The organism is Streptomyces sp. NPDC025833, assembly GCF_055558055.1.
In genome coordinates this window covers 1-229,599 of the sequence record NZ_JBVHNF010000013.1, presented here as the reverse complement: position 1 = coordinate 229,599, position 229,599 = coordinate 1, and the positions used below count along the sequence as shown (strand labels likewise).

Sequence of the window (229,599 nt, the reverse complement as noted above, 5' to 3'; positions counted from 1 at the left end):
TGGGCACGATCAGGATGGAGATGCCGCGGTGCTTCGCCGCGTCGGGGTCGGTGCGGGCGGCCAGCCACACGTGGTCGGCGGTGTTGGCGCCGCTGGTGAAGATCTTGCCGCCGTCGACGGTGAAGTGGTCGCCGTCGCGCACCGCGCGGGTGCCGAGGGAGGCCAGGTCGGTGCCCGCGCCCGGCTCGGTGTAGCCGATCGCGAAGACGATGTCGCCGCGGAGGATGCCGGGCAGGAACCGCCTCTTCTGCTCCTCGGTCCCGTACCGCATGAGCGTGGGCCCGACCGTGTTGACGGTGACGAACGGGAAGGGCAGTCCGGCCCGCTGGACCTCGTCGAAGAACACGTACTGCTCCTCGACGGAGCGGCCCTGGCCGCCGTACTCCGTGGGCCAGCCGATGCCCAGCCAGCCGTCGGCGCCGAGCCGGCCGACGATCTCGCGGAAGCGGGGGCCGCCCACGCCCTCCTCTCCGGCGCGGCGCCGTTCGTCCTCGGGCAGCAGCCCCGAGAAGTACGCCCGCAGCTCACGGCGCAGTTCCAGCTGGTCGGCGCTCTCGCGCAGTCGCATGTGGTTCTCCGGTTCCTCTCGTGTCCTCGCCGGCGGGGTGGTCAGGGCAGGAAGCGTGCGCGTCCGCTGGCGAGGAACTCCGCGCGCAGCGCCGCCTTGTCCTCGCCCGTCATCAGGACGTACTCGGGTCGTCCGCGGCCCTGCCAGTGGTAGACCGGGTCGTCGACGCGCCAGCCCTCGACCTGCATCTCCTTCTTGCGGAGCTTGCCCGAGCCGGTGGTCGGCAGGGCGTGGGAGACGCGGACGTAGCGGGGGGCGCCCTTGGTGCCGAGGTCCTGCTGGCCCGCGAGGAACCCGGGCAGGCGCAGTTCCTCGAAGGTCCGGCCCTCGGGTATCTCGACGGCGGCCATGACCTGGTCGCCGGAGCGGGCGTCGGGGACGCCGAAGACCGCGGCGGCGACGATGCCGGGGTGCCGGCGCAGGACGCGTTCGGTCAGCAGGGCTGAGGTGTTCTCCCCGTCGACGCGGATCCAGTCCCCGCCGCGCCCGGCGAAGTAGAAGTACCCGGCGCCGTCGACGTATCCGAGGTCGCCGGTCCAGTACCAGCCGTGGTGGACGCGTTCGGCGTCGGCGGCGTCGTTCTTGTAGTAGCCCTCGAAGCGGGCGGCGCCCTCGGTGTCGACGATCTCCCCGACGGCCTCCTCGGGGTTGCGCACCCGGCCGTGTTCGTCGAGGAGCGCGGGCGGGCAGGTCTCGCGGGTCTCGGCGTTGACGATCCGCACTCCCTCGCGCGCGGGCCTGCCGAGTGCGGTGGGCGGCCCGTCGGGCACCCGTTCGAGCATGCCGGCGCCTTCGCTGGAGCCGTAGCCCTCGATGAGGCGGCAGCCGAAGCGGCGCAGGAAGGCGGCCTGGTCCTCGGGGGACGCCTCGGTGCCGAAGGCGTGGGTGAGCCGGTTGTCGCCGTCGTCGTCCCGCTCGGGGCGGGCCAGGACGTAGGCGATGGCCTTGCCGACGTAGGTGAAGAAGGTGGCGCCGAAGTACCGTGCGTCGGGCAGGAAGCCGGAGGCGGAGAACTTCGGGGTGAGGGCGACGGTGGCGCCCGCCGCGAGGGCCGGGGCCCACAGGGCCATCAGGGCGTTGCCGTGGAACAGCGGCATCGGGCAGTAGCAGACGTCGTCGGCGCCGACGTCGTACTTGGCTGAGTTGGCGTGTCCGAGGGCGGCCAGTCGGCCCTGCGAGCAGATCGCCGCCTTGGAGGCGCCGGTGGTGCCGGAGGTGAACAGCAGCAGCATGCGGGTGGCGGCGGTGACGGCGGGGTCGCGGACGGGCTCGGCCGCCGCGTGGGCGGCCAGGGTCTCCTCGTACGCCGGTTCGTCCACGATCAGGTACCGCTCCGGCGCGACGCCGAGGTCCAGTCCGTCGAGGAGCTTGCGCCCGGCGCGGTCGGTGACGATCAACTGGCAGTCGGTGTGGCGTACTTCCTGTTCCAGGTAGCTGCCGCGCCGGGTGGGGTTGATGCCGACGACGGAGGCGCCGGCGAGGGCCGCTGCGCCGAGCCAGAAGACGTACTCCGGCACGTTGTCGAGGAGGATGCCGATGTGGAACGGGCCGTCGGTGCGCAGTTCGCGTGCCAGGGCGGCGCGGACCGCGCTCTCGTGCACGACGTCGTTCCAGGTCCAGTCCCGTTCCCGGGTCCGCAGGCCGAGGCGGTCGTCGCCCGTGCGGGCGAGGAGCAGGTCGGCGATGGTGTCGGGGGCCAACGTCCGCCTCCTCACGCGGTGATGGGCGTGCGGCCGGCGCCGGTGCCGGTGCCGGGTGGCTCGACGAGTACGCAGCGGGTGCCGCCGTAGATCGTGACGAAGCACTTGTTGCAGTGGATGCAGAGCGAGGGGGTGTCGGCCTCGGCCTGGATGCGGTTGATCAGGTCGGGTTCGCGCAGCAGGGCGCGGCCCATGGCGACGAACTGGAACCCCTCGGCCATGGCCAGGTCCATGCTCGGCCGGCCGGTGATGCCGCCCAGCAGGATCAGCGGCATGCCGACGGCGGCGCGGATCTGCCGGGCCTGGTCGAGGAGGTAGGCGTCCTGGTACGGGTAGCTGTGCAGCACCTTCTTGCCGACCAGCCTGATCCCGGTCTTCATCGGCTGGGGCATGATCTGTGCGAACTCGTGCAGCGGCGCGTCGCCGCGGAAGAGGTACATGGGGTTCAGCAGGGAGCTGCCGACGGTCAGTTCCAGGGCGTCGAGGCAGCCGTCGCTCTCCAGGGTGCGGGCGACGGGGATGGCCTCGTCGAGCCAGAAGCCGCCGGGGACGCCGTCGTCCATGTTGAGCTTGGCGATGACGGCGATCCGGTCGCCGACCGCTTCGCGCACGGCCCGCACGATGGCGCGCGCGAAACGGAACCGGTTCTCCAGGCTGCCGCCGTACTCGTCCCCGCGGTGGTTGACGCGCGGGCTGAGGAAGGAGCTGGCGAGGTAGTTGTGGCCCAGGTGGATCTCGACGCAGTCGAAGCCGGCCTCGACGGCCATGGCGGCGGCGTCGGCGTGGTCGCGGACGATGCGCTCCAGGTCGGCCCGGGAGGCCTCCTTGGCGAAGCTGAGGGTCGTCTTGTGGAAGTGCCGGCTGGGCGAGAGCGCGGGAAGTCCGTTGGACTTGGGGTTGGCCACCGGACCGGCGTGCCCGATCTGGGCGGAGACGGCGGCGCCTTCGGCGTGGACGGCGTCGGTCAGCCTGCGCAGCCCGGGCAGGGCCTCGGGCCGCCACAGGATCTGGTGCCGGTCGGTCCTGCCCTCGGGGGCCACCGCGCAGTACGCGACGGTGGTCATGCCGACCCCGCCCCGGGCGTACCGGACGTGGAAGTCGATCAGGTCCTGGGTGACCAGGCTGTCACGGCTCAGCCCCTCGTACGTCGCCGCTTTGACGATGCGGTTGCGCAGGGTGATGGGGCCGAGTGTCGCGGGGGCCAGGACGTCCGGTGTTCCGGGCGGCTGGTGCGATGTCTGAGTCAAGGGGAACCTCCGTCCGCGCACCCGTCGTGGTGGCGGTCGCGACGTTATTCAGGGACGGGCCGGCGGGCGGAAGTCGTCCCGCTGACCGGGAGGAGGGGCAGGGGGCCGGGTCAGTCGAAGTTGGCCTGGCCGCCGTCGAGGGGCACGGTCGCGCCGGTGAGGTAGCGGGCGTCCGGCCCACACAGCATCACGACGGCCCGGCCGATGTCCTCCTCGCAGTCGCCGACGCGGCGCAGCGGTATGGAGGAGCGGAACACCTCGGCCTCCCGCGGGTTGGCCTCGGCCCAGCGCAGGTACCCGGGTGACGCGGCGTGCGGGGCGATCGCGTTCACGCGGATGCCGTCGGGCCCCCATTCGTTCGCGGCGGTGCGGGTCAGGGAGCGCACGGCGGTCTTGGCGGCCGCGTAGGCGCCGTAGGTGGTCAGGTCCCAGCGGACCATGGCGGAGGTGACCAGGTTGATGACGACTCCGTCGCCCGAGCGCTTGAGGTGGGGGTGGCAGGCCTTCATGAACGCGAAGGTCGCGAAGGGGCCGCTGCGGAAGCCCTTCTGGAAGTCGGCGTCGCTCAGCGACAGCAGCGGCCCGTACACGCCGTCGTAGACGTTGTTGACGAGGATGTCGATGCGTCCGAGGCGGCCGGCGATCTCCTCCACCAGGTGCGGGATCCGTGCGGTGTCCGACACGTCGCAGGTGAACGTCTCGGCGCGCGCGCCGCGGGCCCGCAGCCGTTCGCCGGTCGCCTCCAGTTTCGCCGCCGTCCGGCCGACGACGGCGACGGTCACCCCCTCGCCGGCCAGGGCGAGGGCGATGCCCTGGCCAACGCCCTGGCCCGCGCCGGTGACGATCGCGACCTTGCCCTGGAGGTGTCCCACGTGTTCCCTCTTTCCCGGTCGGTGCGGGCGTCCGGCCGGGCGCCCGCGGCCGTCCATGTTCGAGGCGGCGCGGGCGGTGCCGGGGTGCGAGTCCCACTGAGTGGTAGGACTGCCGTCGGCCCGCGCGGCGGGCGTCCCGGTGACCGGGAACCGCGCTTTGCCCCGCGGGCCGGAGGAGAACGATGGCGCGCACATCATCCACTCCGACGAGAGGGAGGCGCATGAGCGCGACGGCGGATCGGCAGGAAACGGTGCCGGAGGTCCTGCGGCGGCTGACCGGCCCCGGCGGCTCCTTCGAGCTGGTCCGCGAGGACGTGCTCGGGGCCCGCATGCAGGTGTTCGCGCACCGGGAGAGGTCACTGACCGCCGTCCTGGCCGCGTCCGTGCGGCACGGTGACCGCGACTACATCGTGACCGAGGACGAGCGGATCTCGTTCGCCGAGCACGCGCGCCGGGTGGCCTCCCTGGCCCGGGTCCTTGCGGAGGAGTACGGCGTCGGCAAGGGCGACCGGGTGGCGCTGCTGGCGGCGAACACCCCCGGCTGGATCGTCGCGTTCTGGGCGACCGTCTCGCTCGGCGCCATCGCCGTCGGCTACAACGCCTGGTGGACGGCGCCCGAGGTCGCCTACGGCATCGAGCACACCCGGCCCAAGGTGATCCTGGCCGACGCCAAGCGGGCCGCCTCCGTGCACGGTTCCGGCGTGCCGCTGCTCACGTTCGAGGAGGACGTCCCGGAACTGGTGCGGCGCCATCCGGACGCGCCGCTGCCGCGGCCGGAGATCGACGAGGACGACCCCGCGGTCATCATGTACACGAGCGGTACGTCGGGCCGGCCCAAGGGGGCGGTGCACACGCACCGCAATCTGCTGGCCGTCATCGGCTACCTGTGCTGCAGCAACGCACTGGCCGCGGAGCTGGGGGACCCGACCGCCCCCGAGGACCGGCGACACCTGCTGGCGCTGCCCCTCTTCCACATCGCGGCGCTGCACAACCTCGCGGTCCCCCGGCTCGTGGACGGGGGCACCGTGGTGATGTACCAGGGCCGCTTCGAGGTGGACCGGGTGCTGCGGCTGATCGAGCGGGAGCGGGTCACCAACTGGGGCGCGGTGCCGACGATGGCGCACCGGCTGATCGAGCACGGCGACCTCGGCGGCTACGACCTGTCGTCCCTGAAGTCCTTCGCGCTGGCGTCGGCCCCGTCCACCCCGGCCTTCCACGACCGGCTGCGCGCGGTGCTGCCGGTGGCCCGGCACGCGCTCGGCAACAGCTACGGGCTCACCGAGTGCTGCACCGGTGCCGCCGTGGCCACCCCGGCCGATCTCGCCGTGGCACCGGACAGCCTGGGCCGCCCGGTGGTGGCGGTGGAGCTGGAGGTGCGCGACCCGGCCGGCCGGCCGCTGCCGGAGGGCGAGGAGGGCGAGGTCTGCCTGCGCAGCCCGTACGTGATGCTCGGCTACTGGGAGGACCCGGAGGCCACGGCCCGGGCGATCCGGGCGGACCGCTGGCTGCACACGGGTGACATCGGCATGGTGCGGGACGGCCGGCTGCGGCTCACCAGCCGGCGCTCGGACCTGATCCTGCGCGGCGGCGAGAACGTGTACCCGGCGGAGATCGAGGGCGTGCTGTCCGAGCACCCGGGGGTGCGGGAGTGCCTGGTGATCGGGGTGCCCCACCCGGACCTCGGCCAGGAGGTGGCGGCGGTGGTCGTGACCGACGCCCACTGCGCCGTCACCGAGGAGGTCCTGACCGCCTTCGTCCGCGAACGCCTCGCGTACTACAAGGTGCCGTCCCGATGGCGGGTGACCGCCGAGAGCCTGCCCCGCAACGCCACGGGGAAGGTCATCCGCCGCGAGGTTCGCGTCTGACGGCGGGGCGGCGGGCACGGCGCGTCCGGCGGGCCCGTGCTTCCCGGCGGGGGCTCGCGGAGACCCGGGCCGCGCGGGCCGCGGGGCCGAACCCCTCGGCGGTCCCGGAGCCGGACGCGGGTGTGCGTTCCGGCGCGGTGCCCGGCGGGTGGGGGCGCGCCACGCGGCCCGCGGGCCGTCGAGCCGACTCAGCGAGCTGCCCCGGGAGCCCTTCAGCGGGGCGGTGCCCTTCGGTGGCCCCGCGGCCGCACCCGAGCGTGATCCGGCACCGGCACCGGGCCCGGAGGGCGTGTCGCGCGGCACCGGGCGAGGGCGTCGGGCCGATGGAACGGGTGCGTCGGGCGGGCCCGGGTGCTCCGGCACGGCGGCGGTCCCCTGCAGGTGGTGGAACCACTCCCCCGGTCCGCCCGTCCGCGCCCCGGCCGGTCCCGCGCGGGGCGGCCGCGTGGTCTTGCGAACCCCGGACGGCCGTCCCGCGCGGCACCGGATCTCCGCGGCTTTCCCGCCCGGCGCCGTGCGGTGGGCCGGGTGGCCGTCCCCGCCGCGGCGACCCGGGAACCGGTCGGCGCCACCCCGGGAACGGCCGCGGCCCCGGACCGGAGAGGGATCTCCGGTCCGGGGCCGCGGTGTGCGGGCGTTCGTGCCGTCAACTGGGGCGGGGTAGCTGTACGGCGATGAACAGGCCCTCGGCCGTGACGCATTCGCGGCCGCCGGCCGTGATGGAGCCGACCGTCCGGATCTTCTTGCCGTCCACGGAGATCTGCCGGCCGGTGACCGTCAGCGGTTCGAACAGCGGGGTGGGCCGCAGGTAGCGCAGGGTGAGTTCGGCCGTCATCCCCGACAGGCCCGCCCAGTGGTTGGCGACGCCGAGGGTGTGGTCGAGCAGCAGGGCCGAAACGCCGCCGTGCGCGCAGCGGGGCGGGCCCTGGTACGGCAGACCGAGGGTGACGACGCCCTGGACGGAGCCGTCCGCCCGGCCGGCGAGTGCGAGGGGCGGGGCGATGGCGTTCTCGGGGCCGGTGACCGGGTCGTGCCGGGTGATGCCGTCGCCCCGCCACATGGTGACCAGGCGTTCCTCCAGGCCGGGGGCGCGTGCGGTGAGCCGGTCGGCGAGGGTGTCGAGCTGCCTGGTCACGTCCGCGAAGTCGGTCTCCGGGTGGTCGCCGGCCCGCAGCAGGGCGTCGATCAGCCGGCGGGCGGCGGCGGCCGCCGCGTCGACGCCCTCGGCGCGGACGGCGGAGACCAGCCGCTCCGGTCGCGCGATGCGCTCGCTGGGCACGGGGGTGCGGTACTCGGCGGTCATGGGGTGATCCTCGCCGTCGCGTGGGTGAGTACGGGGGCGTCGTCGCGTTCCGGGCAGGTGGCGTGCAGCAGGAGCCGGTCGCCCGCGCGCCAGACGGCGGTGCGGATGGTCTCGCCGGGGAAGAGGACGCCGGCGAACCGTACGGAAAGGTCGGTCAGCCTGCTCGCGTCGCCGTCGAGCAGCCCGCCGACGAGGGCCTTGGCGACCAGGCCGTAGGAGGCGAGGCCGTGCAGGAGGGGCCGGTCGAAGCCGGCGGCCTTCGCGAACCCGGGGTCGGCGTGCAGGGGGTTGAGGTCGCCGTTGAGCCGGTAGAGCAGTGCCTGCTGGGGGGTGGTCGGGGTGTCGAGCACGGTGTCGGGGGCGCGGTCGGGCGCGTTCCACTCGGCCCGCGGTCCGGGCTCGCCGCCGAAGCCGCCGGCGCCGCCGGCCCAGATCTGCATCCTGCCGGTCCACAGCGGCTCGCCGTCCGGTCCGGTCGCCGTGGACTCCCGTACGACGACGGCCGCCTTGCCCTTGTCCCACACCTCGGCGACGCGGGCGGAGAGGGTGGCCGTGCCGGCTGCCGGGAGGGGGCGGTGGACCGTCAGTTCCTGGCCGGCGTGGAGGATGCGGCGCAGGTCGAGCTCGATGCCGGGCAGGTCGAAGGACGGGTCCGGGGCGGCGCCCGAGGAGATCCCGGTGCCGGCGACCATAGCGAAGGTGGGCAGGACCGTCAGGCCGCGTTCGTAGGTGAGGCCGGGTTCCGGTGCCCCGGCGGCGGCGCCCGCTCCGAGGCTGAGGTGGTAGAGGAGCACGTCCCGGGTGGTCCAGGAGATCTCCTGGACGGCGGGGGGTGCGGCGAGCGCCTTGTCGCGGTCGATCGTCATGCGCGGGCCTTCCGCTCGGGGGTCGTGGGCGCGGGCGAGGGGTCGCGGGGCAGTCCCAGGATGCGCTCCGCGATGATGTTGAGCTGGACCTCGGTGGTGCCGCCCGCGATGGACATGCAGCGGGAGTTGAGGAACCACCAGGTGGCGTCCTGGCGGGGGCCCTCCCCGGTGAGGGAGGCGTCGCCCAGCCAGTCCATGGCGGTCTCCCAGACCTGCTGGAGGTGTTCCACGCCGGTCAGTTTGGCGATGCTGGCCTCCGCGCCGGGCTGCCGGCCGGAGACCGAGCGCAGGGTGGTGCGCAGGCCCAGCAGTCCGCCGGACTGGGCGTCGCAGAGGATGGCGCCGAGGGTGGTGAGCCGTTCGTCGTCCATCTCCCCGGGTGCCGCGGCCGCGAGGTCGAGCAGGGCCTCGCCGCCCGAGCCGAGCGAGGAGTCGTGGGAGAGGGCGACGCGTTCGTTGGCCAGGGTGGTGCGGCTGAGCCGCCAGCCGTCGCCGGGGGCGCCGACGAGCAGCTCGTCGGGGACGAACACGTCGTCGAGGAACACCTCGTTGAACTCGGCCTCTCCGGTGATCTGCCGCAGGGGGCGGATGTCGATGCCGGGGGTGTTCATGTCGAGCAGGAAGTAGGAGATCCCCTTGTGCCTGGGCGCGTCGGGGTCAGTGCGGGCGAGCAGGATGCCCCAGTCGGCGTCGTGGGCTCCGGAGGTCCACACCTTCTGCCCGGTGATCCGCCAGCCGCCGTCGGCCCTGACCGCGCGGGTGGACAGGCCGGCCAGGTCGGATCCGGCGCCGGGTTCGCTGAAGAGCTGGCACCAGGTGATCTCGCCGCGCAGGCTGGGCCGCAGGAACCTCTCCCGCTGGGCGTCGTCGCCGTGGGCGACGAGGGTGGGCACCACCCAGCCGCCGATGACCATGTCGACGGGCCGGAGGCCGGCCGCGCGCATCTCCTCGGCGATGACGAGCTGGGTGACGGCGTCGGCGCCCTTGCCCCAGGGGGCGGGCAGGTGGGGGGCGGTGTAGCCGCGGTCGGCGAGGAAGGCGGGCCGTTCGGCGGCCCCGACCGCGGCCGCGGCGGCGAGTTCGGCGCGGACCTTTGCCCGTACGGCCTCGGCGGCGGGCGGCAGTTCGACGCCGAGCCGGCGGCGGACGCCGTCCAGGGTGAGCCGGGCGACCCGGCGGCGCCACCACGCGGCGGAGCCGAGCGCGATGCGCAGGGTCTGGGCCCGGCGCAGGTAGAGGTGGGCGTCGTGCTCCCACGTGAAGCCGATGCCGCCGAGGACCTGGATGCAGTCCTTGGCGGTGGCGAAGCCCGCGTCGACGCCGGTGGCGGCGGCGACGGCGGCGGTCAGCGACGCCTCGCGGCGGTCGTCGACGGCGCCTGGGTCACCGGCGCGGGCCGCGTCCCAGGCGCAGGCGCGAGCCTGCTCAGCGGCCGCGAGCATCCGCGCGCAGCGGTGCTTGACGCCCTGGAACTGGCCGATGGGACGGCCGAACTGCTCCCGTACGCGGGCGTGGTCGGCGGCGGTGGTGACGGCCCAGTCGGCGAGCCCGGAGGACTCCGCGGCGAACAGGGTCGCGGCCAGGTCGACGGGCAGCTCGGAGTCGACGGTCAGGACGCCGCCGGCCGGGACCGTGACCGCCCCGGCGCGCACCAGGCACGAGCGGCGGGTCAGGTCGTGGCCGCGCTGGTGGACGGTCTCCACCGCGGCGCGCGGCAGCACGACCCACGCGGTGCCGTCGCCGTCCGCGGCCGGCAGGACGAAGAGGTCGGCGGTCCGGCCGCCGACGACCAGGCCGGACTCGCCGGACAGCGTGTGGGTCCCGTCGTCCCGGCGGCTCAGGGTGAGGGTGCCGCGGCGCAGTCCGACGGCGCCGACGAGGGTGCCGTCGGCGAGGCCCGGCAGGTACGTGGGGTGGCCGGCCCGGTCCAGGACGGCCGAGGCGAGGGTGGTCGGCAGGAACGGTCCGGGCGCCACGGCCCGCCCCAGCTCCTCGACGACGACGGCGAGTTCGACCAGTCCGTAGCCCGCTCCGCCGGTCTCCTCGGGCAGGTGGAGGCCGAGCAGGCCCTGTTCGGCGAGGGCCCGCCAGTACGGCGGGAGCGTCTCGTCCTCGGTGTCGACCGCCTTGCGCAGGACGTCCGCGGTGATGTGCCGGCCCGTGAAGGCGCGTACGGAGTCGCGCAGGTCGCGGTGCTCCTCGGTCAGCCCGATGGTCATGGTGTCTCAGATCCGTTCGATGATCGTCGCCGTCGAGTGCGCGCCGCCGGCGCACATGGTGATCAGCGCGGTGGACTTGTCGGCGCGCTCCATCTCGTACAGCGCCTGGGTGATCAGCCGGGCGCCGGTGGAGCCGACCGCGTGGCCGAGCGCGATGGCACCGCCGTTGACGTTGACCTTGTCCATGTCGGCCCGGTGGACCCGGGCCCAGGACAGCACGACGGAGGCGAACGCCTCGTTGATCTCGACGAGGTCGATGTCGTCCAGGGTCATCCCGGCCTTGCGCAGGACCTCGCGGGTGGCCGCCACGGGACCGTCGAGGTGGTAGTAGGGGTCGGAGCCGACCATGGTGGAGGCGACGATCCGGGCGCGGCCGCCCAGTCCGAGGCGGTCGGCGCGCTCCGCGCTCATCAGCAGGACGGCGGCGGCGCCGTCGCTGATCTGGGAGGAGTTGCCCGCGGTGTGGATGCCGTCGGGCAGGACCGGCGCGAGCGCGGCGAGTCCTTCGGCGGTGGTGTCCCTGAGGCCCTGGTCGCGGGAGACGACGGCGCGCTCGCCGGTGGGGCCCTCCTTGGTCGTCACCGGGGCGTCGACGTCCAGGACCTGCCCGGCGAAACGGTCTTCGGCCCAGGCGCGGGCGGCCTTTTGCTGGGAGGCGAGACCGAGGGCGTCGGCGTCGGCGCGGGTGATGCCGCGGTTGCGCGCGATCCGCTCGGCGGCGGAGAACTGGTCCGGCATGTCCAGCGACCAGCTGTCCGGTACGGGGCTGCCGGTGCCGGGGGTCTGCGCCTGGCCGAGGAAGACCCGGCTCATCGACTCCACGCCGCAGCCGATGCCCACGTCGATGGCGCCCGCGGTGATCAGTGCGTGGACCAGGTGCACGGCCTGCTGCGAGGAGCCGCAGGCGCAGTCGATCGAGGTGCAGGCGGTGGAGTACGGCAGGCCGCTGTGCAGCCAGGCGGTGCGGGTCACGTTGTTGGACTGCTCCCCCGCCTGGGTGACGCAGCCCCCGACGACCTGCTCGACCAGGTCGGGCGCGACGCCCGCCCGGTCCAGCAGCCCCTTCTGCGCCAGGCCCAGCAGTTCGGCCGGGTGCAGACCCGACAGGACCCCGCGTCGCCGGCCGACCGGTGTGCGCACGGCTTCCACTATGACGGCCTCGGCCATGGTTCTCCGTAGGTGTGAGGCGGCCCCGGGGGGCCGCGGCGGTCGTGTCCGTTGCGTTGCGTCTCCACAGAACTAGAATTCATTCTGGTTGGAGGCAAGCGGCCGTCCCACTGAGTGGGCGCGGTCCGGCCGGATCCGGTCGGCCGGAACCGGCCGGTCAGATCCGGTCCGGGCCGCGCAGGACCACCTCGGCGCCTCCGTCGACGTACAGCACCTGCCCGGTCACATGGGTGTTCTCCGTACTGGTCAGCCAGCGCAGGGCCCGCGCGACGACCTCGGGCTCGGCGTGGCCGTTCAGCGGCATGGGCACCGCCTGTGCGACGATCCTGCGCTGTTCCTCGGTCACGGCGACCGCGGCGTGCATCGGGGTGAGCACCACACCGGGGCCGACGCCGTTCAGCGGGATCCCGGCACCGGCCCACTCGTCGGTGACGCTGGTGCGGCGCACCCAGCGGGCCAGCGCCGCCTTGGAGGCGGGGTAGAGGGCGCCGCCCCCGCCCGATTCCGCCAGGGCGGCGGCAGCGGCGAGCGCCGCCGGCTCGTCACCGGCGAGGCAGGCCGCGACGACGTCGTCCGCGCCGCCCCCGGTGCCGACGATGGACCCGACGAACGCGGCGCGGGGCGCCTCGGCACGGGCCAGGGCGGGCCGCAGTCCCTGGAGCAGTTCGGTGACGCCGAAGTAGTTGACCGCGACGGTGGCGGGCACGCGGGCCGAGATGCCGGCGCAGGCGATGGCGGCGTCGAGGACTCCCCCGCTGCGTTCGAGGACCGCGCGGACGGCTTCCCGCCGTCCGTCGGGGGTGCCGAGGTCGGCGCGGACGTCGGCGTCCTTCAGGTCGACGCCGATGACGTCGTCCCCCTGGGCCCGCAGCAGTTCGGCGACCGCCTGGCCGATGCCCGAGGCCGCTCCGGTGACGGCCACCCGGCGCCGTGCGGATGATGTCGTGCTCATGACTGTTCTTCCTTCCTGTGGTGGACATACACCGGTCCCACCGCAGCGCGCGCTCGCCTGCCCGGCGCGCGCCGGCTGACGGGCACCGGACGAACGGCGTCCGTCAGATGTGGGAGCCGCCGTCGGCCCGGATCTCCGCCCCCGTGAGGTAGCCGGCGTCCCGGGAGGCGGCGAAGGCGATGACGCCCGCGACCTGTTCCGGATCCGCCGCGCCGAACGGGGCGCGGATGCGCTGGTAGTAGCTGGTGTCGAGGTCCGGCGGCAGCAGGTCCGGCCGGGCGGTCAGCGGGGTGGCGACCGTGCCGGGCGAGACCGGGACGACCCGGATGCGGCGGTGGGCCACCTCGGCCGCCAGGGACAGCGAGAACGCCAGCACCGCGCCCTTGCTGGCGGAGTAGGCGCTCATGAACGGGTTCCCGTGGGTCGCGGAGGAGGAGGCGACGTTGACGATGACGCCCCTGCCGTCCGGCAGGTGGCGCAGCGCCTCGCGGCAGAGCACCGCCGTGCCGACGACGTTGACGGAGAACAGGTGCCGCAGGTCGTCGACGGTGAGCCGGTCGATCGGTGTCGTGCGGTGCACGCCCGCCGCGTTGACCAGGACGTCGATGCCCCCGAGCGTCTCGGCGGCGCGGGCCGTGGCGGCCACGGCCGCGCTCTCGTCGGACACGTCGGCGACATGGGGGTGGATCCGTCCGGGGCCGGGCGGGAGCCGGCCGGCGGTCTCGCGCAGGCCGTCCCCGGACAGGTCGACGGCGAAGACGGCGGCGCCCTCCGCGGCGAGCCGCAGCGCGGTGGCGCGGCCGATGCCGGACGCGGCGCCGGTGAGCAGGACGGTGGTGCCTTCGAAGCGGTTCATCGGGGCCCTTCACGGAGAACGCCCCGGTGGCTCGCGGCGCGGGCCCCCGGGAGCCCGGCCGCCGCGGGGTACGGCCGGGGCGGCCGGGCCGGGGGAGACGGGGCGCGGACACGGTGCCGCCGGGCCGCCGGCGGCGGGGCGCGGCCGGGATGGCGCCGGACGGCGCCCGTCGACCGCGTGGGATCACGGCGCCGCCGCGCCGGAGGCCGCGGACCGGCCGGCCCGGCGGCCGAAGAAGGTCCCGTCGCCCAGCGAGGTGCCGCTGACGTAGCCGTGGCCGTGGATGCCGGAGGCGGCCCGGCCGGCCGCGTACAGGCCGGGGACGGGGTTGCCGGAGACGTCCAGGACGGCGCCGTCGACGGTGGTCCGCAGCCCGCCCAGGGTGAAGCCGGCGGCGCCGGGCCCGGCACCGGCGCTCTCCCGGCCGCCGGTGCGGAAGCCGAGCCGTGGGTCGAGTGCGGCGAAAGGCGGCTCCAGGGGCCGCACCCAGCGGGGATTCTTGTGGAAGTAGGGGTCTTCGCCGCGCTCCGCGTGTGTGTTGTAGGTGCCGACGCTGGTCTCCAACGCTCCCTCAGGCATGCCCAGTTCGCGTTCGAGGCCGCGGAGGCTGTCGTCGGCGTACCGGGGCAGCACGCCCCAGCGTTCCGCCTCGGGCACGGACTCGTAGCCCGCCTGGTCGACGATCACCCAGTACGGTCCCGGCTGGGTCAGCAGCGCGGCCGTGCTGAACAGGCCGGGGTAGACGTCCTCGTTGACGAAGCGCTGTCCGTGGGCGTTGACGAGCATGCCGCGCACGGCGAGGGCGGGCAGCGCGGTCATGGCGATCTGCACCGCCGCCATCCGCCGGGTGGCCGCGCCGACCGCGCAGGCCATGCGGATGCCGCTGCCGTCGTCCAGTCCGTCGCTGACCTTGCCGAGGCCGAGCAGGGCGGGGGCGTGGTCGGCGAGCATCTCCTCGTTGTCGACGAACCCCCCGGTGGTCAGGACGACGCCGCGGCGGGCGCGGAAGGCCAGGTCCTGCCCGTAGCGGCGGGCGGTGACACCGGCGATCCGGCCGTCGTCGTCCGTGATGAGCGCGCCGGCCACGGTGTCGGTGCGGATGGCGGCTCCGGCCGCGCGGACGGCGGCGACCAGCTTCTCCATCAGCAGTCCGCCGCCGAAGTGCCCGACGGCGGGGCGGTGCCCGCGCGGCACGGGCCGGGCGAGGGTGTCGTAGGGCCAGGCGTTCTCGCCCAGCCACATCAGTCCGTCGTCGGTGGGCGGCATCCAGGTCGGGGTGTCCCACAGGCTGTGCTCGAAGGGGACGCCCCGGTCGACGAACCACTGGAAGTGCTCGGTGCTGCCGTCGCAGTAGGCGCGCAGCTTCCGCTCGTCGGCGTGCGGTCCGAGGGCCGCCGCGAGGTAGGCGAACATGTCGTCGGCGGTGTCCTCGAAGCCGCAGGCGGCCTGTACGGGGGTGCCGCCGCCGAGGTACAGCTCGCCGCCGGAGAGCGCCGAGGAGCCGCCCGGTCCCCCGGCGCGCTCCAGTACCAGGACGTCCGCGCCGGCCGCGGCCGCCTCGAAGGCCGCCGCGGCGCCCGCGCACCCGAGGCCGACGACGAGGACGTCGGCCTCGGCGTCGTAACGGGTGACGGACCGGGCGCGTACGGGGGTGACGGGCCGGGGCGGGATCATGCGCCCTTCCCGGGAGCCTCGGGCTTCCCCTGGGGCAGGAACGCGGCGAGCGGTTGTGAGCCCGACCAGTCGTGGCCCCAGTAGCTGTCGGCGGTGATCTCCTCGGCGGTGTAGTGGCTCTCGTCGACGAGCATGCCTTCGGTGCCGTACTCCAGGTCCCAGCCGCCCGGGGCGCGGACGTAGAAGGAGACCATCTTGTCGTTGGTGTGCCGGCCCAGGGTGGAGGAGAGCGGGAAGCCGCCGCGGTTGACGTTGTCCAGGGCGCGGCCCACCGCGTCCAGGGTGTCGACCTCGACCATGAGGTGGACCAGGCCGGGGGCCTCGCCGTGCGGCGCCGGGCACAGGGCCAGGCTGTGGTGGCGCTGGTTGACGCCCATGAAGCGCACCCGGCGCGGCGGGGCGTCCGGGGACCGGGCGCTCAGTTTGACCGCGCCGCGCGGCAGGAAGCCGAGGACCTCGGTGTAGAAGGCGACGGTCTCGTCCATGCGGGTGGTGGGCAGGACGACGTGGCCCATGCCCTGGGCTCCGGTGACGAAGCGCTGGCCGAGGCCGGTGAGGACCGGGCTGTGGTCGAGGACCGGCCCGAAGAACACCTCGACGCGCATGCCGGCGGGGTCCTCGAAGACGACGGCCCGCTCCACGTTCAGTTCGCCGGCCTCCTGCCAGGTGAGTTCCTTCACCGGGATGCCGGCCGCCTCGACGGCGCGGGCGACCTCGGCGAGCGCGAACTGGTCGCGCACCTCCCAGCCGATGGCCTCGGCCCGGTCCGTGTCGCCGGGCAGGACGACGAGCCGGGCCCGGCGCTCGTCCATCCTCAGGTAGAGGCCGTCCGGGTCGGGCCCGGTGCCCTCGGCGAACCCGAGGGCGTCCACGGTGAGTTCGCGCCAGCGGGCGACGTCCCGGGTCCTGACCCGGAGGTAGCCGAGTCCGCGGATGTGCGTCATGTTCTTCCTCCCGTCCTTCCTGCCTGTGGGCTTCGCCGGTGTCAGATCATCGAGCGCATCGGCCCCTGCGGGGGCTCCACACCGATGTCGGTCAGGGCTGCCACGTGGAAGACGGCTCCGGTGACGTGGATGGCGTGGGCGAGGCCGGTGTGGGCGTCGCGCCAGAAGCGCTGGATGGGGTTGGTCACCCGCATCGCGTTGCCGCCGGAACGGGCGACGATCTCGTCGACCGCGCGCACGGCCCGCCAGGCGGCGCGGGCCTGGGTGCGGCGGCCGACGGCCCGCCGCTCGAAGCCGACCCGCCCGCCGGCCGCGACCGTGTCGTACAGGCTGCTGATGTTGTCGAGCAGGGCGGCGCGCGAGGCGGCGATCTCGGCGGCGGCCTCGCTGACCGCGTACAGGACGTACGGGTCGTCGCGGACGGCGGTGCCGGTGATCTGGACGCGGTCGCGCTGGTAGGCCAGGTGGTGGGCGAGGGCGCCCTCGCAGATGCCGATGACGGCGGAGGTGATGCCGAGCGGGAAGGCCGCGGAGAACGGCAGCCGGTAGACGGGGTTGGTCAGCCCGGCCTCCTCGGCGAGGCTGCCGTCGACGACCTTGTTGTAGTCGATGACGCGGTGGTGCGGCACGAAGGCGTCCTTGACGAGGATGTCCTTGCTGCCGGTGCCGCGCAGGCCGACCACGTCCCAGGAGTCGGCGACGATCTCGTAGTCGGAGCGCGGCAGGATCACGTGCATGGAGCGGGGCGGGTTGAGCCGTTCGCCCTTCTCGTCGGCGAGGAAGGCGCCGAGGAAGATCCAGTCGCAGTGGTCGGTGCCGGACGAGAACTGCCAGTGGCCGTTGAAGACGTACCCGCCGTCGACGGGGCGCAGCAGGCCCATCGGGGCGTACGGCGAGGCGATCCAGGTGTCGGGGTCCTCCCCCCAGACCTCCTCCTGCACCCGGGGGTCGGCCATGGCCATCTCCCACGGGTGGACGCCGACGACGCCGCAGACCCAGCCGGTCGAGCCGTCGCAGGAGGCGATCTCCATGACGGTCTCGGCGAAGTCGCGCGGGTGCAGTTCGAAGCCGCCGTACTTCCCCGGCTGGAGCATCCGGATGGCGCCGGTCTCCCGCAGCACCTTGGCCGCCTGGTCGTCCAGCCGGCCGAGGGACTCGTTGGCGGGTCCCAGGGCGCGGATCTCCTCCGCGCGTTCGACGACGGCGTCGAGTATCGGGTTGGCCATGGCTGCTCTCACTTCCCCGCGGGCGTCGGCCCGGTCGTGTCCTCGGCCGCGGCGGCTCGTCCGGCGAGCCCGACGGCGATCTCGATGAGCTGGTCCTCCTGGCCGCCGACGAGCTTGCGGCGCCCGGCCTCCAGGAGGAGTTCGGTGCCGGAGACGCCGTACTTGGCGGCCTGCCGGCCGGCGTGCGCGAGGAAGCTGGAGTAGACGCCCGCGTAGCCCATGGTCAGCGACATCCGGTCGAGCAGGCGGTCGCCGCCCATGATGGGCAGCACGACGTCCTCGGCGGCGTCGATGATCTTCGGGATGTCGATGCCGGTGCGGATGCCGAGCTTCTCGGCGACGGCCGCGAACGCCTCGACGGGCGTGTTGCCCGCGCCCGCGCCGAAGCGGCGGGTGGAACCGTCGATCTGCAGGGCGCCGGCCCGGACGGCGTACACCGAGTTGGCGACGCCGAGTCCCAGGTTCTCGTGGCCGTGGAAGCCGACCTGGGCGTCGGCGCCGAGTTCGGCCACGAGCGCGGCGACCCGGTCCCCGACGCCTTCGAGGATCAGCGCGCCCGCGGAGTCCACGACGTACACGCACTGGCAGCCGGCGTCGGCCATGATCCGGGCCTGCCGGGCCAGGGCCTCGGGCGGGCTGCTGTGCGCCATCATCAGGAACCCGACGGTCTCCAGGCCGAGTTCACGGGCCAGTCCGAAGTGCTGGACGGCGATGTCGGCCTCGGTGCAGTGGGTGGCGATACGGCAGATGGAGGCGCCGTTGCCGGCGGCTTCGCGGATGTCGTCCTGGACGCCGAGGCCGGGCAGCATCAGGAAGGCGATCCTCGCCCGCCGGGCGGTCCGCACCGCCTCCTTGATGAGTTCCTGCTCGGGGGTGTGGCTGAAGCCGTAGTTGAACGAGGATCCGCCCAGGCCGTCGCCGTGGGTGACCTCGATGACGGGGACCCCGGCGTCGTCGAGGGCGCTGACGACGGCCCGTACGTCCGCCACGGTGAACTGGTGCTGCTTGGCGTGCGAGCCGTCCCGCAACGAGGAGTCGGTGACGCGGATGTCGAGGTCTGCGCTGAAGGGCATGACGGGGGGACTCCTTGCGGTCAGGACGCGGTGCGCCGGGTGATGATGCGCTGGGCGAAGCCCTCACCGACCTTGGTGGCGGCGGCGGTCATGATGTCGAGGTTCCCGGAGTAGGGCGGCAGGAAGTCGCCCGCGCCCTCCACCTCCAGGAAGATCGCGACGCGGGCGAGGCCGCCGCTGACGGTGTCCGGGTCGTCGAACTGCGGCTCGGCACGCAGCCGGTAGCCGGGGACATAGGCGGCGACCTGCCGCGCCACCTCGTGGACGGACTCGGTGATCGCCGCGCGGTCGGCGTCGGCCGGGACGGCGCAGAAGACGGTGTCCCGCATCAGCATGGGCGGTTCGGCCGGGTTGAGGATGATGATGGCCTTGCCGCGGGCGGCGCCCCCGATGGTCTCGATGCCGCGGCTGGTGGTGAGGGTGAACTCGTCGATGTTGGCGCGGGTGCCGGGGCCCGCGGAGGGCGAGGCGACGCTGGCGACGATCTCCGCGTAGGAGACCTCGGTGACCCGGGAGACGGCGTGCACCATGGGGATGGTGGCCTGGCCGCCGCAGGTGATCAGGCTGACGTTGGGCGCGTCCAGGTGTTCGCCGAGGTTGACGGCGGGGACGACGGCCGGGCCGAGCGCGGCCGGGGTGAGGTCGATGGCCTGGATGCCGAGTTCGGCGTACTTGGGGGCGTTGGCCTTGTGCACGTGGGCCGAGGTCGCCTCGAAGACCAGGTCGGGCCGGTCGTCCTGGGCGAGCAGCGGGTCGACGCCGTCGGCACTCGCGGTCAGGCCCTCCTCGGCGGCGCGTTTGAGACCGGGGCTCTGCGGGTCGATGCCGATCATCCAGCGCGGCTCGATCACCTCGGACCGGAGCAGTTTGTACATCAGGTCGGTGCCGATGTTTCCGGAGCCGACGATCGCGGCGGTCGCCTTGGTCACAGTTCGAACCTCATCCGAATCGGGGGTCGCGGGGAGCGCGGGAGCGCGGAGTCACGGGGTGGCGCCGGGGGCGGGCGGGAGGCGGGCACCGGGCGCGGGGTGCGGGCGCCGCGGGGTGCGCTCCCCAACGTGTCAGCGCGGGGCGCGGGCCGCCCGGCCCCTCCCGCTGAGCGGGAGTGCCGGGCGGGACGGCCGGGTCACCCGTCGTAGGTGATCCCGACGCGTTCGCTGAGCGGGAGCGCCTGGCAGGCCAGGACGTATCCGTCGGCGACGTCGCGTTCTTCGAGCACCTCGTTGCGTTCCATCGCCACCTCGCCCGTGACGAGCAGGCAGGTGCAGGCGCTGCAGTTGCCCTCGCGGCAGGAGTAGGGGGCTTCGAGGCCGGCGGCGAGGAGCACGTCGAGCAGCTTGCGGCGGGCGGGCCAGGGCAGCGTCCGGGTGGTGCCGTCGAGCGTCACCTCGACCTCGGCGGCCGGGCCCGCGGTCTCGCCGGACTCCCCGTCCGGGGCGTCGCCCGAGGTCTCGGGGGCGGCGAACGGGTCGCCGGTCAGCGAGGTGAACCGTTCGACGCGCACCCGCTCCCGCGGGACGCCCATGCCGGTGAGGGTGGTGGTGGCCAGCTCCATGAAGGGGCCGGGTCCGCAGACGAAGGCGTGCCGGTCGGCGTACGGCCGGGCCAGGGCGCGCAGCGCCGGTCCGGTGGGCAGGCCCTGTACGGACTCCAGCCAGTGCAGCACCGTCAGGCGGTCGCCGAACTCCGCGGCGAGTGAGACGAGTTCGTCCCGGAAGATCACCGAGTGCTCGTCGCGGTTGGCGTAGATCAGCGTGACCGATCCGGTGCCCGCGTGCAGACAGGAGGTGAGGATCGACATCACGGGGGTGATGCCGCTGCCCGCCGCGAGGAGGAGGAGGTCCTGGTCGAGCGAGTCGGGTGTGAACGTGCCGGCGGGCCGCAGGACGTCGAGGGTGTCGCCCGCGACGACGTGGTCGCAGATCCAGTTGGAGCCGTAACCGTTCGCCGTGCGTTTCACGGTGATCTTCAGTTTCTCGTCGCGCAGTGGGGAACTGCACAGCGAGTAGCAGCGGGCGGCTCCCCCGGCGCGTTCCGTGGGCACCCGGACGGTCAGGAACTGGCCGGGCCGGTAGCTGAACCGGTCCTTCGGCGCGTCCACCGGTTCGAGCACCAGCGAATGCGCGTCGGCGGTCTCGCGGACCACCTCGACCACGCGGACCGTGAGGTGGGTGTCTCGCCCCATGGCTGTACTGCCTTCCTTGCTCACTCGGCTTCCTTGCTCACTCGGCTTCCTTCTCACCGGGCTGCCGTGCGCACCCGGCCGCCTTGCCGACCCGGCTGCCCGCCGGAGCGGTCAGACCGGGCCCGCCCCGGTGCGGGCGGCGTGCCGGGCGGCGATGTAGCCGAAGACCATGGACGGGCCGATGGTGGCGCCGGGACCGGCGTACTCGTTGGCCATGACGGACGCGGAGGTGTTGCCGGTCGCGTACAGGCCGTCGATGTGGCTGCCGTCCTCGCGCAGCACCCGGCTGTGCTCGTCGCAGACCAGGCCGCCCTTGGTGCCGAGGTCGCCGACGTCGATGCGCACGGCGTAGTACGGGGCCTTGTCGATCACGTCGAGGTTGGGGTTGGGCAGCGTGGGGTCGCCGTAGTAGCGATCGTAGGCGCTGTCGCCGCGGCCGAAGTCGGTGTCCTTGCCCGCGCGGGCGAAGCCGTTGAACCGCTCCACGGTCGCGGTGAGTTCGGCTTCCGGGACACCGATGGCGCGGGCCAGTTCGGCGACGGTGTCGGCCCGGTGGACGAGACCGGCGTCGTAGAACCCGCGGGGGAACGGCATCCCGGGCAGGACCTGGGCGAACGGATAGCGGGCGCGGGCCTTCGCGTCCATCACGAACCAGGCGGGGACGTGCTTGCCGTCCAGTTGGTCGTGGACGAAGTTCGTGTACGGCGAGGACTCGTTGGTGAACCGTCGGCCGGCGGCGGAGACGATCAGCGACGGGGGGATGCAGCGTTCGGAGACGAGGGGGATCGTCACGCCCTTGGGGTGGCGCACGGACGGCATCCACCAGGCGTCGTCCATGAAGTCCACGGCCGCGCCGAGTCGGAGTCCGGCGAGGATGCCGTCGCCGACGTTCTCCTGCGCACCGGCGCTGAAGTTCTCCTTGCCGCCCTCGGGCAGGTACTGGTCGCGCATCCGCTGGTTGTGGTCGAAGCCGCCGGCGGCGAGCAGCACACCGCGCCGGGCGCCGATGCGCACGGTCCCGCCCTCGCGCCCGGCGACGATGCCGGTGACCCGGCCGGCGTCGTCGGTGACGAGGGCGGTCATCGGGGTGCGCAGCCACAGGGGGACGCCGGCGTCCTTGAGGGCCATGCGCATCCGGGCCACCAGGGCGCGGCCGCCGGTGGACATGTGGCGGCGGCGGACCACGTTGGAGGAGACCCGCCAGGCGGCCACGACGGACGCCCAGCGGCCGCGCCAGGTCCGCTTGACCATGGCCAGGTCGTGGTAGTCCTTGCCGGTGACCCACAGACCGAGGGGGCCCTTGAGGCTGTTGGGCCGCTGGTACTCCTCGTCCTCGCCCAGCTTGCGCGTGTCGAACGGGATCGCCTCGATCGACCGGCCCCTGGGGCGGCCGCCCTCGTACTCGGGGTGGTAGTCGGAGTAGCCCTTGGTCCAGGAGAAGCGCATCCACTTGCTGCGGCACAGCAGTTCCATGGCGGCGGGGCCCTCGTCGACGTAGGCGTCGAGGCGGGCGGCCGGGACGCGGCCCTCGGTGAGCAGGTCGAGGTAGCGGCGGACGGACTCCCGGCTGTCGTCGTGGCCCTCGGCGCGCAGCACGGGGTTGCCGGGGATCCAGATGCCACCGCCGGAGATGCCGGTGGTGCCCCCGTACATGGCGCCCTTCTCGACCACGACGGTGGACAGTCCGGCGTCGGCGGCGGCCAGCGCGGCGGTCATGCCGCCGCCTCCGCTGCCGACGATGACGAAGTCGAACTCGTGGTCCCAGGCGGGGGCGGGGGTGCCGGTCATGCCGACTCCTTGCGGGTCAGGAAGGCCAGTACGACGTTCTCCCAGGCCGCCTTCTGCTCGATCATCACCCAGTGACCGCAGTCGGGGAACACGTGCAGTTCGGCGTCCGGGATGGTGCGCATCGGCACGATGGACATGTCGACGGGGCTGACGCGGTCGTCGCGGCCCCAGGTGATCAGGGTCTTCGGCCTGAGCCGGTGCAGCATCGCCCAGTACGGGGCCTCGTCGGAGGCGGCCGTGGCGGCCCCGCGGGCGGCGAAGGCGGCGCTGCCGTACATTGTGCGGGCGTTGGCCAGGGCCTGCGGGTCGTTGGCGAGCTGCCAGCGCTCCTCGACGAGTTCCTCGGTGACGAGGCTCTGGTCGTACACCATCGAGCGCAGCCAGCGGACCAGGCCCTCGCGGGTGGGGTTGTCGGTGAACTCCGTCAGCAGCCTGATGCCCTCGCCGGGGCCGGGGCTGAACACGTTGCGGCCGATGCCGCCGATCGTGACGAGCCGGCGGATCCGGTCGGGGTGGCGCAGCGCGTACCGGGTACCGACGATGCCGCCCATGGAGTTGCCGACGAGGTCGACCCGGTCCAGGCCGAGGGCGTCGAGGAAGCGGCCGAGGGCTGCGGGGGCGGTGACCATGGGGTGTCCGTCGGCGGGGTCGCTGACGCCGAACCCGGGCAGTTCGAGGACCAGGCAGCGGAAGTGCTCGGCGAAGGTGGCGAGGTTGCCGCGGTAGTTGCGCCAGCCGGTGACGCCCGGGCCCGAGCCGTGCAGCATCACCAGCGGAGGGCCGTCGCCGGCCTCGTGGTAGCGCAGTACGCCCTGGTCGGTGGTGAGTTCACGCGCGGTGGACTCGTGGCTCAGCTCCGTCATCGTTCTCGCCTTCGCCGTCCTGTGGTCAACGCCCGGAACGTAGCCAGCGGGGTACCGGCGGCGCGGGGAACGTCCCGATCAGCGGGACGTACGGGCGTACGCGGCCGGGCGCCGGACCGGGGTCCGGGCGCGCCGGGCCGGGTTCCACTCATCGGGAGCGCCGTCGTGCTCCGTCCGGCGCGGCCCTACGTTCGGGCACCGTTCCGCTCACCGCGCGACACCGTGCCGTCCCCCTTGAGGTGAACCCGATGAGAGCAGATCCGCCGACCGTGACCGAGACCCTCGACAGCGCGGCACCCACCCCGGCCGGCATGCGCCGGGCGATGGGGCTGTTCGCCACCGGCGTCACCGTGGTCACCGGGCTGGACGACGACGGCGGGCCGGTCGGCTTCGCCTGCCAGTCGTTCGCGTCGGTCTCGCTGGAACCGCCGCTGGTGCTCTTCTGCGCCGACCACCGCGGCCGGGCCTGGCCCCGGATGCGGGGCTCGGGCCGGTTCTGCGTCAACGTCCTGGCCAGGGAGCAGGCGGGCCTGTGCGAGCGCTTCGGCTCCAGCCGGGGCGCCAAGTACGAGGGGCTCGGCTGGGACCTGTCGCCCTGGGGCACGCCCGCACTGCGCGGCGTGCTGATGCGCGCGCACGCGGAGGTGTACGACGTGCACGTGGCCGGCGACCACGACGTGGTGATCGGCCGGGTCCTGGAGCTGGAGACGGGGGGCGAGCAGCGGCCGATGCTGTTCTTCCGCGGGCGCTTCGGGGTCGACGGCGACCCGGCCGCGCCCCCCGCCCCACCGGTGGGCCGGTTCACCTGGGGCATGGGTGACCTCTGGGGGTGACGGGCCGGCGGCGGGCCGCGGGGGCCGCCGGGTACGGCTACGGTCCCTGCGGCCGGTCCCCGTTGCACCGCTTGGTTCCGCCGTTGCGTTGCTCGGGGCCGGTCGCCGTTGCGTTGCTCGGTGCCGGTCGCCCCACGGCCGTTCTCCGCTCCACTGCTCGGGACCGGCCGCGCCGCGGCGGTCTCCGTGCCACCGGTTGCCACCGGTAGGCGCGCGGTCGGCCTCGGTCTCCGTTCCGCGCCCGCGGCCGGTGGACGCGGTCCGCCGTCCTACAGCCAGTCGCCGTTCTGCCCGGTCGCGAGCAGCCGGTCCATGGTCTGCGCCGACCAGGTCCCCTCGGAGCCCGTGCCGGTGGACCGGCCGGTCTTCCCGTGCCGGTCGGAGCGGTCGTGGCCGTCCGCGCAGGGGAAGAGTTCCCGGGAGACCTGCCGGGCGGCGTCGACCACCAGGGGCGCGACCTTCTCCAGCGGGGTGCGTGCTTCACCGGCCAGCGAGATCGCGGCCACCGGGCCCTCCGGGCCGCGTACGGCCGCCGCCACGCAGGCGATGCCGGGGTAGTACTCGCCGTACTCGAAGGCCAGGCCGCGACGCTGCCTGATCCGGTTCAGCTCCTGGTGCAGCGTGGACAGGTCGGCGATGGTGCGCTGGGTGAGCTTGCCCAGGGCGTCGGCCAGCCTGGCCTCGACGTCCTCCGGCTCCAGCCACGCCAGCATCGCCTTGCCGAGTGCCGTCGCGTGAGCGGGGGTGCGGCCGCCGACCCACGAGGGGACGGAGGCGGCGAAACGGCCGCCGGCCTTGTCGAGGTAGTGCACCTGTCCCTCGTCGAGCACGGCCAGGTGGACCACCAGGCCGGTGCGGATCTGCAACTCGTGCAGCCGTCCCGCGGCGACAGCGCGGATCTCGGCGTGGGCGCCGTCGCCACCGCCGAGTCCGAGGGCGCGGCGGCCGAGGCCGTAGCCGAAGTGGGTGTGCTCCAGCCAGCGCAGCCGCACCAGTTGTTCGAGGATGCGGTGGGCCGTCGAACGCGGCAGGTGGGTGCGGCGCGCCACGTCCTCCAGGGACAGCCTGGTGGTGCGGCCGGTGAACGTGTCCATGATGAGCGTCATCCGCTCGACCATCGACGGCGGCAGCTCCTTGCGAGCGGGCGCGTCCACGGCAGCCACGTCACTGACAACCGTCATGGGGCTCTCCCTCCAGCCTGAACTGAAATGAATTCTGCTTTTGGAAGCTAGCAGCGTGTGCCACCCGGAGGAAGGGGTGTGCACGGGATTCCGGTTGCCGAGCCGGCGCGCCGCGGGCCTGCGGCCTCCCGATCAGCGGGACCGTCCGGGGCCCGGGTCCCGCTCCTGCGTTACGAATCGCCTGGACAGCACGCCCTTCGCAGACGGCACGAGGAGAGACTCCATGCGGATCGGGATCACATCGCCCGTGGTGGTGCAGCTGCCGGGCGCCGCCTCCCCCTGGGAGGCCGACGCCGGCATCGAGGAGCTGGGTCTGGTGGCGCGGACCGCCGACCGGCTCGGGTTCCACCACCTGACGTGCAGCGAGCACGTCGCGGTCCCGCTCGACGTCGCCCGGGAACGCGGCGGCACCTACTGGGACCCGGTGGCCACCCTCGGTCACCTGTCCGCGCTCACCAGCCGCATCCGGCTGGTCACCCAGGTCCTCGTCCTCGGCTACCACCACCCCCTCCAGATCGCCAAGCGGTACGGCACCCTGGACCGGCTCAGCGCCGGCCGCGTCACGCTCGGACTCGGCGTGGGCACACTCGCCGAGGAGTTCGAGCTGCTCGGCGCCGAGTTCGCGGACCGGGGGGCACGCGCCGACGACGCGCTGCGCGCCCTGCGGGCCGCGCTGTCCCGGCGAGTGCCGGAGTACCGGGGCGAGTACTACGCCTTCGAGGACTTCGTCGTCGAACCGCACGCCGTCCAGGAGCACGTGCCGCTGTGGATCGGCGGCCGCACCCCGCGCTCGCTGCGCCGGGCCGTCGCGCTCGGGGACGGCTGGGTGCCGTTCGGGCTGGCCCCGGACCGGCTGCGCGAGATGCTCGACAGGACCGACGTGCCGGACGGCTTCGAGATCGTCCTCGCGCCCAGCCGGCCCCTCGACCCGGCCGGGGCTCCGAAGGACACGGTCGCCGCCCTGACCCGGCTGCGCGACGCCGGGGCCACGGTGCTGTCGGCCTCGCTCTCGGCGCGGTCCGCGGAGCACTACTGCGAGCAGCTCGCGGCCCTGCACGCCCTGGCCGGCACCCTCTGACCCTCCTTGACACCCCCCCCAACCCCGAGCGACGGGAGCGACCGTTGAGCGACACCGAGCAGCCCCCGGCGGGCACCGGGCAGGCACAGCCCCTGACGGACACCGGGCGGACACGGGTCCCGGCCGACGACCGGCAGGCCCTCGCCGACAGTCAGGAGGCCCTGGCCGGCGCCCGGGAGGCCCTGGCCCGCCTCGAACGGCGGCTGTCCCGGCTCGAGGACGAGGCCGCCGTGACGTCCTTGATCCTCTCCTACGGCCCACTGGTCGACAGCGGGCAGGCCGAGGCCGTGGCGGGCCTGTGGGAGGAGGACGGCGTCTACGACGTGGACGAGCTGCTGATGAGCGGGCGCGCGGAGATCGGTGCCATGGTCCGCTCCCCCAACCACCAGCGGTGGATCGGCCAGGGCTGCGCCCATATCGTGGGGGCGCCCCGGGTGCGGGTGGACGGGGACGAGGCCGTCGCCGTCTGCTACACCACCATGATCGTCCGCGATCCGGGGACGGGCGGGTTCACCCTGCGGCGGGCCACCGCGAACCACTGGCGGCTGCGCCGCGGCCCCGACGGGTGGCGGGTGACCGTCCGCACGAACCGGGTCCTGGACGGACGTGCGGAGTCCCCGGCCCTGCTCGCCTCGGGTGTCGCGGACGGCGAAGAGCGTACGGAAGGGGCCTGACGGGCCGTACGAGCAATGGCTCGTGAGAAAAGCATGCGGGGCGTATGCGGGTAGACGGTGCGCGGCCGGGACGTGCGCGAGCGGGAGCGGGGAGCCGGAGTGGCGGGAGCGAGCCGTCCGGCCGCGGCTGGGGATCGCGGCCGGACGGTGTGTGCAGGGGGGCGACGGGATCAGCCCGCCGCCTCGCTCGCGGACAGCCGCACGTCCCCGGCCGGCGGGAGCCCCTCGGCCGGTTCCGTCAGACCGCCGCGCGCGGGGGTCCGGCCGTGCTTCATGAGCAGGGCGACCGCCACTCCCACGGCCCCCACCACGGCCGCGTACCCGTAGGCGTGGGTGAGCGCGCTGTCGGCGTAGACCACGGAGCTGGTGGCCGCGTCGACCATCAGCACGTGGTCGGACATGACCACGCCGGTGAGTGCCGTGGCGATACCGGCGGCCAGCAGGGTGGTCATGCCGCCGATCGAGTTGCCCACCGCGTTCTGCGAGGGCGGCAGGGAGTCCTGGAGCAGGTTGGCGTTGGAGGAGTGCAGGAAGCCGTTGGCGCAGCCGCCGACGAGGGCCACCAGACCGATCTGCCACTGCACGGTGAACAGTCGGGAGCCGAGGAACATGACCAGGAGGTAGCAGGCGGCGCCGGCGAGGAGTACGTTGCGGGCGCCGATCTTCGTGGTCAGGTGGCCGCCGAGGGGTCCCATGAACATCGCCACGATGCCCAGCGGACAGGTCCAGACGGCCAGTTCGGTCGCGGACAGTCCGGCGCCGTAACCGAGTCCCGGGATGCCCTCCGGTGTCCGCAGCATGGTGGGGCTGATCAGCGCGTGCGCGTTCATCATGTACGCCACGCACGCGACGGCCAGGACCGTCGGGCCGAACCTGCGGCCCAGCAGGACGTCGAGCGAGATCAGCGGGTGCCGGCAGACCCTTTCCCAGGCCCCGAACCCGATCAGCATGGCGACGCCGAGGATCAGGAGCGTCAGGGTGGAGCCGGCGGTCCAGCCCCACGTGCCGCCCTGCGTGATGCCCAGCAGCAGCACGCCGATGCCGGGGCCGAGCAGGGCGGTTCCGATGTAGTCGACGGGGCGGTCGACGCGCACCGTGCTCTCGGGGATGACGACGGCGTACAGCGGCAGCAGGACGACCACGTAGAGCGCGAGGAACCAGAAGACGCCCTCGGGACCGTGGTGGTCGATGAGCCAGCCCGCCAGGAAGGGCCCGGCGAGGGCGGCCATGCCGATGCCGGTCACCACGGTGCCCAGCGCGATCGGCACGAAGTCGCGCGGCATGATGTCGCGCACGAGGCTGTACGAGAGGGAGATGATCCCGACGAGGCAGCCCTGCAGGGCCCTGCCCACCAGCAGTACGGCGAAGGACGACGCGAGCGCGCAGATCACGCTGCCCGCGAGGAAGACGAGCCCGAGCAGCAGGATGACCCGCTTCTTGCCCCACTTGTCCGCCGCCTTGCCCACCAACGGCATGACGGTGGCGCCGGCGAGGGTGACGATCGAGGCGGCCCAGGCGATGTTCAGGGTCCTGAACTCCCGGGCCATGTCGGGCAGCGCCGGGTAGACCATCGTGATCTCGAAGGTGCCGGCCTCCGAGAGGAGGATGACCAGGGCGAGCACGGCCAGTGCCCTCCCTTTGGAGAGCACCGCGGGGAGCGGGGTGACGTTGTCTGCCATCGTGATCCTTTGTCGAGGGTGCGAGGCACGGGTGCGGGTGCGGGTCCGGGTGCGGGTGCGGGTGCGGGTGCCGCAGGAGCGGGCCTGTGCGAGCGGAGCCCTCCTCGGGTGCGGGCTCATGAGGCCGCGGCTGTGAGGGCACGGGCTCGTGGCGGTGCGGCCCCGCGAGGGAGGGCGGCGGCCCGTGGAGGCGGGGCGCCATCAGGGCCCCGGGGGATGTACGGCGAGGACGGGACGCGACGGTCCGTCAGCGGGCCTTGCCGAGCGGTGCGATGAGGTCCTAGGGCGCGGCCTGTTCCAGCTGTGCGGCCAGGGCGAGCAGGACTGACTCGCCTCCGGCGGCGGCCGCGAACTGGACCCCCAGCGGCATGCCGTCGCCGTCCCGCCCGAAGGGGACGGACATCGCCGGCATGCCGGTGACGTTGTGGACGCTCGTGAACGCCGACTGGACGGCCGCGTGTTCGTAGATGGTCTCCGGCCGGCGCGTGTCGAGGGTGCCGAGCCGGGGGGTGGGCCGCGCGAGCGTCGGGGTCAGCAGGACGTCGTACGTCTCGAACGCGGCGCCGACCTGCCAGCCGATCTCCTGCGCTCGCCGCAGGGCGCGGCTGACGTCCGCGCCGGTGAGGGTGCGGCAGTGGTCGTAGATCACCCGGGTGAGGGGCTCGATGTCGTCGTCGGCGAGGGGACGGCCGAGTTGTTCGAGCCGGGCGTCGATCTGCACGACGACATCGGTTCCCATCAGCGCGGCCGAGGTGGCGCCCACGTCGTCCGGCCGGTAGGGAGCCGCGGCCTCGACCACCCGGTGCCCCAGTTCCTCGCACACCCGGGCGGCGTCGAGCACGGCCCGCAGCGGCTCCGCGTGCACCGCGGGACCTCCCGGCAGAGAGGTGATCAGACCGATGCGCAGGGGTCCGGGATCACGTCCGAGGCAGGCGGCGAAGGTGTCACCGCAGGTGGGCGCGGCGTAGGCGTCGCCGAGGAGCGGGCCCGCGGCGATGTCGAGCAGCAGCGCGCTGTCGCGGACCGTGCGGGTCACGGCGTGGTGTCCCGAGACCAGCCCGGACAGGGTGGTGGGGCGGGGTGCGGGCGAGACCCGGCCGCGACCGGGTTTGAGTCCGAAGAGTCCGCAGGCCGCGGAGGGGATGCGGATCGATCCGCCGCCGTCGCTGGCGTGCGCGACGGGCACCATGCCGGCGCTCACGGCGGCGGCCGATCCGCCGCTCGATCCGCCCGGCGAGTGGCCGGTGCCCCAGGGGTTGCGGGTCGGTCCGTACAGGGTCGGCTCGGTGCTGGCGTTGAGACCGAGTTCGGGGGTGTTGGTGGTCCCGAGGACGACCATCCCGGCACGCCGGTAGCGCTTGACGAGTTCGCTGTCGCGCCCGGCGATGGCGTCCGGGCCGGCGAAGAGCCTGCTCCCGCCGGTGGCCGGCAGGCCGGCGACCTCCGTGCCGAGGTCCTTGACGAGGACGGGCACGCCGCGCAGCGGGCCGTCGGGCAGCCCGGCGTCCACCTCGGCGAGCGCCTCGTCGAAACGGGTGTGGATGACGGCGTTGAGTTCGCCGTTGAGTTTCACGATGCGGGCGATGGCGTCCTCGACCACGTCTCGGGCGCTCACCTCACCGCCCGCTATCGCGGACGCCGTCGCGACGGCGTCCCACCTGTCGGCCACTGGCTTCTCCTCACACTCGGGCGACCGCGCGGCGCGACCGGGACCGGATCGGGGACCCGGTCGGGGGCGCGGCTCGCCGCACGGCGGTGCTTCGTCGCGGTCCGTGGTCCGCCGGCCCCGCGTCGGAGCACGGGGGCCGGTCGGGGCACGGGGGCGGAGCCTTGGGGGGTGAGGGGAAGTTACGGCCCGGCACACCCGCCGATGTGAGGTGTCCCACTCACCGGGAGCGCCGGATGCCGGTCCGACGCCGATCTGACAATCGCCGCCCGAACCGCGACCACCGCCCGCGCCCGCCCGCACCACTCCGGCGGCACGGGCGAGCGCGGCCGAGGCGGAGGGTGCCGGGCACCGCGCGCCGGCTGCGGGCCGGTGTCCCCCGACGGGAACCGGGCACCCGGCACCGCTCGCCGGCCGCGGCAGCCGGACGCGCGGCGCCCGTGGTGGCTACCGGGCGCCGTACACCGGCTGGGCGGGCAGGGCTTCCGCCAGGAGTTCGCGGGCGGTCTCTCCCGCCTCGGCCGGGGTCCGGCGGGCCTCCTTGTCGGCGGTGGGGCCCGGGCGCCAGCCTTCCATGACCGTGATCCGGCCGCCCTCGGCCTCGAACACCCGCCCCGTCACCCCGGCCGAGTCGGCGGAGCCCAGCCAGACGACGAGCGGGGAGACGTTCCCCGGGGCCATGGCGTCGAATCCGCCCTGCTCCGGGGCGGCCATGGTGTCGGCGAAGGTCTGTTCGGTCATCCGGGTACGGGCGGCCGGAGCGATGGCGTTGACCTGGACGCCGTAACCCCCGAGTTCGGCGGCCGCGACCAGGGTGAGGCCGACGATCCCGGCCTTGGCGGCCGAGTAGTTGCCCTGGCCGACGCTGCCCAGCAGCCCCGCGCCCGAACTGGTGTTGATCACGCGGGCTTCGGGGGCGCGGCCGGCCTTCGCCTCGGCCCGCCAGTACGCGGCGGCGTGTTTGAGGGTGAGGAAGTGGCCCTTGAGGTGGACGCGCATGACGGCGTCCCAGTCGTCCTCTTCGAGGTTGACGAGCATGCGGTCGCGCAGGAACCCGGCGTTGTTCACGAGGGTGTCGAGGCGGCCGAAGGTGTCGACGGCGGCGGCCACGAGGGATGCGGCGCCGTCGGCGGTGGCGATGTCACCGCCGTGCGCGACCGCCTCCCCGCCGACCGCCCTGATCTCGTCGACGACCTGCCGGGCGGGCCCCGAGGCGCCGCCGGTGCCGTCCAGTCCGACGCCGAGGTCGTTGACGACGACCTTGGCCCCTTCGGCGGCGAACGCGAGCGCGTGCGCGCGCCCGAGTCCGCGCCCCGCTCCGGTCACGACGGCCACTCGTCCAGCGCACAGTCCGGTCATGTGAGGTGACTCCCCTTCTCGTCGAGGCACCGGGATGCCTTCCCGCGGCGCCTGTACCACTGCTACCTTCACCTAACAAACGTTTGGTGGAAAGGTAGCTGATCTGCTCATGGGTGTCTCCACCTCCGCCCCCGACAAGGGCGTCGCCGTCATCACAGTGGACTTCCCCCCGGTCAACGCCCTGCCCGTACAGGGCTGGCACGACCTGGCCACCGCGGTACGCGCCGCCGGGGCCGATCCCGACGTGCGCTGTGTGGTGCTCACCGCGGCCGGCCGGGGCTTCAACGCGGGCGTCGACATCAAGGAGGTGCGGCGCGCGACCGGCCACGAGGCACTCATCGGCGCCAACCACGGCTGCGCCGACGCCTTCGCCGCGGTCTACGACTGCCAGGTCCCCGTGGTCGCCGCGGTGCACGGCTTCTGCCTGGGCGGGGGCATCGGCCTGGTGGGCAACGCGGACGCGATCGTCGCCTCCGACGACGCCGCCTTCGGCCTGCCCGAGCTGGACCGCGGCGCGCTCGGCGCCGCCACCCACCTGGCCCGGCTGGTCCCGCAGCACCTGATGCGGACGCTCTACTACACCTCGCGCACGGTGACCGCGCAGGAGCTGCACGGGCACGGCTCGGTGTGGCGGGTGGTGCCCCGCGGGCAACTGCTCGACGCCGCGCTCGAACTGGCCCGGGAGATCGCCCTGAAGGACGGGTACCTGCTCCGGCTGGCCAAGGCCGCCATCAACGGCATCGACCCGGTGGACGTCCGCCGCAGCTACCGCTTCGAACAGGGCTTCACCTTCGAGGCCAACCTCAGCGGTGTCGCCGACCGCGTGCGCGACACCTTCGGCACGGACCGGGAGAAGCAGTCATGAGCAAGGACAAGACCATGACCGTCGAGGAGGTCGTCGGCCGCCTGCGCAGCGGCATGACGATCGGCATCGGCGGCTGGGGGTCGCGGCGCAAGCCGATGGCCCTGGTCCGGGCGCTGCTGCGCTCGGACGTCACCGACCTGACCGTGGTGTCGTACGGCGGTCCGGACGTGGGTCTGCTGGCCGCGGCCGGGAAGATCCGCAAGCTGGTCGCGGCGTTCGCCACCCTCGACTCCGTCCCGCTGGAGCCGCACTTCCGGGCGGCCCGGCAGCGCGGCGGGCTGGAACTGGTGGAGCTGGACGAGGCGATGCTCATGTGGGGGCTGACCGCCGCCGCGCACCGGCTGCCGTTCATGCCGATCCGCGCGGGGCTCGCCTCGGACGTCATGCGGGTCAACCCCCACCTGCGGACGGTCACCTCACCGTACGAGGACGGCGAGGAACTGGTCGCGGTGCCCGCGCTGCGCCTGGACGCCGCGCTGGTCCACCTCAACCGCGCGGACGTGCACGGCAACGCCCAGTACCTGGGCCCCGATCCCTACTTCGACGACCTGTTCTGCGAGGCCGCCGACGCCGCGTACGTCTCCTGCGAGCAGATCGTGGACAGCGCCGACCTCCTCAAGGCGACGGGCCCGCAGTCGCTGCTGGTCAAGCGTGCGTTCGTGAACGGCGTGGTGGAGACCCCGAACGGCGCGCACTTCACCACCTGCGCCCCCGACCACGGCCGCGACGAGGCCTTCCAGCGCGCCTACGTCACCGCCGCCGGCGACCCGGAGTCCTGGGCGGCGTTCACCCGGCGGTTCCTCTCCGGCGACGAACAGGCGTACCAGGCCGCGGTGACGGCGTTCCACGCGGAGGAGAAGACAGCATGAGCGACACCGTGACGACGGCGGCGACGCGCGCCGAGTACTGCGTGGTGGCCTGCGCCGAGGCCTGGCGGGACGCGGGCGAGGTCCTGGCCAGTCCGATGGGCACGGTCCCGACGATCGGGGCCCGGCTGGCGAAGCTCGCCTTCTCCCCCGACCTGCTGCTCACCGACGGCGAGGCGCTGCTCATGGCCGACGTGCCGGCGGTGGGCGCCCGCGCGGAGGTCGTGGAGGGCTGGCTGCCCTACCGGCAGCACCTGGCGATGGTGGCGAGCGGGCGGCGGCACGTGATGATGGGCGCCTCCCAGATCGACCGCTTCGGCAACCAGAACATCTCCTGCATCGGCGACTGGGCCCGCCCCGAGCGGCAGTTGCTGGGGGTGCGCGGCGCGCCCGTCAACACCCTCAACAACCCGACGAGTTACTGGGTGCCCCGGCACTCGTCGCGGGTGTTCGTGGAGAAGGTGGACATGATCTGCGGCGTCGGCTACGACAGCGCGGCCGCCGCCGGGCCCTCCGCCACCCGCTACCACCGTGTCCCCGAGGTCATCAGCGACCTGGGCGTCTTCGACTTCGAGACGCCGGACCACTCGATGCGGCTGCGTTCGGTGCACCCCGGTGTCACGGTGGAGCAGGTGGTCGCGGCCACCGGCTTCCCGCTCGTCGTCCCGGGCGAGGTGCCCCTCACCCGTGAACCCACCGACGCGGAAGTGCGGTTGATCCGCGAGGTCATCGACCCGGCGGGCGCCAGGAACCGCGAGGTCCGCTCGTGAGCGGGGAAAGCGGGCCGGGCGGTGGGCGCGGGGCGGCCGGGCCGGTGGACGGCCGGTTCTCGACGCCCCTGACGGAACTGGTCGGTGTCCGGCACCCGATCGTGCAGACCGGCATGGGCTGGGTGGCCGGGCCCCGTCTGGTGTCGGCCACCGCCGAGGCCGGCGCGCTCGGCATCCTCGCCTCGGCGACGATGCCCGTGGACCGGCTGCGCTCCGCGGTGCGTGAGGTCAGGTCCCGTACCGACGCGCCGTTCGGCGTCAACCTGCGCGCCGACGCCGCGGACGCTCCCGAACGGGTGCGGGTCATCATCGAGGAGGGGGTGAAGGTCGCCTCGTTCGCCCTGGCGCCCTCCCAGGAGCTGATCGCCCGGCTCAAGGACGCCGGTGTCGTGGTCGTCCCCTCGATCGGTGCCCGCCGGCACGCCGAGAAGGTCGCCGCGTGGGGGGCGGACGCCGTGATCGTGCAGGGCGGCGAGGGCGGCGGCCACACCGGGGACGTGGCGACCTCGGTACTGCTCCCCCAGGTCGTCGACGCCGTCGACATCCCGGTCGTGGCGGCCGGCGGCTTCCACGACGGCCGCGGCCTGGTCGCCGCGCTCGCCTACGGTGCCGCGGGCATCGCCATGGGCACCCGGTTCCTGCTCACCTCCGACAGCACCGTCCCCGACGCGGTCAAGGAGAGATACCTGGCCGCCACCGTCAGGGACGTCACGCTCACCACCAAGGTGGACGGACTGCCGCACCGGATGCTGCGCACGGAGATGGTGGACGGCCTGGAGCGGTCCGGCCGTGTCTCCTCCCTGCTGCGGGCGGTGCGGCACGCGGCGGCCTTCCGCCGGGAGTCGGGCATGAGCTGGCCGGCCATGGTCCGGGACGGGCTCGCCATGAAACACGGCAAGGAACTGAGTTGGAGCCAGGTGCTGTTGGCCGCGAACACGCCCATGCTGCTGCGGGCGTCCCTGGTGGAGGGCCGTACCGACATCGGTGTGATGGCCGCCGGCCAGGTCACCGGAGTCATCGATGACCTGCCCTCCTGCGCCGAACTGGTCGAACGGATCGTGAACGAGGCACACAGGACGCTGCAAGGGCTCCCCGGCCGGGACTGACGACGGGTCCGTCGGGCCTTCGTGCCGGCCGCGCACGCGGCCCGGTCCGCAGGAGCCCGTGGTCCGGACCGCCCGGAGCCGGGTGCACCCGGGCCGCGACCCTGTCCCTGGTCGCGGCTCCGTCCCCGGGCTCGGCCCCGGCGACGGTGCGGGACCGGTGCGGGCGGCCCGGTGGTGGCGAAGCGCCGGTCCGCGGGCAGGCGACCGCGCGACCCGGACCCACCGCAGTCCCGCCGGGACGGCCCTTCCGTCCGCCGCCCCGCCCGGTCAGCCCCCGGCTTGCCTGTTCCCACGCATCGCGGAGTACTCCGTCGCACGTGATCGGCGCCATTCGCTCGACCAGGATTGCAGATTTTTTACCGAACCTGATGTCTCGTCCGGTTCATTCGGGTGAACCGTGTGGACGACGTCACGGACGCGAAGAATCCACGGTCCTGAGGATCTCGGCCCGCCAGCCGCGGACCCCTTGCTCGTCTCCGGCGGTTCCGCATGGGGGCGGAGCCCTCATCTTTCTGCCGAGCGCCCCGATCCCGTAGGGGAACTCCCCCGTAGGGAACCGGTCCGTACGCGCCAGGTGGCTCGAACCCTTGTCGGGACACGAAAGGCCTGCGATTCTCTGGCCTGTGATCAACACCATGATTGCTCCTGCCGATTCGGCCGTGTCCGGCCGGCGGCAAGGCGGGCCGTCCGCCACCGAACTCCCCCACGACCCGCAACCGGAGTGGGCCGCGTTCGTCGCGGCGGCGGTCGCCGCCGCCCCGCTCGCGCCGGCGGTGCCGGCCGGGGAGCTGCCGGGCACCTCCGGTTTCCGGTTCGTCCTGGCGCCCTTCGCCGAGCTGGCCGCCTCCCGGCTGCCGGCCGCCGTCCCCGACACCGACCTGCCGCGCCTGCGGGCCCGGTTCACCGACCGGTTGGCCCGGACCCTGGCCCGGCAGGCCGCGCGCACCCTGGTGCTGGAGCTCAACGTCGCCCGGGTGGACGGCCGCCTGACAGGTGACACCCCCGCGGCCCGCTTCCGCGCTTTCGTGGCGCTGACGGCACGTCGGGACGGCTTGTCCGCCCTGTTGTCGGAATACCCGGTGCTCGGCCGATTACTGGGGCAGGCCTGTGTCAACGCCGCCGACGCCCTGACCGAGCTGCTCGGCCGCTACACCGCCGACCGGGCGGAGCTGGTCCGCGCCCTGCTGCACGGCACCGACCCCGGGCCGCTGGTCTCGCTCCGCGCCACCGCAGGTGACGGTCACCGGCACGGCCGCAGCACCGCGGTGCTCACCTTCGCCGACGGCTCCCGGGCGGTCTACAAGCCGCGCCCGCTGACCGCGCACCGGCACCTCAACGAGCTGGTCGGCTGGTTGAACGGTCAGCCGGACGTCCCGGAACTGCGCACCGTCCCCCTGCTGGACCGGCCCGGCTACGGCTGGCTGGCGTACGTGGCCGCCCTCCCCTGCCGGGACCGCGGCGAGCTGGAGCGGTTCTACCGGCGACAGGGCGCCTGGCTCGCGCTGCTGCACGCGCTGGACGCGACCGACCTGCACTTCGAGAACCTCATCGCCCGGGCGGACCACCCGGTGCCGGTGGACGTCGAGACCCTCTTCCACCCCCCGGTGTCCGGTTACGCCCCTGACGGCGACCCGGCGGCGCTCGCGCTCGCGGCCTCGGTCCACCGGGTCGGCCTGCTGCCGCTGCTGCTCTTCGGCGAGGACGGCGCGTCCCTGGACGCCTCCGGCCTGGGCGGCGACGCCGGGGCCGCGGCGCCGCTGCCCGTGGTGGCCTGGGCGGAGAGCGGCACCGACCGGATGCGGCTGGTCCGCCGGGCCGGGGCGATCGCCGGGGCCGACAACCGCCCCCGGCTCGGCGGGACGGAGGCCGACCCTGCCGAGTTCACCGAGGCGCTGGTGGCCGGATTCCGCGCGGGGTACCGGGCGATCGCCACCGGACGGGAGGAGCTGACCGGCCCGCAGGGCCTGGTGCGCCGCTTCGCCGAGGACGAGGTGCGCGTGGTACCCCGGGCCACCCAGGTGTACGCCACGCTGCTCGACGAGTCGACCCACCCGGACGTGCTGCGCGACCCGGCCGACCGCGACGAGCTCCTGCGGCTGCTCGGCACGGACGCCCTCGGCGCCCCCGGGCCGGCCCGGCTGCTGGAGCACGAGATCGCCCAGCTCTGGGACGGCGACGTGCCGTTGTTCACCAGCCGGCCGGGCCGGGCGGACCTGTGGTCCGGCCCCGGTCCGCGGATCCCGGACGCACTGGAACGGCCGGGGCTGGACCGGGTCGTGGAGAAGATCCGTGCCATGGGGACGGCGGACCTCGACGCCCAGGAGTGGATCGTCCGGGCGGCGCTGGCCGCCAGGTCCACGGCCTCCGCCCACCGGCCGGTCGCACCGGCCACCCGTCGGAGCGGCACGAGCGGACCGGCCTCGGCGGAACGGCCGACGGCGGAGCGGCTGCTCGGTGCGGCGCGGCGGATCGGCGACCGCCTGACGGACGGCGCCCACCGGGGCCGGGGCCGGGCCAACTGGCTCGGTCTCGAACTCCTCGGGGACCGGGCATGGCGGTTCGGACCGGCCGGGGCCGACCTCGGGCACGGCTACCCGGGCCCGGCGCTGTTCCTCGCCGAGCTGGCCGCGCACACCGGGGAGGAGCGGTACGCGGAGACGGCGCGCCAGGCCCTGAGCCCGCTGCCCGCGCTGCTGGAACGCCTCGCGGCGGAGCCGGAGGACCTGGCGGCCGTGGGCCCGGGAGCCTTCGCCGGGCTGGGCGGCATCGCCTACGCGCTCGCCCGGACCTCCGCCCTGATGGACGACTCCGAGCTGGCCGGCTGGGCCGACCGTGCCGCCGAACTCACCCGTGTCACCGCCGCTTTGGATCCTTCCGCCGAAGCCTGCGGTGCGGCCGGAGCCGCCGACGGGTTCGATGCTCCGGCGGGCGGGTGGGCCGGGCTGGCCGAGGGGACGGCCGGCGGGCTCGCGGCGCTGCTCGCGGTGCACGAGACCACCGGAAGCGCTGCGGCCTGGCACGGCGCCGCGCTCTGCGCCGAGCGGCTGACGGGCCGTCCGCTGCCGGCCGCCCCCGGGTTCGCCGAGGGTGCGGCCGGGGTCGGCTGGGCGCTGCTGCGGTTCGCGGCGGCCGGCGGCGGGGAGCGGTACGAGCGCGCGGGCCTGGCGGCGCTGCGCCACGCGGCCCGGGGCACCCGGGCCGCTGCCCCCACCGGCCCGACCTGGTGTCAGGGCCTTCCGGGAATCGCCCTGGCCGTGGCCGACAGCCCCGCCGCCCTGGCGGACGCGGAGCTGGCCGGGCTTCCCGGGCACGCCGTCCACGAGCTGGCGGCCGCCGGTCCGCTGTCCGGCCACGCCCTGTGCCACGGCGAGTCGGGCGTCCTCGAACTGCTCGGCCACCTCATGGACCCCGGCGCCCGGGAGTTGCTGGACCGCCGGGCGAGCGCCCTGGCCGCCGCTCTCGACCGAGCGGGCCCGGTCTGCGGTACCCCCGGCGGCCTGGCCGTGCCCGGACTGCTGACCGGACTGTCCGGCATCGGGCTGGGCCTCCTGCGGCTCGGCTCGGCCGGGCGGACAGCTTCGACGCTGCTGCTGCAGCCGTCGCCATCAGCGCGGCCGTCGTGAACCGACGGCGCGACCATCACCGAGAGGAACCCTCACCCATGAACGTCGAAGAGTTGGTCCGAAGCTGGAAGCAGCCGAAGGTGCGCGGCGACGAGGTCGCCGACCACCCGAGCGGGCAGATCGTGCTGCACCCCGGCGGCGGCGCCCGCCGCAGCCGGCTGCTCTCGGGGTTCGACGGGCAGTCGGTCCTCGGGACCCTGACCGTGACCGTTCCGTTCGCAGCGGAGGCGACCGGCTAGGAACGACGCGCACGTCCGGGCGCCGGACGGGCGTCAGGATTCCGCGGCCGGTGTGCCCGTGGCTTCACGGGCGCACCGGTCGTCGTGCGGCTGGTGCGGTGAGTGATCGTCCCTGTCCGCGTGCCGATCCATCAAGTAACCTCCACAACATGCGCATGACTTCCTCACATGCCGTCGGCCGGGACGCCGAACTCGCCCTGGCGGACAGCCTGCTGTCGGATGCCCGGCAGCACTCCGGCCGTGCGCTCTTCCTCCTCGGAGAGGCCGGGATCGGAAAGTCGCGGCTGGCCGGCGAGTGCGAGTCCAAGGCCGCCGCGCTGGGCCTCCCGGTGCTGCGCGGGCGCGGCAGCCCGAGCGGGTCCGGCACCCCCTTCCGGCCGCTGGCCGAGGCGCTCTCCTCCCGGTTCCGGATCGGCGGACCTCCGGCCGACCCGGCCCTCGCGCCCTACCGCCCGGCCCTGGCCAGGCTGATCCCGGAGTGGCGGCCCGCGACGGTCGTCGGCCACCCGGAGGGCGTGGTCGACCTCGCCGAGGCGCTGCTCCGGCTGCTGGCCGTGATCGGCAGGCAGCACGGCTGTGTGCTGGTCCTGGAAGACCTGCACGACATGGACTCCGAGACCATCGCCGTACTGGAGTACCTGGTCGACAACCTCGCCGCGCTGCCGGTCCTGCTGGTCGGCACCCTGCGCCCGCAGCCGGGCCCGGCCCTCGACCTGGTGGACGCGGCCGACCGGCGGCGGGCCGCCTCGGTGGCCACCCTGCGGCCGCTCGAGCCCGAAGCGGTGCGGGCGATCGCGGCCGGCTGCCTCGGCGTGCCCGCCGCCGGGGTGCCGGTCGAGCTGGTGGAGCGGCTGGTCGTCAGCGGGGACGGGAACCCGTACCTGGTCGAGGAGTTACTGGCCGAGATGGTCGGTTCCGGCCTGCTGCGCTGGGGCGGTGGCGGAGGGTGGCAGGTGGCCGGCGATCTCTCCGCCACCGTCCCGGCCACCGTGGTCCGGGGCTACCGCCGGCGGATCGAGCTGCTGGACCCAGAGGCCCAGGAGGTGGTGCTGCTGGCGGCCTCGCTGGGAGCCCGGTTCTCCGTCGCCACGCTCCAATTGATCACCGGGACGGAGGACCGCTGCCTGTTCGCCAGGCTGCGCTCCGCCGTCGAGGCGGGCCTGATCGTGCCCGACCCCGCTGCGCCGGACCGGTACGCCTTCCGGCACGCGCTGACCGCCGAGGCGGTGCTCGCCAGCCTCCCACCGGCCGAGCGGGCGGCGATCGCCCGGCAGGCCGCCGTCGGCCTCCAGCGGGCCGACCCGGAACTGACCGACGACCACTGCCAACTCGTCGCGGATCTGCGGATCGCGGCCGGTGACCTCGCGGACGCGGCCCTGCTCTACGCCGAGGCCGGACGCCGGGCACAGGCCGACGGGCTGTCCGGGACGGCCGTCATGCTGCTCGGACGCGCCCACGAACTGGCCGACCCGTCGGCCCGGACCGCGATCGCCGAGTCGCTGCTGTACGCGCTGGCCGACGCCGGGCAACTGGACCGGGCGCTCGCCCTGGTCGACTCGCTGGCACCGGCCGGGGCGGCGGCACTGGGCCTGGACGCCCGGATCGCCCTGCACACCCGGCTGGCCTGGGTCGCGGTGGCGGCCGAGCGACGGGCCGACGCCGTCAGCCAGATGGCGGCCGCCCGGGCCCTGCTCCGGGACGGCGGCACCCCCCAGCAGGGCGCCGCGCTCGCCGTGGTCGAATGCGAGCTGGCCCTGCTGCCCGGGCAGGGCGGGTGCACCGCGGAGGCCGAACGGAAGGCCCGGGCGGCGGCCGAGGTGGCCGAGCAGACCAAGCTGCCCGTGGTGGCCTGCCAGGCCTGGCAGTTGCTGGCCCTGCTGGTCCGGGAGCGCGGCTTCGACGTGGCCGACGCCTGCCTGGAGCGGATGCTCGCCGTCGCCGAGACGCACACCCTGCCGCTCTGGCGGGTCGAGGCGCTGACCAGGCTGGGTGCCAACACCTACATGCGGACCGGCGACATCCGCCGGCTCGAACAGGCCTGGGAGGCCGCGAACGAGCTGGGCGCGATCCAGCTGGCCCAGACCGCCGAGAGCGTGCTGGCGATGAACGCGGTGCTCCGGGGCGATCCGGGGCGGGCCGAGGAGATCCTCGCCCGGTGCCTGGGCGCCAGCGCCCGGATGGGCAACCTCGGCACCCGCCGGTACCTGCTGCTGGTCTCGGCCACCCTCGGCGCGCACCAGGGCCGCCGCCGCGAGATGGAGCGCGGCCTGCTGGCGTTCCGTCAGGCCGGGGGCGCCGAATCGCAGCTCACCCCGGTGATGCTGGGTCTCTGCCGGGCCGTCTGCGCCCTGCTGGAGGAGGACCGGACGGCCGCCCGGGCCGAGCTGGCCGCCGCGGCCGCCTGGGAGTCCCTGCACCCGAACGTCTACTACCTGGCCGGCCGGTACGGGCTGAGCCCGCTGCTGGAGGTGCTGGCCGGCCGGACGGCCGGCACGGACTTCGCGGCCGTCGCGGCCAACCCGGCCGCCGGACTGGCCTGGAACCGCCAGTTCCTGATGCTCGCCGACGCCGTGCTGCTCGGCCGGGAGGGCCGGGGCGAGGAGGCGGCCGGGGTGGTCGAGGATTTCCGCCGGCACGCCGCGATCTTCCCGACCGGCCACCACCTGGGCCTGCGCCTGGTCGCCGAGGCCGCCCTGGCCGACGGCTGGGGCGACCCGGCGTCCTGGCTGCAGGCCGCCGAGGAGTACTTCCACCAGCTCGACGTGCCCGCCGTGGTGGGCGCCTGCCGGGCGATGCTGCGTCAGGCCGGGGTGACCGTACCGCAGCGCCGCAGCGGCCGGGAGCTGATCCCCGCCGAGCTGCGCGCGCAGGGCCTCACCCCCCGCGAGTACGAGGTGCTGGCCCTGCTCGTCGACCGGCCCGGCAACCAGGACATCGGCCGGCGGCTGTGCATCTCACCGCGCACGGTCGAGAAGCACATCGCCAGCCTGCTGCAGAAGACCGGCCTGGACGGCCGCGCCGCTCTGAGCCGGCTGGCGGCCGAGCTCTCCGCCGGCGGCTGAACCCGCCGTCCCGGCCTCCCGGTCCGGGCCGAGCGGGTCCAGGTACAGGTCGAGCGGCGGCTCGGGCGCGAGGTAGAAGTGCCCGCCGGGCAGCGCCTCGTGCCGGAACGGTCCCCGGGTGACCTCCCGCCACAGCTCGCCCTGACGGTGCGTCACGTGCGGGTCGTCCGCGCCGCGCACCACCAGCAGCTCGCAGGCCAGCGGCGGGCCCGGGCGGTACGCGTACCGCTGGAACAGTTCGAAGTCGGCCCGCAGGTACGGCAGTACGAGCTCGCGGACCCTGGGGTCGTCCATCAGCTCGGCGTCCGCCTGACCCATCGCGACGATGCTGCGCACCGCCGAGTCGTCGTTCCAGACGGCGCCCTGCGCCGAGACGTGGGCCGGTTCGTGCGGGGCGCGGGCCGCCGAGGCCACCAGGCGCCGCACCCCGCGGCCCTGTTCCTCCAGCCGCCGGGCCACCTCGTAGGCGACGATCGCACCCATGCTGTGCCCGAACAGCGTCACGGGCCGGTCCAGTTCGGGGAGGACGGCGGCGCAGACCTCATCGGCCATGGCGTGCAGGTCGTGGTGGCAGGGCTCCGGCAGCCGGTCGGCCCGGCCGGGGTACTGGACGCCGAGGATCTCCACGTCGGTGCGGCCCCGGACGGCCCAGCCGCGGTAGTAGTTGGCCGATCCGCCGGCGTGCGGCAGGCAGATCAGCCGCTGCGGGGCCTCGGGTCGGGGCTCCAGGACCCGGACGGTGCTCACGCGTCGACCTCCTGCCGGTGGGTCAGCACCATGCCGTGCAGCTCCTCGAAGGAGCGCAGCCCGTAGACGTCGGCGAAGTCCAGATGGACTCCGAAGGCGACCGCGATCGACTCGATCAGCAGGATCAGGTCCAGCGAGGTCCCGCCGGAGTGGAAGAAGTCCTCGCCGCTCTCGGCGGGCGTCCCGGTCCGCTCCAGCCACAGCCGGGCCAGCTCCGCCCGGCCGTCCGCCTCGCCCGCGGGCCCGGCCTCCGGTACGGGAGTGGACGGCAGGGCCCTCAGGGCCTCGCGGTCGACCTTCCCGGAGGGTTTGAGCGGGAACTCCGCGACCACCACCAGCTCGTCGGGCACCAGGTGCCGCGGTGCCCGCTCCGCCAGCCGGGCCCGAACCGCCCGCGGGTCCGCCCCTTCGGAGGCCGGGCGGACGAAGGCGCGGACGTACCGCTCGTGGCCGGTGCCGACCGCGGTGGCGACCACCTCCCGTACCTCCGGGTCGGCGGCCAGCAGGGCCTCCACCTCGGCGAGGTGGATCCGATGCCCTCGGACCTTGATCTCGTCGTCCTCGCGGCCGCGGAACTCCACCGCCCCGTCCGCGAGCAGGACGGCCCGGTCACCGGTGCGGTACATCCGGGCGTCCGGCAGGTCCGAGAACGGGTCCGGCAGGAAGCGCTGCTCGGTCATGGCCGGGTCGCCCACGTAGCCGAGGGCAAGCCGGTCGCCGCCGAGGTAGAGGTCCCCCACCTCACCGGGCGGCAGCGGGCGCAGCCGCTCGTCCAGGACGTGGCAGGTGGTGCCGGCCACGCTCCGGCCGATCGGAACCGAATTCCCCTGCCGGTTCCAGCCGTTGAGCGGGAAGGCGGTGGCGATCACGGTGTTCTCGGTGGGCCCGTAGGTGTTCAGGAACTCCAGCTCCGGGAAGCGGTCCAGGATCCGCACCGCCTGCTCGCGCGGCATCACGTCACCACCGACCATCAGGCACCGGAGCTCGCCCAGCGCGTCGGGGTGGTGGTCCGCCAGCAGCGCGAACACCGCCGGGGTCAGCACGGTGGTGGTGACCCGCTCGTCTCGCAGGAGCTCGGCCGTCTCGTGCAGGGACAGCGCCCGGCGCGGGGCGCAGAGCACCGAGGCGCCGACCAGCAGGGCCGACCAGATCTCGTACATCGCGGTGTCGAAGGTCAGCACCGTGTGCACCAGGAAGGTCTCGTCCGGGGCGCGGCGCAGCACGCCGGGCCGCAGGCAGAGCGCGGTGAGCGCACCGTGCGGCACCCGGACCGCCTTGGGCGTGCCGGTCGAGCCGGAGGTGAAGATCACGTAGGCCGGCCGGTCCGGGTCCCCGGCGGGCAGCAGGCCGAGCGGGTCGGCCGGGCCCGCCTGCTCGATCAGCTCGCGGACGTGCCAGCTGTCCGCGCCGATGCCCTCCGGCACGCGGTGTTCCGAGGTGGCCAGCACCAGCGAGGCGCCGGCGATGGCAGTCATCCGCGCGGCGCGCTCCGGCGGGCAGTCGGGGTCGATCGGCACGAAGTGCCCACCCACCAGCAGGACTCCGAGCATGGCCACCACTGCGTCGCGGTCGCCCACGCCGAGGACGCCGACCGCGTCACCGGTGCCGACGCCCTTGCCGTGCAGGGCGCCGGCCAGCCGGACCGCCCGGTCCCACAGCTCGGCGTAGGTGGAGCTGCCGGTGCAGTCCCAGGCCGCCACCTTGTCCGGGTGCTCGGCCACCTGCCGGCGGAACACGGCGTCGACGCTCTCGAAGTGCTCCCGGCGGCGGTGGCCGGGCGGGGTCGCGCTACTCATCCGTTGCCTCCTTCTGCGACGGCGTCATGAGCCGTTCGACGAGCCGGGCATGATCACCCATGGTGCGTGCCAGCAGCAGATCGCGGAGCGGGATCACCACTGTGAAGACCTGCTCCAGCCGTCGGGCCAGCCGGATGGCGAGCAGCGAGTCCCCACCGTTGGCGATGAACTCCGCGTCCTCGGTGAGACCGGGGTGACCGAGGAGTTCGCGCCAGGCGGCGGCCACCGCCACGGCGGCGGACGGCGGTTCGACGGTGGCTGCCTCCGCCGGGACGGACGCCGGGCTCCCCGGGGCCGGTGCGGGGAGGCCGGCCGGGGGCGGGGCGGCCTGCCAGACCGTCTCCGGCGCGATGTGGCGCTCACCCCCGAAGGAGGTGCCCGGCAGGTGCAGCCGACGGCCGTCCGGGATCAGCGCCGACAGCTCGACGGGCTGGCCCTCGGCCCACAACCCGGCGAGGGCAAGCGCGAGTTCGTCCTCGGCCTCGGCCCGGGGGTCCTTCCCCGGCACCAGCGGGAGGCTTTCCAGCCCGGCGGCGGCCGCCATGCCGGAGAGGGCCTGGCCAGGCCCGACTTCCACGGCCAGCGCTCCAGGGTACAGCTCGCGCACGGCGGCCATGCCCTCGCCGAAGCGCACCGTCCGGCGGACGCCCTCGGCGAGGACGGTCAGCGGGACCTCGGTGCCGGCCGGCACCACCGTGCCGTCCAGGGTGGACACGTAGGGCAGCGAACTCCGTCCGCCGGTACGGCCGGACAGGCGCGCTCGGAGGGCCTCGGCGGCGGGCTCCATCGCGGCGGAGTGGAAGGCGTGCGAGGTACGCAGGCGCCGGGCCGGGATCCGCCCGGCGAGCCGGTCCTCCAGTGCCCGGACGGAGGCGGCCGGCCCGCTCAGCACACAGTCGCCCGGGCCGTTCACCGCCGCGATCTCCAACCCGCCGGTCGCGGTCCCCGGTTCGGCCAGCAGTTCGCGGGCCTCGGTCTCGGAGCAGGAGAGCGCCAGCATCGCACCGGGCGGGCAGGCCTGCATGCTGCTCGCCCGGACGGCCACCAGCTCGACCGCCGCCGCGAGGTCCAGGACCCCGGCCAGGCAGGCGGCCGTCACCTCGCCGAGGCTGTGCCCGGCCAGTGCCACCGGGCGCAGCCCGAGCCCGTCCAGGGCGCGGACCGCCGCGTACTCCAGGGCGAACAGCGCGGGCTGGGCCAGCTCGGTGGCGCGCAGCAGTTCGGCGGGGAACCCCGGATCCCGCAGCGCCCGCTCGGCCGGCCCGGCCGTGCGGGGCTCCATGACGTGCAGGCACTCCTCCAACGCCTGCTGGAAGTGCGGCAGTTGCGCTTGGAAGGGCAGGGCCATGCCCGGCCGCTGGGCGCCCTGTCCGGGGAGCAGGAAGACCAGCGGCCGCGGACCCTTCCGCGGCACCCGGCCGCGGACCCGCCGGGGGCCGCCGCGCAGCGCCCCGGCCAGCTCCGGGCCGGTCCGGCCGACCACCGCGAGCCGCTCGGCCAGGGGTGCCCGGCCGGCCCGCAGCGTGAAGGCCACGTCGGCGGCGTCCGCCTCCTGCTCGGTCAGTACCCCGGCCAGCCGGGCCGCGGTCCTCTCCAGGCCCTCCGGCCGGACCGCGGAGAGGGCGAGGACCGAGGTCCGCTCCGCCGGGGCCTTCTCCTGCGCCGCGATGGCGGATGGTGCCTGTTCGACGATCACGTGCGCGTTCGTCCCGCCGATCCCGAAGGAGCTGACGCCCGCCCGGCGGGGCTCGGGGCCCTGCCAGGCGCGGGCCTGGGTGGGCACCCGGAGCGGCGAGTCCAGCTCCGCCAGCAGCGGGTTGAGGCTCTCGAAATTGGCCACCGGCGGTACCTGCCCGTGTTTCAGGACCAGCAGGGCCTTGTAGAGCGCGGCCAGTCCGGCGGCCGCGTCGAGGTGCCCGATGTTCGCCTTGAGCGCGCCCACCGGAATGGTTTCGGCCGGGGCGGCTCCGCCCAGGGCGGCGGAGAGCGCCGACCACTCGATCGGGTCACCGACGTAGGTGCCGGTGCCGTGCGTCTCGACGTACCCGAGCGAGCTCGGCGCCACGTCGCCGGAGCGCAGCGCCGCCCGGATGACGGCGGTCTGCCCCTGCGGGGCGGGGGCGTTGAACCCGGCCTTCGCCGAGCCGTCGTTGTTGACGGCCGAGCCGAGGATCACCCCGTGGCAGGCGGTCTCCGGCCCCAGGTCCTCGAAGCGGCGCAGCACCACCGCGATCACGCCCGAGCCGCCGACCGTCCCGGTCGCCCGGGCGTCGAAGGGCCGGCAGCGGCCGTCGGCCGACATGATGCCGCCGCGCAGGTGGGTGTGCCCGGCCTGCGGGAAGCCCACCGAGGCGGCCACCACCACGGCCTGGTCGCAGTCGCCGGCGTTCAGCGCCTGGGCGGCCAGGTGGACCGCGACCAACGAGGAGGAACAGGCCGTCAGCACGTTGACCGCCGGGCCCTCCAGCCCGAGCCGGTAGGCGATCCGGCCGGCCATGAAGTCCCGGCCGGTGCCGACGTGCAGGGCGGCCAGGGTGTCGGCCGAGGCGGCCGGGTTGCCGAGGATCCGCGACAGGTACCTGCTGCTGGAGGAGGAGGCGAAGACCGCGGTGCGCAGCCGGTCCGCCAGCGGACTCCGGCCGGCGTCCTCCAGCGCCGCCCAGCTCGCCTCCAGCATCAACCGGTGTTGCGGATCGATGAGTTCGGCCTCGCGCGGGCTGATCCCGAACAGCTCGGCGTCGAACCGCTCGCTGTCCTCGACCAGACCCCGGACCGGGACGTAGGCCGGGTCGTCGAGCAGGTGGCGGGGCACGCCCCGGGCCGCCAGCTCGTCGAGGTCGAGGGTGCTGGTGAGCTCCTCGCCCGCGCAGACCGCCGCCCACCACTTCGCCGGGTCCGCCGGGCCGGGGAGCCGGGCGTGCATGCCGGTGACGGCGACGTCCAGGGAACGGTTCCTCACCTCCCGTCCTCCGTTCCGGCCGTCCGCCGGGAGCGGCCCGCGGCCAGCCGGAGCCGGCGCCGGTCCGGGCCGTCGGCCCCGTCCTCGGCGTCCTCGGCGTCCGCGGCCCGCACCGCCGGCTCCGGCCCGGGCGCGCCGCCGCTCGCGGCGATCAGCGCGGTCTGGGTGTCGACGGTGGTCGCGGTGAACAGCTCGACGATCGGCACCCGGATCCGCGCCCGGTCCTCCAGCTCCATCTGGAGCAGCGGTACCAGCAGCGAATGCCCGCCCGCGTCGAAGAAGTTGACGTCCCCAGCGGCCGGCGCCTCGCCGAGCACCGCGGCCCAGGCGGCCCGCACCAGTGCCCGCAGGTCCGGTCCGGCCGCCGGGGCGGTCCCGGGCTCGGCGGGCTCGGGGGCCCCGTCCTCCTCGGTGCCGGGCTCCGCGGCCCGCAGCGCCTCGCGGTCCACCTTGCCGTGCGGGGTGCGCGGCAGCTCCGGGACCACCCGCAGCACGCCGGGCACCATCGCGGGCGGCAGGGTCTCGGCCAGTTGGGCACGCAGTTCCCGGAGGTCCAGCCCGTCCTCGGTCACCAGATGGGCCGTCAGGCTTGCGCCGCCGGGCGCGAGCAGCACGGCGGCGTCGGTCACGCCGCCGGCCGCGCGCAGCGCGCTCTCCACCGCGCCGAGCTCGACTCGGTGGCCGCGGACCTTGACCAGCTGGTCCCGGCGGCCCAGGTAGCGCAGGCCCCCGCCGGCGCCCCAGCGCACCCAGTCCCCGGTGCGGTAGGACCGGGCGCCGGGCGTCGTGCCGTACGGGTCGGGGCGGAAGGCGGCCTCGGTCGCCTCGGGCCGCCCGAGGTAGCCGCGGGCCACCCCGGGGCCGCCCACGTGCAGTTCGCCGGCGGTGCCGTGCGGCATCAGCCGCCCCTGCCGGTCCAGCACGTAGAGGCTCGCCCCGGGGACGGCCCCGCCGATGTCGACCGGGCCGGGCGCCTCGAAGCGGCGGTAGGTGCTCCACACCGTCGCCTCGGTCGGCCCGTACTCGTTAACCAGCGGCGTGGCCGGGAGCAAGGCGAAGTGCCGCTCCAGCAGTGCCTCCGGCAGCACCTCGCCGGCCGTGGTCACCACGTCGAGGGTGTCCAGCGCGGTCCGGTCGGCCCGCTCGGCCCGGTCCAGCATCCCGGCGTACAGGGCCGGGACGGCCAGCAGGGACGTGACGGCGTGGGTCTCGATCAGCCGCAGCAGTCGCTCCGGGTCACGGACCTCCTCGGTCCGCGCGACCACCAGCCGACCGCCGGACGTGAGGGTGCCCCAGAGCCCGGCCACCGAGGAGTCGAAGGAGAGCGGCGAGACCAGCAGGAAGGTGCGGTAGCCGCCGTAGGTCAGCCACCGGGCGGTGGTGGAGGCGGCCAGCGCGCCGTGCCCGACCTCCACGCCCTTGGGCTCGCCGGTGGTGCCGGAGGTGTAGATGAGGTAGGCCGGGTCGTCCGGCTCGCTGCGGTGTGCCGCCCACGCCTGGTCCGGCAGCACCGCCGGGGCCTCGATCGGCAGCACCCTGGCCTGCGGGAGGCGCTCTCGCCAGGCGGCGTCGGCCAGCACGAACTCGGCTCCGGCGTCCGCCAGGACGGCGCCCAGCCGGGCGGCGGGGTGGCCGGGATGGAGCGGCAGGTAGACACCGCCGGCCCGCAGCACGGCCAGCACGGCGACCACCATCTCGGCCGAGGGCTCGGCCAGCACGGCCACCGGCGTCCCCGGGCGCACCCCCTGCGCGGTGATCCCGGCGGCCAGGGCGTCGGCCCGGCCGAGGAGCCGGCCGTACGTCAGCTCGGTGGAGCCGCAGACCACGGCGGGCCGGTCGGGGTCGGCCAGCGCGATCTGAGCGACCACCTCGTGCACCGCCCGGAAGCCCTCCGGCAGCGGGATCCCGCGGCCGGCGGCCAGCAGTTCGGCCCGCTCCTCGGCGGAGAGCGGTTCCAGCGAGCCCACCGCGGCCTCGTCGTCGGCGGTCAGCCCGCCGAGCAAGGCGGCCACGTGGCGGGTGAGCTGCTCGATCTGGGCCGGCCGGTAGCGGGAGGTGCGGTAGGTCGCCAGCAGCTCGGCCGAGGCGCCGTTGTCCCGCAGCACCAGGGTGAGGTCGTACTTGGAGATCCGGACCGGGAGTTCGAGGGCGGTGACCTCCAGCCCCGGCACGTCTCGGGGCGCCTCGCGCGCCTCGAAGTTGAACAGCACCTGGAAGACCGGGGTCCGGGTGACGTCCGGGGTGATCCGGAGCTTGCGGACCACCTCCTCGAACGGGACCGACCGGTGGGTGAAGGCCCGCAGCAGGCCGCGGTGCACGGCGCCGCAGAACGCCGGGCCGGCCTGCGCCGGGTCCACGTGCACCCGGACCGCGGCCGGGTTGACGAACATGCCGACGGTGTCCACGAATTCGGCGGACCGGGTGTCCATGGTCGAGCCGACCACCAGGTCGTCGGTGTCGGTGTAGCGGGCCAGGGTGAGCGCGAAGGCGCTGAGCCCCACCACCTGGGCGGTGGTGCGGTGCCGCCGGGCGTATCCGCGGACCGCCTCCCAGGTCGGCGCGGGGAGCGGCACCCGGACCACCGCGCCCTGCTTGTCAGCGGTTCGGGTGGCGGGCTCGAAGCCGAGCGGCTCCGCGATCTGCGGGAGCCTCAGCTCCTCGACCCAGGCGTCGAACTGAGGCGGGGCCGGGCGGGCCGCGGCCTCCCGCTCGACGTGCTCCGGGTAGGAGCGGCCGGCCGGGGCGAGCTCCCGGCCCGCGTAGGCGGCGAACAGGTCACCGGTGATCAGCGTCATCGAGCGGCCGTCCACCACCGCGTGGTGGGCGTTCAGCACCAGGACGTGGTCCTCGGGCCCGAGCACCAGCAGCTCCGCCTCGGCGAGCCGGCCGCCGACCAGGTCGAAGGACCTGGTCACCGCCCGGTCCAGCTCGGCGGGCAGGTCCTCCGGCGCGATCTCCCGGACCGCGAGCCCGAACTCCTCGGCCGGCCACCGCGCGCGGCGGGGCTCGTTCTCCACCTCGAACAGCCGCAGCCGCAGCTCCTCGTGGCGCTCCACGACGGCCCGCCAGGCCCGGCCGAGGGCCGCCCGGTCGAGCGGTCCGCGCAGCCGTCCCGCCCAGGGGGCGGTGTACTCCGCGCTCCCCGGTTCGAGGACGTGCGCCAGCCAGAGCCGCCGCTGCGCGGACGACAACCCCCCGCGCTCCTCGGACACCTGCTCCGCCATCAGCTTCCCCTCTCGTGCGTGTACGTGAACGTGGGCCGGAACGCTTCCGGTATCGCCGCGGTGAGCCGGCCGAGGGCCGCGTGGTCGGGCACCCGCCCGTACAGCCGGCCGAGCCGGTCGGCCGCGCCGGCCCGCCAGTCGAGCGGCTGGCCGGGGCGGCCCCGGACGTCGACCAGGTCGACTCCGGGCAGGGCGCGCAGCCGGTCCAGTCGGCCGACCTCCACCAGGCTCCGGGCTCCGGCCGGCGGCACCAGCGCGTACTGGTAGGTGACCTGCTCGAACTCCGGTGCGCCGGGCGCCGGCCGGCCGAGGGCGAGCAGCAGGGCGGCCTCGACCACGTCGTACCCTGCGCCCCGGCGCAGCAGGTCGACGACCAGCCCGCCGACCCGGCCGTTCACTTCGATGACGCGCGGGCCGTCCGGGGTCAGCTTGATCTCGGTGTGCACGACGCCGTCCCGGACCCCGAGGGCGCCGATCGCGGCGTCCGCCAGCGCGCGGACCCGCTCGGCGGTCCGGGCGCGCAGGGTGTGCGGGACGAAGGACCCGCGCTCGCGGAACGGCTCCTCCAGCCGGAACTTGCCGGTGACGCAGATGAGCCGGCGGTCTCCGCCGTGCACGGCGGTCTCCACCGAGACGTAGTCCCCCCAGTCGGGGCCGGCCTCCTGCGCCTCCCCGGTGAGCAGGTTCTCCACCAGGAGCACCGCCCCGGCCGGGGCGGACCGGAAGAAGTCCGCCGCCAGCCGTTCGGCCTCCTCCGCACTGTCCGCCCGGCGGACGGAGCGGCTGCCGGTGCCGGTCCGCGGCTTGAGCACCACGGGCGGGCCGACCTCGGCGACCGCCGCGGCGATCCCGGCGGGCTCGGCCACCGGCACGCAGCGGGTGGTGTCGATCCCCGCCGCGGCGAACAGCCGCCGCTGGAGCAGCTTGTCCATCAGCCGCCGGGTGGTCTCCGGGCTGTGCCACCGGGTCAGCCCGAGCGCGGCAGCCAGCTCGCCGGTCTCTGCCAGCCGGTGCTCGCTGAAGGTGAGCAGGCCGTCCGGCTGCCGGGCGGCCACCGCCCTCGCCGCCTCGGCCGCGGTAAGGCCGCTGACGTCGCAGAGCTCGAACCGGCCGCGCAGGCCCGGCAGCAGCTGCGCGACGTGGGCCGAGCGCTGGTCGATCACCAGGAAGAGTTCGGCTCCGCAGGCGCGGGCCGCCGAGGCGATCTCCCCGGGCCCGGCGGCGCCGTCGTCGTAGACCACGGCGAGCCGCGGGCTACCGGATCTGTTGTGCATACCCATCCGTCCGTCGAAGCGAGTGGCCGCCCGGTGGCGCGCCGCCGGTCAGTCCTGCGGGGCGGCGGGCCAGGAGCGCTCGGCGGTGAGGTAGAGCAGCTCGGAGCGGACCCCGCGCTGCCCGGCCAGGTCGCGCAGGATGACCTCCTGGCGCAGCTGCTCGGCCTCCGGGTCGAACCAGCAGCCCGTCAGGTGCTTGAGCCAGGGCTCGATCCCCAGTGCGTAGACGAAGATCTGCTGGGCGCCGAGCCGTTCGGCGAGCTGGTCGGCGGGCCCGGCGAAGGAGCCCTTCAGGCCGCGCTCCACGCTGTGCTCGCGGGAGATCGGGGTGTCCAGCAGCGGCCCGTAGAGCCAGGTCAGCGGGGCGCCGACGCACTCCAGGCCGATGAACAGGGCGTCCACCGAGCCGATCTCCTCGGCCACCAGGTCGTAGAGGGCCGGGTCGATCGGCGAGGTGTCGGTGGCGAACAGGAAGCCGCGGCCGCCGAGCCGGACCATCGGCACCATCTTGGCGCGGATGTCGAGCTCGCCGTGCTCGCCGAGGAAGGGCAGCGCGGTGATGGTGGCCGGGCCGGCCTGCAGGGTCTGCATGTCGGCGAGTTCGACCACGTTGCGGAAGCCGAAGTGCTCCAGCATCGAGCGCAGGCCGATGTCGGCCAGGCTGCCGCCGGAGGACTGCGGGACCACGATGGTGCCGATCCGCCGCCGGAGCTGGAGCAGGGTCTCCAGCGAGAAGTGGTCGGAGTGGCCGTGGCTGAGCACCACGACGTCGATGGTCTCCGGCAGGTCGGCGATGGTGAAGTGGCCCTCGAAGCCGTCCCCGTCGTAGCCGAGGGTCGGGTCGGTCATCACCGTGAAGCCGCCGAGGTCCAGCAGCACCGAGGCGTGGCCGAAGTACCGCATCCGCACCTCGTCGGTCCCGTTGGGCACGTAGCGCCGGGGCTCCTGCTCGGTGAACAGGCGGCGGAAGCCCACCCGGGCCTCCTCGTCCAGTCCGAACTTCTCCGCCAGCTCCTCCACGTCCACCGGCTCCAGCCGGGCCGCGAACAGCTCGTCCAGCAGCTCGGAGGCGAACGGCACCTCCAGGTCGGTCCGGCCGGGAGCGGGCAGGATCGGCGAACTGTAGATGAAGGGCTGCTTCTGGTCGTGACGCTCCAGCAGGGAGACCGTCTGGGCATGGGGTTCGGTCGCCGGGGTGCGGTAGAGAAGGCTCTCGAAGAACCGCAGCCCGGCGTTGTTGGCCGTGTCGTAGACCAGCTCGGTGACCCCGCGCAGGGCGGGCGGCAGGTCCTGGTAGAGCGGGGCGAGCGCGCGTCCGTCACCGTTCTTGGCCAGCGTGGCGCGCATGGTGTCGATGTCCTCGGCCATCCGGATCCGGGCCTCGCCCTCGGCCAGGGTGCGCTCCAGCAGGTCCGCGACGCCCTGCGGGCCGCCCGGGCCCGGGTCGATGAACGGAGCACCGAACATGTTCGGATCGGCCAGTGCCCGGGCGTGCTGCTCGGGGCTCTCCAGGTAGCGGCGCAGGGCCGGCAGGTGCCGCTTGACGAGGTTGAGCGCGCCGGTGTGGGGCGCGGCCACGAACGGTACCGCGTACCAGCGGTGGACCAGTGGCTGCACGACGGTGGCCGGCGAGAGGTAGGCGCGCATGCGGGGTCTCCATCCGTGCCGCGGAGGCACGTTCGAACGTGACGGTCGGGTGGCGGCGCCCACTCTGGCCCGGGGGCCGGGCCGGACGCATGGGGAGCCGGCTCCCAGATTCCGCACACCGGTCCGGACGGAATCTGGGTGCGCTCCCCCCATGTGCGGGGGCGGCGGCGCTGGGAGCGTTGCGGCGCCGCCCCACCCGACGAACGAGAGCGAGGGGACCCATGACCGCGGTCCACCGGTCCGACACCGCCGTGATCGTGGATGGTTACTCCACGGGCGCCTTCCTCCCCCCGGCCTTCGCGGCCCTCGGGGTCGAGGTGGTCCACGTGCAGAGCACCCCCGAGCCGATGCTGACGATGCTCCAGCCGGACCCGGCCGCCTACCGGGACCGGTACGTGCTCTCCGGCGAGGACGGCCTGCCGGACACGGTGGCCGCGCTCACCGCGCTGGCCCCCGTCGCGGTGCTGGCCGGCCAGGAGCCCGGGGTGCCGCTGGCGGACCGGCTGGGTGAGCTGCTCGGGCTGGCGGGCAACGGCTCCGCGCTCTCCGCCGCGCGCCGCGACAAGTACCGGATGATCGAGACCCTGCGGGCCGCCGGGCTGCGCTGCGCCCGGCAGTCGAAGGGCTCCGACCCCGAGGAGCTGGCCGCCTGGGCGGCCGCCGAGGGCGGCTTCCCGGCCGTCGTCAAGCCGCTCAGCTCGGCCTCCACCGACCACGTCCACATCTGCCGGACCACCGAGGAGGTGGCGGCGGCGGCCCGCCGGGTGCTGGCCGCCACCGACATCTTCGGCAGCCGCAACACCGAGGCGCTGGTCCAGTCCTTCCTGGCGGGCACCGAGTACATCGTGGACACCGTCGGGGTCGGCGGCGAGCACTACGTCTGCGGGGTCTGGGAGTACGAGAAGACCGAGCTGCCCTCCGGCCGGAGGATCTACGACCGGGACGTGCTGCTGGACCCGCGGGCCGAGCCGGTGCCGGAGCTGATCGCCTACGTGCTGGACGTGCTGCGGGCGCTGGGCATCGAGCACGGCCCGGCCCACGCCGAGGTGATGATGACGCCCGAGGGCCCGGCCCTGGTCGAGATCGGCGCCCGGCTGAACGGCAACATGAACCCGGGCTTCCACGACGCCTGCCTCGGCACCAACCAGGCCCACCTGACCGCGCTCGCGTACACCCGCCCGCAGGAGTTCCTGGACCGCTACGCCGGCCGGGTCTACACCAAGCGCCGCGAGGCCGTGGTGCACAACACCCGGACCGAGCTGGACGGTGAGGTCACCGCGGTCGACCAGGCGGTGGTCGACAGGATCGCCGCGCTCGAGACGGTCCACCTGGTCGGCGTCAAGCTCGCCCCGGGCAAGCGGCTGCGCCCCACCACGGACCTGCTGACCAGCCCGCTGCGGATCTTCATGACCGGCCCCGACACGGAGTCGCTGCGGGCCGACCACCGGACCATCCAGACCTTGAAGGACGCGGTCTACCGGCTGGCCGAGACCCCGGCCCAGGTGTGACCACGCATCCCCCGCAAGCACCCGAGGAGAGGTTAGCCACCCGTATGGACACCGAAGGACGGCCAACGGTCCTGCTGTTGGGCACCGACAAGTACGTGATGCAGGCCTGTGTGCGCAACGACGTCGACGCCGTGGTGATCTGGGGCTCCACCGCCTACGACTACGGCATCGTCCCGGTCCCCGAGCAGTTCACGGTACTCCGGGTCGACAACCAGAGCAGCGTCGAGGCCGTCCTGACGGCCCTGCACCGGGCCGGCCTGGCCGACCGGGAGTTCGACGCGGTGCTCACCTCGGACGAGTGGGCCATGGTGACGGCCGGCATGGTCGCCGAACACCTCGGCTGCCGCGGCATCGACCCCGTCACCGCCGCGTACTTCCGCGACAAGTCGCTGCAGAAGCGCCGGATCGCCGCGGCCGGACTGCGCACCGCCCGGGTCACGGTGATCGAGGACATCCACGACGTCTCGGCCATCACCGAGCTGCCCTACCGGCGGGCGGTGCTCAAGCCGATCGCCGGCGCCGCCACCGCCCGCACCTCGGTGGTCACCAGCCTGGCCGACCTGGAGCAGCGCAGCCGCCAGTACCGCAAGGAGCAGACCGCCCAGCGCACCTTCGCGCTGGAGGAGTTCGTCGAGGGCGACGAGTGGGTGGCGGACGGCGTGGTGTTCGAGGGCGAGGTCGTCTTCCACGCCCTCGGCACCTACGGCGACCCGTGCCTGACCGTGGTCGACCAGGGGCTGCCGCTGCGGCTGCGCCGCTTCGACCCGAAGTCCGAAGCGTGGGCCTACGAGCTCGGCGACCCGTTCGTCCGGCGCGCGATCGAGGCGCTCGGCCTGCGCGACGGCGCCTTCCACATGGAGCTGTTCCACCACCCGGAGCACGGGCTGGCCTTCGGCGAGTGCGCCTCCCGGCGCGGCGGGGCGCTGATCCACGAGGAGCTCCAGGCCAAGTTCAACGTCCACCTGGGCGCCGCGCAGCTCTTCGCCGCGCTCGGCCGCCGGCCCGAACTGACCGTCGTGGAACGGCCGGAGATCATCGGCGGGACCTATCTGCCGGGCCGTCCGGGCACCCTGATCAGCTGCCCCTCGCCGGCCGAGCTGCGGGCACAGCCCGGCGTGGAGTTCGCCCGGGTGGAGTTCCCCTTCGGGGGCCAGTTCGCCGACGGCCTGGGCTCCACCAACCAGAAGCTCGGCCAAGTGCTGGTCGCCGCCGACTCGGAGGAGGAACTGCAGACCCGGCTGGCGGAGTTGCGCGCCTGGTTCGCCGAGCGCACGGTGGTCGCCCCGTACGGCGGTTCGCTGCGCGAGCTGCGCGCCTGGCAGCGCGAGACCTGGCCCGACCAGGACTACCGGGACGCCCTGTGGGACTGACCGGGAACGCCCCGGCCGTCGAGGAGCGGCGGCAGCGGGGCCCGCTCGCCCGGCTGCTGCCGGAGACCGCCGAGCAGCGCGCGCTGGCGGCCGGGAGTTTCGTGAACTCACTGGGCGCCGGGATGTTCATGACCAGCAGCGTCCTGTACTTCACCCGGATCGTCGGCCTGCCGATGGCCCAGGTGGCCACCGGGCTGTTCTCCGGGGCGATGGCCGGGCTGGCGGCCGGGCTGGTCGCCGGGCGGATCGCCGACCGGTGGGGAGCCCGGGAGACCCAGATCGCGGTGATGCTGATCGGGGCCGCCACCGTCGCCTGCTACCTGGTGGTCCGCACCTTCTGGCCGTACCTGCTGGTCTCGATCCTGCTCGGCGTGGTCTTCGCCGCGACCAAGTCCAGCCAGGCGCCGCTGGTCCGCAGCTTCGGCGGGGAGAACCCGACGGTCTTCCGGGCCTACCTGCGCTCCTCGACCAACCTGGCCATCGCCCTCGGCGCGCTGATCGCCGGGATCGGCATCCAGCTCGACTCGTCCCCGGCCTATCTGTGCCTGGTCGGCGGCCGGGCGCTGGCCTTCGCGGGCAGCGCGCTCGCGCTGCTCCGGCTGCCCCGGCCGGCCCCGCTGCCGGTGCCCCACGGCAGCCGGAGCTGGGAGGCGCTGCGGGACCGCCCCTACCTGACCGCGACGGTGCTCAACTCGCTGATGTCGCTGCACTACGCGGTGCCGACCTTCCTGCTGCCGCTCTGGATCGTCGACCACACCGAGGCCCCGCGCTGGATGGTCTCCGGCGTGCTGCTGCTCAACACGGTGCTGGTGATCGGCCTCCAGGTGCGGGTCAGCCGCGGGGTGGACGACACCGAGGCGGCGGGCACCCGGATGCGGCACGCCGGGGCCGCCGTCCTGGCCGGGCTGGTCATGATGGCCGCCGCGAGCGGCCGCTCCACCTGGGTCGCGGTGGCCCTGCTGCTGGCCGCGGTCGCCGTCTACACCTTCGGCGAGCTCTGGCACGCCGCGGCCTCCATGGAGTACTCCTTCGGCCTCGCCGCCCCGCACGCCCAGGGCGAGTACTCCGGGGTCTTCGGCCTCGGCGCGGGCGTCGCCGAGGCGCTGGCCCCCGCCGTGCTCGGCGCGCTCGCGCTGGCCTGGGGACCGCCCGGCTTCCTCGCCCTCGGCCTGGGCTTCCTGGCCGTCGGCGCGAGCTGCCGGCCGCTCATCGCCCACTCCCTGCGCAAGGCCGCCGAGGCGGCGGCCCCGACCACCAGAAAGGCGTGACCGGAGATGACCACCACGACCGATCCGCAGTCGCTCGGCCAGGACATGCTGGAGCTCGTCCCCGGCCTGCACTTCGACCACCAGGAGATCCTGAAGGCCTACCAGCAGGTGGTGGACCGGGTGCCGGTCACCGACCCGGAGAACCCGGAGCACCGGCTGCGCCGCCTGGGCCTGACCCACCGCGCCGACGCGGCCGACCCCTGGCACGACGCCGGCACCGGCCAGTTCAACCAGCAGACCGGTGAGAAGCACTTCGAGGAGTCCGAGTTCTCGTTCTTCAACGAGGAGTTGAAGGACACCTACTTCTACCACCTGTACCAGAGCCTGCCGTTCCAGATCGGCCGGATGCGCCTGGTGCCGCTGCACCCGGGCGAGATCTACCACATGCACACCGACGCCTCCCGGGTGGCGCACGTCGCGATCACCAGCAACGAGGACAGCCGGCTGCTGTTCCGCACCGGCCACACCTACCACGTGCCGACCGACGGCCGGGTGCACCTGCTCAACACCAGGCTGCACCACTCCGCCTACAACGCCGGCGGCACCACCCGGATCCACCTGACCATGACCAAGGTCGAGTAGGCCCCGGCCGCCACCCCGCCGCCCCACCCCACCGATCAGCAGGGAGCCCGCATGACCGCCCAGGAGCCGACCGAGCAGGGCCGCCCGGTCGTGGTGCTCGTCGACGGCTACACCACCGGCAACTACCTGCCGCCGGCCTTCGCCCGCAAGGGCGCGGACGTCGTCCACGTGCAGAGCACCGCCGAGTTGATGACCACGATGCTCGCCCCGGACCTCAGCGCCTACCGGGCGAACCTGGTCTGCGAGTCCCCCGAGGAGACCGCCCGGCAGCTCGCCGAGTACCGGCCGGTCGCCGTGGTGGCCGGTCAGGAGCCCGGCGTGCCGCTGACCGACCGGCTCTCCGAGCTGCTCGGGCTGCCCACCAACGGCACCGCGCGGTCAGCCGCCCGCCGGGACAAGTACGAGATGATCGAGGCGCTCCGGCGGGCCGGGGTCCGCTGCGCCGAGCAGTTCAAGAGCGGCCACCCCGAAGAGCTGGCCGAGTGGGCCGAACGGCGCGGCCGGTACCCCGTGGTGGTGAAGCCGCTGACCTCGGCGGCCGCCGACGGCGTGGCGATCTGCCGGGACGCGGCCGAGGTCCGCAAGGCGGCCGAGGCCGTCCTCGCCACCCGCACCGTCTTCGACGAGCCGAACCTCGAAGTCCTCGTCCAGTCCTACCTGGTGGGCGAGGAGTACGTGGTCGACACGGTCTCCTGCCAGGGCCGGCGCTACACCTGCGGGGTCTGGCAGTACCGCAAGAAGCTGATCGGCACCCACAACATCTACGACCACGAGCTGGTCCTGGACCACCAGGACCCGCGGGTGGCCGGGCTGATCGCCTACATGGACACCGCGTTGCGGGCGCTCGGCATCGACTTCGGACCGACCCATGCCGAGGTCATCATCACCGCCGACGGCCCGGCCCTGGTGGAGGTCGGCGCCCGGCTGGCCGGCGGGATGAACCCCGCCTACCACGACGAGTGCCTCGGAGCGAACCAGGCCGACCTGACCGCGCTGGCCGCCGTCCGCCCGGAGGAGTTCCTGGAGCGGTACGCGGACCGGCACTTCCGCAAGCTGCGGGAGGCCTGGCTCTACACCACGCCCACCGAACTCGACGGCGTGGTGGACAGCCTGGACCAGGACGTGCTGGCCGAGATCGAGGGCCTGGAGACCGTCCGGGGCCTCAACGTGAAGATCAAGGAGGGCGGCCGGATCCGGCCGACCGTCGACCTCTACACCAGCAGCCTGCGGATCTTCATGGCAGGCGACTGCGCCGCGCAGGTGGAGCGCGACTACCTCCACATCCAGCGGATCAAGGACCAGGTCTTCCGACTGCGCTGACCCCACGCCCATCCACTCACCACCACGCGGGAGTTCTCCAGCATGACCACCACCGAAGGCAATCCGCCGCAGTTGCTCCTGGTCGGCGGCGCCGCGCCCAACCCGCTCAGCGTCGACGTGGCCGTGCAGGCCCTGGCCCAGGCCCGGGCCCGCGGTCTGCGCACCCACGTCACCAACCAGGAGGCCACCGTGGCCGCCACCCCGGAGGTGACCGAGGCCGCCGACGCGGCGAGCGCGGTCGACTTCGAGGACGCGGCGGGCAGCGCCAAGTGGGCGGCTGTCCGGCGCGAGGAGGGCGAGCGCTTCGACCTGGCCCTCGCGGTCCGCGAGATGGCCCAGGTGGCGGCGGCCGAGGTCGCCGACGAGATCGGCGCCCCCGGCAACCCGCCGGAGGCGGTCCGCCGGATCCGCACCAAGGACGCCTGCCGGGCCGCGCTGGCCGCGGCCGGTTTCCCGCAGCCGGCCGTGCGGCTGTGTGCCGACGAGTCCGAGGCCCGGGCCTTCCTCGCGGAGAGCACCGGCCCCTGGGTGGTCAAGCCCCGGGACGCGATGGGCAGCCAGGGCGTCAGCCGGGTGGACGGCCCGGACGGCCTGGCGGCCGCGATCGAGCTGCTGCCGAGCCAGGACTCCTTCCTGGTGGAGGAGTTCGTGGACGGTCCGGAGTTCAGCGTGGAGGGCCTGTTCCTCGGCGCGGTGCCCACCGTGCTGGCGGTGACCGCCAAGGAGAAGCTCCCGCCGCCGTTCTTCGTCGAGGTCGCCCACGTCCTGCCCGCCCCGCTGCCGGAGGCGGACCGGGCGGAGATCGACCGGCAGGTGCGTGCCGCGCTGACCGCGCTCGGCCTGCGGTTCGGCGCCTTCCACGTCGAACTCTGGCTCACCGCACGGGGCGTGGTGCTCGGCGAGGTGCACGGCCGGATCGGCGGCGGCTGGATCCACACCATGCTGCCCCACGTCTTCCCGGGCCTGGAGTTCTTCGGCCTCATCCTGGACGACGCGCTCGGCCGCCCGGCCGAACTGCCGGCCGCCTCCTCCCGGGCGGCGGCCAGCCGCTTCCTCGCGCCCGAGCCCGGGCGGCTGGTCGCGGTCGAGGGCTGGGACGAGGTGCTGGCGCACCCCGGCCTGCTCTACGCCGAACTGACCGTGCGGCCGGGGGACGTGATCAACCCGTTCCGCTCCGGCCAGGACCGGGTGGGCGCGATCGTGGTCGGCGCGGAGAGCCCGGCCGAGGCCGAGCGGCTGGCCCGGGAACTGGCCGCCTCGGTCCGCTTCGTCACCGAGGAGCCGTCCGGCGCGAAGTCCCCCGAGGAGGCCGGGGCATGACCGGCACCACGACCGGCACCAGCGGCACCACGACCGGCACCCCCGTCCGGGCCGGCCTCCAGGCCGACGTGGCGGTGATCCCCCATCGGCTGGACCGCCCGTTCCAGATCTCGCACATGACCATCTCCACCGTCGACCGGGTCCGGCTCCGGCTGATCGGCTCCTGCGGCCAGCTCCGCGGCGAGGGCGAGATCGCCGCCGACCTCGGCTACGGCCAGGACGGCCCGGCCATCGCGGCCGAAGCCCGTTCCCTTGCGGCCGAGTTGATCGGGGCGGGCGGCACCGAGATGCCCGACCGGATCGGCGAGCTGCTGGCCGGCGCGGCCTCGGCGTTCAGCGCTCCGGCCCGGATGCTGGTCGAGATGGCCTTCCTGGACCGGGCCGCCCGGACCGCCGGGCTGCCGGTCTGGCGGCTGCTCGGCCTGCCCGAGCCCGGCCCGGTCCGGCTGATGCACACCGTCCCGATCGGCGAGGAGGTCCCGGCCGCCGCCCGGCCGGTGAAGATCAAGCTCGGCGGCCCCCGGGACCAGGAGGTGCTCCGCGGCCTGGTCGGCGTGGACGGCCCGGTGGTGCTGGACGTCAACCGGGGCTGGGGGCGCGCCGAATGGGAGGAGTTGCGCCCGCTGGTGCGGCAGGTCGCGCCCACCGTCCTGGAGGACCCGGTGAGCGACGACGCGCTGCTCCCGGAGGTGCGCGCCGCCCTGCCCGGCACCACCGTCCTGCTGGACGAGGGCATCGACAGCCGGGCCGCCGTGGAGCGCGCCGCGCTCACCGCCGACGGCGCCAACATCAAGCTGATGCGCTTCGGCGGCCTGCTGCCCGGCCTGGACGCGCTGCACCACCTCGCCGCCCAGGGCACGGCCCGGATGCTCGGCTGCTTCCTGGAGCCGCCCCGGTCGATCGCCTACGCGGCGCAGCTGGCCGGCCTGTGCGACTGGACCGACCTCGACGGGCACTTCTGGCTCTGCGACGACCCGCCGGTACTCGGCTACCACCTCGACAGCTCCCGCCCCGGCATCCCCGGCATCCGGTACTGACGCGACGCCTGCCCGGCGCCGTCCACCGCACCGAACCCACGAGGAGTCAGCGCACCATGCAGCACGTCACCGAGCCTCTGCCGTACGGCACCTGGAACTCTCCGGTGGAGGCGGCGGAGGTCGCGCGGGGCGAGGCCCTGCTCGAATGGGCCGGCTTCGTCGGCGAGGAGGTGTGGTGGACGGAGGCCCGTCCGCAGGAGGGCGGGCGCAGTGCCCTGACCCGCCGCACCGCCGACGGCCCGGCCCCCGCCCTGCCGCCCGGCTGGGACGTCCGCAGCCGGGTCATCGAGTACGGCGGCCGCCCCTGGCTGGCGCTGTCCGGCCGGGCCGAGGACGGCATCGTCTTCACCCACTGGGACGACCAGCGGGTCTACCGCTGGCGCCCGGGTACCGACCCGGTACCGCTGAGCCCCGTCGGCGCCTGGGCCGCCGAGCTGCGCTACGCCGACTTCGCGGTCCGCGGCGAGGAGGTCTGGTGCCTGCGGGAGACCGTCGCCGACGCCGAGGGCACCAAGGTGGTCCGGCACCTGGTCGCGCTGCCGCTGGACGGCCGGGCCGCGGACGACCCCGCGGCCGTCCGGGTCCTGACGGGCGGGCACGACTTCCTCTCCGGCCCGCGGATCGAGCCGGGCGGCCGCCGGGTCGCCTGGCTCGGCTGGAACCACCCGGCGATGCCCTGGGACACCACCGAGCTGATGGTGGCCGGGATCGAACCGGACGGCAGCCTGGCCGAGCCGGTCCGGGTGGCCGGCGGGGACGGCGAGTCGGTCACCCAGACCGACTGGGCGGCCACCGGCTCCGGCGCCCTCTACGCCGTCACCGACCCGGACGGCTGGTGGAACGTGCACGAGCTCGGGCCGGACGGCGGCCGGCGCAACCTCTGCCCCCGGCCCGAGGAGTTCGGCGAGGCACTGTGGCGGATCGGCCTGCGCTGGTGCCTGCCGCTGCTGGACGGCCGGCTCGCCGTGGTGCACGGCACCAGCGGCCGCCGGCTGGGCCTCCTCTCCCCGGACGGGCGGCTCGACGACCTGGAGACCCCGTACACCGAGTGGTTCTTCCCGGCCACCGACGGCCGCCGGATCGCGGCCGTCGCGGCCGGCCCGCGGCAGGGCCGCACCGTGGTGCTGATCGACCCGGCCGACGGCGGCACCGAGATCCTCCGCGAGCCGTCCGCCGCCCACCCGGAGTACGCCACCACGCCCTACCGGCGCACCTTCACCGGGCCGGACGGCGAGCCGGTGTACGCCCACGTCTACCCCCCGTACCACCCGGAGCACACCGGGCCGGACGGCGAACTGCCGCCCTACCTGGTCCTCGCCCACGGCGGGCCGACCAGCCGCAGCCACCTCGTGCTGAACCAGGAGATCAGCTACTTCACCAGCCGGGGCTTCGGCGTGGTGGACGTCCAGTACGGCGGCTCCACCGGCTTCGGCCGGGCCTACCGGGAACGGCTGCGGGAGTCCTGGGGCGTGGTCGACGTGCGTGACTGCGCCACGGTGGCCCGCGCCCTGGCCGCCGAGGGCCTGGCCGATCCGGACCGGCTGGCGATCCGCGGCGGCAGCGCCGGCGGCTGGACGGCCACCGCCTCGCTGGCGGACGAGCCCGGCCTGTACCGGGCGGCCGGCATCTACTACCCCGTGCTGGACGCCGAGCAGTGGCGCACCCGGGGCACCCACGACTTCGAGTCGCGGTACCTGGAGAGTCTGATCGGCGCCTGGCCGCAGCAGCGCGCCCGCTACGCCGAGCGCTCGCCGGTCGAGGGGGCCGGCCGGATCCGCGCCCCGTTCGTCCTGCTCCAGGGCCTGCGGGACACCGTCTGCCCACCGGCCCAGGCCGAGCGGCTGCTCGCGCTGCTCAAGGACTCCGAGGTGCCGCACAGCTACCTCACCTTCGAGACCGAAGGACACGGCTTCCGGCTCGCCGACACCGTGGTCCGCTCCCTGGAGGCCGAACTCGCCCTCTACACCTCGGTCTTCGGACTTGCCCCGTGACGCCTCCCGTCCCCGGGCGTCCCCACGACACCTCCACGCAGGAGAACACGACATGCCCTCAGGACGATCCTCGACCGGGCGGACGGACCGCTCCGGTCCCGGCCGCCCGAACCTCGACGACCTCGACTTCGACCGGCTGGCACCGCCGATCAGACGAGGTCTGAAATCCCTGACCCGACTGGACAACCACCACGCACTGCTGGCGATCGCCTTCGAGTACGGATTGGTCGCGCTCTGTGTCACCGCCTGCGTCGCGGGCTCCTACTGGGCCTATCCCGTCGCGGTGGTCCTGATCGGCTCGACCCAGCGCTTCCTCGCCCACTTCCTGCACGAGTCGGCCCACAAGAGCCTGGCCCGGAACCGGATCCTCAACCTGGTGGCCGGCACCGCCCTCTCCGGCTACCTGGTCGGCCAGCTGTACGGCCCGTACCGCAGCTCGCACGTCGGCCGGCACCACCGCCACCTCGGCGAGGCGGACGCCGACCCGGACTACAGCTTCCACCTCGAGTGCGGGCTCTACGACCCGGACCGGAGCGACCGCGGCTTCCTGGTCCGCGAGGTGCTGCTCTCGCTGCTGGGGCTGCGCACCGTGGACTACCTGCGCTACCTGGTCCGGGACCGGGTCTGGGCCCGGGAGTCGGACCTGACGGTCTCGGTGCCGGTGCGGCTCCGTACCGAGCAACGGCTGTTCCTGCTCCAGTGGGCCGTCGTGTTCGGCCTCTGCGGCTGGCTCGGGGTGCTGCCCGAGCTGCTGCTCTTCTGGTTCGTCCCGCTGCTGACCAGCAACATCGCGATCGGCTGGCTCTCGGAACTGGCCGAGCACTACCCGCTGCCGGAGAGCGAGTCCACCCGGGTTCTGCTGACCCGCAACCGGCACGGCCGGGCCCTGGAGACCTTCCTGCTCAGCCGGCACGGCGACCGCTACCACCTGGTCCACCACCTCAACGCGGGCATCCCTTTCTGGAACCTGCACCGGGCCCACCGACTGCTGCTGGACGACCCGGCGTACGCCGGCTGGGACGGCATGTGGGCGGGGGTCCTCAGCCGCCCGCGCTCCCGGCGCGGCAAGGAGACGGTGATCAGCTACGCGGCCAAGTACCGCGCCTGGCGCCGGAACGGCGGTGACCCGACCACCGCGGACCGCACCTTCGCCCAGTCGATGATGCTCGCCGCCGGGCAGGTCACCGTCACCCTCCCCCAGCAGTCCGAACCGACCACCGTGAGGCCCTGATGACCGAGGCACCCGTCACCGTCCCGACGCCCGCCGGCGACACCGCCGCCACGCCCGACCGGGACGCGGGCCTGGGCCTGCGGCTGCTGGCCGCCGACGAGCGCTGCCGGCGCGCCTTCGCCGAGCCCGGCTCACTGCTGCGCCAGATCGCCTACCCGGCGGCCCAGCGCTACCTGGTCGCCGACGACCTGACCGGGCTGCTCCCCCGGCTCGACCTGCTCCGGGCCCGCGGGTACCGGGTGTCGGCCGAGTACGTCGGCGAGGAGATCCGGGACGAGGCCGAGATCGAGCAGGTGGTCCAGGCGTACCTGGACCTGCTCGCCGCCGACGCCGGGCCGCTCCAGCTCGGCTTCGACCTCTCCAACGTCGGCCTGCTGGTCTCCCGCGACCTGGCCGTGCGGAACACCGCACGGATCCTCACCGCGGCGGCCGCGCACGGCGGCGAGGTAGTGCTCTCGATGGAGCGCTCGGAACTGGTGGACGAGATCGTCTCGGTCTTCGCCGAGCTGGCCCCCGCCCACCACAACGTCGGCATCACCGTCCAGGCCCACCTGCACCGCACCGAGCGGGACCTGCCCGGCCTGGTCGCGCTCGGCCGCAAGATCCGGCTGGTCAAGGGCGTCTACGCGGAGGCCCCGGAGACCGCCCTCGGCCGCGGGCCGGAACTCGACGCGCGCTACGTCAAGTTCGCCGAGTACGTCCTCGGCGAGGGCGCCCGGCTCGCCCTGGCGACCCAGCACGCCGAGCTGCTGGCCACCGCCGAACAGCGCGGGCTGCTGGCCGGGGCCGAGGAGATCGAGATGCTGCACGGGGTCCGCCCCGCACTGCTCCGGCACTACCGGGAAGCCGGCTACCCCTGCCGGGTCTACACGACCTATGGTCAGAGCTGGTGGCTGCACCTGCTGCACCGCCTGGCCGAGCACCCCGCCATGGCCCTGCGCGCCCTGGCCGATCTCGCCGACCCCGCCGCCACGGCCTTCGGCACCGACTACTGACAGGGCGTCACCCATGACCGGACAGCTGATCCACCTCAACACGGCCGGGGCCGGCCTGATGCCGGAAGCGGTCTCCATCGCGATGGCCGACTGCCTGGCCCGGGAGGCGGCCACCGGCAGCTACGAGACCGAGCTGCACCACGACGAGATCCTCCAGCACGACGTCTACCGGCGGCTCGGCCGGGTCGTCGGCGCCGGGGCCCGGGACCTCGCGGTCTTCGACAGCGCCACCCGCGCCTGGTGGCGGGTGGTCTCCCGGCTCGACCTCGGCCCGGAGGACCTGATCTGGGTCACCCCCTACGAGTACGCGGGCAGCCTGATCGGGTACTTCAACCTGCGCGACCGTACCGGCTGCACCATCGAGACCATCCCGCTGCGCCCCGACGGGGACCTCGACCTGGACTGGATGGCGGCCAAGATCTCCGACCGGGTCGCCCTGGTCTCGGTCACCCACGTGCCCTCCGGCTGCGGGATCGTCAACCCGGTCGCCGAGATCGGCCGGCTCCTCGCCCCGTACCGCGCCTGGTACGCGGTGGACGCCTGCCAGGCCGTCGGGCAACTGCCGCTGGACGTGGACGCGATCGGCTGCGACCTGCTCACCGGGGCCGGGCGCAAGTTCCTCTGCGGACCGCGGGGCAGCGGCTTCGCCTACACCACACCGGAGTTGCGGGCCGCGCTGCTGCCCGACTTCACCGACCTGCACGTGGCCCGGGTCAGCTCGCCGACCGACGTCACGGTGCACGAGGAGAGCGCCCGCACCCTGGAGCTGGGCGAGCGCAGCACGGCCGTGGTGCTCGGGCTGCACGCCGCGCTCGGCCACCACCTCGAACTGGCGCGGGAGGGGCAGGCGTTCCCCCGGAAGGACGTCATCGAGGCGCTGCACGCCTGCGTCGCCGCGGTGCCCGGCGCCGAACTGCTGAGCCCGGGGACGGAGCAGTCGGGCATCCTCTCCTTCCGGCACGGCACCCTGCCGGCCGAGCGCGTCCGGGACGGGCTGGCGGCCCACGGCATCAACGCCTGGAAGATCACCGGTGACCACACCCCGCTCTACCTCTCGGCCCGGGGAGTCGACACCGCGGTGCGGCTCTCGGTACACCACTACAACACGCTCGAGGAGGTGGAGGCGCTCGGCCAGGCCCTCCACGGCCTCCGGTGACCCGCCCCTGCGCCCACCTGCCCGGAGGGTGGCGGCCGGACGGTCCCGACGGGCACGCTGCGCACATGCTGATCAGGGAAGCCACCGCAGAGGACTGGCCCGCCATCTGGCCGTTCTTCCACCAGATCGTCGCCGCGGGCGAGACCTTCACCTACCCGCTCGACCTCGGCCCGGAGCAGGGCCGTGACTGGTGGCTGCTGTCCGCGCCGAACCGCACGGTGGTGGCGGTCGACGAGGCCGGCACGGTGGTGGGCACCGCGAAGATGAACACCAACCACATGGGCAACGGATCGCACACCGCGAGCGCCAGCTACATGGTCGACCCGGCGCGCTCCGGGCGCGGGGTGGGCCGGGCGCTCTGCGAGTACTCCCTGGAGTGGGCCCGGCAGGCCGGCTACCGGGGCATGCAGTTCAACGCGGTGGTCGAGACCAACGTCCATGCGGTGCGCCTCTACCGCTCGCTCGGCTTCGAGGTACTGGGCACCCTGCCGGAGGGCTTCCGGCACCCGGAGAAGGGCTACGTCGGACTGCACATCATGCACCGCCCACTGCCCTGACCTGCCCCGGCCGGCTCCTCGCCGCACGGCGGGGAAGCCGGCCGTTCCGGCACCGCCTCGGCACCGCGGGACATAACGAAAACGCCCGGGTCAGCGCGTTCCTCGCCTACGCCACCAGCCGGGGACGGGCGTCGATCGACCGTCGGCCCGCCTGCCCGAGCATTCCCGGTGCCCGCGACAGAACGTGAAACCGACAAGTGGAGCGCGGAGCCGGACCGGCGGTTCTCAGGTCAGGACCAGCCATCGGCGGCCGTCGATCAGCTCTCGCGCAGCGTCCAGGTGGCCGGCGTGGCACGCGGTCTCGGTGATGACGTGCAGCAGGACGTCGCGCAGGGTGTGCAGGTGCGGTTCACCGAACAGGTCGTGGGGCCACCAGGCCAATGCGGCGCCGCCAAGGGTGGCGGTGATGACCGCATCGGCGAGTTCCGCCTCCCGCCGATACCGGTCGAGCACTTCGACGGCCGGCACATCCGGGGCCACCTTCCACGCTTCGTCGCCGCTCGTCAGACCGCGGATGACCCCCTCGTCCCCGGCGACGACCGCACGGAACCAGAACCGTTCCACATCGAGCGCCAAGTGCTGGATCATCCCCAGGCAGTGCCATCCGGAAGGCAGCACAGGCCGTCGGAGGTCCTGCGCGTCGAGCCCGTCAAGGATGCCGAGAACGTGGCGTCGCTGTCCGTCCAGGACCTCAAGAAGCGCCCTTACCTCACTGCCCTGAGCGGTATCGCTCTCGTTGCCGGTCACGGTCACCCAGGATCCCCGAATCCCTGCGGCCGCGCAGGCGGTTACCCGGAATCTCGCGAGAGCACCTGCCCCGTCCTCCGACCGCAGGCCGTGAAGTCGTACCGGAGTACCAACGCGCCCACTATGCGGCAAGGTGAAGACCGGTGGCAGGAGGCCGCCGGTCCTTCGACGGGTTCACCGAGGCGTGCGCACCGTCGTCGTGACGCGGACGAGGCTCGGTCCGCGGGGCGTGGAACCGAACCCGAACCGCACGGGCGGCCGTACCGCGGTGAGCGGTCCGAGGTCCCGTCCCTCCAGGACGGCGCCGACGGCGACGATGCGGTGCAGGTCGCGTGCCCCGTACCACTCGTACCGGCCGCCACCGGCCGTGCCTCGGGTCCGCACGCCCAGCAGCAGCCGAGCCACCGGGTCCGTCACCGCCGTCCAGCCCGGCCGGGAGGCCAGGGCACCGGGGACCGCACGAAGCAACAGCCCCGCGAGACCGCGCCCGCCGACGGAGAACCGCAGATCGAGCACAGTTCCGGCGGTGACCGCCCAGTGGTCCGCGGTGACCCGGACCCGTACGGGCTCGATCCGGACCTCGTCGAAGACGTAGGTGCCGGCGATGAAGTCCGCCGCGCGCCGGGAGGGGGCCAGGAGCAGGCGGTGACCGTCGTCCCGCTCCAGCATCACGTCGCTGAGCGGCCCGAAGGGCGAGCGGGGCCAGTGGCCGAGGACCAGACGGGTACCGGACGCCGTACCGAGGCCGGCGATCCAGCCGTCGAAACGCAGCCGGACGGACCGGTCGGACCCGTGCGCCACGGCACCCCGCTGTCCCGGCCCGTACGACACCACCCGCACCGACTCCCCCGAAGCCCCGCGCCGAAACCCGCCGCCGACCGACGCGGCACACCGCGGCGCCGGTGAAGGTGACGGTCGTCGCCGATCCCGGCGGCCGCGACGTCCGCTCCACGGCCCGGAGCCTCTCAGGGGAACGCGGGGGTGCTGTGGTTCATGACGATCGCGTCGTTACGGCGGGGCTCTCCTCCGGGGCGGGTACGCCACGGCCGACGGTCATCGACCAGCGCACCGAGGAAGGAGCCTCCACGGAGACGGTGCCGCCGCGGTCCACTCCCCCGATGCCTACCTGGTTGTACGTGGTGCTGACCTGGCCGGCGAGACACTGCTGCGGGAAAGAGACATGTACGGACGGCACCGCGACCTTGATCGTGCCCGCGCCTTGGCAACGCACCGCGACGATGAGCGCGTCGCCCTTCCTCTTTCCCTCACTGAAAGCAAAGCTCGCGTTCCCGGTGGTCACCTTCTGGCGGCCGGCGAGCGTTTCGTCCGCGGCCAGTTCCGGGGGCACCTGGACCGAGGGGTGGGCACCGCTTTCAGGATCACTCGTCGCCGCTGAAGGCGAGGCAGGCGCACGCGTGGGCCGCGCAGCAGTCTTGACCCCTGCGTGATCAGCGGTGCAGGCGGTGACCGGAACGAGCAGCACGGCACACACGATGTTCAGTCCTGCAAGGCTTCGAACGGACATGCCAGCCCTCCCAGACGATCCAGCCCCCACGGCGCACGGTCGTGACTCACCGCGATACGTTGATCACGAGCGGCTTCGAGGAGCATGCCAGCACCGAGAGGCGGACGCCCAGCTTCCGTGGCTCTTCTGAGCAAGACGTGAGGTTGACGGAGTCAGCCGAGAACGCCACACATGACGGCGGTTGACGCCGGCACCAGCCCTGGACACACCCTCGACCGCTACGTCGAGATCGGCTCCCTCACCATTCGACGGGTCGTCCGGCCACACGGACAGAACAGGCATGCGCGTCCTCGCGCCGGCAGAGCCCGTAACAGCCGCTTGAGCCCCGCTACGTCTCCACGCAGCCGCGGCCCGACCAGCCGGCCGACCTGGGGAGTCACGGCATCAGCGGCCCGAGCGTGCGTACCACCGGCCGTCGTGGCGGGCTACATGAATGGGACGGCCGAAGCAGGCCGTCATGTGGTCCGGGGTGAGCACGCCGGCCACCGGGCCGGAAGCCAGCTCGCGTCCTTCCTTGAGCAGGAAGGCATGCGTGGTGCTGGGCGGCAGCTCCTCCAAGTGGTGGGTGACCGTGATGGTGGAGAGGTCGGCCCGGTCGGCCGCCAGCCGGTGCAGCGCGTCCACGAGGTCCTCGCGGGACGGGAGGTCGAGGGCGTTGAACGGCTCGTCGAGCAGGAGCAGCGAGGGATCCGCCATGAGGGCGCGGCAGACGAGGATCCGGGCACGCTGGCCGCCCGAGCAGTCACCGAAACGACGGTCGGCGAGCTCCTTGCACCCGAGCTCGGCGAGCAGGACGTGGGCGCGCTCGCGGGTCGCGGTGTCGTACTCCCGCCACAGCGGCTGCACGGTGCCGGTCGCCCCCGTGAGGACGACGGTGTGGGCGGTGGCCTCCAGCGGGACCTTCTGGGCGGCGGACACGAGACCGACGCGCGCTCGCAGCTCGCGCATGTCGACGCGGCCGAGTGGGTCGCCGAGGACCTCGACCGTGCCGACGGTGGGATACAGCACGGCCCCGACGAGCCGGAGCAGGGTGGTCTTGCCGGCTCCGTTGGCCCCCAGCAGAGCCCAGTGCTCGCCGGGCCGAACGGTCCAGTTGATGCCGTCGAGGATTATTTCCTGTCCGGTGGTACGGCGGTGGACGGCTACATCCGTCAGAGCGACGACGGCGCGGGGTTCCTGGATCTCGGTCACGTCGGCAGAGTAATGCCGTAGATGGCGATCCCACCAAGCTGCCCGCTCTCCCCCGACGGTCGGACACCCCGGTTGCCCCCACGCCCGCCACAAAGCCCCGTGGCCAGGGTCGCGTCGTTCAGGTGATGTGTCCTGGTTGATCACATGATGCCGAGGGTGATCAGTGGAGGGTTGGCGTCGCGGGTGTGAGCGAGGATGAGCGGGCCGGCACGGTCTTCCGTCCTGGTGATCAGGGACTCGACACCCCATGATCACCGGAAGTCGTGCCTGCCTCGTCAGCCCCGCCGACCACCCCGTGCCCCTGCCAGCTCCTGAAGCCCCATCAACCCGGATGCATGCACCGCCGGAACGACGCCGCCGTGCCCGCGTACCCCGTCGGTCACCGTCATCGTGGCGCCGACGGGGTACGCCGTCACCCGCGAGCGGAGTGTGCGACTTCAGCGGATGCGGTGCTTCCGCCAGAAAGGACCGAGGTCTCTGTGCGTCATCGACTGTGCGGCCTTCTTGAAGTCGACGGTGGTGGAGACGCCGTACCAGTGGTCGTGGGCGTACTTCTTGATGAGGCGCGCCATGGTGCCGGCCCCGAGGACGTGCTCCAGGTCGGCCAGGACGCAGGGGCCGATCCCGTACACGACCTGGAAGTACTCGCCACGGTGTGTAGACCAGTAGGCCATCGAGTTGGTGAGCGCGGCGGTGGCGCTCGGCCAGGAGTCGTCCGGCGAGCACTCGAACCCGTCCCAGCGGTAGTAGCGCGCGGTGGCGTACTGAGCGAAACTCTCGTCCAGCCAGGGTGAGTTGTGCTCGTCGTTGCCCACGACGCCGTACCACCACTGGTGGCCGATCTCATGGACGGTGGCGCCGCCCTCCTCCTCGGTGCCGAGGAGGACCAGGCCGGGGTACTCCATGCCGCCGGCGAACCCGGGGGTCATCACGAGGTCTATCTCGCCGTACGGATAGCGGCCGAATTCCCTGCCGAACCGGTCGATGGCGACGACGCCGTCCTTGCGGTTGAGGCGGACACCGGCGGCGGGCGTGTTCGGCGACCAGTACGACTTCACTCGCACGCCGTCGGGCGAGGTCTGGGTCGCGGTGCGGAACGGGCCCGCCGCCCATGCGAAGTCCCGCACCCGCTTGGCGACGCTGTGGGTGACCGTACGCCCGGTACCGCCGGGGCGGGTCCATGTGCTGCCGGTCGCCGGGACCTTGAGGGCGGACGGGTGGTCGAGGCGCACCTGGAAGTCGCTCGCCAGGGTGTAGAAGCTCTCGCCGTACGACACATACGGATCGAGGTGCCACCCCCTCGCGTCGTGCACGGCGAGGACCGGCAGCGCGTTGCCCAGGAAGCGGAACGCGCCTTCGCGGCCGAAGCGGTTGTTGCGTGCGGGCACGGTGAGGGCCACGTCGAAGGAGACGGCCGTCCGTTCACCGCGTGCGAGCGGCCTCGGCAGAGTGATGCGCAGCGCCGTGCACTTCACGCCGGGGCGGCCCGGAGTGCCGCCGCGCACGTGGGAGACGCGGACGGGGGACGGTCTTCCGGATGTCCCGCAGCCGTCCTCGCCATTGCCCCACAGGCGTATGTACACCTCACGTAGGGGCCGGCTGGAGGCGTTGCGGAAGGACACCGTCTGCCGGCCCGCCCAATGGGAGCCGTCGGCGTCGGCGCGCAGCTTCACGTCGTAGCCGGGGCGGTCGGGCGTGGCGGGTTCGGCCGCTCTCACCGCGGCGCCGGGCACCGGGCCGGACGGCGTGCCGGCCTCGGCCACGGTGGAGCCTGCAGTCGCGAGCAGCGCGAGCAGGGCGACCAGCAGACGGCGACCGGTTCTTGAGGGTCCCGTGGGCGACGAAGGCAACGAAGGCCTGGCAGCCGACATGACAGATGACATGCCAGCGGATCTTGTCATAGGGTTCCCCACGGCCGACACAGGCCCGCGCGAAGAGGGGAGGTCGGCTCCGCTTGGGTGGCGAAAATGCCAGGGTACGCAGGGGATGTTCGCTGCACGTTGGCGCACAGTAAGGATCCCGGTTCAACACATCCGCAGTTCATCCCCTTCCCTGAGGCCTGGTCACGTGTTCCTGACCATCACCACCACCGGCACCCCCGTACGCCCCGCGACCGACCTCGGCTACCTGCTGCACAAGCATCCCGACAACGCGCTGGCCCGGCGCGGTGGCCCATGCCGGTGGTCACCTTCGACGCCCTCCACTCGCAGACCGCCCACGCGCGCTTCCTCGTCGAGGACAGGCACGCCCACTACATCGCGCTGATCAAGGGCAATCAGCCCACCCTGCACCAGTGGCTGATGGCCCTGCCATAGCGGGAAGTGCCACTCCCGGACAAGACGCGGGCCACCGCGCACGGCCGCGACGAGATCCGCCGGATCAAGGCCGCCGCCGTCGCCGGGATCGCGTTCCCACACGCGGTGCAGGCCGTCCAGATCGTGCGCCGCCGACGGATCGCCACCACCGACAAGGTCACCCTGCTACGCATCTACGGGGTGACCGACCTGACCGCGGAGCAGGCCGACGCAACCGAGATCGCCCGCCGCGTCCGAGGCCACTGGGGCATCGAGAACAAGATCCACCACGTCAGGGACACCACCACGTACGCCGAGGACGCCTCCCGCGTACGCACCGGCACCGCTCCACGTGCCATGACATCCCTGCGCAAGCTGGCCATCGGCACTCTCCGACTCGCCAACCAGATGGCACGACAGCGCCCGGAGACATGAAATGCGCTCGACCGCAAGCATCCCGGAGTGGAATTCTTCGGCTCATAAATCCGCTGGAGGCACAGAGTTACCCGGTGCGCAAATCTGCGAGAGGCACACAGTTCGTTCGGTCGCAATGGTTTCGGCTAGGTAATCCGAGCTTGACAGTGTTGTGCTGCTTGCCTATATTCCAGCCCGCCAAGTTCCCGTCGCTCGATATCCGCAGGTGTTCACGCCCCCGCCGCCTGGGTGCAGGGCCGCATCTTCGGGAGCTTTGGCTCGCGGTCCGGCTGGAATTGAAGGAGACCCCTGTTGTCAGGAATAAAGGATCCCACCGCGCCCGCGGTTGCATCGGAGCAGGAATATGTGTCCTTCTTGTACGAGCTGCTCACCGAGCGGATTTCCGAGGCGCGAGTACAGCGCGCGAGTGTGCTGAAAGCCCCGGCGGAAAGCGCCGGTGAGGCATACGAGAGGGAGATCGCCGCCGAGCGTCTGTCCAAGGAAATCGGTCGGTTGGAGGGCGCCGAGAAAGGGCTGGTCTTCGGGCGCATCGACTGGCCCGGCGGCACGGCCCTGCGCATCGGGCGGATCGGCTTGCAGACGGAGGAGGACGACCTGCCTCCCCTCGTGGACTGGCGGGCGAACGCGGCGCGGCCCTTCTACGAGGCGACACCGGCCCACCCGATGGGCCTGCGGCGGCGCCGGCACCTGCGCCTCGAGGAGCGCACGGTCGTCTCGGTGAGCGACGAACTCCTGGACGGGTCCGACCCGACCGACGGGGACGTCGTGGGGGACGGCCCGCTGGCCGAGGCCCTGTCGGCACGGCGTACGGGCAGGATGCACGCGGCCGTCGCGACGCTGCAGGCCGAGCAGGACGAGATCGTCCGCTCCGCCCACCGCGGGGTGACCGTCGTGCAGGGCGGCCCCGGCACCGGCAAGACGGTGGTCGCGCTGCACCGGGCGGCCTACGTCCTGTACGCGTTCCCGCGCGCCGCGGAGGAAGGTGTCCTGGTGGTGGGCCCGAACGCCCGGTTCCTCGACTACATCTCCCAGGTGCTCCCCTCGCTCGGAGAGAACGACGTCGTCCTGGCGACCTGCCGGGAACTGGCCGGGGTGTCCCCCGACGCGGTGGCCCCGTTCGACACCGCGCGCCTCAAGGGCGGCTCCTGCCTCGCCGACGCCCTGGCCGACCAGCTGCGCGTCCACCAAGCCCCCGCCGGCGACCTCACCGTGCGGGTCGGACAGGAACCGGTGCACCTCCCCGGCGGGGAGGTCGCCGCGGCACGCGACGCCGCCCTGGCAGCCGTACAGGGCCACAACCCCGCGCGCCAGGTGTTCAAGGAACTCCTGGTCGACGCCGTCACCGACGTGATGCAGCGGGACTTGGGCGATCTCCTGGAGCAGCTCGACGCCGATGCCGAGATGATGACGGGCATCAACCTCGACCGGTTCACGGGAGCCGCCCAGCACCGCGTCGAAGGCGCACCCGACTCGGGTCCGGTCCACGAACTGGACGTGGACGCCATCCGGGCCGATCTCCTCGACGATGCCGGCGTCGACCGAGCGGTCGAGGCGTTGTGGCCGCGGCTGGCACCCGGCGACCTCGTGAACGCGCTCCTGACGGACGCCGGCGCCCTCGCCGAGCGTCTGCCCCTCCTGACCGCGCAGGAGCGGTCCCTGCTGCTGCGCGGTCCGGACGACCCGTGGACCGATGCCGACGTACCGTTGCTGGACGAGGCGGCGAGCCTGGTCGACGGCCCTCCTGAGCGGACGTACGGGCACGTCGTCGTCGACGAGGCGCAGGAACTGACCGCCATGCAGTGGCGGATGATCGTCCGCCGCTGCCCGTCGAGGTCGATGACGCTGGTGGGTGACTTCGCCCAGGCAGGCCCGGTCACCACAGCACGCGACTGGAAGGAGGCACTGAGCCCCCACGTCGGACCGCGGTTCAGACTGCACGACCTGACCGTCAGCTACCGCACGACGCAGGAGATCCTGGAGAGCGTCCGGGACCTGCTCGCACGGATCGCTCCGGACCAGAAGCCCACACGGTCACTGCGAAGCGGTGAGAGCCCTCGCACCGAGACCGCGCCTCCGGACGGGGTGGTCGCCGCCGTCGACCAGGAACTCCGTGCCCAGAACGCCGCGCACCCGGGCGAGCTCCTGGGCGTGATCTGCGCGGACACCAGGGTGGACGAGCTGACCGCCCAGGGCATCGCCCGTCAGGCCCGCATCGTGCCGGCGTCCGAAGCACGCGGCCTGGAATTCGACGGGGTCGTCGTCATGAACCCCGAGGAAATCATCACGAACCGCCCCGGCGGGGAGAGGGACCTGTACGTAGCCCTGACCCGCGCCACCAAGCGTCTCTGCACCATCACCGTCCAGCCCGCCTGACGGCTGATCGCTGATCTGCGCCGGCCACACCGTGACACGCAGTGCCCCCGCGTCCTGCTGCCGCCCAGCCGCCGCGGGCGTGACGGTGCTTACGGCAAGCGCGATCGCCGCGATGGCTACGGCAGCGGTGCCCGTCTCATTTTCAAACGAACGTTGTTGCAACGTCATGCCGCATCAGCGGATGTGCCGTGTGACATGGCGCTCGTCGGGTGTACGTGTCCCGAACGCCCGAATGGCGAGAGCCAGCTCATGAGCACTGTCGTCAGCGACGCGTCGGCAACCAACAGCTACCGCGCTCCGGAGTCGGCCTGACCGGTGGCCAACTCCGCGCGCGGGACGTGTCCTGACCTGACCTTGACCCATCCAACGGCAAGGGTCAGCCCCGCGCGGTCGCGGTTGGCGGCGCGGGAGCCCGGGCCCGCCGGCCGCGCACCGCACCGCGTGCGCCGGGGAACTTTGCTCGGCTCGGGTGTGTGCGGGGGTGGGTACACGGTGGTCCGTGGCGGCGCACGGGAGTGCGCGAGACAAGCGGGCACGCTTCGCGCGCGGTGCTTCGAGGCCTTGCCGTGGTGCGCGTCCGTACCGTTGCCTTGGGGCTACGGAAGGGTCCCGTCCCTGGACGCGGCACGAACGTGCCGGGCCGCGAATACCCGTACGGGCCTGTGTGCCGGGGCGCGCGGCAGGGTGCGGCGAGGACGAGTCCGTGCCTCCGTCGCCCCCACGACGGCGCATCACCGCCGAGCACCGCTACCGGCCTCGCTGCCCGGCGGCGGCGCCCGCACACGTCTCCCCACCGCCCGGCGGAGCCGTGCCCCCACCGCCCTCCATCCAGAAACGGAGCATCCGCAGTGCCGATCGTCATCACCGGCGTCGGAGCGCCCTTGGCCGGCTCCGCCTCGGCCGTCCGGCTCCGGGAAAACCTGTGCACCGGACGGCCAGGCGTCCCCCCGCTCGGAGGAGACGAACGGTTCTCCGGTATCGACAACGCGATGGAGGCCGTCCTCACCCAGCGCAGACCGTCGGCCGGGCTGCCCGGCCTGAACCCCCGTACCGCGCAATCGTTCGGCGTCGAGGCGCTGGTGGCCATGACCGCGATCGACCCGCGGGCGCGGTGCCCGTGGCTACGCCGAGGGCCTCGTCCAGCGTCCGGGCCCGGCACCCCGGTGCCGGACGTCCCTGCCCTGTACGACCGATCGGGGAGTCCCCCGTGCATACGACAGACCATCCCCTGACCGCCCAGGCCCGCAGGCTCGCCGACGGCCTCCTCGTGCCGCACGCCCAACGCGTGGACCAGGATGGTGTGCCCGTCTCCCACCTCGACGCGCTGCGGACGTCCGGACTCCTCGGTGTGAGCGGGCCGGAAGCGTACGGCGGGGCGGGCGCGCCCGACTCGGTCGCCCGGCAGGTCCAGGAGGTCCTGGCGGGCGCGTGCTGCTCGACGTGGTTCGTCCAGGCGCAGCACCATGCGGCGGTACGTCTCCTCACCCGTTCGGACGGCCCCGCCCGGGAGGGGCTGCTCCGCCCGCTGGCGACCGGCCGGCGGCTGGCCGGTATCGCGTACGCCCAGGTGCGGGCCTTTCCACGCGTCCTGCTCCGCGCCACCGGCGAGCGTCGTGGCTGGCGCTTCGACGGCACTGTCCCCTGGTACACGGGCTGGGGCCTGAACGATGTCATGCTACTGGCCGGCATCGGCACCGATGCCGAGGTGGTGTTCGCGTTCGCCGACGCCCGCGCACAGCCCGGACTCACTGCCTCGCGGCCGATGCGGCTCGCGGCGGTGTCCGCGGCCAGGACGGTGTCCTTGGATCTGGCCGGGCTGTGGCTGCCCGAGGAGTCGGTGGCGCTGCGGGTGCCGCAGGAGGTATGGGCGCGCTACGACACGGCGCGCGCCGCCAACGCCTCGCCGGCCGTCTTCGGCGTGGCGTACGCCGCGCTGGGCCTGCTGGAACGGACCCCGGAGACCCGGGATACGGCGGCATCCCTGCGCGCCCGGCTGGACGAGGTGCGGGATCGGGCCTATGCCCTGGCGGACCATCCGGTCCCGGAGGAGCATCTGGGCGAACGGCTGCAGTCGCGGACGCGGGCCCACCACCTGATGCGCGCTGCGACGACCGCGGCCGTCGTCGCCGCGGGCGGCCGGGCGCTGGATCTCGGCTGCCCGGCGCAGCGCTTCGTGCGGGAGGGCATGTTCCTGCTCGTCCAGGGCCAGACGGCACCGGCCCGGAATGCCCACCTGCACTCGCTCGCCCTCGCGTCCCGCACCGGCGTCACACCGTAGGAGCGACGGAGCCCGGACCGGCCGGCGGACGGCGTTCGCCCGCTGCCGCCACCGGCTCTGCCCGGAGCCGATCACAAGGAGGCTGTAGACATGTGTCACCCGGTACCGATCGACGATTCACCAGGACGGCGGCCCGACCCGCGCGAACCCGGGTACGCCCCGGCACCCAGCGGTACCGTCCCGCCCGCCTTCGCGTGAAGCCGGCGTTGTGAACGGTGACGACGCACACTCCGGAGCCGCCGGAACGCCCTCGGAGGACCCTTCTGGAGGCGTCGGCCGGCCGGCCCTCCCGGTGGAGCCCGAACTAGCGGGAGTGGCCTGCGACGACGACGTCCTCATCTGCCGCCCGACCCCTTCCGCGGCAGGCACATACTCATTCGGTATGCGATTTCCCGCCGGTCACTTCTACTTCGGTGACCGCGGAATCCGCGGTGCTCCCCATGATGCCCTCGTGGTACGCGCCGTGGTAGAGCAGTGCGCGTACGCGGCTCTCCAGGCCGAGAACCTGCTCCGGAACGGAGAGGTACCGCTGAACACCTCGTCGAGCAGCCGGCTCCTCGTGCGTACACCGCCGCTCGACGAGATGGCGGCCGGCCTGCTCGCGCGGTGCCGGGTCGAGCGGGTGGGCGGCAGCCGGAGCGGACTCACCCGGCGGGTGACGGCGTCGTGCGCGATCACCTCCGGGAGTGGACGGCCGGTCGCCCTCGGCGTGACACGGGCGGCTGTCCTGGACCGGCGGCTGTACCGGGCCTGGCGGGGACGGCCGGTCGTCCGGGCCGGACACCTGTGTCATCCTCCGCCCGGTGCGCCGCACACCCTCCGCGCGCTCCGGGCGCGACCCGAGAACCTGGTGGTGACGGATCCGCGCCGGCGTTCGGACGGCCGCGTCACCGCGTCACTGCGGCTTCCCACCCCGCACAGGTACCTGCTGCCGCCGTCCTCGGACCACGTGACGGGCCGGGTGTACGCCGAGGCGGTACAGCAGATCGTGCTCGCCGCTTCTCCGCCGGGGACCGCGCTGTCGTCCCTGCGGCTCGCATTCCCGCACCTGTGCGCCCTGGACGGCGCCGTACGGATAGAGGCATCCCCCGCCGGCCGCGCGGACGCCACCCTCACCTGGCGGGCCGCCTTCCGCAGCGGGCGGACCACCGTGTGCACCGCGTCGGCGGAGGTGGTCGGATGACCCCGCCCCCGGCCACCCGCTGCTCCGGCTTGCACCCCGGGGCGGGGCGCGGGGTGGTGCGCCGGGGATCCCGCCGTCCGGTGGCCGGCCGGCGAGGCGGATGCCTCAGGACCATACGAAGCGGAAGGACTTGAAGACGAAGGTGACCGTGCTGCCGGGTGCGACCGGGTCGCCGAGCACGGCACAACTGGTACCGGTGTGGAGGATCACGGTGGCGTCGAGCACTGTCCGGAACGCGTCATCGCCGACTTCCTCGACGGAGCGCCGGGGCGGTAGGGATGGCCACGTGCGCCCCGGCGCGCCCGCCGGAACCTTCCGCAACACGCGTGCCGCACGCGCTGGGCGAGACACGCACATGTCCGGAATCAGCCGTAGCCGAGGAGGGAACGGAGTGCTGTCCTGGCAATCGGGAGCAGTGGCGTCCGCGGTTGCCCGCCGCCCCCTGCGCCGGAGGTGAAACGTGGACACGGACAACAACCTGCCGGGCACCGGGTTGACGGGACATCGCGGTCCCGGGACCGTGGTACTGCCCGAGGATCTGTCCCGGCTGGATGATCCCTTCCCGCTGCTGGCCGAGCTACGCGAACGGGGCCCTGTCGTGCGGGCCCGGCTGCACGACCGCTGGGACGTGTGGCTGGTCACCGCGTACGACGCGGCCCGCCGCGTACTCCTGGACGGCGAGGTGTTCCGCAGCGATCACACGTGTGTCGCCGCCGCCGATGCGCGGTACGTGTCGCCCATGCGGATGGGGCTGATCGACTGGGACCCTCCGCTGCACACCGAGGCACGCCGGCTGGTACGGCCCGCCTTCTCCGCGCCCGCCGTACGCGGCTTCAGCGATCTGGTCCGCCGGCGGTGCCCGCCGCTCTTGGCGGCCCTGCCGTCCAGGGGATCGGTCGACCTGGTGGCCGAGGTGGTCGAACCGCTGGTCGACACATCGCTGGGCGCGTTCCTCGGTGTGCCTTGGGACGCGGCGCTGCGTCGCAGGGCGGCGGCCCTCACCGTCCCCGTCGCCGACGATCCGGCGCGGGAACGCGTCGCCAGCGCGCGCCGCGCGCTGGAAGCCCATGTCGTCGCCCACCTGACCGAGGCCGCGGGCGAGCACACCAGCCGCCTGGCACGCGTCCTGGTGCATGAGGACACCGGCGTCCTGGCAAGCGGGTCCCTGCGCGGTCAGCTCGTGCTCCAGATGTTCGTCGCCGGGCGGCAGAGCACGGTGGACTTCCTGGCCACGCTGGTCCGGGGGCTGATCGCGACCGGGAGTCTGTCGGCGCTGCGGCATCGGGGCGCACCGCTCGCGACGACCGTTGACGAGTTCCTGCGCCACGACGGTCCGATCGTGCGCGGCGTGTGGAGGTTCGCCGCCCGGGACAGCGAGATCGCCGGAGTCCGGGTTGCGCGGGGGGACACCGTCCTCGTTTCGCTGGCATCCGCGAACCGCGACCCCGCCGTCTTCGACCGAGCCGACGAACTCGTGCCGCGGCGCGCTCCCAACCCGCACCTCCAGTTCGGCGCCGGTGTGCACCACTGCCCGGGCGCGCCGCTGGTCAGAGTTCTGGCCACAACCCTGGTGACGGAGCTGGCCCGGTGTCTCCCGCGCATGACCCGGGTTCCGGGACAGGATGGGCCACGGCCCGACAGCGTGTTCAGGGGCCCTGCGGCGGTGTACGTACGACCGGGTGGCACCGGCACGTGACCGTGCAGGCTCACCGCCGGCACCAGACCATCCGCATCGCGACCGGTGAGGGAGACGCATGCGCCGTATCACGCTGACTTGGCCGAGCCTGCACATCACCGTCACGGCACGGCTCGACGAGGCACGCAATCCCGTCCTCGCCGAGGCGTGGTGGCGGATGCTGCCCTACCGCAGCATCCAGAGTCACGCCGTGGTCGCCGACGGCCACATTTACCACCTGGCGCCGGACATCAACGCGGTGTTCGCCGAGCGCCAGACGCTGGAGGACCGGACCACCGCCCCTGACGGCAGCATCTACCTGAGCCGCCTCCAGCACCTGCTCGTCAAGTACGCGCCGGTACTGGAGCCGACCGTGTGCGCCCGGGTCGCCCGGGTCGAGGACGCGGACCTGCCTGCTCTCACTACGGTAGCCCGGCGGTGCTGGGAGACGATCTACCACGGGCCGGGCTACTTCGAGGTCGAGGTGGCGCGGGCCGGCCAGGCGGCGGGACCGGGCCCCGGCCTGCCGCCCAGTCCCGGCGCGGACGAACCGGCGGTGCGCGCCCTGATCGCTGATCTGCGCCGGGCCACCGAGGACATCTGGCTCACTCCCCCGTCCGAGGTGGTGGATTTGCACCTCGGGAAGGTGCCGCTGGGCAGCCGCGGACAGTACTTCTCGACCCTCGTGTACGTCAACGGCGAGATGCGCACCCTGGGGTCGACGACACTGAACCCGCTGGCTCGCTCCGCACGCGATGAGCACATCGATCTCGCCGGTCTCCTCGCGCTGACCCGCCCGCTCACCGAGCTACAGGCCGAGTTCCTGGGCCACTGCGGCTTCCATGCGTTGAAGGAGTTCTTCGGCCGTGTCTACGCGCTGCTCCCGCTCGTACGTTCGAAAGCCGACTACGGCGCACTGATCGCGGAACTTGCCCTGCACGTCAACTGCCTGCGCCGGTGGAACCTGCACTTCTTCCCCTGGCTCCACGGCGACGACCATCCGTGGGCGAGTGCGCCGCCCCCCGGGGAGCCGCCGGCCGGGATGCGGTGATGGACCTGCGGCTCGAAGACCGGGTGTTCGTCCTGACCGGGGCCACCAGCGGCCTGGGGTACGCCGCCGCCGCGGCCCTGGTCCAGGAAGGCGCCCGCGTCGTGGTGTCCTCCCGTGATCCCGCCCGGGTCGAGGCCGCGGCGGCCGGGCTGGGCCGACGCGCCGTGGGTGTACCGGCCGCAGTGGAGGATGCCGGCACCCCGTCCCTCCTGGTCCGGACGGCACTGGAGCGGTTCGGGCGGCTGGACGGAGCCCTGCTGTCGACCGGCGCGTCCGCGCGCGGCCGGGTCCTCGACGTCTCCGGCGAACAGTGGCGGGCGCACTTCGACCGCCTCTTCCTCGGCGTGCTGCGCACGGCCACCACGGTGGCCCGTCATCTGCCGAGCGGCGGCGTCGTCGTCTTCGTCCTGTCCACGTCGGCGCGTCGGCCGCTGGCGGAGTTCGGCCCGTCCAACGGATTGCGTCCCGGACTGGCCATGGCAGCTCGTCAGTTGGCGGCCGAACTGGGTCCGGCCGGCATACGGGTTCTCAGCCTCGTGCCCGGCCGCTTTCCCACGCCCGGCGCACCCCTGGAGCCGGACGAGTCCTTCGCGGACGTCCCGCTGAACCGATGCGGCACCCTGCCGGAGTTCGGCCAGCTGGCCGCCTTCTGCATGTCCGCCGCCGCCGGTTACGTCACCGGCACCGAGATCGTCGTCGACGGCGGCACGCTGCGCTGCTGAACCGTCGGGCACCCGGGCGCCCTCGAAGGCACACCTCACACTTCGTACCGCTGCCACGCGGCGGGCACCGCAGCGCCTCTACGACGGCCGTCCGCCACCGGCGGACCGCACCGGACGACACCGCGGAACAGCGCCGGCACCGGGTACCGCGAGCGGACAGGCGCCCTCGCCGGCACGTCGGCGTGCGCCTCGAACGGCACCCGCCCGACTGCTCCGGACAGGTGCGGTCGGTCCGGTGGTCTGGGCGGGGCGTGCCCGACCGGCCGCAGGCGCTTCCGGCCGGGCGCGGAATCGTCGGTCAGCTGTTCAGTGCCTGGCGGAGGGCGGCGGTGGTCTTGGCGACGGCGTCCTTGGCGGACGGTGTGTCGCGCAGGGCGTTGAGCATCATGAAGTCGTGCACGGTGTGCGGGTAGTGGTGGTGCTGGACGTTGACGCCCGCGGCGCGCAGCTTGCCGATGTAGGTCTTGGCTCCGTCGAGCAGGACGTCGGAGTCGGTGACGACGAGTGCGGGGGGCAGGCCGCGCAGTTGGGCGGTGGTGGCCTTGTTGGGGGAGGCCAGGGGGTTGCCGCGGTCGGCGGCGCTGGGTGCGTACTTGTCCCAGAACCACTTCATGTTGGCGCGGGTGAGCCAGCAGTTCTCCTGGAACCGCTTGTAGGAGGCGGTGTCGAAGTTCGCGTCGGTGACGGGGTACAGCAGGACCTGCTGGCGGAACTTCACTCCGCCGCGTTGCTTGGCCATCATGGTGACGGCCGCGGTCATGTCGCCGCCGACGGAGTCGCCGGCGACGGCGAGGCGGTTGCCGTCGATGCCGATCTCCTTGCCGTGCCGGGCCACCCATTTGGAGGCGGTGTACGCCTGCTCGATGGCGACGGGGAAGTGGGCTTCGGGGGACGGCGTGTAGTTGACGAAGACGACGGCCGCGCGGGCTCCGTTCGCGAGCTGGCGCACCAGCCGGTCGTGGGTTTTCGCGTTGCCCAGTACCCAGCCGCCGCCGTGGATGTAGACGAGGCCGGGAAGGGTGCCCTTGACTCCGGCGGGACGTACGACGCGCAGGGACACCTGTCCGGTGGGGCCGCCGCTGATGGTCTTCTCGGTGATGTCGGCGGGGAGCTCGGGCACGGGTCCGGCCTGGAGCTTGTCGAGGACCTTCCGAGCCTGCTGGGGCGTCTGCTCGAACAGCGGCTTGCCGCCCTGGCGGGCGAGTTGGTTGAGGAAGGACTGGGTGGTGCGGTCGAGCGAAACGGACGGCAGTCCGCAGGGGACGTTGCCGTTGGACGTGTCGCCGTCGCTCGTGCCGCCACCGGTGATGAGTGATGCCGGAAGGGCGGACGCGGCGCCGGGCGCGCCGCAATAGCCGGTCAGGACCGCGCTTGCGGCCACGGTCACCGCCACGGCGGACAGGGTCCTGCGGCGGGCGTGTCCGTCGGTTGCACGCATCAACTTCTCCTTTTGGGTGAACTTGCCCCCCTTCGCATACCGTTGCCGGTAGCTTCCCCCGACGCCCAGCAGCCGTGCCATTCGGGTGCTGGGAGCCTGCTGTCGGAGTGATGACCGGCGCGAACAGGTTTGAGACTTCACTCCCCGGTTCCATGCCGCCGACCCCGCGGTTCGTCGACCTGACCCCCGCCCGCATGGGGCCGCCGGTGAGGAAACGGCCCCGTCCGCGTCCGGAGCTCGAGCGACCCGCGTGAAGGGCCCGGATTGCCGCCCGGGTTCCGGGCCCGGATAGTAGAAGGGGAGTCGGAGAGCGACAGCGTCGCCGTCGACGCGGTCGTGTGTGCCCTCCCTTGCCGACTGACGGTACGTGCCTGGCCGTCCCGGGACTCCGCTGTTTTCTGTTGCCCCACGTCACTTGCGCGGAGTTCCCTGTCGTCGTGAGGAGTCCGTCATGGCCGATCCGGTGTCCATGAACAACACCGGCATTCCGGCGGAGCGACCAGTACTCGCTCCCCGTCGGCACCGACGGGGGGCGATCCTGCTCCAGGACACCTACCGCATCGCTACGCCCACCCGGCCGGCTTGCGGTCGCGGTCGGGACGGCGAAGGTGGTACGCGCCGAACGACGGCCGCATCGCGGACGCCTACGCCTGAACCGCTCCCGCCCAACGTCTCCCGGCCGGCTGAGCGCCGGAGATGCCCCGAAATCGTCACCGAAAGGACCCGCCATGCCGGTGTGCACGACCCGCGACGGAGTCGAGATCTTCTACAAGGACTGGGGCCAGGGCCGCCCGGTCGTGTTCATCCACGGCTGGCCGCTCAACGGCGACGCCTGGCAGGACCAGCTCAAGGCCGTCGCCGACGCCGGATTCCGCGGCATCGCCCACGACCGACGCGGCCACGGCCGCTCCACACCGGTGTGGGACGGCTACGACTTCGACACCTTCGCCGACGACCTCAACGACCTGATCAACCATCTCGACCTGACCGATGTGACGCTGGTCGCGCACTCCATGGGCGGTGGCGAACTCGCCCGCTACATCGGCCGGCACGGCACCGGGCGCCTGCACTCGGCGGTACTGCTGTCCGCGGTTCCGCCGGTCATGGTGAAGTCCGACGACAATCCCGAAGGCGTACCGGACGAGGTGTTCGAGCAGATCAAGAACGGCATCCTCCACGAACGCTCGCAGTTCTGGAAGGACACCGCGGAGGGCTTCTTCTCCGCCAACCGGTCCGACAACAAGGTCACTCAGGGGAACAAGGACGCCTTCTGGTACATGGCGATGGCGCAGACCATCGAGGGCGGCGTGCGCTGCGTGGACGCCTTCGCCTACACCGACTTCACCGACGACCTCAAGGAGTTCGACATTCCCACCCTCGTCGTCCACGGCGACGACGACCAGGTCGTCCCGATCGACGCCACCGGCCGCAAGTCCGCCGAGATCATCGCCGACGCCGAACTGAAGGTGTACGAGGGCGGCTCCCACGGCATCGCCCTGGTCCCCGGCGACAAGGAGAAGTTCAACCGGGACCTGATCGAGTTCCTGCGCAGGTGACGCGCAGGGTCCCGGGGACGGTACCTGACAGCCGCGCGGCTCGCCTTGCCGGTACCCGCGGGGTGCGCCACGCCGCGCCCCGCACGCCGCTCGGCTGTCGGTCTTCCCGGGGCCCGGCCGCCGCACCACGTGCCAGCCGGTTCACTCGTGCGGCCCTTCCCGTCGTGCCGGGTTGGTGGCCGAGGCTCACCAGCCGAGTCCTGCCCGGGCCAGTCGGTCCATTGCTTCACTCAGCACTGTTCCCGGCTGTCCCAGGTAGAGCCGGACATAGACCTCGTCCGGTTCCTCCTGCGAGTGCGGAGCGTCGAAGGAGCGTGTCATGTCGCCCGCGCCCGGCAGAACGCCGGCGGTCAGGCAGAGGCGTCGGTAGTACGCTTCCGAGCCGTCCCGCACGAACCGTGCAGGTACCCGGAAACGGAGGTAGGCACTGCAAGATCCGGGATGGACGGCGTGCTCGGGGAAGCCTAGGACGTCTCGCAGCCGGCGCGCGACGTCCAGACGAGTACGGGCGTACGTGTGTCTCAGACCGTGCGCGAAGTCGTCCGCCTCGCCCGTTCGCAGCCAGGCGGCCATGGCTGCCTGCAGGGGCAGAGCGCTGCCGTAGGAGCGCTGGTACATGATCCGGGCCAGACCCGCCAGGATGGCCGGCCTTGCGGTCAGGGCTCCGATGCCCCATCCGTTGCAGTGGAACTGTTTCCCCAGAGTTCTCGTGGCCAGCCAGGGGAGGGGAGTGCCGTGCGTGGCCTCCAAGACGATGCGCAGGGTGTTGGTGGGGGGTTCGCCGGGCGCGTGCAATGCGTAGTAGGCGTCGTCGAGCAGGAGGGCGGCGCGGTGTGCCACAGCCGTTTCCACGATGGCTCCGACCGTGTCGGCCGCCCACTCGATGCCGGTGGGGTTGTGTTGTGGATTGAGGACGAGCAGGGCGCCGGGCCCGGCGTGCTTCAGCAGGGCTCCGATCTCCGCGACCTCGGGTTGCCAGGCGTGGCCGCGTCGAAGGCCGTAGGGCAGAAGTCGGTAGCCGAGTGGGGCCAGAACGCCCGCGTAGTCCCAGCCTGGCGAGGGGACGATCGCCGTCGGTGATGTGCCTCGTGGACCGGTGCGGTCGAGGAGGAGGCGTCCGAAGTCGGACATGGCGGCTCGTGTGCCGCTCTGGCTGACGGAGACGTCGTAAGGTGTGGTTTGCGGCTGTGGCAGGTGATGGGTACGGACTATGTAACGTCGCAGTTCTTCTCGCAGGGCGGGAAGCCCGTAGGGAGACAGGGTGTAGCCGTGCGCGTACGCGGGCAGGGCCCCGGCCAGTGCGGTGACCAGTCCCGGGGCGACCGCCTGCCACGTCTCGCCCAGACTCAGGTAGATCAGGTCGCGTATGTCTTTGCCTTCCGCTTCGTACCACCGAATGAGGTGTGCGTCCTCGTGGTCGTTGGGGAGTGCGCCGCTGTCCAGGACGTACCGTGTGGGTTCCATGCCGCTACTCCGCCGCTCGTCGCCGGTGGGTGTAGGTACGCGTCAGCGCGGCGAGTTCGGCCGGTGCCAGTTCGATACCGAACTCGCGGAGGACGCCGGGGAGTGTGCCGGCGGTGACCCGCTCGGTGGCACGTCCCGATGGCGTGACACGTCTGAGGACGTCCCCACGCAGTTGCAGCCACCTGTCGGCGGTCAGCGATTGCAGGAACGGTGCCTTGCGCAGCATGGACCGGGGGTGTGTGCCGAGGAAGTGGTGGGCGACCGTGAAGTCCATGGGCTGCTGGGGCTCGTGAGTGAATTCATACAGCCGTGTCCACGGGCCGGAGTCCCGGACGTCGACGCTCCACCGGAAGCGGTCGTGGGCGACGACGCGGAAGCGTCGGCCGTGCTGTGTCGACTCCGCTCCGTCCCGGGCGGGTAATGGGTCAAGGTATCCGTCGGATCCGAAGCCGACGTCGCAGAGCCACTCCTCGTGCCCGATACGCGTTTTGAGCAGCATGTGCGTTCGGGGGCGAGGACCTGTGCCGCCCAGGAGCACACGCGCCGCCAGACGCTCGACGGGAAAACCGTACCGCTCGAGCACCAGGCCGAAGAGCAGGTTGTGCTCGTGGCAGCACCCTCCCCGGGGGCGTCGGCACAGTTTGTCCACTATGGCCTCCGGTTCCAGGCTCACCGGTGTACCGAGGACCAGGTCGATGTTGTCGAAGGGTATGGCGGCCAGGTGAACGCGGTGCAACGCGTGCAGGTCGGGGAGTGCGGGGCCGGTCTGCCCGGGCTTCTCGGCGATGGCGGGTCCGGGCAGACCCACGCGGGTGAGGTAGGCGCCGAGGTCGAGACGTTCGGCGCCCCAGGCGGAGGTGTAGGCGGGGTCGGGGCGGACGGTCTGTGTCACGGGGTCTCCGGGTACGGGCGGCAGTGGGCGGTGGTGAGATGGCGCTCGCACAGCCGGCCGAGGGCGAGCAGGGAGTGGTCCTGGTGCCGCGGGGCGTCCAGGAGCAGTCCGACGGGAAGGCCGGCGGCGGTGTATCCGGCGGGTACCGTCAGCGAGGGCCACCCCCAGACCGCGGCGGGAGCGGTGTTGCGGATATAGGTGGCGAAGGTCGGCACATCGCGGTCGCCGCAGGCCATCCACTGGCCGGTGCCGAGCGGCGGAGCCGGCATGGTCGTGGTGGGGGCCAGGAACGCCGCTGCCCCACTGTGCCGTAGCGCTTCCAGTGCTGTACGGGCCGTCCTGGCTGCCATGAGGTGCGCGGCGCTACAGCGGTCGGAGTCGATGACCGGACCGTTGAGGAGAGGTGTGAGCAGGGAACGGACATCAGGCGAGGCGAGGTTCCCCAGTACCGTGTCGGTAGTCAGGGGGGATGCGTGGCCTCGCAGGTACCTGTCCAGGGCGGCTCGTGTCTCGGCCAGTGGCACGGCGGTTGCCGTCTCCAGAAGGTCGGCCGGATCGAACAGGGGCTCGGTCAGCTCCCGCAGCTGCCATCCCGCAGAGCGCAGGGTGTCGAGCGCCGCTTCCATCACACGGGCCACCTCCGGATCGAGGCCGGTCCATGCGGTGGCGCGTGGCAAGGCGACGATCGGGGGCTTCGACGAGGGCGGTGTCAGGCGGGGTGACCCACCACCGAGCACCGCGTCGAGCACGCATACGTCGTCGACGGTGCGGGCCATGACACCGACAGTGTCCCGGGTGGGTGATATCCGCACCGTTCCCCGGCCCGGGTAACGGCCTGTACTGGGGCGGAAACCGACGACACCGCAGTGAGCCGCCGGAATGCGGGCCGACCCCCCGGTGTCCGTCCCCAGGCCGGCCGGGACGATGCCGGCCGCCACGACTGCGGCGGTACCGGAGCTACTCCCCCCGGCCAGCCTGCTGTGGTCGGCGGGGTTGCGGGCGGTGAGGCTGCCGACGTGGGCACCGGTCACTCCGTAGGCCAGTTCGTGCATGGTCGTCTTCCCCATCAGTACGGCGCCGGCGCTGGCGCAGAGCCGCCAGACGGCCGAGTGCCGCCGGGGTACGTGCTGGCGGAGAGCGGGGGTGCAGGCTGTGGTGGGAAGACCTGCCACGTCGATGTTGTCCTTGACCGCGAGTGGAATTCCGCTGAGCACGCCGGAGTGCCGCGATGGGCTGAGCTGGGAATCGTCGGCACTGTGCACGAAGCCATGCAGGCCGGCCAGGAGGGCACGACGGTCGGCCAATTCCGCGAAGTACTCCGCCGCGGACATGTCGTGCTCAGTGAGGGCTTCACGAGCCTGTGCCAGTGTCCACTGGTGCGGCGACATCACTGAGGGCTTCCGCCGGTCGGCGCCGTCTGCTGCGGGGTGACCGGTCGAGGTGTGTCCGCGAGCAGTTCCGGATGGTATTCGGCCAGGTACGGGCGCAGCAGCCGCAGAGTGTCGGCGAACGCCGCGACGAAGGAGTCCACGGACGCGTCGGAAGTGACGATGTGCTGGCACATCAGCCCGTGCCGTGCCGTCAGGAAACCCTCGTTGAGCAGGTTCAGGTGGACGAGCCCTCGCAGCCGGTCCCTGCCCCTGCGGGCCGCCGCGGTGTCAGCGGCGTCCTGGGGCGCCGTGGCGGCGAAGTGGAAGTAGCTGATGCCGCCCTCTCCGACGGCACTGCCGACGACGTCGCTGTCCCGGGCTGCGGCGTCGAGACCGCGGCGCAGTCTGGCGCCGAGTTGGTCCAGGTAGGCGACCTCGGCTTCTTGGAAGGTCTCCAGCGCGGCGATGCCGGCGGCCAGGGACAGACTGTTCCCGCCGAACGCGCTCGCATGGTAGACAGGTTGCGGCCGAGCAGGGTCGAAAATGGACATGATGTCCGCGTTGCCCCCGAACACTCCGATGGGCAAGCCTCCTCCCACGATCTTGCTGAACGTGCTGAGATCCGGCTGAACGTCGTGCCGGACCTGCCAGCCACCCAGCCTGAACGTGGCGCACTCGTCGAAGATCAGTACGACTCCGTCGCCCGCAGTGAGCCTTCGAACCTCCTCGAGGTACCCGGGGCGGGCCGGAATCCCGCCGCCCACTCCCAGAACCGGCTCCACGATCATCGCAGCCACCTGGCCGCGCAGCCGGGACAGTACACTCGCGACGGCTTGAGCATCGTTGAAGGGGACGGTGACCACCGACTCCAGCACTGTCTTCGGCACTCCAGGTGCCAAGTCCGCGGGCGGGAGCCCGGACAAGATCTGGCGGTGTGTCCGCCCTCCGGCGAGGAAGGCACTGACGTGGCCCCAGTCGTGGGTGCCGTGGTATCCACCGTCGATCTTGACGATGATGTCCCGTCCGGTGTAGGCGCGGGCGGTTCGCAGGGCCCACATGGTGGCTTCCGTACCGGAGTTGCAGTAGCGCAGCCGCCCGAGCGCCGGCACACGCGCCCGTAGCAGCTCGGCGTGCTGGAACTGGAGAGTACTGGGTCCTCCCAGTGCGGTTCCCCGGCTGATCTGGTGGCTGACCGCCCGGGTGAGCGCCGGATGGTCGTGACCGTGCGTGAGGGCACCGTAGTTGGCGACCATGTCGTGGTACCAGCGGCCGTCGAGGTCCTGGACCCGTGCACGCTCGCCCCGGCTGAAGTACAGGGGGTATGGCGCGTAGGTGGTCATGGTGCGTGTGTCGCCTCCCGGCAAGGAGGCGGCCGCCGCACGGAAGGCTCGTGCCGAGGCGGGGCTCAGCGTGTGGTAGCGCTCGGTGATGCGTTCGGCCACATGTCGACCTGATGTCATGCTGTTGCCCTTCAGTGCTTGATGCGCCGGTTTCCTGCTCGTGCGTCACCAAGCAGGAATGCCCGAGGCGAGAGCGGAACGCGCTTCCCACAGCTCGGGGAAGAAGCGGTGATCGGCCGACTTCCGAAGCCAGTCGACACCGGTGGTTCCCCCCGTGCCGGCTTTGTTGCCGATGGTGCGCTCCACCAGAAGCAGATGGAGCGAGCGCCACTGGCTGAACTCATGGGCAACATCCATAAGCGTCTCGCCGAGCCGGAACAGCTCACTCGTCGGGCCGTCTTTCTGGTAGACGTACGCCCACGCCGCGCGTATGGCCTCGGCAGACCGGCTGCCGTCATCGGCGTCGAGGAGACCGCGGCGGTGCAACAGCCCCAACGCCTCGTCGTACACGCTGCTGCGATGCAGCGTTCGATAGACGGAGTCCGATACGCCAGGCGATTTCGCATGGCGGCGCGCCATGGATTCAGACTTCCGACCGAGCGAGAATTCCAGCATCCGGTACATGTAGGAATCAATCCCGGAGGCTGATCCCAACTGCTCCCGAAAAGCATTGAATTCGCCCGGCGAGATTTTGGCGAGTACGTCCCAGGCTCGTGTGAGCATCCTGAGCGCGGCAGCTGCCCTGCGGAGATTCCACGACGCCTCGTCAGGACGGTCGGCGACAAGGAAGAGACGTGCTGCCGAAACCTCTTCGTAGACCAGCTTGAAGAGCAGCTCCTTCACTTGGCCCACCAGGTAGAAAGTCATTTCGGCTGGGTGGGAGGTGTGGGGCTTCTGCAGAGAGAGCAGTACGTCGATGCTCTGGTACTCGACGTACTCCGTCCGGCGACCGCTACTCTTTTTGGCTGCGTCGTACAGTTCGACGAAATACTGCGGGAGGTGTGTGGCGGATCGGTCTCCGGTGTAGTGGTCGCCGAAGCGGCGATCGTACTCGGCGAAGAACAGGGGATCCGCATGGAGGAAAAGGATGTCGTGCAACGCCATGCGTCGGATGGCGAAAAGGGGTTCAGGAGCCCGCGACACCGGGAACGAGAGGTTCCATGCCGAAGGTTCAGGACAGTGAGGGTGGAACTGCCCGATCATGAGGCCACGCTGCACCGCTTCCCTCTTCACCCGGCGCTGCGCCTCGTCGAGCAGGGGCCAGTGGTGCTCCGGCATCCTGAGCAGAGCGGTCACCAGCGCGGATATCGTTTCCTTTCCCGCTGGCCAGGAGTGCTCGGTATAGGCGTCCATCTGGTGGCGCATGATGTCCGCGATGCCGGACCAGCCCTTCCCGGCATCGTACTCGACCCTTTCCAGGGAGAGACTGCCTGCCCGAAGAGCGGGGGCGATGAAAGGACATACGCTCCCCTGCCTCCCCAGCTCTCCATGGGGTTGCGCCAGGAAATTCCTGAACCACGCCTCGACCTTGTCGGGGCTTCCGGTGTTCTTGCGTTTCTCGGCCATTACCGGTCTTTCTTTCGTGACTGGAGGGCCGACTACCCGGCGAGCGGGAGGGAACGCGTCCATTTCAGGCCGATAGGCACTGATGTGAGAACATGCTCGAGTGCCTGACGTTGCGGCAGACACAATACTGCTTCACCTCCTGGCCCACAGGAAAGTCCTGTGCGTCATTACGGGGAAGCGCTATGGCCAGAAGAGTTGCCTGGACGACGTCAACCTTGCTGTTGGCCGACCGGGTCGTCAGTGTCGCGACATTTTCCCGCTTTCTGTAGTACAAATTCAGGCTCGCCCGGGACAGGCAGTGCAGCCGACGCCGCTGGTGACCCTGCGTGCGATCCGGTTTCATTTCTCCGAATCGGCTGGAATGTGGCGGCCTGGTGGTTACTCAGGATGACCCAAGTGCCTGCAGGGAATCCTGAGCGTTGGCTGACAGGTTCGCCGTGTGTGATCCGGCCATGCTCCGCTCGACCCCTTTCGTGGCTGCTTCCAGCAATGAGGCGGGAGGCGACGTCGATCTGTGCTGTTCACAGAGGTGCGGACGATGTCGGCTCTCTCTATGTGGAGGCCGCTGCGAACCGAGTCCGCACAGGGGGCCGTGGCATCGGCTTGCTTTACGTGTCCACGGCGAGTACTCCAGTGGACAAGAGAGTCGAGCATCTCTCTGACCGCCCTGATCGCGGACCTCCGCCCGCCGCAGGTGCCGTCCGCACGGTGTGACGTGCGGCACCGCCGGTCACGACTTTCCTGAAGATGACGTCCAAGGCCGCGGTCGACTGCATCCGCGCCTGTCGCGGGAACCCTCCAGAGGTGGCGGACGGCGTGCTTGAAGTCATCGACTACGGCGGGGCCCGCGACGAACCGGACGAGTGGAGCACGCGCAGTGCGGTGCGGATGGAGCCGGCCCTGCGGTCCTGGTGGCGGGCGGTCGCCACGGCCGGTGAGGACCACGGCGACGAACGAAGTCGACACGAGAGGCATGGGCATGGGGCGCGAGGTCAGTCGCATAGCGTTCACCGACCAGGATTTCGCAGAATTCCGCGTGCGCCTGGCACGCTGCCTCTCCCTGCTGGGGAAGGTGGTGACACAGTCCGGGTTCGGTCAGGTGCCGGGCATGTTGGGTGCCGAGCTGGAGATGTCGCTCGTTGGGCCGAACGGCCGGCCGGCGCCGGTGAACGCAGTCGTCCGCGACGGGCTGGACGACCATCACCTCACTCTGGAAGTGGCCCGCTACAACCTGGAGGCGAATCTGGAGCCGGTCCATCTGCGGGGACGCCCCTTCACCGAACTGGCCGCCCAGGCGTCCCGGACACTGGCGCGCATCACCGCTTGGTCCTCGCCGCGCCACGGTGTTCGGGCTGTGCCCATCGGGACACTGCCCACGCTGACACCGGCGGACCTGACGACGCGGGCGCTGACCGACCTGCCGCGCTACCACGCACTGGAAAGCGCTTGGGCCCTGCGGCGCTCCACACCGTTCCCCCTGCGCGTGGGGGAGGGAGAGCAAGGACTCCTTCGAGCCGAGTCCGTGGCGGTGCAAGGGGCGGCTTGTTCCTGGCAGGTACACCTGACCGTGCCTCCGGACCTCTTCCGTCCCACGTACAACGCCGCCCAACTCGCTACCGGGCCGGCCCTGGCCGCTGCGGGCAACGCGCCCTTTCCGCTCGGTCGACGCGGATGGGAAGAGGCCCGGATCGCGGTGTACGAGCAGGGCTTCGGCGAGCACGCCGCGGTCGGTCGGGAATCAACACGCCCGCGAGTCGGTTTCGGGCAGGAGTGGTTGCGCGGCGGTGCTCTCACCGCGTTCGAGGAAGCCGTGCACCAATATGATGTTCTGCTTCCGGCGGCTTCCTCCGTCGAGGACGACGACGTCCTGCTGGACGGTTGGCCGTCGCTGGAGGAACTGCGCCTGCATCTGAGTACCGTGTGGCCGTGGAACCGGCCGGTGTACGACCCGCTCGGGCACCTGCGCATCGAGTTCAGGGCGCTCCCCTCCGGCCCGACCCCTCTGGACATGGCAGCGAACACGGCCTTCCTGGTCGGACTCACCCTGTTCCTGAGGGCCGGGGGGCGTGATGTGGCGAGGGAACTGCCCTTCTCCTGTGCCCGGGCGAACTTCTACCGGGCCGCGCGTGACGGTCTGCGGGCAAATCTGTGGTGGCCCTCTGCGACGTCCGGACCACGGCAGCATGACGCCGCCACCCTGGTGGAGGAACTGCTCCCGCAGGCCCGGGCGGGACTGGTCACGGCCGGAGTGACCACCGAAGAGGCGGACACCATGCTGGACCTGCTGGGCCGCCGGGCCGCATCGGGACGTACCGGATCATGGTGGCAGCAGCAGACGATGGAGATGCTGCGCCGGCACGGGGAGGCAGCGTCAGACCCGACCGGCACGCTGCCGACAGGGGACATCACCTCACTCGAAAGGGAGGGCGGAACCGGAGGTCGGTCCCTCCGCCGGTCCGAGCCGGCCGTTGACACGGGCATACGTGTCAACGACACCCACCGAACCGACCCCGCATGGGGGCAGTTGACAACGCGCTATGCGGAACTCGCCGACAGGGCGGATCCCGTGCACACCTGGAACCTCCCCACCCTTCCACGACGGAGCAAGCGATGAGTCCCAGCGCACCCCCAGCGTCTCGACGAGGCGGACAGCGCCGTCGTGGAGCCGGGCTGTCTGCGCTTTCCCGAATCCGTACGGCTGCTCCGTCAGCACGGACCGGGGTTCGACGTACGGTGTCGTCACGGCGGTGGAGTTCCGGCGAAACCGCCACGGACCGTCCTCTGGGGGCCGGCAGTCCTCCGGCGTTCGAGGAAATGGGCCAGTCTGGTGACCGCTTCGGTGAGGACGTCGGGCGGGGGAAGGGTGACCATGCGCAGGTGGCCGCGCGGGACTGGCCCGAGGGCGGATCCGGGTACGACGAACAGTCCCTCCTCGTGCAGCAGATCTGCGGCCATGCTCTCGTCGTCGCTCAGGCGGTACCGGCTGGTGGCGATGCGCGGGAAGACGTAGAACGCGCCGCGCGGTCTGACGGTCCGTACGCCGGGGATGCCGGCGAGTAGGCGGCACAGGTGCTCTCGCCGAAGGTTCAGTTCACCTTCCGAGGAGGTCAGCGCCGTCGTGTCGTCGATGCGCAGCGCGGCTGCCACAGCGCGCTGGGCGGGAACGTTCGGGCACAGCCGTAGCGACGCGAGGGTGTCGAGGGCGGTGACGTAGCCGCGCCCGGCGCCACGGCACCCGGTCAGGGCCATCCATCCCATGCGGTAGCCGGGAATGCGGCTGCGCTTGGACAACCCTCCGAACGTCAGGCACGGCACGTCCGGAGCGCACGTGGCGAGCGGTGTGTGCCGGGTGCCGTCGTAGAGATAGTCGGCGTATATCTCGTCGGACAGGAGGACCAGTCCGTGCCGGCGGGCGACGTCGGCGATGCCGTCGAGGACCGCGCGCGGCCATACGGCACCCGTGGGATTGTTGGGATTGATCACCACGATGGCTCTCGTCCGGTCGGTCACCCGGCGGGCGATGTCTCCCGGGTCCGGGTACCAGTCAGAGGCCTCGTCGCACGCGTAGTGCACAGGGCGGCCGCCCGCCATCACGATGGAGGCGGTCCACATGGGGTAGTCCGGCGCCGGGATGAGGACCTGGTCATGGGGGTCCAGGAGCGCGTGCAGGGACAGGGGTGCGAGTTCCGAGACCCCGTTGCCGAGGTAGACGTCGCACGAACGTACCGTGTGGAGCCCTTTGGCGCGGTAGTGCCGGGCCACGGCGTCACGGGCTTCCGGGAGCCCGGCGGCGGTGCTGTACCCGCAGGAGTCGTCGAGGTGGTCGCGTACCGCCTGCACTACCGCACGAGCGGGCGGCAGACCGTAGGCGGCCGGGTCTCCGAGGTTCAGGGCGAGTATGTCCTCCCCCGCGGCTCGCCTGCGTTCGGCCTGTGCCGCCAGCGGGCCGCGCAGACTGTACGAGACATCCGACAACTTGCGTGACGTGCGGATTCGGGGGCGCGACGTCATGCGACGTCCCCAGGAACGGATGCGGCCGGATCGGACGCGGAGGGCGGTGCAAGGAACCCGGTGCGCCTGAACTCGCGCAGGTAGGTGTCGAGCAGCCCTGCGTCGACGGGCGGGCAGTCGAGTCCGCTGTCGGCGAGTGCGGCGTCGGTGTTGTGGCGGCTGAAGGCGGGGAAGACCCCGTCGGTGTACATCTGCTTGACCGAGACCCCGCTCTCCCGAGCCGGTTCTACGAACATGGCGACGTACGGGGCCATGGGGTGGTCGGGCAGCCGGGCCGTGAGCTCGGCGAGCATCCGCGTCCAGGCGTCGTAGGGCACGGTCCGCACCGGGTAGCCCATGGCGGTCAGGCGTTCCACGAGCAGGGGCAGGCGGGCCGCGCGAGGATTGGTGAGGTGGTAGACGCGTCCGTCGGATTCCTGGTGGGTGATGATGTGCGTGATCGCGTCCGCGGTGTAGTCCACCGGCACGAAGTCCAGCGGCAGGGCCATGTCCGGGGCGAGGCCGGTCTCGGCGATGGTGCGGAAGAGGGCGCACATCATGGTGTCGGTGTTCCACACACCCCGATCCACGGTGCCGGTCACCTCGTAGGGGCGATGGACGGCCACGGGCAGACCGCGTCGTCCGGCCTCGACGACGAGGTTCTCCGCGACCCATTTCGTCTCGGGGTAGCCCAGGGATATGCGGTCGGCGTGGTCGAGCGGGGTGTTCTCGTCGACGTGTCCGACACCGGCGGTGCCGAACCCGGCGATCACCGCGATGGTGGAGATGTGGTGGAGCGGTTTGGTGGTGTGTTCGCCCGCCAGTTCCAGCACGGTCCGGGTGCCACCGACGTTGATCGGCGCCAGTGCGCGGTAGGGGTAGGCGAAGTTGACCCGTGCGCCGCAGTGCACGATCAGGTCGATCTCGCGGGCCAGATGGTCCCAGTCGTGTCCTGGCAGACCGAAGCGCGGCTCGGCCAGCTCCCCCGGTACCGGTACGACCCGGTCCAGCAGCGGTTCGGGGTCGACGCCGTAGCGCCGCATCCTGGCCGCCAGCCGGGCGAGGGCCTGTGAGGGGTCGTCAGCGCGGATGAGGCAGTGAACTCGCTCGACACCCTCCCGCAGCAGCCGGTCGACGAGGTAGACCCCCAGGAACCCGGTCGCGCCGGTCAGCAGCACCTGGCGCGGGACTCCGGCAGCGGCTGCCGAGGGGGCGGTGTAGCGCAGTTCCGGATCGAGTCGGCTCTCGGCCTCGAAGTCGGTGTCCGGGCCGGCCGTGTCCTCGTCGCCGTCGAGCAGGCGCCGCACCGTCGCGGCGAAGTCCCCCAGGGACGGGTCCGCCACCAAGCTGCGGATCATCGCACGCCCGAACCCCGCCGGCACCTCGAGCCGCTCGCGCACCGCGGCGGTGACCTGTGTGGCGCGCAGCGACGTACCGCCGAGGGTGGAGAAACGGGCGTCGCGTCCGACCACGTCCGCGTGGAGGACGTCACGCCACACGCCCGCGAGGATCTCCTCCACCTCTCCGCTGGGCGCATCGCCGCCGGCCGCCGGGGCGGCGGGCGCGGCGATGGCGGACAGCGACCTGCGGTCGACCTTGCCGCTGGAGGTGAGGGGAAGCGCGTCCACCAGCGCGATGCGCGTCGGTGCCATGTAGCTGGGCAGCCGGTCGCGTACATGCTCGTGCAGGCGAGCCGTGAGGTCTTTCCGCTCATGTCCACTCTGGGCCACGACTGCGGCCACCAGCCGCTGTCCCGCCCCCTCGCCGACGACATCGACCGCCGTCTGACGGACGTACGGATGTGCCGACAGCACCGACTCGACCTCGTCCAGCTCGACGCGGTACCCGCGGATCTTGACCTGCCGGTCGCGCCGTCCGAGGAATTCGAGCGCTCCGTCCTCGCGCCACCGTGCCATGTCGCCGGTGCGGTAGAGCCGTCCCCGTACCCCGTCGGGGCTCCACCGGTCCTCGACGAAATGTTCCGCCGTCCTGTGCGGATCACCGAGGTACCCCAGTGCCACCCCGTCCCCGCCGACCCACAGCTCGCCCGTCTCACCGGGGTCGGCGACCGTGCCGTCCTCGCGCACCACGTAGGCGGTCGAGCCCGCGACCGGCACCCCGATGGGCACGTTCTCGGCCCTCGGGGACAGCTCGTCCACCCGGCACACGGTGGACAAGGAGGAGTTCTCGGTGGGCCCGTAGCCGTTGAGGAACACGTCCGGCCTGCCCTCCGCCAGTACGGCGCGCACCGCGCGGGGGCTCAGTGCGTCACCGCCCGCGACGAGAAGACGCAGCCCTGCGAAGAGGTGCGGTGCGAGGTGGGCGTGCTGGTGGAAGAGCCCCGCGCTCAGCCACATCACGCTGACCTGCCGGCCGCGCACCACGTTCTCCAGCGCCTTCGAGTCCAGCAGGTCCGAGTCCTGCGCGAGAACGAGGCAGGCGCCGTTCAGCAGGGTGGCGAAGATCTCGAAGCAGGAGACGTCGAATGTCAGGTCGGTGGTGGCGAGGACGCGGTCGCCGGGCCGGATGCGCAGCTCCCCCGGACCACGGGCCAGCCTGGTCTGGCCGCGGTGGGGGCACACCACGCCCTTGGGAGCGCCGGTCGATCCCGAGGTGTAGATGACGTAGGCCGCCTCGTCGGCGGCACGCTCATCCCACCACCGAGGATCGGCGTCCTCGGGAACGCCGAACAGGCTGTCGGTGGAGACGGCGGTCGTGGCATCCGGCACCGCCACGGACTCGTCCACATCGTGCACCGCCACTCGGACTCCGGCATCCCGCATGATCCGGGTCAGCCGGTCGGCGGGCTGGTCCGGGCCGAGCGGCAGGTACACCCCGCCCGCGTGCAGGACCGCGAGGATGGCGGCCACCGCCGCCGGGGAGCGCCGCATCGCCACTCCCACCACGTCCCCGGCACCGATCCCGTGTGCCCGCAGCGCCGTGGCGCCGCGCCGGACCCGTGCTGCCAGCTCCTGGTAAGTCCATGCTCCGTCCGCCCATTCGACGGCCGTCGCTTCGGGCCGGGCGTCAACCTGTTCCGTGAAGAGGAGAGGAATGGTGGCCGCCCGGGGATGACTCGTGGACACCTGATTCCAGGCACGGGCGTGCCGGGGCAGGGGGGTGGGAGTGGTCTTGTCTGGTGTTGCCACGCCGACTCCTTGGATTCGGTGGGTCGTTGATTCGTTCTTGCCGGGCGTCACCCTCCGGCTGGAGGCTGACGCGGTGGAGTGAAGGATGTGCGTGTCGGTCCGTCGGGGGCCTCACGCGGCGGTACCCGGAGCCGGATTGCCGGGCCGCGCGGCGCACGGGGGGGGTGGCCGCTTGGACGGTGGACCGGTGGGCGGCCGGCGCGTCGGCGCGAGCCGGCCCGCCGGTTTCGCGCCGCTCCGCCGGAAGGCAGTACACGGCACCGGGGGTCCGGCGAGCCGTACGGCGTCGATATGCCGGCGGACGTCACGCTCCGCCGTCCGGGCGGGGCCGCTGGGTGTCGCGCGATGGGACGCCGGTACCGAATGCTTACGCGGGGACCCGTTCGGCGATGATGCTGTGGACCGACGCTTCCCGCCGGAGCAGGGCGACGGCCAGATCTGCGGCCAGACCGCGGATCGCTTCCAGGGGTGGGCTCGCCTTCTCGGGGAAGTGGACGTCGATGTTGCTCTTGAGTTCCAGCACCCAGCGGGCGGCGTCCTCCGCGCAGGGCAGCACTCGGTCGTCCCTGATCCGGAAACCGCTGTCCCGCATGACGTCGATGACGTAGCGCAGCGACTTGCGGTGTCCCAGCGCCAGGGGGTCCGCGTCCGCGGGCGCATGCGGCCCTCGGGCCAGGAACTCCTCGCTGTACAGGGTCTCGGAGACGACGAGCAGCGACCCCGGGCGCATGCGCCGGGACAGTGCCTCGGTCGCGGTCTCGTACACGTGAGGGGGCAGGTGCGTGATGACTCCCCGGGCGACCGCGAGGTCGTAGGGCTCTTCCGGGTCGGGCAGTTCGGTGATGTCGGCGGCGTCGCACAGATACAGGCGGACGCGGTCCGGCCGGTGCACGTCGCGAACGAGGTCCGCGCAGTGGGCGAGTTGCTCGGCGCTGATGTTCACGCCGTCCAGGCGCGGGCAGTCGGGGAAGACCTGCGCCAGGTGCCTCAGCGTGGCTCCCCACCCGCACCCGAGGTCGAGGATGCGCCGCGGGTAGGCGTGTCCGGGCCGCTCCCCCGTGGCGAGGGCGAGTTGCCGTTCCAGGTGCCTGAGTCCCGCCTCGTCGAGGGACACGGGGCGAGGCGCGTCCGGATGGCCGAAGACGCCCCACTGGAAATGCAGTTGCTCGCCGATGACCTTCTGCCAGTCGCCCGGGGAGTCCCCGTAGGCCCGGACCACGTGGTCTCGGAACGGATCGCTCCGGTGGCTCGGCAGTACCTGGTACGCCGGCTCGTCGGTGCCGTTCAACACGGCCTCCTTTCGATGGGTCCCGCGGTGCCGGTGTGGTCGCCCGGCACCGCCGGTTCACTGGATCAGGCAGGGTCGGCCGTCGTGGCCTTCCAGACGCCCAGCAGCGCGTCCGCGATGCGGTGGGCGTGGAACAGCGCCTCCTGGGGGTCGTCGCCGCGGTCGAGGCCGTCCTGGGCGACGGTCAGGGCGAGTTCCTCCAGAGCGTCGTCCCCGAGGTCGTCGTAGTAGTCGAGGAACTCCCGCGGCACCGGGGCGCCCGTCGCGCGCAGGCGTCGCGCGACGGCGGTGGCACCGGAGTAGTAGACCTGCATGTCGGTGTGGGCGGCCAGGGCTGCCGCGCTCTGGCTCCCGGATGTGGCGATCCAGGACATGGCGCCGTGGAAGGAGTAGGCGCCGCCGTCCGCCGTCCGGGCCGCCAGCTCGGTCTCGGACATCCCCAGGGCCCGGGCCACCTCGCGCAGCTTGGGCGTGGCCTCGTGGACGATGCGTGCCAGAGTGACCCAGAGTTCGGCGGAGGGCCGGTGCGGGAACCGGGCCAGCAGGTTGCCGTACGCGACGAGTTCCACCCGGTGCGCCTGGTACTCGACCGCGACCAGACGGCGCAGGGGTCCGAGGGCGCCGGGGCCCGCGACGGGCGCCAGGATGAGCGGACTGCCGGGGGTTTCACCGGTGAGACGCCGGCGGACGTCATCCGCCAGGGCTTTGGCATCGGTGTGGTTTCGGGCGGTCATGGGATTCCCTTCGGTGGTGGTCGACGACGGACGACCGTCGTCGGTGCGGTTGGCGAACGGTTCAGACGACGGGGACGCCGGTGGTTCGCGGCTGCGGCAGGTACCCGCTGTCCCGGAGACGTCCGAGGTAGAGGTCGATCAGCCGGGCGTCCACCGGCGGGCAGGCCAGCCCTGCGTCCGCCGACACACGCGCGGTGTTGTCCCGGTCGAGCCGGGGGAACGCGGTCGTGAAGTACGGCTGCGCGGAGGCGCCTTCCGTGCCGGACGCGGGTTCGACGAGCAGTGGGAGGTACGGCGCCATCGGGTGTCGGGGATCCGTGTCGACTGCCCGGGCGACCTCGGCCACCCATTCCCGGTATCCGACAGTGCGCACCCGGTAGGACATCGCACGCATGCGCTCCACGAGCAGGGACAGACGTGCCGGATCGGGATTGGTGATGTGGTAGACGCGGCCGTCGGGCCGCTCGTGGGTGATCACCCGGGTGATCACGTCGGCCGCGTGGTCCACGGGGACGAAGTCGAGCGGCAACGGCACGTCGGGGGCTTCGCCGCCCTGCGCGATGGTGCGGAACAGCGCGCACATCAGGGTGTCGGTGTTCCACACGCCCCGGTCGCTGGTGCCCGTGACCTCGCACAGGCGGTGGATCGACGCGGGAAGCCCCTGACGCGCGGCTTGCGCCACCAGTTTCTCCGCGACCCACTTGGTTTCCGCGTAGCCGCCTGGCAGCCGGTCGGGATGGGCGAGCAGTGTGCTCTCCGACGCGTGAAGGACGCCCGCGGGGCCGAGGCCGGCGAGGACATCGACGGTCGAGATGTGGTGCACGGGCTTGAGCCGGTGCGCGGCGGCCAGTTCGATGACCGCGCGCGTACCGCCGACGTTGTCCGGAGCCAGCGCACCATAGGGGTAGGCGAAGTTGACCCGCGCGCCGCAGTGCACGACGAGGTCGCAGTCCCGCGCCAGCCGCTCCCATGCGGTGCCGCCGAGTCCGAACCGTAGGAAGGACAGATCGCCCGGGATCACCGTGACTCGTCCGCCCACGTTCCGCGGCTCCAGGCCGTAGCGTCGCATCCGGGCGGCCATGCGCGCGACGCCGTCCGCCTCGTCCCGTGTGCGAACGAGGCAGTAGAGGTGCTCCGCGCCCGCCCGCAGGAGCCGGTCGACGAGGTGGACACCGAGGAAACCGGTGCCACCGGTGACGAAAATCCTTCCGACGCCTCCGACTTCGCGCGCGGGCTCGGCGAACGGCATCGCCCGGTGCGGTCGCGCCTCAGCGTCGAAGTCCGGCTTGCCGCGTGACACCCGCGCCGTCCCCTGCTCGGCGAGACACCGCACCCGCCCCGCGAAAGCCCCGAGGGTCGGATGGTTCAGCAGCTCGTGGACGAGGGCACTGCCGCTGTCCGGGGCGATACCGAAGTGACGGCGGATGGCCGCGACGACGTGTGTCGCCGTCAACGAGGTGCCGCCCAGCGCGAAGAAGTCGTCCTCCCGTCGCAGGCTGTCCGTGCCCAGGGCCTCGCACCAGATCCGCTCGACGGCCCTCTCGTCCCCGCGTGCCGGCGCTTCGCCCTCGTGACCACCGGCCGCCGGACGAGTGAGCCGGGACAGGAGACGGGCGTGATCCGCTTTGCCGCTCGTCGTCAGCGGCAGATCCGGGACGCAGGCGAGCCTGCCGGGCACCATGTGGGCCGGCAGGCGGTCCCGGACGTGATCGTGCAGGCGCGCGGCCAGGACGGTGGCGTCGACGCCCGGGGCACCGACCACGACCGCGCCCAAGTGCTGCCCCGGACCTTCGCCCAGCACGTCCACGGCGGCCTCCCGGACGTCGGGGTGGGTGCACAGCACGGCCTCGACCTCGTCCAGCTCGATCCGGAAGCCTCGCAGTTTCACCTGCCTGTCCGTGCGCCCCAGGAACTCCAGCACGCCGTCGTCCCGGCGGCGCACGATGTCGCCCGTCCGGTAGAGGCGACCGCGCGGATCGTCACCGAAACGGTCGGGAACGAAGCGCTCCGAGGTCCGTTCCGGGTCGTTCAGGTAGCCGATCGCCACGCCGTCCCCGCCCACCCACAGTTCCCCCTCCTCCCCGGCCCCGGCCGGGCTGCCGTCGCACCGGACCACGTGGACGGTGGTGGCGGGCACCGGCCTGCCGATGGGGACGAGTTCCGCCTGGTCGGAGAGGTCGCGCACGGTGTACGAGGTGCTGATGACGCCGTTCTCCGTCGGCCCGTAGCCGTTGACCAGGGCGCCCGGCGCGCCGTGGGCCAGTACGCCGCGGACGGCGCCGGGGCTGACCGAGTCGCCGCCCACCATCAGACATCGCAGTCCGGAGAACATGCGGGGCGCGGATCCGGCGTGGACGTGGAACAGTCCGGCAGCCAGCCACAGGGTGGTGATGCCCTGGTCGCGCAGGCACTGCGCCAGCGCCTCCGTGTCGAGCAGGATGCCGGGGTCCGGGAGCACCAGGCACGCCCCGTTGAGCAGGGTGCAGAAGATCTCGTAGCAGGAGACGTCGAACGCCGGGCTGGCCGTGGCGAGCAGGCGGTCGCCGGGTCCGGGAACCGCCGGGTGGGTGGCGGTCACGAAGCGGACGAGCCCCCGGTGGTGGCACAGCACGCCCTTGGGCACACCGGTCGAACCGGAGGTGTAGATGAGGTACGCGGCGTCCGTCGCCACCCGATCCGCGGTGCGGCACGGTTCCCGCCGTGCTTCCCGCACCCCTTCCAGCTCGCGAGTGGTGACGCGGACGAGCGGGAGGGACGGCAGGGCAGTGGGACCGGGCACGGTCACCAGGCACCTGGCGGACGCGTCCCGGATCATCGCGGCGAGCCGGCTGGAAGGGGTTGCCGGGTCGAGAGGGAGGTGGACGGCGCCTGCCTCCAGAACGGCGAGCGTGGTCACCACCGACTGCGGGGAGCGGTCGAGGAGCACGGCGACGACATCGCCGTCGCCGACGCCGCGGGCCCGTAACCGTTCGGCGGCGTGGAGCACCCTGTCGTGGAGTTCCCGGAACGTCCAGCGGCCGCCGCTCCACACCAGCGCCTCGCTGTCCGGGGACTGCCGTGCCTGCCGGGTGAACAGGTCCGGGAGCAGCGCGTCGCGGGGGTAGTCGGCACGGGTCTCGTCATACGCGCGGGCGTACCCGGGGGCGCGGCCGTTCGGGGTGGGCGCCGTCGACGGCATGAACGGATCCTTTCGTGGGTGGTCCGGTCGGCAGGTGCGGCACTTGCCGTGGTCAGCCGGTGAGGACGACCTTGCCGCCGCGTCCCGGGCGCATCGTGTGTCCGAGCGCGGACCGGAAGTCGGCGAGGTCGCGGCACTCGGCGACCTCGAGGCCGGGCAGGCCGCGTACGACGGCTGCCTGGACCTGCTGGGTGAGGGAACTCAGCTCCCGCTCGTCCAGGCGCTCCATACGGGCGGGCAGCCAGAAGCCGCACATGTTCACCTGCCGGAAGACCAGGTCGTCGGGGCTCACCGGGACGGGGCGACCGGACAGCATGCCGTAGGAGACGAACTGCCCGGCAGGCCGCAGGCAGCGCAGCGCTGCGGCGCCCAGGGACCCGCCCACCGCGTCCAGCACCGCTCCCACTTGGCCGTGCTCCACGGCGCCGCGCACGGCCTCGGTGAGGGCGTCGGCGGAGACGACCGTCAGGGGCCGCGTCCCCGGGCGGGCGAGCGCGCGCGCTTGATCGCGGTGCCGGACTACGGGCAGGCACCGGACACCGCGCTCGTTCGCCAGGTGGATCACCATGCGGCTCACGGCGGAGGCCCCAGCGGTGAGGAGCAGCGTGTCGCCCGGATCGAGGGCGATGTCTCGCACGAGCAGGTGGGCGGTGAAGGGGTTCACGGTGAGCTGGCAGGCGGCCTCGGTGGACACGCCGCGCGGGACCGGGATCACCGAGGCGCCGGGTACGCAGACGTGCTCCTGCCAGGTTCCCGTGGCGCCCGTGGCGGAGACCGCCACCCGGGTGCCCGGCATGGGCCCTCCCGTACCGGGACCCAGCGCGTCCACGGTGCCCGCGCCCTCGAATCCGGCGACGGCCCAGCCGCCGTCCGGGGCGCCGCCGGCCGGTCGCGGGGCGAAGCGTGCGTCGCGGCCGTAGGAACCCTGGACGAACAGGAGGTCCGAGGGGTTGATCGGGCGGGCGGAGAGCCGTACCCGCACTTCGCCCGGGCCCGGTTCGGGGCGGGGAAAGTCCGTCAGGCGGAGCACACGGGAGGGGTCACCATATGCCTGGAAGGCCACGGCCCGCATGATCAGTCCGCTTCTCCGAGCAGGTGCCGGCACAGGCTCTCGCTCAGCGAACCGACCGTCTGCCGGCCGCTGTGGACGACCTTGTTGACGAGTACGTGGGTGGCGTCGCCGCCGCGCAGCGCGTCGGCCAGTTGTGCCGCCGAGCCCGCACCGCCCGAAGCGATGACCGGAAGCCCGGACACACGGGCGGTGGCGCGCGTCAGATCGAGGTCGTAACCGATGCCGGTGCCCTCACGGTCCACGTTGTTGGCGAGCAGCGCGCGCACGCGCAGCTCCCCGAACCGCCGGGACACCGCGACGGCGTCCGCGGTGGTGAGCGTGGCGCCACCGTGGATACGGACCCGCCATCCCCGCTGCCGGTCCCCGGAGCAGTTCACGACGCCGACGAGCCGTTGTCCCCCGAGGAGGCGGACCGCCTCCGCCACCCGGTCGGGTTCCTCGACCATGCTGGTACTGACCGAGAGCGCGTCCGCACCGGCGGACAGCAACTCCGCGCACTGCGGGGGCGACGGCAGAACCCCGTGCTGCACGGAGACGAGCAGCTCCAGGCCGGTCTTGTGCAACTCGCGCAACAGTTCCGGCAGGTAGCCGATGGCGGTCCAGGGGTCGACGACATCCAGGAACAACTGACCGGCACCGTCATGGGCGTAGCCGGCGGCGATGCCCACGACGTCGAGGGGATCGGCGAGACCGGGGATCGCGGACGGATCGGTCGCCACCCCGTCCCGCACGTCGATGCAAGGGATCACCCGTCGGGCCGCCCGGGCCCGGGAATACGTGGTATCGCTGTCATGCCGCATCAGTCATCCGCCTTCCAAGGAGTTGCGCAGCCTTCGCGGCCGTTCGCCGCGGGGCGCGAGGTGATGTGCCACGGCCAGAGCCGATCTCATGACCGCTTCCTGCGTTTCCACCGGGGTCGTGCAGTGTCCGAGGAAGAGCAGGCGCTGCCCCGCCTCGATCCGGCCCAGTCGCCGGCGCGCCCGGCACGCCGCCGGCGTGGGGAGTGTCGCCCGGAAAGAGGAGCGGGCGAGTTCCACGCGGGGCCGGCCGGAGCGGTGGTCGACCTGACTGACGAACAGGTCGACGCCCAGCGAGGGCCCGTACCAGGTCGTCGTCTGGCTTCGGTGCCCGTCCACGGTCGTGTTGCCGGCGGACCACAGGCGCCGGTCCTCGGGCATCCCGTACGGGTCGCGGTGCAGGGCGTAGGTCACTTCCCGGTACGCGATGGAGTTCAGCGCGGCTCGCCAGGCGCTCGTGCCTGCCAGACCGGAGAGCGAGGCGAGGGCACGGTCCGCCGGAAGAGCCAGGGCCACCGCGTCCACCGGGTGGACCGCCCCTGCTCCGTCCACGAGTTCGAACCCCGACCCTGCCCGGCGCACCGTTCGAAGGCCGGTGCCCAGTCGTATCCTGGCCGAACGAGAGTCGGCGGCGAGCCCGTGGACGAGGGACGTGGTCCCGGAACGCAGGTACGTCGTCCGGGGGACCGCACCCGGCGGGGTGAGTGTCGCCCCGACTGCCCGCGCGGACAGGTGCCGTGCCTCTTCCAGTGTGCAGCCGTGGAGGGAAGCCGGCAGTGCGCACAGCAGGTGCTCCACCGAGGAGGAGAGCGGCGACCAGGAGTTCAGGACGTCGTCGAGCGTGAGGTCCCAGGACGTCCCCTCCGCCTCCCACCGCGCTGATTCCTCGGCCAGACGGGCCATGGCCCCGTACGCCGGTCCGTCGGTCGTGACCGGCCTCGTCGTGTCCGTGGGGTCGGCGGCGGACACCCACAGAGCCGAGCGCTCGTGCTCGCGGAACACCACGCGGGAGGAGGTGGTCCCCACCAGGTCCTCCGCCCGGACACCTGCCGACGCCGCCACCTGCCGCCAGGCAGGGGACGCCTCGACGGGTGTCTCCCTGACACCGAGGTCGATGACACACGTACCGCCGCGCGCGGTCGTCCGGACCGACTCCGCGTTCCCGCCCAGCCGCGGTCGCTCTTCGAGCAGCAGCACCTCGTGGCTTTCGCCGAGCAACCAGGCCAGCGTCAGACCCGCGATCCCGCCGCCCGCTATTCCTACGCGCACGGCCGTCACCCCTGCCGGCTTCGCAGGCCCGCGGCGACCGCGGACGACGCTCGTCGTTCCCCGGCGGCGAACAGCCAGAAGCCGTCGAGACCGGTCAGCAACATGTCGGCGACGGACGCGGCGCGGCCGGACGTGCAGCCCTCCTGGAGGACACCGTCCTCCACGACGGCGGCGGCCAGGTCCAGCAGTTCCGCGGGTGCCGGCGAGCCGTAGTGGTCACGGAACGCCTCGGGTACATCGGTGCCACTGTCGGTCAGCGTCCGCACGAGTTCTCGGGACTCCCGCGCGTAGGCCGCGAAGTCAGAGCGCAGTGCCAGCGCGGCGTCAACGGGGGCGGCGTGCAGGCACATCCAGGAAACCGCCCTGGGGAAGGCGAACGCGTTGGCGTCCTTCGCCGGGTCGAGGGCGGAGGAGGGGGACGAGTCAAGTGCCCTCGCGCACCGGTCCAGGCTCGGCTTGAGCGAACGCAGGACGGCGTTGAGCCCGGCGAAGAGATCAGCAGCCGGTCCACTCGGGAACCGGGCGAGAAGTACCGCGTAGGAGACGGTCTCGGTTTCCAGACACAGTTGGTCGGCCTGCACCAGGCGCCGAAGATGCTGCCGGCGCACCCGGCCGTCACGTGCGAAGCGCAGCAGCGCGTTGTCGCGCTGCCTGACGATCTGCTCCTGCTCGACGAATAACTGTGCTGCAGCAGATACGGGACCGGCGTTCATCGACTCTTCCCCCAGCCTTTCTGCCTTCTCTGTTCGACGCTGCCGCGAGTGCCCATGCCCCGAACCCGGAAACAGCGCGGAATAAGGTACCTTCGATACGGCATCAGGTCCTTTGGTCACTCTTTCGCCCGCCCGCCGTGACGGTTTGCCGAAGTTCCTCGAAACTGGCGGCGGGCCGGCACTCGCGAGAGGTCGCCGTCCGGTGGCTCAAGGTGCCCCAGGGGCACTGGTCACCGGTGTGGGAACCCTGTGCAGAGGCGGGGGCAAGGCGCGGAGCGAGCGTCTGCCACGCCGGCGGACGCTGACCGGACGGCAGGTTCCCCGCCCCGCGAACCAGGGAACAACGGCTCTGTCTGTACCGCTTGTCGACGCCAGCGCCGCTGACCCGTTCATGAGCAACAGACCCATACCCGGGGGGCGATGTCATGCCCGACAAAGAAGAACCTTGCTACCAGGATATTGCGAGCAGTCTTCGGGCGCTGCTCCGGGATATCGATGAGATCATTCGTTTACTGCGCATCTTGGTGGAAGAGCGTCAGCCGGACTCCGAACCGTCCGCCGCGGAACCAGGGTTACCCGACAACAGGATCGAATCCCTCACGGATCGCGAGAGTGAGGTTTTCCATCTACTGGTGACCGGAATGTCGAATCGCCAAATAGGCCGCACACTCGGCATAGCGGAGCGTACGGTGAAGAACAACCTGCATTCCATTTACCGGAAGTTCGGCGTTTCGGGCCGGGCCGAGGCGATTGCCCAGTACTTCGGCGCCGCCGTCCGGCAGCGCAGGTGAAGCAGCCAACTTGATCGTCAACCTGTGCAGCAGGGCTTGGGGTTGGTTGGCTCTGGCGGTTCCGGGACACCCCCACGATCACGGACGCGGACATCACCCCCCCCCGTGCGAGCCGGCGGCCCAGGGTGGCTGTGATGCCTGGTACCTTGTGATGCATGGTAACTGGCGGAGCAAGTAACCAGGTTCCGGAGAAGGTCGAGGTCCAGCTTCGTAAAGGGGTTCTCGAGTACTGCGTCCTGGCGCTTCTGCGAGAGGGCCCCAAGTACGGAGTCGAGCTGCTGAAGGACTTGCAGGACACCGTGCTCGCCACGAGTCAGGGCACCGTCTACCCCCTGCTGTCACGGCTCAGGCGGGCCGAACTCGTCGTCACCACCTGGGAGGAATCCGCCACCGGGCCGCCCCGGCGCTACTACGAACTGACCGAGACGGGACGCGCGGCACTCAGCGCTTTCACCGACATCTGGCCGGCATTCCGCGACACCGTCAACCACCTCCTCACGCCGCCCACCGGGCAACGGCGCGATCCCGGAAGGGCGCAACCTTGAAGACCGACGACACCCTGGTGCGGGAGTACCTCGCGACCGTGGAACGCGAGAGCACAGCACTGCCCCCGGCAGCCCGCCGGGAACTCCTCGCAGACCTCAGTGAGCACATCGAAGTCGCACGCGCCGAACGACCCGGCGACGTCCGCACGATCCTCCACGAAGTGGGCGACCCCCGCACGATCGCCGACACCGCCCTCCACGAACTCGGCCACACCATCCAGCCCCCCGCGCGCAAGCCGAACCGTCGCGGCTCACCTGCCTGGCTGCCGCTCCTTCTGCTGGTTGTCAGCGGCGTGCTGCCCTATGCGGGAGACCACGTGCTCCTGGACTGGGCCAGCCTCGCCATGAAGGTCACGGCCGTGGTAATGGTGTGCCGCTCCCGCCACTGGACGGCGGCCCGGAAGTGGACAGGCCTCACCCTGGCCACGCTCCTGCCCGCCACGATGAACGTGGTCTGGTACCTGGCCTTCGTCGTGCCCCGGAACTACGCCGTGATCGACGCGTGGCGCTGGCCCGGAGCCGCCGTTGGCCTTCTCCTTACGCTGGCCGGCGTGGGATGGCTGTGGCGCACCAGGGTCCGCCAGCGTCCGTCTTCAAACGGTTCCTGTCCAGAGCAGGAGTGAGGCGAGAGAGACCGCTGCTTCGTGGGAGGTGGCGGTCTTGTCGTATCGGGGGGCGCTTCAGCAGTGACTCGCTCCTCAGGCCACGCAGAACAGCTGCCGGAGATCATTCCGAGGTCTACCGGACGTCACCTGAGCCCAGCACAATCGCCCGTATGACGATCACCACGAGCGCCTCGCCGCCGCCCACGCACAACAGGCCCGTCGCGCTCGCCCGGGGGTTTCTCACGGGAGGCGTGACGGGGGCGTCCCTGGCGGCCGTCGTCGTCGGGATCGTCATTGACAACGAGTCGCTGATCGTCGGGGGAGCGTGCCTGCTCGCGGTTTACGTCCTGATCCGCTACCTCGCCGGCCTGCCGAGGCGCGCCCGGGAGGCGGAGATCCCGCCGCACCTGGCCCTCGCGATGATCGAGAGCCTGGAGGCCGTCGGGGGTGAGACGAGCGACATACCGGTGAAGTTCGACCTCACCGTCGCACCGGACGACGCACCGGCGTACCGCGTCGAGTTCACGCAGAACATCAACCTCGCCGACCTGCCCGACTACAGGCCGCGCGGCATCCTGGTCGTCCAGTACCCGCCGGACCGGCCGCTGAAGGCGAGGATCGTCAAACGACCGACACCGGACTGGGAGGAACGGGCCGCCTCGGCCCGCCTCGACTCGGCACCCGGACCGGCCCGGGCGAGCGATCCTTTGGAAGGCTGCGCTGCCACCCTGCTCGGGTTCCTCGGCCTCCTGCTCGGCGCGGCCCTCGTCGTCCTGTTGTTCCGCGCAGACCTGTTCGACCAGAACGACACCGACACCGCGCGGCCCTCGGTCTCCTCCCCCAGCACCTCCTCGTCTTCCACGACCATCGTGTCGTCGGCGACCGGCACAGTGGCTCTCGGCCCCGGTCAATCCTTCCTGGAGAAGGGCGCGTTGGGCCGTGCCGTCACCGCGCTCGCCAAGAGCGAGGACAAGCAGCAGGCGCTCACCCTCGTTGTACAGGAACGCCTGCTGACGGTCGTCTTCGCCCCCACCGGCACCCAGCCGGCCTCCCGCCTCGACATGGATTCCCTGCCGTACGACCGTGTCCCCGCCCTGGTACGGGAGGCCACGACCACGCTCGCAGTCGACTCCCCGCGCACCTGGCAGCTCACCGCCGACCGCCTCACCGGCAAGGTGGCCCTCAGGGTCTCCGTGACCGGCTCCGAAGGCACCGCCTATCTGGAGGCGGACGAGCAGGGCAAGGTCGTACGGCGTGTCTCGGCAGGAGGCTGATCCATGGACTGGCATGTGTATCTGGCGCCGTGGTGCGGGGTGTTCGGCGCATGGGCGCTGGTCGGATACGGGAGGTCGCTGGCCGGGATGACCCGGGCACAGCGGACGGTCCGGGCGACGGGACGGATCGAGCGGGTGGACGAGCCCCGGCACGGAAGCTCCCCGAGCGACGGGATAGCCGTGGTCGTCTCCTTCCAGGACCCTTCCACCGAGCAGGAGTTCACCGTCACCAACGAGGGTGAGCGCGGCGAGAGGATCAGCGTGGCCTGGACGGGCCGGGAGATCGGGGTCCACTATCCGCGCGGCAGACCCCACGCATTCCGATTCGCCAACCACCTCTCCGAAGGCGGGCGCGGCCTCGGCTGGGCGAACTTCGCGCTCTTCCTCGTCTACGCCGGTCTGATCGCCGTCGCTGCGATCGACTGGGGCTGGCCGTGGGCGCTGCTCGGCTTCTGCGGACCCTGGGCCCTCTCCGGCCTGTACCACCTGCCCGGGAACATCCGCGACAGGAACCGCCGTATCGACCAACTGGCAGCCATGGCCGCCGTAACCGGCCGTGTCGTCGCCGTCCTCAAGAGCGTCACCGTCGACTCCAACGACGGCAGCACCCTGACCAACCTGATGCCGGTCGTCACCTTCGCCACCCTCGATGGCAGGGAGGTCACGGCCTACTGCGAGTCCGGAATCCCGGACCCCGCGGATTCACTGGGCCGGAACCTCACGATCCACTACGCCCTCGACGACCCGGCCCTCTTCGTCCTGGACGTCGAGGCCGAACGCCGCTCCTGGAAGTGGGACATGGCTGTCAACGTGGTGGGTGTGCTGCTCGTGGCGGCGGCGGCCGTGGTGGGGGTGGTCGCGCTGTGAACCGGGAGCCGGTCCGTCTTCCCGCCCTGGAGCCGCTACCGGCTCGGTGCCCTCGACGGCATGTGTAGCCGGCACCAGCCTGACCGATCGACGAACCGGCGTCAGCTTGACGAGCCGACGTCAGTGACCGTCACCGAGCCGAAGGGAAGGTTCACGTCCTTCGGCCTCTGCCCGGCCGTCCGCCCACAGGGTGCGCACATGCGCGAGATGCCGGCGCATGCAGCCCTCCGCTTCCTGGATCCGGCCGGCCACCATCAGGTCGAGCAGTTCGACGTGCTCCTGGGCCGAAGCAACCAGACGACCTGTCTCGTTGAGGCTGGCCAGTCCGAACAGACGCGATCGTTTACGCAGGTCGGCGACCACCTCTACGAGGTGATGGTTGCCGGCCAGGGCCAGCAGTTCCAGATGGAACCGGTGATCGGCTTCGAGGTATCTGATGACATCATGCTCCTGAGCCGCCCTGACGATCTGCTCCGCCAGTGGGCGCAGCGCCTCCAACTGCTCGCCGCTCGCCATCTCGGCCACGCGACCCACCGTGGGGACCTCAATCAGTGCTCGGACATCGGTGAACTCGTCGAGATCCTGCTCAGTCATCTCAGTGACGCGAAAGCCCTTGTTGCGCACCGCTTCGACCAGGCCTTCCCTGGCCAGGTCCAGCATGGCCTCGCGCACTGGTGTGGCGGATACACCCAGTTCTGTCGCCAGTGTGGGGGCGGAGTAGATGATGCCGGGGCGAAGCTCGCCGGCTATGAGAGCCGCGCGGAGCGCATTGGCCACCTGATCGCGCAGATGGGCCTGGAGAGGGATCGCCCGTGATCCAAGATGGGGCATCTGCACTCCTCCGCCGATCCAGCCCGATGACCTCCCACTATACAATGTCACGTTGCTTCGAGTGCTGGGGAGTACCTGAGCGCGTCCGCAGGTGCCTGCCGGCCGTTCCCTGATGACCACGCGGAGCGAAGGGGCTGTGTGCGGCTCACCGCATTCACGCGACCGGGGCGAAAAGGTCTCTCGCCGCGGCGGTCGCGCCCGGGCGGGCGGTGGTCGTGTCAGCGCACAGCCGCCATCCAGGCCTCCACCTCCTCGGCGCTGCGTGGCAGGCCGGAGGACAGGCATTCCGCTCCGCCGGACGTGATGACGAAGTCGTCCTCGATCCGCACGCCGATGCCGCGCAGTTCCTCGGGCACGGTCAGGTCGTCGGGTTGGAAGTACAGTCCCGGCTCGACAGTGAGGACATGACCGCGTTGGAGCACCCCGGCCGAGTACGCCTTGGTTCGAGCGCCGGCGCAGTCGTGGCAGTCCAGTCCGAGCATGTGGCCCGAGCCGCACAGGGTGTAGCGGCGGTACAGGTCGGACGCAGGAGTCGAAGCCGTCCTGCCGTACGGCCGCAGCCCCCAGGTATCCAGCCCCTCGGCGATGACACGCATCGCGGCGTCGTGGAAGGCGGCGAACGGGGCGCCGGGCCGCAGAGCGGTGATGCCTGCCGATTGAGCGGCGAACACCAGGTCGTAGACGCGGCGCTGGACCTCGGTGAAATGGCCGTTCACCGGCAGTGTCCTGGTGACGTCTCCTGTGTAGAAGGAGTCGGATTCAACGCCTGCGTCCAGCAGGAGCATGTCTCCGTCCCGTACCGGGCCGTCGTTGCGCATCCAGTGCAGGACGCAGGCGTGTGAGCCGGCCGCCGCGATGGTGTCGAAACCCAGTCCGTTTCCTCCTTGTCGGGCGCGGCGGTTGAAGGTGCCCTCGATCCAGCGCTCTCCCCGTGCATGGCGGGTGGCCTGGGGCAGCTCACTCAGGACATCGGTGAAGCCGGCGATCGTGCAGTCGACGGCTTCACGCAGCCGGCCGATCTCCCACTCGTCTTTGACGAGTCGCAGCTCTGACAGGAAGGTGACGAGCTCGGCGTCGGCCTCCGGGATCGGTGGCACCAGTGCGTCGACGAACGCGTCTTCGCCGCGCAGTACTCGAGTGCGGACGTTGCTGCTGAGGGCCTGTATCAGATTGTCCCGTGCGGCGACCTCGATGCCGAGTGCGTCCGCGGTTTCCGCGATCGTCCGGCGTCGGCCGATCCAGAACTCGCCATGTCGGTGGTCGCCGTAGAACTCCCTGCTGTTCGAGCCGTTACCGCGCGGCGACCGCGGCCGGGTGAACAGGGCGACCGAGTGCCCGCTGCCGGTGGGCTCGAAGACCAGGACGCTGTCGGGGACCGCCTGCGTCCCCTGTTCGGCTGTGAGGTGCACGAACGCGGAGTGCGGCCGGAACGCGTAGTCGAAGTCGTTGCTCCTCACCTTCAGCCCACCCGAGGGAACGATGATCCGTTCACCGGGGAATCGCTCGGACACCGCCGAGCGCCGCTTGGCTGCGTATGCTGCTCCCGGCACGACCGGCGGCCTGAGATCCGTCTCCACCCATCCGCCTCGGAACTGGTCGGCCACTGCTCCCGGTCCTCCTCCCCTGCTGTCCGTATGGCGTGCACCATCCTGATCTGCCATCGAGAATCCTCGGTGTCGTGGGTTCGCTGCCGGTGAGAGGCACGTGCTGGCCCTGGCCATCTGAGGTGGCCGACATGGTGGTCCGTGCCCCAGTGGGGTGGGCGCGGGCCACGGCGTCAGCCGCGCAGCCTGGCCATCCATGCCTCCACCTCGTCGGCCTGTCGCGGCAGGCCTACGGAGAGGTTTTCGTTGCCCACTTCGGTCACCAGGATGTCGTCCTCGATCCGTACACCGAAGCCGCGGTATTCCTCGGGAACGGTCATGTCGTCGGGCTGGAAGTAGATGCCCGGCTCGACGGTGAGCACCATGCCCGGTTCCAGGGTGCCGTCCACGTACCTCTCGGTGGGTGCCTTGGCGCAGTCGTGGACGTCCAGGCCGAGCATGTGGCCTGTCCCGGCAAGGGTCCAACGGCGCTGCAGTCCCAGTTCGCAGGCGTCGTCCACGGACCGGCCGCCGAACAGGCCCCAGGCGGCGAGGTGCTCGGCCAGGACCCGTTGAGCGGCATCGTGGAAGTCTCTGTAAGCGGCACCCGGCTTGACGGCGGCGATGCCGGCTTCCTGGGCCGCGTAGACAGCCTCGTAGATCTTGCGCTGAATCGGGCTGAAGCGGCCGTCCACGGGCAGGGTGCGGGTGACGTCGGCGGTGTAGAGGTTGCGGGTCTCCACCCCGGCGTCAAGCAGGAGGAGGTCGCCGGGACGGGCTTCGCCGTCGTTGCGGACCCAGTGCAGGGTGGTGGCGTGAGGTCCCGCCGCGCAGATCGACGCGTAGCCGACGTCGTTGCCCTCCATCCGTGCGCGTGTGAAGAACGTGCCCTCGATGAACCGCTCAGGAGTGGGTGCCGCGGTGCACAGGGCGCGGACGACGTCTTCGAAGCCGAGGGCGGTGGCTTCGCAGGCGAAGCGGAGATCGGCGATCTCGATCTCGTCCTTGACGAGGCGCATCTCGGAAAGAGCCGTGCGGAACTCGGCATCGTTCTCGGCTGTGGCCGTACTCTCGAGAGCGGCGTCGACGCCTGTGTCATGGCCTCGCAGCAGACGGACGGGGCCGCCGGCCCTGCCGAGCCGCTCGGTCAGCGTGCGGACGTCGCGGCATGGCAGGCCGAGCAGTCGTTCGTTCTCGGTGAGGCTGTTGCGGCGCCCGTCCCAGAGTTCACCGTGGTAGTCGAGCCAGAACTCGCCGTTGTCCCTGTCGGAACGCGGGAGGAGGTAGGCGATCGCCTGGTGTCCGCCGGACTGATCGGGTTCCAGCAGCAGGACGGCATTTGGTGACTGATCGCCGGTCAGGTACACGTAGTCGGAGGATGGCCGGAAGGGGTAGGCCGTGTCGTTCGCACGTACCTTGCTGTCGCCTGCTGGGATCACCAGCAGCTCACCGGGGAAAAGCGCGGAAAGCGCCGTCCTGCGGCGTGCGGTGTACGCCGCTTGCGCGATCGGTTCGAGATCGGTGCGCTCGGTGTCCGCCCAGCCTTGCTTCATGTTTTCGGCGAGTTCGATGCTCACGGCCCGGTACAAACCGTTTTTTCGCTGCCTGTTCTCGTCCGTCTCCGTGGCCATTCAAGCCTCCTGTGGTACGTGTTCGGGCTGTGGTGACGGACGGGATCACCAGGCGGTGTGAACGACACGGGGCGCGCGGGTATTGCTCCACCTCGGTGAGGAAATGCCGCGAGGTGGAGGCTTCCATGGTGGACCCGCCATGACAACGGCCCCAGCCATAACAGAACCATCGGTCCAGGCATAAGACTCCACGCAGGGGGCGCGACCGACTCCCACAGGAATCGACGCACACGCATAATGCGGTTGCCGTCTCCGCCGCCCCCGGCTCGCGGCCACCCTCTGCGGGGGAACCGTCGACCCACTCCGGACTCGAGGGACGGCACGGGTGCGTTCCGCCTGTGGGCCTGACCTGGCTTTGGCCTCACCGGACAGCACCCTGCATGCTCACGTTCAGGAAGTGGCCGGGCTCGCCATACCTCGACCCGGCGTCCGCCCCACGGTCCGCTCGTGGGGCAGCGTTCCTGCGACGGCCTGCACCATGCCGCTCGCATACTCGCGGCAGCCGAGGTGCCGGCCGGGCCACGCTCATCTTCCCGGCGAGCGAGCGATGCCGTGCTCGGTCCGGATGCGTTACATGCCGGCCGTGGAGAACGTCACTTCAGCCGGGGCTTCTGCGCTCACCAGGACATTCCTTTTCCCCCTGAGTCACGTCACGGCTCGCGTGAACCAATCGGCAAGTGCCAGTCCAGCCAGACGACTTCCCCAGTACATGTCACCTGTGCAATGGTACATGGCGTAGGTCGTGGTCATGCCAATCGTGGCGCCGGCCGTGCTCCCGTCGCATCCACGGCGCGGCCCTCCCCTCCACGACCCTCCTCCACCCCATCGGCCACGTCTTGCGTGGCCCGTCCCCTCATGGGAGGCGTAGTGAGAAAATCACTGGTCAGGCGAAGTCTGGGCGCGGCGATACCGCTGGCCCTGACTCTCGCCATGGGCACCGGCCTGATGGCGCAACCCGCCAGCGCGCGCACCGAAGCGCCCTTGTTCGCCGCCACGCACGCGGTGACGGGGGGCGGTAAGCACTCCGGTTCCGCGCCCGAGGCACAGACCGCCGCTGCGGACGCTGAACACGTCGGTAAGGGAGGTCTGAAGGCGTCCGAGCTTCCGCCGCTGGCGGCGAGCAAGGACGCGCTCAAGGAGTCCTACGGCAGGGCCGCGAAACCGCCGGTCCGGCCCTCGAAGTCGACCGACGCGACCGCCGAGGACTCAGCCGGGAAGACGAGCGCCGCTGCCGCCGCGGCGTGCAACGTCTCCGACTTCACCAGCCGCACCGGCAGCGCGCTGGTGGAGCAGATCAAGGCGTCCACGACCGACTGTGTGAACACGCTGTTCAACGTGACCGGAAGCGACGCCTACTACGCCTTCCGCGAGCCCCAGATGGCCTCGGTCGCCTACGCACTGCGTGACGGCTCGGCGTCCTACCCCGGCAACGCCGGCACCGGCATGCCCCAGCTCGTCCTCTACCTGCGCGCCGGCTACTACGTCCACTACTACAACGCGGGCACGGTGGGCACCTACGGCAGCAGCCTGCAGACCGCCATACGCTCCGGTCTGGACGCCTTCTTCGCCAGCTCACACTCCCGCGACGTCACCGACGCCAACGGCGAGACCCTCGCCGAGGCCGTCACGCTCATCGACAGCGCGGAGGAGAACGCCCGCTACATCCACGTCCTCAAGCGACTGCTGGCGGACTACAATTCCGCGTGGAACGCGTCCTGGTGGATGCTCAACGCGGTCAACAACGTCTACACGGTGACGTTCCGCGGCCACCAGGTGCCCGCCTTCGTCACGGCCGTCCAGTCCGACCCCAGCCTCATCGACTCCCTGTACGACTTCGCCTCCGGCCACCTCTCGCTCCTGGGGACCGGCCAGTCCTACCTCACCTCCAACGCAGGACGCGAACTGGGCAGATTCCTCCAGGAGGCCCCTCTCCAGCCGAAGACGCGTCCGCTGGCCGCGAGCCTCCTCAAATCGAGTTCGATCAAGGGCACCACGGCTCCCCTCTGGGTCGGCGTAGCCGAGATGACGGACTACTACGACAAGGCCAACTGTTCCTACTACGGCACCTGCGACCTGCAGTCGCAACTGGCGAACTCGGTGCTGACGGTCACCTACCCGTGCAGCTCCAGCATCACCATCAAGGCCCAGCAGATGACCTCGAGCGAGCTGTCGTCGAGCTGCTCCAGCCTGCGCAGCCAGGACGCGTACTTCCACAACATCGTCCGCGACAGCGGCCCCGTCGCCAACGACAACAACAGCACCATCGAGGTCGTGGTCTTCGACTCCAGCACCGACTACCAGACCTACGCCGGTGCCATGTACGGGATCGACACCAACAACGGCGGGATGTACCTCGAAGGTGACCCGGCGGCAGCCGGCAACCAGCCGCGCTTCATCGCCTACGAGGCCGAGTGGCTGCGCCCCGACTTCCAGATCTGGAACCTCAACCACGAGTACACCCACTACCTCGACGGCCGGTTCGACATGTACGGCGACTTCACCGCCGGCACCACCACCCCGACCGTGTGGTGGATCGAGGGGTTCGCGGAGTACGTCTCCTACTCCTACCGCGGTGTCCCCTACAACGAGGCCATGACCGAGGCAGGACGGCGCACTTACGCCCTGAGCACCCTCTTCGGCACCACCTACGGCAACGACACCACCCGCATCTACCGCTGGGGCTACCTCGCCGCCCGGTACATGCTCGAAAAGCACCCCTCCGACATGAACACCGTGCTTGGCCACTACCGCTCGGGCAACTGGAACGCCGCCCGCGGCTACCTGACCAGCACCATCGGCAGCCGCTACGACAGCGACTGGTACACCTGGCTGGCCGGGTGCGCGGCCGGCGACTGCGGCGGCGGCACCAACCCGCCCGGGAACCAGCCTCCCACCGCCGCCTTCACCACCGTCGTGCAAGGCCTGAAGGTCACCTTCACCGACCAGTCCACCGACTCCGACGGCACCATCGCCTCCCGGTCCTGGAACTTCGGCGACGGCACCACCTCGACCGCCACCAACCCCAGCAAGACCTACGCTGCCGCCGGCACCTACACGGTGAAACTGACCGTCACCGACGACAAGGGCGCCACCTCCACCGCCGGCAGGACCGTCACCGTCAGCGGCAGCGGGGGCACCGGCACGGAGTGCACCGGCACCGACACCCGCGAACTGGGCCAGAACTGCCGGCGCAGCAACCAGTCCGCCACCACCGGGAACTACGCCTACCTCTACCTGTACGTCCCGTCCGGAACCACCCAGCTGAAGATCACCACCTCCGGCGGCACGGGTGACGCGGACCTCTACTACAGCAACAGCGGCTGGGCCACCACCACCAGCTACACGCAGCGCGCCACGGGTGCCGGCAGCAGCCACACCCTGACCATCACCAACCCCCCGGCCGGCGCCCAGTACATCAGCCTCTACGCGGTGAGCAGCTTCAGCGGAGTCACCGTCAGCACCAGCTACTGACGACGCTGTGCTCCGCCATCGACCCGGGGCGGCTCCCCCCGCCCCGGGCCGAATCCGGAGCGGGGGGTACGGGGACCCCCTCTCCGGACTTCACCGCCTCGCCCGGCGGCAGCCGGGCGATCCCGTCACCCGCAGAGGGGCGGACGCTGTCGGCGGTCACAGTCGTCTGCCCCCTTGCCGGTACACCGCGACGGCCACCACCAGGTCCTCCCATGCCATGCCACTCGTCTTCACGACCATGGGCCGGTCGGGAGGGACAGCCGTTCTCGCGCCGATCAGATCGGCCATGGTCACCAGCGAGGCCGGGTCGAGCGTCTTCTCCCGCACGGCGAGCAGGACGTCGCCGGCCTCCCGGAGCGCGACGTCGCGGCTCTCGACGACCACGGTCGCGCGTCCCATGAGGGCACCGTCGAGTTCGCGCGCCGTCGGTTCGTGTGAGCCGACGGCCAGGACGACAGCCGAATCGCGCACGAGGTGTCCGGCGACGACCGGTGCGCGGGCCGATGTCGCGGCCACGACGACGTCCGCGGCGCGGACGCGGCCGGCGACCGCTGTGTCGTCCGCCGCCAGGTGGCGGTCCGCCCATGCCGGGGTCGCGCTGCCGCGCCGCGTGACGGCCGTGACATCGGCGACGGGTACGTGAGCCCGGATGGTGCGGACGTGTCCCTCGCCCTGCGGGCCGGTACCGAAGATCACGAGCCGCAGACCCTCGTCCGAGGAGTCCGCGAGCGTGCGCAGCCGCTCCAGACAGGCCGCGACCGTGACCGCGGGCGTGCGCAGGCTGGTCAGCGCGACCCCGTCGAGGAGCGCGACGGGGATCAGCGTCCGGCTGTCGTGCAGGAGGTACGTGGCGTTGATCCTTCGCAGGCCACGCGCGGTGTTGCCCGGAGCGACGGTCGCGATCTTCACCCCGAACCAGTCTGCTGTCTGTGACGGCATGAGCAGTCCCTGACCGTGGCTGAGATCGAGCACGGTGCGCGGCACGTCACCGTCTGGGTCGAGTCCGTCGGTCAGGGCGTCACGGATCGCGGCGACGGCCGCGACGGGGCCGAGTGCAAGGACGTCCTGGGCGTCGAGAAGGATGTTCATCGCAGGAGGAACCCGGGATCGAGGGTGTCGCGGGGATCGACGCCGAAGTGGCAGGTACCTACCTGATAGGCGGTTCCCGTGACCGCCGTGAGCACGGCCGGTTCGCCGTGTGCCGTGGTCCGCTCGGTGATGCGCGCGCGGAAGACGGAGCCTGTGACGGACTCGTGCCGCAGTTCGTCGCCGTATCGCAGCTGACCGGTCGCGGCCAGCAGCGCGACCCGGGCCGACGTGCCCGAGCCGCACGGGGACCGGTCGACCTGCCCGTCGGCGAACACCGTGATGTTGCGCTGGTGCAGGTGTCTGCTGCCGTCGGGGCGCAGTCGTGGGGCGCGGACCTCCTCGGTGAAGACCGTGCCGTAGATTCCGGAGAGCCGAGGATCGCACGGGTGCTCGGCGGCGCCTGCGGCGTTCAGTGCGTCGCGGATCTCGCGGGCGGCCGCGATGAACCGGGCGACGTCGTCCGGCCGTACGCGCAGTCCGGCGGCTGCCGCCGGCAGCACGGCGTACATGGCACCGCCGAATGCGACATCCACGCCGAGCGTCCTTCGCGCCGTCGCGACTTGGACGCCGGTGGCGTGGACGTGGCTCGGGACGTTCGTGAACGTCACGTCCTCGACGAGGCCCCCGCGGGTGCGGACGCTCGCCGTGACACGTCCGGAGGGGACGTCGATCACGACGTCGGTCGTCCCATCGGCGGGGGCGGGCACCCGGCCCGTGGCGACAGCCCAGGCCCCGAGGGCGATCGTGCCGTGCCCGCACGCCGTGGAGAACCCGTCCCTGTGCCAGAACAGCACCCCCAGATGGGCGCCGGCGTCGTCCGGTGGCACCAGGAAACCGCCGTACATGTCCGCATGTCCACGGGGCTCGCCGCACAGCAGCTTCCGCATCCACTGGGCGTCGTCGTCGTGCATCGCGGCGATCCGGCGTTCGGCGACAGTGAGCCCGTCACCGGTCACCGCGGCCGGGCCGTCCGGCACAATCCGGAACGGCTCACCGCCGGTGTGCCAGTCGATGGTCTCGATCGGCTCGGTCCTCGTCATCCGTCACGCTCCCAGACGGGCCGCGACGACCTGCGGGGCGGCGCGCAACTCGGCGGCCGGCCCGGTCAGCGTCACGCGGCCGGATTCGATGATGTGGCCGCGGTGGGCGGCCTTCGGCGCTCCCCGTGGGTTCTCCTCGATCAGCAGCCCTGCCGTGCCCGACCGGTTGATCGACACGACGGCATCCATGACCTGGGCCACGATCAGCGACGCCAGGCCCGTCGGCGGCTCGTCCGGCATGATCAGCCGGGGCCCGGCGGCCATGGCCCGGCCGATGGCGAGCATCTGCTGCTCACCTCCGGAGAGGGTGCCGCCCTGCTGGGGGCGGCGCTCGGCCATGCGTAGTCCGGGCGTTGCCGCGGACCTCGGGTTTCGTGCACCTCGTACGCCACGGTAACGGCGTACGAGGTCACTCACAGGGTGAAGCCGGCCGGGTAGGGGTCCGACGGGTCGAGCAGGTACTGGGCGGTGCCGGTGATCCAGGCGCGGCCGGTCACGGAGGGCAGGATGGCCGTTCGGCCTCCGACCGTCGTCTCCTCCCTGATGCGCCCGATGAAACGGGAGCCGATGAACGACTCGTTCAGGAAGTCCTGGCCGATGGAGAGCCTTCCGCGGGCGTGGAGTTGAGCCATGCGGGCGCTCGTGCCGGTACCGCAGGGCGACCGGTCGAACCATCCGGGGTGGATGGCCATGGCGTGCCGGGAGTGCTCCGCGGTCGATCCGGGGGCTTCGAGATAGACGTGGTGGCAGACGTCGATCTCCGGGTTCTCCGGGTGGGCGACCGGGTTCTGCTTGTTGATCGCGCCCATGACGGCCAGTCCGGCGTCGAGCAGCCGCTGCTTCTGCGTCCGGTCGAAGGGGATGCCGAGGTCCTCGGTCCGGACGAAAGCGTAGAAGTTGCCGCCGTAGGCGATGTCGTAGCGCACCGCTCCGTAGCCGGGGACGTCGACGACCTGGTCGAGTGCGTGGCAGTACGACGCGACGTTCTCCAGGGTCACCGATTCGGCGTGCCCTTCGCGGACCCGTACCCGTGCCGTGACCAGTCCGGCCGGGGTGTCCAGCCGGACGCGGGTCTCCGGCTCGGTGACCTCGACCATGCCGGTTTCGACGAGGACCGTGGCGACGCCGATGGTCCCGTGCCCGCACATCGGCAGACAGCCCGAGACCTCCACGAACAGCACGCCGAAGTCGGCGTCCGGCCGGGTCGGGGGTTGCAGGATGGCGCCGGACATCGAGGCGTGCCCGCGCGGCTCGCACATGAGCAGGGTGCGCAGGTGGTCGCGTTCCGCGACGAACCGCTGCCGCCTCTCGAACATCGTCGCCCCGGGCAGGACGCCCACCCCGCCCGTGATCACGCGGGTCGGCATCCCCTCGGTGTGCGAGTCGACGGCGTGGTAGCACACGGTCGAGCGCATCGTCAGCTCACCCCGCCGTCGATGAGGGCCTGGGTGGCGGCGCGGACGACGGCCTCCGTCTCCGGGCCGAGCGGCTGCCGCGGCGGGCGGCATCGGCCGCCGGGCCGGCCGATCATCTCCTGGCCGAGCTTGATGGCCTGGACGAACTCCGTCTTGCTGTCCCACCGCAGCACCGAGTGGAGTCGGCGGTAGAGCGGCAACGCCGTCTCCAGGTCTCCGGCGACCGATGCGTCGTACAGGGCGAGGCATGCCTGGGGGAACACCTGCGGGTAGCCGGCGACCCAGCCCCTGGCGCCGGCGAGACCGACTTCCAGGACGGTGTCGTCGGTGCCGATCATGAGGTCGAGCCCGGGGGCGAGTTCGGAGATCTCGTAGCAGCGCCGCACGTCGCCGGAGAACTCCTTGACACCGACGATGAGCCCTTCGGCGTGCAGCTTGGCCAGCAGTTCCGGGCGCAGGTCGACCTTGGTGTCGATGGGGTTGTTGTACGCGGTGACCGGCAGTCCCACCGACGCCACCAGTTCGAAGTGCTCCAGCACGGCGCGGTCGTCGGCGCGGTAGGCGTTGGGCGGCAGGCACATGACGGCCTGGCAGCCCGCGTCCTTGGCGAACCGGGCGTGCCGCCTGGCTTCGACGCCGCCGTAGGCGCCGACGCCCGGCATCACGGTGAACCCGTCCGGGGCGTTGGCGACGGCCGTCTCCACGACGCGGTCGCGCTCCTCGTGGGTCAAGGTCTGGTACTCGCCCAGTGAGCCGTTCGGGGCGACACCGTGCAGTCCCTGTTCGGCGAGCCAGGCGACGCTGTCGCCATAGGCGGCGAAGTCGACCGCGAGGTCGTCGTCGAAGGGGAGGCTGGTCGCGACGATGACGCCGTGCCAGGGCTTGCGGGTCTCGTTCATGGGCGCTCCTTGTCGGTCATCAGTGTGGTCCGTCCGTTCGGACGATCGTTCGGGGAAGGTCGTTCATCCGGAACGGCGAGCGCGCCGAGGGTGACGGGGGTCGCGATGAGCCGTTCCGCGGGTACGTAGGCCCCGTCGCCTGCCGCGAGACAGTGCACGGCCGGTCCGCACACTCGTCCCTGGCACCAGCCCATACCGGCTCGGGTCAGCTGCTTGACCTGCCGGTGATCGTGTGCGCCGCCCTCGGCGCACGCGGTCCGGACCGCATCCGCGGTCACCTCCTCGCAACGGCATACGACGGTCTCGTCGGTCAGCCACGAAGACCATGCCGGAGGGATCGGGTGGGCAAGGGTCATGGCCCGAGCGAAGGCGCGCCGCCTGGCCACCGCGGCGCGCACCACGGCCAGGTGCATCCCCGGCACGGGCGCGGCACCGGCGTCCGCCAGGACCGACGCGGCGGCGAGGCGCCCCTCGCCCACCGCGAGCGCCGCCCCGCCCACGCCGCATGCCTCGCCCGCGGCGTAGAGGCCGGGGACGCTGGTGCGCTGACCGCCGTCGACGGCGACGACCGCGTTGCCGTCCGCGGAGTGGGTGAGGTCGCAACCCAAGGGGATGAGCAGGTCGAGTTGCGGCGTGAAGCCCCAGCCGACGCCGACGGCATCGACCTTGATCCGCCGTTCCGTGCCCGGGCGCGGGCTGCCGTCGGACGCCACGGCGGCGATCCGCACCGCTGCCACCCGGTCGTCTCCTTCGGCGCCGACGATCGCCGTGCGCGCGCGAACCGGGACGCGGTGGCGGGCGAGCGCGGCAGCGTACCCGGCTCCCTCGGCCCACTTACCCGGGTTGCACAGCAATGCCCCTGGGTGGCGCAGCCACGCCCGGGGATCGGCGGCCTCGCATACCGTGACCACCTCGACCCCGCGAGCCGCGAGGCCGGCGGCCACCGGTAGCAGGAACGGTCCGGTCCCGCCCAGTGCGACGCGGCTCCCGGCCGTGACTCCGCCGCCTTTGAGTAGCGCCTGCAGGCCGCCGATGGTGAGCACACCCGGCAAGTCCCATCCGGGGAAGGGCAGTTGCCGGTCGTAGGCCCCGGTCGCCACGAGGAGCCGCGGAGCGCGCAGGACCACGGCGGTCTCCGTGGGTGCCTCGCGCCGGTTGGCTGCGTGGACCACGAATCCGTCGCTCTCGCGGACGACAGACCACACGTGGTGCGCCAGGCGCAGGTCGAATCTTCCGGCCGCTCGGCTCGCCGACAGCGCCGCGGACAGAGCGCGGTACTTGCGCAGTCCGTGGTGGAGGTCCTCGGTCGGGATGGCCGGCCGCGCGTGTTCCGGCGGGTGCCGCCAGAACTGGCCGCCGAGGGCGTTGCCGGAGTCCGCCAGCAGCACGCGCAGTCCGCCTGACAGAGCCGTGGCTGCTGCGGCCATGCCGGCCGGCCCTGCGCCTACGACAATGAGGTCCGCCGACTCACGCATCGCCATCCTCCTCGGTCGTGACGGTCATACCGGGACGTGCGGGCACCAGGCAGGCGCGCTGTCCGCCGACTCCGTCGATCGTCACGAGACAGTCGAAGCAGACGCCGATGCCGCAGAAGACACCACGTGGGCGGTGCCCGATGCGGGTGGTACGCCAGGCGACCCGGCCGGCGGCGACAAGGGCCGCGGCCACGGTCTGCCCCTCCACGAACGGCAGGGGTTCGCCGTCGATGATGACGTTGCTCACTTTGGCGCACCTCCGAGGGTAAGGAAGCGGTCGGGCAGAAGGCCGGTGTGTGCCGCCGGTTCGGCGCCGCGCCAGGGGCGGCCGAGCAGGTGGGCGGTCACGAGCGCGCCGGTCGCGGGGGCGAGGCCGATCCCCGCCCCTTCGTGTCCGCACGCGTGGACGACGCCCGGCACCCGCGGGTCGGGGCCGACGACCGGCAGGTGGTCCGGGCAGTAGGGCCGAAAGCCGCGATAGGCGCGGATCAGGTGGACTCCGCGCAGGAAGGGGAACAGGTGGCACGCCTGGGCAGCGAGCCTGGTGACCACGGCGGTGTTCATCGTGGTGTCGAAGCCGACGCGTTCACGGCTGGCACCGATGAGGATCGTGCCCCCGTGCGTGCCTTCCACGACGCACGAGGTCTCCAGCCCGGCGTCGGACGAGGCGACGTTGGCCACGTAGTCCGCCGAGTAGACCTTGTGCCGGACCATCGGCGGCAGCGGTTCGGTCACCAGGACGAACCCGCGGCGTGGCAGCACTTCGATCGGAGCGCCGAGCCGGTGGCCCACCTCACCGCCCCAGGTCCCCGCGGCGTTGACGACGGCGTCGGCGGCCAGGACGTCACCGGTCGCCGTCCGGATGCCGGTGATCCGGCCGCCCCGGCTGGTCAACGCGCCGACGACCTCCCCCGTGTGGAAGCGTGCCCCACGCCGTACGGCGGCGCGCAGCAGCGCGGCCGCCGCGAGGACGGGCTGCACCTGGGCGTCCTGTGGGTAGTGAACGCCGCCGGGGAGTCCCGGCGCCAGGTGGGGTTCGACGTCCCGCACGTCGTCGACGGGCTCGATACGGACGCCGGCCGCTTCCTGCCTCGCGGCGAATTCCCGCAGTGCCGCGAGGCTCGTGTCAGTGCTCGCGACGACCAGACCGCCCTTGGCCTCCAGTTCGAACGACTCCGGGCCGAGTTCTTCACCGGCCTCGTCCCACAGTGTGCGGCTCAGCCGCGCCAGGTCGAGTTCGGGGCCTGGTTCCTTGTCGGAGAGAAGGACGTTCCCCTCTCCCCGGCTTGTCGTGCCGGCCCCGACTGCGCCCCGGTCCACGACCGTGACGTCCAGGCCTGCCGAGGCGGCGTGGAAGGCGGAGGCGGCGCCGACGACGCCCGCACCCACGACAACGACCTTCAGGGTCACCCGGCCCTCCCCCTGTGCAATGTCACATGCCATTGCTTAGGCTATACATCTGATCGGTGCCAAGACAACGCCGGTGCACGGCGTAATTGTTCGAGACGTGGACGAGGGTGAAGCTCTGTGAACCTGACCGGAAACTCGATCGTTGCCGGGCATGACATTCCCGGTGCCGGCGAAGCATGGCGTGGCACTGTGGCGGCGACGGGCGAGCCCCGGGGGCCACGGCTGCGCGACGCCTCACCGGAGCATGTCGCGCGAGCGGCAGAGCTCGCCGCGAGCTGCGCACGCGACTACCGGGCCCTGTCCCCGCACCGGCGTGCCGCATTCCTGGACGCCTGTGCGGAGGAGATCGAGGCATTGGGCAGTGACCTCCTGGAGCTCGCCGCGAGCGAGTCCGGGCTACCGCTCAATCGCCTGACCGGCGAACGCGGGCGCACCTGCGGGCAATTGCGCATGTTCGCCGACCTCATCCGGGACGGGGACCCTCTCGGTGTCCGTGTCGACCCCGCCCTCCCCGAGCGCCAGCCGCTTCCCCGGCCGGATCTGCGCCTACGCAGGATCGGCGTCGGCCCCGTGGCCGTTTTCGGTGCGAGCAACTTCCCGCTGGCCTTCTCCGTCGCCGGCGGTGACACGGCGTCCGCGCTCGCTGCCGGCTGCCCGGTCATCGCCAAGGCGCACCCGGCACATCCCGGCACGTGCGAGCTCGTCGGCCGCGCCGTCACCGCGGCCGCCCGGCGCACCGGCATGCCCGCGGGTGTCTTCTCCTTGCTGGTCGGCCGCAGCACCGAGGTCGGTCAGGCGCTGGTCCGCGACCCGCGGATCGCGGCCGTCGGATTCACCGGCTCACGGGCCGGCGGGCTTGCGCTGGTCGAAGCCGCCAACGCCCGGCCCGTACCCATCCTCGTCCACGCCGAGATGTCAGCCGTCAATCCCGTGATCGTCCTCGATGGCGCCCTGGCCGATCCCGTGCCCCTCGCCGCCGGGTACGTGGCGTCGCTGACCAACGGCTCGGGACAGTTCTGCACCAACCCCGGTCTGCTACTGCTGCCGGCAGGCGACGCGGGCGACGCCTTCTGCAAGGCTGTGGCGGACACGCTGGCCCACACGACGGGACAGGTCATGCTCACCCCGGGTATCGCTGACGCCTTCACCGTCGGGATGCAGCGGTGGGCGTCCGTCAACGGTGTCTCCCTCGTCGCCCAAGGGGTGCCCGGGGAGAGCCCGTACGCGCCCTCCCCCGTCGTCCTCACGTGCGACGCCGCCACCTACTCGGCCCACGAGGACCTCACCGGTGAAGTCTTCGGCGCGGCAGGACTCATCGTGCGCTGGTCCGACGCCGCCGAACTCACCGCGCTCGTGGAAGGCATCGAAGGACAGCTGACAGCCACCCTGCACGGCACCGACGACGACCTGACCACGGCCCAACGTCTGCTGCCCGTCCTGGAAGAACGCGCCGGACGCATCCTGTGGGGTGGCTGGCCGACCGGGGTCGAGGTGTGTCACGCCATGGTGCACGGTGGCCCATGGCCCGCGACATCCTCGCCCACGACGACGAGCGTCGGAACCCTGGCGATCGAACGCTGGCTTCGGCCGGTCTGCTACCAGTCCTTTCCCGACCCGCTCCTGCCCCCGGAACTGCGTTCCGACAACCCGCTTGGCCTCACCCGGCTCCTGGACGGCGAACTCGCCCCCCGCAACGAGGTATCGGCGACTGGATCTGTGTGTGACCTGTCGGCAGACGTCAGCGGCGCATCCGGGGACGCTCCGCGTTCGTGACAGCCCGCAGCACCCATTCGGCCGGGCCGTATCGGTACCGTGCGAACCAGCGTCGGCTCAGCTCCAGTTGCACCGCGAAGATGCCGACGGCGACGACCGGCACGACCGCCGGCGGCGTGTCTCCGGTCAGTCCGAGCCCTACGCCGGTGAAGATCAGCACGCCCAGCAGGGACTGACCGAGATAGTTCGACAGCGCCATCCGGCCGGCCGGCGCGAGCGCCCGTGCCAGCCGGCCGCCGCGCGGGGTGGCGAACACCCGTAGCAGGGTCGCCACGTAGGCGCTGACCAGCAACGGCGCGGTCAGGATGCTCGCCGCCAGCCCGGCCGGGCTGGTGGTGCCGCCATCGATCGCGAAGACCAGCGCGCCGGCGAGCCCGCACGGGTACCCGACCACCTGCAGTCGGCGCAGCGCGACCGTGTGCCTGCCGACCCCGTCGGCAAGCAACTTCAGCCGCCCGGCGGCCAGCCCGACAAGGAACGCGGCACATGCGAGCGGGCCCTGCACGGCAAGACTTCCGGCCATCGCCGGCAGCGAGCGCAGGTGCTCGCCGATCACCGATCCCAGGCCGCCGGCAAGCGCGTCGGTCGACGCGCGACCGCCGGCGAGCGCGGCGTCCTGGTCGGTGACCAGTTCGACGCCGGTCAGCGCAGCCACGGCCATCCCGACCGCCATGACACCGACGATCGTCCCTGCGGCGATGACCGCAGTCCTCGGCTGGATCCGGTGCACGGCAAGCAGAACGAGGCCAAGCAGCGCGTAGGTGGCCAGGATGTCGCCCTGGAACAACAGCACCGCGTGCAGGCCGCCGAGCCGGCGGACGAACCGCGCGGTGAAGTTCGCGCCGGCACTGCCCGCGGCGGCCAGCTGCAAGGTGAAGCTGTAGCCGAACAGGAATGAGAACAGTAGGTAGAACTTCATCTCGAACAGCAACCGGACCCCGAACTCGACGGAGTCGTCCGGCCAGGAGCCGTGCGCCGGATCGGCGACGAGGTGGAACGGGTAGCCGGAGGCGAAGTACGCAAGATTCACGACGAGGATGCCGAACAGCGCGAACCCGCGCAGCGCGTCGACATCAATCAATCGGGTGGAAGTGCGCGGTCGCAGCGTTTCCGTCATGCAAGAACGTTAGGAACGCTGGGGGCCTGGCAGGAGCCGGTGCACCCGACATTCCGTGGTGGGGCCGGCCCTACCGGTCGGGGCGGGGCCGGCCCTAACGGTGGCCGGCCGCTCGGCAAGGTCCATGCTGGTCCTCACCAACCACGAACCCAGCGCACAGCAGACCCGTGACCAGTGACCTCACGCTGCACACTGCTCATCGGGAGCGAAGCGGGGGATGTGTGTGGTCAACTGATCGTGAGCCGCCATCCGACCTCTCCGTCGTGCCACTGGTCGGTGGGGGTAAGGCCGGCTGCGGTGGCGACGGCGGCGGATGCCTCGTGGTCCGGGTGGATGTGGGCGATGACCGTGTGCACCGGATAGTTCCGGAGCCATGCGACGAGTCCTTGGGCGGCCTCGGTGGCGATGCCGCGCCGCTGCCAGCGGGTCCCTACCACCCAGGCGATCTCCGCAGCGGTTCCGCGGTCGTCGGCGGTGACCGTCGCCTGGACATAGCCGGTCAGGCAGGCGGGGTCGCGGAGCTGGATGACCCAGTTGCACCAGGATTCGCCCGGGCGGGGTGAGCCGGTCACCAAGCGTTCGTAGCGGGCGCGCAGATCCTGGGCGGTGTCCGGGGTGCCGCCGATGAAGGTGTGCAGGTCAGGGTCGGACAACACCGCGGCCATCTCGTCGGCGTGCTCGACCCGCAGGGGAAGCAAGGCCAGCCGGTCGGTGTGGATGGTTCCGGGCTCGAGGGTGATCACGCTGCCTCCTGGTCGGGATGTTCGACGAGTATGCCGCGCCCGAAGCAGGCGCCGGCCCGGACCAGAGCGCGCGCCACCGGTGCTGCGACTCGACCGGCTCGAAGACCGTCGCGAGGACGGCGGCTCGGGGTCCGGTGCCCCTGGTGGCCCTGGTCCGTGGCCGGACGATGGCGAACGGACCGCTCGTACCCCCGGCGATGACGCGCTCCAGATCACAGCCGTGCGCGCGGCCGGGGGCTCCCCAAACGCTGGTGACACCCGCGTACGTCATCGACGTGTGCCCGGCCGTGGTGACGACGCCGGGCAGCGCCGAGCGGTTCCGGTCACGCCCGTCCGCCGGACGCGGCGCGTTCGGCCACAGCCAGCCGTTGCGGGCGAGGTCGGAAGAGGTGCGCGTGGGGAGCCGGGCGGGTCGGTGCGTGAGATCGGCCTCGTCGGGAGTCGGTCCGCGTTCGGCCCCACCGTGAGCACGGCGTGCCGCAGGCGCGGGACGCGGATCCGTACCGCCGGGGCCCCGGCGTGCGCCGCGGCCACCTCGGGCAGCGGCAGATCCAGCTCGGCGACCTCAAGGGCAGGCCCACGCCCAGTTCCCGCAGGGTCCGCACGAGGGCGGAAGAATCGTAGCGGCGGTGGCCGGCCAGGCTCCGTCGAGGCGCCGCCGGCAGCCGCCGCAAGGGCGTGGTGCCGGTCTCGGCGACGAACCGGCGGGCCAACATGCGGGGCGAGGGCGGCGCTACTTCACCGCTCCGGTGCGGAACGGGTGACCGCCGTCGTCGATCCGTAGCGTGCCCGAGCGGGATCCCCGGGTCCAGCTCAGTTCCAGGTACCAGCGCACCTCACTCTTCGACGTGTGCGCGGTGACGTCCAGGACCAGGGGGGTCCCGGCGGACGCCTCGTACGGGAAGCCGCGCCTCGGGCTCACGGCCCGGGGCTCGGGGGCGTCCAGGTCCACAGCGAACGGATGCTGTGCGTCTGCGCCTTGGCAGTCCGCATAGGTGACTTCGGCGGGAGGGGCCTCGGCGGACAGTACCCGGACGTCCATGGCGGTCATGGTCACGGGGCCCTCTGCCGTACTTCGCACCTGCAGGCGGAATGTCGTGGGACGGGTCCGAGTGCCGTCCGTCCGGGGGCAGTCGTCGTCGGACGGGACGACGGCCACCGAGAGGGGGACGTTCCCTCCGGCCGCCCCGACCTCCTCGGTCGACGGGTCGGGCACCATGATGGCCGGGACCGTCGGGTCCGGTACCGACTCGGCGCGGAACCGGTCGATGACCAGCGCTCCGGAGGTACTGAGGGCGACCACGGCGACCCCCAGCAGGACGTACCGGGAGACGAGTTGGCGGGCTCGCGGCCTCGGCCCCGCAACGGCCGGCGGACTCTGGACGGCCGGTACCGGCGCGGGCACCGCCACCTGCGCATCCTCCGGCGGGCTCGCCGCCCTCCCGCGCCGCGCCTCGTCCGCCACCGCCCATCGCCGGTGCAGCTCCAGCAGCTCCTCGGGGTCCGCCCGGCAGATCCGGCCGAAGCGTTCGACCGGGGCGAACTCGGCCGGCACCGAGTCACCGGTGCAATAGCGGTGCAACGTCGAGGTACCCAGGTGCATGCGGCCCGCGAGAGCGCCGTAGCTGAGGCCCGCGCGCTCCTTCAGCGAGCGCAGCATCTCGCCCAGCCCGGCCGCCGTACCGGAGTCCCTCACCGTCCCCATCCCACCCACACGTCCCACCCCGTGTCCCATGCGGCCACATCCCGCCTGGTCAGGGGATGCGGAACGTCCCGGCATCCCGGAACTGCCGTCCGGGCCGGCCCGGGACGGACGTCCCGGGCATGCTGTGATCACCAACCGGCGAGCCCGACAAGGGGATCATCACATATCTCGCCGGACGACTCGCGCGCGCACGCGCGGCTCTCCAGTCGACCGACCGATCCGCCCAGGATGGAAGTGATCACCGTCATACGCCAGACCCGCTCATCCCGAAGATCCCTGGTGCGCCGGCCGACGGTGGTGGCGAGGAGCACCGTGCTCGGTGTGCTCCTCGCCCTGCTGCTGTCCGTATCCGGCGTCTTCCTCTCCGCCACCCCCGCCCGGGCGAACGACTACTACAGCAGCATCACCGAAGCCTCCGCGGCCAACGTCGACTGGATGTCACGCGTCCCGGACGGGACCAACCTCGCCTGGCTCTCGGTGCCCGGCACCCATGACAGCCTCGCGCTCTGCGGGGACACACCGGACCCGGACTCGGACCAGTGCTCGGGCATCGTCACCAGCATCACCCAGACGCAGGAGAACCACGGCTTCAGCGCGAAGACCCTGACCACCCAGTTCGACGCCGGCATCCGGGCACTCGACATCCGGGTCCGGGTCGACAAGGGGGACGAAGGGCTGAAGTTCACCGTCCACCACGGCGCCACCTATCAGTACGCCAACTTCACCGACGTACTGAACGCCACCCACGACTTCCTGAGCGACCACCCCGGCGAAACCGTCCTGATGAACCTGAAGGCGGAGTGCACCGGCTCCACCTTCTCCTGCAAGGACGCCGGCGGGTTCGGGACCGACGAGTGGCGCAAGAAGATCTTCGACTCCTATCTGGACGGCCGCTCGTACACCGGGGAGGGTGACGAGAGCACCCCGTCGACCGCCTGGCGCAACCTGTTCTGGGGCCCCTCGGTCACCGGCAGGAGCCAGTCGAGCCGCGTCCCGACGCTCGGCGAGGTACGCGGCAAGGTCGTGCTCCTCGGCTACCGGAACACCGGCGGCGGCATCTTCGACGGCTACGGGCTCGAGCAGCCCTACCCGGCCGGCGGCTCCAACGAGCAGTACGTGCAGGACGACTTCGAGCTGTCCACCATCAGCGACATCGACGACAAGTGGGAGAAGGTCCGCGCGCACCTGCGCCGGACCAACGGCACCTGGGACGGCAGCCGCCCCGGTGAGAAGGAGCACGACTACGAGCAGGACGCGCTGTATCTGAACTACACCAGCGGCTCCGGGACCGGCGTCCACCCCTACACGGTGGCGGGCGGCACCCCGACGGCGACCGGTGTGAACAACTTCCTCATCCAGTGCCTGCGCGCCGAGAAGGACCGGTGCCCGGAGTTCTACGCCGGACGCGACGACCGGTTCGGCGGGCGGTCCGACCTGGACCGTACGGGCGTCATGATGATGGACTTCCCCGGCGGGGAGCTCATCGACGAGATCATCGCCCGCAACTCCGTGACGCACACCGACATCCGCGACGTCATGGTGGTCGGCGATTCCATCAGCCACGGGTACGAGGGCGACCGCACCTGGCGCTACCGGCTGTGGGACTGGGCCAGGAGCAAGAAGTGGCCGGTCACCTTCGTCGGACCGTACCGGGGCACCGTACAGCAAGCCGACGCGCAGCCGCCGCGGCCGCCGGCACTGGGCGAGAGCGATGGCGGCGGCGAGTCCACGGAGCCGGGTCCGGGCGACCCGCGCGTCCAGGGCGAGTACGCCGAGGACGTGAACGCCGGGTTCTCCGCCGGCGGCTCGGATCACTACGCCCTCTGGGGCCGTTCACTGACCCGGACCGCGCCGACCATCAAGCCGGTGATGCAGGAGCTGAAGGCCAAGGGCCGGACGCCCGACCTGCTCCTGGTCGAGCTGGGCTTCAACGACATCGGCTGGTACGGGGCGGGCGCCGATCTGGTCGGCACCATGAAGGAGTTCGTGGACAACGCGCGGGCGGTCAACCCGGACGTGCGGATCGTCCTGGCCAACGTCCCCCATCGGACCACCCTGGGCGACGCGAACCCCGGTCTCCCCCAGCGCATCAGCGACTACAACGCGGCCCTCGCCAAGGCGGCCCCCGGCTGGAGCACCAGCGCCTCGCCGGTGGAGCTGGCCGACCTGGACAAGGCGATGGGCTGCGACCCCAAGGCGACGACCTGCGCCACCACCTACGACGGGTTGCATCCCAACGCCCTCGGCGAGTACCGCATCGCCCAGGCGTTCGGCACCGTGCTGCACCAGGAGTTCGGCATCGGCGCCGCCGCGCCCGAGGTACCGGACAGCGCACCCGGCCGGTCGCTCGCCACGCCGTCCGGCATGAAGTTCGACGGCACCCAGCAGGGCGTCACCGCCACCTGGAACAAGGTCTTCGGCGCGCACACCTACGACGTTCAGTGGCGTGACGTCACCACCGACTCGAACGCGGACTGGCAGGACGTGGCGCCCGGCGTGAGCGCCCCGCGCTATGACATGTCCTGGCAGTTCACCGACCAGCCCTACGACGGCCACACCTACGAGGTACGGGCCCGCGCGGTCGCCGGTGACGGCTCGGCCAACCGTTCCCCGTGGTCCTCGGCGGTCCGGGGCAAGGCGGCGCCGACGACGGCGGGGCGGCCGCCGGGGCTCACCGCGACGGCCGGCGCGGGCGCGATCGACGTGCGCTGGTCGGCGCCGACCGACTCGCACAGCGGCTCGATCGTCCGGTACGCGGTGTGGGTGTACGACAAGAGCACCCCGATGAACCACTCCCGGATCATCGGCTACCCGGCCTCCGCCCGCTCCGCCAGGATCACGGGGGTCACGGCGGGTCACCAGTACGTGATCCTGGTCTGCGCCTGGAACGCGTCGGGTGAGGGAAAGCCCAGCATGAGCGACACGGTGGTCCCGGGCTAGCGACCGGGTGCGCCGTCTGTGCCGAGCGCTCCGTCCGGGGATACGTTCCGTCCGGATGGGGCGCTCGGCCACAGGCATCGAGGAGAGCACAGCGCGGCGATCAGGTGAGCCGGACAACTCGTCCAGCCCGTGGTGCCGTTCTCATGTCACGTCCCAGGGGCACAGCACTCTTGATCGTCTTCTGAGCGACGCCTAGGCTCTCATGCCCATGGAGATGGGGGAACCGGGCCACGGACGGCGGCCACTGCGCGGCCGGCTGGTCAGGCGTCGCGTAGCCGCGGGTCTGCTGGCCGGGGCAGGGCTTGTCATTCTGGGCACGGTGTTCGTCGTACTGCCGGGGGTGGTGGTCGAACACGATCTCGCCGGGGCGAGCGTCGCCGCGCAGGATCGGCTGAAGGCGGTGAACGACGTCCGTACGACGCTTCTACAGGTGATCGGCGGCCTGGTCGTGCTTTTCGGCGCGTACGCCACCTGGCGGCAACTACGGGTGAGTCAGGACGGATTGCGCGCCACCCAGGAAGGTTACGTCACCGACCGGTTCAGCCGGGCCGTCGACCAGCTCGGCAGCGGCAAGCTGGATGTGCGCATCGGCGGGTTGCACGCGCTGTGGCGGATCGCGGAGCAGTCCGCCCGTGACCGGGAGGCCATCATCTCCATCCAGGCCGCGTATCTGCGCACCCACCTGCCCTGGCCACCCGCCGGGCCGGAATCACCGGCGGCGGACGTACCCATCAACGACATCGCGCCCCTGGAGACCCGCGCTGCCGACGCCCAGGTGGCGCTGACCGCGCTCGGTGTGCTGTGCAAGCACCGGGAGCAGTCCTGGGTCAATCTCAGCGTCACCGACCTGCGTCGGGCAGACTGCGACGGACTGTGGTTGCACGAGGTCAACTTCGACCGCGCCTGCATGGAGGCGGCGGGCCTGTACCACGCCAATCTGACCCAGGCGTCCCTGGTCTCGGTCAACCTGAGGCACGCCGACCTCACGACTGCGATCATGCGCCGGGTCCGCTGCGTCCTGGCCGACCTCCGGGCCGCGAAGCTGGTCCAAACCGACCTGTGTGACGCGGACTTCAGCGAGACCGACCTGCGCGAGGCGAACCTGCGCAAGGCCACCGCCCATGGTGCGGTCTTCCACCGCGCCGACCTCCGGATGGCCGACTTGCGCGGCACCGACCTGAGCACCGCCAACCTTGTCGAAGCACGCCTGACCGGGGCCCTTGCCAGTGAGCACACCCGTTGGCCCGCCGGCTTCGACCACACGGCCGCCGGGGTCGTCGACACCGATGACCCCGGACCCGAGCCCTCGCCCCTGCTCCAGCCGCCCGGGATGACGTGGCAGGCACCGCCGCTGCGGTCCGCTCCCTGACCAGGACGCGTCGGTCAGGTCCGCGGAGACCGCGATCCGTCTGACCGGCGTCCCCCGGGCCCCCGGGCCCCCAGGAAGACCCCTTCACACGTCAAGCCGCGCCGCCCAATTCCCGGGACCGGCGGACGAACACCTCGTGCAGGTCCTGCGCGGCCTGTGGCACGGAGTCCGTCTTGCGGCGCTGGAGCATGAGCAGAACCGCGGGGACGTCACCGCCGAGCGGCCGGTAAGTGATGGTGCCGAGCCGCTGCAAGGGGTCGCCGACCACGCTGAAGTCCGGCAGGACCGTCACCCCGAGTCCTTCGGCCACCATCAGCTTGCCCATCTCCGCGCCGTCCGTCGAGTACGAGAAGGCGGGGACGGCGCCGTCCAGGAGCCGGTGCACCAGCCGGTGCATGACGTAACCGGAGCGCATCGCGACCAGCGGCTCCGTCAGCAGTTCCGGGACGGTCACGACGGAGCGCGAGGCGAGCGGGCTGTCGGAACGCATGCACACCACGGGCCGGCCCCGCAGCAGACGGGTGGAGTCCATGTCGGCGGGTGTGTCATCACCCTCCAAGTGGTTGACGAGGCCGAGGTCGAAGGCGCCTTCGGACAGGCCCCGTTGGATCTCCGTCTGCTGCGCCCCCACCACCTCGACCTGGGTCAGCGGATGTTCCGCCCGGAACGCCCGCACCACCGGCACGAGCAGCGGCACGGTCGCCGCGTTCACCGTGCCGACCCGCACCATGCGGCTGATCCGGTGCTGCTCCCCCGCCGCGGCGCGCAGCCGGTCCACCGCCTCCAGCACTCGCACGATGTGCGGCAGCAGTTCCCTGCCCTCCGCGCTCATCGTCGCCCCGGTCCTCTTCCGGTCCAGGAGGTCGACCCCCAGCTCCCGCTCCAGGTTCCGTACGGTCTCGCTCAGCGCGGGCTGCGAAAGACGCAATTCCTCCGCCGCCCGGCGCAAAGATCCGAGCCGGGTCACCGTCGCTATGTATTCGAGCTGTTCGGTCCGCACTTCGGCATCGTGCGTCCGAATCGGCGGGCGGTTCAAGGGTTACCCTGTCACAGGATCGTGAAATCCCATGGTCAGCGGCCTGGAATGCGTCGGGTTTCCCTTGACGGGCCGCGTGACGGCCTGCCACCATCATCGGCATGAAGAAGCGACTGGAACTCACGCGGCGACGCCATGTCGACCTCGCACGCGTCTCCAGCACCTCCTGTCGCGCCGCGGCCTGATCCGCGATCCGCCGCCTTCTTCCCTCACGCTCGCACTGCCTGACCGGCTCACACGCCTGCTGAACGACCGGCCCGGCCCCGGTGCGGCAGGCCGTCCCCGGCCGGTGCGACTTCCTCGCGGTGAATTCGCCTGACAGGCCCTCCCGTGCTCTCCCCATGCTCTTCCCCGTGCCTACGCACGCCCCTGCGCATTCTCATGTTCCGCAACAGGAGTTCCGCATGCCCGCGCCCGTCAAATTCGCCTACTGGGTTCCCAATGTCAGCGGCGGTCTGGTCACCAGCGCCATTGAACAGCGCACCGACTGGGGATACGAATACAACCGCGAACTCGCCGTGCTCGCCGAGAACAACGGCTTCGAGTACGCCCTCAGTCAGGTCCGCTACATGGCCAGCTACGGCGCCGAGTACCAGCACGAGTCGACCAGCTTCAGCCTGGCCCTGCTGCTCGCCACCGAGCGGCTCAAGGTCATCGCCGCCGTGCACCCCGGTCTGTGGCACCCCGGCGTCCTCGCCAAGTTCGGCGCCACCGCCGACCACCTCTCCCGGGGCCGTTTCGCCGTGAACGTCGTCAGCGGCTGGTTCAAGGGGGAGTTCACGGCGCTGGGCGAGCCCTGGCTGGAGCACGACGAGCGCTACCGGCGCGCCGAGGAGTTCATCCGAGCCCTGCGCCAGGTCTGGACGGAGGACCACACCGAGCTGGCCGGCGACTTCTACCGGCTGCGCGACTTCTCCCTCAAGCCCAAGCCGCTCAACACCCCGGAGCGTCCCCACCCCGAGATCTTCCAGGGCGGCAACTCCACCGCGGCTCGTGCCATGGCCGGACGGGTCTCCGACTGGTACTTCTCCAACGGCAGGGACTTCGACGGTGTCGTCGAGCAGCTCACCGACGTCCGTACCGCAGCCCGCCAGGCCGGGCGCACCGCACCGAAGTTCGGCCTCAACGGCTTCCTCATCGCCCGGGACACCGAGGCAGAGGCCCGCGACACGCTGCGCGAGATCGTCGCCAAGGCGGACCGGAAGGCCGTGGAAGGCTTCGGCGCCGCGGTCAAGCAGGCCGGGCGGTCCACCGCCGACGGCAAGGGCATGTGGGAGAACTCCACCTTCGAGGACCTCGTCCAGTACAACGACGGATTCCGCACCGGTCTGATCGGCACCCCCGAGCAGGTCGCCGAGCGGATCGTCGCCTACCGCAAGCTCGGCGTCGACCTTCTGCTGCTCGGCTTCCTCCACTACCACGAGGAGGTCGCCTACTTCGGCACGCGGGTGCTGCCGCTGGTGCGCGAGCTGGAGGCGCAGCTCGGCGACGAAGAGCCGGAGCCCGCGACCGTACCGGTGTGACCACCCCGTACCCATCCGGCACTCGCGCCCGCACCCGAGACCCGAGCCGCGTACACCCGCCACAGCCACCCACCGCGGCCCCCACCACAGCCACCACCCGCACCACGAAAGAGGTACCCGTATGAGCACCTCCGCCCTGCCCGACTGGCAGACCCGTCCGGTCCCGCGGACCGCCGAGGAGTGGATCGCCCGCGCCGCCGAGGTGGCCTCGGTCCTCGCCACCGACGCCGCCGCCCGCGACCGGGCCGGTGCCACCCCGTACGCCGAGGTACAGCTACTGAAGGACTCCGGCCTGGTAACCCTGCTGGGCCCGGTCGCGCACGGAGGCGCGGGTGAGAACTGGGTCACCGCCTACCGCGTGGTCCGCGAGGTCTCCAAGGCCGACGGCTCCGTCGGCCAGCTCCTGGGCTACCACTACCTGTGGAACTGGGCGGCCCGGCTGGTCGGCACGCGCGAGCAGTGGGAGCACGTCGAGGCCGAGGCGGCCCGCAACCGCTGGTTCTTCGGCGGGGCCGTCAACCCGCGGGACGCGGACGTCGTCGTGACCGAGGACGGCGACGACCTGGTCTTCACCGGCCGCAAGTCGTTCTCCACGGGCAGCAAGGTCTCCGACGTCACCGTGCTGGAAGGGGTCTTCGAAGGCACCGACCGGCACGTCTTCGCGATCGTCCCCTCCGACAGCCCGGGCCTGACCTTCCACGACGACTGGGACAACATCGGCCAGCGGCTCACCGAGAGCGGCGGGGTCACCCTCGACGGGGTGCGCACCCCCTGGTCGTCGGCGGCCGGCTACGTCGACGGTGAGTTCGTCCCCCGCGTCTACAACACCCTCAACGTCCCCACCATCCAGTTGGTCTTCGTCAGTTTCTACCTCGGCATCGCGGGCGGCGCCCTGCAGACGGCGGCCACCTACACCCGGGAGAAGTCCCGGTCGTGGCTGCACGGCGGTTACGAGCGCGCCGTCGACGAGCCGTACGTCATCGACGTCTACGGCGACCTCACCTCGAAGCTGTGGGCCGTGGAAGCCCTCGCCGACGCCGTCGCCGCCGAGGGCCAGCGGCTGCACGACGACCCCGACGCGGTCACCGAGCAGGCGCGCGGCGAGTTCGAGGTCCGGGTGGCCGCGGCCAAGGCCCGTGCCACCGATGTCGCCTTGGAGATCTCCAGCCGGATCTTCGAGGTCACCGGGGCCCGCGCCACGAGCACCGCCGAGGGTCTGGACCGGTTCTGGCGCAACGTCCGCACCCACACCCTGCACGATCCCGTCGCCTACAAGCGGCGCGAGGTCGGCCGCTGGGTCCTCGAAGGCACGCTGCCCGAACCCACCTGGTACTCCTGACCACCACGGGGCGCCGCACCCGTATGCGGCGCCCCGCCTTCCCGAAGCGAGAAGCCCATGGCCACCGTCCTGTCCGTCTCCGGCAGCCCCTCCGCCTCCTCCCGCACCGCCCGCCTGCTGCGCCACCTCGACCGGCGGCTGACCGCCCAGGGCCACGAGGTGATCCCGCTCGACGTCCGTACGATTCCCGGCGAGGCCCTGCTCGGCGCGGACTTCCGGCATCCCGCGATCGTCGCGGCCACCGAACTGTTCGCGGCGGCGGACGGGGTCGTGGTCGGCACCCCCGTCTACAAGGCCTCCTACTCCGGGGTGCTCAAGGCGCTCCTGGACCTGCTCCCGCAGTACGCGCTGGCCGACAAGACCGTGCTGCCGCTGGCCACCGGCGGTTCCACCGCACACGTACTCGCCGTCGACTACGCCCTGCGGCCGGTGCTCAGCTCCATGGGCGCAGCGCACATAGTGCAGGGCTGGTTCATCCTCGACAAGGACATAACCGTGGGCGAGGACGGCTCCGTGACCGTCGCTCCGGCCGGCGCGGCGGCGCTGGAGCGCATCGTCGACCGGTTCTCCGCGGCCCTGCACCATACGCCCCTGCTGGCTCCGGCGGGCTGAGCCCATGACCGCGCACGTCGTCGCCGACGACGCCGAGGCCCTCAAGGTCGCCGCCGCGCTGGCCGAGGAATTCCGGGCGGGTGCCGCCGAGCGCGACGCCGGGCGGCGGCTGCCGCGCGCCGAACTCGACCGGCTCTCCCGGTCGGGTCTGCTCGGCGTCACCGTCCCCGCTGAGCACGGCGGCGCCGATGTCTCGACCGCCACCCTCGCCGAGATCTTCCGGCTGCTGGCCACCGCCGACGCCAGCATCGCGCAGATCCCGCAGAGCCACTTCGCCTACGTCAACGTCATCCGCCGGCAGGGCACGGCCGAGCAGCAGGCGTTCTTCTCCGCCGAACTGCTCGCCGGCAAGCGGCTGGGCAACGCCCAGTCGGAGGCGGGCACCCGGCACGTCCAGGACTTCCGTACCCGCCTGTGCCCCCGGCCGGACGGCTCCTTCTCCTTGAACGGCGTCAAGAACTACTGCACCGGTGCCCTCTTCGCGCACTGGATCCCCGTGCTGGCCCTCGCCGGGGACGACCGGCCGCACGTGGCCTACGTGCCGAGTGACGCGCCGGGCGTCACGGTCGTGGACGACTGGGACGGTCTCGGCCAGCGGACCACCGCCAGCGGCACCGTCCGGCTGACGGACGTGATCGTTCCGGCCGACCGGGTCCTGCCCCACCACCTCACCTTCGAGGGGCCGCAACTGCACGGCGCCGTCGCCCAGTTGCTGCACGCCGCGATCGACGCCGGCATCGCGCGGGGAGCGCTCGCCGAAGCGGTCGGTTTCGTCCGTACGAAGAGCCGCCCCTGGTTCGAAAGCGGTCTGGAGACGGCCGCCGAGGACCCGCTGCTGATCCAGCGCTTCGGTGAGCTCGCCATCGGGGTGCGGGCGGCGGAGGCGCTGCTGCGGGAGGCCGCGCGCGCCGTGGACACCGCGCGCGCCGACCTGACCGACGACACGGCGGCGGCCGCGTCGATCGCCGTGGCCACCGCCAAGGTCCAGGCCGCGCAGAGCGCGGTGGAGGTCGCGAACGCCCTCTTCGAGGTCTCCGGCACCCGGTCGGCGCTCGCCTCCCTCAACCTGCACCGCCACTGGCGCGACGCCCGCACCCACACCCTCCACGACCCGGTGCGCTGGAAGATCCAGCACATCGGACGCCACGTCCTCACCGGCACCCGGCCGCCCCGTCACGGCCTGCTGTGATCCCTTCGCCCGACGCACGCCCGGCCGGCGCGCCCCGCCGCTTCCCCGCCGCTTCCCCACACGGAGACTGACGTGTCCCTCACCTTCCACTGGTTCCTGCCCACCAACGGCGACAGCCGTGATGTCGTCGGCGGTGGCCACGGCACACCGGCCAAGGCCCTGGGCCGGAGCCGGCCGCCGACGGTCGCCTACCTGAGCCAGATCGCCCGCGCCGCCGAGGACCTGGGCTTCGAGGGCGCGCTCACCCCGACCGGCGCCTGGTGCGAGGACGCCTGGCTGACCACCGCGATGGTCGCCCAGCACACCGAACGGCTGAAGTTCCTGGTCGCCTTCCGCCCCGGCCTCACCTCGCCCACGCTCGCCGCGCAGATGGCCGCCACCTTCCAGCAGCAGACGGGCGGCCGGCTCCTGCTCAACGTCGTCACCGGTGGCGAGAGCCACGAGCAGCGCGCGTACGGCGACTTCCTCGACAAGGATGACCGCTACCGCCGTACCGGGGAGTTCCTGGAGATCGTCCGCGCGCTGTGGCAGGGCAAGACCGTCGACGCGCACGGCGAGCATCTGCGGGTCCAGGAGGCGAAGCTGGCCAGGCTGCCCGACCCGGTGCCCGAGGTGTACTTCGGCGGCTCCTCACCGATCGCGGGCGACATCGCGGCCCGGCACAGCGACGTGTACCTCACCTGGGGCGAGCCGCCGGCCCAGGTCGCCGAAAAAATCGCCTGGATACGCGGGCTGGCGGCGGCCCAGGGCCGCACCGTGCGCTTCGGTGTCCGGCTGCACGTCATCACCCGGGACACCGCCGAAGAGGCGTGGGCCGAGGCCCGGCGTCTGCTGGCCGGGTTCGACGAGGCCACCGTGCGGTCGGTGCAGGAGGGGCTGGCCCGCAGCGAGTCCGAGGGCCAGCGGCGCATGCTGGCCCTGCACGGGGGCAGCCGCGACCGGCTGGAGATCCACCCCAACCTGTGGGCGGGCATCGGCCTGGTGCGGGGTGGAGCGGGCACCTCCCTGGTCGGCAGCCACGAGGAGGTCGCCGAGCGGATCAAGGAGTACGCCGCCCTGGGCATCGACGAGTTCGTGCTCTCCGGCTACCCGCACCTGGAGGAGGCGTACTGGTTCGGTGAGAGCGTCCTGCCCCGGCTGGCGGCGGCGGGCCTGTGGACACCCCCGCCCGGCACTCCTGTCACGGGCGCCGCCCGGGTGCCGTTCGCCGGCTGACCACGCCGGAGGCGGCCGCGCCCCGAGGGCGCGGCCCCGACCCCGCAAAGAGGGGCCGGAGTGCCGTGCGTCCCTTGGCTGGACCCTGTCTCGGCCCCGTGCCCCGCAGGTCGTCCGTTACGACCGCCTCCTGATCGCCCGTGTCCCGTGGCAGTGGGCCTTGACCGGTTGCCACCGAGCTTCGACCGCGTGGAGTCGCTCTACCGGCGGACCGCCGAGATCAGTCCGCCGGGCCACTCCGCGCGCCGCACAGGGGTGTCGACCGGGCGGCCGTAGACGGCGGCACACTCGCGCAGCGTGTGGCAGCCGACCTCCCAGCCGTGCCCGGCCAGCCGGCCCACCGGGTCGTCGGGCATCTCCGAGACCCACATGGACCCCGCCGACCCCGGCACGGCGTCCCCGCCGAAGCGCTCGATCACGCCGCGCGAACCCAGCGTCAGCCCCATCCGGCTGCCTGCCGCCGACCGCGCACCGATCCGGGCCGGCAGCAGTTCCACCGCGTCCTCCGGCAGACGGATCAGCAGCCCTTCGGCGATCCACACGGTCGGCACCGCCGGGTCGTGTCCCGCGGCGGCCAGCGCTTCCGGCCAGTCCGCACGCAGATCCACGGCGACGGTGCTGCGCTCGCAGCGCGCGACGGCCCGTTCCCGGCGCAGCACAGAAGCCCTGAAGTCCAGGGGCGCGGCGGTGTCGACCTCGAACAGCCGGGTGCCCTCGGGCCAGTCCATGCGGAAGGCCCGGCTGTCCATGCCGGCGCCGAACAGCACGACCTGCCGGACCCCGGCCGCGGAGGCCTGCCGCAACAGGCCGTCCAGGAACTTCGTCCTGATGACGATCGAGACCGACACGGCCGGCCGGCGGCGTCGCGCGGCCTCGTCGGCAGGCGGTGGCGAGGAGGGCCACAGGCCGCCAGCGGCGGCGAAGGCCCGTGCCGGCGGATCGTGGAACAGCGCGCCCCCCGCTCGCTATCCAGCGCCCGCACCCTGGCCACCCCCACCGCCGTGGCCCACACCCCCGACGGCCGCACCCGCTCCTGCTCCTCAGCCACCGCGCCAGCCCAGGTGATCATGGTGGACGCGGACCGAGGCAGTGCCCCCGGACCGCACCGCGGCGGCCCGCACGGCGGACCGAGCCCCCACCCCCGGGCAAATGCGGGCATCCAGAATGTACAGCTGCATGCCGGACAATAACCGCAAAGTGCGGCCATGGACAAATGATGCGTCAATTCTTGGCGCTTATTCTTGACTCGCGGGTAATAGCCCGCCGTGACAAGTGGAGACTCCGACGTTACTATTGCCCTGGATTCGGGGCCCGAACTCCCGTAATGGTTCGCCCCGTGCGGCCTTGAGTGGCCACCAGGCTGGAACGCGCCACCAGGGGGGAAGCCGTGCCTCAGCCAGCTATCCCTTCAGGGTTGGCTCTCATCCGTCCGACCAGGCGGATCGTCTCGCCGGAACATCGCGACCCGGACCGGCTCCACCTGCCGCAACGCCGCGCGCACACGCCGGGTCCACTGTTCCCGAGGATGTCACGGAGCTTTAACATCCGCACCAAAAACTCGAACCAAAGGTCCGCGAGAGTGGAACCGACCGCGGAACAGAAGCGTCTTACAGAGAGATTCCCATTTCCACACAGGTTGCCTACGTGCCAGTAATGCATCTCGACCCGGAATTTTCCTCCATCTAATTACCCGGCAGTATCCCTGTGGGAGTACGTCGCGTGCCCGCGAGTGTCATCGCCGGCCGCTCGCACACCGCCTCGAAGCCGCACCGGAGCGGACTTCCCTCCGGCGGGGTGGGCGTCATCCCGCGAGTAGGGTTCAACACATTCACAACATACTGAACGGCCAGGCGACGTCAGCCGTCGCTCTTGGAGCACGAGGGGTTCTGGTATGACCGAGAAGGGCGGACGCGGGCTGATGGTCCTCCACTCGTCACCTTTGATACGCAAAGCGATTCTCGATCTGTTCCGGGGCGATCCGAAAGTCACCGTACTGGGCGGCTGTCCACACCCGACCGCCGTCGACAGCCTCCCCGGCGGCCGGCCCGACGTCGCGCTCGTGGAGTACGAGCAGTGGCAGGAGGTCCTCGGGAACCTGGCGTACTTCAGCGGAACCCGCGTCATCCTCTACAGCAGGGACAACGCGCCCCGCAGCGTGGTGGACTGCATCAGGGGCGGGGCCGCCGGGTTCGTGCACGAGTCGTGCCCGCCCGAGTCCATCGTCAAGGGGCTGCACGACGTGCTGAGCGGGCGGAGCTTCTGGCACCTGGGCGCCGACGAGCCCCCGCCGTCGGCCCGGAACACCGGCATGCGCGGCAAGTGGAAGCTGAGCGGGCGCGAGGAGGAGATCCTCGGGCTCTTACTTCGCCGGCGCTCCAACGAGGAGATCGCCCAGGAGCTCTGCCTCACCCAGCAGACCGTCAAGAACTACGCGAGCCGGGTCTTCCACAAGGTGGGCGTGTCCGGGCGCAAGGAGCTGTTCAGAATGCTGAGGCACCACGGATGACCCCGTCACAGACGGCGCTCGGAGCGGCGCAGAGCCCTCTGCTCGTCGAGCGGAACGGGCGGGTGGTCACCCTCACGCTGCACCGGCCGCACCGCCGCAATGCGATGTCCACCGCGATGCTGGAGCAACTGGCAGCCGAACTGACCGGGTTGACCGATCGAAGGGGGCCGGTGCCGGGTGCGCTGGTGCTCACCGGCGCCGGTGGGACCTTCTCCAGCGGCGCGGACACCCGTGAGCCCGACTGGCGCGATCTGTCACGCCGCGCGGTGCGGCGGGCCCATTTCCGTACGGTGTTCAGGGCGTTGCACGAGGCCCCCTTCCCCGTGATATCGGCCGTCGAGGGGTACGCACTCGGAGGCGGGCTCGAACTGGCCCTGGCCTGCGACCTGGTGGTGGCCGGCGAGGGGGCCCTGTTCGGCCTTCCGGAGCTGGGGGTGGGCGCGGTCCCGGGCGGTGGTGCGGTCCACTCGCTGCTCCGCCGGGCGGGACGCGGGGTGGCCGCGCGGATGCTGCTGATCCCCGGCGAGCGCGTGCGGGCGGACGAGCTGGTCCGGCTGGGCGCGGTGGAGCGCGCGGTGCCCGACGGCGGGGCGCTCGCCGAGGCGCGGGCGCTGGCGGAGTCGGTGGCCGCCGGTGATCCGGCGCTCCTTGAGGCGGGGGTCCGGCTGCTGCGGGACTCCGGGCACCTGGACCGCACGGCGGCGCTCGGGGTGGAGAACGGCTACTGGTGGCAGGCGGCTTCCGCCGCGAACCGGGGCCCGTCTGCGCCCTCGGACCGCCACTCCTGACCCTCCTGCGGCCTGAGCGCTTCGGGCCACGGGAGGCAGGCGCTCCGTTGCCCTTGGTGATGTCCGTGCATGCTCATGGGCCTCCCCCCGGACGCGGTCCCGCACTGGGCGTGGCGGCCGGTGTGCTCGTCGTCGGATATCCGCCGCAGGCCATCGCACCGAAGTCCGGCACCCCGGAGCCGCTGTCGAGCATCTCCCCGTGGGAATGGGCGCTGGGCAGCGACCCGCTGCTCAACGGCGTTCCCCGGGGCGGGGTCGCGCCGCTGGTGGTCCTCTCGGTCGTGATCGTCGCCGCCGGTACGTACGCGGTCGGCCGACGGGACGTCAAGAACGCCTGAACCGGCAGCCCGAAGCGGCCCGGTCCCTCCCCTCGCGGAGGCGCCGGGCCGCTTCCGTGCGTACGGGCGCGCCTACCGCACGGCGTTGACGTACCGGGTCGAAAACAGAGTACTGACAGTCATCAAACTAAACGTGCATGAGTACTTGACGGCCATATCGAGGCTCATGTAAAGGCAGTTAGCTTCGATCCATGGACAGCAGCCGAGCCCATCACCCGGACCCTTCCGATCCCATCGTGCTGACCGGCATCGGGTGCGTGCTGCCCGGCACCCCCGATGTCCATGCCTTCTGGCGCCACGTCTCCACCGGGACCCCGCAGGTGACCCGGCTGGAGAGGCCGGCGTTCGCCGCCGCGGGCCTGCCGGTCCACGCGGCCGCGCAGCTCGGTGCGTTCGACACCGCGGCCCGGCTGCCGGACCTCGCGCCGGCGCACACCGCGAAGTACAACCGCGACATCCTGGCCACCATGGCCGCCGTGGGCGACGCGCTCGCGGACGCCGGGATCGCCCGGGGCCAGATCACCCCGGAGCGGCTGAGCATCATCCAGTCCTCGTCCCGCGGCCCGCTGTCCTGGTGGGCCGAGACCATCACGGCGGACCCGGACCAGGACCCGTACGGCGGCAAGGCGACGGCCATGTTCCGCGGTCTCGCCGGCTGCCCGGCCACCCTGGCCGCCATCGCCGTCGGAGCGAAGGGCCTGGTCACCACGGTCAGCAGCGCCTGCGTCGGCGGTCACCACGCGATCGGCCTCGCGCTGCGCGAGCTGCGTTCGGGCAGCGCCGACGTGGTCCTCGCCGGGGGCCACGAGTTCCCCATCACCCCCGAGGTCGCCCGCTGCTACCTCGGCCTCGGGGACGGCGTGCTCTCGCCGGAGAAGGAGGACCCCGCCTCCGCCGTGCGCCCCTACGACCGCGACCGGCGCGGATTCGCCCTGGGCGAGGGCGCGATGACGCTCTGCCTGGAGCGCGAGTCCTCCGCCCGGGAGCGCGGCGCCCGGATCTACGCACGCGTCCTGGGCCACCGCGCGCTCAACGAGGCCAACCACGCCACCAGCATGGACCTGGTCGGCGATGTCACCGCCTCGGTCGTCGCGGGGGTGCTCGACGACGCCGGGCGCAAGCCGGAGGAGCTCGGCTACGTCTGCGGCCACGGCACCGCCACCCGGTACAACGACCTCGCCGAGAGCCGGGCCCTGCGCCGGCTGCTGCCGCACCACGACGACGCCGACCTGCCGCCGCACGGCTCCAACAAGCCCATCTACGGCCACACCTTCGGCATGGCCGGAATCATCAACGTCGCCGCCACCTCGCTGATGCTCCACCACCAGCGGCTGGCGCCGACCGCCAACCACCGCACACCGGACCCCGAGTGCGACCACGACCACGTCGCCGAGGGGCCGCGCGACACCGAGTTCGACCTCGCGGTCTCGCTGTCCTTCGCCTTCGGCTCGCAGACGTCCGTCATGGCCCTGGAGCACGCATGACCACAGCGCTCGACCGCCCTTCCGCCGCCAGCCGCCGGACCGGCCCCCTTCTGGCCGCCGACCCCGACGACCTGGTACGCCGCTTCGTCCGCGAGGGCGACCACGTACACGCGGCGGCGACGATGTCGCGGCCCAACGCCCTGCTGAACGCGGTCTGCCGGGCCTTCGCCGGAAGCCGCAGCCTGACCGTGAGCACGACCGCCGTGCACTCCAGCGCCCACGCGCTGGCCCTTTCCGGCGCCGTACGGAAGGTGATCACCGGCTTCGTCGGGGACACCTACCCCTCGCCGCGCCCCAACCGCCTCTACCGCGACCTGGCCGAGGGCCGGCCGTTCGAGGTGGAGATGTGGTCGCTGCTGAGCTACACCCAGCGGCTGATTGCCGGGGCGCTCGGCCAGCCCTTCGCCACCACCGGCTCGATGCTCGCCGAGACCGACCTCCGCAACGGCAAGGAGGGCAGCCTCCACCTGGTGCCGCACCCCGAGGACCCGGAGCGCACCGTCACCCTGCTCAGCCCGCTGCGTCCGCGCCTCACCCTCTTCCACGGCGTCGTCGCGGACCGCCGGGGCAACGTCGTGGCCTGTCCCCCGCTGGGTGAGGGGCCCTGGGCCGCGTACGCCGCCACCGACGGCGTCCTCGCCTCCGTGGAGGCGATCGTCGACGACGAGGTGATCGCGGCGATGCCGGACCGGGTGGTGATCCCCGCCGCCCGCGTCCTCGGCCTGTGCGAGGCCCCGCTCGGCGCCCATCCGCAGTCGCTGCGCACGGGCGGGCTCGCCGGAGTCGACGGCTACCTGGACGACTACGACTTCCTCACCGGCATCGTCGCCGCCTGCAAGACCCCGGAGACCGCCGCCGCCTGGTACGAGGAGTGGGTCGGCGGGGTGTCGGGGCACGCCGAGTACCTGGCGAAGCTGGGCGAGCGGCGCCGCACCGGACTGGTCTTCCCCGCTCCCCCGGGCGGCCCCGCCGCCGCGGGGAAGACCCCCGCCCCGGTGGATGCGACCACCGCGCCCACCGAGCAGGAGCAGCTCATCGTGCTCGGCGCCCGCGCCGTCGCCGACCTGGTCCGGGAGCGCGGCTACGACACGCTGCTCGCCGGGATCGGCACCTCGCACATGTCGGCGTGGCTGGCGGCCCGGCTGCTGGCGGACGACGGCGTCCAGGTGCAGGTGGCCGCCGAGCTGGGCCTCCAGTCGATGGACCCCGAGCCCGGCGACGTCTTCCTCTTCAGCCAGCGGCACGCCGAGCGCTCGCAGATGCTGGCGGGCGTCGCGGAGACGCTGGGCGGCGCGGTCGCCGCCAACCCGCGCTGCCTGGGCGTGCTGTCGGCGGCGGAGATCGACCCGCGCGCCAACATCAACACGACGCTGCTGCCGGACGGCCGCTGGATCACCGGATCCGGCGGGGCCAACGACATCGCCTCGTCCGTGGACTGCGTGGTGATCGCGGTCGCCTCGGCCCGCCGCTACGTGCCGCGGCTGACGCACCTCACCAGTCCGGGCCTGCGGGTCCGCGACGTGATCAGCCAGTTCGGGCGCTTCACCCGTGCGGGAGCCGGCGACGCCTTCGAGCTGACGAGCTGGCTGCCGCCGGTGCCCGGCCGGGGCCGTACCGAGGCGGACCTGCCCGACGGGCCCGAGGCGGCGGTCCGCGACCTCACCGGCTGGGACTTCCCCGACGGCTCCACGGGGGTCGGCGCGTTCCTGACCGACGAGAAGGCCGTCACCACCCAAGAACTCTCGCTCCTGCGCACCATGGACCCGGAAGGCTGCTACCGATGACCACCACCGCCGAGACCGTCCCCGACCCGGTGACGGCCCATCTCCGCCCCCTGCCGCCCACCGCGATCGCCCCCGTGCGGCTCGCCGGGATCGGCCACTACTTCCCCGGCGAGCCGATCACCAACGCCCACTTCGAGCAGCTCGACGCGCTCGGCATCGACGACGCCTGGATCCGTGAGAACACCGGGATCGTCAGCCGCCACTGGCCGGCCGACGAGAAGGAGCGCGCGGTGGAGATGGCGGCCAAGGCGGTGGACGACGCGTTGAGCGCCGCCGGCCTGGAGCCCGACGACATCGACCTCGTCATCGGCACGACCTCGACGACCCGGCCGCGCACCAACCCCTCCAGCGCCACCAACAACTACATGGACATCTCGCTGCCGCTGCAGAAGCAGGTCGGGCTGCGCCACGCCACCTGCTTCGACGTCACCTCGGTGGCCTGCGCCGGCTTCATGTACGGCACCGCGACGGCCGCCTCGATGCTCCCGGCGCTCGGCATGCGCAACGCGCTGGTCGTCTGCGCGGAGAACCCCCGCCCGATCCTGAACTTCGACTACCGCTACTCGGCGCTGTTCGGGGCGGGGGCCGCCGCGGCGGTCTGGTCGGCGGACACCACGGAGCGCGGGCTGCTGGACGTGGCGCTGCACGCGGACGGCTCGTACTTCGACGCCTTCGACATCGACGAGAACGACAAGATGCTGATGCGCGGCCGGGAGGTCGGCGCGGTCGGCCCGAAGCTGCTCTCCCACGTGGGCCAGGAGATCCTGGAGCGCAACAACCTGACGGTGGACGACGTCGACTGGTTCGTGCCGCACCAGGGCAACCTGAACATGATCAATCAGGTGTGCCGGACGCTGGAGATCCCCCGCGAGAAGCTCCTCACCAACATCCAGGAGCGGGGCAACACCTCCAGCGTCTCCATCCCGAGCTGCCTCTCGGAGAACCTGCGCGCCGGGAAGATCCGCTCCGGCGATCTCGTCGCGACGATCGGCATCGGCCGCGGCTTCAGCTGGGGCGCGATGCTCCTGCGCGTTCCGTGAGCCCGGACGACTCCCCCTCCGCCGGGCCGGATCCGGCACCACCGCACAGTACGGGAAGACGAGAGATGCACGACGAGACCTCCCTGTGGCGCGAGAGCGGACTGCGCCTGTCCGGGTTCGGACACTACTACCCACGCCTCCTGGTCGAGAACGAGAGCGCCGAGGAGCCCGCGGGCAACGCGGTGGACGAGGCCGTCATCGGCCGGCTCGACGTCCGCAGCCGCCATGTGGCGGACGAGGAGGAGACCCCCGCGTACATGGGGGTGCGCGCCGCCCGCGCGGCTCTGGAGCAGGCCGGCGTCACGCCCGACGAGGTGGACCTGGTGGTCCTCAGCAACTGGACGGACCGCGAGTTCGTCCCCGAGTGGGCCCCGTACACCGCCCATCTGCTGGGAGCGGACCGGGCGCTGGCCTTCGACGTGTGCGGTGCCTGTACGGGGTTCGTGCACGGGGTCCAGACGGCGGCGGCGTTCTTCGGCACACACGCCGACTGGCGGCACGCGCTGGTCGTCTCCAGCGAGCGGTTCTCGCGCCGGGTGCGCCCCGGCAGCAAGGGCGAGCTGATCGTGGGCGACGCGGCCGGCGCGGTCGTGCTCTCGCGCGGCGCGGAGCTGGACGCGGGGCTGTGGGACTCGCTGCTGATCAGCGACGGCTCCGGCCGGGAGACGGTCACCGTCTACCCGCCCAACGGCTGGATCAAGAGCAGCCGCGAACTGGTCTCCGTCGCGGCCGACTCCCACGCCGACCTGGCCACCCGGATGCTGGCCCGCTCGGGCACCGAGATGGACGAGATCGACTGGGTCGTACCGCACCCCGGCACGGGTCAACTGCACACCGCCGTACGGGAACGCCTCTCCATCCCGGAGGAGCGCTTCGTCACCAACTACGAGACCCGGGCGAACACCGGCAGCGCCTCGGTGCCGATCGTGCTGTCCGAGATGTTCCGTGACGGCCGGCTGAAGCCCGGTGACCTCTGCTACACGCCCACGGTGGGCTCCGGCTGGTACTACGGGGGGCTTCTCTTCCGTGTCTGAGCAGCCATCACCTTCCCTACAGCAGTCCGGTGTTCGCGGCACCGCCCTGGTCACCGGCGGCAGCCGGGGCCTCGGCGCGGCCATCGCCCGCCATCTGGCCTCCGTGGGCTGGCACACCGTGATCTGCGGGCGCGACCCGGAGAGCCTGGACGCCGCCGTGAAGGCGGCGGCCGACGACGGGCTCGCCCTGCACGCCGTGCGGGCGGACGTCACCGACGAGCGGTCGGTGGCCGCCCTCTTCGAGCGGCTGGCCGAGAACGCCCCGCCGCTCGGGCTCTGCGTCAACAACGCGGGCAACAACTTCTCCCGCCGCCTGGTGAGCGTCAGGGAACGGCCCGACCGGCCGCCCCAGCTCTCCCCGCATCCGCTGGAGGACTTCGAGCGGGTGGTGACCTCCCTGCTCACCGGCACCTTCCTGGTCGGCCGCCACGCGGCGCAGACGATGCTGGCCGCCGGCACACCCGGGGCCATCGTCAACATCTCCTCCACCGTGCGCAACGGCGCGTACGGGCAGTCGGCGTACTGCGCGGCCAAGTCCGGCGTGGAGGCGCTGACCCGCACCTGGGCGACCGAGCTGGGCGAGTACGGCATCCGGGTCAGCGCGGTGGCGCCCGGAGTCATCGACGGCGAGGCGCTGCGCCGCCGCTCGGCGGCGAGCGAGCGGCACGCGGCCTACATGGCCGACCTGCGGCGCCACGTGCCGCTGCGCCGCTGGTGCGACGAGAAGGACGTGGCGGAGGCGGTCGCCTTCGCCGCCGACAACCCCTCGGTGACCGGCACGGTACTGGAGGTCGACGCGGGCGGGCTGCCCGCCCGCGTCCTGCCCCCGGCCGACCGGGCACCCGCAACGAGCACGGCGGCCGCGACGGCGGACTTCCCCGAGAAAGCGGAGAACACAGCATGACCAGCGGCTTCGCACCCACCCTGCTTGAGGGCAGGACCACCTTCCTGACCGGCGCCAGCAGCGGCATCGGCGCCGTACTGGCGACGATGCTCGCCGCCCACGGCTCCCGGGTGGCGCTCATGGCCCGCAGCGAGAAGGAGCTGCGACTGCTGGCCGAGCGGATCGAGGCGGACGGCGGGCGGGCGGTGGCGGTCCCCGGCGACCTCACCGACGCCGACAGCGTGCGCGCCTCCGTCCGCGAGGCCGAGGAGCGGCTCGGCCCGATCGACCGGCTGGTGCACTGCGCGGGCGAGGCCCGCAACCAGGCGTTCCTGTGCGACCAGGACGAGGACCAGTGGATGGCCACCCTCGACATCAATCTGCTGGGGGCCTTCCGGGTCGCCCGTGCGATCGTGCCGGGGATGATGGAGCGCCGCGAGGGCAACATCGTGATGGTCTCCTCCATCGCCGGAAAGCGCGGGCTGCCCGCCAACACCTCGTACTGCGCGTCGAAGTTCGGGCTCAACGGCATGACGCAGGCACTCGCCTCCGAGCTGGGCGCCTTCGGCGTGCGGGTCAACGCGGTCTGCCCCGGGCTCACCGACAGCCCGGCCGCCACGGACGGCGAACGGTACGGCGACCCGTTCATGGCCGCCATCGCCAAGCACCACGGCCCCCCGGACCTGACCTGGGAGCGGTACCTCAAGCGGGCGGTCAACAGCACCATCCTGCGCCGTCTGGTGCGCCCCGAGGAGATCGCCGCCCAGGTGCTGTTCCTGCTCTCCGACCTCTCCGGCGGGATGACCGGGCAGGCCGTCAACGTGGACGCGGGGGCTCTGTGAGCGAGGAGTACGGCCGGGCGGGGGGCGAGCCGCCGCCGGGGCACCTGCCCGCCCCGGCGGCGCGCCCCTGGGCCGCCGGCCCCCGGGACGCGCTGGTCACCGGCATGGGCTTCTGTCTGCCCGGCGCGGGGGACGAGCCGGTGCGCACGGCCGAGCAGGTCTGGGCGACGGCATCCACCGGGACGAGCCACGTCGAACGCGACGGCTTCCACCACGGGACCGTGCGCGGGGCCCGGGAGGCGTTCGGGGAGCTGCTGCCGGACATCCCGACCCGCTACCTGCGCAGCTACGCCGACGTCCACCTCTACGGGATGGTCTCGCTGGTCGAAGCCTGCCGGGACGCCGGACTCGACCACACGGCGGGCGAGTTGCGCGGCGCGGACGTGCTGACCGCGCGAGCGGGGGTGGACAGCAACTACGACAGCTACCGCGCCTGGCACGACGCCGATCCGGCGACGGTCAGCCCGAAGGACGCCAAGTCCCTGTTCGTACGGCTCCTGGTGGCGGGCACCTCCAGCGATGTCGGCCCGGTCCAGGCCGCGTTGCTCGGTTCCACCGGCGCCAACTACACGGTGAGCTGCGGCTGCGCCTCCTCCTCGGTACTGCTCGGCCTCGCCCGCACGATGATCGCCACGGGCCAGAGCGACCTCGTCGTCGTCACCGGGGTGGACCGCTTCGACACCGAACGGGTGCTGCACGGGCACCGGTTGCGGGAGGTCGTCGAGCGCGAAGCCGTCACCGTGCGGCACAACGACGATCCGCCGGCCGCGCCACGCCACGACCGGCCGATGCGCCCGTACGACGCCGCGGGCGACTGCATGAACTACGGCGACGGCTCGGTGACCCTGATCCTGGAGAGCCGTGCACACGCCGCCGCACGCGGTGCCCGGGCGCACGGGGCGGTCCTCGGCCAGGCCACCACGCGCTCCGGGCTGAACAGCGCGGTCGCCATCGACACCAGCGGCACGGGGCTGGCCGAGGCGGCCCGCCGCGCGCTGGACGACCACACCTCGCTGGAGCAGGTCCCGTACGTCAACGGGGGCGGGGAGGGCGACGCGCTGTTCACCCGGATCGAGGCCAACGCCGTCCGCACGCTGTGGGGCGAGAAGTCCGGTCAGGTGCTGGTGAGTTCGCAGGAGGCCTGCTTCGGGCACAGCGGCGCGCCACTCGGCAATCTGGGCACGGCACTGACGCTGATGATGATGCGCGAGGGGGAGGTCTGCCCCACCGCCAACTGCGCGACCCCGTCCCCGGTCTGCTCGTTCGACCCGGTGCCGGGAACGAAGACGCGTGCGCTGGAGTTCGACCGGGCGCTGAGCTTCAACTACCAGGTGGGCGGGGTCAACAGCGCGCTGCTGCTGGGCGGTGGCGATGCCTGCTGAGACACCTCTGCTGCGGCTCGCCGGCGCCGGGTTCGTCCTGCCGGGGCCGGACGGCCGCGCCTGCACCGACCCGGACACCTTCTGGCGGGTGGTGCGCGACGGGACGAGCTGCCTCTCCCCGTACGCCCATCCCGAGCTTCCCCTCCGGATCGCCGGAACGGTCGACGGCTGGGACCCGCAGGCCGAACTCCCGCTTTCCGAGCGGCAGATACGACGCTCTTCACGCGCCGGGCTGATGGCCACGGGCGCGGTGCACCGGGCCCTGGAGCAGGCCGGGCTGAGCGCCGCCGACCTCGACCCGGAGCGCACCGCGCTCGTCGCCTGCTCGCTCCAGTTCGCCTTCCCGGAGACCGAGCGCTACTACGAGCTGGCCCGGGACAAGGGGGTCGCCGCCCTCGGCATGGAGTACTGGCTCAACGGCACGCCGCCCAGCGTGATCGGCACCGTGGCCTCCGGGCTCCAGCTCCCCTGCCAGACGCTGAGCGTGGCCGGCTCCTGCAATGTGGCGCTGCGGACGCTCCACCTGGTCCAGCAGATGTTCCGGTGCGGGGACATCGACCGGGCCGTCGTCGTCGGCGTGGACACCACCGTGGACCCGGTGTTCGTGGCCGGCACAAGCCACACCGGGCGCAGCGGTTACCGCGCCTCCTCGCTCTCCGCCGACCCCGCCGACGTCCGGCCGCACGACGAGATCCAGACCGGCAACGCCACCGGGGAGGGCGCGCTCGCCGTCGTCCTGGAGGACCCGGCGGCGACCGGGGACCGCCCGGGGCTGCTGCACCGCGCGCATCTGCGCACCTCACGCTCCAACGGCCCCTCCACCGTCGCCACCGGCCCGCCCGCCAACGTGGTGGGCGACGTGCTGGCCACCCTGGCGTCCGCCGGGCGCGGGCTGGGCGATCTGGCGTTCGTCAACGACTACGCGGACGGCAACCGGTTCGTCGAGGACCACCTGTGCCAGGCGCTGGCCGGGGTACGGGAGGCGGCCGGGTACGACGGCGAGCTGCTGCTGACCAACCAGGAGGCGGTCTTCGGGCACGTCGCCGGTACCGGCGGCCTGGTCAAACTCCTCGGCAGCCTCCTCATGCTGCGCCACGGCCGGATCGCCCCCAGCGCCAACACCCTGACGCCGTACGCGGGTCTGCCGGGCGATCCGGTGCTCGCGGGCGGTCTGGCGACCGGGGGCGACAGCGCGCTGGTGCTCGCCTCCGGGGCGGGCGGCGACGCCACCAGCATGGTCATCGAATACGAAGGCGGCGACTTGCCATGACCCATGTACACAGCACGGCGACACGGCCCGGGACGGCCGTGGGAGGGGACCCGCTGCGGGCGCCGGTCGGCGCCCGCCTGGTCGTCGACGCCGCCGGGGCCCCGGGCACTCCGGTCGACGCCCTCACCGGCGCGCTCGGCGCGCTCGGCCTCGACCCCGAGGCCCCCGAAGGCCCCGGGGCTCCCGGGACTCCGGGCACCGGCCGCGCCGGCACCGCGGAACCCGCCCCGGCCGCCTACTGCGCGCTGCTGCTCGGCGAGGAGGCGTACGGCGCGGAGCGCTCGCCGGGCCTGGACCGGGCCCGCGTCCGGGCCGCCGCCCTGGCGATGGCGGCGGCGGGCCGGGGCCGCCTGGTCCTGGTGACCGACGCGACGGGCGAGACGCACGCCGGGACCGACCCCGACCGGCACGCCCGGCTCGCCGCCGACCGGGCCTGGTGGCAGCACCTGGTCACCGAGGTCGCCGGGCGCGGCGTCATCGGCAACACCGTGGCCACCGGCTACTCCCCCGACCTGGGCCACCGCCTCTCCCCCGTGGCCGAGGCCGGGCTGCTGCGCTATCTCGTGCAGCGCCGGGCCACCACGGCCGCCGACGTGGCCGCCACCGTGGCCTTCCTGGTCTCCGAGGGGTGCTCGTACCTGGTCGGGGAGACGCTGCCGGTCGACGGGGGCGCGGGGCTCGGCCAGATCCCGCCGCTGCCCGCGGGACCGCCCGCCGCCCCCGCGCCGCGGCGCAGCGCCGCGGCCGAGCAGCCGGCTCCGGAGCCGGTCACCGGCCAGGACCTCCTGGGCCAGACGGTCCTGGTGGCGGGGGCCAGCAGCGGCATCGGCCGGGCCGCCGCCCTGCATCTGGCGGGGCGCGGGGCGGACGTGGTGCTGGCGGCGCGCCGGACGCAGGCGCTGGAGGAGGTCGCCGCCGAGATCGAGGCCGGGGGCCGCCGGGGGTGGATCCTTCGCTGCGACCTCTCCGACCCCGAGGACGCCGCATCGCTCGGCGAACGCGCCTGGAAGACCGCCGGCGGCGTCACCTCCCTGCTGTACGCGGCCGGGCACCTGGGCTTCAGCGCGGTCGGCGGCGACCCGGCCTCCGCCGCCCGGACCTTCGCCGTGAACCTGCACAGCTTCGTCGCGGTCACCGAGTACCTGGTGGCCCGCTGGCGGGACGAGGGGACGGCGGGCGCGGTGGTCGGGGTCTCCTCGGTCAGCTCCACGCTCAGCCCGGTCGCGGGGCTGGAGTACTACGGGGCGAGCAAGGCGGCGATGGCGCAGTACATCCGGTGCCTCGCGGTCTCGGTGGCCCGCCACGGCATCCGCGCCAACTGCGTGGCCCCCGGCATCATCGAGACGCCGATGGGCGACGCGGCGGGCCCCGAGCACCGGCGCGGCTGGATCAGCCGGATACCGGCCGGGCGGGTCGGCGACCCGCGCGAGGTGGCGGCCGTCCTCGGCCATCTGCTCAGCGGATCGGCCGCCCGGGTGACCGGTGCGGTGCTGCGCGCGGACGGCGGCTTCGGCCTCGGGGACGTGGCGCCGCTGCGGCCGGGCTACCCGGAGCCGGCGCTCTCGCAGCCCGCCTCGTCGGACGCGGCGGAGGGGGAGCAGCGGTGAGCGCCGCGGAAGTGACGGGCGGCCCTCCGGTCGCCCTCGTCGCCGGCGCCTCCTCCGGCATCGGGGCCGCCGTCGCGCGCCGCCTGGCCGCGCGCGGCAGCGTGGTAGCGCTGGTCGGGCGGCGGGAGGCCGAGCTGAAGGAGGTCGCGGAGTCGATCCGCGAGGCCGGGGGGACCGCGCTGACGCTCGCCCTGGACCTGGCCGAGCCGGGCGCCCCCGCCGAGGCGGCCGCCGCCACCGCCGCCGTGCTGGGGCCGGTCGGGCTGCTCGTGTGCAGCGCGGGCGCCATCCGGCTGGCCGCCGTCCACGAGACCGAGGAGCGGCACTGGGAACGGCAGTTGCGGGTGAACCTCACCGTGCCGTTCCTGCTGGCCCGCGAGGTGCTGCCGGGGATGCGGGAGCGCGGGTACGGCTGGATCGTGAACATCGGCTCGGGCGTGGGCTCGGAGGTGGTGCCGGGCAGCGGCGGCTACGGCGTCAGCAAGCACGCCGTGCACCGGCTGACCGAGCTGATCCATGAGGAGAACCGCGACCTCGGCGTCCGCGCGGTCACCGTCGCCCCGGGCTGGGTCTCCACCCGGCTCGCGGCCCGGCCCTCCGACCTCGGGGTCCCCGAGGACGAGGTGCTGGACGCGGAGGACATCGCGGACACCGTCGCGTGGCTGCTGGACCGGCCGGCCCGGATGAGCGTGGGCCCCCTGGTCCGCGTCGAGCCCTCGGCGAGCCGGGCCGCCGCCGGTGATGCCATGACCCGCCATCTGAACCGTTCCCGCGCCGAGGGCGCCGGGCCGGTTGCCGAGGAGAACCGCTGATGGGCAGGACCACCCTCGTCGAGCACGACGTACCGGTGGAGATGCGCGACGGAACGGTGCTGCGGGCCGATGTGTGGCGGCCCGCCGAAGGACCGCCCTCGCCCGCCGTCCTCTTCCGCACCCCGTACGGCAAGTCCACGCTGGGACTTGCCACGCTGACCCCGGCCCAGTGCGTGGACCGGGGGTACGCGGCGGTCGTGCAGGACAGCCGGGGCCGGTTCGCCTCGGAGGGCGAGTGGGCCCCGCTGGACTGGTCGCGGGAGGGCCCGGACGGGTACGACACCGTCGAGTGGACGGCGCGGCAGCCGTGGTGCGACGGGAACGTGGCCATGGCGGGCACCTCGTACCAGGCGATCGTCCAGTGGCTGGCCGCCATGGAGAAGCCGCCCCACCTTCGGGCCATCGCGCCCGCGATGTCCACCTCCGCGCCCTTCGACGCCGAGCAGCTGGGCGGCTCCCTGCGGCTGGACCACCTCACGAGCTGGCTCGGTCTGACGGCGCTGGAGTGGGTGCAGCGCCGGGCCGCGGCGGGCGACCCGGTGGACGCGGCGGTCGTCGCCGAGGCCGTGCAGCTCCTCACCACCCCCGAAGTACCGCTGCGCCGCTGGCCGTTGGCGGCCGTCCTCGACTTCGAGGGGTTCCCCGGCCGGCTGCGGGACATCTTCGCGGGGAAGGTGGCGACGGTGGCCGACTACCGTCTCGGCGAGGTCGGCGTGCCCACCTTCTCGGTGGGCGGCTGGTACGACGTGTTCTCCTACGGCACGATCGAGCTGCACCGTGCCATGCGCGCCCAGGACCCGGTGGCGGGGCGGCACGAGCTGGTCGTCGGGCCCTGGGTGCACTCCGGTCAACTGCCGCAGGTGCAGGGCGAGGTGAACACGGGCCCGTACGGTTCGGCGCAGGGCGCGCGGCTGGGCGATCTGCATCTGGACTTCTTCGACCGCCATCTGCGACCGGCCGGGGACGACGCCGGGCCGGCGGCGGGCGGTGGCGTCCGGTACTTCCTCTTCGGCGACGACACCTGGCACCGGGCCGAGAGCTGGCCGCCGCCCGAGGCGGTGGACGCCTCCTGGTACCTGGCGGGTCCGGAGGGCGGCGAGGAGGACGGCCGACTGCTGCCCGAACCTCCTCAAGGGGGCCCGGGACAGGACGCGTTCACCTACGACCCGGAGAACCCGGTGCCCTCGCACGGCGGACGGGTGCTCCAGCTCGGCCGGCTGGCGGCGGGTCCGCTCAACCAGGCGCACCTGGAGAGCAGGCCGGACGTGCTCCTCTACACCTCCGAGCCGCTCACCGAGGCGCTGGACGTCGTCGGCCGGCAGCGGCTGCGGCTCCACTTCGGCTCCGACGCGCCCGCCACCGCCGTGGTCGCCAAGCTCACCGACGTGCACCCGGACGGCCGCTCGCTGCTGGTGGCCGAGGCCAGCCTCCGGCTGGAGCGCGAGGAGGGCGCCCCGCCCGACGAGCCGTACGACGCCGATCTGCTGCTCGGGGACACCGCATGGCGCTTCGCCCCCGGACACCGGCTGCGCGTCCACGTCACCAGCAGCAACTTCCCCCACCTGGACCGGCATCCGAACATCCCGGGTCCGATCGGCGAGGCGGAGCACTCGCGTCCCGCACGGCAGACGGTCTGGTACGGCGGCCCGTACGAGAGTGTGCTGCGGCTGCAGGTCCTGCACGCCGAGAGCGCCGGGGAGAGCGCGTGAGCGAGGACGTACTCGATCCGGCGTCCGCCGCCGTGCCGACGGCCGAGCAGTGCGTCCTCGGCCCCCTGCTCCGCCGCCGCGCCGCCGCCACGCCGACGGCTCCGTACGCGCTGATGCCGGACGGCGACACCTGGACGTACGCGCGCACGCTCCGGGAGACCGAGGAGGCGGCCGCCGCGCTCCAGGCGCTGGGCGTCGCCCGGGGCGAGCTGGTGCTGAGCTGGCTGCCCAACGGACCGGACGCGCTGCGCGTCTGGTACGGGGTCAACCTGGCGGGCGCGGTCCTGGTGCCCCTGAACGTCGCCTACCGGGGCGCGATCCTGCGCCAGGTGATCGCCGACAGCGGGGCCGAGGTGCTGGTCTGCCGGCCGTCGCTGGCGGCCCGGCTGGAGGAGACGGACGAACGTGCCGGGTCGGTGCGCACGGTGGTGCTGCTGCCGGGCCCCGAGGACGTGCCGGAGGAGGTGGCGGCGCTCGCCGCGCGGCTCTCCGTGCGCTACCGGGTGGAGACCGGGCTGCGGGCGGACCGGGCGGAGTTCACGGAGCCGGTGCCCGCGCCGCGGCCGTGGGACCCGCAGACCGTCGTCTACACCTCCGGGACGACCGGCCCCTCCAAGGGGGTCGTCTCGTCCTACGCGCACCTGTACAGCAGTTGCACCGCCGCCTTCCACGGCATGGCCGGACCGGAGGACCGCTATCTGCTCCAACTGCCGCTGTTCCACGCGGGCGGCACCATCGGGGCGTACGGGATGCTGGTGTACGGAGCTTCGGTGACGGTCGTGCCCGCCTTCACCACCGGTGAGTTCTGGCCGCTGATCCGCCGTACGGGAACGACCCTGTGCACGCTGCTCGGCGTGATGGCGACCTATCTGCTCAAGGCACCGCCGCTGCCGCAGGACACCGGGCATCCGCTGCGGGCGGCCTACGTCATCCCGTTCACCGAGGGCGCGACGGAGTTCTCCAAGCGGTTCGGGGTCTCGGTCCGCGCGCTGTTCAACATGACCGAGGCGTCGTGCCCGGTGCTCTCCGCGCCGGACCGGCACCCGGATGTCCCGATGCACTGCGGGCAGCCCCGGCCGGGCGTCACCGCCCGGGTCGTCGACGACCACGACCGCGAGGTGCCGGACGGCGAGGCGGGCGAACTGGTGCTGCGGGCGGACCGGCCGTGGTCGTTCCTGACCGGCTACCTGGGGCGGCCGGCCGAGACGGCCGCGGTCTGGCGCAACGGCTGGTTCCACACCGGGGACACCTTCCGGCGCGCCCCGGACGGCGGGCTGCTGTTCGTGGACCGCAAGAAGGACGCGATCCGCCGGCGCGGCGAGAACATCTCGTCCTTCGAGGTGGAGGCGCAGGCGGTGGCCCACCCGGGGGTGCTGGAGGCGATGGCGGTGGCCGTCCCCGGCGACGAGGGCGAGGACGAGGTGCTGCTGGTGGTGGCGTTCCGCGACCCGGCGGCCCCGGTCGACCCGGCGAACCTGCTGGCGTTCCTCCGGGAGCGGCTGGCCCACTTCATGCTGCCGCGCTACATCCGGGTGCTGCCGGAGCTCCCGAAGACCCCCACCGGCAAGCCGACCAAGCACACGCTGCGCGCCGAGGGCGTGGTGGCGGGGACATGGGACCGCGAGGCCGCCGGTATCCGCATACGCAGGGAGAAGATCGTATGAACCAGGAAGCGATCGACGCGGGCCAGGAGCTCGCGGCCGAGTGGGCGGGGGCGGCGACCGAGTCGTTCGCGGACTTCGCCGACCGGGTGGACGGCAAGGAGGACGTACCGCTGCGGGCCTCGCTGGCGGACGGGGTCGCCACGCTGACCTTGGACCGGCCGCGCCGCCGCAACAGCCTCGATCTGACGCTCTCCCGGCATCTCCTGCTCGGCCTGATGTCCGCGGGCGACGACCGCCGGGTGCGTACGGTCGTGATCACCGGGAGCGGCGGGGCGTTCTGCGCGGGCGACGACGTGGGGAGCGTACGGCGGTGGCGGCTGGGCGACCGGGTGGACACCCCCTTCGACCCGGTCACCTCGGACGCGCACTACCTCCGGGTCTGCGAGGCGATCCTGCACCTGCCGAAGCCGGTGATCGCGGCGCTGACCGGTGCGGCGGCGGGCGCGGGGGCGGAGATCGCCTGTGCGGCCGACTTCCGGCTGGCGGACACCCGTGCCTCGATCGGCAGTTGCCTGGCCGGGGTCGGCCATGTGGGGAACGTGGTCCTGATGTCCCGGCTGACCGGTCCGGCGCGGGCGACGGAGATCTACCTCACCGGGCGGATGGTGTCGGGGGACGAGGCGGTGCGCCTGGGCCTGTTCGACCGGCTCTGCGCCCCGGAGGACTTCGACCGCGAACTGGCCGAGCTGGCCGGCCGGTTCGCCGCGCTGCCGACCGCGTCGGTGGGTCTGTTCAAGGAGTTGCGGGAACGGAGCTGGGGGCAGCCGGCGGAGTACGGGCTGCGGCTCCAGGACGCGTACCACCTGAAGACGCACGCCACGGTGGCCGACGCCCGCGAGGGGATGGCCGCCTTCACGGAGAAGCGGCCGCCCCGCTTCACCGGCGGCTGACTGGCTCCCGGGCCTGTCCGCGGCGGGGCCGCCGACGGGCCCGGCGGAGCCGTCCGCCTTCGCGGCCACGACGGAGGGAGTATTCTGAATCTGATGAATAAAGCGCGGCACCACCTCCCGGCGGCCTCGCCGCCCCCTCCCCCGCCCGCGCCCCAGCCCCCGCCCGGCGGCCTCGCCGCCGACCACGACGAGGAGTCCGTATGGTGACCGGCCCCGAGAGCCGGACCCCCGCCGGGTCCCGGGTCGAGGAGACCGCGCACAGCCTCGACGTCTCCGGCGCCCGGCTGCACTACTGGACGGCCGGTGCGGCGGACCGCCCGGGGATCGTCCTCACCCACGGTGCCGGGACCGACCACCGCATGTTCGACCCGCAGATCCCGGCCCTGGTGGACGCGGGCTACCGCACCCTGCGCTGGGACGTGCGCTACCACGGGGCGTCCGCCTCCGGCACCGGCAGGTTCCGCACGGCCTACGCGGCGGACGACCTGGCGGCGCTGCTGGACGCGGCCGGGATGCCCCGGCCCGTGGTGCTGCTGGGCCAGTCGATGGGCGGCAACATCGCGCAGGAGTACCTGCGCCGGCGGCCCGACGAGGTCTCGGCGCTCGTCGTGATCGGCTCCACGTCCAACACCCTGCCCATCACCCGGCTCGAACGGTTCGACCTGGCCCTCTCGCGCCTCCTCATGCGACTGGTCCCCTACCGCCGGCTGACCCGGTCGATGGCGCGGGCATCGGCCGATGACCCCGGGGCCCGGGAGTACCTGCGCGAGGTGTTCGCGGCGAACGGGCGGCGCTCCCTGCTCACCACCTGGGACGGCATGACCCACGCGATCGACCCCTCCCCCGGCTACCGCGTCGAGAAGCCCGAGCTACTGATCTGTGGTGAACACGACGGCACGGGTAACATCCGCTCGGCGATGGAGCGGTGGAGCGAACGCGATCCCCACAGCGAGTTCCATGTGATCCCCGGTGCCGGACACGTCGCCAACCTGGACCGTCCCGACGAGGTCAACCGGCTGACCGTCGCCTTCCTGAAGGCCTGAGACCCCGACGAGACCATGACTGACCACGACTGCACATCCGACGCGGGGCCCCGCCCGGCCTCCGGCTCCGAGGGGTTCAGCGACGCGGAGGCGTCCTTCATCAGCGAGATGGGCTCACTGATGGAGCGCTGGGGCCTCCCGCAGGCCACCGGCCGCCTCTTCGGCTACCTCCTGCTGCGCAACAAGCCGGTGGACCTCGACACCATGACCCGCGAGCTGGGCCAGGCCAAGAGCGGACTGAGCGTGGCCGCCCGCCAGTTGGAGGCGTGGACCCTGGTGCGGCGCTCCACCCGGCCCGGCAGCAGGCGGATCGACTACGAGGCGGTGGGCGACCTCCAGCACCTGCTGCGGGTGAACAACGCCTACATGCGCAAGTTCACCGAGACGCTCAGCTCGGGCATCCCGGTGGCCCGCGGGGAGGCCCGGGACCGGCTGGCCTCGCTGGCCGGGCTGTTCGGCGGGTACGTGGAGCAGACCGAGGCGCTGGTGGCCGAGTGGGAGGCCCGCCGCTCCGCCTCCTGAGCCGGCACGCCCCGGGTCCTGACGGCGTGCGCCCGTCGACCCGGCCGCTTCTCCCTTCCGACTTCCGACGGAGTGATCGTGAACGTCTCGTGCGGCCTCGTGCCGAGCAACGGAACAGCGGCGGCCAGCGCCGTGGCGGACCCCGCCGCCCCGGCCCGCCCGCCGGTCGTGGACGCCTGCTCGCTGGTGTACGACGACGCGGGCTGGCGGGTGTACCTGCACCGGCTGGGCGAGAACGCCCCCGAGTACCTGGACGTCTTCTCGGCCTCGTTCTGCCGGTACTTCGGCGCCCCGCACCCCGCGTACCGCGACGCGCTGGCCGTGCGCTGGCAGGACGCGGTGGACGTGCTCCTGCCGCCGGACCGACCGCCCTTCGACCTGGCCGCGTATCTCGCGGACCGGCGACGGCAGGGCGTGACGCGAGAGTTCGCCATGGGCTCGGCGGAGCGGCTGCCGGACGGCCGGACCGTGAACGCGTGGCTGCTGGAGACCGTCCGGGACGTACGCGACCGGGTCCACGTCTGGGCCGGGATCTCCCTGCGCGACCCGGCCGACGCACTGCGGGAGCTGGAGCGGTCCCTGGCGGCGGGGGCGACGGGGCTGTGCGTGATCCCCTTCCTGGACGGCACCGACGCGGCCGATCCGCGGTTCGCCCCGGTCTGGGACGCGGCGGCGTCGGCACGGCTGCCGGTCTGGCTGCACACCGGCCACCATTTCGCCCGGAGCCACCCCAGCGGCCTCGGGAGCTGGCGTACGGTCGAGGCGCTGGCGGGCCGCCACCGCGAGCTGCTGCTCGTCGCCGGGCACGCCGGCTGGCCCGATGTGCGGGAGACACTGCTCACCGCCGCCCGGCACCCCGGGGTCTACCTGGAGTTCTCCTCGCACCGGCCCCGGCACATGCCCAAGCCCGGCTCGGGCTGGGAGCCGCTGCTCCACCACGCCCGCGGACTGGCCCGCGACCGGGTCCTGTTCGGCACCTCGACCTGGGTCAATCCCGGGCCGACCAGGCCGCTGGCCGACGAGCTGGCCGCGCTCCCGCTGCCGGACGACGTGGTCACCGCCTGGCTCTCGGGCAACGCCGAGGCACTGGTCGCCCGATCGGCCGGGGCGTACTCGGGCTGAGCGACGCCGGGGAGCCCGCAGCCCGGGGCAGGGCGCCCACGACCCCGTCCCGCGGGTGGACCGCCCGCGGCCCCGCTCCTCCAGAACCCCGGCCACCGCGGCGACTCGACCGCCGCGCGCCGCCCGGCAGCCCCCGCCCGCGGATCGCCCCCTTTCCCCGCCCCGCACGGCAGCCGCCGACCCTGACAGACCCGCCGGGGACGTCTCCCGATGTGCACCCTGAACGAGGAGCTGACGGATCGGGCCGGACCGGTGGGTCCGGCTCCGGGGCGGTGTCGTCCCTGGCCAACGCCGTGGCAGCGGGCTAGGACCATACCTTTCACCTGCATAATGTCGTGCATACTTTTTGCGGGCGAGGTACGGCGTTCCGGCTGGGCCGCACTGACCAGGGGACATCCAGACATGGGCACCGGTACACCGGCCACCGGCGGCTTCGGCGCGCTTCTGCACGGGCTGCGGACGCGGGCCGGGCTGAGTCAGGAGGCACTGGCGCATGCCGCGGGAGTGAGCGTGCGGGCGCTGTCGGACATGGAGCGCGGTCACTCCCGGGGACCGCAGCGACGTACCGTGCAGGCGCTGGCCGCGGCCCTGGGCCTGGACACGGCCGGTGCCTGCGAGTTGGAGCACATCGCGAGCCTGGGGCGTCCCCGACGGGCCCCCGCGACGGACGTCCCGCTCCCCGCCGCCGTACCGGATGTCATCGCGCGGACCGGCGCGCCCGATCTGCTGCCGCGCGCGCCGCGCGGCTTTCACGGGCGGGCGGCGGAACTCGCCGCTCTGTCCCGCGCTGCCACGGGCGAGGCGCCCGTCTGTGTGGTCATCGGGCCCGCCGGGGTCGGGAAGACGGCCCTCGTGCTGCATTGGGCCCACCACGGCCGTGCCAGATTCCCCGACGGGCTGCTCTACGCCGACCTGCGCGGCTTCGCCGACACGGGTGAGCCGGCCCTCCTGGAGGTGCTGCGCGAGTTCCTGCCGGCGCTCGGGGTGCCGCGCGGCCGGGTACCGGAGTCGGAGAACGGCGCGGCCGCGCTGTTCCGGTCGCTCGCCGCCGACCGCCGGTTCCTCGTGGTACTCGACAACGCGCGTGACTCCGAGCAGGTCAGGCCGCTCCTGCCGGGCGGGCGCCGCTGCGTCACCGTCGTCACCAGCAGGCACCGGCTGCCGGGGCTGATCATCACCGACAGCGCCCGGCCCGTCGCCGTGGACGTCCTCGGGCCCGAGGACGGCACGATGCTCCTGGCCGGGGTGCTCGGCCGGGAACGGGTGGCCGCGGAGCCGGTGGCCGCGCGCCGGCTGGCCGAGCTGTGCGGCGGGCTGCCCCTCGCGCTGCGGGTGACAGCCGCCCGGCTGGCGCAGCGGCCCGGCTGGTCGCTGGGCGCGATGGCCGCCGAACTGTCCGACGAGACGCGTCGGCTGAGCCTGCTGGACGTGGAGGACACGGGCGTGCGAGCGGCGCTGCGCGTGACGCTGCAACAGCTCCCGTGGCAGGTCTCGCATCAGTTCGCCCATCTCGGCTGCCACCCCGGTACGCACGTCGACCGGTACGCGGCGGCGGCCCTGGCGGACACGGACCCGGCAGCCGCCGAGACCTCCATGGAGCGGCTGGCCGTCGCGCACCTCGTCACGGAGACGGCGCCCGGCCGCTGGACGATGCACGATCTCGTGCGGCTCTACGCACGTAGCCTGGACGCCGGGCCCGATGCGCTCAAGCGCGTGCTCGACCACTACATCACCACGGCTCTCGCGGCCATGGCGGCGGCCGAGCCCGGCAACGAGGAGTGCTTCCCGATGCCGGCGGACTACCTGCCGCCCGCCGCCGTGCGGGAGTTCGGCGACCGGTCCGCCGCCGTGGCCTGGTACGCCGCCGAGAGGGACGACCTCACGCTGGCGGTGGCCGCGGCTCGCGCCGCCGGACTGCACGGCAGGGCCTGGCGGATCGTCCTGGCGCTGTGGCCGCTGATCGTGTGGCGCGTAAGGGACGGCTGGGTCCCGCTCCTGGAGACCGCGCTCGAGGCGGCACGGGCCGACGCCGATCAGCACGGCGAGTCACGCGTGCTGAATGTGCTCGGATGGGTGCTGACCGAGGAAGGGCGCATCGCGGAGGCGCTGACTCGCCTGGGGGCCGCGTCCGCGCTCGCCTCCCGGTCGGGTGACGCGGTGGCCGAGGCGAACGCCCTGATCGTTCTGGCCGTGGCGCAAGCGGCGCTCGGCGGCCTGGACGAGGCCGCGGACGGATGCGAGCGGGCGGTGGAGCTGGCCCGCAAGGCGGGCGACCGGACCATCGAGAGACTGGCCATGCAGCACCTCGCCCGGCATTGGGCCGACGCCGGGAAATGGCGCCAGGCCCTCGACATGACGACCGAGGCCCTGGCCTTCGACGAGCGGTCGGCCACGGCCGACGTGCCTCGGGTACTGCTGCTCATGGTGAGGGGAGAGGCGCTGCTGGGGCTCGGGGACGAGGCCGAGGGCATCCGCCAACTCGACCTGGCGGCCCGGGAGGCGGAGTCGTCCGGCTACGAGGACGGCGCGGTACGGGCACTCGGCGTGCTGCTGCGGGTATCGGCGGACGCGGGACTCCAGGCACGGTACGACGCGGCACTTGCGCGACTGACGAAGCGGACGTGAGCCGGGGCCCGGAGCCCGGCAGCATGGCACGCGGCGGGCGAGCCCGACCGCCCCGCTCAGGTGGTCAGGTCAAGGTCGGCGTACAGCAGGTGGTGGTCCGAGTACGCGGTGGGGCGGACGCGGTGTCCGGTGGGCGTGATGCCGCGCAGGAAGACGTAGTCGAACTTGAGATGCCAGTCGGTGGTCGGTTCGCAGGCGTCGGCGGGCCCGGGACGGCACCGCGGATCAGCCTCCGCAGCCAGGCTCCACAGCCGGGTCAGTTCGTCGGCTTGCGGCACGGCGTTGAAGTCGCCGAGAACGATGGCGCGGTCGTAGCGGGCGATCTCCGCGGTGAGCACTCCGACCTGTTCCGTCCGGACCGCTTGCTGGCTCCACTGTGCGAGGTGGGTGTTGAAGACCCGGACGGGCCGTCCGTCCACCCGGGTGGTGACCGCCATGTACCCGCGGTCCTCCGATCCTCCGTCGGGGTACTCCACGCTGACCGGGTCGGTCATCGGTGCGGCGGAGAGGACCGCCTGGCCGAAGGCGCCCGGGCTCCATGGCTTACCACCGCAGCGGCCCCAGTTCCGCAGCACCGTCCCGTACTCGACGTGGTAGTGCAGCCCGTAGAAGATCCTCAGGTAGCCGCGCAACCTCTCGACGTCGCGCACGCACGCTTCCTGCAGACCGATGACCTGAGGCGCGTAGGTGGCGATCTGTGCCGCCCGGTCGGCGTTGCTCTTCCCGCAGGGGTTGCAGATGTTCCACGTCATGACGCGGTTCGGTACGACGTCCTCGGGGGCATCGGCAGGCAGTGCCCTGGCCAGAAGGGCACCGCTCGGCCCGCTGGGGCCGACCAGCGCTATACAGACCACGATCACAGCCCCCGCGAACAACCGCGTGCCCCGTGCGAACACCATCGCCTCCTGTCCGGTGATTCCGGCGTCGGGTCACCGGAAACCGCAGAATAGGTCCGGCATGCCCCCACCGAGGCCGATCCGGCCAGGAAGTGGGCGTCCAGGCGCGCGGTTCATGCCCCGGTGTCCCTTGAAGTCGCCTCATCTCCACGGGCCGTGTGCAGGCCGAGGATCGCCGACCGCGGCCATGAGCAGCAGGGTGGTTCGCACGGAGGCGGCGACGCTTGTGCTGGTAGCGACGGCGATGCCGAGGGTCGGGCCGATGTCCGTCGCGGTCTGCTTCAGGCCGCCGACGGCTCCGGCGAGGAGGCCGCCGGACGCCTGTGTGGCCGGGCCTTACCTGTTCGCCAGTTCGGTAATGAGTCGGCGGTACGTCTCAAAGGCCGGCTTGGGGGTGTAGTCGTCGTGCAGGAGGCCGAAGCGGTGGAAGAGCCCGTCGGCGCCGCTGTCGGCGTCACGCAGGGCGAAGAACGAGTAGCCGTCGATGTTCAGGTCGGCCGCGCGGGCGGCCACGGTCCGAACGACGGTCTCGAGGACCGCGGCCTGTCGCTGCTCGGAGCGGTCGGGGCCGGTGGGCCAGCCGTTCTCGCAGACACGGATGGGGACGGTGGCGGGGACGCCGGCCCTGGGCAGATGGGTGCGCCGGAAGGCGGTGAGGACCGCGGTGACCGCTTCCGCCATTCGGTCGGCGGGGACGGGATGGAAGACGTCGGGGAAGAAGTCCAGGCCGACGTAGTCCAGGCCGGCCAGGAAGCGCGCGTCGGCCCGGGCGGCGAGCTCGGGCCAGAAGGTGTCGGCCGGATCGAAGGTCGGCACGGCGTTGAAGCCGACCGCCGGAGTGTGACCCAGGGCGCGGGCCTCCTGTTTGGCCGCGACGACGCCTTGGACGAGGGCGTCCAGGACGTTGGGGATGCTGCCGTCGAGGGCGGGCAGGTCGACGTTCGGCTCCTCGCAGATCTGCAGGGATGCCAGGTGGGGTCCGTAGGTCCGGACGCTTTCGCGGACGAACTCCGGCCACCCGTCCAGTCGTCCCGACGGCTCGCGGAACTGCAGCACGAGGTCGAGTTTGCGCCCGCGCCGCAGGTAGGCCTGCGGATCGGCGGGCGTGGGCGGTTCCGGCGGTGTCACGGTGGTGGCGAACGAACGGTAGGCGCGGACCGACAGCGTGGGGGTGTCACCCTGCAGCGTGTCGAGTGCGTCGGTGATGCGGTCCGGCAGGTCCGGCCGGACCGGGTGAACGATTCCCTTGTCGTCACCCAAGAGCCCGCCCGGATAGATGCCGAAGGTCAGGGTCATGACCGTCCCCCAAAAAACTTGGTGTCACTACAATTTTGGTGTGACAGTACCATTCCACCGTGGGACTTCGAGAGACCAAGAAGCAACGGACCCGCACGGCGATCGCCGACGCGGCACTGGCACTGTTCCTGGAGCACGGCTTCGACCAGGTCACGGTCGCCGATGTGGCACGGCACGCCGGCGTGTCCACCAACACCGTGTTCAACTACTTCTCCACCAAGGAGGACCTCTTCTTCGACCGCCAGGCCGAGGCTGAGAGCCGTCTCGCCACGCTGGTGCGCGACCGGGCGCCCGGCACCTGCCCGGTGGAGGCCGTCCGGGACGACCTGCTGACCGCCCTGCGGCAGAACGAGCCCATGATCGGGCTCCACCCCGGCGCACTCACGTTCTGGCAGGCCATCCACGACAGCCCCGCACTGCGCGCACGCGAACGCGAGATCGGCGAACGCGCCGAGGCCGCCCTGGCCGTGGCTCTGGCCGAGCACCCCGCGGCCACCGCCACGGGACCGGACGACACCGACCCGTCGATGCCCGCGTTCCTCGCGGGCGCCATCGCCGGGACGCACCGGGCAGCCCTGCGCGAGCTGCAACGCCGCATCATGTCCGGCGAGTCACCGGCACGTGCCCGCGACGCGGTCGCCCCGGCAGCGCTCCGCGCTTTCGACCGGCTGTGCCTCGGTCTGCACGCGGGCGCGGCCGACCAGAGGTCGTAGGAACGGCAGTTCTCGGCCCTTCGCGGAGGACTGGCAGTGGGGACCCCGCCGTTTCACCGGGGACGGGTCCCGCCACCGGGACGCCATCGCCCTCCTCGGCGCCGGCTCAGACCACGTCAGGGCCGCGCCGCGGGAACCGAGTGCACACCGTCCGACTCAGGCATGTCGGGGACGACTGTGCGACTTTGAGAGGGGGCCCGTACGGCGTCCCCGGGCGGCGGTACGGGAACGGGGCATCCAGGCGTCCGCCGTCCGCCGGGTCCGCGAGGAGCGTCCGTGCGGTCGTTCCGCTGGTCCCGGCCGCCTGCGGGCCGGGCCCGTACGGGTCACTGTCCGGCGAGTTGCCGCAGCGTCGGTCCCGTGGTCCACCCTCCGTCGACGGCCAGTTCGGCGCCGGTGATGTACGACGCCGCGTCCGACAGCAGGAAGACGACGGCCGCCGCGATCTCCGGGGCCTCGCCGACCCGGCCCATGGGAGCGTGCGGGTACTTCCCCTCGCCCTGCTCGATACCGACGTGGGCGGTCATCGGGGTGTAGGTCATGCCGGGGTGGACGGAGTTGACGCGGATCCGTGCGGTGGCCAGTTCCACGGCGGCCACCTTGGTCAGTCCCCGCACCCCCCACTTGGCGGCTCCGTAGCCGGCGGTCCTGGCCAGGCCCGTCAGGCCCGCCGCCGAGGAGATGTTGACGATCGAGCCGCCCGCGCCCCGCCTCATGAACGGGACCACGGTGCGCATGCCGATGAAGACGCCGGTGAGGTCGATGTCCAGGACCCGGCGGAAGTCGTCGACCGACTGCTCTTCGATCAGGTGCGAACCGCCCGAGATCCCCGCGTTGTTGACGAGGCCGTCGACCCTGCCGAACTCGGCGGCCGTGTACTGCGCCACTCTCCGCCACTCGGCCTCGGAGGTGACGTCGTGCGCGACGAACCGGGCGGCGTCGCCGAGTTCGGCCGCGACGCCGTGGCCCTCGTCCGGCAGCACGTCGGTGAGGACCACCCGGGCACCGGCCTCGACCGCCGCCCGCGCCGTCTCGGCGCCGAGTCCCCGTGCCCCGCCGGTGACGATCACCGTTCTGCCCCGGAGGTCCGCCATACGCCTCTCCCCTGTCCGTTCCACCCGTCCGCACGTCCGCACGCCCACGGCGCAAGGACGGTATGCGCCCCCGGCCGGGCGCGGAAGCCGGTCCTCCCGCTGAGCGGGAACGGTCGCTGTACTCCCCCCTTCGCTGCGGATATGACTGTTAGGCATATACCGAACAGAAACAGTGAGGGAGGAGTCGTCATGAAGTTCTCCATGATCTTCGAGGCGCAGATCGCGGACCCGACCCCCGAGCGGGAGCGCCAGGTCATCCACGACTGCGTCGAACAGGCCGTCCTGGCCGAGGAGATGGGCTTCGACCGGATCTGGGCGGTCGAGCACCACTCGCTGACGCAGTACGCGCACATGAGCGCGTCCGAGGTGTTCCTCTCCTGGGTCGCGGCGAAGACGTCCCGCATCCGCATCGGCCACGGCGTGGTCACCATGCCCTTCGGCTACCAGCACCCGGTGCGGGTAGCCGAGCGCGCCGCCATGCTGGACGTCCTGTCGGGCGGCCGGGTCGACATCGGCGCCGGCCGCGGCGCCACCCGGCAGGAGATGTCCATGTACGGGGTGCGGCCCGAGGACACCTACCCGCAGATGGAGGAGGCCCTGCGGATCTTCAGCAGCGCCTGGCGCGAGGAGCGGTTCGAGTGGCACGGGTCGGTCGACATCGGCCCGGGGGCCATCCTGCCCCGCCCGGTGCAGGACCCGCACCCGCCGCTGTTCATGGCCTGCAGCAAGCACGACACCCTCAGGCTCGCCGCGGAACTCGGCATCGGCGCGCTGGTGCTGGGGTTCGCCGGGGCCGACGACATCCGGGAGATGCGCGCGATCTACGACGAGGCCATCGCCGGACGCAGCGGCGACCGGTTCGTCTCCACCGAGGTGAACGACCACTTCTCCGCGCTGTGCCCGACGATCGTGCTGGACGACGCCGAACGGGCGTACCGCATCGGAACCCGCGGGCAGCGGTTCTTCGCCGAGGCCATCGCCCACTGGTACGGCAACGGCCCCGCGCCCACCGCGTTCGACGAGGGCGAGGACCACGTGGCCGCCATGGAGCGGGACCGCGAGGTCCTGGTCGCCAAGCTGCACGAGGCGAACGTCCCCGTCCGCCCGGCCGACACGGGCCAGTTCAACGCGAAGCACGCGTACGGCACCGCCGAGACCGCCATCGCCTACGTCGACCAGCTGCGCCGGATCGGTGTGGACGAGGTCATGTGCCTGGTCCAGATGGGCACCGTGCCCCAGGAGGCGTGCGCGGAGACCATCCGCCAGTGGGGCGAGAAGGTCATTCCCCACTTCCGTGACCTGGCCAAGGAGTCGGCGGCATGACGGGGCGGCTGGAGGGCCGGACCGTCGTCGTCACCGGCGCCGGGCGCGGTCAGGGAGCCGCCGAGGCACGGCTGTTCGGGCGGGAAGGCGCACGGGTCGTGGTCACGGACGTACGCGAGGCGGAAGGCCGTGCGGTCGCGGAGGAACTGGGCGACCGGGGGCTGTTCGTCACCCACGACGTGTCCGACGCGGCCGGCTGGCACCGCGTCGTCCGGGCCGCTCTCGACGCCTTCGGCCGGATCGACGCCCTGGTCAACAACGCGGCCCTGTGGCGCACCGCCCCGATCGAGGAGGACACCGAGGAGAACCTCCGGCGCCTGGTGGACGTGAACCTCGTCGGGCCGTTCCTCGGCATACGGGCCGTCGTCCCGGCGATGCGCGAAGCCGGCGGCGGGTCCGTCGTCAACATCTCCTCCACCGCGGGCCTGGTCGGCATCGAGGGCCACGCGTCCTACGGCGCCACGAAGTTCGGCCTGCGCGGACTGACCAGGTCCGCCGCCCTGGACCTGGCCCCGCACGGCGTCCGGGTCAACTCCGTCCACCCCGGCGCCATCGACACACCCATGGTCGCGGGCGCGCTCGGCCCGGACGCCGGGCGGCGTGAGTGGCCGAACGTGCCGCTGCGGCGCATGGGCCGCCCGGAGGAGGTGGCGGAGCTGGTGCTGTTCCTGGTCTCGGACGCCTCGTCGTACGTCACCGGCGCCGAGTTCACCGTCGACGGCGGGCTGACGGCCAAGTGACCGGCCACCTCGGCCCGCGTGCGGCGGCCGACCCCCTGTCCGTTCGTGCCCGGGAGCTCGCCGACGCCATGTCGGCCGGGTTCCCCGATCCCGCACGGGGATCCATCGACCCGGCCGCGATCCGGCGGGCCGCGCGAGCCGGCGCCGGTGCGCGGCCGGTCCGCGGACTGCCCCGCGTCACCGACCGGCTCGTCCCAGGGCCGGCGGGGGCGCCCGAGGTGCCGGTGCGGATCTACGAACCGGTGGCCGACCCGGCCGCCGCGCCGCCCGTGGTGGTCTTCCTCCACGGCGGCGGCTGGGTGCTGTGCGACCTGGACACGCACGACGGTCTCTGCCGTGAACTGGCCGCCCGCACGGGCGCGGTGGTGGTCTCGGTGGACTACCGCCTCGCCCCGGAGCACCGTTTCCCGTCCGCCGCCGAGGACGCCTGGGCCGCCACCTCCTGGGTGGCGGCCCACGCGGCCCGGCTGGGCTGGGACCCCGCGCGGCTGGCCGTCGCGGGCGACAGCAGCGGCGGCAACCTGGCGGCGGCGGTGGCCCTGATGGCACGGGACCGCGGCGACCCGGCCTTGGCGGCGCAACTGCTGATGTACCCGGTCCTGGACCACCGGATGATCACGGGGTCCTACCGCGCCTACGCGACGGGCTTCTTCCACACGACCGCCCACATGCGCTGGTACTGGGAGCAGTACCTGGGAGAGGACGGTGACGGAGCGCACCCGTACGCCTCCCCCGGTCTCGCCCCGGACCTGGCCGGGCTGCCTCCGGCGGTGCTGGTGCTGCCGGAGTGCGATCCGCTGCGCGACGACGGCCTTCGCTACGCGGGGCGCCTGGAGGCGGCGGGCGCCGCGCCCCGGGTGCGGGTGTGGCCCGGCACGTTCCACGGCTTCCTCGGTCTGGGCGGGCTGCTGCCGGAGGCGGACCGGGCGCTCGCCCAGGCGGCGCGCGACCTGCGGGCGGCGCTGGGGCGGCCCGGCGGGTGAGCCGCGCGCACCGCGGCCGGGGGGTGCCGGGCACGTACCGCGCCCGGCACCCCCCGGCCACTCGGGTTCACCGGGTCATGAGCGTGCGATGTGGTCGGCCGCCAGCCAGCCGAACGTCATGGCGGGCCCGATGGTCGCGCCGGGACCGGGGTAGGTCTCGCCCATGACGGCGGCGGAGACGTTGCCGGAGGCGTACAGGCCCTCGATCACCGTGCCGTCCTCCCGCAGCACCCGCGCGGTGGCGTCGGTGACCAGGCCGCCCTTGGTGCCGATGTCGCCGGGGTGGACCGGGACGGCGGAGAACGGGACCTTCAGCAAGGGCGCGAGGTTGGGGTTGGGCAGGGTGGGGTCGCCGTAGTAGCGGTCGTAGACGCTGTCGCCGCGGTGGAAGTCCTCGTCGCGGCCGGCGCGGGCGAAGCCGTTGAAGCGGTCCACGGTCGCGCGCAGCCGCTCGGGGGGCGCGCCGATGAGCCCGGCCAGCTCCTCGACGGAGGCGGCCTGCTTGACGAAGCCGCTCCGCCGCCATGCCCCGGGGAACGGCTGCCCGGGGAAGAGACCGAGGAAGAGGTAGCGGGCCTTGGCGGCGGCGTCGAGGATCAGCCAGGACGGTACGGTGGACGCGCCGGGCCGGTCGGCCGCGTACATGGCGTCGACGAACTCGTGGTAGGGCGCGGCCTCGTTGGCGTAGCGTTCGCCCGCCGCGTTCACGATCACCATGCCCGGGATCCCGCGGTCGGCGACCAGGAAGAAGGGGCTGCCGCCGGGCGGCACCACGGAGGGCGCGCCCCACACCTTGTCCATGAGGTCGACGGCCGCGCCGGCGGCGATGCCCAGTTCCAGGCCGTCGCCGGTCTGTCCCTCGGGGGCCGAACTCCACTCGGCGGCGGTCGGCGACGGCAGGTGCTTCTCGCGCAGGCGCTGCGTGCGCGAGAAGCCGCCGGAGGCGAGGACCACTCCTCCCCGGGCCCGTACGGTGATCTCGTGGCCGTCGCGCAGGACGCGGACGCCCGTGATCCGGCCGCCGTCCTGGACCAGGCCGGTCAGCGGGGCGTTCAGCCACAGTTCGCCGCCGAGCCGGTCGAGCGAGTACCGCATCCGGGCGACCAGCGCCTCGCCGAGCGCGAGCAGGGTGCGGCCGGTGGCCAGGGCGCCCACGGCGCGGACGCCGACCTTCAGGGAGGTGCGCTTCCCGGCCCAGGTGCGGGCGACCATGTTCAGGTGCCGGAAGTCCCTGGAGGTGATGGTGAGCCCGCGGGTGGGCAGCCCGGCGCGGCGCATGGTCGCGCGCTGTTCGGGCGGCAGCCGCTTGAGGTCGAAGATCCGCGGTTCGACGGAACGGCCCTGCGGGGCACCGCCGAGCCGTTCCGGGTAGTAGTCGCTGTAGCCGGGGGTGTGGACGAACCGTACGGCGGTGCGGTCGTGGAACTCCCGGACCATGCGCGGCCCGTGGGTGAGGTAGGCGTCCTTGCGTTCGGCGGGGACGCGGTCGCCGACGGTGGCGTCGAGGTAGGCGCGGGCCTTCTCTGGGGTGTCGGCGAGGCCGGCGGCGTCCAGGTGGAGGTTGTTCGGCACCCAGATCGCGCCGCCGGACAGGGCGGTCGTGCCGCCGTAGCGGTCGGTCTTCTCCACCACCAGGGCGGTCAGTCCGCGCAGCCGTGCGGTGAGGGCGGCGGCCATGCCGGCGGCGCCGGAGCCGGCCACCACCACGTCGTAGGTGTGGTCCCACTCGCTGCTCATGCGGTCCTCTTTCGTGGGCGGGGGTTTCAGTGGGCGGTGACGCGGGCGTCGGTGAGGACCGGCGCGTCGCCGCGGTCCGCCGCGCTCGCCGTGAGCCGGTACCCGTCGGGGGTGTCCCACACGCGCAGCCGCAGCGTCTCGCCGGGGAAGAAGACGCCGGCGAAGCGGGTGCGGCACTGTGCCACCCGGGTGGTGTCGCCGCCGAGCAGGTGGTCGGTGACGGCCTTGACCGCCATGCCGAAGGTGCAGAGCCCGTGCAGGACGGGGCGGTCGAAGCCGGCGCGGCGGGCGGTGGCCGGGTCGGCGTGGAGCGGGTTCCAGTCCCCGGTGAGGCGGTAGAGCAGGGCCTGCTGACGCAGTGACGGGATGTCCAGCACCAGGTCGGGATCGCGGTCCGGTGCGGGCAGGCGGTCGGAGGGGCCGCGGGCGCCGCCGAAGCCGCCCGCGCCGCGGACGAAGATCTGGTTGCGCTGGGTGAGCAGCGGCCGGCCGTCCTCGCCGAGGAGGACGGACTCCTGGACGACGACGGCGGCCCCGCCCTTGTCGTACACGGCCGGAACGCGGGTGAGCGTGGTCGCACGGGCCGCGGCGGGCAGGGGGCGGTGCACGATGATCTCCTGGCCGCCGTGCAGCACGGCGGCCAGGTCGATGTCCACGCCCGGGGTGTCGAAGACCTGGAAGCCCACTCCCCCGGTGCCGCCGGCCACCACGCCGAAGGTGGGCAGCACCCGCAGGCCCTGCTCGTGTCCTTCGTGGACGTACCGGAGTTCGCCCGGGTCGGTCTCGGGGACGCCCGCGCCCAGTGCCAGGTGGTACAGGCGCACATCGCGGTCGTCCCAGACCAGCGCGGCGCGCACGGGCGGGGCCGAGGTGGCCTGGTCGGCGTCGATCGGCATGGGACGGGTTCCTTCGCGCTCGGCCGGCGGCGGTGCCGGCTCGTCGTCCGGTTCGCGGCCGTGCTCGGTTCGGGGCCGTGCTCAGTTCGAGAACGTGCCGGTGGCGTAGCGGCTGCGGAAGTACAGCAGCGGGCGACCGCCCTCCCGGGCGGTGAGATCGAGGACCTCGCCGGTGACGATGTGGTGGTCGCCGGCCGCGTGGACGTCGGCCAGGCGGCAGTCCACGCTGGCCAGGGCGCCGTCGAGGCGGACGGTGCCGTACTCGGTGACGCTCCAGGGCACGTCGGTGAACTTGTCGGGGCCGCTGCGGCCCAGTGCGGCGCAGGCGGCCTGCTGGTCCTCGGCGAGGATGTTCACGCAGAAGCGGCCCGCGCGCTCGATCCTCGGCCAGCTCGTGGACGACCTGCCGACGGCCAGCATGACCAGCGGCGGGTCGAGGGAGAGGGAGGCGAAGGACTGGCAGGCGAAGCCGACGGGCTCCCCGCCGTCCAGTCCCGCGACCACCGTGATGCCGCTGGCGAAGCGGCCGAGGACGTCCCGGAAGACGGCCGGGTCGATGCGCGGTCCGTTCAGCCGTTCCACTGGTGGCCCCAGAAGCTGTCGGCGGTGATCTCCTTGGCCACCCAGGTGGCGGGGTCGACGATCAGGCCGTCCCAGCCGTACTCCACCTGGAAGCCGCCGGGCGCCTGCGCGTAGAAGGAGACCATGTGGTCGTTGGTGTGCCGGCCGAGGCTGGAGGCGATCGGGATGCCGGCCGCGTTCATGCGGTCCAGGCCGTGGCCGACGTCGTCCAGGGTCTCCAACTCCACCATGAAGTGCACGATGCCGGGCGGCAGCACGCCGGGGTACAGGCCCAGGCTGTGGTGGCGGCGGTTGGGGCTCAGGAAGTGCATCCAGTGGAAGTCGCGCCGCTCGGCGGCGGTCGGGACGGCCTGCGGGGGCAGCTTCATCGAGTCGCGCAGCTGGAAGCCGAGCACGTTCTCGTAGAAGTCCAGCGCGGCGCCGACGTCCGGCACGGGCAGGACCACGTGGCCGAGGCCGAGGTCGCCGGTGACGAAGCGGTTGCCGTAGGGGGTGCCGAGCGGGGTGTGGTCCTGGGCCTGGCCCCAGTAGATCTCCAGCGGGTTGCCGCAGGGGTCGGTGACGTGGATCAGGCCGCGTACGCGCCGCTCGGCGAGTTCGGCGGCGTCGGCCTGCTTGACGGGGAAGCCGGCCTCCTCCAGCTCCCGGGCCGCCTCGTCGAGGGCGCGGGCGTTCGCCACCTCCCAGCCGGCCGCCAGCAGCCGGTCGCCGGCGCCGGCCCGCACGACGAGGCGCTGGACGCGGTCGTCCATGCGCAGGCGGAGGGTGTCCTCGGTGGTGCCCACCGCCTCCACCATGCCGAGCAGGTCGAGCGCGTAGGTGCGCCATTCCGCGAGCCTGGTGGTCTCCAGGCGCAGGTAGCCGAGAGCACGGATGTCCATGGGTCACCTTTCAGGGGTCAGTGCGAGAGAAAGTCGAGGGCGAGGCGGTTGAACTCGTCGGCCTGCTCGGCCTGCGCCCAGTGGCCGCAGTGCGGGAAGACGTGCAGGCGTGCGTCGGGGATGGTCTTCAGGGCGACCAGCGCGCCGTCCAGGGGGTTGACGCGGTCCTCGCGGCCCCAGGTGAGCAGCACGGGGTGGGTGATGCGGTGGGCCTTGCGCCAGAGCATCCAGTCCTCGGCCCAGGCGGGGTTGGCGAAGGCGGCCCCCATGCGGGCGTTGCCGAGCCGGGTGTCGGGGTCGGTGGCCGAGGCCCAGCGCTCCTCGACCAGTTCGTCGGTGACGAGCGACTGGTCGTACGCCATCACGCCGAGGAAGGCCCGCAGCCGCTCCTTGGTCGGCTGTGGTGCGGTGTTGAACTCGAAGAGCCGCTTGATGCCTTCGGTGGGGTCGGGGGCGAAGAGGTTGACGGAGACGCCGCCGGGGCCCATCAGGACCAGCTTGCCGACCTTGTCCGGGTGGTTGAGGGACATCCGGACGCTGGTGCCGCCGCCCAGGGAGTTGCCGATGAAGTGGGCGCGGGTGATGCCGAGTTCGTCCATCAGGGCGGCGACGGCGTCGGCGCTGTAGCTGAAGTAGTCCTTGTCGAGCTCGGGCTTGTCCGAGCGGCCGAAGCAGGGCTGGTCGACGAGGAGGGTGCGGAAGCGTTCGGCGAAGACGGGAAGGTTGCGGCCGAAGTTGGACCAGGCGGAGGCGCCGGGGCCGCCGCCGTGCAGCATGATGACGACCGGGTCGGCGGCGCCGGCCGCCGGCGTCCTCGTCCGGGGGCCCGCCTCGTGGTAGTGCAGGGTGAGTCCCGCCGCCCGCACGGTGCGGGAGGTCGATTCCCGGGTCAGGTCCTCTGCCATGGGGGCACCTCTCAGGCCATCGAGTCGTGTATGTCCAGGCCGAGCGCGGCCTGCCCGAACATCACCAGCGCCCGCTCGGGGTCGTTGGCGGCGTGGCCGCGGCCGGTGTGGGCGTCGCGCCAGGCGCGCTGGACGGGGCCGGGGCCCGTGCGCATGGCGTTGCCGCCGGAGTTCTCCATCAGCAGGTCGAGGGCGGCGACGGAGCGTTCGGTGGCGATCACCTGGTCGCGGCGGGCGCGGGTGCGCAGGGCCATGGGGAGTTCCTCGCCGCGCGCGGCGAGGTCGTACATCTCGGCGATGTTGCGGGACATCTGCAGCCAGCCCGCGTCGATGTCGCTGGCGGCGCGGGCGATGCGGACCTGCGCGAACGGGTCCTCGGCCACCTTCTGCCCGTAGGAGACGCGGATCCGCTTCCGGGTGGCCTCCAGGTAGGACTCGTAGGCGCCCTCGGCGATGCCGACGATCGGGGTGGAGATGGTGGTGGTGAACACGGCGGCGTAGGGCAGCCGGTACACCGGCTCGAGGTTGAGTTCGTGGCCGGGCACCCGCAGGGCGGTGACCGGGCCGAAGCTGAGCGCGCGGTGCTCGGGGACGAAGACGTCCTCGACGACGATGTCGTTGCTGCCGGTGCCGCGCAGGCCGACGGTGTCCCACACGTCGTCGATGCGGTACTGCGTGCGGGGGACCAGGAAGGTGCGCATGTCGACCAGGGCGCCGTCGGCGTCCGGGACGAGGCAGCCGAGCAGCGCCCAGTCGGTGTGGCCGCAGCCGGAGGAGAAGTGCCAGCGGCCGGTCAGCCGGAAGCCTCCGTCGACCACGGTCACCTCGCCGGTGGGGGCGTAGGAGGAGCAGATGCGGGTCCTGGGGTTCTCGCCCCACACCTCCTGCTGGGCGCGCGGGTCGAACAGGGCGACGTGCCAGGGGTGGATGCCGACCACCGAGGCGACCCAGCCGGTGGAGCCGCACGCCTTGGCGATCTCCTTGACCGCGGCGTAGAACACGGCCGGGTCGGCGGCCCGGCCGCCGAACGGCTTGGGTTGGAGCAGTTGGAAGAAACCGGTCTGCTCGATCTCCTCGATGGAGGTCTCCGGCACGCGGCGCAGGGTCTCGGCCTCGGCCGCGCGCTCGCGCAGGGCCGGTGCGAGGGCGCGGATCGCTGCCAGTACGTCTTCGGCCATGAACATCCCCTCTCGGGTGGTCGTGGTGGCGGAAGTGCCAGGACCGTACGCTCCGTTGTTCCGAAACGAAATACCTGGCTCCCGCTGAGCGGGAAGGCGTCGCGGCCCCGGGCGGGGGCCCGCCCGCGGCTACCGCGCGAGGTGCGCGGCGGCGAGGTGGGCGAAGACCATGGCGGAGCCGATCCGTGCGCCCGGGCCCGGGTGGGCGGGCCCGGAGACGGAGGCGGTGGTGCTGCCGGGCGCGTCCAGCCCCGGGACGGGGGTGCCGTCCTCGCGCAGCACGCGGGCGTGGGTGTCGGCGCGTACGCCGCCCCTGGTGTCGAGGTCGCCGAGGTCGCCGAGGACCATCTGGACGGCGTGGAGGGGGCCGTTCCCGATCGGGACCAGGCAGGGGTTGGGGCCCCGGGTGAAGTCGTCCCCCGGCCGGGTTCGTCGTGCGGGCGGGGCGCCGGGACGGGAGCGCGGGCGGTGACGCCGGCTGCCGTACGCGCCCGGGCGCGGTGGGTCCGCGGGTGCGGGCGGTCAGGGCGCCGCCGGCGCCCCCGCCGTGCGGCGCAGCTCGGCTTTGAGGATCTTTCCGGCGGCGTTGCGCGGCAGGTGCGGTACGGGGTGGAAGCGGCGCGGGACCTTGAAGTTGGCGAGCCGTTCGCGCGCCCAGGCGGTCAGCTCCGCGGGGTCGGGTTCCGCCCCCGGGGCGGCGACGTAGAAGGCGACTCCGACCTCCCCGAGTCGCGGGTCGGGGGCGCCGACGACCGCGACGTCGGCTATCCGGGCGTGGCCGCGCAGGACGTTCTCCACCTCGGCCGGATAGGCGTTGAAGCCGCCGACGATGTACACGTCCTTGAGGCGGTCGGTGATGGACAGGTAGCCGCGCTCGTCGAGCACGCCGATGTCACCGGTGTGCAGCCAGCCGTCCGCGTCGACGGTCCCGGCGGTCGCCTCGGGGTCGTCCAGGTAGCCGCACATCACGTTGTAGCCGCGCACCACCACCTCACCGGGCTCACCGGGCGGCAGGGGCGCGCCGTCGGCGTCCACCACCCGGACCTCGGTCCCGGGCAGCGCCGGTCCGGCGGTCGTCGCCACGGTCCGGGCGTCCTCGTCCGGCGGGCACACGCACACCACTCCCGTGGACTCGGTGAGGCCGTAGGCGCTGAAGACGGCCTGGACGCCGAGTTGCGTGCGCATCCGCTCGACCAGTTCCGGTCCGACGCCGCTGCCTCCCACACCGGCCAGGCGCAGCGCCGTCAGGTCGTGCCCGGCGCGCCGGGGGTGGTCGAGCAGGCTGTGGAAGACGGTCGGCGTGCCCATCAGGACGCTGATCCGCTCCTCGGCCACGCGGGGCAGGATCCGCTCCAGGTCGAAGACCTCCTCGGGGACCATGGTGACGCCCTTCAGCAGGCACGCGACGATGCCGGCCTTGTAGCCGAAGACGTGGAAGAACGGATTGACGAGCAGGTAGCGGTCCCCGGTGCGCAGGGTGACCGCGCGGGACCACTCCCGGAAGACCCGCACGGTGTGGCCGTGCGTGGTCAGCACGCCCTTGGAGCGTCCGGTGGTGCCCGAGGTGAACAGGATGTCGCAGAGGTCGCCGGGGCGGACGGCGGCGCTGCGGGCGGCCCGTTCGGACTCCGGCACCCGCTCGCCCGCCGCCAGGTAGTCGGCCCAGCCGATCGTCCCCTCCGCCGGCTCCCCGCGCAGCACCACCGTGCCGCTCAGCCGTCCGAGGTCCTCGCCCGCCTCGCGCAACATGGCCACGTAGTCGATGCCGAGGAAGCCGCGTTCGGTGAGGAGCAGCCGGGCCCCGCTGCGGCGGATGACGTCGGCGGCCTCACCGGCCTTATAGCGGGTGTTGAGCGGGACGAGGACGGCGCCGACGGACACCGCGCCGAGCACGGCGGTGATCCACTGGCGGGTGTTGGGCGCCCAGACGGCCACCCGGTCACCGGGACGGACGCCCTGGGCGAGGGCGGCCCGCGCGCAGGCCGCGATCTCGTCCCGCAGCCGGGTGAAGGTCCAGCGCACCTCACCGTCGACGAGCGCCTCCTGCCGGCCGTAGGCGTCCGCGGCGAAGTCGGCGAGCTGCGCGAGGGTGGCGGGGGCCGGGGTGTGTGTCCCTGACAGGTCGTTGAACACGCTGGTCATGCCTCTTTCCGTGGTTCGGGACGGGGGTGCCGGGCGGCATGCGTCTTCCGGGAGCGACCAGTGAGCGGCGCACGTGCGGGGCGGGCGGCGGCCGCGGTGGTCCGTGCGCGGCCCGGGGTCCGTCGGCCGGCGGTGTGCGCGCCGGTGCCGTCGCGTTCCCCGGGCGCGGGCCCGGGGGCGCGGCCTGCCGTGCCGGGGGCCCGGGCCCGCCGGGTGGTGGCGCGTCGGCAGACCGCTCCCGGCACCTCGTCGCACATGCGCGTCCCTCCCAGGTCGTGCGGACGGTCCGGGCCGGCCGCGCGCCGTACGAACCGGGCCTCGTCCGACCCACCCGGACGTCCGTCGCGGTCCTCCGGCCGGCCATCCGTCGTGCCGGCCGCGGGCCCGTGCCTCCGGTTCCGGAGTCCGGCCGGCCGCCGTGGCCGTCCGGACCGGTCGCCGGCCCGCCTTCGGTCTCCGCCCGGTCGTGGGGGCTGACGCGAGGGAAGCTACGCGTTACTGTTCCGAAACGAAACAGCCACTTCCCAGCAGGTGGGATCGGCTGGCAGTCTCCCCGCAATACCGGAGATCACGGCCGGGGCCCGGGGCTGCCGGCCGTCCGTGTGAGGTGAGGTGCCGATGACGACGCAGGCCGCCACGACCGGGTTTCCGCCACTGTCCCTGCTGGAGAAGGCCGCGAAGGTGCTGAGCACCTTCCAGAGCGCCGAGCCGCGGCTCACCCTGACCCAGGTCGTGCGGCGTTCGGGGATCCCCCGGTCCTCCGCGCACCGCATCCTGGACCAACTGGTGCAGCTGCGCTGGCTGGAGCGCGAGGGCCACGACTACCGGCTGGGCATGGGCATGCTGGAGCTGGGCGCCCTGGCCGCCCATCACAACCGGCTGCGGCGGGCGGCGCTGCCCCACCTGCACGCGCTGCACGAGTCCACCGGCCACCTGGTGCACCTGACCGTGCTCGACGGCGCGGAGGTGGTCTACCTGGAGCGGATCGGCGGTTCGGACGACGGGGGCGTGCCGTCGCGGGTGGGCGGGCGGCAGCCCGCGCACTGCACGGCGGCGGGCAAGGCACTCCTGGCCTTCGGCGACTCCGCCCTGGTGGAGCAGGTGATCCACGGCGGGCTGCGGGCGCGCACGCCGCGCACCATCACCCGTCCCGAGTCGTTCCGCAGGGAACTGGCGGCGGTGCGCGAGCGCGGCATCGCCTTCGACCACGAGGAGGGGTTCCGGGGCGTGTCCTGCGTGGCGGCACCGCTGCGCGGGGCCGGCCGGGCCGTCGCCGCGATCTCGGTGTGCGGCAACGGCGCCCACCGGGAGCTGGAACGGATCGCCCCCTCCGTGCTCGGCTGCGCCAGGTCGGTGTGGCGGGACATGTTCGGGCCGGGCCGGCGTACCAGGAACCGGGCGCGGCCGGAGCGGACGGCGCGGCCCGGGCCCGCCGTGCCGCCGCCCGCGATGGACGACATGTTGTCCTGGCTGCGGTTCAGCGAGTGGATGTGACCGCGGTTGGGACTTCGTGGCGGCGGCACCGACAGCGGTCGCGTCAGCCCCGCGCGAAACGCGCCCGCAGGGCCGCGAGACCGGCCTCGTAGGTGCCGTCGCCGAAGAACGCCTCCGTCCGCGCCGCGACAGCGTCGGCGCTCCGGTACGCGGCGGACCAGACGACCTCGGCGCCCTCCGGGTGCGGGTGCACCGCGAGGGTGGCCACGTAGTCCGTCACCGGCAGCGGCACCGGGTCCAGGAGGGTGTAGCGGTACCGGCGGGCCTCGGTGTCGCGCTCCAGCAGCCGTTCGCGGGCGACCACCCGGCCGTCGACGGTGAAGACCCGGACCGCGCCGGGGACTTCCGGGTCGGAGCCGCCCTCGGTGGCGGAGGGCGGCACGAGCGGGTGCCAGTCGGCGAGGCCGCCGAAGGCGCCGACGGCCGCCCACACCTCGGCGGGGGCGGCCGGGAGCACGGTGGACCGCCGCAGCGTGCGCGGGCCTGCCGCGGCTCCGGCGGGGTCCGTGTCCTTCAGGGGTGCGTTCACCAGGTCTCCTTCCCGGGTGTGCTCACCAGGTGACGTCGCCGCGCAGGACGGCGTCGGCGCCGCCGTCGGCGAAGACGACCTGGCCGGTCACATGGGTGTTCTCGGACGAGGCCAGCCAGGCCACCAGCGGGGCGATCTGCTCGGGGCGGGCGTGGCCGTGCAGCGGCATCGGCACGCTGCGCTCGACGAGCCGGCGCATCGCGGGATCGTCCAGCAGGGGGCGGGTCAGGGGGGTGAGGACGACGCCGGGCGCGACCGCGTTGAGCGGGATTCCCGCACCCGCCCACTCGGCGGTGACCGCCGCGCGGCGCACCCAGCGGGAGACGGCGGCCTTGGAGGAGGAGTAGACGAGGTGCCCCTCGCCCCGGTCGACGGCCGCCCCGGCCGCGGCCACCGCCGCCTCCTCGTCGTCGGCGAGCGCCGCGTCCACGATCTCGGGGTCAACCGGGTGCACGGAGTCGATCGAGCCGATGACCACGGCACGCGGGTCGGTGCCGGCGGCCAGCAGCGGGCGCAGTCCCTCCAGCGTGGCCACGGCGCCGAAGTGGTTGACCCTGACGGTGAGCGGACGGAATCGCGCGATGCCTGCGCAGCAGATGACGGCGTCGAGGCTGCCGCCGGTCAGCTCCGCCGCGCGGGCGACGAGTTCGGCGCGTCCCTCGCGCGTGGAGAGGTCGGCGCGGATGTCGCCGTCCGCGAGGTCGGCGCCGATGACGGTGTGTCCCCGCGCGCGCAGGAGCGCCGCGGTGGCACGGCCGATGCCGGAGGCCGCTCCGGTGACGAGGTGGGTCCGGGGCATGGTCTGCTCCCTTGGAAGCGGGGTCGGGTGGTCGGGTGGCCCGTGGGCGGGGCCGTGGGCGCCGGACGCGCTCTGCGGCGGATCACGAGTAGCTGATCTCGACCCGCTCGGTCAGCGGCACCGCCTGGCAGGCCAGGACGTAGCCCTCCTCGATGTCCTCGTCGTCCAGGACGTCGTTGCGGACCATCTTCACCTCGCCCGAGACGACCCGGCAGGTACAGGCGCTGCAGCCGCCCTCCCGGCAGGAGTACGGCGCGTCGACGCCCGCGGCCAGGAGGACGTCGAGGAGGGGTGTCCCCTGCGGCCAGGCGACCGTGCGGGTCTCGCCGTCGAGTTCCACCCGCACGGTGCCGGCCCCCTCCGCGGACGCGGCCCCGGGGAGGACCGGTACGTCGAAGACGTCCGCGCCGAGGGAGAAGAACCGCTCCCGGTGGATGCGGGCGCCCGGCGTGCCGAGGGCGCGCAGGCCCTGCTCGACGGCGTCCGTCATCGGCGCGGGGCCGCAGAGGTACGCCTCGCGGTCCGCGTACGGCGCGAGGACGGCGCCCAGGCCCTGTGCCGTGGGGAGGCCCTGGAGCGACTCCAGCCAGTGGATCGGTACGAGCCGGTCCGGGTGGTCCCGCGCCAGCTGGCGCAGCTCGTCGCGGAAGATGACGGAGGACTGGTCGCGGTTGGCGTAGAGGAGCGCGAGCCTGCCGCGCCCGGCCGCCAGCACCGACTTGGCGATGGACAGCAGCGGGGTGATGCCGCTGCCCCCGGCGACGAGCAGCAGGTCGGCGTCGAGGGAGCCGGGGGTGAAGGTACCGGCCGGTGGCAGCACCTCCAGCTCGTCCCCCGGCCCCACGGCGTCGCACACCCAGTTGGAGCCGTGCCCGCCGGCCACGCGCTTGACGGTGACCTTCATGGGTTCGCCGGTGTGCGGAGAGCTGGCGAGGGAGTAGCAGCGGGCCAGCGGCCCCCCGCCGGTCCCGGGCAGCTTCAGGGTCAGGAACTGCCCGGGGCGGTAGGCGAAGCGGTCCGCGCTCTCCGGGGGCGCCTGGAGCACGAGGGAGTGCGTGTCGGCCGTCTCGGTGATCACCTCGGTGACGCGCAGGCGGTGCGTGCGCGGCCCGGCGCCCGCGTCCCGCGCCGCCGGTGACGCCCGGCCGGGCATCGGTTCAGACATCGGCGACCTCCAGCGTGCCGTCCTCGACCGCGCGGTCGATGCTGTCGCACAGCGCCCGGCAGGTCCGGATGCGGGCGGTGGTCCGCCCCTCGGTCACCCGGCCGCGGAACTCCGCGCAGACCACGGCCGCTTCCGCGGTCCACTGCACGGAGGTGTGGGCGATGCTGAACTTCTCGCACAGGACCTGATGACCGCAGGTCGCGCACTCCACCGGCTGCATGTCAGACCTCGGTCCCCGTCCGTGCGGACCGGCGGGCCAGGTTCTCGGCGACCTCCGCGCGCCAGGCCGTGTTGGCCCGCTCGGTGTCGACCTCGAACTCGAACCGGCGGACCATCTCGTCCTTGACGTCGTCGACGTCGACGTAGAACTGCTCGTACCAGCGGCGCAGTTGGTAGACCGGGCCGTCCTCCTCGGTCAGCAGCGGGTTGTCGATCCGGGTCTTGTTCCGCCAGATCCGCACGTCCTGCTCGAAACCGAGGGTCGCGCCCTCGGCGGTGAGCCGTGCCGCCTCGGCGGCCTGCTCGTCGGTCATCCCGGGCAGCCGCTTGACGATCGCCCCGTACTGCAGCATGAAGCTGTCGGCGGTGATCGGATAGTGGCAGTTGATGAGGACGATCTCCATCTCGGTGCCGCCGCCGGCGTCGGTGTAGAGCTGGTCGATCATGTAGGAGGGGCCGTAGTAGGAGGCGTCGGAGCGCAGGCGTCCGGCGCTCAGGGTGCCCAGTTCCATGTCGCCGCGCGGGCTGCTCTCCATGTACTGGGTGGCGATGTGCCCGTCGAAGACGTTCTTGAAGTACTCGGGGAAGGCGTAGTGGACGTAGTAGAAGTGCGCCATGTCGACGACGTTGTCCACGATCTCGCGGCAGTTGGCGCCTTCCACCAGGAGCGTCTTCCAGGTCCAGTCGCTCCACCGGTCGGCTTCGGGGCCGTGGACGCCGGCGATCTCCGGGACGGTGACCTCGGGCGGCGGCGGGTTGCCCTGCGGGTCGTGCCAGACGAAGAGCTGCTTGTTGCGTTCCAGGGTGAGCCAGGAGCGGGTCTTGGCGCGTGGCGGGACCCGGCGGGCGTACGGGATGCCGGCGCAGCGGCCGTTGCCGGACCAGCGCCAGTCGTGGAACGGGCAGGCGACCGTGTCCCCCTTGACGCTGCCCTGGGCGAGGTTGCCGCCCATGTGCGGGCAGTAGGCGTTCAGGACGTGCAGGCGTCCGTCGTTCTCGCCCTGGAAGACGACCAGTTCGGTGCCGAACGCCTTGATCTGGTGCGGTCGTCCGTCCCTGAACGCGTCGGCGAGGCCCAGGCAGTGCCAGCCCCGGGCGAAGCGGGTCGGTGGCGTGCCCGCCTCGATGACCCGGACCCCTTCGTTGAGCGCAGTCATCTCGTCCCTCCGATGTGTCTTTCGGACCTGCGGCCCTGTCTGTCGTCCCTGCGGCTGGGTCCGCGGGCTCCGCCTGCGGTACGGCTCAGTCGCGTGCGGCGAGTTCCACGGCGATGTCGATGAGCTGGTCCTCCTGGCCGCCGACCAGGCGGCGTTCACCCGCGCGCAGCAGGATCTCGGCACCGGAGACGCCGTAGCGCTCGGCCTGGCGGTAGGCGTGCTTGAGGAAGCTGGAGTAGACGCCGGCGTGACCCATCAGCAGGGCGAGCCGGTCGAGCCGGCACTCCTCGTCCATGACCGGGCGGACCACGTCCTCGGCCGCGTCGATGATCTTCAGGACGTCGATGCCGGTGCGGATGCCCATCTTGGCGCAGACCGCGACCAGCGCCTCGACGGCGGTGTTGCCCGCGCCCGCGCCGAGGCGGCGGGTGGAGCCGTCGATCTGCAGGGCGCCGGCCTTGACGGCGGCGATCGAATTGCCGGTGCCCAGGGCGAGGTTCTCGTGGCCGTGGAAGCCGACCTGGGCGTCGTCACCGAGTTCGGCGACCAGGGCGGCCACACGGTCGGTGACGTCGTCCATGACCATGGCCCCGGCCGAGTCGACCACGTACACGCACTGGCAGCCCGCGTCGGCCATGACGCGGCCCTGCCGGGCCAGCGTCTCGGGGGTCGTGGAGTGGGCCATCATCAGGAAGCCCACCGTCTCCAGGCCCATCTCGCGGGCGAGCCCGAAGTGCTGGACGGCGATGTCCGCCTCGGTGCAGTGGGTCGCGATGCGGCAGACGCTCGCGCCGCTCGCGTGGGCGGCGCGGATGTCGTCCTTCACACCGAGTCCGGGCAGCATCAGGAAGGCGATCCTCGCCCGCCGGGCGGTGTCCACCGCGACCTTGATGAGCTGCTGCTCGGGGGTCCTGGAGAAGCCGTAGGTGAACGACGAGCCGCCGAGCCCGTCGCCGTGCGCCACCTCGATCACCGGGACGCCCGCGCCGTCGAGGGCGGCGACGACGGACCGTACGTCGTCGGCGGTGAACCGGTGCCGTTTGGCGTGCGAGCCGTCGCGCAGCGAGGAGTCGGTCACGCGGATGTCGAGCGTGTCGGAGTAGGGCATCTCAGGACTCCCCGTGGGACTGGCCGGCGGTGATCCGCCGGGCGAACTCCTCGCCCACCCTGGTGGCGGCGGCGGTCATAATGTCGAGGTTTCCGGCGTACGGCGGCAGGTAGTCGCCCGCGCCCTCGACCTCCAGGAAGACCGCGACGCGCGCCATGCCGCCGTTCTCCTGGCGGGGGTCGTCGAACTGCGGCTCGCTGCGCAGCCGGTAGCCGGGCACGTACGCGGCGACCTGCTCGGCGATCTCCTTGACGGACTGGGTGATCGCGTCCCGGTCGGCGTCCTCGGGGATGGCGCAGAAGACGGTGTCGCGCATGATGACGGGCGGCTCGGCCGGATTGAGGATGATGATCGCCTTGCCGCGTCCGGCGCCGCCGATGGTCTCGATGCCGCGGGCGGTGGTGCGGGTGAACTCGTCGATGTTGGCGCGGGTGCCGGGACCGGCGGAGAGGGAGGCGACGGACGCGACGATCTCCGCGTACGCCACGGGGACGACGCGGGAGACCGCGTGGACCATGGGGATGGTGGCCTGTCCGCCGCACGTGATCATGTTGACGTTGGGTTCGACGAGGTGCTCGCGCAGGTTGGCGGGCGGGACGACGGCGGGACCGACGGCGGCCGGGGTCAGGTCGACCGCCTTGATGCCGAGTTCGGCGTAGCGGGGGGCGTTGGCACGGTGGACGTGGGCGGACGTCGCCTCGAAGACGATGTCGGGCAGTTCGTCCCGCGCGAGCAGCCAGCCGACGCCCTCGTGGCTGGCATCGAGGCCGGCCCGGCGGGCGCGGGCCAGGCCCTCGCTGTCCGGATCCACGCCGATCATCCAGCGCGGTTCGAGGAGTTCGGAGCGCCGCAGCTTGTACAGCAGGTCGGTGCCGATGTTGCCGGACCCGACGATCGCCGCGGTCGCCTTGGTCCGGGTGGTGGGTGTCATGGGGGTGCATCACCTCAGGTGAACGAGAGGGAGACCGGGCCCAGCCCGGTGAAGTCGGCGGTGAAGGTGGCTCCCGCGGTCACGTCGACGGCCCGGGTGCAGGAGCCGGGCAGCACCACGTGCCCCTTCTTCAGGGGCACACCGAAGCGGGCGACGGTACGGGCGAGCCAGGCGACGGAGAGGGCGGGATCGCCGAGCACGGCGTCGCCGCGGCCCTCGGCCAGCACCCGGCCGCCTTCGGTCAGTCGCGCTTCGACGGCTTTGAGGTCCAGCCCGCGCGGGTCCCGTCCCTCGCCGATGACGAATCCGGCGGAGGAGGCGTTGTCGGCGATGGTGTCGGCGATCGAGATCCGCCAGTCGCCGATCCTGCTGTCGATCAACTCCAGGGCGGGGACGACGCGTTCGGTGGCGGCCAGCACGTCCGCCGGGGTGCAGTCCTCGCCCGGGAGGTCGGCGCCGAGGACGAACCCGACCTCGACCTCGATCCGGGGGAAGCAGTAGCGGGCGACGGGCACGGGCCGGTCGGCGCTCAGCTCCATGTCGTCGAGCAGGTGGCCGTAGTCCGGTTCGTCCACGCCCATCATCTGCTGCATGACCGGGGACGACAGGCCGACCTTGTGACCGCGCACCCGGGCCCCGGCGTCGAGCCGGCGGCGGATGTTGACGAGCTGGATCTCGTAGGCGTCCTCGGTGTCGATGCCGGGGAAGGTCTCGGTCAGCGGGGCGACCGGCGTGACGCTGTGCTCGGCGGAGCGCAGGATCCGCGCCGCCTGCCGTCTTGCGGAGTCCGTGAGCATGGGGGTCCTCTGCGGGGCGTCGGGTGTTCCGGGAGGCTAGGCGAGAGCCGTTCCGCACGGGGAGCGGGAATTCCCGCTGACCGGGAAAGACACGGACGGGGCGGGCGGGTTCGGGACGGCGGGGTCGGTCGCCCGGTGCCTCACGGGTGAGTCGCTTCGCTCGCTTGTTGACCTCGGCCGCGTCGAGGAAGACGGGGTGTTCCCCTCCGCCGTGGACGCGCAGGCTCGCCCCGCTCATGTAGGCGGCGCGCGGCGCGGTCGGACACCGGGAAGACGCAGGCGTCGCCGATGTCGGCGGGCGTGGCCAGGCGGCCGAGCGGCACGGAGAAGAGGCAGGCGTCACCGGTGTCGGCGAGCATGGCCAGGCGGCCGAGCGGCACGGTGGAGAGGCAGGCGTCGCCGGTGTCGGCGGGCGTGGCCGACCGGCCGAGCGGCACGGTGCGGCCGGTCGGCGGCGATACCGTCCTCGTCGCCGCGGAGCAGGTGCGACGGTGCGGTCCGGACCATGCCGGGGACGACCGTGTTGACCCGGACCCGCGGCGCCCGTTCCACCGCCATCGCACGGGCGAGGTGGTCAAGTCCCGCCTTGGCCGTGCCGTACGCCGGGGTCCCCGGCGGCGGGCCGTCCCCGCTGACGCCGCCGGACATCAGGATGGACCCGCCGCCACCCTGGCCGCGCGTCGTCTCGTACGCGGCGAGGGAGGCCGTCAGCGATACGAGGGGGTGCAGTCCGACGACCCGGGCGTACCGGACGGCTCCGCCCTCGCGGGGCATCCGGAAGGGGAGCCTGCGGTGTTGTCGATCAAGGTGCCGAGGCGCCCGTACTCGTGCCGGATCCGGCCGAAGAACGCGTCGGCGGCCTCGGGGCCGCGCGGATCGACGAGGAGGAGGCGAGCGGTGCGGCCGGCCGCCTCCACGGGCCGGTCCGGGGGACGGCGCGCGCAGGTCACGACGTCCGCGCCGGCTGCCGAAATCACCCGGGCGGTGCCGACGCCGGCGCCCCGGGGCCCGCCGGTGACGACCGCCACGCATCCGGTGGGATCGAGGATCGCCGTCGCGCAGCACCTCCCGCAGCGGGCACTCCGCTGCTACATTCTCGCCCCACCGAATGTTTGGTAGTAGCTGATGCCTATGAGCGTCTCCCCCCGTCGGGCTCGTCGACGGGAACACGGTGCCGCTTCGCGCGGGGCCGCGGGCGCCCACTCCGGCCGGCTGAGATCCGGCCCTCCTTCCCCACCCGGCCCGGGAACTTTCCCTCTCCCCAGGGAGTCGATCCGATGCGTGCTACCCGTCTCCTCCGGTCCACCGCAGTGCTGATCGCCGTCATGGCCGTCGGCTGCCCGCCCGCCCTCGCCGTGGCCCACACCGCACCGCGCCCCCGCGCCACGGCCTCGTACGACACCACCGCCCCGGTCCGCCACATCGCCCTCCAGGGCGCGATCAACGTCCGCGACCTCGGCGGCTACCGCACCGCACAGGGCCGCCACGTCCGCTACGGCCAGGTCTTCCGCTCCGACGCGCTCGGCAGGCTGACCGACTCGGACGTGGCACGGCTGTCCGGTCTGGGGCTGCGCACCGTCGTGGACTTCCGGGTCCCGCAGGAGGTGCGGAGCGACGGCGCCGACCGCCTGCCGGCGGGGACCGCCGTGACCTCCCGGCCGGTGCAGGACCTCGGTCTCCACGCCATGACCACGGAGGTGATCGGCTCCGGGGACCCGGTGAAGCAGCAGGACGCACTCGGCGACGGCAAGGCGGCGCGGCTGATGCGGTCCCTCTACCGCGCCCTCGTCACCGACCCGGGCGACCGCCGCGCGTTCGCCGAGACGCTCCGGGACATCGCGCACCACGGGCGGACCCCGCTGCTGTACCACTGCACCTCCGGCAAGGACCGCACCGGCTGGCTGAGTTACGTCCTGCTGCGGGCCGTCGGCGTCCCCGCCGCCGCCGCCGAGAGGGACTACCTGCTCTCCAACGACTTCCGCGCGGCCTCCGACCTCCGCGTCCGTGAGGTACTGAAGCAGCTCGGTCTGATGCAGGATCCGGACCTGCTCGTCCCGCTGCAGGAGGTCCGCCCGGACTATCTCGACGCGGCGCTCGACCAGGCCCGGCAGGACTACGGGAGCCTGCACGGCTACCTCACGCGGGGCCTCGGACTGAGCCGCAGTGAACTGGCCCGGCTCCGGGCCCGGCTGGTCGGATGACGGGGGGTACGTGCCGCGACGGGTCCTGACGGCGCGGGCGTCGACGGTCCGGTCCTGGCCGGGGAGCGGCGACGACCACGCGATCGTTCCGGACCGGGTCACCGTCCTGGGCCGAGGGCCTCTGGCACCGGTCCCCTGCTGAACCGCCGCAGCAGGGCCTAGGACTGTCTGCGGTGGAGTTCCTCGATGTCGGCCAGCATGGCGTCGGCCAGGTCACGCTCGGCGGCGTAGTGGCGCTCGGCCCACTTGAGGGTGAGCGCGGGGTAGGCCCAGGCCTCCTCGTCGCGGGCGCCCTCGACGTCGGCCGCGGCGCGCCGGCGCATGGACTCCGCGTAGGCCCGGTGCCGACCGAGCACCTCGTGCATCTGCTCGGGCTCCAGCAGGTGCCCGAGCCACATCCGGAGCATGACGCCGTGCTTGAGGATGGGCGGCTCCACCGGCGCCTCGCGCGCCCAGGTGCGGACCGCCTCCATCCCCGCGTCGGTGATCCGGTAGACACGCTTGCCGCGGCTGCCGGTCTCCTGGGCGACCATCCGGGAGGTGGCGTACCCGGCCTTCTCCAGCCGTTTGAGCTCGCCGTAGATCTGGCTGAACGACGGGCTCCAGTAGAAGAAGCGCAGCGACCAGTCCGCCCACTTCTTCAGGTCGTAACCGGACAGTTCCTCACCGAAGGAGAGCAGCCCCAGAACTGCCCAGCTCGTCGCCGGCAGGGCCGGCCGCTCGTCGCCGCTCTCCACGCCACTCGTCCTGTTCTCAGCCACACCCGCAGTGTACGAAGCGGGGAGCGGGGCCCACAGGCGAGGCGGTGCGGTCGGCCCCGCGGCACGGCGGGCCGGAGATACGCGATGGGGGCGCCACCGGCCCGACCGCCACCCGCGCAGGTCGTCATCGGTCGCGTGCTCGGCCGACGGCGACGGATGCCTGAACACGCCGCTAACAGCGTCCCGTGATGCCCCGGGCGGCGAGGATGTCCGTTGCCCCCGGGCACATGTGCTCCAAGCTGCGGGCGCCCGTGACGAGTTCGAGGTTCGGCAGCAGGTCCAGATCATCCAGGGAGCGTACGTCGAACAGGTCGTCCTCGCCGTCCCAGACCGGGGCGCACTCGATGTAGACCCGAAGCCCGCCGTCGAAGGTCAGCTCGTCCACCGTGGCGAGGAGCGCCTCGGGTATCTCCAACGCCTCGAAGTAGGCCCTGGCCTCGTCGAGGATCGTGAAGTCGAGTTCGTTCTCCTCCATGTAGTCGTCCAGGTCCTCGACGCCGCGCTCCCGCATGTGCTGCGCAAGGCTGAACGCGGGAGTCAGGGTCTTGTCCCGGTACATGAGCTTCTCGACGACAACGAGCTTGAAGTAGAAATCACGGAAGGTGGCCATGGCTCACGTATATCAGCGGAGTCCGACAGCGACGCCGGGACCGGCACCTGAGACGGCGGCCTGCGGTTCGGACGCACCAGCCCCGGCCCCGGGGGACGTCGATCTCGCCACAGCCCTGCCGGCCCCCTCGGCGACGGCAACTCGTTCGGTCAGCCGTCGATCGTGCGGAGGAACGCGATGAGGCAGCGGCCAGAGGAACGCATGCGCCCAACCCGCCGATTGGTGAGACGGGCCCGTCCCCGTCTCGCTCGGGCGGCGCCGTGGGGCGGCCCGTGACCCGATGTCCTGGGTCCAAGGTCGTTGTGGAAATGGGCCCATGGGCCGACGCGTGCCCCGGCCGTCGTGGCGATCATTGGGGTTGTCCGTTCGAGCCGGGAGGAGCCATGCGGGTGGAACAGGTGGGCTGGGTCGACATCCCGGCGGGGTTGCTGCGGAGGGGCACGCCGCTCGACGAAGTACCGGCGTTGGCCCGCCGTTACGCGGACACCGGGGTGCCGGTGGAGTGGTACATGAAGGAAGTCCCGCGCGCGGAGATCCACGTCCCGGCGTTCCGGATCGCCCGTACACCGGTCACGGTCGGCCAGTGGGCGCTCTTCGCCGCGGCCACCGGCCGACCGGTCCGGGGGGCGCCGGCGGACCATCCGGTCATCGGGGTCCCCTGGGAGGCGGCGACGGCCTACTGCCGGTGGCTCGCCGAACGGCTCGGCCTCGATGTACGGCTGCCCACGGAGGACGAGTGGGAGCGCGCCGCGCGGGGAGACGACGGCCGGGAGTTCCCGTGGGGTGAGGAGTACCGCACCGGCCTGGCCAATCTGGTGGACCTCGGCATCGGCACCACGACGCCGGTCGGCTCCTTCCCCGAGGGCGCCAGCCCGTTCGGAGTGCTGGACATGGCGGGCAACGCCGACGAGTGGACCTCCACCCTCTACGCCCCCTACCCCGGCGCACCCGCCGAGGTGCCGGGGACCGAGGACTGGGCCTTCGACCGGCACATCACCCGGGGCGGCGCGTTCCGCCACGACCGGGACCTGGCCCGGTGCGCCCGTCGGCACGGCGCCTACGAGCCGGATCTCGCGGCGATCGGCGTGGGCTTCCGCCTGGCGGCACCGGCGCGGTAGAAGCGGACACCGGCCACGTCCACGACTTCCGGCAGCATTGGCTCATGGCGTTGGGCGGCGTGCAGAGCGTGGCGGCGTTGGGGATGTCCGCGCGTCCGATCAGCACGGATGCGGCGTAGTGCCTCGGGCCGCCTGGCTCAGCAGCGCGGCGATGCGGCTTCACCCGGTGTTCGCCGAGCCGATGTGGGCGAGCAGGGAAGCGGTGCCGTCCTCCGCGGCGATCCCGCGGGCGAGTTCGGCCGCGCGGCGACGGTGGGACGGCTCGGACAGGCAGGCCGTGATCGCGTCGCCAAGGGCTTCGCCCGTGAGCGCCCGGAACGGCATGGGCCGCGGGGAAACCCCCAGCGCGTACAGCCGAGACGCCCAGAACGGCTGGTCGGCCATGACGGGAACGGGCACGGCGGGCACGCCGGCCCGCAGTCCGGCCGCGGTGGTACCTGCCCCGGCATGGTGGACGACGGCGGCGGTGCGAGGGAGCAGCCAATCGTGCGGGACGTCGCCGACGGCCAGGACGTCGTCGCCGTAGCCGCCGGAACCGTCCCGCCCCACCTGGAGCACCGCCCGCACGCCTGACCGTTTCACCGCCGCAGCCACCAGCTCACCGAGCCGTTCTTCCTGTCCCTCCGCCATACTGCCGAATCCGATGAACACCGGGGGCGGACCGGCGTGCAGAAAGTCGACCAGTTCGGCAGGGGGCTGCCAGCCGGCCGGCCGCGCTGGCCACCAGTAGCCGGCCACTTCGGCCCAGGACGGCCAGTCGTCGGGGCGCGGCACCACCAGCGGGCTGAAGCCGTGGAAGACCGGCCGGACGTCCGCCGGTGCCGAGGGCGTGCCGACGGGCAGTCCGAGGCGGGCACGCAGTAGGGTAACGGCGCCCGCGAAGACCGAGTCCGCGCGTTTCAGCACGTCCCGGCCCGCGGCGAGGTTTCCCTCGGGCCCCAGGTCATCGGCGCTCCGTGCGTTGGGCAGCGGGAACCGTCCGGTGGCGAAGGACGGTGCGAGGTAGGTGCCGATGACGGGGACGCCGAATGCTTCGCCGGCCGTCCGGCTGAGCGGTGCCGGGCCGAAGGCGGTGAGCAGTAGGTCGGCTCCGCCCGCCACGGCCTCCGCCACCCCGTCGGCGAGCCCGTCTGCGTACGCCCTCGTCAGCGCCTGAGCCTCTTCCCGCGACGCCGCTCGGGCCCAGTCACGGATCAGCGCCTGCGGGTCTCCCGGCACCGGCCGGTGGTCGAGTCCGCACCTGCCGACGAGCGCGGCGAAGGACGGGTGAGCGGCCACGGCGACCTGATGGCCCGCATCGGACAGACGCCGCCCGAGCCCCGTGAAGGGCGCGACGTCTCCGCGCGAACCAGCGGTGATGATCAGAATGCGCATGAACCGATTCTCCTCCGCGAGCGCCGTCGGGCCATCGTCACCGGCCGCCCGGGTCCGCAGCCCACCTGGCTACAGCAGCCAAGAGTCGGCAGGTGCTGGTGTTACCCATGGCCATCGAACACCGCCACGCCGAGGCGCTGCTCAAGGCCGCGTACATCCGCTGTCGCAACGCGGGTTCTGACTCAACTTCTATGCTCCGTGCACGCTGAGTGATGGCTGGCGGTTGGGTCGGCTCACGTCCCGAGCATCGAACACACAAGAGGAACTCGATGGCAGAACCGCCTGGAGATGTGCGAATCTCCTTTCCCAGATGTCGATCGAGAAGAATGCGATGACCCGCGACGACGCTCTCAAGCAATTCAGCCGCATCGCACGTGAGAGGGCATTCGGCAGGCACGTCGGGTCCGACCGGCTCATCCAGGCCGGCCTGGACGCGCTGATCGCGGGAGTCGAGAGTCCCTCCCTCGCCCTGCTGGCCGGCCTCCTCCGGAGCGAAGAGCCCGAGGCCCCGCAACTCTTCGACCAGGTACTCGACGAGTTGGGACTGCTCTTCCACCCACCCGCTGATCCTCGGGCCGCGAAGTGGGCCATGGCCTACTGGATCGCCGGTCAGATCTCCGACGGATCCCTGGATCCCTCCGTCGGAACCCACCACATCTGGGTAGACGTTGCCTATGACCTCGGCTACCCCCCAGAGCTGGAACCCCTCGTGCATTGTGCGCATGACCTGGACGGCTGGGAGGAGAGCTGGGAAGTCTCCATCGAGGAACTCAACAGGGAAGCGGTTGAGGCCGCGAAGCAGTTCCTCAGTGAGGGGCCGGCAGCCGAGGCAGAGCCCTGACCACCAGCCCTTTCTCGCCACAGGAACGGGTCACCCGCGAACCGATCCGCTCACTCAGCGGAGCTCCACCACAGAAGCTGAGCCAGAACCGAAACGTGCGGCCTTCGCACCCAACCGAGCATTGCCGACAACTTCTTCAATCGGCGTGAACACGCTGCCTCCCTCGTCAGCAAGGCGATCACGCCGATTGAAGAGGTATGCAGACACAACGTCGACAACGAGTAGAGCCAGCAGAGTTCACACCTGGTCAACAACAACTCCCGGCTTCCCGGCGTGGGGACTCCTTCCGCTGGAACTGGCCGGCAGGTCTGGCTCGCCTTCCGGGGCGCCCGCCGCTGAGGCGAGGCGCTGCCGCAGGCGGGTGAGGCGTGCGATCTCCGCGTCCAGGGCTGCCAGGCGGTCGGCCACGACGCCTTGGAACTCGCCGGGGCGGCTGTCACAGGCCTCCGCCGGGTTCTGGACGAGCAAGTCCAGGCGGTGGGCGCGACGGCGGATGTCCTCCAGGGTGAGGCCCAGAGCCTGCAGGTCGCGGATCACGCGGACGCGGGCCACTTCGGTGGGGCCGTACTCGCGTTGCCCGGACGGGGTCCGTGGCGGGGGCCGGAGCAGGCCGCGGGCCTCGTACAAGCGCAGCGCGCGCGGTGTGGTGCCGGCCGCCGCCGCTGCCTCACCGATCCGCATCCCCGCTCCCCCTGTGTCCTACAGTTCCACGATCGCCGCGCCGAAGGAGCGTCCCGCGATCAGTCGGGGCAACGCCTCCGGGGCCCGCTCCATTCCGCGAACCGCGGTGTACGGGAACCGGATGTCGCCCGCCCGCAGCCAGTCCCCGAAGCGGGCCTCCCACTCCGCCTCGACGTCCGGGTGGTCCATGCCGCTGTAGCCGGCGATCCTGATGCCCTTGGTCAGCAACCGGTACGTGTCGAGCACAGTCGGCGCGCTCCCGCCCGCCCGGTCCGGGGACAGCTGACCGTCCAGCGCGCCCACCAGGGCGAACCTGGCGCCCCGGTTCGCCGCGTGCACGGCGGCCGTCAACTGTTCGCCGCCCACGGTGTCCAGGACGACGTCGATTCCGTCCGGCGCCGCCTCGGCGAGCTGCGAGCCGATCGGGTCCGCTTGGCGCAACACCGTGGCATCGTAGCCGAGTTCGCGCTCCAGCCGCCTGGCCTTCTCCGGTGAGCCGGTGCTGCCGATCACCCGCGCGGCGCCCAGCAGCCGGGCGATCTGGCCCGCCAAGGTGCCCACCGCGCCGGCGGCGCCGGTCACGAACACAGTGTCGCCCTCTCGCACCTCGGCCAGGCGGGTCAGTGCGCCGTAGGCCGCGGAGCCCTGGGCGAGGTGGGCCACCGGGTCGGGCAGGGCGCCCTCCAGCGGCCTGCACTCATCGCTCGCGAGTGCCGCGTAGTCCCGCCAGCCCTGAAGGTGCAGCACCAGTTGCCCCTTCTTCATCGGCCCGTCGACCACCTCGCCGATGGCAGGCCCGAAAAGGGTGTCGCCGGGGCCGAGCGGCGGCAGCGGCACATCGCGGGTCTCGCCCCCGATGAGGGTGCGCAGACCCGGGAAGACGAGGAAGTGCGTGTTGTGGACGAGCACTTGGCCAGCCTCGCGCGTCGGGACGGGAGCGTGCGCCACGGTGAAGTCGTCCGGGGTCGGCAATCCAACAGGGCGCCGGGTCAGACGTACGAAGCGGTGAGTCGTGTTCATGGCCGGACGCTAAGCCCTGACCCATGGGTCAAGGTCAAGACGGGGCTCCTGCCTCGTCTTCCGGGCACAGCGCGACACATGAGGCCGGCCGGCCGGCGGGATGGCCCTGTCGCTGCCTCGGACGGGCCGCATCCCCTGGGCCAAGCCCTCGGGTGACGACGGCCCTGACGCCTTCGCCATCACCCGACGGCACCCGCACGTACCGACGGCCCCGGGATCCGCACCGTCCCCGCCCGGACGAGAGCACAACGCCTTGGCGGGCGCTTGGAAACCGGCGGGCTTGTGCCGCAGGGTCCGTCCTTCGTAACTTGGCCCTCATGGGCCTCTTCGACAAGCTGACCGGCACCCGGCACCCGACAGAGGGGGTGTCGCCGGTGCCAAGGGAGGAACTGCGGGCGGCGCTGCTCGGCCTCAACCGACCCGAGGTCCCGTACACGATCCGTTACGGCGCCGGCGCGCAGTGCGACCTGCTGGCGGAGTGGCGGCTCACGGAGCCCGCCTGGCAGCAGGTTTTCATCCGGTCCCGGCTCAGTCACGCCGTGCGGATCCGGATGCGGCTTGACCACAAGGCACACGAGGTCCGCGCCCTTGAGGAGCAGTGGGAACTCAGCCGGGTCGCGACCCCGACGAGGCTTGAGGCGACCGCCACGTACTCGCGTGGGCCCAGTCGAACCGTCAGCCGCCAGTGGTCCCTCGGACGCGGGGCGGACGGTGGCCTCGAGGCGACGGAGACCTTCCGTTTCGACAGCGCACGGATGCGCGAGCCGCTGCGCGACACCGTCCTCGCATCCGGCTGGACCTGGCGGGGAGTCGTCTTCGGCAAGCTGTGAGGCCCTCGACCCCCTCCCGGGAGGAGTCGTGGCCGTCGGTGTCGACGCTGGAACCGCTGACGCAGACGGTCCTGCCGGTGGAACCGCCTGGTCCGCATCCCTCACGTCAGGATGGCTGGGCCGTCGAGCCGGGCCCCCGGAGGCCGGTTCAGTGCGAGTCCGCCCCCGGCGCCCGCGACACCGGCACCGCAGCCGCGGTCCTGGTCCAGCACCTCACTGCGACCGCGGCGGCTCTGACCGACGATTCGGGCCAGGCCACCTAGGTATACGCCTGCTCCAGTTCGCACTGACGCACGTCAACACCCTGCCGGCTCACCGACGCCGACCAGCGGGCTCTGTCCTCGCTGCTCGGGACTCACCGGCTGGCCACCCCACCAGTGCCGGTCCGGCAGACAGCCGGGACCGAACCGAACCGTCGGGGCGCAGAATGTCCGGCGACGGCGGTGGGTCACGAGGAGGTAGCCACATGAGAATCCAGCTCCCGGAGGGGTCCTGGTGGGACTGGGACGTCGTGGAGTGGAACGCGGCACGACTACGCCTGGGCAGCGGTCACGACATCTCGTACGCCCACCACTTGGAACTGGTCTTCGCCGATCCCGTCTTCGTCATGTGCCCCGCCGCGTTCCGCGATCCGGCCTTCCGCGCACCGGCGCCGGACGAGGTGCGGCTGATCGCCGATCAGGTCGGTGAGACGCCGCCTGTCGTCCTCGCCTTCGAAGCGGACGCCGGTGGCTCGGGCCGGGCATCCTGCCTGATCGCCGCCGGGCAGCTCGACATCGTCCAGGGCACCGTCTTCCGATACTGGCGCGAGCCGGCCGCCGGGGAGCGCCTCGCGCCGTGGGTGCGGCCGCCTTGGGCCTGAGCCTTCTACTTCGGCACCTTGTGACCCGAGTCCACACCCCCCGGCAGAAGTGCGCAAGACACTACTTCCGCCGATGAAACTGCCTGGTCCGCCTCCTGCTCCGTCGGATTGACTTGAGGTCGGGGGACGCGCGGCCGGACACGACCGGTGGATCCGTCACTCCCCCTGCGGAGTTACCGCGTTTTCTTCACATCGAAATTCACCGCGCTTCCTGAAGCAGGTGAGGGAGCCGGGGTCGATACGGTGATGCGGAAACGGTTCAACGCGCTGGCGCAAGAAGATGCGCAGCAGTGGCAAGCCCAAATGCTGCACGAGGCACTGCTTTTTCCGAAGATCTACCGTGCGTTCCAGCGCTATGCCGAGACGGTGGACGACGGTCAGGCGGTCAAGGACGCTCAGCGCGTCCGGCTGGAAGCCATCCTCGGACACGCGACCTCCGCTGTCCCGGCATACCGGAGCCTGGGGGCCGTGGTGCGCGGGACCTGGGACCCCTACGCGCTGCTCGCAGCCTTCCCGATGGTGTCGAAGCGGCAGCTGGCCTCGCGACTGATCGACTACTGCGATGACGACCTCGATCCCACGACGTGCCGCGTCCTGGAGACATCGGGGACCAGCGGGATCCCGCTGCGCATGATCCATCACGACGATGCGTTGGTGCACGAGTGGGCGACCGCGCTCGTCAGGAACAAGCGGCAAGGGCTCGCGTTCGACCGGAAGGTACTGATGCCGTGCCTCGCACGCCTCGACCACTGGTTTGAGTACACCTCCCCCGGGATGGGATTTTCGCGAGTCGCACAGTTCGGCATCACCGCGTCCGGGCAGGACCAGCGTGCCGCGTACGCGACCCGGGCCACGGAATTCCGCCCGGACGTCCTGACGGGATCTCCGCGCAACCTCGCGGACTTCGTGAGTCTGATGAAAACGTTCGGCATGAGGGTTCCATCGGTACGGTCTGTCGTCACCTGTGGCGAGTTGCTCGTACCCGCCGTCCGGGAAACGATCTCCGACTTCTTCGGTACGCCGGTACGCGATATGTATGCCATGAAGGAGACGGGCACCATAGCCGTGGAATGCGAGAAAGGCGTCTACCACATCGAATCGGAGAGACTCCGGGTCGAGGTGGTCGACGACAGCGGCTCCCCGCTGCCGGACGGGCAGGTCGGCGAGATCGTGGTCACCGACCTCACGAACAGGGCGATGCCGTTGATCCGCTACCGCACGGGTGACTTCGGTTCCCTGGCACCCGCGGCATGTGCCTGCGGTCTCCCGCACAAGGCGATGAGCCTGGTGGAGGGCCGCAATCCTGGCGTGATCCGACGGCCGGACGGGACCACATTGCCCGTTCTGTGGGTGGCGCGTGCGGCCCGGCTCTGCCCGGTTCGGCGCTATCAGATCGTTCAGCAGGCCGATTTCTCGGTGTCTGTGCTGGTCGCGCCGGCTGCCGGCTTCACCCCGGCGAGCAAGGAAGAACTGGCGCGAAACCTGAACGATCTGCTGGGTGCGGAGCTGGAAGGCCGAGTGGAGATCGTTGACGACGTCTCCTTTCTCGACAGCGGCCGGCGCAAGGCCGTCGATTTCGTGAGCCTTCTGCCCGACGCTCTCGCCGCGTCCACGGCGTCCGAGACTCCCTGAGCCACGGCGGGCGAGGGGAATTCCGTCGAGGGGGGAGGTGGAGAGCATGACCAAGGAAGAGCGCATCGCGCGGATTCAGCAGTTCCTGCGCGCTGACGGTGTCATCTAGGCATCCGTCCGTGTAGTCCGACACCGGGGCCGGTGTCTCACCGGCCCCGGGCAGACCGATCAAACACCAAGAGCCCCGCAGACCAGGGGCTGTGTGGCAGATATCCAGGTGGGGAAGTGTACGAACGGGGCGAGACGGTATTGGACGTGCGGAACATCCGCAGGACGTTTCCCGGCCCTCCGCCCGTCGAGGCGCTGCTCGGGGTCAGTTTCACCGTGAAGCAGGGCGAGATCGTCGGTCTCCTGGGCGGGAACGGTGCGGGAAAGACCACTCTGTTGAAGATCCTTTCGACCCTGCTGCTGCCGTCGTCAGGGCGGGCGACTGTCTGCGGTGACGACGTGGCCGAGGAAAGCCGCCGCGCGCGACGCCACATCAGCGTGATATTCGGCGGGGAGCGGGGACTGTATCCGCGCCTGTCCGCTCTGGACAACGCCATGTTCTTCGGCGGTCTCTGCGGAGTGCGTCGCCATCTGCGCTCCCGTGCGCTCACGGCCCTGGCAGAAGTCGGTCTGGCAGAGCGCGCGGGGAGCCGGGTCGAGACCTTCTCCAAGGGCATGAAACAGCGGCTGCACCTGGCGATCGGGCTCTTGAACCGGCCTCGGCTGCTCATGCTGGACGAGCCCACCGTGGGGCTGGACCTCATGGAGGCCGAGCGGATACGCAGCACGGTGGCCCAGGTGGCCGAGACCGGCACGGCGGTCCTCCTCACCAGCCACTACCCGACCGACATCGACCGACTGGCGAGCAGAGTCGTCCTGCTCGACTCCGGCCGCGTGTCGCACGACCTGCCCATCGCCGAATTCCGGCAGCAGGCGGGCTTCGCCGCCGAAGTCCGCCTGTGCGGCCCCGGAACGGCCCCTCGTGGACCCAGCCCCCTCCTGAGTGGTCCTTCCGTGCGGATCCACCAGGGCACGGACGGCTGGACACTGGCCTTCCATGTCGAGACCTGGGACGCCGCACTGCTCACCCAACTGTCCGACGTGGTGCGTCAGCACCCGGTGACGGGCATCGACGTCGCTTCGCCCGGCATCGAAGCCGTACTGCGCAGACTGGTGCACAGCCATGCGTGAGTGGCCGCGTGCGATCGCATTCCAGGGCTGGACCATGTGGCGTGCGGCTGCCCTGCAAGCACGCGAAACGCTCCGGGTCAAGACAGCCGTGGTCATCTCGGTGATCCAACCCGTCGTCTTCCTGGCGGTCGCCTCCCGCACAGGTCCCTCCGCCGACCCCCGGCAATCGACGGAGGTCGTCCTCGGCTGCGTGACGATCGCCCTGTGGTCGTCCACCGTCTGGGGCGCGGGGACCCTGCTGCGCCGTGAGGCGGCGCAGGGAACCCTCGCGGCGCTACTGGTCCGCCCGGTCTCCCTGCTGGCGGTCCTGATGGGCAAGACGCTCGGGATCGCAGCGGTGGGACTGGCCCGCGCACTCGCCGCGGTGGCCATCGCCGCCCCCGTTCTGGGGCTGCGTCCAGACGTCCCGGACCCGATCGTCGTTCTGGCCGTCCTCACCGGGGCCTGGGTCTCCGCGGCGGCCATGGGGCTCCTGCTGAGCTGCGTGGTGTTCCTCTCCCGTGCGGGCCTGCGCATCATCGAGGCCCTCGGCTACCCGGTCTTCGTACTCGGTGGCCTTCTCATCCCGTTGCAGATGCTGCCCGCCCAACTGCGCTGGCCCGCCCACGCCATCAGCCTCTACCACGTCACGAGCATGATGCACGACGCCGCCCGGGGGCAGTCACCGGCCCCCGCCCATCTCGCGGGCGCGACGCTGCTGACCGCGCTCTACCTGGCGGGCGCGGTGTGGGCGTTCGACACCGTGCTGCGGCGCGGCCGAGCAAGGGGAACCGTTGAGCTTGCCTGACCGTCTGCCACCCTGGCTGTCCACCGCGTGGAGGATCTGCCGTCTGTCCTGGAAGGAGTACCGGGTCACGTCGGCCGGCACCGCGGCGCTGGTCAGCACCGCGATCCGCGTCGTCTTCCAGGTGGCCTTCTTCACCTACGTCGGGCAACTCGCCCACGGCAGCAGCGGCAAGACCTACGCGTTCGTCGGCGCCGTGGCCTTCGCTCCGGTTTCCGCGGTGGTCAGCCACCTCCCCGCTGTCATCTCCGCGGAGGTCCCCCAAGGCACCATGTACCGGCTGCGCCTGGGATCCGTCCCTCTGCTCGCGATCATGGTGCTGCGTTCCTGGGTCCACCTCGTCGAAGGCCTGCTGGCCTCCGGTCTGGCACTCTGCCTGCTCGGGCCGGCCATGCTCGGCTCCGCGGCAACGCTCCGCGTCGCGGCCGCGCTGCCCATCGTGGTGCTCACCACGCTCGGCTGCCTCTGCGTGGGGCTGTTCTGCTGCGCGCTGGTGCTCCTCGGCCTGGACGAGGGACTGGTCGTCAACTCCTTCGGCTATCTGATCCTGCTCTGCAGCGGCGCGGTCGTCCCCGTCGGCTCCGGAAGCGTCCTCCATCCGTTCGGGCAGGCACTGCCCCTGGGTGCCGGCCTGTCGGCCCTCCGCGCGGGCGGCACCGGGCACCTGGCGTCCGCGGCTCTCCACGAGGCCGCCGTGGCAGTGCTCTGGCTGCTCGCCACCTGTCTCCTCTTGCGGTTCTGGGAGCGTCGGCTCCATGCCGGTGCCGCACCGGAACCTGTCTGAGTACGGCGCACGGCAACCGTTACGGCGCACGGCAGCCGTACGGCACACGGCGACCGTACGGCGCTCGGCGATCAAGGCACCTCGCCGCCCCTTTCGCCCCTCACCTCATGGAGTCCACCGTGACCACGTCGGTCCAGGCGCACCTCCGCGCCCTCTGCGACGCCCTGCCTCGACTCGACACCGACCGCCTGGAGTCGTGGGGCCGTGACCTGGCCACCTCACTGCCCGCCGGGGGACGCCTCCTGGTCGCGGGCAACGGCGGCTCGGCGGCCGAAGCCCAGCACCTCACCTCCGAGCTGGTGGGCCGCTACCACCGCGAACGGGCACCGCTGTCCGCGATCGCGCTCCACGCCGACACCTCCTCGGTGACAGCCATCGCCAACGACTACGGCGCGGAGGAGGTCTTCGCCCGGCAGGTCCGCGCCCACGGGCGCCCCGGTGACATCCTGCTGCTGATCTCCACCTCCGGGCGCAGCCCGAACATCCTCGCCGCCGCCCGCGCCGGGCGGGAGTGCGGCCTGCGCACCTGGGCCCTGACCGGTCAAGGCGCCAACCCACTGGTCCAGGTGTGCGACGAGGCAGTGTGCGTCGCGGCCGAGTCGACCGCCACCGTCCAGGAGTGCCACCTCATCGCCATTCACCTCCTGTGCGCCGCCGTCGACGCCTGTCTCCCGGCACACCCGGCTGCTCCCCGCGCCGAGGACCCGGTTGGCAACACGAACGCCGAGCACGCCGAGCCGGGCCGGCACGTGGTGGTCGTCGGCGACGCGCTGCTCGACCGCGACATCACCGGGACCGCCGACAGACTCTCGCCGGAGGCCCCCGTACCCGTGATCACGCGGGCCCGTACCACCGAGCGGCCGGGCGGAGCCGGACTCGCCGCAGTCCTGGCGGCCCGGGAGGCGGGCTGGCGCGTGAGCCTGGTGTGCGGCATCGGCTCGGGTCCACCGGGGTCCCGGTTGCGCGAGCTGCTGCACCAGGCGGACGTCGAGGTCATCGACATCGCCACAGGCGGCGACACCCCGGTCAAGACCCGCGTCCGTGCCGCCGGCCGTACTCTGCTGCGTTTCGACGAGGCCCATACGCCCCCGCGGCTCGGCCCGCTCGGTGATGAAGCACGCGCCCGGCTGGCCTCGGCCGACGCCGTCGTAGTGGCCGACTACGGTCGCGGCGTCACCGGACACACCCAGCTCCGTGGGGAACTGGAGAAGGCAGCCCGTCGCTGCCCCCTGGTGTGGGACCCCCACCCGGCCGGTAGCGCGCCGGTCGCGGGAACCACCATGGCTGTTCCCAGTGCGGACGAAGCCGCGGTGCTGACCGGCGCGACTGCCGGCCGCAGCGGCCTCGGCGGCGACGTCGACCGCGGCACCCGGCTCCTGAGGCAGTGGCCGGTGAAACAGGTGGCCGTGACCCGCGGCCACCTGGGCGCGGTCCTGATGTCCGACACCGACGGACCCCCACTGGTCGTCCCGGCTGACTCGGCGGGCGCGGCCGACGCATGCGGGGCGGGCGACCAACTGGCGGTCACCGCTGCGCTGATGCTCGGCGCCGGACGGCTGCCCTCCCAGGCGGTGGCCACCGCTGTGGAAGCCGCATCGGCCTACGTCCACGCCGGGGGCCCCGCCGGCCTCACCGCCCGCCCCCGGCCCGACGACCGGCTCGGGGCGCTGAGCAGTGCGGCACGCGTACGCGAACGCGGCGGGGTCGTCGTGGGTACGGGCGGCTGCTTCGACCTGCTGCACGCCGGACACCTCTCCCTCCTGCGCCAGGCCCGGAGCCTGGGCGACATCCTGGTCGTGTGCGTCAACAGCGACAACTCCGTCCGCCGCCTGAAAGGAGGAGACCGCCCCATCGTCGGCGAACGCGAGCGGGCTCAACTGCTCCAGGCCCTGGACTGCGTGGACGGTGTACTCCTCTTCGCGGAGGACACCCCCGAACGAGTGCTGAACGAACTCAGGCCCGACGTATGGGTCAAGGGCAGCGACTACGCGGGCCGGCACATCCCGGAAACCACGCTCGTGGAGAGCTGGGGAGGACAGGTCGTGGTCGTCCCCTACCTGGACGGCCACTCCACCACCTCCCGCATCGAGCGACTCCACCACACCAGCCACGCCCGATGAGCCCACACGACGAGGCACCCGGCAACGACGCGGCCGGACCTCCTGCCCGGGCGCGACACCCGCCGGCGGACGGATGACCTGCCCACGCAACCCGCCCGCCCCGACAGACCCCGGACCGGGGCGGCGGCGCGCGGTCCTCCTCGACCGCGACGGCACCCTCACCCGACCGCGCCACTACCCGACCCGCCCGGACGACCTCGTCCTGCAACCCGGCATCGGGCCACCACTGCGGGCGCTCCAGCACGCCGATGTCGCCCTGGTCGTCGTCACGAACCAAAGTGCGCTGGCCCGCGGCCTGCTGAACGAGGACGGCCTGATCGCGATGCACGGCAGGCTCCGAGAACTGCTGGCCGAACACGACGTCCGGCTCGACGGCATCTACGCCTGCCCCCACCACCCGGACGCCACGGTGACCGCCCTGAAGGCCGCCTGCCCCTCCCGCAAGCCGGAGCCGGGAATGCTGCGCCAGGCGGCTCACGACCTTGGCCTCGACCTCACCCGATCCTGGATGATCGGCGACTCCGGCTGCGACATCGAAGCCGGACACCGCGCCCGAACCCGCACAGCACTGGCCGCCCCACGACCGCCGGCCGGCGTCACACCGGACCTCCACAGACCCACCACCGCCGAAGTGCTGCGCGAGGTGACGTACCGCTTGCTCGGATCCTGGGAGGCACGCGCATGCCAACGAAGCAGGCCGGTCCCACGATTGCCTGATGGGGGCTGAGGTGGAGTTCGGCCAGGCACCGCGGGGCCGTGGGGGGCGTCATCCTGGTGGAAGCCGAAAGGGCGGCAAGTCAGCGGTCGCTGGCCTGACGGACCGAGCAGCCGGAAATCGGGGCGCCCGACCTGTTCCGTTGTCGCGTCACGGCCGGTCCGGCCCATTCACGGGGCGTGGCGCCAATGGCCGCCGCTCGCCGCCCGGTTGTCCGCCAGATACGACCTTTCGTGGGCCGAAGTCCGCGCGCGGCCCGCTCCGCGTCGGCGCCTTGGTCCCGTCCTGCTGAACGCCGTACGCCCCGGTCGGGCTACGCTCCCCGTTCGGCGTCCTGCGGAGGACGCCCGACGAAGTTCGACTGCAAGCGAGAGTTGATGAGCCGCCGTATAGCCCAAGGTGCACTGGTCGTCGGCTCGATCGGCGTCCTGATCGACATCACGGACGCGATCGGGACGGGGCATCTGGAGCCGCACGATGCCTTCCCCGCGCTGATCGCGCTCGGCGCGGGCGGTGACCTGCTCAAAGAGCGGCGGCCCGGGGCCGCGAAGGTGCTGCATGCCGTGGCGTCGGTCCTGCTGGTGGTCGCCGGATCCATCGCAGGTGCCCGAGCGTGGACCGCACTCGGCAGAGGCACGGCCTACGACTGGCTCGACCTGGTACTCGGGGTGCTGGTCGTGCTCTACGTTGTCGTCGGCACGGGTCAGCTGCTCGCCCGCCTGTCCCGCAGAGCATCGACGTCTCGGACGCAGGCCAACACGCCCAGCGAGTAGCGAAGGTCAAAGCTCGTGAGGAAGCAGCCGGTGCCCGGACCGGGATGCGGAAACCGGGCAGCACGGAGGCCACGTCTCATCGACATGTGTAGGACGCCGATGCGGCGTGCGTCCACGCCCCAGCCGGGCCTGGACCCGGTGCCGGCCGTCGATGTAGCCGGTTTCACTGGAAGGCTGGTTCGCGAAGCAGGTGCGACGCTTCGATCGTGACACCGAGATCGACTTTCGACGGTGTTGCGTCGGCGGTAGATCACCCGGTCGGATCGCTGCGGGTGGCCATCGAGTCGCCACGCCCCCGGTCACGCTGCTTTCCCGTCCTCACCGGCCAGGAACGGACGCAGCAGCTTGAGCAGGGCGTGCGGCCGGTGCAGCGGGATGATGTGGCCGCAGTCTTCGATGACGTGTCCGGTGAGATCGTCGGTGACCGGGCGGAGCTGGCGTTCCAGCGCAGGACCGACGGGCCGGGCGCCCACCGCCATCGTGGGTACCGTCAGGCGGGCAGTGGCGACCGCCTGCTCGATCTGTACTGCGCTCTCGGGCAGGGCCCGGTAGTACGAGAACGCGCAGCTCAACGCCTGGCGGCCGGTGTATGCGCGGACGAACGCGTCCCGGAGGGCGGGGCGCACACCGTCGCCGAGCGTGCCGGCGCTCAGGAACCAGTCGACGTAGGCGGCCTCGTGGCCCTCCACCACGGTCTCGGCGAGGCTGGGCGCGGCGGAGTGGAAGCCGAACCACCACGGCGGCCCGTCGGCGAGGAAGTCCTCGGCGCCAGGCAGCCTGCCCAGAAGGGACTCCATGACGACCAGGCGCCGGACGAGACCAGGGCGGCGCAGGGCGAGGAGGAAAGCCGGCGCGGTGCCCGCGTCGATGCCCACCACCGCGGCCGAGGACACGCCGAGCGCGGTGAGGAGCGCCGCGGCGTCCTCGGCCAGGGTGCCCGCGTCGTACCCGGAGGCGGCCCGGCTGCTCGCGCCGAACCCGCGCAGGTCCGGGGCGATGACGCGGTAGCGGCCGGACAGATCGGCCATGACGTCCGTCCACAGCTCCCAGGTGTGCGGGAAGCCGTGCAGCAGCAGGACGGCCGGGCCCGACCCGGAGAGGGCGACGTTCAGTTCGACACCGTTGGCGAGGACGCGTCGCAGCTCGGGCATGAGGGGACTCCAGGTACTTGGTGAGTGATGGTGACCAGGTCACGCTAAGGAACTACGCTGGTCCGCCCAAGACGGCACTTTCCCTTCAGGTGGTGAGCCCCAGGTGACCACGTCGAGGCCCGGCGGACGTGACCAGCGACCCGGTGAGCGGGGCGACCTGCTGGATCCGCGCTGCCCGACCCGCCAGTTGCTCGACCGCATCGGCACCAAATGGACGTCGATGACGGTCAAGGTGCTGGCCGAGGAGGCTCCGGGTGAGCTTCGTTTCGCGGAACTGCGCCGCCGCATCCCGGGCATCTCGCAGAAGATGCTGTCCGTCACCCTGCACAGCCTGGTCCGCGATGGTCTCGTCGCGCGCCGCGTGGAACCCACCGTGCCGCCCGCCGTCCACTACCGGCTCACCGAGCTCGGCCTGTCCCTCGAAGTACCGCTCTCCGCCCTACGCGTCTGGGCCGAGACGCACATGCCGGAGATCGACCGAAGCAACCAGCTCGCCGACGAGTCGCCCCCCGATCAGCTCAGTCACGGACACTGTGACTGAACCCTTCAGGCGGCCGCTCCGAGTGTCACAGTTGACCACGTACCGTGCCCGCAGGCAGAAGGAGTGCGCCTGGTGAACTCGATCACGCAGCCGGATGAAGTCGGAGGCGAGTGGCCGGATCGAGTGGCCGCCGTGCGCCGGGACCTCGTCAGACACGGGCCGCCGCGGAGACCCGATGGCGGTCCGGACTTCGCCACCGTCACGCTGCCAGGCCGGACGATATCGCCCAGGAAGTGGAGGTCGACGAACACGTTGTGGAAGTGGTGGCTGCCGTCGACGAACGCCGCGTCCGCGGTGAAACCCTCGTCGGCCAACCGGGCAAGGAAGCGCTGCGACGGTTCGGTCACCAGCTCGGCGATGTCGTCCAGGCCGGCGCTACGCAGCAGCTCCCACCCGATACCGTCGTACGCCGTGTACTGGAACGGGTCGATCACCACATGCCGCGGGTTCCGTGAACCGGCGCGCAGCAGCGCCTCGCAGATCGCCAGTGGGGCATAGTGCTGCTCGACGACGTCTGGTGGCCATCGGTCGGCGCTGCCGTGGCGTACTTCGAGAGCAATCTGGGGTGGCGTCCGATACCGGGCGCTCTGGCCCGCGGGACCACCGACCCGGCCAGCGGTCGGCCACGGACTGGTGCCTACCGGCTGCCCGATCCGCCTCCGACGCCCAGTTTCGAGGAGTTCCGGCCGTTCTGCTGATTCGAGTGGGAGTTACGAGTCCCACTCGAATCAGCAGGGCCGTGGCAGAGTCTGGTCAGGCGATGCCCAGTCGGTCGAGCGGGCGGGTGAAGGGCTCGTGGGAGGCCTGCCGGATGTCGGCGGCGATAGCCGGGTGACGGTTCGGCCGTCGCCGGTCATCGCGGTCGGCAGATGGGCGGCGGGCGTCTGGCCGTGCCGAGAGCCGCGGGCGGCCTTGCCGTGGATCGCCACCGAGTCCGAACCGGCAGGCGGAGCGCCGGTTAGATCGGCGGCCAGGGCACGAGGGCGGACCCGGCCGATAACCCGCCGAATGGTGGCGGCACTCGGCCCGACGCGCACGCTGAAGGCTCCCACGCCCCGGGCACCCAGGCGGGCCAGGGCATGCTGCCACACGTTCGCGGGCCACTGGCCGATGACCGTGTACGAGCGTGCGCCGGCGACAACCGCCGAGGCGGCAACCGGCAGCACCATCACGAACGGGTGACGCACCCTTCGGCGCCGACGCCGACCGGTGCCCCGAGGGCTGCTGCGCTCAGGACGGGTCGTACCAGGAGAACGCCGCGATCCGCCAGCCCTCCGGGGTGCGGACGAACTGGAAGGCCTTGGTCCCGCCGCCCTCGAACGGCTTGCCGTCCAGGACGCCGGCCTTGCGGTACTCGCCGAAGCGCGACGCGATGTCGCCCGCGATCTCGGTCCGCTCGGAGGTCTCCCACTCCGAGAACTCGACCAATCGGCCGTCCGAGAGGAGGCGTTCGCGAGGCTCGATGAACTCGTCCACGGTGTAGACCGTGTACTCCGGCCCGGTCAGCACGATCACGCCACCCGGAATGACCAGCCGGCGGATCCGGGCCACGTCCGCGGCCTTGCCGCCGCGGTTGTCGAAGGCTCCGAAGAACTCTGCGGTAACGGCGTCAATCTCGATCTTGGACATCGCGCGACAGTAACACCGGTAAGTAGCAACGGACATGGCGCCGAGGTAGCTTCGGTCCACAACCGTCGAGGACCCCGACGCGACAACCGCCCGGCGCCGATCGCTGGAAGATCACCGCCGGCACAGCCCGCTCGGCGACCGGAGCCGAGCGGGAGCCGACGACGAAGAATGCCTCCGCACCTACCGGGCGCCCAAGGGGCACGCGTTCCGCATCATCGTCGTGGTGCTCCGGGCGGAGGGAGGAACGAGCTCAGGAACAGCTGTCGTATCGCAGCGCGGCGTCCTTCATGTAGTAGATGTCGCCGGTACCGCCCTGGTACACCGCCGTCCAGCCGCCGCTTGTGCCTCCGGTGGGGCCGGTGACGGAATTGCCGTAGTCCTTGGTCCACTTCACGTTGCCGTTGGGGCGGTCGTAGACACCCGCCTTGTCCCACACCACGGTGAACCTGCTGAGCGTGCAGGCGTTGGGAGCCTTCGTGCTGGTGAGGGTTGCCGCGTGTGAGGCCGAGACGCCGGTCATCGCCAGCGCCACGCCGGCGAGGGCCACGATCCCCGATCGATACCTGCGCATGTCATCACCTTCTGACTGGTTGGTTCGGCGGACGCCCGAAACTAACAACCGACTCAGTGTCATGACTGCGCCATATTCCGCCGAATCACGGCCGTGGTGACCGGCCGCTGCCCTGCACCCGCCCGCTCGGCGTGACGGAGGAAGCCCACACCATCCGCTTCCACGCCGACGATCCGGGCGCACTCGTCAACGCGATTCAGCGGCGGGCCGGGCAGGACGGACCTGGTGGAGCGGTCGGTGCCGGGTGAGGGGAAAGTCGTCGAGAGCGGCTGACGGTCCGCCGACCGCGGTCGGCGGACCGTCACTCAAGGCCGAGGTCAGCGCCTGTAGCGGTTGGTGCCCGTCGCCTTGACGGACTTGCAGTGACGGCCGGTGGGGCCCGAGCGGACGGCCGGTGCCTTCTTGCCGTAGTAGTTCACGGTGTACGTGTTGCCCGAGAACGTGTTCCCGCCCTTGCCGCAGGTGTCGGCCCTCGGGAACGCCCAGTAGGTGAACATGCCGTAGTTGCCGTTCCCCCGGGTCTTCCCCTTGTAGTCGCGGCCCTTCTTGAAGGTGTTGAGCTGGACCTTGTTGCCGCTGCTGCCGTCGCTGGCGCGGACCGGGTCGCCCGAGATGACCTGGAACGTGTTCCCCCGCACCACGTTCCCGTTGCTCCCGGAGGTCCCGTCCGTCTGGTTGAAGGCGAGGTAGACACCGTGGGTGTTCCCCGGGCCCGCGTCCTTCCTGTTCTCCAGATTGATGAACGAGTTCTTGGTGATCACCGCCTTCGAGACGTAGTTCAGGTGCACGCCAGCGTAACCCTTGCCGCCCTTGACCCAGGCGTTGCCGATCTGCTTGAAGGTGATCCCGTTGACCACGAGTCCCTTGACCGGGCCGTCCTCCCTGGTCCCGGTGGCCTTGATCCCGCCGTCGCCGTAGCGCTGCACGGTGTACGGCCCCTGGAACCTCAGCTTGGGTGACCTCGGACCGACCTTCGTCCAGTACCCGGCCCTGGCCGTGCGTCCGTCGAAGGTGACGGGGCCCGTCCCCGGCTGAGCGGTGACCGTGACCGTACCGCCGGCGATGCCCGGGCCCCACTCCACCCCGGCGTCGGTGTAGGTGCCGCCGCGGAGCATGATCGTCGCGTTCTTCGTGTTCCTGGCCTTGAGCACGGCCTGGGCGTCACGCAGGGAGCCCACCGGATTCTGCGCGGTCAGGCCGGCCTCCCCCGCCGCCCTCAGCAGCGACTTCCCCGAAAGCCCGGCGAGCGAGGTTCCGCCGGAGCCGACGTACACGGTGACGTCCTCGCCCCCGGCCGGAGCTGCCAGCGCTCCCGCCCCGCTCGGAACCAGCGTCATCGCCACCGCCGCCAGACACGGCAGCCCGATGCGCAGGTGCTTGCTCATGGATGTTCCTCCCCGACGAAGATCCTCCGAGGCACGAGCGGACCGTCCGCTCCCGCCACTCGTGCGACACGTGCACTGCCCGAACCGTTCCGGGCGACGGGCCGCCCGGATTCGGACACGTCAGCAATGATGTACGGCCGACCTTGCGAGAAACCTTGCGAGCACCCTTGCGCGGCAGGTCACAGTGAGGCCTGCCGGGGTCGGTACCGGCGTGAACGGGGGGAGCACGGCGTGCTGGAGTTCCGGCTACTGGGCACATTCGAGGCATGGGCCGGGGGGCGCCCGGTGGCCCTGGGGCATGCGCGGCAGCAGTGTGTGCTGGCGGTGCTGCTGATCGACGTCGGCCGTCCCGTGTCTGCCGACCGGCTGCTGCACCGCGTGTGGGACGACCGCCTGCCCCGCCGGGGGCGGGAAACCCTCTACGCCTACCTCTCCCGCCTGCGCCGTGTGCTGGAGCCGCACGGCGCCCGGCTGCTGCGCCGGTCCGACGGCTACCTGCTCGACGCCGGCGGGGCCGCGGTGGACCTGCACCGCTTCCGCGACCTGATCGGGTCGGCTCGCGAGGCCGCGGACGACGTCTCCGCCCTGCCTCTGTTCGAGGAGGCGCTGGCACTGTGGCGGGGCGAGCCGCTGGCCGGGCCGGACTCCCCGTGGCTGCACACCGTGCGCGAGCAGTTGCGGGACGAGCGATGGGCCGCGGAACTGGACCGGACGGACGCCCTGCTGCGGACCGGCCGCCACGGCGAGTGCCTGCCCGCCCTGCTCACGCGAGCCGAGCGGCATCCGCTGGACGAGCGGGTGGCCGGCCAGTTCATGCTCGCCCTGTACCGCGGCGGACGGTCCGCGGACGCGCTGTCGCACTACCGGCGCGTGCGGGAGCGGCTCGCCGAGAAGTTGGGGGTCGATCCCGGAGCGTCCCTGCACCGGCTGCACCAGCGGATCCTCACCTCCGATCCGGTACTCGCCCTCGCCGCCCCGCAGCCGGCCCTCCCCGCCGGTCCGGAGGTCCCGACACCTCGCCAACTGCCCGCCTGCCCACGCTGGTTCACCGGCCGGGAGCAGCAGCTCGCGGAGCTCGACAAGGCACTGGACGTGGTGGACCCACCGGACCGGTCGGTGGCGATCTTCACGATCGGAGGCATCGGCGGAATCGGCAAGACCCGCTTGGTCCTGCACTGGTCGCACCGGAACCTCGACCGCTTCCCGGACGGGCAGTTGTACGTCGACCTGCGAGGCTTCGACCCGTCGGGTGAGCCGCCCGTCGCACCCGCCGTCGCTGTCCGCGGCTTCCTCGACGCCCTGGGCGTGGCTGCCCAGTCCGTCCCGCCGGACGTACAGGCGCAGGTCGGGCTTTACCGGAGCCTGGTCCAGGGACGGCGCATGCTGCTCGTCCTGGACAACGCCGCCGACGCCGAGCAGGTGGCCGCGCTGCTCCCGGGCAGTGCCGCCTGCACGGTCCTCATCACCAGCCGCCGGCGGCTGGCCGGCCTGGTGAGCACCTACGGGGCCCGGCTCCTGACGCTCGACGTGCTGAGCGTCCCCGAGGCAGGGGAACTGCTGGCACGCCATGTCGGGCACGACCGGGCGGCGGCCGAGCCGGAAGCCGTCGCCGCTCTGCTGGAGCACTGCGCGGGGCTGCCCCTGGCGATCAGCGTGGTCGGCGCCCGCGCGGCGACCCACCCGGCCTTTCCGCTCGCGGTGCTGGCCGAGGAGCTCAGGGACGAGTCGGCGCGGCTGGACGCCCTGGACGCGGGCGATCTGACGGCGAACGTGCGCGCCGCCTTCACGGTGTCGTACAACGCGCTGACGCGCAGGGCCGCGGACGTCTTCCAGTTGGCGGGGCTGGCCCCGGGCCCCGAGATCGGGCAGGCCGCCATCGCCGGCGTGGTCGCCTGGCCGGCCCCTGTCCTGGCGGCGACGCTGCGGGAACTGGAGAACGCACACCTGATCCAGCAACCCGAGCCCGGCCGCTACCGCCTGCACGACCTCGCCCGCCTCTACGCGGTCGAGCGCGCGACGGCGGAACGGGCCGACGAGAGCGACGAAACGCTCCTGCGCGTGCTGGATTTCTACCTCCATACGGCCTGCACGGCGGCCCAGCGGCTGGACCCGCACCAGGACGACATCCACCCGGGGGCTGTCCGGCCCGGCGTGACTCCGCTGGCTCCGGCGGACCACGATGCCGCCCTGGCCTGGTTCACCGTCGAACACCCCGTGGTGCTCAGCGCCATCGAGCTGGCCGTGCGCACGCGGCACGACGCGTACGCCTGGCAACTGGCCCGGGCCGCCGAGACGTTCCTCGACCACCGCGGTCACTGGCACGACTGGACCGTCAGCCAGCACATCGCGCTCGACACGGCACAACGGCTCGGCAACACCTCCTGGAAGGCCGCGGCGCACCGCAGCCTCGGCAACGTGTACACCCAGATCGGACGGCTCGACGAAGGACACACCCACTTCCGGCACGCCCTGGACCTCTACGGTGCTCTGGGGGACCTGGACAGCCAGGCCCACACCCACCGGGGCCTGGGCTGGGTGTGCAACCAGCAAGGACGCCAGCGGGACGCACTCGACCACGCCGAGCAGGCCCTGGCCCTGTACCGGCAGACCGGCCACCGGACCGGCCAGGCCAAGGCGCTGAACAACGTCGGTTGGCTCAACATCGCGCTCGGCGACCACCGGACCGCCCTGACGTACTGCGCCCAGGCGGTGGCCCTCAACCAGGCGATCGCCGACCGGCACGGCGAGGCAGGGGCGTGGGACAGTCTCGGCTACGCCCATCACCACCTCGGTGCCTACGCGGACGCCCTCGACTGCTACCGGCGGGCCCTCGAACTGGATCGCAGCTTCGGCGACCGGTACGGCGAGACGGAGATACTGCACCACCTCGGCGACACACATCTCGCCGTCGGCGATCCCCGGGCGGCCCGGCATGCCTGGCGTCAGGCCCTGGAGATCGCCGACGAGATCGGCCACCCCGCCACCACCGAACTGCGCCGCAAACTCGGCGACTGAAGTCCCACCGCTGCGCGGACCGCCCGTGAGCGGGCATCTCGTACGCCTCACCTCGCCCTGAGAGGCCCCCGGCGCGGCACTACGGGACCTTGCGACGTACGACCTTCATGGCCGGGATGCGGGTTTCGACGATCCCGGCGTCATACGAGTCGGTCACGGCCGGGGCGCGGAGTGCTGTCCCGACCAGCCCGTGGCCGCCACGACCTCACCCGCGATGTCCACGACGGCCCTCCCGTCCGTCACCACCCGCACGGTCCCCGCAGGAACGCGCTGGTCCAGGAGCCGTGCCTTGCGGGCACTGCCGCGCAGCTCCTGCTCCAGTTCCGAGCCGAGCTCCCGGCGCGTCAGCCGCTCGCGGGCGGTGGCATCGGTGGCGGTGAGGAGGACCCGCGTGATCCGGACATCCGTCCCCATGGCCCGCTGGAACATGCCGGTCTCCTCGGGCAGCACACTGAGCGTGTTCGTGTAGACCAGCCGGCGGTAGCCGCGCCGGGCGAAGTTGGCCCACACGGCGGCGAGGTTGGCCTCGGTGATCTCCGAGCGGTGCGGATCCCCTTCCGGGGCCGGATGCACCTGCCCCATGAAGTCACCGTCGATGACCGCGTGCGGGACCGCCGCGGCCCGCAGCAACGCCGAGACCTCCCAGCCCACCGTCGTCTTGCCGACTCCGGCCCGTCCGCCGATCAGCAGCACTTCCCCGTGATCCATGGGGGCAGCGTGCCAGCCCGAGTCCGTCTTGCGCGATCCGATATCGAGCGGCCCCGGGGCAGCGGGCTCGACCGACAGGATCACCGGCCGGCGTTGACGCTGCCGCCGAAGGCGTTCGGCTCGGGCGGCGGCCGAGCGGACCGAACCCCGGGCGTCGCCCGGGGCGCGGTCCGCTCGGAGATGTCCTCAGAGGCGTTCGATGATGGTGACGTTGGCCTGGCCGCCGCCCTCGCACATCGTCTGCAGGCCGTAGCGGCCGCCCGTGCGCTCCAGTTCGTGCAGGAGCGTGGTCGTCAGCTTGGTGCCGGTGGCGCCGAGCGGGTGGCCGAGGGCGATGGCGCCGCCGTTGGCGTTGACCCTCTCCGGGTCGGCTCCGGTCTCCTTCAGCCAGGCCAGGACGACGGAGGCGAACGCCTCGTTGATCTCGACCAGGTCGATGTCGTCGAGCGACATGCCGGCCTTCTTCAGCGCGTACGCCGTGGCCGGGATCGGTGCCGACAGCATCCGGATCGGGTCCTCGCCGCGCGCCGAGAGGTGGTGGACGCGGGCCCGCGGGGTGAGCCCGTGCTCGCGCACGGCCCGCTCGGAGGCGATGAGTATCGCCGAGGCGCCGTCGGACACCTGCGAGGAGACCGCCGCGGTCAGCCGGCCGCCCTCGACGACGGGCTTGAGGGAGGCCATCTTCTCCAGCGTGGTGTCGCGGCGCGGGCCCTCGTCGGTGCGCACGTCACCGTAGGCGACGGTTTCGCGGTCGAAGCGGCCCTCGTCGATGGCGCGGGCGGCCCGCTGGTGCGAGCGCAGCGCGAACTCCTCCATGTCCTCGCGGGAGATGCCCCACTTCTCGGCGATCATCTCGGCGCCGGCGAACTGGTTGACCGGCTGGTCCCCGTAGCGGGCCCGCCAGCCCTCGGAACCGGCGTAGGGGCCCTGGACGAGTCCCAGCGGTTCGGCGGCCTGCCGGGTGGCGAACGCGATGGGGATCATCGACATGTTCTGCACCCCGCCCGCGACCACCAGGTCCTGGGTGCCGGAGAGCACCCCCTGGGCGGCGAAGTGCAGCGCCTGCTGGGACGAGCCGCACTGCCGGTCCACGGTCACGCCGGGCACCTCCTCCGGCAGGCCCGCGGCCAGCCAGCAGGTGCGCGCGATGTCGCCGGCCTGCGGTCCCACGTTGTCCAGGCAGCCGAAGACGACGTCCTCCACGGCGGCCGGGTCGGCGCCGGAGCGCCGCATGAGTTCCTTGAGGACGTGTGCGCCCAGGTCGGCCGGGTGGACGGCGGACAGTCCGCCGTTCCGGCGGCCGACCGGTGTACGGACCGCTTCGACGATGTATGCCTCGGCCATGCCTGCTGCTCCTTCTGTGACGTGTGCCGTGTCATGCCCGTACGGCGAGGCCTTCCAGCACCATCGACAGGTACTGGCGGGCGATCTCCTCGGGGCTGTGCTGTCCGTCCGGCCGGTACCACGAGGCGGCGACCCACACGGTGTCGCGCACGAACCGGTAGGTGAGCCGTACGTCGAGGTCGGCGCGGAAAGTGTGGGTGGCCACCCCGCGTTCCAGCGTTCCGAGCCAGGCCTTCTCGAACCTCTGCCGGGAGTCGGCGAGGTAGGCGAAACGCGGCTGCCTCTGCAGGTGCCTGGACTCCTTCTGGAAGATGGCGACGGCGGCGCGGTGCCGGTCGATCCCCCGGAAGGACGCGGTGACGAGGGCCGCGATGGTCTCCCGCGGTCCCAGCCCGGAGGCGAGGATGGCGTCGTAGCGTTCCCAGAGTTCGTCCAGGAAGGTGGAGAGGATCTCGTCGACCATCGACTCCTTGGAGTCGAAATGGTAGTAGAGACTGCCGGCGAGCATGCCCGCCTCGTCCGCGATCCTGCGTACGGTGGTGGCGGTGTAGCCCTGCGCGGCGAACACCTCGGCGGCGGTGGCGAGTATCTCCTCGCGCCGCTCGGGCGCCGGTGGCGCCGTCTTCTTCTTGCTGCTGTCGGCTTTCGGCACCCGCTCGTCCCCGCTCAGGCGTGCTGACTGCTGACGGACAGGACCTCGCCCGTCAGGTACGACGAGTAGCCGCTGGCGAGGAAGACGATCGCGTTGGCCACCTCCCAGGGCTCGGCGTACCGGCCGAACGCCTCACGCGAGGTCAGCTCGGCCAGCAGCTCGGGCGTGGTGACCTTCACCAGGTGCGGGTGCATGGCCAGGCTCGGCGCCACGGCGTTGACCCGTACCCCGTACTCTGCGGCCTCCAGGGCGGCGCAGCGGGTGAGCGCCATCACGCCGGCCTTGGCGGCGGCGTAGTGGGCCTGCCCCTTCTGCGCCCGCCAGCCGATCACCGAGGAGTTGTTGACGATCACGCCGCCGCTGCCCGCCGCCTTCATCCGGCGCAGCGCGGCGCGGGTGCAGCGGAAGGTCCCGCCCAGGGTGATGTCGAGGACCTTCCCCCACTGCTCGTCGGTCATGTCGACGAGGGAGGCGGTGCCGCCGAGTCCGGCGTTGTTGACGACGATGTCCAGGCGGCCGTGCCGCTCCCCGGCCAGGTCGAGGAGCGCGCCGACCTGGTTCTCGTCGGTGACGTCGCAGGGGAGCGCCGTGACCCGGTCGGCGCCGAACTCGTCGGCGAGGGCCGCCCGCGTCTCCTCCAGGCGGCGGGCGTGGGCGTCGGAGACGAGCACGTCGGCGCCCTCTTCCAGCAGCCGCCGGGCGGTGGCGCCGCCGATGCCGGCGCCCGCGGCGGCGGTGACGACGGCGGTACGGCCGTTGAGCAGGCCGTGGCCGGGGACGTAGGCGGGGTCGGTGGTCACGGGTGGACCCTCTCTGTCATGGGCGGGCCTCTCTGGGCAGGCCGAGCACGCGTTCGGCGATGATGTTGCGCTGGATCTCGTTGGAGCCGGCGTAGATGGTGTCGGAGCGGGAGAACAGGAACAGCCGCTGCCAGTCGTCGAGGTCGTAGGGCTCGCCGGCGGCGAGCATCCCGTCGGCGCCGCACACCTCCATGGCGAGTTCGCCCAGCTCCCGGTGCCAGGTGGCCCAGTAGATCTTCCCGATGGACGCCTCCGGGCCGGGTGCTCCGGCGGCCAGTCCGTCCAGCATGCGCAGCGCGTTGAACCGGATGGTCTCCACTCCGATCCAGGCGCGGACGAGCCGGTCGCGGACGAGGGGGTCCTCGGCGCTGCCGTTGCGGCGGGCCAGGTCGATCAGGGCGGCCAGTTCACGGCGGAAGCCGACCTGCTGGCCGAGGGTGGACACGCCCCGTTCGAAGCCGAGCGTGGCCATCGCGATCCTCCAGCCGTCGCCGGGCGCTCCGACGATGTGGGAGGCGTGGGTGCGGGCCTCGTCGAAGAAGACCTCGTTGAACTCGCTGGTGCCGGTGAGCTGGGTGATGGGGCGGACGTCGACGCCTGCCTGGTCGAGCGGGACCAGGAGGTAGGACAGGCCCTGGTGGCGCACGGAGCCGGGCTCGGTGCGCGCCACGACGAAGCACCAGTCGGACTCGTGGGCGAGTGAGGTCCAGGTCTTCTGGCCGGTCACCACCCATGAGTCGCCGTCGCGTTCGGCCCTGGTGCGGACGTTCGCCAGGTCCGAACCGGCGTCCGGCTCGCTGTAGCCCTGGCACCACAGCTCCCGCGCCGCGACGATCGGCGGCAGGAAGCGGGCGCGCTGCTCGGGCGTGCCGAAGGCGATGAGGGTCGGGCCGAGGAGCTGCTCGCCGATGTGGTTGACGCGGGCGGGGGCGTCGGCGAGGGCGTACTCCTCGTGGAAGGCGACCTGCTGTTCGAGGGTGGCACCCCGGCCGCCGTACTCCAGCGGCCAGCCCACACAGGTCCAGCCGGCGGCGGCCATGTGGCGCTCCCAGGCGAGCCGGTCGGAGAACGCCTCGTGCTCGCGGCCGGGTCCGCCGCGTCCGCGCAGGGCGGCGAACTCACCGGTGAGGTTGGCCCGCAACCAACTGCGGACCTCGGTGCGGAACTCCTCGACGCTGGTCATGGACGTACGTTAACCTACCAAACACTTGTTAGGGAAGGAGGGGCGGATGTCCGCTGCCCACGAACAAGCCGAGGACCCGCGGCCGCAGGACGGCCCGGTGCTGTACGACCGGCGGGGACCGGTCGCGACGATCACCATGAACCGGCCCGAGTACCGCAACGCGCAGAACTCCGCGATGACGTACGCCCTGGACCGGGCCTTCTACCGGGCCGCCGAGGACGACGAGGTCAAGGTCGTCGTCCTCGCCGGGGCGGGGAAGCACTTCTCGGCCGGCCACGACATCGGCACCCCGGAGCGCGACGCCCACCTGCCCTTCGAGCGGAAGGCGGGGCTGTGGTGGGACCACTCGGACAAGGCGGGCGCGGAGAGCCGTTTCGCCCGTGAGTCGGAGGTCTACCTCGGCATGTGCCGCCGCTGGCGCGAGCTGCCCAAACCCGTCGTCGCCTCGGTGCAGGGCGCCTGCGTCGCCGGCGGCCTGATGCTGGCCTGGGTGTGCGACCTCATCGTCGCCTCCGACGACGCGTTCTTCGCCGACCCGGTGGTCCGCATGGGCATCCCCGGCGTCGAGTACTTCGCCCATCCCTGGGTGATGCCGCCGCGGATCGCCAAGGAGTTCCTGTTCACCGGCGAGCGGATGACCGCGCAGCGCGCCCACCAGGTCGGCATGGTCAACCGCGTGGTTCCGCGCGCCGAACTCACGAATCGGACACAGGAGTTGGCTCTGCGCATCGCGGAGATGCCGCGTATGGGGCTGGCGTTGACCAAGCGCGCGGTGAACCAGGCCGAGGACCTCCAGGGCCTGCACACCGGCATGGACTCGGTCTTCGGACTGCACCACCTGGCGCACGCGCACAATGCCGAGACCGCCGCCGACCCGCTCGGCGGCATGGACATCCGTGCCATGAAGGAGGGGCCGGCCTGATGGATCTCGACTTCACCACCGCCCAGGACGCCTTCCGCGACGAGGCCCGCGCCTGGCTGCGCGCCCATGCCCCCGCGGAGCCGCTGCCCTCCCTGGAGACGGCGGAGGGTTTCGCCGCCCACCGGGACTGGGAGCGCACGCTGTCCGCCGCGCGCTGGTCGGTGGTCTCCTGGCCGGAGAAGTACGGCGGGCGGGGCTGCTCGCTGCTCCAGTGGCTGATCTTCGAGGAGGAGTACTACGCGGCCGGCGCTCCGGGCCGGGTCGGCCAGAACGGCATCAACCTCCTCGCCCCCACCCTCTTCGAGCACGGCACCGAGGAGCAGCGCGCCCGGATCCTGCCGACCATGGCGAGCGGCGAGGAGATCTGGGCGCAGGCCTGGTCCGAGCCGGAGTCGGGCTCCGACCTGGCCTCGCTGCGCTCCGTGGCCGTGCGGACCGAGGGCGGCTGGCTGCTCAGCGGCCAGAAGACCTGGTCGTCCCGGGCCGCCTTCGCCGACCGCGCCTTCGGCCTGTTCCGCAGCGACCCGGCGGCGGACCGGCCGCACCGCGGTCTGACGTACGTGATGTTCCCACTGGACGCGGACGGTGTGACCGTACGGCCCATCGGCCGGCTCGACGGCAAGCCGGCGTTCGCTGAACTCTTCCTCGACGAGGTGTTCGTCCCCGACGAGGACGTGATCGGCGAGCCCGGCCAGGGCTGGCGGGTCGCGATGAGCACGGCCGGCAGCGAACGCGGGCTGACCCTGCGCAGTCCGGGCCGGTTCACGGCCGCCGCCGACCGGCTCACCGCCCTGTGGCGCTCCGCCGCCGACCCGTCGGACACGGCCCTGCGCGACCGCGTGGCCGACGCGGTCGTCGCGGCCCGCGCCTACCAGTTGTTCGCCTACCGGAACGTCTCGCGGATCGCGGCGGGCGACTCGATCGGCGCCGAGTCGAGCCTGAACAAGGTGTTCTGGTCGGAACTGGACATCGCGCTGCACGAGACCGCCCTCGACCTGCTCGGGACCCGCGGCGAGCTGTCCGACGGCGCCGCCGACGCGCCCGCGCACGGCGGCTGGGCCGAGGGGTACACGTTCTCCCTCGCCGGCCCCATCTACGCGGGCACCAACGAGATCCAGCGGGACATCATCGCCGAGCGGCTGCTCGGCCTGCCGAAGGGACGCCGGTGATGCGGTTCCTCCTGACCGACGAGCAGCGGGAGTTCGTCCGCTCGCTGGACGGCATGCTGGCGGCGGCCGGGACCCCGGCCGCCGTACGGGCCTGGGGCGCGGGTGACACCGGGCCGGGACGGGCGCTGTGGTCGAAGCTGGCCGACGCGGGGGTCTTCGCCCTCGCCGTGCCCGAACGGCACGAGGGGCTCGGGCCGCTCCCGCTCGAACTGGCCCTCGCCTTCACCGAACTGGGCCGGCACGCGGTGCCGGGTCCGCTGGTCGAGACGGTGGCAGCGGCCGCCTTCCTGGACCGGCTCGGCGACGAGACGGCGTGCGCCGCCTGGCTCCCGGACATCGCCTCGGGCGCGGCGGCCGTCTCCTTCGCGCTGCTCTCCCCCGACGCGCCGTACGCGCTGGACGCCGCCACGGCCACCGGGGTGTTCGCCGTCGAGGGCGACACCGTCCGCCTCACGGAATCGGCGGGCGACGTCCAGCAGTCCGCCGACCCGGCCCGCAGGCTCGCCCGTCCGCTCGGCGGTGCCGTCCTCGCCCGGGGCCCGGAAGTGACGGCCGCGGCCGCACACGCCGCACGTGTGGCCCGGCTGGTGACCGCGGCGCAGTGCCTCGGTCTCGGTCACGCCCTGCTCGCGCACACCGTCGCCTACGTCGCACAGCGCACCCAGTTCGGGGTGGCCATCGGCTCCTTCCAGGCGGTCAAGCACCAACTGGCCAATGACCTCATCGCGTTGGAGTTCGCCGGGCCGCTCGTCCACTCCGCCGCTCTCGCCCTGGCCGCGGACGACCCGTCGGCCGGCCGCGAGATCGCCGCGGCGAAGGCCGCGGCCGGGAAGGCGGCCCACGACGCGGCGCTGACCGCCCTGCACCTGCACGGCGCCCTCGGCTACACCGACGAACTCGACCTCTCCCTGTGGATCCGCAAGGCACGGCCGCTGCGGGACGCGTGGGGAACGCCCGCCGCGTGCCGGGCCGACGTCCTCGCCGGACTCGGCACCCCGCCCGCGCTCGCACCCGAGGCGGCGGGCGTATGAGGCTGACACGTGAGCAGGAGGACCTGCGCTCCGCCGTCCGGTCGCTGCTCGCCCGGCACGAGGGGGCGAGCGCCTGGCGGCCGCTGACCGAGCAGGTGGGCGTCGCCGGGCTCGCCGTGCCCGAGGAGTACGGGGGTGCCGGCTGCGGGGCCGTGGACGTGCACGTGGTGATGGAGGAGCTGGGCCGGGTGCTGAGCCCCGTCCCGCTGCTGGGCTCGGCCGTACTCACCGCGCAGGCGGTCCTCGCCACCGGGGACCGCGCCGCGTGCGCGCGGCTGCTGCCCGGCATCGCCGACGGCGGCGTCGCGGCCCTGGCCTGGGCGGAGGACGGCTCCTGGGATCCGGCCCGGATCCACGCCACGGCCGTGCGCGGCGCCGGTGGCGGCCGGCGGATCCACGGCGCCAAGCAGTACGTGCTCCACGGCGTCGGGGCGGACGTACTGGTGGTGGCCGCCCGTACCGACCGCGGGGTCTCCCTCTACGAGGTGGCCCCCGACGACCCGGGCGTCCACGGTGACGCCCGCGTGGCCATGGACGGGACGCGCTCCCTTGCCCGGCTGACGTTCGAGGGGGCCGAGGGGCGGCCCATCGGCACGGACGGCGACGGCGCCCGCGTCCTGGCCCGTGCCGTGGACCTCGCCCGCGCGGCCCTGGCGGCCGAGCAGGTGGGGGCCGCGCAGAGGTGTCTGGAGCTGACGATCGCGTACGTCGGTGAGCGCGTCCAGTTCGGCCGGCCCATCGGTTCCTTCCAGGCGGTCAAGCACCGGCTGGCGGACGCCTACGTCCTGGTGGAGGCGGCGCGCTCGGCGGCACTGGGCGCCGCGTTCGAGGCCGGCTCCCCGGCGTTCGGCGCCTACGTGTCGGCGGCCGCCTCCGCGGCTTCCGAGGCGTTCTCCTCGGTGGCGGGCGAGATGATCCAGTTGCACGGCGGCACCGGCATCACGTGGGAGCACCCGGCGCACCGCTATTTCAAACGCGCGCACGGGTCCGCCCAGCTCTTCGGGACGCCCGCCCGGCACCGGAACAGGCTCGCCCGCGAGCTGGGCCTGACACAGACGAAGCAGCGAGAAGAGAAGGTAACGGCGTGAGCTTGAGGATCGTTGTCACTGTGAAGTACGTGCCCGACGCCACTGGCGACCGGCACTTCGCCGATGACCTGACCGTCGACCGCGACG

Annotated in this window: 188 protein-coding genes and 6 pseudogenes (1 of these 194 only partly in view); 92 read left to right on the top strand and 102 right to left on the bottom strand. The window is 72.4% G+C overall.

Annotation, left to right across the window (positions count from 1 at the left end):
* From ACZ4K2_RS24440 to ACZ4K2_RS24425, 4 genes are all read right to left on the bottom strand, one after another.
* Positions 1–568: the 5' end (the start) of an acyl-CoA dehydrogenase family protein gene (locus tag ACZ4K2_RS24440; RefSeq protein ID WP_467475689.1), read on the bottom strand. It extends 599 nt beyond the left edge of the window; the window shows 568 of its 1,167 coding nt (coding positions 1–568); it begins with the start codon at positions 566–568; the stop codon falls past the left edge of the window.
* Positions 569–609: 41 nt separating this feature from the next.
* A complete protein-coding gene (casI, locus tag ACZ4K2_RS24435; protein WP_467475690.1) occupies positions 610–2,268 on the bottom strand; it encodes a steroid-22-oyl-CoA synthetase in 1,659 nt (552 codons plus the stop codon).
* An 11-nt stretch (positions 2,269–2,279) separates the two neighbouring features.
* Positions 2,280–3,515, bottom strand: coding sequence for an NADH:flavin oxidoreductase (locus ACZ4K2_RS24430; protein WP_467475691.1), 1,236 nt, complete (start codon positions 3,513–3,515; stop codon positions 2,280–2,282).
* A 110-nt stretch (positions 3,516–3,625) separates the two neighbouring features.
* The gene (locus ACZ4K2_RS24425) at positions 3,626–4,387 is read right to left on the bottom strand and encodes an SDR family NAD(P)-dependent oxidoreductase (RefSeq protein ID WP_467475692.1); all 762 of its coding nucleotides are present in this window, start codon (positions 4,385–4,387) and stop codon (positions 3,626–3,628) included.
* 221 nt (positions 4,388–4,608) lie between these two features.
* Here ACZ4K2_RS24425 and casG point away from each other — a divergent pair, with 221 nt between their 5' ends.
* Positions 4,609–6,252 (top strand): steroid-24-oyl-CoA synthetase, encoded by a 1,644-nt coding sequence (gene casG, locus ACZ4K2_RS24420; protein ID WP_467475693.1) that lies wholly within the window; start codon positions 4,609–4,611, stop codon positions 6,250–6,252.
* Positions 6,253–6,898: 646 nt separating this feature from the next.
* On the opposite strand, the gene ACZ4K2_RS24415 is transcribed toward casG, so the two are convergent.
* From ACZ4K2_RS24415 to ACZ4K2_RS24350, 14 genes are all read right to left on the bottom strand, one after another.
* The gene (locus ACZ4K2_RS24415; protein WP_467475694.1) at positions 6,899–7,555 is read right to left on the bottom strand and encodes a PaaI family thioesterase; all 657 of its coding nucleotides are present in this window, start codon (positions 7,553–7,555) and stop codon (positions 6,899–6,901) included.
* On the bottom strand, positions 7,552–8,421 hold the full coding sequence (locus tag ACZ4K2_RS24410) for a MaoC family dehydratase (protein ID WP_467475695.1): 870 nt from the start codon (positions 8,419–8,421) through the stop codon (positions 7,552–7,554). The genes ACZ4K2_RS24415 and ACZ4K2_RS24410 overlap by 4 nt, the downstream gene beginning before the upstream one ends.
* On the bottom strand, positions 8,418–10,640 hold the full coding sequence (locus tag ACZ4K2_RS24405; protein ID WP_467475696.1) for an acyl-CoA dehydrogenase: 2,223 nt from the start codon (positions 10,638–10,640) through the stop codon (positions 8,418–8,420). The genes ACZ4K2_RS24410 and ACZ4K2_RS24405 overlap by 4 nt, the downstream gene beginning before the upstream one ends.
* A 6-nt stretch (positions 10,641–10,646) precedes the next feature.
* Positions 10,647–11,807 carry a steroid 3-ketoacyl-CoA thiolase gene (locus ACZ4K2_RS24400; protein ID WP_467475697.1) on the bottom strand — a complete coding sequence of 387 codons (1,161 nt, stop codon included), beginning with the start codon at positions 11,805–11,807 and terminating at the stop codon, positions 10,647–10,649.
* Positions 11,808–11,964: 157 nt separating this feature from the next.
* Positions 11,965–12,759 (bottom strand): SDR family oxidoreductase, encoded by a 795-nt coding sequence (locus tag ACZ4K2_RS24395; RefSeq protein WP_467475698.1) that lies wholly within the window; start codon positions 12,757–12,759, stop codon positions 11,965–11,967.
* A 103-nt stretch (positions 12,760–12,862) separates the two neighbouring features.
* Positions 12,863–13,615 (bottom strand): SDR family NAD(P)-dependent oxidoreductase, encoded by a 753-nt coding sequence (locus tag ACZ4K2_RS24390; protein ID WP_467475699.1) that lies wholly within the window; start codon positions 13,613–13,615, stop codon positions 12,863–12,865.
* Positions 13,616–13,798: 183 nt separating this feature from the next.
* Positions 13,799–15,289, bottom strand: a complete 1,491-nt coding sequence (locus tag ACZ4K2_RS24385) for an FAD-dependent oxidoreductase (RefSeq protein ID WP_467475700.1) — start codon at positions 15,287–15,289, stop codon at positions 13,799–13,801.
* Entirely contained in the window at positions 15,286–16,233 is a 948-nt protein-coding gene (locus ACZ4K2_RS24380; RefSeq protein ID WP_467475701.1) for a VOC family protein, read from the bottom strand. The genes ACZ4K2_RS24385 and ACZ4K2_RS24380 overlap by 4 nt, the downstream gene beginning before the upstream one ends.
* 41 nt (positions 16,234–16,274) lie before the next feature.
* On the bottom strand, positions 16,275–17,459 hold the full coding sequence (locus tag ACZ4K2_RS24375) for an acyl-CoA dehydrogenase family protein (RefSeq protein WP_467475702.1): 1,185 nt from the start codon (positions 17,457–17,459) through the stop codon (positions 16,275–16,277).
* An 8-nt stretch (positions 17,460–17,467) separates the two neighbouring features.
* On the bottom strand, positions 17,468–18,532 hold the full coding sequence (gene dmpG, locus ACZ4K2_RS24370) for a 4-hydroxy-2-oxovalerate aldolase (protein ID WP_467475703.1): 1,065 nt from the start codon (positions 18,530–18,532) through the stop codon (positions 17,468–17,470).
* Between the two features lie 20 nt (positions 18,533–18,552).
* Positions 18,553–19,461, bottom strand: a complete 909-nt coding sequence (locus tag ACZ4K2_RS24365; RefSeq protein WP_467475704.1) for an acetaldehyde dehydrogenase (acetylating) — start codon at positions 19,459–19,461, stop codon at positions 18,553–18,555.
* Positions 19,462–19,658: 197 nt separating this feature from the next.
* On the bottom strand, positions 19,659–20,717 hold the full coding sequence (locus ACZ4K2_RS24360; RefSeq protein WP_467475705.1) for a 2Fe-2S iron-sulfur cluster-binding protein: 1,059 nt from the start codon (positions 20,715–20,717) through the stop codon (positions 19,659–19,661).
* 111 nt (positions 20,718–20,828) lie between these two features.
* A complete protein-coding gene (locus ACZ4K2_RS24355) occupies positions 20,829–22,505 on the bottom strand; it encodes an FAD-binding protein (RefSeq protein WP_467475706.1) in 1,677 nt (558 codons plus the stop codon).
* On the bottom strand, positions 22,502–23,368 hold the full coding sequence (locus ACZ4K2_RS24350) for an alpha/beta fold hydrolase (protein WP_467475707.1): 867 nt from the start codon (positions 23,366–23,368) through the stop codon (positions 22,502–22,504). The genes ACZ4K2_RS24355 and ACZ4K2_RS24350 overlap by 4 nt, the downstream gene beginning before the upstream one ends.
* 248 nt (positions 23,369–23,616) lie before the next feature.
* Between ACZ4K2_RS24350 and ACZ4K2_RS24345 the strand changes: the two genes are divergently transcribed.
* Positions 23,617–24,201: a flavin reductase family protein gene (locus ACZ4K2_RS24345; RefSeq protein WP_467475708.1), complete on the top strand. Its 585-nt coding sequence runs from the start codon at positions 23,617–23,619 to the stop codon at positions 24,199–24,201.
* 269 nt (positions 24,202–24,470) lie between these two features.
* Here ACZ4K2_RS24345 and ACZ4K2_RS24340 read toward each other — a convergent pair whose 3' ends face one another.
* Entirely contained in the window at positions 24,471–25,382 is a 912-nt protein-coding gene (locus tag ACZ4K2_RS24340) for an IclR family transcriptional regulator (RefSeq protein ID WP_467475709.1), read from the bottom strand.
* 223 nt (positions 25,383–25,605) lie between these two features.
* On the opposite strand from ACZ4K2_RS24340, the gene ACZ4K2_RS24335 reads away from it, so the two are divergent.
* Both ACZ4K2_RS24335 and ACZ4K2_RS24330 read left to right on the top strand, forming a co-directional pair.
* A complete protein-coding gene (locus ACZ4K2_RS24335) occupies positions 25,606–26,460 on the top strand; it encodes an LLM class F420-dependent oxidoreductase (RefSeq protein WP_467475710.1) in 855 nt (284 codons plus the stop codon).
* A 44-nt stretch (positions 26,461–26,504) separates the two neighbouring features.
* The gene (locus ACZ4K2_RS24330) at positions 26,505–27,134 is read left to right on the top strand and encodes a nuclear transport factor 2 family protein (RefSeq protein WP_467475711.1); all 630 of its coding nucleotides are present in this window, start codon (positions 26,505–26,507) and stop codon (positions 27,132–27,134) included.
* 170 nt (positions 27,135–27,304) lie between these two features.
* Here ACZ4K2_RS24330 and ACZ4K2_RS24325 read toward each other — a convergent pair whose 3' ends face one another.
* From ACZ4K2_RS24325 to ACZ4K2_RS24315, 3 genes are all read right to left on the bottom strand, one after another.
* Positions 27,305–28,813, bottom strand: coding sequence for an MFS transporter (locus ACZ4K2_RS24325; protein WP_467475712.1), 1,509 nt, complete (start codon positions 28,811–28,813; stop codon positions 27,305–27,307).
* Between the two features lie 280 nt (positions 28,814–29,093).
* A complete protein-coding gene (locus ACZ4K2_RS24320) occupies positions 29,094–30,482 on the bottom strand; it encodes an amidase (protein ID WP_467475713.1) in 1,389 nt (462 codons plus the stop codon).
* Between the two features lie 444 nt (positions 30,483–30,926).
* Positions 30,927–31,838 carry an SDR family oxidoreductase gene (locus tag ACZ4K2_RS24315; protein WP_467475714.1) on the bottom strand — a complete coding sequence of 304 codons (912 nt, stop codon included), beginning with the start codon at positions 31,836–31,838 and terminating at the stop codon, positions 30,927–30,929.
* A 109-nt stretch (positions 31,839–31,947) separates the two neighbouring features.
* Here ACZ4K2_RS24315 and ACZ4K2_RS24310 point away from each other — a divergent pair, with 109 nt between their 5' ends.
* The 7 genes from ACZ4K2_RS24310 to ACZ4K2_RS24280 all read left to right on the top strand — a co-directional run bounded on the left by ACZ4K2_RS24310 (position 31,948) and on the right by ACZ4K2_RS24280 (position 42,369).
* The gene (locus ACZ4K2_RS24310; protein ID WP_467475715.1) at positions 31,948–32,703 is read left to right on the top strand and encodes an enoyl-CoA hydratase family protein; all 756 of its coding nucleotides are present in this window, start codon (positions 31,948–31,950) and stop codon (positions 32,701–32,703) included.
* Positions 32,700–33,572, top strand: coding sequence for a CoA transferase subunit A (locus tag ACZ4K2_RS24305; RefSeq protein ID WP_467475716.1), 873 nt, complete (start codon positions 32,700–32,702; stop codon positions 33,570–33,572). Before ACZ4K2_RS24310 ends, ACZ4K2_RS24305 begins: the two co-directional genes overlap by 4 nt.
* On the top strand, positions 33,569–34,339 hold the full coding sequence (locus ACZ4K2_RS24300) for a CoA-transferase subunit beta (RefSeq protein ID WP_467475717.1): 771 nt from the start codon (positions 33,569–33,571) through the stop codon (positions 34,337–34,339). Before ACZ4K2_RS24305 ends, ACZ4K2_RS24300 begins: the two co-directional genes overlap by 4 nt.
* A 44-nt stretch (positions 34,340–34,383) precedes the next feature.
* Complete coding sequence (locus ACZ4K2_RS24295; RefSeq protein WP_467475874.1) at positions 34,384–35,445, top strand: NAD(P)H-dependent flavin oxidoreductase; 1,062 nt, start codon at positions 34,384–34,386, stop codon at positions 35,443–35,445.
* Between the two features lie 635 nt (positions 35,446–36,080).
* Positions 36,081–39,068 (top strand): type 2 lanthipeptide synthetase LanM family protein, encoded by a 2,988-nt coding sequence (locus ACZ4K2_RS24290; RefSeq protein WP_467475718.1) that lies wholly within the window; start codon positions 36,081–36,083, stop codon positions 39,066–39,068.
* A gap of 38 nt (positions 39,069–39,106) precedes the next feature.
* A complete protein-coding gene (locus ACZ4K2_RS24285) occupies positions 39,107–39,307 on the top strand; it encodes a hypothetical protein (protein ID WP_467475719.1) in 201 nt (66 codons plus the stop codon).
* Positions 39,308–39,456: 149 nt separating this feature from the next.
* Positions 39,457–42,369 carry a helix-turn-helix transcriptional regulator gene (locus tag ACZ4K2_RS24280; protein WP_467475720.1) on the top strand — a complete coding sequence of 971 codons (2,913 nt, stop codon included), beginning with the start codon at positions 39,457–39,459 and terminating at the stop codon, positions 42,367–42,369.
* Here ACZ4K2_RS24280 and ACZ4K2_RS24275 read toward each other — a convergent pair.
* Genes ACZ4K2_RS24275 through ACZ4K2_RS24250 form a run of 6 tightly spaced genes read right to left on the bottom strand, consistent with a single transcriptional unit; the run spans position 42,262 to position 54,016 of the window.
* Entirely contained in the window at positions 42,262–43,116 is an 855-nt protein-coding gene (locus ACZ4K2_RS24275; RefSeq protein ID WP_467475721.1) for a thioesterase II family protein, read from the bottom strand. The genes ACZ4K2_RS24280 and ACZ4K2_RS24275 overlap by 108 nt on opposite strands.
* Positions 43,113–44,912: a non-ribosomal peptide synthetase gene (locus ACZ4K2_RS24270; RefSeq protein ID WP_467475722.1), complete on the bottom strand. Its 1,800-nt coding sequence runs from the start codon at positions 44,910–44,912 to the stop codon at positions 43,113–43,115. Before ACZ4K2_RS24270 ends, ACZ4K2_RS24275 begins: the two co-directional genes overlap by 4 nt.
* On the bottom strand, positions 44,905–47,871 hold the full coding sequence (locus ACZ4K2_RS24265) for a type I polyketide synthase (protein ID WP_467475723.1): 2,967 nt from the start codon (positions 47,869–47,871) through the stop codon (positions 44,905–44,907). The genes ACZ4K2_RS24270 and ACZ4K2_RS24265 overlap by 8 nt, the downstream gene beginning before the upstream one ends.
* Entirely contained in the window at positions 47,868–51,095 is a 3,228-nt protein-coding gene (locus ACZ4K2_RS24260; RefSeq protein ID WP_467475724.1) for a non-ribosomal peptide synthetase, read from the bottom strand. The genes ACZ4K2_RS24265 and ACZ4K2_RS24260 overlap by 4 nt, the downstream gene beginning before the upstream one ends.
* Positions 51,095–52,369, bottom strand: a complete 1,275-nt coding sequence (locus ACZ4K2_RS24255; RefSeq protein ID WP_467475725.1) for an ATP-grasp domain-containing protein — start codon at positions 52,367–52,369, stop codon at positions 51,095–51,097. The genes ACZ4K2_RS24260 and ACZ4K2_RS24255 overlap by 1 nt, the downstream gene beginning before the upstream one ends.
* A gap of 48 nt (positions 52,370–52,417) precedes the next feature.
* Positions 52,418–54,016: an MBL fold metallo-hydrolase gene (locus ACZ4K2_RS24250; RefSeq protein WP_467475726.1), complete on the bottom strand. Its 1,599-nt coding sequence runs from the start codon at positions 54,014–54,016 to the stop codon at positions 52,418–52,420.
* Between the two features lie 221 nt (positions 54,017–54,237).
* On the opposite strand from ACZ4K2_RS24250, the gene ACZ4K2_RS24245 reads away from it, so the two are divergent.
* From ACZ4K2_RS24245 to ACZ4K2_RS24190, 12 genes are all read left to right on the top strand, one after another.
* Positions 54,238–55,524, top strand: a complete 1,287-nt coding sequence (locus ACZ4K2_RS24245) for an ATP-grasp domain-containing protein (protein ID WP_467475727.1) — start codon at positions 54,238–54,240, stop codon at positions 55,522–55,524.
* A gap of 44 nt (positions 55,525–55,568) precedes the next feature.
* Complete coding sequence (locus ACZ4K2_RS24240; RefSeq protein ID WP_467475728.1) at positions 55,569–56,894, top strand: hypothetical protein; 1,326 nt, start codon at positions 55,569–55,571, stop codon at positions 56,892–56,894.
* On the top strand, positions 56,885–58,162 hold the full coding sequence (locus tag ACZ4K2_RS24235) for an MFS transporter (protein ID WP_467475729.1): 1,278 nt from the start codon (positions 56,885–56,887) through the stop codon (positions 58,160–58,162). Before ACZ4K2_RS24240 ends, ACZ4K2_RS24235 begins: the two co-directional genes overlap by 10 nt.
* A gap of 6 nt (positions 58,163–58,168) precedes the next feature.
* Positions 58,169–58,744, top strand: coding sequence for a hypothetical protein (locus ACZ4K2_RS24230; protein WP_467475730.1), 576 nt, complete (start codon positions 58,169–58,171; stop codon positions 58,742–58,744).
* Positions 58,745–58,795: 51 nt separating this feature from the next.
* Entirely contained in the window at positions 58,796–60,064 is a 1,269-nt protein-coding gene (locus tag ACZ4K2_RS24225; protein WP_467475731.1) for an ATP-grasp domain-containing protein, read from the top strand.
* Between the two features lie 42 nt (positions 60,065–60,106).
* Positions 60,107–61,384 (top strand): ATP-grasp domain-containing protein, encoded by a 1,278-nt coding sequence (locus ACZ4K2_RS24220; RefSeq protein ID WP_467475732.1) that lies wholly within the window; start codon positions 60,107–60,109, stop codon positions 61,382–61,384.
* Positions 61,381–62,421 (top strand): enolase C-terminal domain-like protein, encoded by a 1,041-nt coding sequence (locus ACZ4K2_RS24215; protein WP_467475733.1) that lies wholly within the window; start codon positions 61,381–61,383, stop codon positions 62,419–62,421. Before ACZ4K2_RS24220 ends, ACZ4K2_RS24215 begins: the two co-directional genes overlap by 4 nt.
* Positions 62,422–62,477: 56 nt before the next feature.
* Complete coding sequence (locus ACZ4K2_RS24210) at positions 62,478–64,412, top strand: S9 family peptidase (RefSeq protein WP_467475734.1); 1,935 nt, start codon at positions 62,478–62,480, stop codon at positions 64,410–64,412.
* Between the two features lie 52 nt (positions 64,413–64,464).
* Positions 64,465–65,643 carry a fatty acid desaturase gene (locus ACZ4K2_RS24205; protein WP_467475735.1) on the top strand — a complete coding sequence of 393 codons (1,179 nt, stop codon included), beginning with the start codon at positions 64,465–64,467 and terminating at the stop codon, positions 65,641–65,643.
* Entirely contained in the window at positions 65,643–66,638 is a 996-nt protein-coding gene (locus ACZ4K2_RS24200) for a proline dehydrogenase family protein (protein ID WP_467475736.1), read from the top strand. Before ACZ4K2_RS24205 ends, ACZ4K2_RS24200 begins: the two co-directional genes overlap by 1 nt.
* A gap of 13 nt (positions 66,639–66,651) precedes the next feature.
* Positions 66,652–67,794, top strand: a complete 1,143-nt coding sequence (locus ACZ4K2_RS24195) for an aminotransferase class V-fold PLP-dependent enzyme (RefSeq protein WP_467475737.1) — start codon at positions 66,652–66,654, stop codon at positions 67,792–67,794.
* 65 nt (positions 67,795–67,859) lie between these two features.
* Positions 67,860–68,351 (top strand): GNAT family N-acetyltransferase, encoded by a 492-nt coding sequence (locus ACZ4K2_RS24190; RefSeq protein ID WP_467475738.1) that lies wholly within the window; start codon positions 67,860–67,862, stop codon positions 68,349–68,351.
* Positions 68,352–68,576: 225 nt separating this feature from the next.
* Here ACZ4K2_RS24190 and ACZ4K2_RS24185 read toward each other — a convergent pair whose 3' ends face one another.
* The 5 genes from ACZ4K2_RS24185 to ACZ4K2_RS24165 all read right to left on the bottom strand — a co-directional run bounded on the left by ACZ4K2_RS24185 (position 68,577) and on the right by ACZ4K2_RS24165 (position 73,697).
* Positions 68,577–69,098 (bottom strand): DinB family protein, encoded by a 522-nt coding sequence (locus ACZ4K2_RS24185; RefSeq protein WP_467475739.1) that lies wholly within the window; start codon positions 69,096–69,098, stop codon positions 68,577–68,579.
* Positions 69,099–69,272: 174 nt separating this feature from the next.
* Positions 69,273–69,899: a hypothetical protein gene (locus tag ACZ4K2_RS24180; protein WP_467475740.1), complete on the bottom strand. Its 627-nt coding sequence runs from the start codon at positions 69,897–69,899 to the stop codon at positions 69,273–69,275.
* Between the two features lie 190 nt (positions 69,900–70,089).
* A complete protein-coding gene (locus ACZ4K2_RS24175; protein ID WP_467475741.1) occupies positions 70,090–70,623 on the bottom strand; it encodes a hypothetical protein in 534 nt (177 codons plus the stop codon).
* Between the two features lie 384 nt (positions 70,624–71,007).
* Positions 71,008–71,814, bottom strand: coding sequence for an ABC transporter ATP-binding protein (locus ACZ4K2_RS24170; protein WP_467475742.1), 807 nt, complete (start codon positions 71,812–71,814; stop codon positions 71,008–71,010).
* 437 nt (positions 71,815–72,251) lie between these two features.
* Positions 72,252–73,697, bottom strand: coding sequence for a M1 family metallopeptidase (locus tag ACZ4K2_RS24165; protein ID WP_467475743.1), 1,446 nt, complete (start codon positions 73,695–73,697; stop codon positions 72,252–72,254).
* Positions 73,698–73,881: 184 nt separating this feature from the next.
* Between ACZ4K2_RS24165 and ACZ4K2_RS24160 the strand changes: the two are divergent.
* From ACZ4K2_RS24160 to ACZ4K2_RS24120, 9 genes and pseudogenes are all read left to right on the top strand, one after another.
* Positions 73,882–73,974 (top strand): annotated as a pseudogene (locus tag ACZ4K2_RS24160) (hypothetical protein); the annotation flags it as partial.
* A gap of 14 nt (positions 73,975–73,988) precedes the next feature.
* Positions 73,989–74,129, top strand: coding sequence for a hypothetical protein (locus ACZ4K2_RS24155; RefSeq protein WP_467475879.1), 141 nt, complete (start codon positions 73,989–73,991; stop codon positions 74,127–74,129).
* Between the two features lie 6 nt (positions 74,130–74,135).
* Positions 74,136–74,543 (top strand): hypothetical protein, encoded by a 408-nt coding sequence (locus tag ACZ4K2_RS24150; protein WP_467475744.1) that lies wholly within the window; start codon positions 74,136–74,138, stop codon positions 74,541–74,543.
* Positions 74,544–74,888: 345 nt separating this feature from the next.
* Entirely contained in the window at positions 74,889–76,916 is a 2,028-nt protein-coding gene (locus tag ACZ4K2_RS24145; protein ID WP_467475745.1) for a HelD family protein, read from the top strand.
* Between the two features lie 1,207 nt (positions 76,917–78,123).
* Positions 78,124–79,194: an acyl-CoA dehydrogenase family protein gene (locus ACZ4K2_RS24140; protein ID WP_467475746.1), complete on the top strand. Its 1,071-nt coding sequence runs from the start codon at positions 78,124–78,126 to the stop codon at positions 79,192–79,194.
* 451 nt (positions 79,195–79,645) lie between these two features.
* Complete coding sequence (locus ACZ4K2_RS24135) at positions 79,646–80,377, top strand: AfsA-related hotdog domain-containing protein (protein WP_467475747.1); 732 nt, start codon at positions 79,646–79,648, stop codon at positions 80,375–80,377.
* Positions 80,378–80,837: 460 nt separating this feature from the next.
* On the top strand, positions 80,838–82,073 hold the full coding sequence (locus ACZ4K2_RS24130) for a cytochrome P450 (RefSeq protein WP_467475748.1): 1,236 nt from the start codon (positions 80,838–80,840) through the stop codon (positions 82,071–82,073).
* A gap of 58 nt (positions 82,074–82,131) precedes the next feature.
* Positions 82,132–83,103, top strand: coding sequence for a cucumopine synthase-related protein (locus ACZ4K2_RS24125; protein WP_467475749.1), 972 nt, complete (start codon positions 82,132–82,134; stop codon positions 83,101–83,103).
* Positions 83,103–83,825 (top strand): SDR family NAD(P)-dependent oxidoreductase, encoded by a 723-nt coding sequence (locus tag ACZ4K2_RS24120; RefSeq protein WP_467475750.1) that lies wholly within the window; start codon positions 83,103–83,105, stop codon positions 83,823–83,825. Before ACZ4K2_RS24125 ends, ACZ4K2_RS24120 begins: the two co-directional genes overlap by 1 nt.
* A 298-nt stretch (positions 83,826–84,123) precedes the next feature.
* Here the strand turns inward: ACZ4K2_RS24120 and ACZ4K2_RS24115 are convergent, their stop codons facing one another.
* Positions 84,124–85,263, bottom strand: coding sequence for an alpha/beta hydrolase (locus tag ACZ4K2_RS24115; protein WP_467475751.1), 1,140 nt, complete (start codon positions 85,261–85,263; stop codon positions 84,124–84,126).
* Positions 85,264–85,991: 728 nt separating this feature from the next.
* Here ACZ4K2_RS24115 and ACZ4K2_RS24110 point away from each other — a divergent pair.
* The gene (locus tag ACZ4K2_RS24110) at positions 85,992–86,819 is read left to right on the top strand and encodes an alpha/beta fold hydrolase (protein ID WP_467475752.1); all 828 of its coding nucleotides are present in this window, start codon (positions 85,992–85,994) and stop codon (positions 86,817–86,819) included.
* 186 nt (positions 86,820–87,005) lie between these two features.
* Here the strand turns inward: ACZ4K2_RS24110 and ACZ4K2_RS24105 are convergent, their stop codons facing one another.
* From ACZ4K2_RS24105 to ACZ4K2_RS24085, 5 genes are read right to left on the bottom strand one after another with little or no spacing between them, the layout of a single operon-like run.
* Positions 87,006–88,283, bottom strand: a complete 1,278-nt coding sequence (locus tag ACZ4K2_RS24105; RefSeq protein ID WP_467475753.1) for an aminotransferase class I/II-fold pyridoxal phosphate-dependent enzyme — start codon at positions 88,281–88,283, stop codon at positions 87,006–87,008.
* A 4-nt stretch (positions 88,284–88,287) separates the two neighbouring features.
* Entirely contained in the window at positions 88,288–89,175 is an 888-nt protein-coding gene (locus tag ACZ4K2_RS24100) for an arylamine N-acetyltransferase family protein (RefSeq protein WP_467475754.1), read from the bottom strand.
* Complete coding sequence (locus tag ACZ4K2_RS24095) at positions 89,172–90,506, bottom strand: amidase family protein (protein WP_467475755.1); 1,335 nt, start codon at positions 90,504–90,506, stop codon at positions 89,172–89,174. The genes ACZ4K2_RS24100 and ACZ4K2_RS24095 overlap by 4 nt, the downstream gene beginning before the upstream one ends.
* A 56-nt stretch (positions 90,507–90,562) precedes the next feature.
* On the bottom strand, positions 90,563–92,005 hold the full coding sequence (locus ACZ4K2_RS24090; RefSeq protein WP_467475756.1) for an aspartate aminotransferase family protein: 1,443 nt from the start codon (positions 92,003–92,005) through the stop codon (positions 90,563–90,565).
* A 45-nt stretch (positions 92,006–92,050) separates the two neighbouring features.
* Complete coding sequence (locus ACZ4K2_RS24085) at positions 92,051–93,451, bottom strand: tryptophan 2,3-dioxygenase (RefSeq protein WP_467475757.1); 1,401 nt, start codon at positions 93,449–93,451, stop codon at positions 92,051–92,053.
* Positions 93,452–94,430: 979 nt separating this feature from the next.
* Between ACZ4K2_RS24085 and ACZ4K2_RS24080 the strand changes: the two genes are divergently transcribed.
* Positions 94,431–96,065: a glutamate-cysteine ligase family protein gene (locus tag ACZ4K2_RS24080; protein ID WP_467769967.1), complete on the top strand. Its 1,635-nt coding sequence runs from the start codon at positions 94,431–94,433 to the stop codon at positions 96,063–96,065.
* 125 nt (positions 96,066–96,190) lie between these two features.
* On the opposite strand, the gene ACZ4K2_RS24075 is transcribed toward ACZ4K2_RS24080, so the two are convergent.
* The 9 genes from ACZ4K2_RS24075 to ACZ4K2_RS24035 all read right to left on the bottom strand — a co-directional run bounded on the left by ACZ4K2_RS24075 (position 96,191) and on the right by ACZ4K2_RS24035 (position 109,641).
* Positions 96,191–97,426 carry an aminotransferase class I/II-fold pyridoxal phosphate-dependent enzyme gene (locus tag ACZ4K2_RS24075; protein WP_467475759.1) on the bottom strand — a complete coding sequence of 412 codons (1,236 nt, stop codon included), beginning with the start codon at positions 97,424–97,426 and terminating at the stop codon, positions 96,191–96,193.
* A 32-nt stretch (positions 97,427–97,458) separates the two neighbouring features.
* Positions 97,459–100,590 (bottom strand): amino acid adenylation domain-containing protein, encoded by a 3,132-nt coding sequence (locus ACZ4K2_RS24070; protein WP_467475760.1) that lies wholly within the window; start codon positions 100,588–100,590, stop codon positions 97,459–97,461.
* A gap of 367 nt (positions 100,591–100,957) precedes the next feature.
* A complete protein-coding gene (locus tag ACZ4K2_RS24065; RefSeq protein WP_467475761.1) occupies positions 100,958–101,878 on the bottom strand; it encodes an SAM-dependent methyltransferase in 921 nt (306 codons plus the stop codon).
* Positions 101,879–101,943: 65 nt separating this feature from the next.
* Positions 101,944–102,612 (bottom strand): hypothetical protein, encoded by a 669-nt coding sequence (locus ACZ4K2_RS24060; RefSeq protein ID WP_467475762.1) that lies wholly within the window; start codon positions 102,610–102,612, stop codon positions 101,944–101,946.
* 61 nt (positions 102,613–102,673) lie between these two features.
* Positions 102,674–105,790 carry an amino acid adenylation domain-containing protein gene (locus ACZ4K2_RS24055; protein WP_467475763.1) on the bottom strand — a complete coding sequence of 1,039 codons (3,117 nt, stop codon included), beginning with the start codon at positions 105,788–105,790 and terminating at the stop codon, positions 102,674–102,676.
* Between the two features lie 52 nt (positions 105,791–105,842).
* Positions 105,843–106,853 carry a zinc-dependent alcohol dehydrogenase family protein gene (locus ACZ4K2_RS24050; RefSeq protein WP_467475764.1) on the bottom strand — a complete coding sequence of 337 codons (1,011 nt, stop codon included), beginning with the start codon at positions 106,851–106,853 and terminating at the stop codon, positions 105,843–105,845.
* An 11-nt stretch (positions 106,854–106,864) separates the two neighbouring features.
* Positions 106,865–107,611: a HisA/HisF-related TIM barrel protein gene (locus tag ACZ4K2_RS24045; protein ID WP_467475765.1), complete on the bottom strand. Its 747-nt coding sequence runs from the start codon at positions 107,609–107,611 to the stop codon at positions 106,865–106,867.
* 54 nt (positions 107,612–107,665) lie between these two features.
* Positions 107,666–108,928 carry an NAD(P)-binding protein gene (locus ACZ4K2_RS24040; protein ID WP_467475766.1) on the bottom strand — a complete coding sequence of 421 codons (1,263 nt, stop codon included), beginning with the start codon at positions 108,926–108,928 and terminating at the stop codon, positions 107,666–107,668.
* 5 nt (positions 108,929–108,933) lie between these two features.
* A complete protein-coding gene (locus tag ACZ4K2_RS24035) occupies positions 108,934–109,641 on the bottom strand; it encodes a hypothetical protein (protein ID WP_467475767.1) in 708 nt (235 codons plus the stop codon).
* A 425-nt stretch (positions 109,642–110,066) separates the two neighbouring features.
* On the opposite strand from ACZ4K2_RS24035, the gene ACZ4K2_RS24030 reads away from it, so the two are divergent.
* From ACZ4K2_RS24030 to ACZ4K2_RS24010, 5 genes are all read left to right on the top strand, one after another.
* A complete protein-coding gene (locus ACZ4K2_RS24030) occupies positions 110,067–110,432 on the top strand; it encodes a helix-turn-helix domain-containing protein (protein WP_467475768.1) in 366 nt (121 codons plus the stop codon).
* A 155-nt stretch (positions 110,433–110,587) separates the two neighbouring features.
* Entirely contained in the window at positions 110,588–110,977 is a 390-nt protein-coding gene (locus ACZ4K2_RS24025; protein ID WP_467475769.1) for a PadR family transcriptional regulator, read from the top strand.
* Positions 110,974–111,600, top strand: a complete 627-nt coding sequence (locus ACZ4K2_RS24020) for an HAAS signaling domain-containing protein (RefSeq protein ID WP_467475770.1) — start codon at positions 110,974–110,976, stop codon at positions 111,598–111,600. The genes ACZ4K2_RS24025 and ACZ4K2_RS24020 overlap by 4 nt, the downstream gene beginning before the upstream one ends.
* A gap of 152 nt (positions 111,601–111,752) precedes the next feature.
* Positions 111,753–112,856: a hypothetical protein gene (locus tag ACZ4K2_RS24015; RefSeq protein WP_467475771.1), complete on the top strand. Its 1,104-nt coding sequence runs from the start codon at positions 111,753–111,755 to the stop codon at positions 112,854–112,856.
* A gap of 3 nt (positions 112,857–112,859) precedes the next feature.
* Positions 112,860–113,723, top strand: coding sequence for a DUF3592 domain-containing protein (locus tag ACZ4K2_RS24010; RefSeq protein WP_467475772.1), 864 nt, complete (start codon positions 112,860–112,862; stop codon positions 113,721–113,723).
* Positions 113,724–113,843: 120 nt separating this feature from the next.
* Here ACZ4K2_RS24010 and ACZ4K2_RS24005 read toward each other — a convergent pair whose 3' ends face one another.
* From ACZ4K2_RS24005 to ACZ4K2_RS23995, 3 genes are all read right to left on the bottom strand, one after another.
* Positions 113,844–114,554: a GntR family transcriptional regulator gene (locus ACZ4K2_RS24005; protein ID WP_467475773.1), complete on the bottom strand. Its 711-nt coding sequence runs from the start codon at positions 114,552–114,554 to the stop codon at positions 113,844–113,846.
* A gap of 218 nt (positions 114,555–114,772) precedes the next feature.
* A complete protein-coding gene (locus ACZ4K2_RS24000; RefSeq protein ID WP_467475875.1) occupies positions 114,773–116,215 on the bottom strand; it encodes an aminopeptidase P family protein in 1,443 nt (480 codons plus the stop codon).
* Positions 116,216–116,331: 116 nt separating this feature from the next.
* Positions 116,332–117,768, bottom strand: a complete 1,437-nt coding sequence (locus ACZ4K2_RS23995; protein WP_467475774.1) for an aminopeptidase P family protein — start codon at positions 117,766–117,768, stop codon at positions 116,332–116,334.
* Between the two features lie 867 nt (positions 117,769–118,635).
* Between ACZ4K2_RS23995 and ACZ4K2_RS23990 the strand changes: the two genes are divergently transcribed.
* Positions 118,636–121,239 carry a collagenase gene (locus ACZ4K2_RS23990; protein ID WP_467475775.1) on the top strand — a complete coding sequence of 868 codons (2,604 nt, stop codon included), beginning with the start codon at positions 118,636–118,638 and terminating at the stop codon, positions 121,237–121,239.
* Positions 121,240–121,395: 156 nt separating this feature from the next.
* On the opposite strand, the gene ACZ4K2_RS23985 is transcribed toward ACZ4K2_RS23990, so the two are convergent.
* The 8 genes from ACZ4K2_RS23985 to ACZ4K2_RS23950 all read right to left on the bottom strand — a co-directional run bounded on the left by ACZ4K2_RS23985 (position 121,396) and on the right by ACZ4K2_RS23950 (position 128,600).
* Positions 121,396–122,328, bottom strand: a complete 933-nt coding sequence (locus ACZ4K2_RS23985; RefSeq protein ID WP_467475776.1) for an ornithine cyclodeaminase family protein — start codon at positions 122,326–122,328, stop codon at positions 121,396–121,398.
* On the bottom strand, positions 122,325–123,368 hold the full coding sequence (locus ACZ4K2_RS23980; RefSeq protein WP_467475777.1) for a proline racemase family protein: 1,044 nt from the start codon (positions 123,366–123,368) through the stop codon (positions 122,325–122,327). Before ACZ4K2_RS23980 ends, ACZ4K2_RS23985 begins: the two co-directional genes overlap by 4 nt.
* Before the next feature lie 3 nt (positions 123,369–123,371).
* Complete coding sequence (locus tag ACZ4K2_RS23975; RefSeq protein WP_467475778.1) at positions 123,372–123,707, bottom strand: ATP-binding cassette domain-containing protein; 336 nt, start codon at positions 123,705–123,707, stop codon at positions 123,372–123,374.
* A 74-nt stretch (positions 123,708–123,781) separates the two neighbouring features.
* Positions 123,782–124,783 carry a proline racemase family protein gene (locus ACZ4K2_RS23970; RefSeq protein WP_467475779.1) on the bottom strand — a complete coding sequence of 334 codons (1,002 nt, stop codon included), beginning with the start codon at positions 124,781–124,783 and terminating at the stop codon, positions 123,782–123,784.
* Positions 124,784–124,785: 2 nt separating this feature from the next.
* The gene (locus ACZ4K2_RS23965) at positions 124,786–125,682 is read right to left on the bottom strand and encodes a dihydrodipicolinate synthase family protein (RefSeq protein WP_467475780.1); all 897 of its coding nucleotides are present in this window, start codon (positions 125,680–125,682) and stop codon (positions 124,786–124,788) included.
* Positions 125,679–127,157 carry an FAD/NAD(P)-dependent oxidoreductase gene (locus ACZ4K2_RS23960; protein ID WP_467475781.1) on the bottom strand — a complete coding sequence of 493 codons (1,479 nt, stop codon included), beginning with the start codon at positions 127,155–127,157 and terminating at the stop codon, positions 125,679–125,681. The genes ACZ4K2_RS23965 and ACZ4K2_RS23960 overlap by 4 nt, the downstream gene beginning before the upstream one ends.
* Entirely contained in the window at positions 127,150–127,404 is a 255-nt protein-coding gene (locus ACZ4K2_RS23955; protein WP_467475782.1) for a (2Fe-2S)-binding protein, read from the bottom strand. Before ACZ4K2_RS23955 ends, ACZ4K2_RS23960 begins: the two co-directional genes overlap by 8 nt.
* A complete protein-coding gene (locus ACZ4K2_RS23950; RefSeq protein WP_467475783.1) occupies positions 127,401–128,600 on the bottom strand; it encodes an NAD(P)/FAD-dependent oxidoreductase in 1,200 nt (399 codons plus the stop codon). The genes ACZ4K2_RS23955 and ACZ4K2_RS23950 overlap by 4 nt, the downstream gene beginning before the upstream one ends.
* 84 nt (positions 128,601–128,684) lie before the next feature.
* Between ACZ4K2_RS23950 and ACZ4K2_RS23945 the strand changes: the two genes are divergently transcribed.
* Entirely contained in the window at positions 128,685–130,340 is a 1,656-nt protein-coding gene (locus tag ACZ4K2_RS23945) for an aldehyde dehydrogenase (NADP(+)) (RefSeq protein ID WP_467475784.1), read from the top strand.
* Here the strand turns inward: ACZ4K2_RS23945 and ACZ4K2_RS23940 are convergent.
* The 3 genes from ACZ4K2_RS23940 to ACZ4K2_RS23930 form a co-directional block, all read right to left on the bottom strand.
* Complete coding sequence (locus ACZ4K2_RS23940; protein WP_467475785.1) at positions 130,306–131,457, bottom strand: DUF418 domain-containing protein; 1,152 nt, start codon at positions 131,455–131,457, stop codon at positions 130,306–130,308. The genes ACZ4K2_RS23945 and ACZ4K2_RS23940 overlap by 35 nt on opposite strands.
* 227 nt (positions 131,458–131,684) lie before the next feature.
* On the bottom strand, positions 131,685–132,200 hold the full coding sequence (locus ACZ4K2_RS23935; protein ID WP_467475786.1) for a GNAT family N-acetyltransferase: 516 nt from the start codon (positions 132,198–132,200) through the stop codon (positions 131,685–131,687).
* Between the two features lie 733 nt (positions 132,201–132,933).
* Complete coding sequence (locus ACZ4K2_RS23930) at positions 132,934–133,896, bottom strand: helix-turn-helix domain-containing protein (protein ID WP_467475787.1); 963 nt, start codon at positions 133,894–133,896, stop codon at positions 132,934–132,936.
* 321 nt (positions 133,897–134,217) lie between these two features.
* On the opposite strand from ACZ4K2_RS23930, the gene ACZ4K2_RS23925 reads away from it, so the two are divergent.
* Together ACZ4K2_RS23925 and ACZ4K2_RS23920 are read left to right on the top strand one after the other, a co-directional pair.
* Complete coding sequence (locus ACZ4K2_RS23925) at positions 134,218–136,845, top strand: phosphatidylinositol-specific phospholipase C domain-containing protein (protein WP_467475788.1); 2,628 nt, start codon at positions 134,218–134,220, stop codon at positions 136,843–136,845.
* 214 nt (positions 136,846–137,059) lie between these two features.
* Positions 137,060–138,214: a pentapeptide repeat-containing protein gene (locus tag ACZ4K2_RS23920; protein ID WP_467475876.1), complete on the top strand. Its 1,155-nt coding sequence runs from the start codon at positions 137,060–137,062 to the stop codon at positions 138,212–138,214.
* A 91-nt stretch (positions 138,215–138,305) separates the two neighbouring features.
* On the opposite strand, the gene ACZ4K2_RS23915 is transcribed toward ACZ4K2_RS23920, so the two are convergent.
* Positions 138,306–139,214: a LysR family transcriptional regulator gene (locus ACZ4K2_RS23915; RefSeq protein ID WP_467475789.1), complete on the bottom strand. Its 909-nt coding sequence runs from the start codon at positions 139,212–139,214 to the stop codon at positions 138,306–138,308.
* Positions 139,215–139,654: 440 nt separating this feature from the next.
* Here ACZ4K2_RS23915 and sfnG point away from each other — a divergent pair, with 440 nt between their 5' ends.
* The 5 genes from sfnG (at position 139,655) to ACZ4K2_RS23890 (ending at position 145,128) form a co-directional block, all read left to right on the top strand.
* Positions 139,655–140,773 (top strand): dimethylsulfone monooxygenase SfnG, encoded by a 1,119-nt coding sequence (gene sfnG, locus ACZ4K2_RS23910; RefSeq protein WP_467475790.1) that lies wholly within the window; start codon positions 139,655–139,657, stop codon positions 140,771–140,773.
* A gap of 121 nt (positions 140,774–140,894) precedes the next feature.
* A complete protein-coding gene (locus ACZ4K2_RS23905) occupies positions 140,895–142,112 on the top strand; it encodes an acyl-CoA dehydrogenase family protein (protein WP_467475791.1) in 1,218 nt (405 codons plus the stop codon).
* A 57-nt stretch (positions 142,113–142,169) separates the two neighbouring features.
* Positions 142,170–142,724 (top strand): NADPH-dependent FMN reductase, encoded by a 555-nt coding sequence (ssuE, locus tag ACZ4K2_RS23900; protein WP_467475792.1) that lies wholly within the window; start codon positions 142,170–142,172, stop codon positions 142,722–142,724.
* Between the two features lie 4 nt (positions 142,725–142,728).
* Complete coding sequence (locus ACZ4K2_RS23895) at positions 142,729–143,913, top strand: SfnB family sulfur acquisition oxidoreductase (RefSeq protein WP_467475793.1); 1,185 nt, start codon at positions 142,729–142,731, stop codon at positions 143,911–143,913.
* Positions 143,914–143,985: 72 nt separating this feature from the next.
* The gene (locus tag ACZ4K2_RS23890; protein WP_467475794.1) at positions 143,986–145,128 is read left to right on the top strand and encodes an LLM class flavin-dependent oxidoreductase; all 1,143 of its coding nucleotides are present in this window, start codon (positions 143,986–143,988) and stop codon (positions 145,126–145,128) included.
* A 200-nt stretch (positions 145,129–145,328) separates the two neighbouring features.
* On the opposite strand, the pseudogene ACZ4K2_RS23885 reads toward ACZ4K2_RS23890, so the two are convergent.
* Positions 145,329–146,140: pseudogene (locus ACZ4K2_RS23885) on the bottom strand (SAM-dependent methyltransferase).
* 879 nt (positions 146,141–147,019) lie between these two features.
* Between ACZ4K2_RS23885 and ACZ4K2_RS23880 the strand changes: the two are divergent.
* The 20 genes from ACZ4K2_RS23880 to ACZ4K2_RS23785 all read left to right on the top strand — a co-directional run bounded on the left by ACZ4K2_RS23880 (position 147,020) and on the right by ACZ4K2_RS23785 (position 170,473).
* On the top strand, positions 147,020–147,634 hold the full coding sequence (locus ACZ4K2_RS23880) for a LuxR C-terminal-related transcriptional regulator (RefSeq protein WP_467475795.1): 615 nt from the start codon (positions 147,020–147,022) through the stop codon (positions 147,632–147,634).
* Entirely contained in the window at positions 147,631–148,422 is a 792-nt protein-coding gene (locus tag ACZ4K2_RS23875) for an enoyl-CoA hydratase/isomerase family protein (RefSeq protein WP_467475796.1), read from the top strand. The genes ACZ4K2_RS23880 and ACZ4K2_RS23875 overlap by 4 nt, the downstream gene beginning before the upstream one ends.
* Before the next feature lie 110 nt (positions 148,423–148,532).
* Complete coding sequence (locus ACZ4K2_RS23870) at positions 148,533–148,760, top strand: hypothetical protein (protein WP_467769966.1); 228 nt, start codon at positions 148,533–148,535, stop codon at positions 148,758–148,760.
* A gap of 191 nt (positions 148,761–148,951) precedes the next feature.
* On the top strand, positions 148,952–150,244 hold the full coding sequence (locus tag ACZ4K2_RS23865; protein WP_467475798.1) for a beta-ketoacyl-[acyl-carrier-protein] synthase family protein: 1,293 nt from the start codon (positions 148,952–148,954) through the stop codon (positions 150,242–150,244).
* Positions 150,241–152,028, top strand: coding sequence for a CoA-transferase (locus ACZ4K2_RS23860; protein WP_467475799.1), 1,788 nt, complete (start codon positions 150,241–150,243; stop codon positions 152,026–152,028). Before ACZ4K2_RS23865 ends, ACZ4K2_RS23860 begins: the two co-directional genes overlap by 4 nt.
* On the top strand, positions 152,025–153,068 hold the full coding sequence (locus tag ACZ4K2_RS23855; protein WP_467475800.1) for a ketoacyl-ACP synthase III: 1,044 nt from the start codon (positions 152,025–152,027) through the stop codon (positions 153,066–153,068). Before ACZ4K2_RS23860 ends, ACZ4K2_RS23855 begins: the two co-directional genes overlap by 4 nt.
* 65 nt (positions 153,069–153,133) lie before the next feature.
* Positions 153,134–154,102 carry a ketoacyl-ACP synthase III gene (locus ACZ4K2_RS23850; RefSeq protein ID WP_467475801.1) on the top strand — a complete coding sequence of 323 codons (969 nt, stop codon included), beginning with the start codon at positions 153,134–153,136 and terminating at the stop codon, positions 154,100–154,102.
* Positions 154,095–155,006, top strand: coding sequence for an SDR family NAD(P)-dependent oxidoreductase (locus tag ACZ4K2_RS23845; RefSeq protein WP_467475802.1), 912 nt, complete (start codon positions 154,095–154,097; stop codon positions 155,004–155,006). Before ACZ4K2_RS23850 ends, ACZ4K2_RS23845 begins: the two co-directional genes overlap by 8 nt.
* Entirely contained in the window at positions 155,003–155,827 is an 825-nt protein-coding gene (locus tag ACZ4K2_RS23840; RefSeq protein WP_467475803.1) for an SDR family NAD(P)-dependent oxidoreductase, read from the top strand. Before ACZ4K2_RS23845 ends, ACZ4K2_RS23840 begins: the two co-directional genes overlap by 4 nt.
* On the top strand, positions 155,824–157,209 hold the full coding sequence (locus tag ACZ4K2_RS23835; protein WP_467475804.1) for a beta-ketoacyl synthase N-terminal-like domain-containing protein: 1,386 nt from the start codon (positions 155,824–155,826) through the stop codon (positions 157,207–157,209). Before ACZ4K2_RS23840 ends, ACZ4K2_RS23835 begins: the two co-directional genes overlap by 4 nt.
* A complete protein-coding gene (locus ACZ4K2_RS23830; protein WP_467475805.1) occupies positions 157,199–158,479 on the top strand; it encodes a beta-ketoacyl synthase in 1,281 nt (426 codons plus the stop codon). Before ACZ4K2_RS23835 ends, ACZ4K2_RS23830 begins: the two co-directional genes overlap by 11 nt.
* Entirely contained in the window at positions 158,476–160,086 is a 1,611-nt protein-coding gene (locus ACZ4K2_RS23825) for an SDR family NAD(P)-dependent oxidoreductase (protein ID WP_467475806.1), read from the top strand. The genes ACZ4K2_RS23830 and ACZ4K2_RS23825 overlap by 4 nt, the downstream gene beginning before the upstream one ends.
* Positions 160,083–160,898, top strand: coding sequence for an SDR family oxidoreductase (locus ACZ4K2_RS23820; protein WP_467475807.1), 816 nt, complete (start codon positions 160,083–160,085; stop codon positions 160,896–160,898). The genes ACZ4K2_RS23825 and ACZ4K2_RS23820 overlap by 4 nt, the downstream gene beginning before the upstream one ends.
* The gene (locus tag ACZ4K2_RS23815) at positions 160,898–162,607 is read left to right on the top strand and encodes a CocE/NonD family hydrolase (RefSeq protein WP_467475808.1); all 1,710 of its coding nucleotides are present in this window, start codon (positions 160,898–160,900) and stop codon (positions 162,605–162,607) included. Before ACZ4K2_RS23820 ends, ACZ4K2_RS23815 begins: the two co-directional genes overlap by 1 nt.
* Positions 162,604–164,271 (top strand): AMP-binding protein, encoded by a 1,668-nt coding sequence (locus ACZ4K2_RS23810; protein ID WP_467475809.1) that lies wholly within the window; start codon positions 162,604–162,606, stop codon positions 164,269–164,271. The genes ACZ4K2_RS23815 and ACZ4K2_RS23810 overlap by 4 nt, the downstream gene beginning before the upstream one ends.
* The gene (locus ACZ4K2_RS23805) at positions 164,268–165,161 is read left to right on the top strand and encodes an enoyl-CoA hydratase/isomerase family protein (RefSeq protein ID WP_467475810.1); all 894 of its coding nucleotides are present in this window, start codon (positions 164,268–164,270) and stop codon (positions 165,159–165,161) included. The genes ACZ4K2_RS23810 and ACZ4K2_RS23805 overlap by 4 nt, the downstream gene beginning before the upstream one ends.
* A 200-nt stretch (positions 165,162–165,361) precedes the next feature.
* A complete protein-coding gene (locus ACZ4K2_RS23800; RefSeq protein WP_467475811.1) occupies positions 165,362–166,204 on the top strand; it encodes an alpha/beta fold hydrolase in 843 nt (280 codons plus the stop codon).
* 15 nt (positions 166,205–166,219) lie between these two features.
* Positions 166,220–166,726, top strand: a complete 507-nt coding sequence (locus ACZ4K2_RS23795) for a GbsR/MarR family transcriptional regulator (RefSeq protein ID WP_467475812.1) — start codon at positions 166,220–166,222, stop codon at positions 166,724–166,726.
* A gap of 78 nt (positions 166,727–166,804) precedes the next feature.
* Complete coding sequence (locus ACZ4K2_RS23790) at positions 166,805–167,848, top strand: amidohydrolase family protein (protein WP_467475813.1); 1,044 nt, start codon at positions 166,805–166,807, stop codon at positions 167,846–167,848.
* A gap of 402 nt (positions 167,849–168,250) precedes the next feature.
* Complete coding sequence (locus ACZ4K2_RS23785) at positions 168,251–170,473, top strand: ATP-binding protein (RefSeq protein ID WP_467475814.1); 2,223 nt, start codon at positions 168,251–168,253, stop codon at positions 170,471–170,473.
* A gap of 56 nt (positions 170,474–170,529) precedes the next feature.
* Here the strand turns inward: ACZ4K2_RS23785 and ACZ4K2_RS23780 are convergent, their stop codons facing one another.
* Both ACZ4K2_RS23780 and ACZ4K2_RS23775 read right to left on the bottom strand, forming a co-directional pair.
* Positions 170,530–171,372: an endonuclease/exonuclease/phosphatase family protein gene (locus ACZ4K2_RS23780; protein WP_467475815.1), complete on the bottom strand. Its 843-nt coding sequence runs from the start codon at positions 171,370–171,372 to the stop codon at positions 170,530–170,532.
* A 333-nt stretch (positions 171,373–171,705) separates the two neighbouring features.
* On the bottom strand, positions 171,706–172,665 hold the full coding sequence (locus ACZ4K2_RS23775; protein WP_467475816.1) for a hypothetical protein: 960 nt from the start codon (positions 172,663–172,665) through the stop codon (positions 171,706–171,708).
* Positions 172,666–172,724: 59 nt separating this feature from the next.
* On the opposite strand from ACZ4K2_RS23775, the gene ACZ4K2_RS23770 reads away from it, so the two are divergent.
* Positions 172,725–173,378 (top strand): TetR/AcrR family transcriptional regulator, encoded by a 654-nt coding sequence (locus ACZ4K2_RS23770; RefSeq protein WP_467475817.1) that lies wholly within the window; start codon positions 172,725–172,727, stop codon positions 173,376–173,378.
* 326 nt (positions 173,379–173,704) lie between these two features.
* Here the strand turns inward: ACZ4K2_RS23770 and ACZ4K2_RS23765 are convergent, their stop codons facing one another.
* Positions 173,705–174,472: a glucose 1-dehydrogenase gene (locus ACZ4K2_RS23765; protein ID WP_467475818.1), complete on the bottom strand. Its 768-nt coding sequence runs from the start codon at positions 174,470–174,472 to the stop codon at positions 173,705–173,707.
* Between the two features lie 189 nt (positions 174,473–174,661).
* Here ACZ4K2_RS23765 and ACZ4K2_RS23760 point away from each other — a divergent pair, with 189 nt between their 5' ends.
* The 3 genes from ACZ4K2_RS23760 to ACZ4K2_RS23750 are packed head-to-tail and all read left to right on the top strand — an operon-like array spanning position 174,662 to position 177,518.
* On the top strand, positions 174,662–175,795 hold the full coding sequence (locus ACZ4K2_RS23760; protein ID WP_467475819.1) for an LLM class flavin-dependent oxidoreductase: 1,134 nt from the start codon (positions 174,662–174,664) through the stop codon (positions 175,793–175,795).
* Positions 175,792–176,535 (top strand): glucose 1-dehydrogenase, encoded by a 744-nt coding sequence (locus tag ACZ4K2_RS23755; protein WP_467475820.1) that lies wholly within the window; start codon positions 175,792–175,794, stop codon positions 176,533–176,535. The genes ACZ4K2_RS23760 and ACZ4K2_RS23755 overlap by 4 nt, the downstream gene beginning before the upstream one ends.
* Positions 176,532–177,518, top strand: a complete 987-nt coding sequence (locus ACZ4K2_RS23750; protein ID WP_467475821.1) for an alpha/beta hydrolase — start codon at positions 176,532–176,534, stop codon at positions 177,516–177,518. Before ACZ4K2_RS23755 ends, ACZ4K2_RS23750 begins: the two co-directional genes overlap by 4 nt.
* A 75-nt stretch (positions 177,519–177,593) precedes the next feature.
* On the opposite strand, the gene ACZ4K2_RS23745 is transcribed toward ACZ4K2_RS23750, so the two are convergent.
* The 8 genes and pseudogenes from ACZ4K2_RS23745 to ACZ4K2_RS23710 form a co-directional block, all read right to left on the bottom strand.
* On the bottom strand, positions 177,594–179,255 hold the full coding sequence (locus tag ACZ4K2_RS23745) for an FAD-dependent oxidoreductase (protein ID WP_467475822.1): 1,662 nt from the start codon (positions 179,253–179,255) through the stop codon (positions 177,594–177,596).
* 26 nt (positions 179,256–179,281) lie between these two features.
* Entirely contained in the window at positions 179,282–180,151 is an 870-nt protein-coding gene (locus tag ACZ4K2_RS23740; protein WP_467475823.1) for a MaoC/PaaZ C-terminal domain-containing protein, read from the bottom strand.
* 81 nt (positions 180,152–180,232) lie between these two features.
* Positions 180,233–180,733 carry a flavin reductase family protein gene (locus tag ACZ4K2_RS23735; protein ID WP_467475824.1) on the bottom strand — a complete coding sequence of 167 codons (501 nt, stop codon included), beginning with the start codon at positions 180,731–180,733 and terminating at the stop codon, positions 180,233–180,235.
* On the bottom strand, positions 180,721–181,614 hold the full coding sequence (locus tag ACZ4K2_RS23730; protein ID WP_467475825.1) for a VOC family protein: 894 nt from the start codon (positions 181,612–181,614) through the stop codon (positions 180,721–180,723). The genes ACZ4K2_RS23735 and ACZ4K2_RS23730 overlap by 13 nt, the downstream gene beginning before the upstream one ends.
* Before the next feature lie 17 nt (positions 181,615–181,631).
* Entirely contained in the window at positions 181,632–182,519 is an 888-nt protein-coding gene (gene hsaD, locus ACZ4K2_RS23725) for a 4,5:9,10-diseco-3-hydroxy-5,9,17-trioxoandrosta-1(10),2-diene-4-oate hydrolase (protein WP_467475826.1), read from the bottom strand.
* Between the two features lie 11 nt (positions 182,520–182,530).
* A complete protein-coding gene (hsaA, locus tag ACZ4K2_RS23720) occupies positions 182,531–183,697 on the bottom strand; it encodes a 3-hydroxy-9,10-secoandrosta-1,3,5(10)-triene-9,17-dione monooxygenase oxygenase subunit (RefSeq protein ID WP_467475827.1) in 1,167 nt (388 codons plus the stop codon).
* A gap of 129 nt (positions 183,698–183,826) precedes the next feature.
* A pseudogene (locus ACZ4K2_RS23715) lies at positions 183,827–184,111 on the bottom strand (FAD-binding protein); the annotation flags it as partial.
* 108 nt (positions 184,112–184,219) lie between these two features.
* Complete coding sequence (locus tag ACZ4K2_RS23710) at positions 184,220–185,839, bottom strand: FadD3 family acyl-CoA ligase (RefSeq protein ID WP_467475828.1); 1,620 nt, start codon at positions 185,837–185,839, stop codon at positions 184,220–184,222.
* Positions 185,840–186,457: 618 nt separating this feature from the next.
* Between ACZ4K2_RS23710 and ACZ4K2_RS23705 the strand changes: the two genes are divergently transcribed.
* Positions 186,458–187,333, top strand: coding sequence for an IclR family transcriptional regulator (locus ACZ4K2_RS23705; RefSeq protein WP_467475829.1), 876 nt, complete (start codon positions 186,458–186,460; stop codon positions 187,331–187,333).
* A gap of 43 nt (positions 187,334–187,376) precedes the next feature.
* Here ACZ4K2_RS23705 and ACZ4K2_RS23700 read toward each other — a convergent pair whose 3' ends face one another.
* From ACZ4K2_RS23700 to ACZ4K2_RS23650, 11 genes and pseudogenes are all read right to left on the bottom strand, one after another.
* Positions 187,377–187,862: an SRPBCC family protein gene (locus tag ACZ4K2_RS23700; protein ID WP_467475830.1), complete on the bottom strand. Its 486-nt coding sequence runs from the start codon at positions 187,860–187,862 to the stop codon at positions 187,377–187,379.
* 22 nt (positions 187,863–187,884) lie between these two features.
* The gene (locus ACZ4K2_RS23695; protein WP_467475831.1) at positions 187,885–188,661 is read right to left on the bottom strand and encodes an SDR family oxidoreductase; all 777 of its coding nucleotides are present in this window, start codon (positions 188,659–188,661) and stop codon (positions 187,885–187,887) included.
* 82 nt (positions 188,662–188,743) lie between these two features.
* Entirely contained in the window at positions 188,744–189,826 is a 1,083-nt protein-coding gene (locus ACZ4K2_RS23690; protein ID WP_467475832.1) for a 2Fe-2S iron-sulfur cluster-binding protein, read from the bottom strand.
* Positions 189,819–190,046 (bottom strand): hypothetical protein, encoded by a 228-nt coding sequence (locus ACZ4K2_RS23685; RefSeq protein WP_467475833.1) that lies wholly within the window; start codon positions 190,044–190,046, stop codon positions 189,819–189,821. The genes ACZ4K2_RS23690 and ACZ4K2_RS23685 overlap by 8 nt, the downstream gene beginning before the upstream one ends.
* 1 nt (position 190,047) lies before the next feature.
* Positions 190,048–191,202 (bottom strand): Rieske 2Fe-2S domain-containing protein, encoded by a 1,155-nt coding sequence (locus ACZ4K2_RS23680; protein WP_467475834.1) that lies wholly within the window; start codon positions 191,200–191,202, stop codon positions 190,048–190,050.
* A gap of 85 nt (positions 191,203–191,287) precedes the next feature.
* Positions 191,288–192,310 carry a 4-hydroxy-2-oxovalerate aldolase gene (gene dmpG / locus ACZ4K2_RS23675; RefSeq protein WP_467475835.1) on the bottom strand — a complete coding sequence of 341 codons (1,023 nt, stop codon included), beginning with the start codon at positions 192,308–192,310 and terminating at the stop codon, positions 191,288–191,290.
* A gap of 1 nt (position 192,311) precedes the next feature.
* Positions 192,312–193,241 (bottom strand): acetaldehyde dehydrogenase (acetylating), encoded by a 930-nt coding sequence (locus ACZ4K2_RS23670; RefSeq protein WP_467475836.1) that lies wholly within the window; start codon positions 193,239–193,241, stop codon positions 192,312–192,314.
* 14 nt (positions 193,242–193,255) lie between these two features.
* Positions 193,256–194,038, bottom strand: coding sequence for a 2-keto-4-pentenoate hydratase (locus tag ACZ4K2_RS23665; RefSeq protein WP_467475837.1), 783 nt, complete (start codon positions 194,036–194,038; stop codon positions 193,256–193,258).
* 166 nt (positions 194,039–194,204) lie between these two features.
* Positions 194,205–194,361, bottom strand: a pseudogene (locus ACZ4K2_RS23660) (SDR family oxidoreductase); the annotation flags it as partial.
* Positions 194,362–194,377: 16 nt separating this feature from the next.
* The gene (locus tag ACZ4K2_RS23655; RefSeq protein ID WP_467475838.1) at positions 194,378–194,812 is read right to left on the bottom strand and encodes an SDR family NAD(P)-dependent oxidoreductase; all 435 of its coding nucleotides are present in this window, start codon (positions 194,810–194,812) and stop codon (positions 194,378–194,380) included.
* Positions 194,746–195,066 carry an SDR family NAD(P)-dependent oxidoreductase gene (locus tag ACZ4K2_RS23650; RefSeq protein ID WP_467475839.1) on the bottom strand — a complete coding sequence of 107 codons (321 nt, stop codon included), beginning with the start codon at positions 195,064–195,066 and terminating at the stop codon, positions 194,746–194,748. The genes ACZ4K2_RS23655 and ACZ4K2_RS23650 overlap by 67 nt, the downstream gene beginning before the upstream one ends.
* A gap of 249 nt (positions 195,067–195,315) precedes the next feature.
* Here ACZ4K2_RS23650 and ACZ4K2_RS23645 point away from each other — a divergent pair, with 249 nt between their 5' ends.
* On the top strand, positions 195,316–196,239 hold the full coding sequence (locus ACZ4K2_RS23645; RefSeq protein WP_467475840.1) for a tyrosine-protein phosphatase: 924 nt from the start codon (positions 195,316–195,318) through the stop codon (positions 196,237–196,239).
* Positions 196,240–196,397: 158 nt separating this feature from the next.
* Here ACZ4K2_RS23645 and ACZ4K2_RS23640 read toward each other — a convergent pair whose 3' ends face one another.
* Positions 196,398–197,000, bottom strand: coding sequence for a PadR family transcriptional regulator (locus ACZ4K2_RS23640; protein WP_467475841.1), 603 nt, complete (start codon positions 196,998–197,000; stop codon positions 196,398–196,400).
* 172 nt (positions 197,001–197,172) lie between these two features.
* Positions 197,173–197,610, bottom strand: coding sequence for a DUF6892 domain-containing protein (locus ACZ4K2_RS23635; protein WP_467475842.1), 438 nt, complete (start codon positions 197,608–197,610; stop codon positions 197,173–197,175).
* A gap of 383 nt (positions 197,611–197,993) precedes the next feature.
* On the opposite strand from ACZ4K2_RS23635, the gene ACZ4K2_RS23630 reads away from it, so the two are divergent.
* Positions 197,994–198,728, top strand: coding sequence for a formylglycine-generating enzyme family protein (locus ACZ4K2_RS23630; protein ID WP_467475843.1), 735 nt, complete (start codon positions 197,994–197,996; stop codon positions 198,726–198,728).
* Positions 198,729–198,887: 159 nt separating this feature from the next.
* On the opposite strand, the gene ACZ4K2_RS23625 is transcribed toward ACZ4K2_RS23630, so the two are convergent.
* Positions 198,888–200,102, bottom strand: a complete 1,215-nt coding sequence (locus tag ACZ4K2_RS23625; RefSeq protein ID WP_467475844.1) for a glycosyltransferase — start codon at positions 200,100–200,102, stop codon at positions 198,888–198,890.
* Positions 200,103–200,412: 310 nt separating this feature from the next.
* On the opposite strand from ACZ4K2_RS23625, the gene ACZ4K2_RS23620 reads away from it, so the two are divergent.
* Positions 200,413–200,943, top strand: coding sequence for a hypothetical protein (locus ACZ4K2_RS23620; protein WP_467475845.1), 531 nt, complete (start codon positions 200,413–200,415; stop codon positions 200,941–200,943).
* A 237-nt stretch (positions 200,944–201,180) separates the two neighbouring features.
* On the opposite strand, the gene ACZ4K2_RS23615 is transcribed toward ACZ4K2_RS23620, so the two are convergent.
* Both ACZ4K2_RS23615 and ACZ4K2_RS23610 read right to left on the bottom strand, forming a co-directional pair.
* Positions 201,181–201,624, bottom strand: coding sequence for a MerR family transcriptional regulator (locus ACZ4K2_RS23615; protein ID WP_467475846.1), 444 nt, complete (start codon positions 201,622–201,624; stop codon positions 201,181–201,183).
* Between the two features lie 18 nt (positions 201,625–201,642).
* On the bottom strand, positions 201,643–202,644 hold the full coding sequence (locus ACZ4K2_RS23610) for an MDR family NADP-dependent oxidoreductase (protein ID WP_467475847.1): 1,002 nt from the start codon (positions 202,642–202,644) through the stop codon (positions 201,643–201,645).
* Between the two features lie 317 nt (positions 202,645–202,961).
* On the opposite strand from ACZ4K2_RS23610, the gene ACZ4K2_RS23605 reads away from it, so the two are divergent.
* The 9 genes from ACZ4K2_RS23605 (at position 202,962) to ACZ4K2_RS23565 (ending at position 212,323) form a co-directional block, all read left to right on the top strand.
* Entirely contained in the window at positions 202,962–203,474 is a 513-nt protein-coding gene (locus ACZ4K2_RS23605; protein ID WP_467475848.1) for a hypothetical protein, read from the top strand.
* Positions 203,475–203,940: 466 nt separating this feature from the next.
* Positions 203,941–204,336: a hypothetical protein gene (locus ACZ4K2_RS23600; RefSeq protein WP_467475849.1), complete on the top strand. Its 396-nt coding sequence runs from the start codon at positions 203,941–203,943 to the stop codon at positions 204,334–204,336.
* A gap of 147 nt (positions 204,337–204,483) precedes the next feature.
* On the top strand, positions 204,484–205,968 hold the full coding sequence (locus tag ACZ4K2_RS23595; RefSeq protein WP_467475850.1) for a phenylacetate--CoA ligase family protein: 1,485 nt from the start codon (positions 204,484–204,486) through the stop codon (positions 205,966–205,968).
* A gap of 225 nt (positions 205,969–206,193) precedes the next feature.
* Positions 206,194–207,147, top strand: coding sequence for an ABC transporter ATP-binding protein (locus tag ACZ4K2_RS23590; RefSeq protein WP_467475851.1), 954 nt, complete (start codon positions 206,194–206,196; stop codon positions 207,145–207,147).
* A complete protein-coding gene (locus tag ACZ4K2_RS23585; RefSeq protein ID WP_467769965.1) occupies positions 207,140–207,934 on the top strand; it encodes an ABC transporter permease in 795 nt (264 codons plus the stop codon). Before ACZ4K2_RS23590 ends, ACZ4K2_RS23585 begins: the two co-directional genes overlap by 8 nt.
* Positions 207,927–208,715 carry an ABC transporter permease gene (locus tag ACZ4K2_RS23580; RefSeq protein WP_467475852.1) on the top strand — a complete coding sequence of 263 codons (789 nt, stop codon included), beginning with the start codon at positions 207,927–207,929 and terminating at the stop codon, positions 208,713–208,715. Before ACZ4K2_RS23585 ends, ACZ4K2_RS23580 begins: the two co-directional genes overlap by 8 nt.
* Positions 208,716–208,834: 119 nt before the next feature.
* Positions 208,835–210,835 carry a D-glycero-beta-D-manno-heptose 1-phosphate adenylyltransferase gene (gene rfaE2, locus ACZ4K2_RS23575; RefSeq protein ID WP_467475853.1) on the top strand — a complete coding sequence of 667 codons (2,001 nt, stop codon included), beginning with the start codon at positions 208,835–208,837 and terminating at the stop codon, positions 210,833–210,835.
* 73 nt (positions 210,836–210,908) lie between these two features.
* The gene (locus ACZ4K2_RS23570) at positions 210,909–211,562 is read left to right on the top strand and encodes a D-glycero-alpha-D-manno-heptose-1,7-bisphosphate 7-phosphatase (protein WP_467475854.1); all 654 of its coding nucleotides are present in this window, start codon (positions 210,909–210,911) and stop codon (positions 211,560–211,562) included.
* Positions 211,563–211,927: 365 nt separating this feature from the next.
* Complete coding sequence (locus tag ACZ4K2_RS23565; protein WP_467475855.1) at positions 211,928–212,323, top strand: hypothetical protein; 396 nt, start codon at positions 211,928–211,930, stop codon at positions 212,321–212,323.
* 299 nt (positions 212,324–212,622) lie between these two features.
* Here the strand turns inward: ACZ4K2_RS23565 and ACZ4K2_RS23560 are convergent, their stop codons facing one another.
* Positions 212,623–213,474 carry an alpha/beta fold hydrolase gene (locus tag ACZ4K2_RS23560; protein ID WP_467475856.1) on the bottom strand — a complete coding sequence of 284 codons (852 nt, stop codon included), beginning with the start codon at positions 213,472–213,474 and terminating at the stop codon, positions 212,623–212,625.
* A 103-nt stretch (positions 213,475–213,577) separates the two neighbouring features.
* On the opposite strand from ACZ4K2_RS23560, the gene ACZ4K2_RS23555 reads away from it, so the two are divergent.
* Positions 213,578–214,015, top strand: coding sequence for a winged helix-turn-helix transcriptional regulator (locus ACZ4K2_RS23555; RefSeq protein ID WP_467475857.1), 438 nt, complete (start codon positions 213,578–213,580; stop codon positions 214,013–214,015).
* A gap of 5 nt (positions 214,016–214,020) precedes the next feature.
* Here the strand turns inward: ACZ4K2_RS23555 and ACZ4K2_RS23550 are convergent, their stop codons facing one another.
* The 5 genes and pseudogenes from ACZ4K2_RS23550 to ACZ4K2_RS23530 all read right to left on the bottom strand — a co-directional run bounded on the left by ACZ4K2_RS23550 (position 214,021) and on the right by ACZ4K2_RS23530 (position 217,600).
* Positions 214,021–214,497, bottom strand: coding sequence for a class I SAM-dependent methyltransferase (locus ACZ4K2_RS23550; protein ID WP_467769969.1), 477 nt, complete (start codon positions 214,495–214,497; stop codon positions 214,021–214,023).
* 246 nt (positions 214,498–214,743) lie between these two features.
* Positions 214,744–215,205 (bottom strand): annotated as a pseudogene (locus ACZ4K2_RS23545) (hypothetical protein); the annotation flags it as partial.
* A 40-nt stretch (positions 215,206–215,245) separates the two neighbouring features.
* On the bottom strand, positions 215,246–215,644 hold the full coding sequence (locus ACZ4K2_RS23540; protein ID WP_467475858.1) for a nuclear transport factor 2 family protein: 399 nt from the start codon (positions 215,642–215,644) through the stop codon (positions 215,246–215,248).
* A 250-nt stretch (positions 215,645–215,894) separates the two neighbouring features.
* A complete protein-coding gene (locus tag ACZ4K2_RS23535; RefSeq protein ID WP_467475859.1) occupies positions 215,895–216,215 on the bottom strand; it encodes a hypothetical protein in 321 nt (106 codons plus the stop codon).
* Positions 216,216–216,532: 317 nt separating this feature from the next.
* The gene (locus ACZ4K2_RS23530; RefSeq protein WP_467475860.1) at positions 216,533–217,600 is read right to left on the bottom strand and encodes a hypothetical protein; all 1,068 of its coding nucleotides are present in this window, start codon (positions 217,598–217,600) and stop codon (positions 216,533–216,535) included.
* A 285-nt stretch (positions 217,601–217,885) separates the two neighbouring features.
* Between ACZ4K2_RS23530 and ACZ4K2_RS23525 the strand changes: the two genes are divergently transcribed.
* Positions 217,886–220,615 carry an AfsR/SARP family transcriptional regulator gene (locus tag ACZ4K2_RS23525; protein WP_467475861.1) on the top strand — a complete coding sequence of 910 codons (2,730 nt, stop codon included), beginning with the start codon at positions 217,886–217,888 and terminating at the stop codon, positions 220,613–220,615.
* 153 nt (positions 220,616–220,768) lie between these two features.
* Here ACZ4K2_RS23525 and ACZ4K2_RS23520 read toward each other — a convergent pair whose 3' ends face one another.
* From ACZ4K2_RS23520 to ACZ4K2_RS23500, 5 genes are all read right to left on the bottom strand, one after another.
* Complete coding sequence (locus ACZ4K2_RS23520; protein ID WP_467475862.1) at positions 220,769–221,323, bottom strand: AAA family ATPase; 555 nt, start codon at positions 221,321–221,323, stop codon at positions 220,769–220,771.
* A gap of 186 nt (positions 221,324–221,509) precedes the next feature.
* Positions 221,510–222,667 (bottom strand): acetyl-CoA C-acetyltransferase, encoded by a 1,158-nt coding sequence (locus ACZ4K2_RS23515; RefSeq protein WP_467475863.1) that lies wholly within the window; start codon positions 222,665–222,667, stop codon positions 221,510–221,512.
* 31 nt (positions 222,668–222,698) lie between these two features.
* Complete coding sequence (locus tag ACZ4K2_RS23510) at positions 222,699–223,319, bottom strand: TetR/AcrR family transcriptional regulator (protein ID WP_467475864.1); 621 nt, start codon at positions 223,317–223,319, stop codon at positions 222,699–222,701.
* A gap of 14 nt (positions 223,320–223,333) precedes the next feature.
* Entirely contained in the window at positions 223,334–224,119 is a 786-nt protein-coding gene (locus ACZ4K2_RS23505) for an SDR family oxidoreductase (RefSeq protein ID WP_467475865.1), read from the bottom strand.
* A gap of 16 nt (positions 224,120–224,135) precedes the next feature.
* Positions 224,136–225,302, bottom strand: a complete 1,167-nt coding sequence (locus ACZ4K2_RS23500) for an acyl-CoA dehydrogenase family protein (RefSeq protein WP_467475866.1) — start codon at positions 225,300–225,302, stop codon at positions 224,136–224,138.
* A 46-nt stretch (positions 225,303–225,348) separates the two neighbouring features.
* Here ACZ4K2_RS23500 and ACZ4K2_RS23495 point away from each other — a divergent pair, with 46 nt between their 5' ends.
* From ACZ4K2_RS23495 to ACZ4K2_RS23475, 5 genes and pseudogenes are all read left to right on the top strand, one after another.
* Positions 225,349–226,224 carry an enoyl-CoA hydratase gene (locus ACZ4K2_RS23495; RefSeq protein WP_467475867.1) on the top strand — a complete coding sequence of 292 codons (876 nt, stop codon included), beginning with the start codon at positions 225,349–225,351 and terminating at the stop codon, positions 226,222–226,224.
* A complete protein-coding gene (locus tag ACZ4K2_RS23490) occupies positions 226,224–227,393 on the top strand; it encodes an acyl-CoA dehydrogenase family protein (protein ID WP_467475868.1) in 1,170 nt (389 codons plus the stop codon). Before ACZ4K2_RS23495 ends, ACZ4K2_RS23490 begins: the two co-directional genes overlap by 1 nt.
* Entirely contained in the window at positions 227,393–228,424 is a 1,032-nt protein-coding gene (locus ACZ4K2_RS23485) for an acyl-CoA dehydrogenase family protein (RefSeq protein WP_467475869.1), read from the top strand. Before ACZ4K2_RS23490 ends, ACZ4K2_RS23485 begins: the two co-directional genes overlap by 1 nt.
* Complete coding sequence (locus ACZ4K2_RS23480) at positions 228,421–229,512, top strand: acyl-CoA dehydrogenase family protein (RefSeq protein ID WP_467475870.1); 1,092 nt, start codon at positions 228,421–228,423, stop codon at positions 229,510–229,512. The genes ACZ4K2_RS23485 and ACZ4K2_RS23480 overlap by 4 nt, the downstream gene beginning before the upstream one ends.
* A pseudogene (locus ACZ4K2_RS23475) lies at positions 229,509–229,599 on the top strand (electron transfer flavoprotein subunit beta); the annotation flags it as partial. The gene ACZ4K2_RS23480 and the pseudogene ACZ4K2_RS23475, both read left to right, overlap by 4 nt.

Bases quoted from the DNA above. Each gene is read 5' to 3' on its own strand.
- casG (WP_467475693.1), top strand. From the start codon at position 4,609: ATGAGCGCGACGGCGGATCGGCAGGAAACGGTGCCGGAGGTCCTGCGG.
- ACZ4K2_RS24415 (WP_467475694.1), bottom strand. From the start codon at position 7,555: ATGACCGCCGAGTACCGCACCCCCGTGCCCAGCGAGCGCATCGCGCGA.
- ACZ4K2_RS24410 (WP_467475695.1), bottom strand. From the start codon at position 8,421: ATGACGATCGACCGCGACAAGGCGCTCGCCGCACCCCCCGCCGTCCAG.
- ACZ4K2_RS24405 (WP_467475696.1), bottom strand. From the start codon at position 10,640: ATGACCATCGGGCTGACCGAGGAGCACCGCGACCTGCGCGACTCCGTA.
- ACZ4K2_RS24400 (WP_467475697.1), bottom strand. From the start codon at position 11,807: ATGGCCGAGGCCGTCATAGTGGAAGCCGTGCGCACACCGGTCGGCCGG.
- ACZ4K2_RS24395 (WP_467475698.1), bottom strand. From the start codon at position 12,759: ATGAGCACGACATCATCCGCACGGCGCCGGGTGGCCGTCACCGGAGCG.
- ACZ4K2_RS24390 (WP_467475699.1), bottom strand. From the start codon at position 13,615: ATGAACCGCTTCGAAGGCACCACCGTCCTGCTCACCGGCGCCGCGTCC.
- ACZ4K2_RS24385 (WP_467475700.1), bottom strand. From the start codon at position 15,289: ATGATCCCGCCCCGGCCCGTCACCCCCGTACGCGCCCGGTCCGTCACC.
- ACZ4K2_RS24380 (WP_467475701.1), bottom strand. From the start codon at position 16,233: ATGACGCACATCCGCGGACTCGGCTACCTCCGGGTCAGGACCCGGGAC.
- ACZ4K2_RS24375 (WP_467475702.1), bottom strand. From the start codon at position 17,459: ATGGCCAACCCGATACTCGACGCCGTCGTCGAACGCGCGGAGGAGATC.
- dmpG (WP_467475703.1), bottom strand. From the start codon at position 18,532: ATGCCCTTCAGCGCAGACCTCGACATCCGCGTCACCGACTCCTCGTTG.
- ACZ4K2_RS24360 (WP_467475705.1), bottom strand. From the start codon at position 20,717: ATGGGGCGAGACACCCACCTCACGGTCCGCGTGGTCGAGGTGGTCCGC.
- ACZ4K2_RS24355 (WP_467475706.1), bottom strand. From the start codon at position 22,505: ATGACCGGCACCCCCGCCCCCGCCTGGGACCACGAGTTCGACTTCGTC.
- ACZ4K2_RS24350 (WP_467475707.1), bottom strand. From the start codon at position 23,368: ATGACGGAGCTGAGCCACGAGTCCACCGCGCGTGAACTCACCACCGAC.
- ACZ4K2_RS24345 (WP_467475708.1), top strand. From the start codon at position 23,617: ATGAGAGCAGATCCGCCGACCGTGACCGAGACCCTCGACAGCGCGGCA.
- ACZ4K2_RS24340 (WP_467475709.1), bottom strand. From the start codon at position 25,382: ATGACGGTTGTCAGTGACGTGGCTGCCGTGGACGCGCCCGCTCGCAAG.
- ACZ4K2_RS24335 (WP_467475710.1), top strand. From the start codon at position 25,606: ATGCGGATCGGGATCACATCGCCCGTGGTGGTGCAGCTGCCGGGCGCC.
- ACZ4K2_RS24325 (WP_467475712.1), bottom strand. From the start codon at position 28,813: ATGGCAGACAACGTCACCCCGCTCCCCGCGGTGCTCTCCAAAGGGAGG.
- ACZ4K2_RS24315 (WP_467475714.1), bottom strand. From the start codon at position 31,838: ATGACCGGACTGTGCGCTGGACGAGTGGCCGTCGTGACCGGAGCGGGG.
- ACZ4K2_RS24310 (WP_467475715.1), top strand. From the start codon at position 31,948: ATGGGTGTCTCCACCTCCGCCCCCGACAAGGGCGTCGCCGTCATCACA.
- ACZ4K2_RS24305 (WP_467475716.1), top strand. From the start codon at position 32,700: ATGAGCAAGGACAAGACCATGACCGTCGAGGAGGTCGTCGGCCGCCTG.
- ACZ4K2_RS24300 (WP_467475717.1), top strand. From the start codon at position 33,569: ATGAGCGACACCGTGACGACGGCGGCGACGCGCGCCGAGTACTGCGTG.
- ACZ4K2_RS24290 (WP_467475718.1), top strand. From the start codon at position 36,081: ATGATTGCTCCTGCCGATTCGGCCGTGTCCGGCCGGCGGCAAGGCGGG.
- ACZ4K2_RS24285 (WP_467475719.1), top strand. From the start codon at position 39,107: ATGAACGTCGAAGAGTTGGTCCGAAGCTGGAAGCAGCCGAAGGTGCGC.
- ACZ4K2_RS24280 (WP_467475720.1), top strand. From the start codon at position 39,457: ATGCGCATGACTTCCTCACATGCCGTCGGCCGGGACGCCGAACTCGCC.
- ACZ4K2_RS24270 (WP_467475722.1), bottom strand. From the start codon at position 44,912: ATGAGTAGCGCGACCCCGCCCGGCCACCGCCGCCGGGAGCACTTCGAG.
- ACZ4K2_RS24260 (WP_467475724.1), bottom strand. From the start codon at position 51,095: ATGGCGGAGCAGGTGTCCGAGGAGCGCGGGGGGTTGTCGTCCGCGCAG.
- ACZ4K2_RS24255 (WP_467475725.1), bottom strand. From the start codon at position 52,369: ATGCACAACAGATCCGGTAGCCCGCGGCTCGCCGTGGTCTACGACGAC.
- ACZ4K2_RS24250 (WP_467475726.1), bottom strand. From the start codon at position 54,016: ATGCGCGCCTACCTCTCGCCGGCCACCGTCGTGCAGCCACTGGTCCAC.
- ACZ4K2_RS24245 (WP_467475727.1), top strand. From the start codon at position 54,238: ATGACCGCGGTCCACCGGTCCGACACCGCCGTGATCGTGGATGGTTAC.
- ACZ4K2_RS24240 (WP_467475728.1), top strand. From the start codon at position 55,569: ATGGACACCGAAGGACGGCCAACGGTCCTGCTGTTGGGCACCGACAAG.
- ACZ4K2_RS24230 (WP_467475730.1), top strand. From the start codon at position 58,169: ATGACCACCACGACCGATCCGCAGTCGCTCGGCCAGGACATGCTGGAG.
- ACZ4K2_RS24225 (WP_467475731.1), top strand. From the start codon at position 58,796: ATGACCGCCCAGGAGCCGACCGAGCAGGGCCGCCCGGTCGTGGTGCTC.
- ACZ4K2_RS24220 (WP_467475732.1), top strand. From the start codon at position 60,107: ATGACCACCACCGAAGGCAATCCGCCGCAGTTGCTCCTGGTCGGCGGC.
- ACZ4K2_RS24215 (WP_467475733.1), top strand. From the start codon at position 61,381: ATGACCGGCACCACGACCGGCACCAGCGGCACCACGACCGGCACCCCC.
- ACZ4K2_RS24210 (WP_467475734.1), top strand. From the start codon at position 62,478: ATGCAGCACGTCACCGAGCCTCTGCCGTACGGCACCTGGAACTCTCCG.
- ACZ4K2_RS24205 (WP_467475735.1), top strand. From the start codon at position 64,465: ATGCCCTCAGGACGATCCTCGACCGGGCGGACGGACCGCTCCGGTCCC.
- ACZ4K2_RS24200 (WP_467475736.1), top strand. From the start codon at position 65,643: ATGACCGAGGCACCCGTCACCGTCCCGACGCCCGCCGGCGACACCGCC.
- ACZ4K2_RS24195 (WP_467475737.1), top strand. From the start codon at position 66,652: ATGACCGGACAGCTGATCCACCTCAACACGGCCGGGGCCGGCCTGATG.
- ACZ4K2_RS24190 (WP_467475738.1), top strand. From the start codon at position 67,860: ATGCTGATCAGGGAAGCCACCGCAGAGGACTGGCCCGCCATCTGGCCG.
- ACZ4K2_RS24175 (WP_467475741.1), bottom strand. From the start codon at position 70,623: ATGTCCGTTCGAAGCCTTGCAGGACTGAACATCGTGTGTGCCGTGCTG.
- ACZ4K2_RS24165 (WP_467475743.1), bottom strand. From the start codon at position 73,697: ATGTCATCTGTCATGTCGGCTGCCAGGCCTTCGTTGCCTTCGTCGCCC.
- ACZ4K2_RS24155 (WP_467475879.1), top strand. From the start codon at position 73,989: ATGCCGGTGGTCACCTTCGACGCCCTCCACTCGCAGACCGCCCACGCG.
- ACZ4K2_RS24125 (WP_467475749.1), top strand. From the start codon at position 82,132: ATGCGCCGTATCACGCTGACTTGGCCGAGCCTGCACATCACCGTCACG.
- ACZ4K2_RS24120 (WP_467475750.1), top strand. From the start codon at position 83,103: ATGGACCTGCGGCTCGAAGACCGGGTGTTCGTCCTGACCGGGGCCACC.
- ACZ4K2_RS24115 (WP_467475751.1), bottom strand. From the start codon at position 85,263: ATGCGTGCAACCGACGGACACGCCCGCCGCAGGACCCTGTCCGCCGTG.
- ACZ4K2_RS24110 (WP_467475752.1), top strand. From the start codon at position 85,992: ATGCCGGTGTGCACGACCCGCGACGGAGTCGAGATCTTCTACAAGGAC.
- ACZ4K2_RS24105 (WP_467475753.1), bottom strand. From the start codon at position 88,283: ATGGAACCCACACGGTACGTCCTGGACAGCGGCGCACTCCCCAACGAC.
- ACZ4K2_RS24095 (WP_467475755.1), bottom strand. From the start codon at position 90,506: ATGTCCGCGGCGGAGTACTTCGCGGAATTGGCCGACCGTCGTGCCCTC.
- ACZ4K2_RS24090 (WP_467475756.1), bottom strand. From the start codon at position 92,005: ATGACATCAGGTCGACATGTGGCCGAACGCATCACCGAGCGCTACCAC.
- ACZ4K2_RS24085 (WP_467475757.1), bottom strand. From the start codon at position 93,451: ATGGCCGAGAAACGCAAGAACACCGGAAGCCCCGACAAGGTCGAGGCG.
- ACZ4K2_RS24080 (WP_467769967.1), top strand. From the start codon at position 94,431: ATGGGGCGCGAGGTCAGTCGCATAGCGTTCACCGACCAGGATTTCGCA.
- ACZ4K2_RS24060 (WP_467475762.1), bottom strand. From the start codon at position 102,612: ATGACCGCCCGAAACCACACCGATGCCAAAGCCCTGGCGGATGACGTC.
- ACZ4K2_RS24055 (WP_467475763.1), bottom strand. From the start codon at position 105,790: ATGCCGTCGACGGCGCCCACCCCGAACGGCCGCGCCCCCGGGTACGCC.
- ACZ4K2_RS24035 (WP_467475767.1), bottom strand. From the start codon at position 109,641: ATGAACGCCGGTCCCGTATCTGCTGCAGCACAGTTATTCGTCGAGCAG.
- ACZ4K2_RS24030 (WP_467475768.1), top strand. From the start codon at position 110,067: ATGCCCGACAAAGAAGAACCTTGCTACCAGGATATTGCGAGCAGTCTT.
- ACZ4K2_RS24025 (WP_467475769.1), top strand. From the start codon at position 110,588: ATGGTAACTGGCGGAGCAAGTAACCAGGTTCCGGAGAAGGTCGAGGTC.
- ACZ4K2_RS24015 (WP_467475771.1), top strand. From the start codon at position 111,753: ATGACGATCACCACGAGCGCCTCGCCGCCGCCCACGCACAACAGGCCC.
- ACZ4K2_RS24010 (WP_467475772.1), top strand. From the start codon at position 112,860: ATGGACTGGCATGTGTATCTGGCGCCGTGGTGCGGGGTGTTCGGCGCA.
- ACZ4K2_RS24005 (WP_467475773.1), bottom strand. From the start codon at position 114,554: ATGCCCCATCTTGGATCACGGGCGATCCCTCTCCAGGCCCATCTGCGC.
- ACZ4K2_RS24000 (WP_467475875.1), bottom strand. From the start codon at position 116,215: ATGGCAGATCAGGATGGTGCACGCCATACGGACAGCAGGGGAGGAGGA.
- ACZ4K2_RS23995 (WP_467475774.1), bottom strand. From the start codon at position 117,768: ATGGCCACGGAGACGGACGAGAACAGGCAGCGAAAAAACGGTTTGTAC.
- ACZ4K2_RS23985 (WP_467475776.1), bottom strand. From the start codon at position 122,328: ATGAACATCCTTCTCGACGCCCAGGACGTCCTTGCACTCGGCCCCGTC.
- ACZ4K2_RS23980 (WP_467475777.1), bottom strand. From the start codon at position 123,368: ATGACGAGGACCGAGCCGATCGAGACCATCGACTGGCACACCGGCGGT.
- ACZ4K2_RS23975 (WP_467475778.1), bottom strand. From the start codon at position 123,707: ATGGCCGAGCGCCGCCCCCAGCAGGGCGGCACCCTCTCCGGAGGTGAG.
- ACZ4K2_RS23970 (WP_467475779.1), bottom strand. From the start codon at position 124,783: ATGCGCTCGACCGTGTGCTACCACGCCGTCGACTCGCACACCGAGGGG.
- ACZ4K2_RS23965 (WP_467475780.1), bottom strand. From the start codon at position 125,682: ATGAACGAGACCCGCAAGCCCTGGCACGGCGTCATCGTCGCGACCAGC.
- ACZ4K2_RS23960 (WP_467475781.1), bottom strand. From the start codon at position 127,157: ATGCGTGAGTCGGCGGACCTCATTGTCGTAGGCGCAGGGCCGGCCGGC.
- ACZ4K2_RS23950 (WP_467475783.1), bottom strand. From the start codon at position 128,600: ATGGCATGTGACATTGCACAGGGGGAGGGCCGGGTGACCCTGAAGGTC.
- ACZ4K2_RS23940 (WP_467475785.1), bottom strand. From the start codon at position 131,457: ATGACGGAAACGCTGCGACCGCGCACTTCCACCCGATTGATTGATGTC.
- ACZ4K2_RS23920 (WP_467475876.1), top strand. From the start codon at position 137,060: ATGGGGGAACCGGGCCACGGACGGCGGCCACTGCGCGGCCGGCTGGTC.
- sfnG (WP_467475790.1), top strand. From the start codon at position 139,655: ATGCCCGCGCCCGTCAAATTCGCCTACTGGGTTCCCAATGTCAGCGGC.
- ACZ4K2_RS23905 (WP_467475791.1), top strand. From the start codon at position 140,895: ATGAGCACCTCCGCCCTGCCCGACTGGCAGACCCGTCCGGTCCCGCGG.
- ssuE (WP_467475792.1), top strand. From the start codon at position 142,170: ATGGCCACCGTCCTGTCCGTCTCCGGCAGCCCCTCCGCCTCCTCCCGC.
- ACZ4K2_RS23895 (WP_467475793.1), top strand. From the start codon at position 142,729: ATGACCGCGCACGTCGTCGCCGACGACGCCGAGGCCCTCAAGGTCGCC.
- ACZ4K2_RS23880 (WP_467475795.1), top strand. From the start codon at position 147,020: ATGACCGAGAAGGGCGGACGCGGGCTGATGGTCCTCCACTCGTCACCT.
- ACZ4K2_RS23875 (WP_467475796.1), top strand. From the start codon at position 147,631: ATGACCCCGTCACAGACGGCGCTCGGAGCGGCGCAGAGCCCTCTGCTC.
- ACZ4K2_RS23865 (WP_467475798.1), top strand. From the start codon at position 148,952: ATGGACAGCAGCCGAGCCCATCACCCGGACCCTTCCGATCCCATCGTG.
- ACZ4K2_RS23860 (WP_467475799.1), top strand. From the start codon at position 150,241: ATGACCACAGCGCTCGACCGCCCTTCCGCCGCCAGCCGCCGGACCGGC.
- ACZ4K2_RS23855 (WP_467475800.1), top strand. From the start codon at position 152,025: ATGACCACCACCGCCGAGACCGTCCCCGACCCGGTGACGGCCCATCTC.
- ACZ4K2_RS23850 (WP_467475801.1), top strand. From the start codon at position 153,134: ATGCACGACGAGACCTCCCTGTGGCGCGAGAGCGGACTGCGCCTGTCC.
- ACZ4K2_RS23840 (WP_467475803.1), top strand. From the start codon at position 155,003: ATGACCAGCGGCTTCGCACCCACCCTGCTTGAGGGCAGGACCACCTTC.
- ACZ4K2_RS23830 (WP_467475805.1), top strand. From the start codon at position 157,199: ATGCCTGCTGAGACACCTCTGCTGCGGCTCGCCGGCGCCGGGTTCGTC.
- ACZ4K2_RS23825 (WP_467475806.1), top strand. From the start codon at position 158,476: ATGACCCATGTACACAGCACGGCGACACGGCCCGGGACGGCCGTGGGA.
- ACZ4K2_RS23815 (WP_467475808.1), top strand. From the start codon at position 160,898: ATGGGCAGGACCACCCTCGTCGAGCACGACGTACCGGTGGAGATGCGC.
- ACZ4K2_RS23805 (WP_467475810.1), top strand. From the start codon at position 164,268: ATGAACCAGGAAGCGATCGACGCGGGCCAGGAGCTCGCGGCCGAGTGG.
- ACZ4K2_RS23800 (WP_467475811.1), top strand. From the start codon at position 165,362: ATGGTGACCGGCCCCGAGAGCCGGACCCCCGCCGGGTCCCGGGTCGAG.
- ACZ4K2_RS23795 (WP_467475812.1), top strand. From the start codon at position 166,220: ATGACTGACCACGACTGCACATCCGACGCGGGGCCCCGCCCGGCCTCC.
- ACZ4K2_RS23785 (WP_467475814.1), top strand. From the start codon at position 168,251: ATGGGCACCGGTACACCGGCCACCGGCGGCTTCGGCGCGCTTCTGCAC.
- ACZ4K2_RS23780 (WP_467475815.1), bottom strand. From the start codon at position 171,372: ATGGTGTTCGCACGGGGCACGCGGTTGTTCGCGGGGGCTGTGATCGTG.
- ACZ4K2_RS23775 (WP_467475816.1), bottom strand. From the start codon at position 172,665: ATGACCCTGACCTTCGGCATCTATCCGGGCGGGCTCTTGGGTGACGAC.
- ACZ4K2_RS23765 (WP_467475818.1), bottom strand. From the start codon at position 174,472: ATGGCGGACCTCCGGGGCAGAACGGTGATCGTCACCGGCGGGGCACGG.
- ACZ4K2_RS23760 (WP_467475819.1), top strand. From the start codon at position 174,662: ATGAAGTTCTCCATGATCTTCGAGGCGCAGATCGCGGACCCGACCCCC.
- ACZ4K2_RS23755 (WP_467475820.1), top strand. From the start codon at position 175,792: ATGACGGGGCGGCTGGAGGGCCGGACCGTCGTCGTCACCGGCGCCGGG.
- ACZ4K2_RS23745 (WP_467475822.1), bottom strand. From the start codon at position 179,255: ATGAGCAGCGAGTGGGACCACACCTACGACGTGGTGGTGGCCGGCTCC.
- ACZ4K2_RS23740 (WP_467475823.1), bottom strand. From the start codon at position 180,151: ATGCCGATCGACGCCGACCAGGCCACCTCGGCCCCGCCCGTGCGCGCC.
- ACZ4K2_RS23730 (WP_467475825.1), bottom strand. From the start codon at position 181,614: ATGGACATCCGTGCTCTCGGCTACCTGCGCCTGGAGACCACCAGGCTC.
- hsaD (WP_467475826.1), bottom strand. From the start codon at position 182,519: ATGGCAGAGGACCTGACCCGGGAATCGACCTCCCGCACCGTGCGGGCG.
- hsaA (WP_467475827.1), bottom strand. From the start codon at position 183,697: ATGGCCGAAGACGTACTGGCAGCGATCCGCGCCCTCGCACCGGCCCTG.
- ACZ4K2_RS23710 (WP_467475828.1), bottom strand. From the start codon at position 185,839: ATGACCAGCGTGTTCAACGACCTGTCAGGGACACACACCCCGGCCCCC.
- ACZ4K2_RS23705 (WP_467475829.1), top strand. From the start codon at position 186,458: ATGACGACGCAGGCCGCCACGACCGGGTTTCCGCCACTGTCCCTGCTG.
- ACZ4K2_RS23695 (WP_467475831.1), bottom strand. From the start codon at position 188,661: ATGCCCCGGACCCACCTCGTCACCGGAGCGGCCTCCGGCATCGGCCGT.
- ACZ4K2_RS23690 (WP_467475832.1), bottom strand. From the start codon at position 189,826: ATGTCTGAACCGATGCCCGGCCGGGCGTCACCGGCGGCGCGGGACGCG.
- ACZ4K2_RS23685 (WP_467475833.1), bottom strand. From the start codon at position 190,046: ATGCAGCCGGTGGAGTGCGCGACCTGCGGTCATCAGGTCCTGTGCGAG.
- ACZ4K2_RS23680 (WP_467475834.1), bottom strand. From the start codon at position 191,202: ATGACTGCGCTCAACGAAGGGGTCCGGGTCATCGAGGCGGGCACGCCA.
- dmpG (WP_467475835.1), bottom strand. From the start codon at position 192,310: ATGCCCTACTCCGACACGCTCGACATCCGCGTGACCGACTCCTCGCTG.
- ACZ4K2_RS23670 (WP_467475836.1), bottom strand. From the start codon at position 193,241: ATGACACCCACCACCCGGACCAAGGCGACCGCGGCGATCGTCGGGTCC.
- ACZ4K2_RS23665 (WP_467475837.1), bottom strand. From the start codon at position 194,038: ATGCTCACGGACTCCGCAAGACGGCAGGCGGCGCGGATCCTGCGCTCC.
- ACZ4K2_RS23655 (WP_467475838.1), bottom strand. From the start codon at position 194,812: ATGCCCCGCGAGGGCGGAGCCGTCCGGTACGCCCGGGTCGTCGGACTG.
- ACZ4K2_RS23645 (WP_467475840.1), top strand. From the start codon at position 195,316: ATGCGTGCTACCCGTCTCCTCCGGTCCACCGCAGTGCTGATCGCCGTC.
- ACZ4K2_RS23635 (WP_467475842.1), bottom strand. From the start codon at position 197,610: ATGGCCACCTTCCGTGATTTCTACTTCAAGCTCGTTGTCGTCGAGAAG.
- ACZ4K2_RS23630 (WP_467475843.1), top strand. From the start codon at position 197,994: ATGCGGGTGGAACAGGTGGGCTGGGTCGACATCCCGGCGGGGTTGCTG.
- ACZ4K2_RS23625 (WP_467475844.1), bottom strand. From the start codon at position 200,102: ATGCGCATTCTGATCATCACCGCTGGTTCGCGCGGAGACGTCGCGCCC.
- ACZ4K2_RS23620 (WP_467475845.1), top strand. From the start codon at position 200,413: ATGTCGATCGAGAAGAATGCGATGACCCGCGACGACGCTCTCAAGCAA.
- ACZ4K2_RS23615 (WP_467475846.1), bottom strand. From the start codon at position 201,624: ATGCGGATCGGTGAGGCAGCGGCGGCGGCCGGCACCACACCGCGCGCG.
- ACZ4K2_RS23610 (WP_467475847.1), bottom strand. From the start codon at position 202,644: ATGAACACGACTCACCGCTTCGTACGTCTGACCCGGCGCCCTGTTGGA.
- ACZ4K2_RS23605 (WP_467475848.1), top strand. From the start codon at position 202,962: ATGGGCCTCTTCGACAAGCTGACCGGCACCCGGCACCCGACAGAGGGG.
- ACZ4K2_RS23600 (WP_467475849.1), top strand. From the start codon at position 203,941: ATGAGAATCCAGCTCCCGGAGGGGTCCTGGTGGGACTGGGACGTCGTG.
- ACZ4K2_RS23585 (WP_467769965.1), top strand. From the start codon at position 207,140: ATGCGTGAGTGGCCGCGTGCGATCGCATTCCAGGGCTGGACCATGTGG.
- ACZ4K2_RS23570 (WP_467475854.1), top strand. From the start codon at position 210,909: ATGACCTGCCCACGCAACCCGCCCGCCCCGACAGACCCCGGACCGGGG.
- ACZ4K2_RS23565 (WP_467475855.1), top strand. From the start codon at position 211,928: ATGAGCCGCCGTATAGCCCAAGGTGCACTGGTCGTCGGCTCGATCGGC.
- ACZ4K2_RS23560 (WP_467475856.1), bottom strand. From the start codon at position 213,474: ATGCCCGAGCTGCGACGCGTCCTCGCCAACGGTGTCGAACTGAACGTC.
- ACZ4K2_RS23540 (WP_467475858.1), bottom strand. From the start codon at position 215,644: ATGTCCAAGATCGAGATTGACGCCGTTACCGCAGAGTTCTTCGGAGCC.
- ACZ4K2_RS23535 (WP_467475859.1), bottom strand. From the start codon at position 216,215: ATGCGCAGGTATCGATCGGGGATCGTGGCCCTCGCCGGCGTGGCGCTG.
- ACZ4K2_RS23530 (WP_467475860.1), bottom strand. From the start codon at position 217,600: ATGAGCAAGCACCTGCGCATCGGGCTGCCGTGTCTGGCGGCGGTGGCG.
- ACZ4K2_RS23520 (WP_467475862.1), bottom strand. From the start codon at position 221,323: ATGGATCACGGGGAAGTGCTGCTGATCGGCGGACGGGCCGGAGTCGGC.
- ACZ4K2_RS23515 (WP_467475863.1), bottom strand. From the start codon at position 222,667: ATGGCCGAGGCATACATCGTCGAAGCGGTCCGTACACCGGTCGGCCGC.
- ACZ4K2_RS23500 (WP_467475866.1), bottom strand. From the start codon at position 225,302: ATGACCAGCGTCGAGGAGTTCCGCACCGAGGTCCGCAGTTGGTTGCGG.
- ACZ4K2_RS23495 (WP_467475867.1), top strand. From the start codon at position 225,349: ATGTCCGCTGCCCACGAACAAGCCGAGGACCCGCGGCCGCAGGACGGC.
- ACZ4K2_RS23490 (WP_467475868.1), top strand. From the start codon at position 226,224: ATGGATCTCGACTTCACCACCGCCCAGGACGCCTTCCGCGACGAGGCC.
- ACZ4K2_RS23485 (WP_467475869.1), top strand. From the start codon at position 227,393: ATGCGGTTCCTCCTGACCGACGAGCAGCGGGAGTTCGTCCGCTCGCTG.
- ACZ4K2_RS23480 (WP_467475870.1), top strand. From the start codon at position 228,421: ATGAGGCTGACACGTGAGCAGGAGGACCTGCGCTCCGCCGTCCGGTCG.